At 59.9% G+C, this 230686-nt stretch carries 198 protein-coding genes, 1 tRNA gene and 6 pseudogenes (2 of these 205 running past the window's edge); 89 read left to right on the forward strand and 116 right to left on the reverse strand.

The genetic code is table 11. The features are described from left to right. Positions 1 to 320, forward strand: the 3' portion of a protein-coding gene (locus ASD02_RS23085; protein ID WP_057221088.1) for a cyanate transporter. 877 nt of this gene lie to the left of the window's left edge; the window shows 320 of its 1197 coding nt (coding positions 878-1197); its start codon lies beyond the left edge, outside the window; the stop codon is at positions 318 to 320. Positions 321 to 508: 188 nt separating this feature from the next. Then, positions 509 to 1213: a GntR family transcriptional regulator gene (locus ASD02_RS23090; RefSeq protein WP_025430353.1), complete on the forward strand. Its 705-nt coding sequence runs from the start codon at positions 509 to 511 to the stop codon at positions 1211 to 1213. Here ASD02_RS23090 and ASD02_RS39915 read toward each other — a convergent pair. The 4 genes and pseudogenes from ASD02_RS39915 to ASD02_RS23105 form a co-directional block, all read right to left on the reverse strand. Continuing rightward, positions 1210 to 1395: pseudogene (locus ASD02_RS39915) on the reverse strand (hypothetical protein). The gene ASD02_RS23090 and the pseudogene ASD02_RS39915 sit on opposite strands and share 4 nt — an antisense overlap. A 271-nt stretch (positions 1396 to 1666) precedes the next feature. Beyond that, positions 1667 to 2374 (reverse strand): sulfite exporter TauE/SafE family protein, encoded by a 708-nt coding sequence (locus tag ASD02_RS23095; protein WP_057216871.1) that lies wholly within the window; start codon positions 2372 to 2374, stop codon positions 1667 to 1669. Then, complete coding sequence (locus ASD02_RS23100) at positions 2371 to 3771, reverse strand: amidohydrolase (RefSeq protein ID WP_057221089.1); 1401 nt, start codon at positions 3769 to 3771, stop codon at positions 2371 to 2373. The genes ASD02_RS23095 and ASD02_RS23100 overlap by 4 nt, the downstream gene beginning before the upstream one ends. Next, positions 3768 to 5132, reverse strand: coding sequence for a uracil-xanthine permease family protein (locus tag ASD02_RS23105; RefSeq protein ID WP_057221090.1), 1365 nt, complete (start codon positions 5130 to 5132; stop codon positions 3768 to 3770). Before ASD02_RS23105 ends, ASD02_RS23100 begins: the two co-directional genes overlap by 4 nt. A gap of 133 nt (positions 5133 to 5265) precedes the next feature. Between ASD02_RS23105 and ASD02_RS23110 the strand changes: the two genes are divergently transcribed. Beyond that, on the forward strand, positions 5266 to 6270 hold the full coding sequence (locus ASD02_RS23110) for a LacI family DNA-binding transcriptional regulator (RefSeq protein WP_082555602.1): 1005 nt from the start codon (positions 5266 to 5268) through the stop codon (positions 6268 to 6270). A gap of 44 nt (positions 6271 to 6314) precedes the next feature. Here the strand turns inward: ASD02_RS23110 and ASD02_RS23115 are convergent, their stop codons facing one another. The 10 genes from ASD02_RS23115 to ASD02_RS23160 form a co-directional block, all read right to left on the reverse strand. Beyond that, on the reverse strand, positions 6315 to 7250 hold the full coding sequence (locus ASD02_RS23115) for an XdhC family protein (RefSeq protein ID WP_057221092.1): 936 nt from the start codon (positions 7248 to 7250) through the stop codon (positions 6315 to 6317). A gap of 1 nt (position 7251) precedes the next feature. Continuing rightward, positions 7252 to 7839 carry a UbiX family flavin prenyltransferase gene (locus ASD02_RS23120; RefSeq protein WP_057207107.1) on the reverse strand — a complete coding sequence of 196 codons (588 nt, stop codon included), beginning with the start codon at positions 7837 to 7839 and terminating at the stop codon, positions 7252 to 7254. Positions 7840 to 7842: 3 nt separating this feature from the next. Next, positions 7843 to 9216, reverse strand: coding sequence for a UbiD family decarboxylase (locus ASD02_RS23125; protein ID WP_057221260.1), 1374 nt, complete (start codon positions 9214 to 9216; stop codon positions 7843 to 7845). A gap of 61 nt (positions 9217 to 9277) precedes the next feature. After that, positions 9278 to 10222: an amidohydrolase family protein gene (locus ASD02_RS23130; RefSeq protein WP_025430361.1), complete on the reverse strand. Its 945-nt coding sequence runs from the start codon at positions 10220 to 10222 to the stop codon at positions 9278 to 9280. Positions 10223 to 10240: 18 nt separating this feature from the next. Next, positions 10241 to 11164 (reverse strand): amidohydrolase family protein, encoded by a 924-nt coding sequence (locus ASD02_RS23135; protein WP_025430362.1) that lies wholly within the window; start codon positions 11162 to 11164, stop codon positions 10241 to 10243. A gap of 400 nt (positions 11165 to 11564) precedes the next feature. Then, on the reverse strand, positions 11565 to 12707 hold the full coding sequence (locus ASD02_RS23140; RefSeq protein WP_057221093.1) for a GTP-binding protein: 1143 nt from the start codon (positions 12705 to 12707) through the stop codon (positions 11565 to 11567). After that, on the reverse strand, positions 12704 to 15010 hold the full coding sequence (locus ASD02_RS23145; RefSeq protein ID WP_057221094.1) for a xanthine dehydrogenase family protein molybdopterin-binding subunit: 2307 nt from the start codon (positions 15008 to 15010) through the stop codon (positions 12704 to 12706). Before ASD02_RS23145 ends, ASD02_RS23140 begins: the two co-directional genes overlap by 4 nt. After that, positions 15007 to 15489 carry a (2Fe-2S)-binding protein gene (locus tag ASD02_RS23150; protein WP_025430365.1) on the reverse strand — a complete coding sequence of 161 codons (483 nt, stop codon included), beginning with the start codon at positions 15487 to 15489 and terminating at the stop codon, positions 15007 to 15009. Before ASD02_RS23150 ends, ASD02_RS23145 begins: the two co-directional genes overlap by 4 nt. Then, positions 15486 to 16349, reverse strand: coding sequence for a xanthine dehydrogenase family protein subunit M (locus ASD02_RS23155; RefSeq protein ID WP_057221095.1), 864 nt, complete (start codon positions 16347 to 16349; stop codon positions 15486 to 15488). The genes ASD02_RS23150 and ASD02_RS23155 overlap by 4 nt, the downstream gene beginning before the upstream one ends. Before the next feature lie 73 nt (positions 16350 to 16422). After that, positions 16423 to 17814 carry a nucleobase:cation symporter-2 family protein gene (locus ASD02_RS23160; protein WP_057221096.1) on the reverse strand — a complete coding sequence of 464 codons (1392 nt, stop codon included), beginning with the start codon at positions 17812 to 17814 and terminating at the stop codon, positions 16423 to 16425. A 160-nt stretch (positions 17815 to 17974) separates the two neighbouring features. Here ASD02_RS23160 and ASD02_RS23165 point away from each other — a divergent pair, with 160 nt between their 5' ends. From ASD02_RS23165 to ASD02_RS23215, 11 genes are all read left to right on the forward strand, one after another. Next, positions 17975 to 18871, forward strand: a complete 897-nt coding sequence (locus tag ASD02_RS23165; protein ID WP_057207095.1) for a LysR substrate-binding domain-containing protein — start codon at positions 17975 to 17977, stop codon at positions 18869 to 18871. A 326-nt stretch (positions 18872 to 19197) separates the two neighbouring features. After that, a complete protein-coding gene (locus tag ASD02_RS23170) occupies positions 19198 to 19998 on the forward strand; it encodes an aldolase (protein ID WP_057216846.1) in 801 nt (266 codons plus the stop codon). Between the two features lie 374 nt (positions 19999 to 20372). Beyond that, positions 20373 to 21485 carry an amidohydrolase family protein gene (locus tag ASD02_RS23175; RefSeq protein WP_057221261.1) on the forward strand — a complete coding sequence of 371 codons (1113 nt, stop codon included), beginning with the start codon at positions 20373 to 20375 and terminating at the stop codon, positions 21483 to 21485. A gap of 118 nt (positions 21486 to 21603) precedes the next feature. Next, positions 21604 to 22530: a BMP family protein gene (locus ASD02_RS23180; RefSeq protein WP_041693040.1), complete on the forward strand. Its 927-nt coding sequence runs from the start codon at positions 21604 to 21606 to the stop codon at positions 22528 to 22530. Positions 22531 to 22605: 75 nt separating this feature from the next. Continuing rightward, the gene (locus ASD02_RS23185; protein ID WP_057221097.1) at positions 22606 to 23700 is read left to right on the forward strand and encodes an ABC transporter permease; all 1095 of its coding nucleotides are present in this window, start codon (positions 22606 to 22608) and stop codon (positions 23698 to 23700) included. 50 nt (positions 23701 to 23750) lie between these two features. Next, complete coding sequence (locus ASD02_RS23190; protein ID WP_057221098.1) at positions 23751 to 24683, forward strand: ABC transporter permease; 933 nt, start codon at positions 23751 to 23753, stop codon at positions 24681 to 24683. A 5-nt stretch (positions 24684 to 24688) separates the two neighbouring features. Continuing rightward, positions 24689 to 26233 (forward strand): ABC transporter ATP-binding protein, encoded by a 1545-nt coding sequence (locus ASD02_RS23195; RefSeq protein WP_057221099.1) that lies wholly within the window; start codon positions 24689 to 24691, stop codon positions 26231 to 26233. Between the two features lie 70 nt (positions 26234 to 26303). Continuing rightward, positions 26304 to 27218: a LysR family transcriptional regulator gene (locus ASD02_RS23200; protein ID WP_025430374.1), complete on the forward strand. Its 915-nt coding sequence runs from the start codon at positions 26304 to 26306 to the stop codon at positions 27216 to 27218. Between the two features lie 200 nt (positions 27219 to 27418). Beyond that, positions 27419 to 28765: an adenylate/guanylate cyclase domain-containing protein gene (locus ASD02_RS23205; protein ID WP_057221100.1), complete on the forward strand. Its 1347-nt coding sequence runs from the start codon at positions 27419 to 27421 to the stop codon at positions 28763 to 28765. Between the two features lie 293 nt (positions 28766 to 29058). Beyond that, positions 29059 to 30087, forward strand: a complete 1029-nt coding sequence (locus ASD02_RS23210) for a four-carbon acid sugar kinase family protein (RefSeq protein WP_057221101.1) — start codon at positions 29059 to 29061, stop codon at positions 30085 to 30087. A 2-nt stretch (positions 30088 to 30089) separates the two neighbouring features. Beyond that, a complete protein-coding gene (locus ASD02_RS23215) occupies positions 30090 to 30791 on the forward strand; it encodes a FadR/GntR family transcriptional regulator (RefSeq protein ID WP_057207083.1) in 702 nt (233 codons plus the stop codon). Positions 30792 to 30969: 178 nt separating this feature from the next. Here the strand turns inward: ASD02_RS23215 and ASD02_RS23220 are convergent, their stop codons facing one another. Genes ASD02_RS23220 through ASD02_RS23230 form a run of 3 tightly spaced genes read right to left on the reverse strand, consistent with a single transcriptional unit; the run spans position 30970 to position 34242 of the window. Further along, positions 30970 to 32085, reverse strand: a complete 1116-nt coding sequence (locus ASD02_RS23220) for an iron-containing alcohol dehydrogenase (RefSeq protein ID WP_057221102.1) — start codon at positions 32083 to 32085, stop codon at positions 30970 to 30972. Between the two features lie 7 nt (positions 32086 to 32092). Further along, a complete protein-coding gene (gene pdxA / locus ASD02_RS23225) occupies positions 32093 to 33049 on the reverse strand; it encodes a 4-hydroxythreonine-4-phosphate dehydrogenase PdxA (protein ID WP_057207080.1) in 957 nt (318 codons plus the stop codon). After that, on the reverse strand, positions 33046 to 34242 hold the full coding sequence (locus ASD02_RS23230) for an exo-alpha-sialidase (RefSeq protein ID WP_057207077.1): 1197 nt from the start codon (positions 34240 to 34242) through the stop codon (positions 33046 to 33048). The genes pdxA and ASD02_RS23230 overlap by 4 nt, the downstream gene beginning before the upstream one ends. A gap of 237 nt (positions 34243 to 34479) precedes the next feature. Here ASD02_RS23230 and ASD02_RS23235 point away from each other — a divergent pair, with 237 nt between their 5' ends. From ASD02_RS23235 to ASD02_RS23260, 6 genes are all read left to right on the forward strand, one after another. Then, positions 34480 to 35364 carry a DMT family transporter gene (locus tag ASD02_RS23235; protein WP_057221103.1) on the forward strand — a complete coding sequence of 295 codons (885 nt, stop codon included), beginning with the start codon at positions 34480 to 34482 and terminating at the stop codon, positions 35362 to 35364. 27 nt (positions 35365 to 35391) lie between these two features. Beyond that, positions 35392 to 36891, forward strand: coding sequence for an ABC transporter substrate-binding protein (locus tag ASD02_RS23240; protein ID WP_057221104.1), 1500 nt, complete (start codon positions 35392 to 35394; stop codon positions 36889 to 36891). A gap of 91 nt (positions 36892 to 36982) precedes the next feature. Then, positions 36983 to 37894: an ABC transporter permease gene (locus tag ASD02_RS23245; protein ID WP_057221105.1), complete on the forward strand. Its 912-nt coding sequence runs from the start codon at positions 36983 to 36985 to the stop codon at positions 37892 to 37894. Positions 37895 to 37905: 11 nt separating this feature from the next. Next, complete coding sequence (locus ASD02_RS23250) at positions 37906 to 38829, forward strand: ABC transporter permease (protein ID WP_057221106.1); 924 nt, start codon at positions 37906 to 37908, stop codon at positions 38827 to 38829. Then, positions 38822 to 40441, forward strand: a complete 1620-nt coding sequence (locus tag ASD02_RS23255) for an ABC transporter ATP-binding protein (protein WP_057221107.1) — start codon at positions 38822 to 38824, stop codon at positions 40439 to 40441. The genes ASD02_RS23250 and ASD02_RS23255 overlap by 8 nt, the downstream gene beginning before the upstream one ends. Positions 40442 to 40469: 28 nt before the next feature. Continuing rightward, positions 40470 to 41351: a dihydrodipicolinate synthase family protein gene (locus tag ASD02_RS23260; RefSeq protein WP_025430386.1), complete on the forward strand. Its 882-nt coding sequence runs from the start codon at positions 40470 to 40472 to the stop codon at positions 41349 to 41351. Between the two features lie 76 nt (positions 41352 to 41427). Here the strand turns inward: ASD02_RS23260 and ASD02_RS23265 are convergent, their stop codons facing one another. From ASD02_RS23265 to ASD02_RS23295, 6 genes are all read right to left on the reverse strand, one after another. Beyond that, positions 41428 to 42498, reverse strand: coding sequence for an ABC transporter ATP-binding protein (locus ASD02_RS23265; RefSeq protein WP_025430387.1), 1071 nt, complete (start codon positions 42496 to 42498; stop codon positions 41428 to 41430). Continuing rightward, positions 42495 to 43322 carry a carbohydrate ABC transporter permease gene (locus tag ASD02_RS23270; RefSeq protein ID WP_057221108.1) on the reverse strand — a complete coding sequence of 276 codons (828 nt, stop codon included), beginning with the start codon at positions 43320 to 43322 and terminating at the stop codon, positions 42495 to 42497. Before ASD02_RS23270 ends, ASD02_RS23265 begins: the two co-directional genes overlap by 4 nt. Next, positions 43319 to 44221: a sugar ABC transporter permease gene (locus tag ASD02_RS23275; RefSeq protein ID WP_057221109.1), complete on the reverse strand. Its 903-nt coding sequence runs from the start codon at positions 44219 to 44221 to the stop codon at positions 43319 to 43321. The genes ASD02_RS23270 and ASD02_RS23275 overlap by 4 nt, the downstream gene beginning before the upstream one ends. A 298-nt stretch (positions 44222 to 44519) precedes the next feature. Then, positions 44520 to 45752, reverse strand: coding sequence for a sugar ABC transporter substrate-binding protein (locus tag ASD02_RS23285; protein ID WP_057207060.1), 1233 nt, complete (start codon positions 45750 to 45752; stop codon positions 44520 to 44522). Positions 45753 to 45811: 59 nt separating this feature from the next. Then, on the reverse strand, positions 45812 to 46714 hold the full coding sequence (locus ASD02_RS23290; RefSeq protein WP_057221110.1) for a sugar phosphate isomerase/epimerase: 903 nt from the start codon (positions 46712 to 46714) through the stop codon (positions 45812 to 45814). Positions 46715 to 46723: 9 nt separating this feature from the next. Then, on the reverse strand, positions 46724 to 47758 hold the full coding sequence (locus ASD02_RS23295) for a Gfo/Idh/MocA family oxidoreductase (RefSeq protein WP_082555604.1): 1035 nt from the start codon (positions 47756 to 47758) through the stop codon (positions 46724 to 46726). A gap of 136 nt (positions 47759 to 47894) precedes the next feature. Between ASD02_RS23295 and ASD02_RS23300 the strand changes: the two genes are divergently transcribed. Continuing rightward, the gene (locus ASD02_RS23300) at positions 47895 to 48911 is read left to right on the forward strand and encodes a LacI family DNA-binding transcriptional regulator (RefSeq protein WP_057221112.1); all 1017 of its coding nucleotides are present in this window, start codon (positions 47895 to 47897) and stop codon (positions 48909 to 48911) included. A gap of 10 nt (positions 48912 to 48921) precedes the next feature. Here the strand turns inward: ASD02_RS23300 and ASD02_RS23305 are convergent, their stop codons facing one another. From ASD02_RS23305 to ASD02_RS23330, 6 genes are all read right to left on the reverse strand, one after another. Then, on the reverse strand, positions 48922 to 50022 hold the full coding sequence (locus ASD02_RS23305; protein WP_057221113.1) for a glycoside hydrolase family 88 protein: 1101 nt from the start codon (positions 50020 to 50022) through the stop codon (positions 48922 to 48924). Further along, entirely contained in the window at positions 50019 to 51584 is a 1566-nt protein-coding gene (locus ASD02_RS23310) for a glycoside hydrolase family 28 protein (RefSeq protein WP_057221114.1), read from the reverse strand. Before ASD02_RS23310 ends, ASD02_RS23305 begins: the two co-directional genes overlap by 4 nt. Positions 51585 to 51657: 73 nt before the next feature. Next, complete coding sequence (locus tag ASD02_RS23315; protein WP_057221115.1) at positions 51658 to 52923, reverse strand: ABC transporter substrate-binding protein; 1266 nt, start codon at positions 52921 to 52923, stop codon at positions 51658 to 51660. Positions 52924 to 52963: 40 nt separating this feature from the next. Next, on the reverse strand, positions 52964 to 54058 hold the full coding sequence (gene ugpC, locus ASD02_RS23320) for a sn-glycerol-3-phosphate ABC transporter ATP-binding protein UgpC (RefSeq protein WP_057221116.1): 1095 nt from the start codon (positions 54056 to 54058) through the stop codon (positions 52964 to 52966). Between the two features lie 2 nt (positions 54059 to 54060). After that, the gene (locus ASD02_RS23325; protein WP_057221117.1) at positions 54061 to 54945 is read right to left on the reverse strand and encodes a carbohydrate ABC transporter permease; all 885 of its coding nucleotides are present in this window, start codon (positions 54943 to 54945) and stop codon (positions 54061 to 54063) included. A gap of 6 nt (positions 54946 to 54951) precedes the next feature. Beyond that, positions 54952 to 55833, reverse strand: coding sequence for a sugar ABC transporter permease (locus tag ASD02_RS23330; protein WP_057221118.1), 882 nt, complete (start codon positions 55831 to 55833; stop codon positions 54952 to 54954). Positions 55834 to 56035: 202 nt separating this feature from the next. Here ASD02_RS23330 and ASD02_RS23335 point away from each other — a divergent pair, with 202 nt between their 5' ends. Then, positions 56036 to 56962 carry a helix-turn-helix domain-containing protein gene (locus ASD02_RS23335; RefSeq protein WP_057221119.1) on the forward strand — a complete coding sequence of 309 codons (927 nt, stop codon included), beginning with the start codon at positions 56036 to 56038 and terminating at the stop codon, positions 56960 to 56962. Between the two features lie 138 nt (positions 56963 to 57100). On the opposite strand, the gene ASD02_RS23340 is transcribed toward ASD02_RS23335, so the two are convergent. The 4 genes from ASD02_RS23340 to kduI all read right to left on the reverse strand — a co-directional run bounded on the left by ASD02_RS23340 (position 57101) and on the right by kduI (position 60844). Next, complete coding sequence (locus ASD02_RS23340; RefSeq protein ID WP_057221120.1) at positions 57101 to 58237, reverse strand: mandelate racemase/muconate lactonizing enzyme family protein; 1137 nt, start codon at positions 58235 to 58237, stop codon at positions 57101 to 57103. Positions 58238 to 58260: 23 nt separating this feature from the next. Then, entirely contained in the window at positions 58261 to 59172 is a 912-nt protein-coding gene (gene kdgD / locus ASD02_RS23345) for a 5-dehydro-4-deoxyglucarate dehydratase (protein WP_057207043.1), read from the reverse strand. 107 nt (positions 59173 to 59279) lie between these two features. Beyond that, positions 59280 to 60023 (reverse strand): 2-dehydro-3-deoxy-D-gluconate 5-dehydrogenase KduD, encoded by a 744-nt coding sequence (gene kduD / locus ASD02_RS23350; RefSeq protein ID WP_057207041.1) that lies wholly within the window; start codon positions 60021 to 60023, stop codon positions 59280 to 59282. Then, entirely contained in the window at positions 60020 to 60844 is an 825-nt protein-coding gene (kduI, locus tag ASD02_RS23355) for a 5-dehydro-4-deoxy-D-glucuronate isomerase (RefSeq protein ID WP_057216783.1), read from the reverse strand. Before kduI ends, kduD begins: the two co-directional genes overlap by 4 nt. 248 nt (positions 60845 to 61092) lie before the next feature. Here kduI and ASD02_RS23360 point away from each other — a divergent pair, with 248 nt between their 5' ends. The 9 genes from ASD02_RS23360 (at position 61093) to ASD02_RS23400 (ending at position 69059) form a co-directional block, all read left to right on the forward strand. Then, a complete protein-coding gene (locus ASD02_RS23360; RefSeq protein ID WP_057221121.1) occupies positions 61093 to 61887 on the forward strand; it encodes an NAD(P)-dependent oxidoreductase in 795 nt (264 codons plus the stop codon). A 3-nt stretch (positions 61888 to 61890) separates the two neighbouring features. Then, positions 61891 to 63408, forward strand: coding sequence for an aldehyde dehydrogenase (NADP(+)) (locus ASD02_RS23365; protein ID WP_057221122.1), 1518 nt, complete (start codon positions 61891 to 61893; stop codon positions 63406 to 63408). Positions 63409 to 63490: 82 nt separating this feature from the next. After that, complete coding sequence (locus ASD02_RS23370; protein WP_057221262.1) at positions 63491 to 64228, forward strand: FadR/GntR family transcriptional regulator; 738 nt, start codon at positions 63491 to 63493, stop codon at positions 64226 to 64228. Positions 64229 to 64311: 83 nt separating this feature from the next. After that, positions 64312 to 65061 (forward strand): FadR/GntR family transcriptional regulator, encoded by a 750-nt coding sequence (locus ASD02_RS23375; RefSeq protein ID WP_057207033.1) that lies wholly within the window; start codon positions 64312 to 64314, stop codon positions 65059 to 65061. A 62-nt stretch (positions 65062 to 65123) separates the two neighbouring features. Further along, positions 65124 to 65438, forward strand: a complete 315-nt coding sequence (locus ASD02_RS23380) for a cupin domain-containing protein (protein ID WP_057207316.1) — start codon at positions 65124 to 65126, stop codon at positions 65436 to 65438. Between the two features lie 109 nt (positions 65439 to 65547). Further along, positions 65548 to 66570 carry an ABC transporter permease gene (locus ASD02_RS23385; RefSeq protein ID WP_025430410.1) on the forward strand — a complete coding sequence of 341 codons (1023 nt, stop codon included), beginning with the start codon at positions 65548 to 65550 and terminating at the stop codon, positions 66568 to 66570. Then, the gene (locus ASD02_RS23390; protein WP_025430411.1) at positions 66570 to 67457 is read left to right on the forward strand and encodes an ABC transporter permease; all 888 of its coding nucleotides are present in this window, start codon (positions 66570 to 66572) and stop codon (positions 67455 to 67457) included. Before ASD02_RS23385 ends, ASD02_RS23390 begins: the two co-directional genes overlap by 1 nt. Before the next feature lie 4 nt (positions 67458 to 67461). After that, positions 67462 to 68298, forward strand: coding sequence for an ABC transporter ATP-binding protein (locus tag ASD02_RS23395; protein ID WP_025430412.1), 837 nt, complete (start codon positions 67462 to 67464; stop codon positions 68296 to 68298). Beyond that, entirely contained in the window at positions 68298 to 69059 is a 762-nt protein-coding gene (locus ASD02_RS23400; protein WP_057207032.1) for an ABC transporter ATP-binding protein, read from the forward strand. Before ASD02_RS23395 ends, ASD02_RS23400 begins: the two co-directional genes overlap by 1 nt. Positions 69060 to 69365: 306 nt before the next feature. On the opposite strand, the gene ASD02_RS23405 is transcribed toward ASD02_RS23400, so the two are convergent. From ASD02_RS23405 to ASD02_RS23430, 6 genes are all read right to left on the reverse strand, one after another. Further along, positions 69366 to 69725 (reverse strand): VOC family protein, encoded by a 360-nt coding sequence (locus ASD02_RS23405; RefSeq protein ID WP_057221123.1) that lies wholly within the window; start codon positions 69723 to 69725, stop codon positions 69366 to 69368. Between the two features lie 383 nt (positions 69726 to 70108). Continuing rightward, positions 70109 to 71707 (reverse strand): ABC transporter substrate-binding protein, encoded by a 1599-nt coding sequence (locus tag ASD02_RS23410; RefSeq protein WP_057221124.1) that lies wholly within the window; start codon positions 71705 to 71707, stop codon positions 70109 to 70111. Positions 71708 to 71795: 88 nt separating this feature from the next. After that, positions 71796 to 72425: an SGNH/GDSL hydrolase family protein gene (locus ASD02_RS23415; protein WP_057221125.1), complete on the reverse strand. Its 630-nt coding sequence runs from the start codon at positions 72423 to 72425 to the stop codon at positions 71796 to 71798. A gap of 18 nt (positions 72426 to 72443) precedes the next feature. Further along, the gene (locus tag ASD02_RS23420) at positions 72444 to 73592 is read right to left on the reverse strand and encodes a mandelate racemase family protein (protein ID WP_057221126.1); all 1149 of its coding nucleotides are present in this window, start codon (positions 73590 to 73592) and stop codon (positions 72444 to 72446) included. A 689-nt stretch (positions 73593 to 74281) separates the two neighbouring features. Further along, entirely contained in the window at positions 74282 to 74953 is a 672-nt protein-coding gene (locus ASD02_RS23425) for a DUF542 domain-containing protein (protein WP_347376837.1), read from the reverse strand. Positions 74954 to 75051: 98 nt separating this feature from the next. Next, positions 75052 to 75912 carry a ferritin family protein gene (locus ASD02_RS23430; RefSeq protein WP_244494268.1) on the reverse strand — a complete coding sequence of 287 codons (861 nt, stop codon included), beginning with the start codon at positions 75910 to 75912 and terminating at the stop codon, positions 75052 to 75054. 197 nt (positions 75913 to 76109) lie between these two features. Between ASD02_RS23430 and ASD02_RS23435 the strand changes: the two genes are divergently transcribed. Genes ASD02_RS23435 through ASD02_RS23465 form a run of 7 tightly spaced genes read left to right on the forward strand, consistent with a single transcriptional unit; the run spans position 76110 to position 84961 of the window. Next, positions 76110 to 78368, forward strand: a complete 2259-nt coding sequence (locus ASD02_RS23435; RefSeq protein WP_057221129.1) for a NosR/NirI family protein — start codon at positions 76110 to 76112, stop codon at positions 78366 to 78368. Between the two features lie 23 nt (positions 78369 to 78391). Then, on the forward strand, positions 78392 to 80311 hold the full coding sequence (nosZ, locus tag ASD02_RS23440) for a TAT-dependent nitrous-oxide reductase (RefSeq protein ID WP_057221130.1): 1920 nt from the start codon (positions 78392 to 78394) through the stop codon (positions 80309 to 80311). Then, a complete protein-coding gene (locus ASD02_RS23445; protein ID WP_057221131.1) occupies positions 80311 to 81681 on the forward strand; it encodes a nitrous oxide reductase family maturation protein NosD in 1371 nt (456 codons plus the stop codon). The genes nosZ and ASD02_RS23445 overlap by 1 nt, the downstream gene beginning before the upstream one ends. Continuing rightward, positions 81678 to 82589, forward strand: a complete 912-nt coding sequence (locus ASD02_RS23450; protein WP_025430422.1) for an ABC transporter ATP-binding protein — start codon at positions 81678 to 81680, stop codon at positions 82587 to 82589. Before ASD02_RS23445 ends, ASD02_RS23450 begins: the two co-directional genes overlap by 4 nt. Continuing rightward, positions 82586 to 83413: an ABC transporter permease gene (locus tag ASD02_RS23455; RefSeq protein ID WP_057207023.1), complete on the forward strand. Its 828-nt coding sequence runs from the start codon at positions 82586 to 82588 to the stop codon at positions 83411 to 83413. Before ASD02_RS23450 ends, ASD02_RS23455 begins: the two co-directional genes overlap by 4 nt. 26 nt (positions 83414 to 83439) lie before the next feature. Continuing rightward, positions 83440 to 83964 carry a nitrous oxide reductase accessory protein NosL gene (locus ASD02_RS23460; protein ID WP_113567887.1) on the forward strand — a complete coding sequence of 175 codons (525 nt, stop codon included), beginning with the start codon at positions 83440 to 83442 and terminating at the stop codon, positions 83962 to 83964. Continuing rightward, entirely contained in the window at positions 83957 to 84961 is a 1005-nt protein-coding gene (locus ASD02_RS23465) for an FAD:protein FMN transferase (RefSeq protein WP_057221133.1), read from the forward strand. The genes ASD02_RS23460 and ASD02_RS23465 overlap by 8 nt, the downstream gene beginning before the upstream one ends. A gap of 40 nt (positions 84962 to 85001) precedes the next feature. Here the strand turns inward: ASD02_RS23465 and ASD02_RS23470 are convergent, their stop codons facing one another. The 6 genes from ASD02_RS23470 to ASD02_RS23500 form a co-directional block, all read right to left on the reverse strand. Continuing rightward, positions 85002 to 85361 carry a DUF6522 family protein gene (locus ASD02_RS23470; protein WP_057221134.1) on the reverse strand — a complete coding sequence of 120 codons (360 nt, stop codon included), beginning with the start codon at positions 85359 to 85361 and terminating at the stop codon, positions 85002 to 85004. A 25-nt stretch (positions 85362 to 85386) separates the two neighbouring features. After that, positions 85387 to 85593 carry a hypothetical protein gene (locus ASD02_RS23475; protein WP_144239243.1) on the reverse strand — a complete coding sequence of 69 codons (207 nt, stop codon included), beginning with the start codon at positions 85591 to 85593 and terminating at the stop codon, positions 85387 to 85389. A 474-nt stretch (positions 85594 to 86067) separates the two neighbouring features. Beyond that, positions 86068 to 86286, reverse strand: a complete 219-nt coding sequence (locus ASD02_RS38475; RefSeq protein WP_057258482.1) for a hypothetical protein — start codon at positions 86284 to 86286, stop codon at positions 86068 to 86070. 179 nt (positions 86287 to 86465) lie between these two features. Next, positions 86466 to 88667, reverse strand: a complete 2202-nt coding sequence (locus ASD02_RS23490) for a tetratricopeptide repeat protein (RefSeq protein ID WP_244494277.1) — start codon at positions 88665 to 88667, stop codon at positions 86466 to 86468. 367 nt (positions 88668 to 89034) lie between these two features. After that, the gene (locus tag ASD02_RS23495) at positions 89035 to 90048 is read right to left on the reverse strand and encodes an HAD family hydrolase (RefSeq protein ID WP_057221138.1); all 1014 of its coding nucleotides are present in this window, start codon (positions 90046 to 90048) and stop codon (positions 89035 to 89037) included. Between the two features lie 85 nt (positions 90049 to 90133). Further along, on the reverse strand, positions 90134 to 91798 hold the full coding sequence (locus ASD02_RS23500; RefSeq protein ID WP_057207015.1) for an arylsulfatase: 1665 nt from the start codon (positions 91796 to 91798) through the stop codon (positions 90134 to 90136). Positions 91799 to 92134: 336 nt separating this feature from the next. Here ASD02_RS23500 and ASD02_RS23505 point away from each other — a divergent pair, with 336 nt between their 5' ends. From ASD02_RS23505 to ASD02_RS23515, 3 genes are all read left to right on the forward strand, one after another. Beyond that, on the forward strand, positions 92135 to 94018 hold the full coding sequence (locus tag ASD02_RS23505) for a HAMP domain-containing sensor histidine kinase (RefSeq protein ID WP_082555605.1): 1884 nt from the start codon (positions 92135 to 92137) through the stop codon (positions 94016 to 94018). A 3-nt stretch (positions 94019 to 94021) separates the two neighbouring features. Further along, the gene (locus ASD02_RS23510) at positions 94022 to 94654 is read left to right on the forward strand and encodes a response regulator transcription factor (RefSeq protein ID WP_057221139.1); all 633 of its coding nucleotides are present in this window, start codon (positions 94022 to 94024) and stop codon (positions 94652 to 94654) included. 73 nt (positions 94655 to 94727) lie between these two features. Beyond that, positions 94728 to 95132 (forward strand): response regulator, encoded by a 405-nt coding sequence (locus ASD02_RS23515; RefSeq protein WP_057221140.1) that lies wholly within the window; start codon positions 94728 to 94730, stop codon positions 95130 to 95132. A gap of 46 nt (positions 95133 to 95178) precedes the next feature. Here ASD02_RS23515 and fabI read toward each other — a convergent pair whose 3' ends face one another. The 7 genes from fabI to ASD02_RS23550 all read right to left on the reverse strand — a co-directional run bounded on the left by fabI (position 95179) and on the right by ASD02_RS23550 (position 105807). After that, complete coding sequence (gene fabI, locus ASD02_RS23520; protein ID WP_057221141.1) at positions 95179 to 95964, reverse strand: enoyl-ACP reductase FabI; 786 nt, start codon at positions 95962 to 95964, stop codon at positions 95179 to 95181. Positions 95965 to 96108: 144 nt separating this feature from the next. Further along, positions 96109 to 97287 carry an acetate/propionate family kinase gene (locus tag ASD02_RS23525; protein ID WP_057221142.1) on the reverse strand — a complete coding sequence of 393 codons (1179 nt, stop codon included), beginning with the start codon at positions 97285 to 97287 and terminating at the stop codon, positions 96109 to 96111. Positions 97288 to 97290: 3 nt separating this feature from the next. Beyond that, positions 97291 to 98247 carry a phosphate acetyltransferase gene (locus ASD02_RS23530; RefSeq protein WP_057221143.1) on the reverse strand — a complete coding sequence of 319 codons (957 nt, stop codon included), beginning with the start codon at positions 98245 to 98247 and terminating at the stop codon, positions 97291 to 97293. A gap of 10 nt (positions 98248 to 98257) precedes the next feature. After that, positions 98258 to 100501 (reverse strand): DUF3141 domain-containing protein, encoded by a 2244-nt coding sequence (locus ASD02_RS23535; RefSeq protein WP_057221144.1) that lies wholly within the window; start codon positions 100499 to 100501, stop codon positions 98258 to 98260. A 257-nt stretch (positions 100502 to 100758) separates the two neighbouring features. Further along, complete coding sequence (locus ASD02_RS23540) at positions 100759 to 101718, reverse strand: DUF2950 domain-containing protein (RefSeq protein ID WP_025430439.1); 960 nt, start codon at positions 101716 to 101718, stop codon at positions 100759 to 100761. Between the two features lie 21 nt (positions 101719 to 101739). After that, the gene (locus tag ASD02_RS23545) at positions 101740 to 103119 is read right to left on the reverse strand and encodes a DUF3300 domain-containing protein (RefSeq protein WP_082555606.1); all 1380 of its coding nucleotides are present in this window, start codon (positions 103117 to 103119) and stop codon (positions 101740 to 101742) included. 966 nt (positions 103120 to 104085) lie between these two features. Further along, complete coding sequence (locus tag ASD02_RS23550; RefSeq protein WP_244494269.1) at positions 104086 to 105807, reverse strand: SulP family inorganic anion transporter; 1722 nt, start codon at positions 105805 to 105807, stop codon at positions 104086 to 104088. Positions 105808 to 106020: 213 nt separating this feature from the next. Between ASD02_RS23550 and ASD02_RS23555 the strand changes: the two genes are divergently transcribed. From ASD02_RS23555 to ASD02_RS23565, 3 genes are read left to right on the forward strand one after another with little or no spacing between them, the layout of a single operon-like run. Beyond that, complete coding sequence (locus ASD02_RS23555; protein ID WP_025430442.1) at positions 106021 to 106479, forward strand: (2Fe-2S)-binding protein; 459 nt, start codon at positions 106021 to 106023, stop codon at positions 106477 to 106479. 3 nt (positions 106480 to 106482) lie between these two features. Beyond that, on the forward strand, positions 106483 to 108636 hold the full coding sequence (locus tag ASD02_RS23560; protein WP_057221145.1) for a xanthine dehydrogenase family protein molybdopterin-binding subunit: 2154 nt from the start codon (positions 106483 to 106485) through the stop codon (positions 108634 to 108636). Between the two features lie 13 nt (positions 108637 to 108649). After that, positions 108650 to 109291: an Isoquinoline 1-oxidoreductase subunit gene (locus tag ASD02_RS23565; protein WP_057221146.1), complete on the forward strand. Its 642-nt coding sequence runs from the start codon at positions 108650 to 108652 to the stop codon at positions 109289 to 109291. A gap of 45 nt (positions 109292 to 109336) precedes the next feature. Here ASD02_RS23565 and ASD02_RS23570 read toward each other — a convergent pair whose 3' ends face one another. The 3 genes from ASD02_RS23570 to ASD02_RS23580 form a co-directional block, all read right to left on the reverse strand. Then, positions 109337 to 111310 (reverse strand): TetM/TetW/TetO/TetS family tetracycline resistance ribosomal protection protein, encoded by a 1974-nt coding sequence (locus ASD02_RS23570; protein ID WP_057221147.1) that lies wholly within the window; start codon positions 111308 to 111310, stop codon positions 109337 to 109339. Positions 111311 to 111849: 539 nt separating this feature from the next. Beyond that, complete coding sequence (locus ASD02_RS23575) at positions 111850 to 112443, reverse strand: OmpA family protein (protein ID WP_057221148.1); 594 nt, start codon at positions 112441 to 112443, stop codon at positions 111850 to 111852. A 2-nt stretch (positions 112444 to 112445) separates the two neighbouring features. Next, positions 112446 to 112946 carry a hypothetical protein gene (locus ASD02_RS23580; RefSeq protein ID WP_200951707.1) on the reverse strand — a complete coding sequence of 167 codons (501 nt, stop codon included), beginning with the start codon at positions 112944 to 112946 and terminating at the stop codon, positions 112446 to 112448. A 420-nt stretch (positions 112947 to 113366) separates the two neighbouring features. On the opposite strand from ASD02_RS23580, the gene ASD02_RS23585 reads away from it, so the two are divergent. Further along, positions 113367 to 113594, forward strand: a complete 228-nt coding sequence (locus ASD02_RS23585; RefSeq protein ID WP_156408458.1) for a hypothetical protein — start codon at positions 113367 to 113369, stop codon at positions 113592 to 113594. Positions 113595 to 113695: 101 nt separating this feature from the next. Here ASD02_RS23585 and xth read toward each other — a convergent pair whose 3' ends face one another. Next, positions 113696 to 114466: an exodeoxyribonuclease III gene (gene xth / locus ASD02_RS23590; protein ID WP_057221266.1), complete on the reverse strand. Its 771-nt coding sequence runs from the start codon at positions 114464 to 114466 to the stop codon at positions 113696 to 113698. Between the two features lie 269 nt (positions 114467 to 114735). Here xth and ASD02_RS23595 point away from each other — a divergent pair, with 269 nt between their 5' ends. After that, on the forward strand, positions 114736 to 115635 hold the full coding sequence (locus ASD02_RS23595; protein WP_057221150.1) for a Ku protein: 900 nt from the start codon (positions 114736 to 114738) through the stop codon (positions 115633 to 115635). Between the two features lie 15 nt (positions 115636 to 115650). Next, entirely contained in the window at positions 115651 to 116457 is an 807-nt protein-coding gene (locus ASD02_RS23600) for a Ku protein (protein WP_057221151.1), read from the forward strand. 91 nt (positions 116458 to 116548) lie between these two features. Here the strand turns inward: ASD02_RS23600 and ligD are convergent, their stop codons facing one another. From ligD to ASD02_RS23630, 5 genes are all read right to left on the reverse strand, one after another. Further along, positions 116549 to 119203: a DNA ligase D gene (ligD, locus tag ASD02_RS23605; protein ID WP_057221152.1), complete on the reverse strand. Its 2655-nt coding sequence runs from the start codon at positions 119201 to 119203 to the stop codon at positions 116549 to 116551. A 564-nt stretch (positions 119204 to 119767) separates the two neighbouring features. Next, positions 119768 to 121009: an HlyD family type I secretion periplasmic adaptor subunit gene (locus ASD02_RS23615; RefSeq protein ID WP_244494270.1), complete on the reverse strand. Its 1242-nt coding sequence runs from the start codon at positions 121007 to 121009 to the stop codon at positions 119768 to 119770. 109 nt (positions 121010 to 121118) lie between these two features. Further along, positions 121119 to 123620: a cadherin-like domain-containing protein gene (locus tag ASD02_RS23620; RefSeq protein ID WP_057221154.1), complete on the reverse strand. Its 2502-nt coding sequence runs from the start codon at positions 123618 to 123620 to the stop codon at positions 121119 to 121121. After that, a complete protein-coding gene (locus ASD02_RS23625) occupies positions 123617 to 125368 on the reverse strand; it encodes a type I secretion system permease/ATPase (RefSeq protein WP_057221155.1) in 1752 nt (583 codons plus the stop codon). Before ASD02_RS23625 ends, ASD02_RS23620 begins: the two co-directional genes overlap by 4 nt. Positions 125369 to 125437: 69 nt before the next feature. After that, the gene (locus ASD02_RS23630) at positions 125438 to 132685 is read right to left on the reverse strand and encodes a peroxidase family protein (RefSeq protein WP_057221156.1); all 7248 of its coding nucleotides are present in this window, start codon (positions 132683 to 132685) and stop codon (positions 125438 to 125440) included. A 425-nt stretch (positions 132686 to 133110) separates the two neighbouring features. Between ASD02_RS23630 and ASD02_RS23635 the strand changes: the two genes are divergently transcribed. Together ASD02_RS23635 and ASD02_RS23640 are read left to right on the forward strand one after the other, a co-directional pair. After that, the gene (locus ASD02_RS23635; protein ID WP_057221157.1) at positions 133111 to 133773 is read left to right on the forward strand and encodes a response regulator transcription factor; all 663 of its coding nucleotides are present in this window, start codon (positions 133111 to 133113) and stop codon (positions 133771 to 133773) included. Positions 133774 to 134113: 340 nt separating this feature from the next. Continuing rightward, positions 134114 to 134455: a helix-turn-helix transcriptional regulator gene (locus ASD02_RS23640; protein WP_057247459.1), complete on the forward strand. Its 342-nt coding sequence runs from the start codon at positions 134114 to 134116 to the stop codon at positions 134453 to 134455. 215 nt (positions 134456 to 134670) lie between these two features. On the opposite strand, the gene ASD02_RS23645 is transcribed toward ASD02_RS23640, so the two are convergent. After that, a complete protein-coding gene (locus ASD02_RS23645) occupies positions 134671 to 135171 on the reverse strand; it encodes a dihydrofolate reductase family protein (protein WP_200951709.1) in 501 nt (166 codons plus the stop codon). A 270-nt stretch (positions 135172 to 135441) separates the two neighbouring features. Then, positions 135442 to 136128: a TetR/AcrR family transcriptional regulator gene (locus ASD02_RS23650; protein WP_057221159.1), complete on the reverse strand. Its 687-nt coding sequence runs from the start codon at positions 136126 to 136128 to the stop codon at positions 135442 to 135444. 142 nt (positions 136129 to 136270) lie between these two features. On the opposite strand from ASD02_RS23650, the gene ASD02_RS23655 reads away from it, so the two are divergent. From ASD02_RS23655 to ASD02_RS23665, 3 genes are read left to right on the forward strand one after another with little or no spacing between them, the layout of a single operon-like run. Further along, positions 136271 to 137281 carry an efflux RND transporter periplasmic adaptor subunit gene (locus ASD02_RS23655; RefSeq protein ID WP_057221267.1) on the forward strand — a complete coding sequence of 337 codons (1011 nt, stop codon included), beginning with the start codon at positions 136271 to 136273 and terminating at the stop codon, positions 137279 to 137281. Between the two features lie 7 nt (positions 137282 to 137288). Continuing rightward, positions 137289 to 138530 carry an ABC transporter permease gene (locus ASD02_RS23660; RefSeq protein ID WP_057221160.1) on the forward strand — a complete coding sequence of 414 codons (1242 nt, stop codon included), beginning with the start codon at positions 137289 to 137291 and terminating at the stop codon, positions 138528 to 138530. Continuing rightward, positions 138527 to 139198 (forward strand): ABC transporter ATP-binding protein, encoded by a 672-nt coding sequence (locus ASD02_RS23665; protein ID WP_057221161.1) that lies wholly within the window; start codon positions 138527 to 138529, stop codon positions 139196 to 139198. Before ASD02_RS23660 ends, ASD02_RS23665 begins: the two co-directional genes overlap by 4 nt. A 209-nt stretch (positions 139199 to 139407) precedes the next feature. Here the strand turns inward: ASD02_RS23665 and ASD02_RS23670 are convergent, their stop codons facing one another. The 4 genes from ASD02_RS23670 to ASD02_RS23685 form a co-directional block, all read right to left on the reverse strand. Beyond that, positions 139408 to 140169, reverse strand: a complete 762-nt coding sequence (locus ASD02_RS23670; RefSeq protein WP_128090368.1) for a transporter — start codon at positions 140167 to 140169, stop codon at positions 139408 to 139410. Positions 140170 to 140368: 199 nt separating this feature from the next. After that, the gene (locus ASD02_RS23675; protein ID WP_057221163.1) at positions 140369 to 141160 is read right to left on the reverse strand and encodes a hypothetical protein; all 792 of its coding nucleotides are present in this window, start codon (positions 141158 to 141160) and stop codon (positions 140369 to 140371) included. Positions 141161 to 141459: 299 nt separating this feature from the next. Further along, positions 141460 to 142893 (reverse strand): DUF1254 domain-containing protein, encoded by a 1434-nt coding sequence (locus ASD02_RS23680; protein WP_057221164.1) that lies wholly within the window; start codon positions 142891 to 142893, stop codon positions 141460 to 141462. A gap of 166 nt (positions 142894 to 143059) precedes the next feature. After that, positions 143060 to 143581, reverse strand: coding sequence for a hypothetical protein (locus ASD02_RS23685; protein ID WP_063978360.1), 522 nt, complete (start codon positions 143579 to 143581; stop codon positions 143060 to 143062). 140 nt (positions 143582 to 143721) lie between these two features. Here ASD02_RS23685 and ASD02_RS23690 point away from each other — a divergent pair, with 140 nt between their 5' ends. Beyond that, a complete protein-coding gene (locus ASD02_RS23690; protein WP_057221165.1) occupies positions 143722 to 144732 on the forward strand; it encodes an AraC family transcriptional regulator in 1011 nt (336 codons plus the stop codon). A gap of 58 nt (positions 144733 to 144790) precedes the next feature. Here ASD02_RS23690 and ASD02_RS23695 read toward each other — a convergent pair whose 3' ends face one another. The 4 genes from ASD02_RS23695 to ASD02_RS23710 all read right to left on the reverse strand — a co-directional run bounded on the left by ASD02_RS23695 (position 144791) and on the right by ASD02_RS23710 (position 148872). Continuing rightward, entirely contained in the window at positions 144791 to 145243 is a 453-nt protein-coding gene (locus ASD02_RS23695) for a DUF2721 domain-containing protein (protein WP_057221166.1), read from the reverse strand. A gap of 112 nt (positions 145244 to 145355) precedes the next feature. Then, positions 145356 to 147383, reverse strand: coding sequence for a mechanosensitive ion channel domain-containing protein (locus ASD02_RS40625; protein ID WP_057221167.1), 2028 nt, complete (start codon positions 147381 to 147383; stop codon positions 145356 to 145358). 365 nt (positions 147384 to 147748) lie between these two features. Continuing rightward, entirely contained in the window at positions 147749 to 148075 is a 327-nt protein-coding gene (locus ASD02_RS23705; RefSeq protein ID WP_057206957.1) for a hypothetical protein, read from the reverse strand. Then, positions 148072 to 148872, reverse strand: coding sequence for a DUF2092 domain-containing protein (locus tag ASD02_RS23710; protein WP_082555607.1), 801 nt, complete (start codon positions 148870 to 148872; stop codon positions 148072 to 148074). The genes ASD02_RS23705 and ASD02_RS23710 overlap by 4 nt, the downstream gene beginning before the upstream one ends. Before the next feature lie 203 nt (positions 148873 to 149075). Here ASD02_RS23710 and ASD02_RS23715 point away from each other — a divergent pair, with 203 nt between their 5' ends. Beyond that, positions 149076 to 150011, forward strand: a complete 936-nt coding sequence (locus ASD02_RS23715; protein WP_207207531.1) for an AraC family transcriptional regulator — start codon at positions 149076 to 149078, stop codon at positions 150009 to 150011. Positions 150012 to 150637: 626 nt separating this feature from the next. On the opposite strand, the gene ASD02_RS23720 is transcribed toward ASD02_RS23715, so the two are convergent. From ASD02_RS23720 to ASD02_RS23725, 3 genes are all read right to left on the reverse strand, one after another. Then, a tRNA-Met gene (locus tag ASD02_RS23720) sits at positions 150638 to 150711 on the reverse strand. Positions 150712 to 151227: 516 nt separating this feature from the next. Further along, positions 151228 to 151698, reverse strand: coding sequence for a BA14K family protein (locus ASD02_RS37330; RefSeq protein ID WP_082555608.1), 471 nt, complete (start codon positions 151696 to 151698; stop codon positions 151228 to 151230). 102 nt (positions 151699 to 151800) lie between these two features. Beyond that, positions 151801 to 152763, reverse strand: coding sequence for a LysR substrate-binding domain-containing protein (locus ASD02_RS23725; RefSeq protein ID WP_082555609.1), 963 nt, complete (start codon positions 152761 to 152763; stop codon positions 151801 to 151803). A 466-nt stretch (positions 152764 to 153229) separates the two neighbouring features. Between ASD02_RS23725 and ASD02_RS23735 the strand changes: the two genes are divergently transcribed. Then, positions 153230 to 154045, forward strand: coding sequence for a nickel-binding protein (locus tag ASD02_RS23735; RefSeq protein WP_057221171.1), 816 nt, complete (start codon positions 153230 to 153232; stop codon positions 154043 to 154045). Between the two features lie 81 nt (positions 154046 to 154126). Here the strand turns inward: ASD02_RS23735 and ASD02_RS23740 are convergent, their stop codons facing one another. Then, on the reverse strand, positions 154127 to 155029 hold the full coding sequence (locus ASD02_RS23740) for a LysR substrate-binding domain-containing protein (protein WP_057221270.1): 903 nt from the start codon (positions 155027 to 155029) through the stop codon (positions 154127 to 154129). A 259-nt stretch (positions 155030 to 155288) separates the two neighbouring features. Here ASD02_RS23740 and ASD02_RS23745 point away from each other — a divergent pair, with 259 nt between their 5' ends. The 8 genes from ASD02_RS23745 (at position 155289) to ASD02_RS23780 (ending at position 161753) form a co-directional block, all read left to right on the forward strand. Continuing rightward, complete coding sequence (locus ASD02_RS23745; RefSeq protein WP_057221172.1) at positions 155289 to 155984, forward strand: ABC transporter permease subunit; 696 nt, start codon at positions 155289 to 155291, stop codon at positions 155982 to 155984. After that, positions 155984 to 156721: an ABC transporter permease gene (locus ASD02_RS23750; RefSeq protein WP_057221173.1), complete on the forward strand. Its 738-nt coding sequence runs from the start codon at positions 155984 to 155986 to the stop codon at positions 156719 to 156721. Before ASD02_RS23745 ends, ASD02_RS23750 begins: the two co-directional genes overlap by 1 nt. Continuing rightward, positions 156714 to 157505, forward strand: coding sequence for an ATP-binding cassette domain-containing protein (locus ASD02_RS23755; RefSeq protein WP_057221174.1), 792 nt, complete (start codon positions 156714 to 156716; stop codon positions 157503 to 157505). Before ASD02_RS23750 ends, ASD02_RS23755 begins: the two co-directional genes overlap by 8 nt. 86 nt (positions 157506 to 157591) lie before the next feature. Then, positions 157592 to 158425 (forward strand): lysine/arginine/ornithine ABC transporter substrate-binding protein, encoded by an 834-nt coding sequence (locus ASD02_RS23760; protein ID WP_057221175.1) that lies wholly within the window; start codon positions 157592 to 157594, stop codon positions 158423 to 158425. Between the two features lie 65 nt (positions 158426 to 158490). Next, positions 158491 to 159615 carry an FAD-dependent oxidoreductase gene (locus ASD02_RS23765; RefSeq protein ID WP_057221176.1) on the forward strand — a complete coding sequence of 375 codons (1125 nt, stop codon included), beginning with the start codon at positions 158491 to 158493 and terminating at the stop codon, positions 159613 to 159615. Next, the gene (locus ASD02_RS37335) at positions 159596 to 159901 is read left to right on the forward strand and encodes a (2Fe-2S)-binding protein (protein ID WP_057206937.1); all 306 of its coding nucleotides are present in this window, start codon (positions 159596 to 159598) and stop codon (positions 159899 to 159901) included. Before ASD02_RS23765 ends, ASD02_RS37335 begins: the two co-directional genes overlap by 20 nt. After that, positions 159898 to 161412 carry an NAD(P)/FAD-dependent oxidoreductase gene (locus ASD02_RS23775; protein ID WP_057221178.1) on the forward strand — a complete coding sequence of 505 codons (1515 nt, stop codon included), beginning with the start codon at positions 159898 to 159900 and terminating at the stop codon, positions 161410 to 161412. The genes ASD02_RS37335 and ASD02_RS23775 overlap by 4 nt, the downstream gene beginning before the upstream one ends. Beyond that, entirely contained in the window at positions 161409 to 161753 is a 345-nt protein-coding gene (locus tag ASD02_RS23780) for a RidA family protein (protein WP_057221179.1), read from the forward strand. The genes ASD02_RS23775 and ASD02_RS23780 overlap by 4 nt, the downstream gene beginning before the upstream one ends. Positions 161754 to 161940: 187 nt before the next feature. Here ASD02_RS23780 and ASD02_RS23785 read toward each other — a convergent pair whose 3' ends face one another. The 10 genes from ASD02_RS23785 to ASD02_RS23830 form a co-directional block, all read right to left on the reverse strand. Further along, positions 161941 to 163467 (reverse strand): amidohydrolase, encoded by a 1527-nt coding sequence (locus ASD02_RS23785; protein ID WP_057221180.1) that lies wholly within the window; start codon positions 163465 to 163467, stop codon positions 161941 to 161943. Further along, positions 163464 to 164402, reverse strand: coding sequence for a nucleoside hydrolase (locus ASD02_RS23790; protein ID WP_057221181.1), 939 nt, complete (start codon positions 164400 to 164402; stop codon positions 163464 to 163466). Before ASD02_RS23790 ends, ASD02_RS23785 begins: the two co-directional genes overlap by 4 nt. Further along, the gene (locus ASD02_RS23795) at positions 164399 to 164824 is read right to left on the reverse strand and encodes a VOC family protein (RefSeq protein ID WP_057221182.1); all 426 of its coding nucleotides are present in this window, start codon (positions 164822 to 164824) and stop codon (positions 164399 to 164401) included. Before ASD02_RS23795 ends, ASD02_RS23790 begins: the two co-directional genes overlap by 4 nt. Before the next feature lie 8 nt (positions 164825 to 164832). Then, the gene (locus tag ASD02_RS23800) at positions 164833 to 165726 is read right to left on the reverse strand and encodes an ABC transporter permease (RefSeq protein WP_057221183.1); all 894 of its coding nucleotides are present in this window, start codon (positions 165724 to 165726) and stop codon (positions 164833 to 164835) included. Beyond that, positions 165723 to 166760, reverse strand: a complete 1038-nt coding sequence (locus ASD02_RS23805) for an ABC transporter permease (protein WP_057221184.1) — start codon at positions 166758 to 166760, stop codon at positions 165723 to 165725. The genes ASD02_RS23800 and ASD02_RS23805 overlap by 4 nt, the downstream gene beginning before the upstream one ends. Further along, entirely contained in the window at positions 166757 to 168337 is a 1581-nt protein-coding gene (locus ASD02_RS23810; RefSeq protein WP_057206922.1) for an ATP-binding cassette domain-containing protein, read from the reverse strand. The genes ASD02_RS23805 and ASD02_RS23810 overlap by 4 nt, the downstream gene beginning before the upstream one ends. A 150-nt stretch (positions 168338 to 168487) precedes the next feature. Then, positions 168488 to 169513 (reverse strand): BMP family ABC transporter substrate-binding protein, encoded by a 1026-nt coding sequence (locus ASD02_RS23815; RefSeq protein ID WP_057221185.1) that lies wholly within the window; start codon positions 169511 to 169513, stop codon positions 168488 to 168490. A gap of 108 nt (positions 169514 to 169621) precedes the next feature. Next, the gene (locus tag ASD02_RS23820; RefSeq protein ID WP_057216645.1) at positions 169622 to 169942 is read right to left on the reverse strand and encodes an NIPSNAP family protein; all 321 of its coding nucleotides are present in this window, start codon (positions 169940 to 169942) and stop codon (positions 169622 to 169624) included. 12 nt (positions 169943 to 169954) lie between these two features. Next, on the reverse strand, positions 169955 to 171580 hold the full coding sequence (locus ASD02_RS23825) for a choline dehydrogenase (RefSeq protein ID WP_057221186.1): 1626 nt from the start codon (positions 171578 to 171580) through the stop codon (positions 169955 to 169957). Between the two features lie 3 nt (positions 171581 to 171583). Further along, on the reverse strand, positions 171584 to 172411 hold the full coding sequence (locus tag ASD02_RS23830) for a uracil-DNA glycosylase (RefSeq protein ID WP_057221187.1): 828 nt from the start codon (positions 172409 to 172411) through the stop codon (positions 171584 to 171586). Positions 172412 to 172671: 260 nt separating this feature from the next. Here ASD02_RS23830 and ASD02_RS23835 point away from each other — a divergent pair, with 260 nt between their 5' ends. From ASD02_RS23835 to ASD02_RS23845, 3 genes are all read left to right on the forward strand, one after another. After that, positions 172672 to 173316, forward strand: coding sequence for a TetR family transcriptional regulator C-terminal domain-containing protein (locus ASD02_RS23835; protein ID WP_057221188.1), 645 nt, complete (start codon positions 172672 to 172674; stop codon positions 173314 to 173316). Between the two features lie 251 nt (positions 173317 to 173567). Then, the gene (locus ASD02_RS23840; protein ID WP_199197070.1) at positions 173568 to 175127 is read left to right on the forward strand and encodes a hypothetical protein; all 1560 of its coding nucleotides are present in this window, start codon (positions 173568 to 173570) and stop codon (positions 175125 to 175127) included. An 87-nt stretch (positions 175128 to 175214) separates the two neighbouring features. Next, positions 175215 to 175406 carry a DUF6494 family protein gene (locus tag ASD02_RS23845; protein WP_057206910.1) on the forward strand — a complete coding sequence of 64 codons (192 nt, stop codon included), beginning with the start codon at positions 175215 to 175217 and terminating at the stop codon, positions 175404 to 175406. 326 nt (positions 175407 to 175732) lie between these two features. On the opposite strand, the gene ASD02_RS23850 is transcribed toward ASD02_RS23845, so the two are convergent. Next, positions 175733 to 176158: a VOC family protein gene (locus tag ASD02_RS23850; protein WP_057221190.1), complete on the reverse strand. Its 426-nt coding sequence runs from the start codon at positions 176156 to 176158 to the stop codon at positions 175733 to 175735. A gap of 313 nt (positions 176159 to 176471) precedes the next feature. Between ASD02_RS23850 and ASD02_RS23855 the strand changes: the two genes are divergently transcribed. The 3 genes from ASD02_RS23855 to ASD02_RS23865 all read left to right on the forward strand — a co-directional run bounded on the left by ASD02_RS23855 (position 176472) and on the right by ASD02_RS23865 (position 178921). Then, positions 176472 to 176873 carry a cupin domain-containing protein gene (locus ASD02_RS23855; RefSeq protein WP_057221191.1) on the forward strand — a complete coding sequence of 134 codons (402 nt, stop codon included), beginning with the start codon at positions 176472 to 176474 and terminating at the stop codon, positions 176871 to 176873. A 46-nt stretch (positions 176874 to 176919) separates the two neighbouring features. Then, positions 176920 to 178239, forward strand: a complete 1320-nt coding sequence (locus tag ASD02_RS23860) for an epoxide hydrolase (protein ID WP_057221192.1) — start codon at positions 176920 to 176922, stop codon at positions 178237 to 178239. Positions 178240 to 178507: 268 nt separating this feature from the next. Further along, positions 178508 to 178921: a pyridoxamine 5'-phosphate oxidase family protein gene (locus tag ASD02_RS23865; protein WP_244494273.1), complete on the forward strand. Its 414-nt coding sequence runs from the start codon at positions 178508 to 178510 to the stop codon at positions 178919 to 178921. A 39-nt stretch (positions 178922 to 178960) separates the two neighbouring features. Here ASD02_RS23865 and ASD02_RS38490 read toward each other — a convergent pair. The 4 genes and pseudogenes from ASD02_RS38490 to ASD02_RS23880 form a co-directional block, all read right to left on the reverse strand. Continuing rightward, a pseudogene (locus ASD02_RS38490) lies at positions 178961 to 179205 on the reverse strand (transposase domain-containing protein); the annotation flags it as partial. A gap of 82 nt (positions 179206 to 179287) precedes the next feature. Next, the gene (locus ASD02_RS23870) at positions 179288 to 179749 is read right to left on the reverse strand and encodes a hypothetical protein (protein WP_063978361.1); all 462 of its coding nucleotides are present in this window, start codon (positions 179747 to 179749) and stop codon (positions 179288 to 179290) included. Positions 179750 to 179896: 147 nt separating this feature from the next. Next, positions 179897 to 181480: a DHA2 family efflux MFS transporter permease subunit gene (locus ASD02_RS23875; RefSeq protein ID WP_057206899.1), complete on the reverse strand. Its 1584-nt coding sequence runs from the start codon at positions 181478 to 181480 to the stop codon at positions 179897 to 179899. Positions 181481 to 181505: 25 nt separating this feature from the next. Next, positions 181506 to 182708, reverse strand: a complete 1203-nt coding sequence (locus tag ASD02_RS23880) for an HlyD family secretion protein (protein WP_057206897.1) — start codon at positions 182706 to 182708, stop codon at positions 181506 to 181508. Between the two features lie 113 nt (positions 182709 to 182821). On the opposite strand from ASD02_RS23880, the gene ASD02_RS23885 reads away from it, so the two are divergent. Beyond that, positions 182822 to 183478, forward strand: a complete 657-nt coding sequence (locus ASD02_RS23885; protein WP_057206895.1) for a TetR/AcrR family transcriptional regulator — start codon at positions 182822 to 182824, stop codon at positions 183476 to 183478. 288 nt (positions 183479 to 183766) lie between these two features. Here ASD02_RS23885 and ASD02_RS23890 read toward each other — a convergent pair whose 3' ends face one another. From ASD02_RS23890 to ASD02_RS23935, 10 genes and pseudogenes are all read right to left on the reverse strand, one after another. Further along, positions 183767 to 184441, reverse strand: coding sequence for a hypothetical protein (locus ASD02_RS23890; protein ID WP_057221193.1), 675 nt, complete (start codon positions 184439 to 184441; stop codon positions 183767 to 183769). Positions 184442 to 184457: 16 nt separating this feature from the next. Beyond that, positions 184458 to 185642, reverse strand: coding sequence for a hypothetical protein (locus tag ASD02_RS23895; RefSeq protein ID WP_057221194.1), 1185 nt, complete (start codon positions 185640 to 185642; stop codon positions 184458 to 184460). A 35-nt stretch (positions 185643 to 185677) separates the two neighbouring features. Further along, positions 185678 to 186445, reverse strand: coding sequence for a TfuA-like protein (locus tag ASD02_RS23900; protein WP_057221195.1), 768 nt, complete (start codon positions 186443 to 186445; stop codon positions 185678 to 185680). 8 nt (positions 186446 to 186453) lie between these two features. After that, a pseudogene (locus ASD02_RS23905) lies at positions 186454 to 187554 on the reverse strand (YcaO-like family protein); the annotation flags it as partial. A 118-nt stretch (positions 187555 to 187672) separates the two neighbouring features. Continuing rightward, positions 187673 to 190744, reverse strand: a complete 3072-nt coding sequence (locus ASD02_RS23910) for an AAA family ATPase (RefSeq protein ID WP_057221196.1) — start codon at positions 190742 to 190744, stop codon at positions 187673 to 187675. Between the two features lie 146 nt (positions 190745 to 190890). Next, positions 190891 to 191556 (reverse strand): UxaA family hydrolase, encoded by a 666-nt coding sequence (locus ASD02_RS23915; RefSeq protein WP_244494274.1) that lies wholly within the window; start codon positions 191554 to 191556, stop codon positions 190891 to 190893. Positions 191557 to 191632: 76 nt separating this feature from the next. Further along, a complete protein-coding gene (locus ASD02_RS23920; protein ID WP_057206885.1) occupies positions 191633 to 191959 on the reverse strand; it encodes a GYD domain-containing protein in 327 nt (108 codons plus the stop codon). 493 nt (positions 191960 to 192452) lie between these two features. Then, positions 192453 to 193994: a SpoVR family protein gene (locus ASD02_RS23925; RefSeq protein ID WP_057221197.1), complete on the reverse strand. Its 1542-nt coding sequence runs from the start codon at positions 193992 to 193994 to the stop codon at positions 192453 to 192455. Between the two features lie 12 nt (positions 193995 to 194006). Further along, positions 194007 to 195323: a YeaH/YhbH family protein gene (locus ASD02_RS23930; RefSeq protein ID WP_057216613.1), complete on the reverse strand. Its 1317-nt coding sequence runs from the start codon at positions 195321 to 195323 to the stop codon at positions 194007 to 194009. Between the two features lie 25 nt (positions 195324 to 195348). Then, a complete protein-coding gene (locus ASD02_RS23935) occupies positions 195349 to 197298 on the reverse strand; it encodes a PrkA family serine protein kinase (RefSeq protein ID WP_057206879.1) in 1950 nt (649 codons plus the stop codon). Between the two features lie 369 nt (positions 197299 to 197667). Here ASD02_RS23935 and ASD02_RS37340 point away from each other — a divergent pair. Both ASD02_RS37340 and ASD02_RS23945 read left to right on the forward strand, forming a co-directional pair. Beyond that, a pseudogene (locus ASD02_RS37340) lies at positions 197668 to 197778 on the forward strand (transposase domain-containing protein); the annotation flags it as partial. Positions 197779 to 197933: 155 nt separating this feature from the next. Continuing rightward, complete coding sequence (locus tag ASD02_RS23945) at positions 197934 to 198815, forward strand: AraC family transcriptional regulator (protein WP_057221198.1); 882 nt, start codon at positions 197934 to 197936, stop codon at positions 198813 to 198815. A gap of 338 nt (positions 198816 to 199153) precedes the next feature. Here ASD02_RS23945 and ASD02_RS23950 read toward each other — a convergent pair whose 3' ends face one another. The 3 genes from ASD02_RS23950 to ASD02_RS23960 form a co-directional block, all read right to left on the reverse strand. After that, positions 199154 to 199705: an isochorismatase family protein gene (locus ASD02_RS23950; protein WP_082555611.1), complete on the reverse strand. Its 552-nt coding sequence runs from the start codon at positions 199703 to 199705 to the stop codon at positions 199154 to 199156. A gap of 146 nt (positions 199706 to 199851) precedes the next feature. Next, entirely contained in the window at positions 199852 to 200745 is an 894-nt protein-coding gene (locus ASD02_RS23955; RefSeq protein ID WP_057221199.1) for a LysR family transcriptional regulator, read from the reverse strand. A 69-nt stretch (positions 200746 to 200814) separates the two neighbouring features. Then, positions 200815 to 201630 carry a glucose 1-dehydrogenase gene (locus tag ASD02_RS23960; protein ID WP_057221200.1) on the reverse strand — a complete coding sequence of 272 codons (816 nt, stop codon included), beginning with the start codon at positions 201628 to 201630 and terminating at the stop codon, positions 200815 to 200817. A 264-nt stretch (positions 201631 to 201894) separates the two neighbouring features. Between ASD02_RS23960 and ASD02_RS23965 the strand changes: the two are divergent. The 3 genes and pseudogenes from ASD02_RS23965 to ASD02_RS23970 form a co-directional block, all read left to right on the forward strand. Then, positions 201895 to 202686 (forward strand): annotated as a pseudogene (locus tag ASD02_RS23965) (serine hydrolase domain-containing protein); the annotation flags it as partial. 98 nt (positions 202687 to 202784) lie between these two features. Continuing rightward, the gene (locus tag ASD02_RS40630) at positions 202785 to 202979 is read left to right on the forward strand and encodes a hypothetical protein (RefSeq protein ID WP_347376838.1); all 195 of its coding nucleotides are present in this window, start codon (positions 202785 to 202787) and stop codon (positions 202977 to 202979) included. Between the two features lies 1 nt (position 202980). Further along, a complete protein-coding gene (locus ASD02_RS23970; protein ID WP_057221201.1) occupies positions 202981 to 203808 on the forward strand; it encodes an arylamine N-acetyltransferase in 828 nt (275 codons plus the stop codon). A gap of 159 nt (positions 203809 to 203967) precedes the next feature. On the opposite strand, the gene ASD02_RS23975 is transcribed toward ASD02_RS23970, so the two are convergent. Beyond that, positions 203968 to 204963 carry a dienelactone hydrolase family protein gene (locus ASD02_RS23975; RefSeq protein ID WP_057206866.1) on the reverse strand — a complete coding sequence of 332 codons (996 nt, stop codon included), beginning with the start codon at positions 204961 to 204963 and terminating at the stop codon, positions 203968 to 203970. 129 nt (positions 204964 to 205092) lie between these two features. On the opposite strand from ASD02_RS23975, the gene ASD02_RS23980 reads away from it, so the two are divergent. The 3 genes from ASD02_RS23980 to ASD02_RS23990 all read left to right on the forward strand — a co-directional run bounded on the left by ASD02_RS23980 (position 205093) and on the right by ASD02_RS23990 (position 207234). Further along, a complete protein-coding gene (locus tag ASD02_RS23980) occupies positions 205093 to 206076 on the forward strand; it encodes an AraC family transcriptional regulator (RefSeq protein WP_057221202.1) in 984 nt (327 codons plus the stop codon). A 398-nt stretch (positions 206077 to 206474) separates the two neighbouring features. Continuing rightward, positions 206475 to 207035 carry an NADPH-dependent FMN reductase gene (locus tag ASD02_RS23985; protein WP_057221203.1) on the forward strand — a complete coding sequence of 187 codons (561 nt, stop codon included), beginning with the start codon at positions 206475 to 206477 and terminating at the stop codon, positions 207033 to 207035. A gap of 19 nt (positions 207036 to 207054) precedes the next feature. Then, a complete protein-coding gene (locus tag ASD02_RS23990) occupies positions 207055 to 207234 on the forward strand; it encodes a hypothetical protein (protein WP_057221204.1) in 180 nt (59 codons plus the stop codon). Between the two features lie 111 nt (positions 207235 to 207345). Here ASD02_RS23990 and ASD02_RS23995 read toward each other — a convergent pair whose 3' ends face one another. Together ASD02_RS23995 and ASD02_RS38495 are read right to left on the reverse strand one after the other, a co-directional pair. After that, the gene (locus ASD02_RS23995) at positions 207346 to 207576 is read right to left on the reverse strand and encodes a hypothetical protein (RefSeq protein ID WP_057221205.1); all 231 of its coding nucleotides are present in this window, start codon (positions 207574 to 207576) and stop codon (positions 207346 to 207348) included. Next, a complete protein-coding gene (locus tag ASD02_RS38495) occupies positions 207573 to 207902 on the reverse strand; it encodes a hypothetical protein (RefSeq protein ID WP_146160925.1) in 330 nt (109 codons plus the stop codon). Before ASD02_RS38495 ends, ASD02_RS23995 begins: the two co-directional genes overlap by 4 nt. A gap of 169 nt (positions 207903 to 208071) precedes the next feature. On the opposite strand from ASD02_RS38495, the gene ASD02_RS24005 reads away from it, so the two are divergent. The 3 genes from ASD02_RS24005 (at position 208072) to ASD02_RS24015 (ending at position 210292) form a co-directional block, all read left to right on the forward strand. Next, positions 208072 to 208929 (forward strand): Ku protein, encoded by an 858-nt coding sequence (locus ASD02_RS24005; RefSeq protein WP_057221206.1) that lies wholly within the window; start codon positions 208072 to 208074, stop codon positions 208927 to 208929. Positions 208930 to 208933: 4 nt separating this feature from the next. Beyond that, complete coding sequence (locus ASD02_RS24010) at positions 208934 to 209728, forward strand: Ku protein (RefSeq protein ID WP_057221207.1); 795 nt, start codon at positions 208934 to 208936, stop codon at positions 209726 to 209728. Positions 209729 to 209911: 183 nt separating this feature from the next. After that, positions 209912 to 210292 carry a hypothetical protein gene (locus ASD02_RS24015; RefSeq protein ID WP_057221208.1) on the forward strand — a complete coding sequence of 127 codons (381 nt, stop codon included), beginning with the start codon at positions 209912 to 209914 and terminating at the stop codon, positions 210290 to 210292. 126 nt (positions 210293 to 210418) lie between these two features. On the opposite strand, the gene ASD02_RS24020 is transcribed toward ASD02_RS24015, so the two are convergent. Continuing rightward, positions 210419 to 211417, reverse strand: a complete 999-nt coding sequence (locus ASD02_RS24020; RefSeq protein WP_057221209.1) for an ABC transporter permease — start codon at positions 211415 to 211417, stop codon at positions 210419 to 210421. A 37-nt stretch (positions 211418 to 211454) separates the two neighbouring features. Then, positions 211455 to 212252, reverse strand: coding sequence for an ATP-binding cassette domain-containing protein (locus ASD02_RS24025; protein ID WP_057206850.1), 798 nt, complete (start codon positions 212250 to 212252; stop codon positions 211455 to 211457). A 132-nt stretch (positions 212253 to 212384) separates the two neighbouring features. Here ASD02_RS24025 and ASD02_RS24030 point away from each other — a divergent pair, with 132 nt between their 5' ends. The 4 genes from ASD02_RS24030 (at position 212385) to ASD02_RS24045 (ending at position 216477) form a co-directional block, all read left to right on the forward strand. Continuing rightward, positions 212385 to 213365, forward strand: coding sequence for an NAD(P)-dependent oxidoreductase (locus tag ASD02_RS24030; RefSeq protein ID WP_057221210.1), 981 nt, complete (start codon positions 212385 to 212387; stop codon positions 213363 to 213365). A gap of 47 nt (positions 213366 to 213412) precedes the next feature. Beyond that, positions 213413 to 214402, forward strand: coding sequence for a sugar-binding protein (locus tag ASD02_RS24035; RefSeq protein ID WP_057216559.1), 990 nt, complete (start codon positions 213413 to 213415; stop codon positions 214400 to 214402). Between the two features lie 180 nt (positions 214403 to 214582). Further along, the gene (locus tag ASD02_RS24040; RefSeq protein ID WP_025430537.1) at positions 214583 to 215479 is read left to right on the forward strand and encodes an NAD(P)-dependent oxidoreductase; all 897 of its coding nucleotides are present in this window, start codon (positions 214583 to 214585) and stop codon (positions 215477 to 215479) included. A gap of 212 nt (positions 215480 to 215691) precedes the next feature. Further along, the gene (locus tag ASD02_RS24045) at positions 215692 to 216477 is read left to right on the forward strand and encodes an alpha/beta hydrolase (RefSeq protein ID WP_244494275.1); all 786 of its coding nucleotides are present in this window, start codon (positions 215692 to 215694) and stop codon (positions 216475 to 216477) included. A 90-nt stretch (positions 216478 to 216567) separates the two neighbouring features. Here ASD02_RS24045 and ASD02_RS24050 read toward each other — a convergent pair whose 3' ends face one another. Both ASD02_RS24050 and ASD02_RS24055 read right to left on the reverse strand, forming a co-directional pair. After that, complete coding sequence (locus ASD02_RS24050; protein WP_057221212.1) at positions 216568 to 217434, reverse strand: SDR family oxidoreductase; 867 nt, start codon at positions 217432 to 217434, stop codon at positions 216568 to 216570. A 91-nt stretch (positions 217435 to 217525) separates the two neighbouring features. Beyond that, the gene (locus ASD02_RS24055; protein ID WP_057221213.1) at positions 217526 to 218182 is read right to left on the reverse strand and encodes an O-methyltransferase; all 657 of its coding nucleotides are present in this window, start codon (positions 218180 to 218182) and stop codon (positions 217526 to 217528) included. Between the two features lie 93 nt (positions 218183 to 218275). Between ASD02_RS24055 and ASD02_RS24060 the strand changes: the two genes are divergently transcribed. Continuing rightward, on the forward strand, positions 218276 to 218926 hold the full coding sequence (locus tag ASD02_RS24060) for a TetR family transcriptional regulator (protein WP_057221214.1): 651 nt from the start codon (positions 218276 to 218278) through the stop codon (positions 218924 to 218926). 270 nt (positions 218927 to 219196) lie between these two features. Here the strand turns inward: ASD02_RS24060 and ASD02_RS24065 are convergent, their stop codons facing one another. The 5 genes and pseudogenes from ASD02_RS24065 to ASD02_RS24075 all read right to left on the reverse strand — a co-directional run bounded on the left by ASD02_RS24065 (position 219197) and on the right by ASD02_RS24075 (position 224997). Beyond that, positions 219197 to 220789, reverse strand: coding sequence for a gamma-glutamyltransferase family protein (locus ASD02_RS24065; RefSeq protein ID WP_057221215.1), 1593 nt, complete (start codon positions 220787 to 220789; stop codon positions 219197 to 219199). A gap of 128 nt (positions 220790 to 220917) precedes the next feature. Beyond that, positions 220918 to 221112, reverse strand: a pseudogene (locus tag ASD02_RS39925) (hypothetical protein). Next, positions 221109 to 221348 (reverse strand): type II toxin-antitoxin system ParD family antitoxin, encoded by a 240-nt coding sequence (locus tag ASD02_RS24070; protein WP_057221273.1) that lies wholly within the window; start codon positions 221346 to 221348, stop codon positions 221109 to 221111. The pseudogene ASD02_RS39925 and the gene ASD02_RS24070 overlap by 4 nt, the downstream one beginning before the upstream one ends. Positions 221349 to 222129: 781 nt before the next feature. Further along, the gene (locus ASD02_RS37350) at positions 222130 to 222540 is read right to left on the reverse strand and encodes a GFA family protein (RefSeq protein ID WP_082555613.1); all 411 of its coding nucleotides are present in this window, start codon (positions 222538 to 222540) and stop codon (positions 222130 to 222132) included. 339 nt (positions 222541 to 222879) lie between these two features. After that, the gene (locus ASD02_RS24075) at positions 222880 to 224997 is read right to left on the reverse strand and encodes a carboxy terminal-processing peptidase (protein ID WP_057221216.1); all 2118 of its coding nucleotides are present in this window, start codon (positions 224995 to 224997) and stop codon (positions 222880 to 222882) included. Positions 224998 to 225960: 963 nt separating this feature from the next. Between ASD02_RS24075 and ASD02_RS24085 the strand changes: the two genes are divergently transcribed. The 3 genes from ASD02_RS24085 to ASD02_RS24095 all read left to right on the forward strand — a co-directional run bounded on the left by ASD02_RS24085 (position 225961) and on the right by ASD02_RS24095 (position 229650). Then, on the forward strand, positions 225961 to 227667 hold the full coding sequence (locus tag ASD02_RS24085; protein WP_057221218.1) for an arylsulfatase: 1707 nt from the start codon (positions 225961 to 225963) through the stop codon (positions 227665 to 227667). A gap of 80 nt (positions 227668 to 227747) precedes the next feature. Beyond that, complete coding sequence (locus ASD02_RS24090; protein WP_082555614.1) at positions 227748 to 228758, forward strand: HAD family hydrolase; 1011 nt, start codon at positions 227748 to 227750, stop codon at positions 228756 to 228758. Between the two features lie 58 nt (positions 228759 to 228816). Further along, positions 228817 to 229650, forward strand: coding sequence for a hypothetical protein (locus ASD02_RS24095; RefSeq protein ID WP_057221220.1), 834 nt, complete (start codon positions 228817 to 228819; stop codon positions 229648 to 229650). A 584-nt stretch (positions 229651 to 230234) separates the two neighbouring features. Here the strand turns inward: ASD02_RS24095 and katG are convergent. Continuing rightward, a protein-coding gene (gene katG, locus ASD02_RS24100) for a catalase/peroxidase HPI (RefSeq protein ID WP_057221221.1) crosses the window boundary here: on the reverse strand, positions 230235 to 230686 show its 3' portion. 1723 nt of this gene lie beyond the right edge of the window; the window shows 452 of its 2175 coding nt (coding positions 1724-2175); the start codon falls outside the window, past its right edge; its stop codon occupies positions 230235 to 230237.

The raw sequence follows: 230686 nt of genomic DNA on the forward strand, positions 1-230686 counted from the left end.
CTTTCATGCCGCAGGCAGCGCCCGCCGTCTGGGCAGCCTTGTGCGGCGCCGGCCTCGGCAGCAGCTTCTCGTTGGCGATCGTCACCGCCCTCGATCACCTGCCGCGGCCGGAGGAGGCGGGCGTGCTGGTGGCGTTGATGCAGGGTGGCGGTTTCCTGATCGCGTCCCTCGGCCCCTTCGCCACCGCATTCCTGCACGACGTCAGCGGCAGCTTCGCCCCTGGCTGGGTGATGCATCTTCTCTGCGTCGCCAGCGTGTTCTTCCTTTACATGCGCTTCAACCCATCACGCTATGCGCAAGCGATGCAATCACCGATCTGAGCGAAAATGATTTGCTCTGGATCGGCGGTGGCACTTTGGCCTCGTCACGTTCGGTCGACGTTGATGCCTCGGACCTCGCACAGGACGGGTGTCGAAACAGCTTGCCTCTCGAGATACCAAGGCACTGGACATGCCGCCATTTTGTATGCAATTCGAGGTGACAATCACCAGGATTTGGAGAAATCAGAATGGCAAAGAAAGAGAGCGATGTAGGCGGTGGCCGCGCTCAGGCCGTTCATCGTGTCCTGAAACGCGCAATCCTCGACCAGGCGCTTTCGCCAGGATCAAAACTGCCGGAAGATTCTATCGGCGAACGGCTTGGTGTCAGCCGAACCCTGGTCCGCGAGGCGCTGGTTCGCCTTAGCCAGGAGGGATTGGTCGAGTTACGCCCGAACAAGGGGGCGATGGTTTCACGGCCGACGCTCGAAGAAGGGCGCAATCTGTTCCTTACTCGGATGGCGCTGGAACGGCTCGTGGTGGAAACACTTTCGGGCAAATTGACCAGCGAGCAAATCGACGTGCTTTCCACGCATATTTCGCTCGAGGAAGCCGCTAAGAAGGAGCGGGCCCCGTCGATCCGGCTGGCGGGCGAGTTCCATACCCTCCTTGCGCAGATGACGAACAACACGAGCCTAATTCGTTACGTGAACGAACTGGTCGCCCGAAGTTCCCTGATCCTCGCGCTCTATGGCCGACCGCATTCTTCGGAATGCGCCGTATCGGAACACCGGGACCTTCTGGACAACTTGATTGCTGGCAAGACCGACGAGGCGACCACCCTTATGGGGCATCACCTCGAGTCGGTTACGACACGCGCACTCCTTCCCACGGATGGCGACCGAAACATCAAGGAGGTGCTGTCCGCCTACGCTGCGGCGGAGGGCCTTGCCTAGAGCATTTCCAGGAAAAGTGCGAAGCGGTTTTCCGTCAGGAAATGCGTAAAAACAAAGAGATAGAGCGTTTGTGCGGTTCCGTCTAAATCGGAAGCGCTCTAGACGAAACAGGGTGAGACGGGTGACGACCTCGTATCCCTGAGCGCTGCGCTCCGACACGTCAGGATCGCCGGATCACCCAGACTGAGCCGCAAGAGCAGGAAGACGACGAGGATGACCGGCGCCACGCCAAGCATCCTCCTCGCAACGTAGCCTGGCGTGCAACTCCAACCAGATTGAATGCATTTCTCCTATAATCTTGTATTCAATCCGCACAAAGCCACCGAAAAGTACGGAACTCTCCGCCGAAACAGCCAATACCCTAACCTTTCCCGGGCGGCCCGTAGCCAATGAAGAGCATGCTGCAAGACCCAGCGAGCGCCTTCCGGCCCCCATGCGCATGTGCTCCTTGCCTCAGCGCACAATGAGGAACACTCCGCTGACGATGGCAAAACTCAAAACGGCAACGCGAAGACCACGTCCGCCGATACGATGATGCGCCAATCTGGAGACAGCGCTTCCAAGCAGTACCGCGGGTGTCAGATAGAGTGCCGCAAGCAGCTGCTCAAAACCCAGTCGTCCGGAGATAGCCAGCACGACCAGCGACATCACCTCCCCGACGAGAAAGCAAAAGGCGACCGTTGCGCGCAAGACCGGTGCCTTGGCATGTTGGTAGAGCAAGGCGAGAGGTGGGCCACCGATGCCAGTGGCGGTTTCGGTGACGCCCGTGAACAGGCCGACACCGAGGGCGCTCGGTTTGTTCGGCGTAAACGGTGGGGCAACAAGTGCGGCGGCGGCGGCAATCACCGTGAAAATACCGACCGCAAGGTCCAACTGGTCGAGTGAAAGCGCGGCCAGCAACCAGAGACCGGCGAACGTTCCAGCAAACCGGCCAACGGTGATCCAGGTCGCGCCCGACCAGTCGACGTGCGCGCGCTCGCGTAGCGCGACATGCAGATTGAGCGGCAGCATCAACAGGAGCAGTGTCACTGGAAGCAGTTCAGGCTTCAACATCCCGACGACCGGCGCGACAATCAGGGCAAAGCCGATCCCGAGTGCGCCCTGGATGAACGCGGAGACGAACGTCACGATGGCCAGAATGGCGATAAGGCTCATGCTCATTGATAGTGCCCAAGACCGCGATGCGCTTCGGAAAGCGGGTGAATTCTCTGGATCGGCGCCGCCGCGATAACAGCAGCGGCCGCGCCCCTTATCTCCGCCAACAATGCCCGCGCATCCCAGTCGATGGGCCAGCCTTGCCAAAGCCTGAGGCGCCCGCCGGTGAAGACGGCATCGATCTGGTCGCGATTGCCGTAACGGACAAGCTCCCACATGAGATCGTGCGAGGGGGTAAACTCCGGGCGGTCGAGATCGACGAGCAGGAAGTCGGCGGCAAGGCCTTCGGCAATCGAACCGGTTACCGCCGATAGGCCCGCCACGTTCGCAGCGCCGGATGTCGCACGATCCAGCCAGAGTGAGCCGCCACCGCAGGACGAATCTCCCGTAGCAAGGCCAATGCCCGCGCGCTGCAAGCCTTCGGCCGCATCCATGAGCCGAAACCCGTCGGCGCGGGTACCGTCGGTGCCCAGCCCGAAGCGGATGCCGAGGGCTGCCATATGCAGCGCTGGCGCCACCGCGTTGCCCTTCCACAGACTTGCCACCGGATTGTAGGCGACGGCGGTATCGGTTTTCCGCAAAAGGTTGAGTTCATGGGGCGTGACGAGCGTTGAATGCGCCAGCAGAACCTGAGGGCCGAGGGCCCCCAGGTGGTCCAGGTGTTCGATTGGCCGACGGCCGCTCGCCACCAGCGAACGTTCCACGGCAACGAGATGTTCGTTGACATGGGTTTGGAACACGACCCCGGCCGCCGCCGCCATGTCGGAAACCGCCTTCAACATCGCATCGCTGGCGGCTTCCGGAATGGATATCGCCAGAGAGGGATGGATCAGCGGATCGCTGCCAAAGGTCGACAGGTGCTCTTCGGCCTGTTGCAGGATGACGTCTGGTTCAGGGATGTGCGCGGCGCCGCCAAGATCGTTGCAGATAAAGCCGACGACGCTGCGAAGCCCGACTTCGCGCGCGGCGCGCGCGAGCGCGCCGACATGGCCCTGCGAACGGGTGCCGGCATCGACGGCGGTGGTGAAGCCGCCGCGCAGACACTCCAGTGCGGCGAGCTTGGCGGAGAGATAGACCATCCGCTCGTCCAGACTGCCTTCCAGCGGCACCCAGATCCGCCGAAAGATCTCGGACGGCTCCCCGAATACCAGGGCTTTGCCAAGTGACTGGGTCAGGTGCGTATGGGTATCTACGAAGCCGGGCATCAGCAAATGATCCGGCAGGTCCGTCGGCGCGAGCTCCTGATAGTCCCTGGTTATCGCCTGCGCCGTGTCGACCCTGTGAAATTTGCCGGCGCGTATGACGACGGCCATACCGGCCCGTGGCCCTTCCGGCAGCAGGATGTAACCTGGACGCAGAAGCAGGTCATCGGTTGTCGACAGTTTTTGGCGGATTGCGGTCACTCGTTTGCTCCCTGGGCAGTGGATTGCAGTGATGGCGCCGATGCCGCAGTGCCGGCGCCATAGTGGGAAAAGAAGGCGTTGACGACTACGGCCGTGATGGTGCCGGCGGCAAGCCCGTTGCCGAGGACCATCTGCGTCCATTGCGGAAACTGGCTGTAGACGCCCGGCACCAGAATCGGCAGAAGGCCGATCGACAGGGCTGAGGCCAGGGTGAACATCGGACCGTGTTCGCGCAGATCGACACGACGCAAAAGGTCGATCCCGATGACGCCGATAATCGAGAAGACGATGACCGCCGTGCCGCCGACGACAGCACCAGGCAACGCCGTGGCCATGCGTCCGACCGGCGCGACGAGAGCGATCAGGACGAGAATTGCGCCCGCCATGGCGGTTACGTAGCGCGACTTGACATTGGTGGCGCGCACGATGCCGACATTCTCGCCGCTGGTGATGATCAAGGACGTGCCGAACAGGCCGCCGACGAGAGACATCAACGCATCGCCGCGAATGGTTGCCGGAACGATCGCATGCACATCTCCCCTCCGCCCGACGATCTCGGCGGTGGCGATGGTCTGACCGGTCGCCTCCGCCATCGAAATGATCGAGAAGACGATGAGAGGCACGGCGGCGATAAGATCGAACTTCGGCATGCCGAACGGAAACAGCTGCGGAACGGCGACGACCGGGCCGACGAGGACGCCGGACAAATCCATATGGCCGAGGGTGAGAGCGACGAGTGAACCGCCTACCAGACCGAGCATGACGGCAAGCCGCTGGAGCGTACCGCGAAAGACGCGCGCAGCGACGACCGTCAGAATGATGGTGATCAGGGCCAGACTAACCTCGATCGGCGCCGCGAAGCCTTCAGTTCCGGGCTTGCCGGTGATCGTCACGCCATAGATGCGCACGAGGTTGACGGAGACCAAGAGCAGCATCGTTCCAACGACGATTGGCGGAAAGTAGCGCAGAAGCCGGCGAAAGACGGGCAGCGCGAGAAAATAGAAGATGGCCGTCACAATGACAGCGCCCACCGCCGTCTGGACATCGGTCTGCTGTGCAATCACCAGGAAGATGGCGATCGGCGCGCCGCCCGGTACCATGACAAAGGGCAAGCGCGCGCCAAAACCCTTCGGGCCAAAGCTCTGGAGCATCGAACCGAGGCCGCAGACAAAAAAGGTTGCGCTGATGAGCGAGACCGTCACGGCCTCGGAAAAGCCAAGAGCCTTGCTCACCAGAAAAACGGCGGTGATAGGAGACGCCGCCATCACCAGGACGTGCTGAACGCCAAACAAGACCAGGCTGCGCAATGGCAGCCTTTCATCGGCCGGATCGACCACTCCATTCATTTCATTTTGCATCATTTCCTCCTCCCGGCCTCCTCAAACCGTCATGCAAATCGTTTTGCATGACGCGACTCGTACCATGGAATTCGTCGAATGCAAATCGTTTTGCAGAGTGCCGGCGACATGCTAAGACGGGCAAACTGGAGGCATCATGGGAAAACCTACTATCGCCGACCTAGCCAAGGCGGCGGGCGTGTCAGTCACCACCGTGTCGCACGCGTTTAGCGGGCGCCGCTATGTTGAGCCGGAAACACGCAAGCGCATCGAGGCACTCGCACACGAAATTGGCTACAGGCCCAATCACCGTGCGCAACGCTTGCGAACCGGAAGGGCCGGATCGATCGCGCTCGTCTCATCGATGCCATTCGCGGTTGCTGCTGGTCCCTCGCGCCTGGGTTTCCTGATGGAGATCGCCGCAGCCGCAGCCGTCGCAGCCTTTTCGCGCGGCATCGCGCTGTGCCTTGTCCCTCCGCTGGGTCCGAGCGACAGCCTGGACGCGCTTGAAGTGGATGGCGCCATCGTCGTCGAGCCGGAACTCAATGATCCGGTGCTGGATTTCTTCTTCGATCGCGGCGTCGATGTCGTGTCCATCGGACGCGCACCCGGCCGGGACGACCTTCCTTTCGTGGATCTGCAGAGTGGGGCAACGGCCCACCTAATGCTCGATCACCTGCTCGCAGGCGGCGGTCGCGTCGGGCTGATAACCGGCGTGCAAAGACGCAATTCCTATATCGAGATGGAAACCATCTATGCGGAGCGCATGGCGAAAGCCGGCCTCTCACCCCTTGCCGTTCGCGTTGACGAACGGGGGGGCGAACAGGCCGCGGCCGTGGCCGCCGAAGCTCTCCTGCGGGCGGACCCCACCATTTCTGCCCTATGCGTGCCGGTCGACGCCTTTGCGACCGGCGTTCTGGACGCGGCACGCTCCGTCGGACGCAAGGTTCCCCAGGACCTCCGCCTTGCGACCCGTTATGACGGCATGCGTGCCAAGTTGGCCACCCCGCCCCTCACGGCGGTTAATCTTCATCTCGATCAGGTGGCGGCGGCGGCGGTCGATCTGCTCCTGGCCCGTCTGGGCCACCACGACCACGAACCAGGCGTTGTGTCGCCACCAACGCTGGTGCCGCGAGCTTCGTCGGGGGCGTCACCGGTGTAGGTTTGTACATTGCAATCCTGGAGGGGCACCGGACATTTCCCTGACTACTCGGACGCAACGCGTGATTTCGCGACATCTGCAACGACCGAAAGGGCAAGCGAATTCGCGTCCCTTGCCTTGTCGAAGATTCCGATTGGAGCCTTGATGCGGGCAAGGTCGGCCTCACCGTAACCGCGCTGCTGTAGGACCGTGCAGCGCTTGGCATGGGTGCGCCGGCTTCCGAGTGCTCCGATGTAGAAGACCGGCGATGCCAAGGCACGCTCGAGCAATGCCAATTCCCGGTCGATATCGTGGAACAGGAGCGCGACCGCGGTATCCCCGTCCAAATTTTGATCCTGCGGAGGCATCCGGCCCCACTCGGCGGCAATGATCTCGTAGCCGGACGCGGCTGCGACGCGTGCCACGGCGCCGGCTTCCATCGGCGTACCGGCGACGAGAAGCCTCTGCCGTGGGCGGTAGGCGCGCACGAAGCAATCCCCTTCCCAACCGGTCGCCCCCTCGCCCGGCTCGAAGACGAGCGTCCGTTGGCGGGGATGGTAGCGCAGGCGAACGGGCGTGCGCTGCTGTAAGGCCGCAAGTGTCCGGCGCAGAACGGCTGCATCGCGGATGACGTGGATCGCGAGCGTGATGCCACCGCCGCAGGGCAGCACGATGTCGAGGAAGGGCGAACCTTCGCCGAACCGGAGATTTCGGTCCGTGCCATTTTGCAGGGCGATCACGGCCTCAGCCGCAACCGCCGCCTCGGTGCAGCCGCCGGAAACAAACCCGCAATAGAGGCCGTCTTGCCGCACCGCCATTTGCGCGCCGATAGCGCGGGCCGCACCGCCGTGGATTTGAACGAGCGTAACCAGGGCGGCAACGTAGCCGTCTTCAAGAGACTTTGCGGCAAAGCGCAGGATGTCGATCGCATCGTCCGACAGGAAGGCGGCGCGGGGGACGTGCGCGATCGGTTCCAGGTCGGGAGCAATGCGGGCGGTCATGCTATTCGGCCCCTGCCTGCGTTCCCTGCCAGCGCCGTACGATGCCAGGGTCGAGGTCGAAGAGGTCGAGCACGCGGCCAACCGTATGGTCGACCATCTCGCCGAGACTTTGGGGCTTGGCGTAGAAGGCCGGCACCGGCGGATAGATGATACCGCCCATCTCCGTGACCTGGGCCATGTTACGGATGTGGCCGAGATGGAGCGGCGTCTCGCGCAGCATCAGCACGAGGCGGCGGCGCTCCTTCAGCACCACGTCGGCGGCGCGCGAGAGCAGGTTGTCGGTCGTGCCGGTCGCGATCTCTGCCAGCGTCTTTACCGAACAGGGCGCGACGATCATGCCGAGCGTCTTGTAGGAGCCGGAGGAACAGACGGCTCCGATATCCTTGTTGGAATGGGTGGTCGTGGCGAGCGCCTCGAGATCCTGCTTCGAAAAATCCGCCTCGGCCGCAAGCGTGATGCAGGCCGCACGCGACATGATCAGGTGCGTTTCGATGTCGAGGTCGCGCAGCACTTCGAGGATGCGCTTGCCGTAGACCACGCCGGAAGCGCCCGAAATACCGACGATCATACGTCTGGGCCGCGTCGTCATCGCCTACCCCACACTTTCGAGGAGCGCTGCAGCACGGGCGGATGCCTCGTCGCTGATGCGGGCGCGCACGCCGTGGAAATTCGGCCCGCGGGTGGCATCGAGGCCCATGCGCGAGGTCGTGCCGATGCCGCTTGCCGAGGGATCGAGCGCATTGCCCGGCAGGCCCTCGATGATGACGACGTCATTGTGGGGCTGGAAATGGGTGGCGAGCGCCCAGAGCACTTCGCTGTCGCGGGTGATGTCTACATCCGCATCCACGACGACGACGGTCTTGAGATACTGGTCCCAGCCGAGGAGACCGAGCATCACCTGTCGGGCCTCGCCCTCGCGCATCTGGTTCATCGCGATATAGGCATGGAAATGGGTACCCGAGGACGGGTAGTGCACTGCCGTGATCGAAGGGAAGCGAGCCCTCAGCTTTTCCACCACCTCCGCCTCACGCGGCACACGGCCGAGATTGAGGTGTTCGGCGGAATTGCCGCCCGCAACGCTGACGAGGATGGCATCACGCCGACGCATAATGGTTTCGACGGTGAAGAGATTGTTCGTCGAGCGGTCGGAGGAATAGCCGGTGAATTCGCCGAACGGCCCCTCTTCCACATGGGCTTCCGGATCCAGCACACCTTCCAGCACGATTTCGGCATGGGCGGGAACGCGGATTCCATATTTCGGCGTGCGGACCACCTGCAGGGGTTCGCCCATCAGGCCGCCCGCCACATCGCGCTCATCCTCGCCAAAGGCAAGACGGGCAGAGGCGGCGAGCATGAAGAGCGGATGGCCGCCGATCACCATGGCGACCGGCATGGGCTCGCCCCTCTCCTTCGCCATGTTCATCAACCGCCAGAGATGGCCACGTGAATGCAGCGAGGTCGCGAGCGAATTCTTCGAATGGATCATCGCGCGGTGGTAGCTGAGATTGCCGGCACCGGTCTTGGGATGCTCGCCGATGATGATACCGCTGGTGATGTATTTCGCGCGGTCCGTGTCGAAGTGCTTGAGCATGGGCAGCGCGTGGAGATCGACGGCATCACCGGAAATGATCTCGTCAGTGACCGGGCCACTTTCCAGAAGCTCAGGTGTGAACGGCCGGTTGGCGCGCGCCTGATAGGCTTCATGCAGGGTGTCGGCGGTCGAGCCCAGAAGACGGGCGATGCGGTCACGCGAGGCGAAGATGTTCGAGAGCACTTCAGCTCCGATGCCGTTGACATTCGTGAGGTGCAGCATCGGATGCTGGCCCTTGTTGGCAAGGGTCCAGATCAGCGCTGTCACGTCCTGATCGTCCGAGACGGGCCGGTCGATGGTGATGACGTCCTGGCCATGGTCTTCCCGGTAGTCGACCAGGAAACGGCGAACGTCTTGCTTGTGATACTTGGTCATGTCTCGGCCTCGATGCTGCGGATGGGTGGCGGCGCCCCCAAAGGGCGCCGCTGTCGTCAAATCAGGCGAATTCCAGATGCCGGCCGGTGGCACGATCGACACCGGCATAACTATCCTTCAGGCGCGCCTGGGCGTCCCTCAGGTCGCGTGGCGGCGGCGATGGGTCGATGCCGACGAGCTTTGCAATATTGTTGCCGAGATAACCTTCCAGATCGTCCTCGGAGAGGTTGATGCCGTGCGGCGGGTCCTTGCAAAGCACCTCGAGTTCGCGCAGCCACATGCCCGGATCGTTCGGTGGGCTGTCCGTGCCGAAGACAATCTTGTTCTTCGGCAGTTGCTGGGCAAACTCGACGATGCGCGACTGGAAGCACCAGCCGGATTCGCAATAAACATTGGGCGTGTCCATGGCCATCCAGAACGACTCGAACGAATAGTTGCCGCCCGTCTGAATTCCGAAATGGCCGATGATGAAGTTGACCATCGGGAATTCGCGGATGATCGGGTAGAACATCGTGGGGATCGTATAGGGCCCGTCGCCGGTGTGGATCAGCACGACCACGCCGAGTTCGGCGCACTTCTTCATTGCTGGACGCAGCCAATCGAGCGCGCGGTCGGGACGATAGCCGTGCATGTTGGCGTGCAGCTTCAGCATCTTGAAGCCGTATTCCTTGACATGGAATTCCAGCTCCGCCGCGCCGTTTTCGGGTCCCCAGCGCGGGTTGTAGTTGAAGTTGCCGATGAAACGGTCCGGGTATTTCTGGCAAAGCTCGGCGCAATAGGCCATGTAGTCGCGAATGCCGTCGCGGCCCTTGCGGTTGCCGTCGCGGTAGCCGGTATTACCCGGCGGCGGCTGGATGAAGCCCATGTCGATCCGGCGCGGCTTGCCGTTGATCATATAGGGGCCGTCCATCAGCTTGAGCATGCGCTCGCCAGTGAAGGGCTCGCCCGTGTGACGCCACGCCTCGTCGACGAGGTTGGTCGGGTGAAGATGGGTATCGATGATCATTGTTCACTCCGTTCAAATTTACGCGGCAAGTGCTACGCCGTGCTGGCGCAGATACGCCTCGGCTTCCTCGACGGTGGCCGGTGGTTTCGTCGCTTCCAGCCCGATCATCCGGGCGACGTTGTTGCCGAGATAATCTTCGAGCGTATCCTCATCGAGGTTGAGGCCCTGCGGCGGCTCGTGGCACAGCACTTCCAGAAGGTTGATCCACATGCCCGGCTCGTTCGGCGGTGTGTCGGAGCCGAAGAGGATCTTGTGCTTGGGCAGGACCTTGGCGAATTCGACGATACGCGACTGAAGGCACCAGCCGGATTCCACGTAGACGCTCGGCGTGTCGAGCGCCATCTGCATCGGCTCGAACACATAGACGCCGCCCGTCTGCACGCCAAAATGCGCCAGGATGAAGTTCACTTCCGGGAACTCACGGATGATCGGGTAGAACTCCGTGGGGATCGAATAGGGACCGTCGCCGGTGTGCACCTTCACCATCAGGCCGAGATCGGCGCATTTCTTCATGGCCGGCCGTAACCAATCGAGCGCGCGGTCCGGGCGGTAGGCGTGCATGTTCGCCTGGAGCTGCACCATCTTGAAATCGAACTCCTTGGCGTAGCGTTCGATCTCTTCGGCACCATTTGCCGTGCCGTAGCGCGGGTTGTAGACGAAGCAGCCGAGGAAACGGTCGGGATGCTCCGTCACCATCTTTTCCGTATAGGCCATGTACTGGCGGATGGCGGCCTTGCCTTCCAGGTCCATGACCTCGTGGGTGTAAATGGTGTTGCCCTGCGGCGGTTGGATGAAGGCCTTGTCGATACGGCGCGGCTTGCCGTTGACGTAATAGGGGCCGTCCATCATCTGCAGCAGCCGCTCACCGGTGAACGGCGCCCCGTCGTGGCGCCAAGCCAGGTCCACCAGGTCGGTGGGGTAGCAGCTTAGGTCAATTATCATTGCGTTCTCCTGTCGTAGAGGGTCCGGTCGATGCGGGGCCGCGCAGTGAACCAGGCCGGCCGAAGCGGGCGTGGATCCGCGATCTCAGGAAATGCCGATGACGGGGAAGGAAAGCTGGTGCGGATGCCGCAGGGCGGCTGCAACCAACGGGTATTCCATTCTTCGTGAGCATCGACATCGCGGCCTCATCTTCCAACAGACGGTGAGCAATTGTCGGTGCTTCTACTCGCTGTCGAGGAAACCACGGGACGGGCTTTATGTCAATAAAAAAATTAATCTAACATATTGTTTTTAAATGATTTTTTCGACCACGGCAGCGACCGCCCGCGCGCTGGAGGGCGCGCGGGCGGTTCAGACAGAGGGACTTGCGCAAGCGGTGTTCGCGGCGGGAGAAGTGCCGCTAGGTCGCCAGGCATGCACGCAAGTTTCTGTCTATGCCGTCACGGTCGAGATTGCGGCCGATGAAGACGAATTTCGACTTCCGCTTGTCCTCGCCCCATGCGTGGTCCGGGCGGAAATCGACCAGCTTGTGCACCGCCTGGAGGACGAAGAAGCGATCATCATCGGCGACCGAAACGATGCCCTTGGTACGGAAGATGTCGTCGCCGTGCGCACCGAGATAGCCCTTCAGAAAGGTCGCAAGCTTTTCGCGGTCGAAGGGGTCCGGATAGACGAAGGAATGGGATTTCACCGTCGCGTCGTGCTGGTGCGGGCGGCGAACGGGCTCGTGCGCATGGCCATGATCATGGTGGTGGTGGTGGTGGTGGTGGTGGTCATGGTCGGGGTGGTCGCAGGCTAGATCGTGGCAGTCCGCGTGGATGTGGTGATGCGCGTCGTGGTCTTCGTCCAGGTCGATGTCGAGGATTTCCGCACGGTCGCGCACATAGGACGGCCGGAAGCCGTTGATGCCGAGGATGTTGGAGAGTTCGACGACGCCGTAGCTCGACCGCAGGATCGGCGCCGTCTGGTTGAGCTTGCGCAGCGAGCCCTCCAGCGAACCAAGCGCCTCTTCGCCGGCAAGGTCGATCTTGTTGACGATGATCCGATCGGCCGCGACAATCTGGTTGACCGCCTGGTTGTCGCTGCCGTCCAGCACCGGATCGTAGAGGTGCTGGTCGATATGTTTAGCATCCACCAGCGTCACCACCGCATCCAGCTCCACCTCGTCGGCGACGGTGCGGTCAACGAAGAAGGCGGTGGCCACAGGCGTCGGATCGGCAAGTCCGGAGGTTTCGACGATGATGTGGTCGAACTTGTCCTTGTGGCTGAGGAGCTTCTTCATCACGTCGATCAGGTCGTTGCGCACGTCGACGAAGCAGCAGATGCAGCCGTTCTGCATCTGGAAAATTTCCTCGTCCGAGGCAAGCACCAGGTCGCTGTCGACGTCCACCTCGCCGAATTCGTTCTCGATCACCGCGATGCGGTGGCCGTGCCGTTCGGTGAGGATATAGTTGAGCAGCGTCGTCTTTCCCGATCCCAGGAACCCTGTCAGGATCGTGATCGGGAGCTTCTGCTGGTTCGCAGCTTCGATATGGATGTTCATGCGCCCTTCTCCCTCAAGGCTTTCAGAATGTCTTCCGGAGTGATCGGATAGTGGCGGAAGCGAACGCCGATGGCGTCATGGATGGCGTTGGCGATGGCCGGACCGATCGCGATGATCGGGTCCTCGCCGACGCCCTTTGCCCCCCACGGGCCGCCCGGATCAGGGGCCGCCTCGAGGATGATCGTCTCGATCTCCGGCATGTCCATCGACAGCGGCATCTTGTAGTCGACGAGGCCGGCGTTAAGGGACCGGCCGGTCGTCTTGTCGATCACGTAGTCCTCAGTGAGCGTATGGCCGATACCCTGCTGGATGCCGCCCTCGATCTGACCTTGCGCGGCGATGGGGTGGATGACGCGACCGACGTCATGCACCGGCACGACACGTTTGACCTCGACGATGCCAGTATCGGTATCCACGTCCACTTCGGTGAAATGCGCGGCGAAGGAGTAGGATTTGGTCGGCTCATAGGTACCGTTTGCAACGATATTGGCTGCAGGAATGCCGCGCGAGGGACCCATCGCCTCGGCCACTGTCATAACGCTGGTGGGATCCGTGATCAGGAAGACCTTTCCTTCACTGAGATCGACGTCGGCGGGCAAAACCTGCAGCTTCATTGCCGCCCGCTCCAGAACAGCAGCGCGGACCTTGCTGGCGGCCATCTTCGCAGCTGTGCCGACGAGATAGGTCGTGTGACTGGCAAACGCGCCGATATCCCACGGCACCACGTCGGTATCGCCGTGGATGATGCCGACATCCTCGAAGCGCACGCCAAGTTCCTCCGCGACAATCTGTGCCAGCGCGGTATGGGCACCGGTGCCAAGGCCTGCAGCGCCGGTCAGGAGGGTCACGGTCCCGTCCTCGTTGACCTTCACGGTGGCATTGCCCTGTTCCTTGATGCCCGGGTATGCAGACGACCCGTGCATCTCGCAACCGATGCCCCAGCCCTTGCGGATGTGCGGGCGCTTCGGGTCCGGCGTGCGGTCGCGATTGCGCAATGCTTTCCAGTCGACCACGTCGACGCCGTGCTTGATGCACATTTCCAGCCCGTGGCCGATGATCGGGTGGCCGGAGGGCGCAATGTCGCCCGCACGCACCGCGTTTCTCAGCTTCAGCTCGGCCGGGTCCAGGCCCAGACGCTCGGCCGCCTCGTCCATCTGGATGTCGAGCGCATAGTAGCTCTGCACAACGCCATAGCCGCGAAAGGCGCCGTTGATCGGCGTGTTGGTGTAGACGCAACGTCCCTCCAGCCGCACATTCTCGCAGCGATAGAGCGAGGTGGCAGCAGTGGTGCCGACGATCGTCACTCCCGGCCCGTGCGAGCCGTAGGCGCCGGAGTCGTAGACGAGCTTCATGTCGCGCGCGACGATGGTGCCGTCGTTACGGAAACCCTGTTTCAGCCAGATCTTGCAGGGATGGCGGGCGCGGCCGGCAACGAAGGTCTCGTGCCGGGTAAATTCCATCTTCACCGGCCTGCGCGTTTCCTTGGCGAGCAGCGCGCAGAGGAATTCGTGCTGGAAGAGGTCCTGCTTGGCGCCGAAGCCGCCGCCCATATGGTCGACGATGACGCGCACCTTGGTGAGCGGCAGGCCGAGGACTTCGGCAAGAATGCCGCGCACCATGAACGAGGTCTGCGTCGAGGTCCAGAAGGTGAGCTTGTTCGAACCGTCCCAGTCGGCAATGCAGACATTGGGCTCCATGTAGGCCGGATGTGGTCGCCCGCCGGAAAAGACGCCTTCGAGCACGAAATCCGCCTCGGCAAAACCGGCTTCCACATCGCCGCGGCTGACGCGCACCGGATCGAGCACCAGGTTACCGCCAGGCCCGACCTCGTGGATCAGTGGCGCGCCAGGCTGTGCGGCCTCCTCTGGCTCGAACACCGCCGGCAACGGCTCGTATTCGACTTCGATCAGGTCCAGCGCCTCGTCAGCGATCTCCTCGCTGATCGCGGCGACGGCGGCGACGCCCTCGCCCCAGAACCGCACACGGTCGTCGAGGATATACTGGTCCTTGGTGCAGGAGGCTGAACGGGGATGTGGCGAGCCGTAATGCAGAACGCGCGGCACGGTCTCATGCGTCAACACCGCCTTGACACCGGGATAGGCGAGCGCCTTGCTGATATCGATGCTCTTGATGCGAGCATGGGCGATTGCCGCACGCTTGATCTTGCCGTGCAGCATGCCGGGCAGTTTGACGTCGCCGGTATACTGCGCCTCGCCCGTCACTTTTTCGAGCACGTCGTCGCGGCGAACACTCTTGCCGACGATCTTGAAGTCGCGCTTTTCGATTGGGGTCGTCATGTTCATGATCTTGCTGCCTCCATCTCGCGCGCGGCGGATTTGATCGCGTCGAAAATCTTGGTGTAGCCGGTGCAGCGGCAGATATTGCCGCTGAGCCCGAAGCGTATGTCTTCGTCGGTGGGCCGCGGATTGTCGTCGAGCAGCTTCTTGGCCATCATCAGGATGCCCGGTGTGCAGAAGCCGCATTGCGAGGCTCCGTGCCGCATGAAGGCATCCTGCAGGGGATGCAGCGTATCGACGCCCGGCTGAAGCCCCTCGACCGTCTCGATCGCGCGGCCCTCCGCTTCGACGGCAAGCATCAAGCAGGCGTTGACCGGCTCGCCGTCTACGAGCACGGTGCAGGCGCCACAGTCGCCGACGTCGCAGCCCTTCTTGGTGCCGGTGAGACCGACGTCGTCGCGAAGCGCGTCCAGGAGCGAGCGGCAGGGATCAACCGCCATGTCGCGCGGCTCGCCGTTGATGGTGAGTTCGACGATCCGTTTCATGCGAAAGCCTCCAATGCCTGTTTGATGGCGCGGCCGGTCAGCACGCCGACCATGTCGCGGCGGTAATCGGCGCTGGCGCGCACATTGCTGATCGGCGTGCACTCCTCCATCGCCTTCGCGGCGGCACTCTTGACTGTTGCAGCGTCGAGCGCCGTGCCGCGCAGCACGCTTTCGGCCTGTCGCGCACGCAGTACCGTTGCACCCACGGCACCAAGCGCGATGCGGATGTCGTTGCACACGCCATCCTCCATGGTCAGGCTGACGGCGACGCCGACCGTGGAGAGCTCCATCGCTTTTCGGCGGCCGTGTTTCAGATAGGCCTTGCCGCTGTTTTCGAGCGCCGGCGGCACGGTAATGCCGGTGACGATCTCGCCCTTGGCGAGCACGCTCTTGCCAGGGCCTGTAAAAAATTCCGAAAGCGGGATCACACGCATGTTCGTGCGGCTGTAGATGTGCACGAAGGCCCCGTCGGCGATTAGCGGCGGAATCGTATCTGCCGAGGGTGAGGCGCGACAGATATTGCCGACAACAGTGGCGCGGTTGCGCACCTGGATGGAGCCCAGCGAAGCGAACGCGGCCCTAAGGTTCGGATAGCGCGCGCCCACCAACGGCAGACGCTCGAGGCGACCGACCGTCACCAGCGCGCCGAAGGTCAGGCCCCGCGTTTCGTCATAGGTGATTTCGGAAAGGCCGGGGATATGCTTGATATCGACGACATTGCGCACGCGCCGCAGCCTCTCCCTGATCTCAACCAGAAGGTCCGTACCGCCGGCGAACAAAAAGCTGTCGTCGCCGAGCTCGGTGAGTAGACGAGCGGCATGCTCCAGCGTTTCCGCCCGATGGTATTCAAAGCGTCTCATGGGATTTCCCTTCGTTCGGGGTTCCGGCGGGGTTCCGGCGACGCGATGCCGCCGGACATGTGTCGGGTGCTCTTCAAATCGCGTCGGGCGCGGGCGCAGCGTTCTTAAGTTCAGGCTCCTCCGGCTCCTTGGCGGGAATGCCGTTGAAGAGGATGTTGAGAAGTGCCGCGGCAAAGGTGCCGACGAGAACACCGCTATGCAGGAACTTTTCGAGCGCCTGCGGCAGCTGGTCGAAGATCTTGTCGGCGACCACGGGCACCATGGCGAGACCGACGCTGACCGCCACGATATAGAGATTGCGCCGGTTGTTGGTGAAATCCACCTTGCTCAGGATCTTGACGCCGGTGGCCGAAACCATGCCGAACATCACGATAGCCGCACCGCCCACCACATAACTCGGGATGGATGCGCTGATGAAGGCGACCTTGGGCAGCGAGCCGAGCAGGATCAGGATGACGCCGCCCGTCGCCACCACCCAGCGGCTCATGACGCCGGTGATCTGCAACAAGCCGACATTCTGCGCGTAGGTCGTATAGGTGAAGGTGTTGAGGATGCCGCCGATGATGTTGCCGACACCATCTGTCCTCAGGCCGCGCGCCAGATCCGCCTGGGAAATCTTGCGGCCCGTCATGTCGCCGACCGCAAGGATCTGCCCGGTCGATTCGACCATCATCACCGTCATGACCGCACAGAGCGAGAAGATCGACCAGAACTCGAATATTGGCCAGCCGAATGCGAGCGGATGAATGATCCGGGCCCAATCGGCATCCCCCACACCGCTGAAGCTGACCTTGCCGGCGGCAATCGCGATGGCGAAACCGACGCCGATGCCGAGCAGCACGGCGAGATTGGACAGGAAGCCCTTGAGATACCGCGTCATGAGCAGGATCGCGACGAGCACGATCGTTGCGACGGCTAGCGCGAAAGGCGCACCGTAGGCCGGGTTGGGGATCATTCCGTCCGGCCCCTTGATCATCGGCTGCCCGCCGGCCGCCCAGTTCACGCCGACGCGCATCAGCGACAGCCCGATGATCAGCATGACCGTTCCGGTGACGATCGGCGGGAAGAACCGCACCCATCGACCGAAATAGGGTGCTGCCAGAAGCGTGAAGACGCCGGATCCAATCACGGCGCCGATGACGCCGGGCATTCCGAGCTCCGGGTTGGTACCCGTCGCGATGATCGAGGGAACCGCGGTAAAAGCGATGCCCATCATGATCGGCAGGCGAATGCCGACATTGCCGATGCCGACAGCCTGGATGATGGTCACCAGACCGCAACAGAACAGGTCTGCGCTGACCAGCATGGCGATCTGTTCCTTCGGCAGATGCAAGGCGCTGCCGATGATGAGCGGCACGGCAACTGCACCGGCATACATGACGAGAACGTGTTGCAGGCCCAGAGCAAAAAGGCTCGGGATCGGATACATCTTTTCGACGGGATCCGTCGTTGCAGGATTGGACATTCGCTTTCCTCCCAGCGAATAGCTTCCGGCGCGGTGGGGCTTCGTGGCCTCGTGGTTATGTCACCGCACGCCGTACGAGGAGGATCATGCGGCTGGCCAAATCAGCAAACAATCGGCATAATTATATTTATTCATCTAGTAACTGAATGAATGAGGCGGCATGGACATTACGCTGAAGCAGCTTCGGGCTTTCGTCACGGTGGCCAATCTCGGGCAGTTCACGCTGGCCGCCGACAAGCTTGGCTCATCACAGTCGGCCGTCAGCACGTTGGTGCGGCAACTGGAAACCAATCTCAATCTCCGCCTCTTCGACCGACATACCCGTCTCCTGCGCCTCACCCAGGCCGGCATCGACATCCTGCCGGTCGCGTCGCGCGCCGTGGCGGACATCGAGGGCATGGTGGAAAGCTCGCGGGAGCTGAACGCGCTTCGACGGGGCAAGGTCTCGATTGCGGCGGGTACCGTGCAGGCCGCGCTGCTGCTGCCCCCGCTGATCAATGCCTTCAGCAAGCTCTACCCCGAAATCACCGTCGCCCTGCATGACGTTGCCGAAAAGGCGGTACTGGACTATGTCGCCAACGGAACTGCCGACCTCGGCGTCGGCACGGTGCCGGAGGAAGACACCGACCTGGTCGGCACCCGGCTGACGACTGACGAATTCCTGGTGGTACTGCATTGCGACGATGCGCTGGTGAAACTCCCGGAGCTTCGCTGGACCGACCTTGCCGAGCGCAAGCTGATCGGCCCGCAACGCGGCAACCCCATTCGCGACCGTCTGGAAAGCGAGTTGGCGCGTAACGGCATCGTGCTGCCGCTCGACAAGACGATGCAGGAGGTGGCGCTGCCGTTGACCATTATCGGCATGGTCGAAGCCGGCCTCGGCGTCGCGATCATGACCTCGGCGGTCGTGCGGCTGGCGACATCGATGGGGCTGATCGTGCGCACGCCAACCGAACCACTCATCCGGCGCGAAGTCAGCCTCATCCAGAAACAGGCCCGCTCGCTCTCGCCTGCCGCCCGACGCTTCCGCGACTTCCTTCTGAAGGCCGTGCACTAAAGCGCGTCGCGATCTTTCAGATTCGCTTTCTGCGCTTTAGGCTCTTGTTTTTGCGCATGTCGTTATCGCAAAACCGCGCACACTTTTGCGCGACATGCTTGAAGCAAATCCATTGGAGTAAGCAGCAATTCATCATCTGGCGCGGCGCAAGTACCGTGGTTGACCGGACAAAATATTCAGCGCTATCTGGTATCGCTGCTGGACTGCGTATTGCGCGGGCAGGCAGGGCGCAGAGGGCCTTGTGGTCTTTTTCTGCGCGCGGTGTCCGGCGCACCATCGTGCCCCGGCCAGCCGCCGCTCCCAGCCACACCAGATCAGGAGCACCCATGGCCCACTCCCTGAAAGACCGTGCCGACCATTCTGAGGCCTCCGGCCGACCGAACCGCCCCGACCTTTCCACAGACACCATCCGAACCGCCAGGGAAGAGCTCGCCGCCTGTTTCCGCATGGCGGCGCGCAATGGGTTTGAGGAAGGCATCTGCAACCACTTTTCTGCAGTTGTCCCGGGGCACGACGATCTCTTCATCGTCAACCCCTATGGCTACGCCTTCCGCGAGCTGACCGCCTCGAAACTCTTGATCTGCGATCTAAATGGCACCGTCGTCGAGGGTGAAGGCGAGCCGGAGGCTACGGCCTTCTACATCCACGCCGAGATCCACCGGCGCCTGCCGCGCGCCAAGGTCGTCTTCCACACGCACATGCCCTATGCGACGGCTCTGTCGATGACGGACGGTCCGCCGCTGATCTGGGCGGGGCAGACGGCATTGAAGTTTTATGGCCGCACCGCCGTCGACGAAAATTACAACGGCCTTGCGCTCGATCACCGCGAAGGCGCTCGCATTGCCGGAACATTGGGCGATGCGGACATCCTGTTCATGAAACATCACGGCGTGCTGGTGCTCGCACCGACCATCGCCGAAGCCTGGGATGACCTTTACTACCTCGAACGGGCGGCGCAAGTGCAGGTCCTTGCGATGTCCACGGGCCGCACGGTCTGGCCCGTCGATCCGGCAATCGCTGAAGCCGCTTATCGGCAGATACGGGAGGGAGATGCCGCCTCCGCGCGTGCGCATCTCGCCGCCATCCGTCGACAGCTCAACGCGGAAGAACCGCAATATCGACATTGAACATCGGACGTCGCACGTCTTGGCCTGGATAGGTGGGCGTGCGACCCCGACCGCGAAGCGAACGGGCAAGGCGCCCCCGATTGTTACGAATTATTCATTAAAACATTGAAATAATGAATTTGTTTAAATTAACGGTGCGTGTTTAGTTTCGCCTCACAACAAAAAGGTGGGGACGAATGGCACGGGACAATTCAATTGCGTCGCTCGCAAACCTGGCCGCCGGTCAGTCCTTTGCGCTCACTGGCGGCACCATCATCCATGACGATGGCACGCAATCGATCAGCGACATCATCGTGGGCGCCGACGGGCGGTTCGTTGTCGTCGAACCCTTTCTCAACACGATCTCTTGCAGCGCCTGCGTCGACATCAGCGGCATGCTGGTTTCGCCGGGCTTCGTCGATGCGCACCAGCATCTCGACAAGACCGGCGTGCTGCGGTTCACGCCCAATCCATCAGGAACGCTCCAGGGCGCCCGCGAGGCTTTTGCCAAGTATGCTCGCACCGCTGGTCCCGACGACATTCACAAGCGGGCAACGCGCACGGTTGAGCGATGCCTGTCCCGCGGCACGACGGCCATTCGCAGCCATATCAACGTCGACAAGGATGCCGGTTTCCACGGCATCGAGACGCTGGCGGGCATCCGCGATGGCGCGAAAGACCGCATCACCCTCCAGCTCGTTGCGTTCATGACGCCGCACCCGGGCCAGGACTTCGACTGGCTGGGCCAAAACATCGACGGCGCGGTGGCGCTCGCCGATGCCGTCGGCGGAACGCCGGCCGTTTCCGAGGACCCGCCACGTTATCTCGACATCCTGTTTTCGGCCGCCGTCAAGGCGGGCAAGCCGGTCGATCTGCATCTCGACGAGCACCTCAACGCCAGTGTTCACCTCATTGAGGCCGCCCTCGACCGGGTCGAGCGCTTCGGCATGCAGGGACGCACCGTGTTCAGCCATGTCTCGGTCTTGAGCGCCCTGCCTCGCCGGAAATTCGAAAGCATCATCGAGCGCATCCTTGCCCTCGACGTCGGTGTCGTTACCCTTCCGGCCGCAAACCTCTACCTGCAGGGGCGTGATTACGAGATGCTGCCGCCGCGCGGGCTGACCCGGGTCGCCGAACTGCATCGCGCCGGTATCACAATCGCCACGGCCTCGGACAACATCCAGGACCCGTTCGTGCCGACCGGCTCGGGCGACATGCTCGAAATCGCCCGCTGGACGCTGCTTGCGGGGCACCTGCGCGGCGACGAGCTTGCCGCGGCCCACCGCATGATCACCACGGCGCCAGCCCGTCTGATGGGGCTAGGCAAGGACTATGGGCTGCGCGCAGGCGCCCGGGCCGACTTCGTGGTCACAGATTGCCTCGACACCGACACGCTGATTGCCGGCGGGCCGGATAAGGCCTTTGTCTTCTCAAGGGGACGCCTCGTCTCAGAAACGACGACCGCGCTCATGCGCGTCGAAAACAGCCGCTTGAAGGAGGACGCATAACCGATCGGCGACTCCGGGGGGATTGAAACGACAATCTAATGGGAGGAATGAAATGAAGAAAACTGCATTTTCACGTCGCTCGCTGCTTGCGTCCATTTTCGGATTGGCCCTCGCCGGAATGATCCGGCCGGACATTGCGCATGCCGAAGACTTCAAGATGGGCCTTCTCGTGCCCGGTAGCGTTTCGGAAGAGGGATGGAACCGGATCGGCTACAATGCGCTGAAGGGCGTTGAAGACCAGCTCGGCGCCAAGATCAGCTATGTCGAGTTGCAACAGAATCCGGCATCCTTCGAAAAGGCCTTTCGCGACTACGCGAGCCAGGGCTACAAGGTAATCCTGGGCCACGGATTTGAATTTCAGGACGCAGCACTCGAAGTCGCACTCGATTATCCGGACACCTATTTCCTGATCTCGTCGAGCAGTATCCATGAAGGCAATGTCATCGGCCTCAACACCGATACGAGCCAGCCCTTCTACCTGATGGGCGTCATCGCCGCGAAGATGGGCCAAAAAGCGGGCCTCGTCGGCGGCATGGAGATTCCACCGATCCAGCAGGCCTTCGCCGGCTTTAAAAACGGCGCCAAGAGTGTGAACCCGGACTTCCCGATCAGCGAGGCCTATATCGGCAACTTCACCGATACGACGGCCGCCAAGGAGGCCGCGCTTAGCATGATCTCGCAGGGTGCCGATTTCGTCGTGCCGAACGCCTCGGGGGCCACCGTCGGCGGCTACCAGGCGATTTCGGAATCCGGGCCGGACGTGCGCTCTTTCTCGATCTTCAGCGACTTTACCGAGGTTGCGCCCAACAACATTCTCGGCCTCTACGTCGCCGATTATGCGCAGGGCGTGGTGGAAGTTGTGCGCTCAATTCACGAAGGCAGCCCGCCCACGCAAAACGTCGTCTTCGGGCTGAAGGACCCGAAGGTCATCTCCTTCACCTTCCGCGATGACGGCCCGGTCTCGGTGCCGGAAGACATCCGCGCTGAAGTGAAAGCGATCAGCGACAAGATCGCCGCCGGAGAGATCAAGACAGACACTCAGTGACGGGCCTTTCGCTGCGACCGGCCATGCCTGGTCGCAGCGAACCATTCAATGCCACACAATTATCGGGACCGATCCATGGAACAGGTAAACCAGGGAGCGCGTGATCACGTGTATCCTCAAGCAGCCCACGCTCTCTACCGGACGCTCTCGCAGGCGGTTATCAGCGCTGCGACCCCGATCGCCGCGGTCCTTGTCGCCCTTTCGTTCGGCGCGGCGCTTTTGTGGCTGAACGGCTTCACTGGGACCGACGTGGTTACGGTGATGATCATGGGCTCCTTCCAGGATGCGCGCTCGATCGGCGAAATCCTGCTGAAGGCGACGCCGCTCATCCTGATCGGCGCAGGGCTTTGTGTCGCCTTCCGGTGCAGCATCTGGAACATCGGCGCTGAGGGGCAGCTTTATGTCGGTGCGATCGCCGCCACCTTCGTCGGCACCAGCATCGATGGCCTCTCTGTCTGGATCCATGCCCCGCTCGTCATGCTGGCGGGCGCGTTGGCCGGCGCCGCCTGGGCCGGCATCGCCGGCTATCTCAAGGTACGCTTCCAGGCGAGCGAGATCGTCACCACGATCATGCTCAACTACATCGCCCTCATCCTGACGAGCTATCTCGTCACCGGGCCGATGAGGGACGCAAGCGCCGCCTATCCGCAATCGGCCCGGCTGGTGCGCGAGGCCTGGACGCCGCGCATCGTCTCGGACATGCGCCTCCATATCGGTATCCTCGTCGCCATCGTGCTGGCGGTCGCACTCTATATTTTCCTGCAACGCAGCAGCCGCGGTTTTGCCTTGCGCGTCGTCGGCCTCAACCCGGATGCGGCGCGTTATGCAGGCATGGACGTGCGCCGCAACGTGATGATCGCCATCTGTATCAGCGGCGCGATGGCCGGGCTTGCCGGCGCCTTCGAGGTCGCGGGTGTCACCCACCGGCTCTATCAGAACATCTCACCGGGCTACGGCTTCGAAGGCATCGCCGTGGCGTTGCTCGCCAACAACAATCCCCTGGCCGCGATCCTGTCGGGCGGGCTCTTCGCGATGCTACGGTCCGGCTCTGAGGTCCTCCAGATTACATCGCAGGTCCCGCAGGTTCTCGTCCTCGTCATTCAGGGCATCGTCATCCTGTCAGTCGTGGCCTTCGCCAAGTTTCGCGGTGTGCTGACGAGCCTGCGTTAGCCAAACCGCTCCCCGCAAGGGATGAAGATGATCAAGAGAGGTCCGCAACCATGGACGACATGATGTTTTTCACCTTCCTCGCGGCGCTGATGGGCGCGGCCTGGAGGCTCGCGACGCCCCTCATCTTCGCCTCGATCGGTGAGGTCTTTTCCGAACGGGCGGGGGTGCTCAACATCGGGTTGGAAGGCACGATGCTGGTCGGCGCGTTCTGCGGTTTCGCGGCCGCCTTCGCCACCGGCAGCATCCCGCTCGGCCTTCTTGCCGGCGTCGGCGGCGGCATGCTGTTCGGGCTGGTTTTCGCCTTCTTCACAATTACCATCAAGGCAGACCAGATCGTGGTAGGCGCGGCACTCAACCTGCTTGGCATGGGCCTCACCGCCTTCCTGTTCCGCACCTATTATGTCTCGACCGGCAAGGGCATCGAGATCGCCCAGCCGGTCCATATCCCCTGGCTCAGCGATCTGCCCTTCCTGGGAGAAGCCTTCTTCCGGCAGAACTTCATCGTCTACAGCACGATCCTTGTCGCAATCCTCGCCACCCTCGTGCTCAATCGAACCTCCTTCGGACTGACACTGCGTGCTGTGGGTGAACACCCCAAGGCCGTCGACGTCGCCGGCCGCAACGTCGCGACCTACCGGTACGCCGCAGTGATGGTCGGCACAGGTCTTGCAGGTCTCGGCGGCGCATTCCTGACGCTCGGTCATTCCAACCAGTTCGTCGAGGGCATCACCTCCGGGCGCGGCTTCATCGCGCTTGCCGTCGTGGTCTTTGCGAGGTGGTCGCCAATGGGGGCCTTCTTCGTCTCGCTGCTGTTTGGCCTCTTCTATGCCCTGCAACTGATGCTCCAGGCACAGGCGTCAATCGTGGTGCCTTACCAGGTCCTGCAAGCCCTTCCCTACATCATGACGATCATCACGCTGGTCGTGGTTCGCGGCAAGGGCGCCGCGCCGAGCAAGCTCGGCCAGCCCTACGAGATGAGGTAACGGACATGTCCCCCAAACCATTCCTGCGCATCGATAATATCCACAAGCGATTCGGCCCCATCATCGCCAGCGACGGCGTGTCGCTGCAAATCGAGGAGGGTGAGATCCACGCGCTGCTCGGTGAAAACGGCGCCGGCAAGAGCGTGCTGATGAGTATGATCTGCGGCATGGTGCGACCCGACGCGGGCGAGATCGTCTACAAAGGCGCGCCCGTTCGCTTCAACAGCCCGCGCGAGGCGATCCGCCAGCGCATCGGCATGGTACACCAGCACTTCATGCTCGTGCCGAACCTCACCGTCGCGGAAAACTATATCCTCGGCCAGGGATCAGCGTTCCGGATCATCAACGACATGGACAAGATCCATGCGAAAATCCGCGAGCTCAGCGATCGCTATGCGCTCGACGTCCGCCCTGACGCCCTCATCGAAGATCTCTCCGTCGGCGAGCAGCAGCGCGTCGAAATCCTGAAGGCTCTGTTCAACGGCATCGATCTCCTCATCCTCGACGAGCCCACCGCTGTGCTGACGCCGCAGGAGACCGACCGCCTGCTTGGCCTGATGCGTGACCTGGCCGCCGACGGGAAGACTGTCGTCTTCATCTCGCACAAGCTCGACGAGGTGATGCGGGTCAGCGACCGTATCAGCGTCATGCGCGACGGGCGCGTGGTCAATACCGTCGGCGTCGACGACACGGATGCGCGAGGCCTTGCCCGCATGATGGTGGGGCGCGACGTTGGCATGGAGCTGGTCCGCGACGCTGCCGCCCCCGGTCGGCTCGTGCTGTCGGTCGAAAACCTCAGCTGTCGTAGCGAAACCGGGCTTCCGGCCGTGCGCGGCATCAGCCTTGATGTGCACGCCGGCGAGATCGTCGGCATCGCCGGCGTTTCCGGTAACGGCCAGAGCGAATTGTCACTGGCGCTTGCGGGCCTGTTGCCGGTGGATTCGGGCCGCGTCGTACTCAACGGCAAGGACATTACCGGCCTGGACCCCGCCCGCATCAATGCTTGTGGGTTTTCCTACATCCCGGAAGATCGGCACAAGCATGGCATCGTGCTTTCGCTCTCGCTCAGCGAGAACACCATCCTCCAGCGATACGACCAACCGCCCTTTGCCGCCCGCGGCATGCTCAATCGGCGCACGATCGGCACGCATACCCGCGATCTCATCAAGCGCTTCCGCATCAAGTCCCGCGATGAGAACCAGCGGATCGGCGACCTTTCCGGCGGCAACCAGCAGAAGCTGGTGGTCGCGCGTGAGCTGGCGCGCAATCCCGATTTTATTCTCGTCAACCAGCTCGCCCGTGGCATCGACATCGGCGCGATGGAATTCGTCATGGAGGAGATGCTGAAGCAGCGCGACAGCGGCAGAGCGATCCTGCTGATCTCGACGGAACTCGAAGAACTCTTCGCGATCTGCGATCGGATCCTCGTGATATGCCACGGCGAAATCCTTGGGGAACTGCCGCCGGACCGTTCTCGCCTCGAGGAGCTGGGACTGCTGATGGCAGGTAAAGCTGCGGATCGCCTTGAGCAACCGACACCTGCGGGCTAGACAGGAGAGGCCGCGCCATCGTTTGATGTAAACCGCACAACCGGCATGTTCGAAGGAGGGCGTCGCGTCCATGAATATAACCCTGCGGCAACTCAGGGCCTTCATCGCGGTGGCCGAACTCGGCCAGTTCAACATCGCCGCAAGGAACCTTCACCTCACCCAGTCGGCGGTCAGCATCCTCATCCGGGACCTGGAGTCGGAAATCGGTGTGCGCCTGTTCGACCGCCACACGCGCATGGTGTCGCTGACGCTCGTCGGGCAGGAATTCCTGCCGCAGGCCCGCAAAATATTGAAGGACCTGGAGCTCGCCGTCGGCGACGTGCGCGACAATGCCTCGCTGAAGCGCGGCCAGGTCACCGTCGCTGCGGCCATCGTGCTCGCCGCAACCATCGTGCCGCCGATCATCGCCCGGTTCCTGCGCATGTATCCGGAGATTTCCGTCAGCATCCGCGACATGCCCGAGGAGGCGATCAGCCCGGCGCTCAAGCGCAACGAGGTCGACATCGCCGTTGGCACACTGTCTGAAGAGGATCCGGAGATCACGGCCACCCCGCTTTTGCGCGACAAGCTGATGCTTGTGTGCCGGGAGGACCACCGTTTCGCCAAACGGAAGTCCGTGCGGTGGGAGGAGATGAAAGACGAATCGCTTATCACGCTGGCCGCCGCCAACCCATTGCGCAGCATCGTTGAGCATAACCTCATCCGCGTCGCTCCGAATTTCCGGCCGAAGTACGAAGTGCGCTTCTCAACGACCGCCATCAGCATGATCGCCGCCGGCATGGGCGTCGCCGTCCTGCCGGAGAATTCCAGCCAACTCGCATCCGCCGTACACGTCACGACCATCGACCTGATCGAACCGGACGTGATGCGAGATGTCTCGCTATTGCAGCGGCGCCAGCACAGCCTTTCGCCCGCGGCCGAGCATCTCAAAGCGGCCTTCGTCGCTTGGGCTGCTGACCGTACTGGATCCTCTGTCCGCGATTGAAACCACGGCAAGTCTCCCAACCCGCAATGCAATGCATGCGCACGACAGATGCAAAGCCCCTAGCGCGATCCCACAAGCTCTTGACCTTACCATCGTTGGAAGCCCCATAAGGGTCGCGTTACCCTTCATGGTACCGAGAGCATGCGAGCTCGGCTGACCGTGAGAGGTCCCGAAGCCTGCCCGCATGTCCAGAGGAAAACATGAGATCTTCACTCAGCGCTGACTGGGACTTCGAGCGGGAAACCCGTTCAATCCTTCTGCGGTTCGTCGCCTTCGCCATCCTTCTCGCTAATCTCTTGCTGGGCGGGGGTGCAGAGGCTGAAGGGACCCATTTCGCCGTCATTATTTGCTATCTGGTTATCAGCATCGCATCTGTGATGAGCGCCCGCTTCCTGCCCGGACGATCCTGGCTGAAAACGCTATTTGTCGTTCTTGACGCACTGCTGGTCGCGTTGATCCTCTATGCCCATATCCTTGGCGGCCCGGTCACAGAGAACCACAATGTTACGACGAGCAGCCTCGTCGTCGCTTTCATTCTCCTCAATCATGTTGGCCTCAAGCTTGACCGTCGGCTGGTTCTTGTCTTTTCAGGCATCGTCCTTGTTGCCTGGATCGGCATGCTCGCGGTTACCGCCGCCAGGCATCACACGGCTGACGCTGTCACGTTCGTTGCTTACTTTTTCAATCAGGATCTTGGTCTGACGGTGAGTTATGGCTTCACCGCCTTTGCAATTTATCTCCTCGCCAAGGATCACGATAAGACGCGGAAGGAGGCTCTGTTGGCAGACAGGCGACGCCTCAATCTGTCGCGGTTCTTCTCGCCACTCGTTGTCGCCGACCTTCAGGAAGGAAGTTCGGCTCTCGAACTCGAACGGCGCAATGCCGTGATCATGTTTGTCGACCTGCGTGACTTCACCAGTTTTGCCGAGACAGCACCCGCTCGCCAATTGGCAGCGGTGCTGGCTCAATACCGTCATCTCGTTTCGGGGATCATTTTCGACCACGGCGGAACCGTCGACAAGTTCATCGGAGACGGCGTGATGGCCGTGTTCGGCCAACCTACAGCAATGAAGGATGACGCAGACCGTGCGCTCGCTTGCGCTCTCGACCTGGTCGATGCGTTGAATGACTGGAAGCACCAGAATTTGGTTGGCGGGTATCCTGCCCTAAGCGCTGGCATAGGCTTGCACTATGGCTCCGTCGTCGGTGGCGTCCTGGACAGCGGGTGTCATAGCGAATTCACAGTCATAGGGGATGCGGTCAATGTCGCCCAGCGACTTGAAGCCCTTACGAAGGTTCTGGGCTCACCGCTTGTTGTCTCATCGGCGCTGGTCAAACAATTGCGCAAACCTGCGCCATCTGCACTGTGGACGGTACAGAATGAGGTTGCGCTCGCTGGCCGGCGGTTGCCGATTGACATCTGGTACTTGCAGACCGAGGTGGATAGCAGTGTCCCTTCCCCCGTAGCCGGCGGTGCAAAGACACCCCTCCAAAGGCCTTCCCTTCAGTCCTCGCCGTTTACAGCGCCAGACGTCGGGATTGGATAATCAATCCCTCTCGCGGTGGTCCTGACAAGCTCATCTATCGTCCGGGCAAAGACTCGCCAAAGATCGATTGGCACGCGCCACTGCCGGCCACTGCATTCTTGATCTGGGTTCCATCTGGACCGCGATCACCTGACGAACGCTGCTTTAGATTTCGTGTCACCGCGTCATTCCTCGACGGCCTTCAAACTGCCGGGTCCATCAGGAACTATTTGTAATTAGCAAGCCAAAACTCCTTGACATTTCAATCAAAAACGAAGGAATTAAGATAACAACAAATTCTTGGAGCTTGTTTCATGCTGGCCATTGTCGCCGATGATCTGACCGGCGCCCTGGATGCAGCCGCCCCATTCGCCAGCAGGGGCCTGCATACTGAGATTGCGCTTACCGTCGAAGCCATCCCCGGGGCGTTGAGCGAGCACCCGCAGGTCATGTCCGTCAATATTGGCTCGCGGGAAATGGATGTCGTATCAGCGCAGCAAGCAACTGCTGCGGCGCTTGCCGCGTTGCCGCCGGGCTCGCGCCTTTTCAAGAAGATCGACTCGCGCCTCAAGGGCCACATCGCTGCCGAGCTCGACATTATCCCTTTTCGCTCAGCGCTGGTTGCTCCCGCCATTCCGGATTTCGGACGGATGGTAAGGGCCGGCCATGTACAGGGCTTTGGGGTGGATACACCGATATCGATTGCCGAAAAACTTGGCCGGCACGCGGGGAACATGACGATCCCGGATATCGCGACCGCGGAAGAAATGAGCCGCTCGCTTCAATCGGCCCAGGAATCGGGAGTGGACCTGCTGATCGGTGCACGCGGATTGGCCGAGGCACTGGCACGCAAAATGACCGGCGACGCAAAGGCGCTAGCTGCCGAGATCCCAGAAGGGCCCGGACTTTTTGTCATCGGCTCGCGTGATCCGATCACGCTAGCGCAGATTGAAGAATTGCGTGCCACGCTCGAGTCGCGTTATCTGCCGGCACCAAATGGCCGCCTGAGCGACACGTCTTCGGATGGCAGCTTGATCACTCTTGTGCAGGCAGTTGACGGAGATGTCGCAATTACCTCCCAGGAAGTCTCCCGTCTTCTAGCGGAAAGCGTCTTTCCAGCTTTGACACAGGCCGCCTCGACGTTGCTTCTTTCCGGTGGTGCCACTGCACAAGCCGTGCTGGACAAGATGGGGATTAAACGTTTCCGGCTAATGGGTGAGTGCATGCCAGGTCTGGGCTTGGCCTTCGCCAACGGACATTGCATCATCGCGAAATCCGGAGGATTCGGTCACGCGGGGACGCTGAGGGAGATTGCGGGCAGAATGCTCCGCGACATGGGATGACAATGGGACTGGAGAACGGAACGACACGCAAGAGCCTGGCCGACCTCGTCTTCGAGCGGATGCATCGCGCCATTAAATCGGGGGCCTACAAGCCCGATGAACGCTTGCCGACGGAGCACGACCTCGCCGCCGAATTCGAGGTGTCCCGACCGGTCATCCGCGAGGCGCTTCGCCGCATCCGTGACCAGGGCCTGATCTATTCTCGCCGGGGCGCTGGCAGTTTTGTTCGTGCTGTCGGCATGAAGGAGCCACTTGGCTTCGGACAGCTAGAGAACGTCGCGGATCTGCTGAACTGCTACGAGTTCCGGCTGACGGTCGAGCCGGCAGCAGCAGCCGCAGCAGCGGCACGCCATGATGACGCCAGTCTTGGCGCCATTCGCCAGGCGCTGGAGTTGATGCGGGACGCGACCAACCGACAGTCGCATCGCGAGGACGCGGACTTCCAATTCCATCTGGCGATCGCGCGCGCTGCCCAGAACAGCTATTTCTCGACCGCGATGGAAGCCCTCAAGGACCATATTGCCGTCGGCATGAAATTCCATGGCGCGTCAGTCAAGCGCGAGACAACCGGCCTCACGCGTGTTTTCGCCGAGCACGAAGCAATCTGCGATGCGATCGCTGCCGGTGACGGCACGAAGGCAAAGCAGTTGATGCACGATCACTTGACCGGCTCGCGCGAGCGGTTGTTTCAGACGACCCGGTAAATCGGCGACACTCGCAACGCGAAGCGCCCCGACCTTTGGCCGAGGCGCTTGAAATTGGGCGATGGCCCAAGGCGCCTAAAGCGCAGTAGCCTCTCAGGTTCGCCTACTGCGCGTTAGGCACTTGTTTGTTGCGCATGTCGTTCTCGCAAAACCGCTGCGCACATTTCCGCGACATGCGTTAGAAAGCCGCCCTGTAGACCTCCAGCACCTCGTCGACACTCATATCAACAGGATTGTTGTCCATCAGGCGACGGTTGGCATGCGCCTCGCTGGCATAGAGCGGCAGATCGTTCGACGTCGCGCCGTGGGCTGAAAGCGACATCTCGATGCCGAGATCACTGCAAAATCCGCGAGCAGCGCTCAGAAGTTCCGGCGCCGAAAGAGCCTCGCCCAGTCCCAGCGCCTGTGCGACCTCATCCGTCTTTTCTGCTGCAACGGAACGATTGAAGGCAAGTACATGTGGGAAGATGATGGCGTTGGCCAGCCCGTGCGGCAGGCGGAGCCTGGTTCCCAGCGGATAGGCGATGGCGTGGCCGGCAGCCGTGTTTACCGGGCCAAGGCATATGCCGCCATAATAGGAGGCGAGCATCAACCCTTCGCGGGCCTCGGTATCTGTCCCGTCCTTGACCGCGCGTGCCAGATATTTGCCGACAAGATGGAAGCCCATTCGCGCAAACCCATCGATCATCGGATGCGCCCGACGATTGGTGAAGGCCTCGACACAATGGGCCATCGCATCGACACCCGTCGCCGCTGTGACGGCCGGCGGCACGGAATAGGTCAACTCCGGATCGAGAACGGCAAAGTCCGCGATCATGTGCGGGCTTTCCACTGCGATCTTGTTACCTTTGCCGGGATCGGTAATCAGCGAGCGAATGCCCGCTTCAGAGCCGGTTCCAGCCGTCGTCGCGACTTGAACCAGGCGAGTGTTGCGGCCGGCGACGCGATTGGGGCCCGCGACATCGACGAGCGTTTGATCCGAATCCCAAAGCGCGGCAACCAACTTTGCAACGTCGAGCACCGATCCGCCGCCAAGACCGACAATCAGGTCCGGCTTGCACCGCCTTGCGGCCTCGAGCGCTGCGTCCAGCGTTGCGATGTCTGGCTCTCCGGGTATCGCATCGAATACAGTGACGCGGCCGGAAAGCCGCAATCGATCTGCAAAGCCTGCCGTGATCGGCGTTGCGATCACGAGTGCAGAGCCGACTTCGGCCCAGGCACCGACCTCGCCGACCGTGCCTGCGCCGACTATTAGCCGGCGTGGTTGATGAAGGGTGATTTGAGCAATTGTCATGGCCTGGTCATCCTTGCTTGGCGCTGCCGGCCACGAGCTTGCGCGCGTAGGCGATGGCGGAGTTCATATTGCCGTGGTCGGCGATGCCCTTTCCGGCGATGTCGAAGGCCGTGCCATGGTCAACCGAGGTACGATCGATCGGCAGATCGACCGAGACGTTGACCGCGGTATCGAAGGCCACCAGCTTGATCGGGATGTGTCCCTGATCGTGATATTGCGCGACGATCAGATCAAAAGCGCCAGAATAGGCACGATAGAAAACCGTGTCCGCCGAAATCGGCCCATAGGCGTCGATGCCCTCGGCGCGCGCGGCCGCAACCGCAGGCGCAATCTGGTCGTCATCCTCGGTGCCGAACAGGCCATTTTCGCCGCAATGCGGATTGATGCCGGCAACAGCGATCCTGGGCGCGGCATAGCCGGTGCGCTTGAGATGCGCGTCCCCGGCCCTGATCGTTGCCAGAACTCGCTCCGTCGTCGCCCTTCTGATTGCCTCCTGCAGCGAGACATGCGTCGACACATGGATGACCTTCAGCCGCTCGGAAGCGAGCAGCATATAGGCGGCCTTCGATCCGGTGAGGCTGCGCAGCATGCCGGTATGGCCATCGTAGTGATGGCCTGCAAGGTTCAGCGCTTCCTTGTTGATCGGTGCGGTGACGATGCAGCCGATCGCACCGGATTCGGCGTCGCGCACCGCTTTCTCGATGAAACGAAAGGCAGCATCGCCGGCGACCGGGCTCAGTTGGCCCCAGGGCAGCGGCGCGCCCTCGATCGGCAGATCAACGACATGAGGGCTGAGGTCGATGTCCAGGCCGAGCGCAGACCGAGCGGCCTCAAGCGTCGCCAGATTGCCATAGATGCGCGTCTGTGCGCGATCTGCACTGGACATTTCAGCCAGGGCCCGCACCGAGATCTCGGGGCCGACCCCACAGGGATCGCCCATGGTTATGCCAATGATATTGCTCATGAAACACTCCGTCGAGCCGCACTGTCCCAACCGGGAGCCAGGCGGACATATTTGATCGCGCGCCGATGATAGGTGTAGGCGAGATGCATTGCGCCGTCGGGACCTTCAAGCAGCCAGGGATAGGACATTTCCTGGTTGCGGCCATCGGTCGAGTCATTGGACAGGCAGGTTCCCGGGCCATCTTCGATCGACTGGCGAAGCGCAAAGGAATGCCCACCGTCGTTGGAGAGGCAAAGTGCAACGGGTGCGCGCGGCACCCCCCAGACGGGAACGCAGCCTCCGCTTGGATCCGCATCGGGCCGGCCATCATCTTCGCCCAATTCGTCATAGAGCGAGGCGCGTCGGTCGGACGACAGAAGCGCGTTCACCGGATTGCAGATCATGGCGATGCGGCCGTCGCGCAGGCGGATTGCCGCTAGCGACGAATTGTTGTTCGGCACTTCCGTGGCATGAGGCACGGACCAGGACCGCCCCCCGTCGACGCTCTCGCTCCGGTAGACAAAGTCGGCCTGACGACGCCGGAAGAAGGCGGCGTAGCGCTCCCCTCCGAGCGAGACCGGCGACATGTGCACACAGCCGGTGGACTGTTCAATATCTTCGAGCCGCCACGTCCTGCCTGCATCATGGGAGACACCCACTGCGGCCGTGTCATGGCTGCCGTTCCATTTCTGGCCGGGGCGTTGCACGCATCGGAAAATCGGCAGCAGCCACGCACCATCGTCGCGCACGACGACAGGGGCGCGGACAAAACACCCGCGCGGCAGGTCGAGGTAGCGCCCCTTTGGCGCTGCGAGCTTCAGTGGGTCGGCGGGATCGCGCACCACCTCAGTCATGCGGATCCGGCATTCATCCTGATTTCCTGATGGTTGGGAGGTATGAAACAGCCAGAGAGTGCCGTCCGGCGCGGAAAACAACACCGGGTTCTGTTCCGAATGTGAAGGATCGTCACTCAGTCGCTGCGGCGGTCCCCAAGCGGTCGAGCCTTGCGTCAGTACAGACGCGAAGATCGAGATATCCGACTTGCCCTCCAGCGTGCCGCCGAACCAGGCGCACACGAGCGCACCGTCATCGAGCAAGTGCAGGAATGCCGCATGGTTCTGGATCATTGACGAAGGCAACAAGGCTTCGTCGCGCCCCGGGGACACGGATCGAAGCACGCCGTTCATGTTGCGAGCGATTTCATCGGGATGCATTTAGGCCCTCCTGTCAGGTTCGAAAATCATCCAAATTCCAAAGTTGTCAAGTTCTTTAATGTCATTTAATTTCTCACATCAGCCATGCTATCATACACAACTATCTGATATTGCTTATTATTTTCAAACAATAGCCGCGATCAATAATTTTACATAAGAAAACGATTTGACAAACTTTGCCGAAAGATAGATGGTCATGACAACGCGGCGCAAGGATGCCGGGGACGGAGGACCTTCATGTACAGCGCCAGCAGTCGCCACCAGGCTACGACGGCCGTCGTCTTTGCAGCAGGAGCAGCAACGCTCGCCGCGACAGATGCCGTGATCGTGCGTGCGCTGAGCGGCGCCGTGCACCCGTTCGTCATCGGATTTTTCCGGGCGTTCTTCGGCGCACTCATCCTTCTTCCCTGGATTGCGCTTCGCCCATCCGTTCTTCGCACCACGCATCCGGTGCGCCAGCACGCCCTGCGCGCCGGCTTCAAACTATTGGCGATGATCGCGCTGTTCGCCGCCTTCGGTTGGGGACCGCTCGCCGACGTCACCGCCATCGCCTTCACCTCTCCGATTTTTGTCGTGCTGGGTGCAGCGTTGACGTTGGGCGAACGACCGGGCCCGGCGATGATTGCAGCGGTCGCCCTTGGTTTTGCCGGCGCCATGCTGGTGATCGGCCCGTCCGCGACGGGCTTCACGCTGGCGATCTTGCTGGCGCTTGCGGGCGCCGTGCTTCAATCAGCGATCCAGCTGATTTTGAAATCCATGTCGAAAGGCGACGCCACGTCCACGCTCGTCGTGTGGAACCTTCTCTTGACCGTGCCTATCGCCCTGCTGCTCGCCATCCCGTTTTTCGCCATTCCTGGCCCAAGGGAAATGGGGTTGCTTGCGCTTCAGGGCGTGGTCGGCACCGCATGCATGGGGCTGATGACCCATGCCTTTTCGCTAGCGCCGGCGACTGTCGTGGCACCGGTTGACTTTCTACGCCTGCCGCTTGTGGCCTTCGTCGGATTTGCCCTGTTCGGCGAAACCGTCGCGCTGACCACCATCGGCGGCGGTGCACTCATATGCTGCGCCGCATTGATCGCCGCGCGTTCCGGAAAATTCAGGTCTGGCAAGACGCCGGACTGAACGAGACTTTCTAGGGAGGAAAATGCAATGAAGAAAACGCTTATCCTGGGGGCGCTCCTGTTGGGCTCCGCCATGTCGCCTGCTTTTGCCGCATCGGGACCGATCAAGATCGTGCTGGCCGAGGAGGCCGATCTGCTCGAGCCCTGCATGGCAACCCGCTCGAATATCGGCCGCGTCATCATGCAGAATGTCAGCGAGACCCTGACCGAGCTCGACGTTCGCGGCGACAAGGGCGTCGTGCCACGCCTTGCCGAAAAGTGGGAGCAGAATGAAGACGGAAGCTGGCGTTTCCATCTTCGCCAGGGGGTGAAATTCTCTGATGGCACGACCTTTGACGCCAAGGACGTCAAGCACAGCTTCGACCGCATCATGAGCGACAAGAATGCCTGTGAGTCTCGTCGATACTTCGGCGGGATGACGGTTACTGCCAATGTCGTCGACGATCACACGATCGATTTCAGCGCGGATCCGGTTCAGCCGATCCTGCCGCTGCTAATGTCGCTCGTCACGATCGTTCCGGAAGAAACGCCACTCGAGTTCATCCGCGAGCCGATCGGCACCGGCCCCTACAAACTGACCAACTGGACGCCGGGCCAGCAGATCGTCCTGACCGGGCGCGATGACTATTGGGGCCAGAAGCCGCAGGTCACGGAAGCAACCTACCTGTTCCGCGCAGATCCGTCAGTGCGAGCCGCAATGGTTCAGGCCGGCGAAGCCGATCTCTCGCCCTCGATCTCGCAGCTCGACGCAACCAACCCGAAGACCGACTTCTCCTATCTCGACAGCGAGACCGTCTATCTGCGCATTGATCACAATATCGAGCCTCTGAACGATGTGCGCGTCCGTCGTGCCCTTAACATGGCCATCGACCGTCAGGCGTTCCTGGGTACTCTGGTTCCCGATAGCGCGCTGCTCGCCACCGCGATCGTGCCGCCCCCGACGCTCGGCTGGAACCCCGACGTGAAGGTCTTCCCCTTCAATCCAGAAGCCGCGAAAAAACTTCTGGAGGAAGCCAAGGCCGCAGGCGTGAAGGTCGATACACCGATCACCATCATCGCACGCTCGGCAAACTTCCCGAACGTGACCGAGATCATGGAAGCCATCCAGGCGCAGTTGCAGGAAGTCGGCTTCAAGATCGATCTCAAGTTCGTCGAAGTGGCCGAACATGAAGGCTACTATTCCAAGCCGTTCAAGGAAGGTCGCGGGCCGCAGCTCGTTGCTGCCATGCACGACAACTCCAAGGGTGACCCGTCCTTCTCGATGTTCTTCAAATACGCGACCGAGGGCACGCAGTCGGGCTTTTCAGACCCCAAGGTCGACGATCTGATCAAGCGCGCCTCGGCGGCTGTCGGCGAAGAACGCGCCAAGCTCTGGTCTGAGACCATTGCCTATGTGCATGATGAAGTGGTGGCTGACGTGCTGCTCTTCCACATGGTTGGATTCTCGCGCGTTTCCGAACGCCTGGACTTCAAGCCCACCATGGCGACCAACTCGATGCTTCAGCTCTCGGAGATCGGCATCAAGTGATCCGTTCTGGCGATGATGAAATCCGCCAGTGACAGACGCAATCAAGGCGGCGGGAGGATCCCGCCGCCCTATGCAATCGAGAGGCACAAAGATGAGCTTCATTCGCAAACGGGCCCTGGCCAGCCTGATTTCCCTTATCGGGCTGATCGTGATGGTCTTTTTCCTCTCGCGCCTGACGGGAGATCCCGCCGCCCTGTTCCTTCCCGTCGAAGCCTCGGCGGAAATGAAGGACCAGTTTCGCGAGATCCACGGCCTTAACGATCCGATCATGGTTCAGTTTGCCCGCTACGTTGGCGACATCGTAACCGGCGATTTCGGCGAGTCGCTGCGCAAGGCACGGCCGGCACTCGATGTTGTTCTGGAAGCTTTCGTGTGGACCCTCTGGCTTGCCACTATCACCATGTCGCTGGTAACGGGCGCTGCCATCGTCGTCGGCTCGCTGGCCGCGTTCCGCGCCGGCGGTTTTTTCGATCGCCTCTCCTCGGTGATATCGCTGATCGGCGCGGCCGTCCCGGACTTCTGGCTCGCCATTGTCGCGATCGTCGTCTTCTCGGTGAACCTTGCCTGGCTTCCGACATCCGGCACCGGCTCGCTCCTGCACTGGGTTTTGCCCATCGGCGTGCTGTTCGTCCGCCCGTTCGGGATCATCGTCCAGGTCGTTCGCGGTTCAATGATCAGTGCGCTTTCGTCTGCCTACGTGAAGACGGCACGCGCCAAGGGCGTGAAGTCCGGACCGATCATCTTCATCCACGCGCTGCGAAACGCCATGCTTCCCGTCATCACCGTCATCGGCGACCAGGCCGCGAGCCTGCTGAACGGTGCGGTCATCGTCGAAACCATCTTTGGTTTTCCCGGCGTCGGCAAGCTGATGATCGACAGCATCCTGCAGCGTGACTTCAACGTCGTTTTGGCCGCCATTCTCGTGACCGCGCTGGCGATTTTCGTCATGAACCTGTTGATCGACCTTGCCTATACGCTTCTCGATCCACGCATCCGTCATTGAAGAGTTCAGCCATGACCTTACAGACGACAGATACGGCGATAACACAGGAACCGACCTTTGTTGTGCGCATGGCGCGCATGCTGTGGGCGGACAAGTTCGCTCTTTGCGCCGCCATCTTTCTGATCACCGTTCTCATTCTGGCGATCGTCGGGCCGAGCTGGCTTGGCGACCTTGCGACGAAGCAAAACCTGCGCGGCCGAAACGCAGCGCCGTTCGAATGGGAACGCGGCTGGGTCTGGTGGATGGGGGCGGATGCGCTCGGGCGCCCACTGTTTGCCCGCATCATCGTGGCAACGCAAAACACGCTGATGGTTGCCGCCGGCGCCGTCGCGATCTCCGCGATCGTCGGCACCACGCTTGGCCTGATCGCAGGTTTTTCCTCCGAGCGCGTCAACCAGGTCATCATGCGGCTGGCCGACGTCATCATGTCGTTCCCGTCGCTGCTGATCGCGGTTATCGTGCTCTATGTCCTCGGCTCGTCGATCCTGAACCTGATGTTGGTTCTGGCGATCACCCGCATTCCGGTCTATCTGCGCACCACCCGCGCGGAGGTGCTGGAGATCCGCGAGCGCATGTTCGTGCAAGCTGCGCGCGTCATGGGCGCCTCCAGCAAGCGCATCCTGTTCCGGCACATCCTGCCCGTGGTCCTGCCAACGCTGACGACGCTGGCGACCCTCGACTTTGCCTATGTGATGCTGGCGGAAAGCGCGCTTTCCTTCCTCGGCATCGGCATTCAGCCGCCTGAAATCACCTGGGGCCTGATGATTTCTCAAGGTAGGCAATATCTCACCAATGCTTGGTGGCTGTCCTTCTGGCCCGGCCTTGCAATCATCCTGACGACCATGTCGCTCAACTTGCTTTCGAACTGGATGCGCATCGCCCTTGATCCCGTCCAGCGCTGGCGCCTGGAAATGAAAGGTCGCAAGAATGGCTGACCATCTGCTGGAAGTCCGCAACCTCTCGGTCGAATTTCACACCGTGATGGGCGTCGTCAAAGCGGTCCGCAACATCTCGTATCACCTCGATCGCGGCGAGACGCTGGCGATCCTGGGGGAAAGCGGTTCAGGAAAGTCCGTATCGTCGTCGGCGATCATGAACCTGATCGACATGCCGCCCGGCCGTATCAGCTCGGGCGAGATCCTGCTTGACGGCGTCGACCTCTTGACGATGCCGACACACAAGCGTCGGGAAGTGAACGGTCGCCGCATCGCAATGATCTTTCAGGATCCGCTCAGCCACCTGAACCCGGTTTATTCGGTCGGCTGGCAGATCCGTGAGGCACTGACGACCCACGGCACGGGAAGCACCGAGGCACAGGCGGAAGCTCTGCGGCTGTTGACCCGCGTCGGCATTCCCGACCCGGAGAAATCGCTCGACAAATATCCGCACGAGTTCTCCGGCGGTCAGCGCCAGCGCGTCATGATCGCCATGGCGCTTGCGCTCCGCCCTGATCTGCTGATCGCCGACGAGCCGACGACGGCGCTCGACGTGACTGTTCAGGCCGAGGTGCTGGCGCTTCTGGAGGAGTTGCAGCAGGAAACCGGCATGGCAGTCCTGATCATCACGCATGACCTGGGCGTCGTCGCCGAGGTTGCCGACCGCGTCGTGGTGATGGAAAAGGGCGAACTGGTCGAGGCGGGAACGGTTCGCGATGTCTACAAGAACCCACAACATCCCTACACCCGCAAGCTGATCGCCGCCGCCCCCGGAAAGGGCAAGATGCATTCGCCGGGAGCGCGTGGTGAGCCGGTACTGTCGGTTCGCGACGTCCGCAAGCACTATGGCAGCTTCGAAGCTCTGAAAGGCATCTCCTTCGACCTCATGCCAGGCGAGACCATGGCCGTCGTCGGCGAAAGCGGCTCGGGAAAATCCACGCTCGCCCGCATCCTGCTGAGGCTGGACGAGCCCGACAGCGGCAGCGCGCTATGGAAGGGCCGTGACCTTTTCCAGCTGTCGCCGGCGGAACTCTACAAATTGCGGCGCGACCTGCAGATGGTGTTTCAGGACCCCACCCAGTCGCTCAATCCGCGCATGACCGTCTACCAGCTGATCTCCGAGGCATGGGTGATCCATCCGGACATCCTGCCCAAGGCGAAATGGCGAGAGCGCGTCGCCGAGCTTCTGGTTCAGGTCGGCCTTGGGCCGGAACATATGGGGCGATATCCACATCAGTTTTCCGGCGGTCAGCGCCAGCGCATCGCCATTGCCCGAGCGCTGGCGCTCGAGCCGCAATTGATCATCTGCGACGAGGCCGTCTCGGCGCTCGATGTCTCGGTTCAGGCCCAGGTCATTGCCCTCCTTGACAAGCTTCGCAAGGACATGGGCATTGCCTTCATCTTCATCGCCCACGATCTTCCGGTCGTTCGCGACTTCGCCGACCACGTCATGGTGATGCAGAAGGGCAATGTCGTCGAACTCGGCACCGTGCGTGAGGTCTTCGAGGCGCCACGCCAAGACTATACGCGCGCGCTTCTGGCTGCCGGACTTGATCCGGATCCCGACGTCCAGGCGGCCAATCGCGCTGCCCGCCTCGAATGCGCCTCTTGAGAGAGCGCTCCCATCACTGGAGATAACAATGTCCAAGCAAGCCTTTGTCGCGCTCGTTACCTGCTTCAACGACGATGAGACGATCAACTACGACGCGACGCGCGCTCAGGTCCGCCGACAGGTGGACGCCGGCAACAACATCATGTGCGCCGGTACGAACGGTGATTTCAGCGCCCTGACCTACGACGAGAAAGTGCGCCTGACCGAGGAGGTCGTCGATGAGGTCGCCGGCCGCGTCAAGGTCATCGTCAATGCCGGCATGCCCGCAACCTTCGAAACGCTGAAACTCGCGCGCGAATTCGATCGCATCGGCGTCGATGGTATTGCCGTGATAACCCCGTTCTTCATCGCCTGCACCCAGGATGGTCTGATCCGTCACTTCTCGACCGTTGCGGACGCGGTCGAAACCCCGATCTATCTCTACGATATTCCGGCCCGCACCCAGAACCACATCGAGCCGGAGACCGCGCGCAGGCTTTCACAGCACGGCAACATCGCCGGCATCAAGGATTCGGGCGGAGCGAAAGAGACGCTTGAAGCCTATCTCGAAGTGGCCAGGGACGTTGAGGGTTTCGAAGTCTACTCAGGCCCTGATCATCTGGTGCTGTGGGCGCTGCAAAACGGTGCGGCCGGCTGCATATCGGGCCTCGGCAATGCCATGCCGCACGTGCTGGCGGGAATTTTGAACGCCTTCAATTCAGGCGACATTGCCGAAGCCGAAAGACAGCAGGCGATTTATTCGGCCTTCCGCACGGATCTCTACGCGCTTGGCTTTGCGCCTGCGATGGTGAAGCGATCGCTCTTTCTACAGGACAGCTCCGTTGGTGCCAGCCGCGAGCCGGCCTTGCTGCCCAACAAGACCCAGGACGACCAGATCGAGGAGATCCTGCACCGGTATGGGCTCCTTTGAAGCGGGTGCCGAAACAGCACCACACGCATAAGCGTTTCCCCCGAGCGGCCGGAGCCATGCCCTCGCCGCATAGGCGCTAGGGCAACCGCCGTTCGGTTTGCGCGTCGAAGAGGTGAATGTTGGCGGGCGCGAAGGTCAGGCCGACCTTGTCGCCCGCAGTCACACTCGATCGACCATTGAAGACCACCGAAAGCTCCGGCGTCGTTGCCATCGTCAGGAAACACGTCGCGCCTGTCGATTCGAGCAGCGCGACCGGGACAGAGAGAGCGCCTTTATCGGGCTCGGCAATCTCGATGTGCTCTGGACGCAATCCAACGGTGAGGGCCTGCCCCGGTTGCACAGGCCGATCGAGGACGATCGCCTGTTTGACACCGACGTCGAGGATGACCGAGCGTCCATCCTGGCCCCCCACGGCGGGTATGAAATTCATTGCCGGGGATCCGATGAACCCGGCGACGAATTTGTTGACCGGCCGATCGTAGAGTTCAAGCGGGCTCCCCTGTTGTTCGATGACGCCATCGCGCATGATGACGACGTGGTCAGCCATCGTCATGGCCTCGATCTGGTCATGGGTGACGTAGACGGATGTGGCGCCCAACCGATCGTGCAGCGCACGGATTTCCTTGCGCATATGAACGCGCAGTGCTGCATCGAGGTTCGAAAGCGGCTCGTCGAACAAAAACGCCTTGGGATGGCGGATGATTGCCCGGCTCATCGCCACGCGCTGGCGCTGGCCGCCCGAAAGCTCTCGCGGATAGCGCCCGAGCAGATGGGTGAGCCCGGTGACGGCTGCGACTTCGTTTGCGGCCTTCTTGCGTTCGGCCTTCGCAACCCCCCTGATGCGCAGGCTGTAGGTCAGGTTCTCCTCGACCGTCATATGCGGATAGAGCGCGTAGGACTGAAACACCATCGCCACATCGCGCTTGCGCGGCGGCACGGCGTTCATCACCTCGCCGGCGATCCTCAAGGTGCCGGACGATATGCTCTCGAGCCCTGCGAGGGACCGCAGCAGCGTCGACTTTCCGCAGCCAGATGGACCGACCAGCGCTGTAAAGCTGCCCTTGCGGATCGAAAGTTCGATGTCCTTCAGCGCGTGGTAGGCACCATAGTATTTGTTGACGTTGGTCAGTTCGATCTGGGCGGTCATTTGAGCGCTCCCGAGGTAAGGCCAGAGACGATGCGGCGTTGCAGAAGGACGAAGATGGCGAGGATCGGGGTCACGTAGATCGCCGCATAGGCCATGATGTTGTTCCATTCGTTGGTGTTCGGCCCCATGAACGAATTCAGCCCGACGCTTGCCGGCTGCAGTTCGACAGCCTGGATCATGGATTTCGAATAGACGAACTCACCGAAGGCCTGCATGAAGATCAGGATGGCGCTGACGAGAATGCCATTGCGCGCGAGCGGCAGGACGATGTTGAAGAAGGCACCGACGCGCGAATTGCCGTCGACAAGCGCGGCCTCCTCCAGTTCCTGCGGCACGCTCATGAAGGTCGCGCGCACCAGCACCACGAAAAACGGCATGCTCTTGGCGGCAATCGCCAGGATGACCGCGAGCCTGGGGTAGTTGAGTAGTCCGATCTGGGAAAAGCCGACGAAGATCGGCGTCACCATCAGCGATGCCGGAAGCACCTGTAGCATGAGGACAAGGAAGAGGCCGATATCGACCCATATGTTGCGATAGCGCGCCAGGACATAGGCACAGCCGACACCGAGCACGGTGATGACCCCGACGGCGCCGCAGGCGATGACCAGCGAATTCCAGATATAGCGGCCCATGCTCCGGCTTTGCCAGACGTCGCCGAAAATGTGCCATTGAGGATCCGTCGGCCAAAAGGTCGGCGGGGTGGCGAACATCTCTGAACCGGATTTGATCGTGGTGATGTACATCCAGTAGAGCGGGAACAGGTAGACACCGGCGAGAACGATTGCGATTGCCAGCATCAGCCGGTCACGGGACACGGTATTCATCCGCGCACCTCATGCCGTGTCGAGCGCACGTAGACGACCGAGGCGATCATTACGAAGACGATCATGATCACCGAAATGGTCGCGCCCTTTGCGAAGTCGTACTGCCGGAAAGAGAGGTCCCAGGCCCAATATTGCGTGACGTTCGAGGCATTGTTCGGCCCTCCCGAGGTGATTGCCGCGAAAAGATCGAACTGCTGCAGCGTGAAAATCAGCCCCAGCGCGATGATCGCGCCGATGGACGAACGCATCATCGGCAGCGTGATCGTCCAGAAGCGTTGCCAGACATTGGCGCCATCGAGTTCGGACGCCTCGTAGAGATCGCGCGGAATTGCCGAAAGGCCAACGGACATCAGGATCATGTTGAACGAGGTGCCGAGCCAGATATTGGCGATGATCACTGCCCAGAGGGAAAAATCGGGGTCCGAGCGCCAGAAGATATTGCCACTGATGAGACCGGTTTCACGCAGGATGAAGTTGAGCACGCCGAAGTCGCCGGAGAGGATCCAGTTCCAGATCGCGCCAACGACAAGTCCCGGCATCACCCACGAGACCAGAAAGAGGCCGCGCAGCCACGAGGCGCCCGGAAAGTTCGTCCAGAAGAACAATGCCAGGCCAAAACCGACGAGGAACTGGCCGGCAATCGAGGCGATGACGAAGGTCGCCGTGTTGGCAAGGATCGGCCACGTTTCCGGCTGGGCGAACAAATCCCGGTAGTTCTTGAGGCCGACGAAAGGGCGCCAGAAACTGCCAAGGCTGAACATGTCGACTTCCTGGAAGCTCATGACGATATTGTAGAGCAGCGGCAGCCCGGACAGAGTGAGCAGGAACGCAAGCGGTAGGCTGACGAGGCCGATATCGAAACCGCGACCGTCGATCATGCTGGACAAAAATCGTTTCATGGGCTCCTCCGCCGCCGAGATGGCAGCCGACATCGGCGGCACGCGTCTCGACCTGCAAACTAGAACGACCGAACTGATGCCGACAGCCGGCACAAACTTCCTGGCTTTCCGCTCCAGCGCCTTAGTGCGGCGGAGCACCCTTGATGCGGGCCGGCGAACGCACTTCAGGGAACGCCAGAAGCGCTTCGCCCCATTCAAGAATTCTAGAGCGTTTCCGGCTTAGCCGCAGAACCGCTCTAGCTCTTTGTTTCACGCATTCCCTGACGGAAAACCGCTTCGCACTTTTCCTGGAAATGCTCTAGCCAAGGACCGCCTTTATCTTTTCGGCCGCCTGATCGAGTGCTTCCTTCGGCGCCATCTGCCCGGTCAGGGCGGCCTGGATCGCATCCTGGATCGCCTTGGAAATCTTCGGCCATTCCGGGTGCGGACCGCGCGGCTTTGCGAATTTGAGCTGCTCGTTGAACACCTTGAGGGCGGCGTCCTTGAGCGGCACGCCGGTTTCAGGAATGGCGATGTCGGAGCGGGCCGGCAGCTGCCCGAAGTCCTTGAACATGCGGTTGTCCTGGGAGACGAAATATTCGAGCACCTTGAAGGCTTCGGCCGGATGTTGCGTGTTGGAGAAAATCGCCCAGTTGAAGTCGCCCATCGCCGAAGAGCGCTCCGCACCGACTTCAGGGACCGGTAGCAGCGCCACGCCCCAATCGAACTTCGCTTCGCTCACCATGCGGTCGAGCTCCCATGGCCCGGAGATCGCCATGGCGGCGTTGCCTGAATTGAAGGTGCCGGTCGAATCCCATTGGCCGCGCGTCAACGTATCCGGCGAGGCCAGTTTCTCGGTGATGATCGTCTTCCAGACCTCGAGCGCCTTGACCGCGCCGTCCGAGTTGATGTGCTCGTAGCTGCCGCCAGCCATCTGCGCCCAGGGCAGGAACTGGAATGTCCCTTCCTCGTTTGCCTTGGCCGAGAAGGCGAGACCATAGACGTTGGCTGCAGGATCCGTCAGCTTGCGCGCCGCATCGACCAATTCGTCCCAGGTCTGGGGCGGCTTGTCCGGATCAAGGCCTTTCGCCTTGAACATGTCCTTGTTGTAGTAGAGCGCAATCGTGTTGGTTGCCTTCGGCAGGCCGTAGTTCTTGCCGTCCCACATGGTGGAAGCGAGCGGCCCGGGGAAATAGTTCGACGTCTTCACCACCGTCGACTTGGCGATCATGTCGGTGAGATCAAGGAAGGCGCCGCGCGACGAAAACAGCGCATGCTCGGGATTATCGATGGCGATGATGTCCGGCGCCTGGCCGGTCGAATAGGCTCGCATCGCCTCGCTGACGACATCATCGAACTGGATCTGGCGATATTCGACCTTGATGCCGGCGTTCAACTTGTTGAAGTCCGATATCAGGTTCGGTGCCGGCTGGATGTCGCGATCGAGCGACCAGACGTTGATCGTGACGTCTTCGGCTTTGGCCGAGAGCCCGAACAAAGAGACACCTGCAAGGGCGAGAACGCCCAGGATTGCGGATCCGCGGATAGCCATTTTCTCCTCCTTTGGTTATCCCGCAGCCGGCATCCTCCATGCCGGCCGATATGCACACCTCAGACCGGATCGGCGACGAAGTCGCCGCCCCGGCAAGCCTTGAGATAGTTCAGGCCATGGACCTGGCCGGTCATCTCCAATGCGTCGCGGTAGACCGGATCGTGCCAGCCCTCGATGTCGATCGAGCCGGACCAGCCGGCCAGCCGAAGCTCGGAAATCACGTCGGTCCAATTGGTGTCGCCGAAGCCCGGCGTGCGCATGAAGACGAATTTCTCCTTGCCGAAGATGCCGTGTTCGCGGATGACGTCCCAGCGGATGGTCGCGTCCTTGCCGTGCACGTGGAAGATCTTTGTCGCCCATTTGCGGATCTGCGGCAGTGGGTCGATCAGATAGACCATCTGATGGCAGGGCTCCCACTCGAGCCCGATGTGGTCGTCCGGCGTCTCGTTGAAGATCAGTTCCCAGGCATCCGGATTATGGGCGATGTTCCAGTCACCGGTCTGCCAGTTGCCGTCCATGGCGCAATTCTCGAAGGCAATCTTCACACCCTTGTCGGCCGCGCGTTTTGACAGCTCGGACCAGATTTCCCTGTAGCGCGGCAGACTGTCGGTCAACGGCTTGCCGCGGATGCGGCCAGTGAAACCGGCAACGCAAGTAGCACCGAAATGATGGGCATTGTCGATGCAGTCTCGCCAGCCTTGCAATGTCTGTTCGTCGATCGCGGTGGTCTCAAGCGGGTTTCCGAACATGCCGAGCGTCGAGATGGTGATGTCGCGGCCGCCGATCGCCTCCACGCAACGTTTGCCGAGTTCGGCAAGGTCCTGGCCATTGGTCGTCTGCCAGAAGAAGGGTTCGAAGCTTTCGAAGCCCATTTGAGCGATCTGGTCGATGCGTTTGTCGGCACCGCCCTTGGTGGCCGAGATCATTGTGCCGATGCGGATGGATTTTGCAGGGTTCGTCAAGATGGGCTCCTAGGCTGCAATGGTGACGCGTTTGCCATCCCGGGCGCTGTCGATCGCGCCGAAGACCATGGCAAGGCTCTTGATGTTGTCGCTACCGTCCGTTTCCGGCACGGTTCCCGTGTCGATTGCGCAGATGAAGCGCTCGATGACGCTTGCATGGCCGTGCGTGTCGGCACGGTCTTCAGCCTCGGGAACCGTGATCGGCTCGACCGCCCGCAGGAAACCTTCGCGACCGCTGACGACATTGGCTTCGAAGCGCTCGCCGCCATCCCAGAGCAGAGTGCCCTTTGAGCCGGTTATCCGCCACGCACTTTCCCAGCTGGTATTGGCGCCTTGCGCACACCAGGATCCGCGATAGGTGAAGGCGACATTGTCGGAGAATTCGAAGATCGCATTGGCTGCCGCGCCGTGGCGGTACCAGGAGCCTTGCGGATTGTATTCGTGGCAATAGACCGCAAGGGGATCCTTGCCTGACATGAAGCGCGCCGCGTCGAAGGTGTGGATGGCCATGTCGAGCAGCAGGACGTTGTCCATCTGCTCGCGGAAGCCGCCGAAGTGTGGACCGAGGAAGAAATCGCAATGCAACGCCGTCAGTTCACCGAGGCTGCCGGATTGGATGAGGCGGCGGATCCGGCGAACACCGTCGATGAAGCGGCGGTTCTGGACGATCGCGTGAATACGTGAAGCGTCAGCTGCGAGCCGGCGCAGTTCGCGCGCCTCTTGGAGCGTGGCGGCCATCGGTTTTTCGCTGAGCACGTGGCAACCATGGGCCAGACCGGCTGCCACGACCGCGCGCCGCGCGGCTGGAACGACAACGTCAAACAGCAGATCGGCCCTGCTCTGGCGAAGGACTGCCGGCAGGTCTGTACCGATGATGATGTCGTGAAGCTTGAACTCGGCAGCGAGCGCTTGCGCCGTCGTTTGATCGAGATCGACGAGGCCCACAACCCCCACCTTCCCTCTCAGAAAGTCGCTCTCCGTCAGAGCCTTCAGCCAGCCTTTGGCCATAGCTCCGCACCCGCACAAAACGGCCCTGTGTCTCACGTGATTTCCTCCAGGAACGAAAGCCAAAACTCCTCAGTTGGCTTCCGTAAACGTTTACGATACTATGCGGCAAAGGGTTTTTGTGTCAAGAGGTGTGAAAATGGCCAGTCGCGGGTCTGGGGAGGAACGCGGAAAAATGAAGGGGATTCGCCAACTTGCCGAACACCTCGATATCTCGATCGGCACGGTCTCCCGCGCGCTGAACGGCAAACCCGACGTCAACGAAGAGACGCGAAAAAGAGTCCTCGAAGCAGCGGAATCCCTCGGGTATGTCGCCAACCAATCGGGCCGTGCGCTGAGGAAGGGGACGACCGGCGTCATCGGCTTCATGATGCAGACGGGGTCCGAAATCACCGGCCAGGGCGACACCTTCTTCATGAGCGTCTTCGACGGCGTTCAGACCGTCTTTGCTCGTCACAAGCTCGATCTGGTCGCCTTGCTCTGCTCCTCGCAAGAGGATCCGAACGACTATCTGAAGCGCGTCGTCGCCCGCGGCTTTGCCGACGGCATCATCCTGTCGGCCACCCGGCGCCACGATGCCCGCTTCGAACTGCTGGCAAAGCGCAAGATCCCCTTCATCACGCTCGGACGAAGCCTGACCGATGTCGGCCAGCCCTGGCTGGATCTCGATTTCGAAGGCATGGCCGAGGCATCTATCGACCGGCTGGTTGCGCGCGGACACAAGCATATCGCCGTTACCCGTCCGCACGACGACATGAACCTTGGCTATGTGTTCGAGGACCAGTGCCGCGCCACCCTCGCCCGGCACGGCCTTAATCTCGACGCGCGTCACGTCTTCCGCTCGACGCCCAACGAGGCCGGGGGGTACCAGATCGCCCGGGAACTGAGCGCGCTTGAGACACGTCCGACGGCAATCGTCCTCATCAACGAGGCCATTACCGTCGGGCTTTATCGCGGACTGGTCGAAGCCGGATTAAAACCCGGGTGCGACCTGGCGATCATCGGGCGTCAAAGCCCGCATTCGCAGTTTCTGTCGCCACGACTGACATCGTTCAGCCTGTCGCTACGCGACCTTGGCATTGCACTTGCCGAATCCCTGCTTGCGACGATGCCGGCCTTTGCCGAGATCTACCGCGAGAGATCCGCGCGATGCCTGTGGCCCATGGATCTCGTTCCTGGTGAAAGCGACTGATCAAGCGGCTTCACGAAGCGGCCATCAGGCTTTCCGCATATGCCATCATCAAGGGCCCCACACCTTTGGCGTCATCCGAAACGATGGGTTCGGTGAGATAGTAGCTCGGTGAACCGTCGCGATAGCTGCCCTCGAAACCTCCAAGACCGGCGACATGGACAATGGTCGTGAAGCGGGTGGTCCCTTCGGCATCGGCAACGAGCCGGGTATTCAACAGCGCGTCAAGGGCGCGCTGCCCGGCCGCAGCCGCTCCCGCAGCAGTGTCCGCTTCGACTAGACCAAGACGAGCGGCGCGCAAGAGCGAATAGGCAAACATGACCGAGGCAGAGCTTTCGAGGTAGTTGCCCTTCAGATCCGGCGCGTCGAGCACTTGATACCAGAGGCCGGACGAGGCTGCCTGGCGGGCCATGATCTCCTTTAGCAGCAAGCGGGCGCGCTGGCGCAACGACGCGGTCGCCTGGTCAACAGGAAGTGTCGCCAGAGCATCGACCACTGCCATTGCCAGCCAGCCCACGGCCCGGGCCCAGACAGCGGGAGACTTGCCTGTCACAGGGTCAGCCCAGCGCTGCTGGCGGCTGTCATCATAGCCATGAACATAGAGGCCGCGTGTAGTCGCCGTGAGTGCCAAAGCCGTTGAAAACTGCTGCAACGCATCGGCGATCAGGTCCTTGCGGCCGGTCATCGTCGCATATTCGATCTGGAAGGGCAGTCCCATATACAGCCCGTCCAACCAGACCTGGTGCGGATAGCGCTTCTTGTGCCAGTAATTGCCGGCGGGAATGCGGGGGTGCGTCTCCAGCTGCCCGGCCAGCCGATCGGCGGCCAACCGGTAGCGCACATCATCGGCACCTTCAGCCAACGGGAACAAGGCGCGCCCGGCCAGGATATTATCGATATTGTATTCCTGGGGGTCGTAGCCCAAAAGCGCACCATCGGCCGCGATCTGCTGATCGGCGAGACGATGAAGATGCGCCTTCCAGCGCGTTTCGCCTGTCGCATCAAAAAGAAGACTGAGGCCGCGATAGACGCAACCATCCTCGTAGCACCAGCTACCGCCCTTATAGTGGTTATAACGCTTGGCGAATTCGTCGAAATATTCTGTCGGGTTCACGAGAGCATCTCATCGAAAGGAAGGGACACGGGGGCAGCGCTCAACAAGGAGGGATCGTCGCAATCGACCTCTGCCCGCTCGCTGACAATCGTCTCATGGCGCATGGCTCGCACGCGATCGGCCATGATGGGTGGCGTTGCGACTGCCGCGGGATTGCTCGAGGTGATTTTAAGGCGGCGGATACGAACGTTGCGGATCGGGGCTTCAGGCAGTCCGAGAAATGCGCCCGCCGCATGGGCGAGCCCGCGGATCTCGACATCTTCAATGATGACGCCGTCGATGAGCGGCGTTCCAGAATTGACGACCGCCGGCTCACGGCACTGCACCCAGTCATCGTGGCCATCCGCGTCGCAATGATAGTGAGCGTTGGCTGAGAGCGCCGTTTCGACGCCATCGAGCAATACGCGGCGCATTACGATATTGGTGATCGACCCGCCGCGACCGCGACGGGTCTTCAGCCGCAGGCCGCGATCGGTGCCGATCATCTCGCAATCCTCGACGGAGACGTCAACGACGCCGCCGGACATCTCCGAGCCAATTACCAGGCCGCCGTGGCCACGCTCCATCAGGCAGTGACTGACACGGACGCCGCGCGTTTCGGCAAGGTGATCAGCCTCGCCGTTCGGGCCGCGTTTTCCTGCCTTGACGGCAATGCAATCGTCGCCGACTGAAAAGCGCACGCCCGCAATCACGACCTCACGACAGCTCTCAGGGTTGAACCCATCGGTGTTCGGGCTGTCAGCTGGGGCAACGATGGTTAGTCCGGCAGCGGTCAGCCGAGCGCAGCCTTGCGGATGGATCGTCCAGGACGGTGCATTGCGGATCGTAAAACCGAGCAGTGTCACATCACGGCAGTTGATAAGATGCAGGCCACGCGGGCGACGCGCACCGTCACGCGTCTCTTTCGGCCAACTCCACCAATCGCCCCTGTCGCCAGATCCGTCGAAGACGCCCCTGCCCTCGATCACCAGGTTATCCGCCTGCACCGCGTTTACCGGGGCATTAAAGCAGGCCGCCGGCAGACCTTCCCAACTTCCAAGCATCCTACCGTTGTGATCGTGGGAAGGGAGAACAGGCCAGCCCGCGCGCACCGAAGGCGCTTGGAGGGTCGCCCCGTCGGCAAGGTGCAAAGTCATTTGACTTTTGAGCCTAAGTGGAAAGGACGTCCACAGGCCAGGACCGAGATGGAGCGTGCCTCCGGTTGGAACGGCTGCGACCGCTTCACAAAGGGCCGCAGCATTGCTGCGCGCGCCGTCGATATCGTCAGGCGCAATATCGGCGACGAGTCCGAAATCGGTTGCTTCGACGACACCTGCGCAGGGCGCAGTCTGAAACGACAGCGGCTGAAATCCTTCCGCCTCGAAAAGATAACGGGTAGCCGGGCGAAGCCCGTGCAGAAGGGTGACGACCGTTAGGGCTTCTCCGTGTTGCAGGACGCCGGTCTCATCCGGGGATGAAAGCCGCCAGACCGTCCTCGATTTCAAACGGTAGAGGGCTCCGGGCTGCGGCAGGCATAGCGCCGCCGTTCGCGCCGAGTGCGCGATGATGGAAGGTCGGGTCATGTCGTGCCTCGTGTTGCGTGCCGCCAAGGGACGGAGGACCCGCCGCGGCATCCGCGGCGGGCAGTATCAATGGTCAGTCGAACTCGGCCAGGACGTCGTTCACCGTGTCGATGATCTGTTTGGCGCCATCTTCTGCGCTGATCTGGCCATAGGCGTACTCCTCAAGCGTATCGATGAACGTGGCACGAATTTCTGGGTGTTCATTGAAGGGCGAAACCATCGGCCCCGTGGCGGCCATGACGATCGCATTGGCGGCGCGAACCTCGGGTTCGCCCTTGTCGCCCAATCTGGCGGCGGCCGCTTTCGACGCAGGAAGACCGCGCGAGGTGCCTAGAGCATCGATGCCTTCCGGCTCGTTCAGGAGGCAGTTGACGATCTGCGCCGCCGCATCCTGGTTCTTCGAGTTCTTGGAGATCGAAAACACCATGGAAGGCTTGCGATAGACGCCTTCGGTAACCGCATCCGAAAGCTTCAGCATTGGTACAGGCTTGAGAACCTGACCATCCTTCAACGGGTCGGCATACTTGGAGTAAGTTGAATCCCATTCGTACGAGCCGGCGACCTTGCCTTCGGCCCAGGAGGGCTTTTCAAACAGATTGACGTTGCCGTCGGCGGCCTCCTCCTTCTGCGAGCGGATCGCGCCGGTTTCCACCAGCTTGCCGAGGAAGGAGATGCCTTCGGCGAGTTCCTCTGGCGTCCATGCTACGCGGTTGCTTGTCTGATCGACGAGATCCTTGCCAGTCTTCTGCACGACAGCAAGGGTCACCAGCAATTGGGCAGTCTCCTTCACCGCGTTGAAGGTGTAGTGGTCCTTGCCGAGCTTGTCCTTGATGGTCGCGGTTGCGGCGAAGAACTCGTCCCAGGTCTTCGGAATTTCGACGCCTGCCTTTTCGAAGGTCGTCGCGTTGAAGAAGAAGACACGACCCGTCGTCGAGACAGATAGCCCCTGCAGGACCCCATTCATCGAACCGGCCGCGAGATCGCCTTCCGTCCAGTTGGACAGGTCGATTGCCTTTAGCGTGCGAAGGTCGGCGAACCCCTCGCCATTCTTGGAAAACAGCGGCAGCCACGGCCAGTTGACCTGAACGATATCAGCTTCGGTCCTGCCGGCCATTTGCGTCGTCAGTTTTTCGAGGTAGCCGTCAAAGCCGGTGAACTCACCCTTGACCGTGTGGCCGTATTTCTGGCCGCAGGCAGCTGTCGCCTTTTGAGTGGCTACGTGACGACTATCACCGCCCCACCACGCCATGCGCAGTTCGGCGGCGCCAGCGGTAGCACCGAACGTGAGCGCGCCATAGGCGACGCCGGTCAATGCAGCTAAGGTTTTCGCAGTCTTCATGGTTCTCCTCCTTCTTGGTGTATGGCCCAACGCCGCCTCCTCAAAGCGACACGTTGCGACCGTCAGTCTTGTCGAAAATGTGCAATCGTTCCGGATCGGGACGAAGGCGGATGATCTCCGCCCCTCCCAGTGCCTCGAACTCGGCTGCGCCGACGACGCTCACCACCTTGCGACCCTCGAGATCAGCGTGGAGATAGACCTCGTGCCCCATGAACTCAGCATTAGTGAGCTTCGCGGTGAGCGCCGGCCCGTCCGCCGCCAGCGATAGATGCTGTGGTCGGGTGCCTATCACGGCTTCTGTCGGGCGGGCCGAAAGCCGGCCTTCAAGGTGTGGTCCGAGCGGCAAGGTCTGGCTGCCGATCGAAAAGGACGATCCGTCGAGCCGGGCGTCGACAAGGTTCATTTCCGGACTGCCAATGAAGCCGGCAACGAACAGGTTCGCCGGGCGATCGTAGAGTTCCTTGGGCGTGGCCACCTGCATGATGTGACCGGCCTGCATGACGCATATGCGATCCCCCATCGTCATGGCCTCGGTCTGATCATGCGTCACGTAGATGACCGTCGACGACAAGCCCTCCGCTTTGAGCTGGCGATGCAGGTCGGTTATGCGGACGCGCATCGAGGCTCGCAACTTGGCGTCGAGATTGGATAGTGGCTCATCGAACAGGAAGACGCCCGGCTTCTTGATGAGCGCGCGACCGAGAGCCACGCGCTGGGCCTGACCGCCTGAAAGCTGCTTGGGAAGGCGGTCGAGAAGCGGCTCGATCTCAAGAATCTCGGCCACTTGCTTGATCGCGGCCTCGATCTCCGCCTTCGGCTTGCCGGCGATCTTGAGCCCGAAGGCCAGGTTGCCGCGAACCTTCATATGAGGGTAGAGGGCGTAGTTCTGGAAGACCATGGCAATTGAGCGCTTGCCCGGCGGCAGATCGTTGACGCGCCGATCCCCAATGAGGACTTCCCCGCCGGAAATCTCCTCAAGTCCAGCCACCATGCGCAGCGTCGTCGATTTGGCGCAGCCCGACGGACCGACGAAAACCATGAACTCGCCGTCGTGGATGTCGAGATTGATGCCATGGACCGCCTTGAAGGCGTTGCCATAGACCTTTTCGAGATTTTTCAGTTGAACCTTAGCCATGTTCAGCCCTTGATCCCCCCGGAGGAGATCCCTTCAATGAAGTAACGTTGCGCAGCAAAGAACACGATCAGAGCAGGGGCGATCGTGAGCACCGACATCGCGAGGATGCGGTTCCATTCGAAAGCTTCGGTCGTGTCGATCGAAAGCTTGAGGGCGAGGCTGACCGGATACTTGTCCACCGAGGACAGATAGATCAGCGGCCCGAGGAAATCGTTCATGGTCCACATGAACTGGAACAGGCACACCGAAATCAGTGCCGGGGCGAGCATCGGGACCACGATATAGATCAGCGTCTGGATGCTGTTGGCACCATCCACCCGTGCCGCCTCCTCCATGTCTGTTGGCAATGAGCGCAGGAATTGCACCAACATGAAAACGAAGAAGGCGTCGCCAGCGAGTGCCGACGGCACCCAGAGCGGCAGAAAACTGTCGAGCCAGCCAAGATCACGGAACAGGAGATATTGAGGAATGCGGGTAACGACATTGGGCAACAGCAGGATTGCGATGACCGAGCCGAAGAGGATCTTCTTGAACGGGAAATCGAAACGGGCGAACGCATAGGCCGCCAGCGTGCAGGAGATGGCCGTCCCGATCACCTTTGGCAGGATGATCAGGAAGGAATTCCAGAAGAACCGGCCGAACGTATAGGGTGTCGATGTCTGCCAGCCCTTGATGTAACCTTCGGCAGTCGGGTTCTCCGGCAGGAAGCCCGCACCTGCGAAGATTTCGGAATTTGTCTTGAAGCTCGCGCCAACCAGCCAGATGAGCGGATAGAGCATGACGAAGCCGACTGCAAAGAGCAGGACATAACGGACCGCCGTCGAGACGAGACGTAGCCTTGCCCTGCGGGCGGCCTGGAGATCGTTGAAGGTTGCAAGATCGGTCATTTGCGGTCAGCTCCTCTTGTCGCCTGCGTAAAAGACCCATTTCTTCGATGACCAGAAGGCAACGAGGGTCAGGGCGGTGACGATGGTGAAGAGCACCCATGCTATGGCCGAGGCATAGCCCATGTTGAACTTCTTGAAGGCCTCGTCGTAGATGTAGAGCGGCAGCAGATACGTCGCCTTCAGCGGACCACCCTGCGTGATGATGTAAGGTCCGTTGAACTCCTGGAAGGCTTGAACCATCTGCATGATGAGGTTGAAGAAAATGACGGGGGTCAGCAGTGGCAACGTGATGAAGAAGAAGGTGCGCACCTTGCCCGCGCCGTCGATGGCTGCTGCCTCGTAAAGCGACTTGTCTATCGACTGCAGGGCGGCGAGGAAGATCACCATGGCTGATCCGAACTGCCAGCATCGCAATAGCGTAATCGTGAACAGCGCGTTCGTCGGATCACCAAACCAGTCAATCGGAGAAAAACCGACCGTCGTCAGCGCCATGTTGGCAAGTCCCTCCGTGGCGAAGATGTAGCGCCACAGAACGGCAATGGCGATCGAGCCGCCGAGGATGGAGGGAACGTAGAAGGCGGTTCGGAAGAGACCGATGAACATCAGCTTGTAATTTAGGATCGCGGCGATGAAGAGCGCGAAGGCAAGCTTCAACGGTACCGTCAGGAACACATAAAGCAGTGTGACGTTCAGCGACTTCGTGAAGGTGCGATCGCGTGTGAAGAGCCGTTCATAATTGGCAATCCCCGTCCACCGAGGTTCGCTCATAAGGTCATAGCTGGTAAAGCTCAGGTACAGCGACCCGATGAAAGGGATCGCCGTGAAGACCAGAAGACCAATGATATACGGGGCGAGATAGCCCAGCCCCATAAGGCGCTGCATCTTCATGACATCCCTCCCGGGCAGCCCTTGAGCGCAGCCTGCATAGATGCAATTTTGTACAAATCTGGCTCCCAATTCGGTGCAGGAAGAATGGGCGGAACGCCACGTTTCTATACCACGAACCGATCTCCTCCCCAGAAGACACGGTTTATTCGGTGACATTGGGCTATTTTCAGATCAGAATGAATTCACAAAGGGAAGGAAAAAGATGGACGAAATCGAAGGTGGCATTCTATCGGCGATTCCCGCCGCGGCGTTGACGCTCAACCTGACGCGCGCGGCGATCCGCATGGAGCATTCGCAAACCTGGCGGATCGACAAATCCAATCCGGTCGACGATCTCGTCATTTGCCTTGAGGGCCGCGGTCATTATCTGATCGACGGCGAACCACGTGTGATGGAGCGGGGCGACGCCATGCTGATCAGCGGCGGCCAACACTTCATCGGCTGGAATGAAGGGCGCGAAACCTATATCGGCGTGGCGCAGCACTTTACGCTCGACATCTATGGTCGTCACAATCTCATCGAGCAGATGCAACTGAGGCCCAACCTGCATCTGAGCCGCTGGCCGTTTCTGGAACCGATTGCCCGTCACTATCGTCAGAGCGCGCCCCCTTCCTCGGTATCGCTCGGCCAGCACCATCTTTTCATGGTCCTTCTCATCGCCTTCATCGAGGATGCGTTTCTCGGGTGGCGCGACCACGCGACCTACCAGCCGGAGGGCGCGGATGCGATTGACCTTGCGGTGATGAAGGCAGCAACGATGATCTCGGCCAATCCGCTTGAAACCGACATCGCCATGAGGGCGGTCGATGCCGCACCCTACAACTACGATTATTTTCTGCGCGAATTCCAGAAGCGCGTCGGCCGCACGCCACGCAAATACCAGGAGCTCAAGCGAATGGAGCGCGCGATGCATTTTCTGGAAGGAGGGCTTTCGGTTGCGGCTGCGGCTGCGGAGGTCGGCTATGCAGACCCCTATTACTTCTCGCGCATGTTCAAGCGCACACTTGGGCTCAGCCCCCGCGACCACCTGAACAAGGTTCATCAGAGCCGGCATGGCGACTTGATGCAACTCGACGAACCGGAGCAGGAAATACGCCTTGCAACCGCCCGCACGATCGAGAAGCGATAAACGGACGATCGAAATTATGAAGCTAGCGGGCCAGGACCCCTTAGATCCATCGGAGTCAGCCTAGTTCACGGCCACGCTGCGTCTAAAGCGCCGCTTTGCAAACGCGGTACGCGTGCTGGAAGACTGCGCTCGTTCGTTTCACGATTGGAGCATCTTGAATTCGACGAGGGCATCACGATTGATCTCGATCCCGAGACCTGGACCATCTGGAATAGTGACGACGCCATTGACCGCCTCCAGTGGTGTCTTAAGCACCGCCTGCCGGAATGGATTCTCCGTTCGGTCGAATTCCAGGATCGGCTCGATCGGATTGGCGCGGACCGGATCGGGCACCATCGTTGCCATGAATTGCAGTGCCGCGGCGATCTGCACGCCTGTCCCCCAGACATGTGGCACGACGCGGATACCATGAAGTGTCGCCAGGCTTGCGATCTTTTGCGCTTCGGAAAAGCCGCCGCAGCCGCAGAGATCGGGCTGGAGAATGTCGACCGCACGGGCCTCCAGCGCCTGCCACATGCCGAACCTTGTATGCCAGGTCTCGCCACCCGCAACGGGGATCGGCTGACATGTGCGAACCTCCTGGTAGGCCGACAGCTGTTCGGGCACCACCGGCTCCTCGAACCAGTCGATATCATACTCCGCTGCTGCTTTGCCGAGCCGGATCGCTTCGGTGACGGTGTAACCGTGATTGGCGTCGATCATCAGGCGCATTTCGGAGCCTATCGCCTCGCGAACAGCGCGGATGACGCGCAGATCCTCGTCGACGCCGAAACCAATTTTAATCTTGCAGGCGTGGAACCCCTGTGTGCGGCGCTCCGCCATTTCGTTGGCGTTGTCGGCAACCCGATCGACGCCGTCACGCTTGAAGCTACCCGTGGCATAGGCGCGCACGCTTTGCCGCCAGCGTCCACCAAGCAGCATGGAGATCGAGGCGCCGTAGTGCTTGCCTTTGATGTCCCACAACGCGATGTCGATGCCCGACAGTGCGGTGACGGTGAGACCACGCTGTCCCTGATCGCGCAGTGCATTGTAGAGCACGGCCCAGATTTTCTCGGTTGAGCGCGGGTCCTGACCGATAAGCCAGGGCGAAAAGGCTGCGACCACCGCCGCGTTGGGTTTTGCCGGACCGAGACATTCGCCCCAGCCGATCGTTCCATCATCGCATTCTATCTCCACCAGGACATGAGCACGGCGGTCAAAGCGCATCGAGGCGCTTTCGAACGGCGTGTCGAGCCGGTGTTCCAAGAGATGCGTGCGAACGGCGGTGATCTTCATGCATTCCTCCGGAAGTCGCGGTATCAGACCTTGCGTTTCTGCCCGCCGATGAGCTTGTCGAGCATGCCCAGTTCCTCATCCGTCAGGTCCACCAGCGGCGCGCGCACCGGTCCCGCGTCGAAGCCCTGTAGCCGCACGCCGGCCTTGATCGCCGAGACGGCGTAGCCCTTCACCCGGTTGCGGATCGCCATGAACGGATAGAAGAAATCCACCAGGATGCGCTCGCAAGTAGAGCGGTCGCCGGCGCGCAGTGCCACGTAGAACTCGTTGGCAAGGCCCGGTACGAAGTTGAACACGGCGGATGAATAGGTGGTGACGCCGGCGCCGAGATAGGCTTCGGCAAAAAGCTCGGCCGTGGGCATGCCGCCGAGATACATCAGGCGATCGCCCATCTTTGCGGTAACCTGGCGCAGAAGCCCGATGTCACCCGTGCCGTCCTTGAAGCCGATCAGGTTCGGGCATTCGTCGCACAGCCGGGCAAGCGTATCGGCCTGCAGCACCGAATTGTCACGGTTATAGACCATGACGCCGATACCGACCGACTGGCAGACTTTCTTAATGTGGGCATAGAGCCCTTCCTGAGGCGCATCGATAAGATAGTGCGGCAGTAGCAGGATGCCGTCGGCCCCAACCTTCTCGACCGATCGGGCGATATCGACAGCGATTTCGGTGCCGTAGCCACAACCCGACACGATGGCGGTTTCGCCTGCAGCCTCCTTGGCGGATGCGACGATGCCTGGGATTTCATCTGGCCGCAACGAGAAGAACTCCCCCGTGCCACCGGCTGCGAAAAGCACCGGGGCCTTGTAACCCGCGAGCCACTCGACATGCGCCTTGTAGCTTTCTGGCGCAAAGCGGCCTTGCGCATCGAAATGCGTGACCGGGAAGGAAAGAAGGCCGGAGCCAAGAGCAACCTTGATTTGTTCGGGGGTCATTTCAGTATTCCTCTGTGCATTTAACTGACCGTAGCCATAGCTAGACATCATACATATGTCAATAAGTCATCATACAAGTTAAATGACAAATTGCCACGAGCCGTCGATTAACGCGCCAACCAGCCGCCGTCGACATTGAGGACCGCACCGTGGACGTAATTCGCCGCTGGCGAGGAGAGGAAGACCACCGCCCCTGCGATGTCCTCGGGGCGACCCCAACGATTGGCAGGGATGCGATCGAGGATTGCCTTGTTGCGCGCGGCATCGGCGCGTAGCGCCTCGGTATTGTTGGTCTCGATGTAGCCGGGGGCAACTGCGTTGACATTGATGCCCTTCGCCGCCCATTCGTTGGCAAGCAATTTGGTGAGACCGGCGACGCCGTGTTTTGCGGCCGTGTAGGAGGGAACGCGGATACCGCCCTGGAAGGAAAGAAGCGAAGCGATATTGACCACGTTTCCAGACCGCTCCTTGGCCAACAACTCCTTTGCGAACGCCTGGGTCGTGAAAAACAATGCCTTCAGGTTCACATCGACGACCGCGTCCCAGTCCTCCTCGGTGAAATCCACCGCATCCGCCCGTCGGATGATGCCGGCGTTGTTGACGAGGATATCGATGTCCCGGCCGACAAATATGTCTCGTGCCGCCATGGGATCCTTGAAGTCGAGCTGCATGCCACTCGCCTTGCCGCCGGCCCTGCCGATCAAATCCAGAGTTTCGTCGGGCGAGCGGCGGGCCGCGCAGATCACCTCGGCGCCTGCGGCAGCAAGTCCTGCCGCAATCGCTTGACCAAGTCCGGTATTCGATCCCGTGACAAGAGCTTTACGCCCTTGAAGTGAAAAGGAATTTATCATTTCAGATCCTCCGGTTGGATGAAGTCCATGTCGGTGTAGTCGACGTTGTCGCCAGCCATGGCCCAGATGAATGTGTAGGAGCCGATGCCCGCGCCGGAGTGGATGGACCAGGGTGGGGAAAGCGCGCCTTGCTCATTCGAGATGAACAGGTGGCGGGTCTCCTGGGGCTCGCCCATCAGGTGAAGCACCCGGGATTTTTCATCCATACCAAAATAGAGATAGGCCTCCATGCGACGGTCATGGATATGCGAAGGGATGGTGTTCCAGACGGAACCGTCCTCCAACGTGGTATAGCCGAGCACCAGTTGGCAGCTTTCCATCACGAGCGGATGGATGAACTGATTGATGGTGCGCTTGTTGGAGGTTTCCGATGCGCCCATCTTCACTTCCTTGCTTTCGGCGGCCGTGATGAGGCGCGCCGGCAGGCTGCGATGGGCCGGGCAGGACGTGATATAGAACCGGCCCTTGCCAGCAAAGGTGACCGCCCCCGATCCGGCACCGAGATAAAGCACATCGCCCCGGTTCAAGGTATAGGTCTGCCCGCCGGCGGCAACAGTACCGGTCTCGCCAATGTTGACGATGCCCATTTCACGGCGATCGAGAAACAGCGGGGTCTTCGTTTCCTCCACCTTGTCAAGCGTCAGGGGCGCATCACCCGGCACCGCTCCACCGATCACGAAACGATCGTAGTGGGTGTAGACCAGTCGGATCTCTCCGGCCCTGAACATATCCTGGGCCAAGAAATGCTTCCGAAGTCCGGATGTATCGAGTGTTTTGGCGTATTCCGGGTTGACCGCCTGCCTTGTTTCAACAGTCAGCATAAATTCCTCCTTCAAGTTGTCGACAACATATAATATGTGTTACCGTTATTGTATGATATGTCATCGGAGGTCAAGGTGCCCGCAGGAATGACGCGAGACCGAATGTGGTTTCGAGTGAAACGATGGCAGCTTTTTCGGGCACGAAGACCGCTAGAAGGTTGAGGCTCTGCCGGTTCACGCCATTGGCAGGTCGAAATGGCTGCGGTGCCGTGCCTGGCAATGCGGCAATGCGCAAAGGAATACCCCAAATGAGACGCCTTTTGATCACCGGCGCGGCGGGCCAGCTGGGCCGGGTCATGCGCAAACGGCTTGCGCCTCTCGCCGATACAATTCGCCTTGCGGATCTTGCTCGGCTTGACCCGCCCGAGCGCGATGAGGAGTGCATGTCCTGCGATCTTTCTGACGCAGCAGCAGTCCATGAGATGGTCGCCGGCTGCGACGGCATCGTCCACCTTGGCGGCGTTTCCGTCGAACGGCCCTTCGACCAGATCCTTGCCGGCAATATTGTCGGCCTTTACAATCTTTATGAAGCTGCACGCTCTCACGGTCAGCCCCGCATCGTCTTTGCGAGTTCCAACCACACGATCGGCTACTATCCGCAGACCGAGCGGCTCGGGCCAGACGCCCCATACCGCCCGGACGGACTCTATGGGGTCTCCAAATGCTTCGGCGAGGCCCTCGCTCGCCTGTACTTCGACAAATTTGGCCAAGAAACCGCCCTGGTACGCATCGGCTCCTGTACGCTCGAGCCAACGAACTATCGAATGCTGTCGACCTTTCTCTCTCACGACGATTTCGCTTCGATGATCGAGGCAATTTTCCGCGTGTCGACCCTTGGCTGCCCGGTCATCTGGGGCAGCTCGGCCAACGACGCCGGCTGGTGGGACAACTCGCATCTTGGCTGGCTGGGCTGGAAGCCCAAAGACAATGCCGAGGCCCATCGCACCCACATTGAGGCCCTCACCCCGAGACCCGACCCCAGCGACCCGACGTCCCGCTTCCAGGGCGGCGACTTCGTAAACAATCCGATATTCAAGGAGTAAGAAATGACCTATGAGCCACATGGCAAACACCTGATCGCCGGCGAATGGCGCGCAGCACAGATCAAATTCCGCAGCGAGCCCGCCCACGGCGATGCCTTTGACTTTTCCGTCGGCACCGTCGAACTGGTGAACACGGCGGCCGAATCCGCCGAGGAAGCCTTCTGGTCCTACGGTTATTCGTCCCGCGAGACGCGCGCTGCCTTCCTCGACACAATTGCCGACGAAATCGAGGTCCGTGGCGCCAAGATCACTGAGATCGGCGCCTCGGAAACCGGCTTGCCCGCAGCCCGCCTTGAAGGCGAGCGCGGCCGCACCACGGGTCAGCTGCGCCTCTTCGCTTCCCACATCCGCAAGGGCGAACATCTGGACAGGCGCCATGACGAGGCGCTGCCGAACCGCACCCCCCTGCCCCGACCGGATATTCGTTTGATGCAGCGCCCAATCGGCCCGGTCGCCGTGTTCGGCGCTTCCAACTTCCCGCTTGCCTTCTCGACGATGGGCGGCGACACCGCCTCAGCGCTTGCCGCCGGGTGTCCGGTCATCGTCAAGGGTCACTCCGCCCATCCCGGCACAAGTGAGATCGTGGCGGAAGCCGCCGATGCCGCCATCAGGAGACTTGGCCTCCACCCGGGCGTCTTCTCTTTGATCCAAGGCGGTCGTCGCGATGTCGGCACCGCACTCGTCACGCATCCGCTCGTCAAAGCGGTCGGCTTTACCGGTTCGCTCGCCGGCGGTCGCGCTCTCTTCGATCTCTGCGTCTCACGTCCCGAACCCATTCCCTTCTTCGGCGAACTGGGCTCGGTGAACCCGATGTTCATCCTGCCGGAAGCGCTGAAAGCCCGCGGCGCGGAAATCGCAAAAGGGTGGGCGAGTTCGCTGACGATCGGCGCCGGGCAATTCTGCACCAATCCGGGCATCGCCATTATCCTTTCCGATCAGGTCGACACGTTCGCCGAAGCGACCCGTTCCGCGCTCTCAGGGGTTGGTCCGCAGGTGATGCTGAATGACGGCATGGCCAAAGCCTATCGCGAGGGAAGCATGCGCATCGCTGCCGGTGCCGGTGTGCGCGCGGTCTTGACCACCACCTGCGACCAGCGCGACGCCACACCCTTCCTCTTCCGCGTTTCCGCCGAGGACTGGCTCTCCAACCATCTACTTTCCGAAGAAGTGTTTGGTCCGCTCGGCCTTATTGTGACGGTCGAGACTATCGAGGAGATGATTGCCGTAGCAAAGAGCTTCAATGGCCAGCTTACCGCCACGTTGCATCTTGATGCGGGCGACACGCAAGTTGCACGCAGCCTGTTGGCGATCCTGGAGCGCAAGGCGGGGCGTGTTCTGGCAAATGGTTACCCGACCGGGGTCGAAGTCTGCGATGCCATGGTCCACGGCGGCCCCTATCCGGCATCCACAAACTTCGGCGCAACGTCCGTTGGAACCCTTTCCATCCGAAGGTTCCTCAGGCCCGTCTGCTACCAGAACCTGCCTGAGGAGCTGCAGCCGGACGACCTCAAATCGATCTAGGCACGGATTGCGCCGTTGTGGGGCAATGGCGTATCCACAATCAACGGCGGATTCCCGCCTTATTCACCGAATGGCGGCACGCATGACGAAAGTGACCACCCACGAACCGGCTCCGCTGCCAACCACGACGCTGGTGGTCAAGGTTGCAGACGCGCTTCGCGCACGAATGTCCAAGGGTCATCACAAGCCGGGTGATCGGCTGCCCTCCGAGGCCCAACTGACGCAGGAATTCGGCGTCAGCCGCACGGTCGTGCGCGAAGCAATTGCAGCACTTCGTTCCGACGGACTGGTGGAGCCACGCCAAGGAGCGGGCGTCTTTGTTCTCGATCCAACGCTTGCCACCCGCCGTCCGTTTCAAAACGTCGATCTGGCGCGCGTATCTTCGCTGATCGAGATGCTCGAACTTCGCACCGCCGTAGAAGGAGATGCTGCAGCCCTTGCCGCGCTTCGCCGCTCGCCCGGACAGGAGGAAAAGATCATCGAGGCCCTCGATGCTTTCCGCACGAGTTCCGCGGAGGGCCGACCGAGCGCAGAGACCGATTTTGCCTTCCACCTCGCGATTGCTCAGGCCACCAACAACCCGCGCTTCGCAGAATTCCTGCAGATGCTCGGTCCAACGCTTATTCCGCGCCGGGCGGTGACCGAGAACGGCGTGGAGACGACGCTGCCCTTGGCCGATATCGAGCGGCTCGTGGACGAACATGAAGCGATCCTCGTCGCCATTCAAAATGGCGACGAAACACTGGCTCGCTCAGCCATGCGCGCTCACCTGAAGAACAGTCAGGCGCGGTACCGCGCCATGCTACGAGTGCTTCGCTGAGGTACAGGTTTAGACAGCCTGCCCTTGCATTCGGACAGATAACCGATAACATGCCAGACAGGTTCAATGCAGGTGAAGCAGCAATGGAAGCCCAAAACAATCACGCGAGAGGCACGTCGCTGGCGGCAAAGATCAGCGCCGATCTGCGTCGCGACCTGACCGAAGGCGTCTTCCAGCCCGGCGACCGGCTTCCGAGCGAAAGTGCGCTCACACGCGAATATTCCGTGAGCCGCACCGTAGTGCGCGAAGCAATTGCAATCCTTCGCGCCGACGGCCTGGTGGAAGCGCGCAAGGGCGCCGGCATCTTCGCGCTGCAGACGCTCGAAGACAAGAAACAACCATTCAAGGACCTGACCACCGAGCGAATTTCCTCGGTCATAGAGCTTTTGGAGCTTAGGACAGTCTTTGAGGTGGAGTCCGCCGGGCTTGCGGCCTCGCGCCGTTCTGCTGCACAGATCGAGGCGATCCTCGAGGCCCATCACCACGTTGGCGAATGCCTCGCCACCGGGAGCCCCACCCGTGACGCCGATTTCGAACTGCATCTCGCCATCGCGGAGGCTACGCAGAACCGTCGCTTTCCCGAATTCCTGCAGCTCATCCGGTCCGGCATCATTCCTCGAGGCGAACTGCAAGGCTCCGCTCCCGGCTCGCGCCCGAAGGACTATAACCTTCACCTTCAGGAAGAGCACGGCCTGATCGTGGATGCCATTATCGAAGGCAATAGCGACACTGCGCGCGAGCGCATGCGCGCCCATCTTCGCGGCAGCCTGGATCGCTACAAGGTATTGCTGCGCTCGCGCACACTGGCCCCCGAAGAGGTCAACCTGTCTTAGCTTGTCATACAGCCTGCAATGCATGTATGTTGGAGATGTCGTACATCATCAACGAGGCATCCATGACCCTTCCCACCTATCCCGCGATCTCGACCGATACTGGCGTTACCCGGCAAGTTCTTTCGCACTCACCGGAGATCATGGTCGTATCTTTCCGCTTCGAAAGCGGCGCTAGCGGCCGACTACATAGCCATCCGCACGTTCAATCCACCTACGTCTCGCGTGGCCGTTTCCGCTTTTTCCGTGACGGCGAAGCCCATGAATTGAAGGCCGGCGATAGTCTCGTCATCCCCTCAAACACTGAGCATGGGTGCCAATGCCTGGAGACCGGCGAACTTATTGACTGCTTCACACCCCGCCGAGACGACTTCCTGTGAGCAGATTAGCTTGACAGTACCCATAACCTGTGACAGATTTCCTTAAGTTGTCATACAGGACGGGAGCCTGTACCGCCTCACCTTCCGGCGGATGACAAACGGAGGATTCATGTCTTTACGTCGCATACGCTTCTACGGAGCGGCCGGGCAGATCGGGACCATTGCGGTCACGCTTCTCGGCCTGCTTCTCCTGACTTTTTTCATTGGCCGGCTCATGCCCGCTGATCCGGTGCGGGCCATAGTCGGAGAAGATGCGACCCGCGAGACCTATGAACAGGTCTACAACGCGCTCGGCCTGGACCGTCCTCTTTGGGAACAGTTCATATATTACCTAGGCGATGTCTTCACCGGCAATTTCGGTACCTCTATTCGCACCGGTCAGCCGGTCATACAGGACATCCTTCATGTCATGCCGGCGACGATCGAACTGGCCACTTTCGCAATCCTTATTGGAGCAGGCCTGGGTGTGCCGCTTGGCGTCTTTGCCGCCGTCAACAAGGATCGTTGGCCGGATCATGTGGTGCGTGTCTTCAGCCTTTTCGGCCATTCGATGCCGATCTTCTGGACAGGTATGATTGCGCTCATCGTCTTTTACGCCCATCTCGGGCTGGTCGGCGGCAGCGGGCGGATGGACCAGTTCTACATCGGTCTCGTCGAAGAGCGTACCGGCTTTCTCTTGATCGACAGCCTGATCGCCGGCGAGATGGACGTCTTCTGGTCCGCGGTGAACCACATCATCCTGCCAGCGGCGCTACTTGGCTATTCCTCCTCCGCCTACATCACCCGCATGACCCGCAGTTTCATGCTCGATCAACTCGGGCAGGAATATGTGACGACCGCGAGAGTGAAGGGGCTTTCGCGCAATCAGACGATCTGGCAGCACGCCTTCGTCAATATCCGGGTTCAGCTCGTCACCATCATCGCGCTCGCCTACGGTTCACTGCTCGAAGGAGCGGTCCTTATCGAGACCGTCTTTGCCTGGCCGGGCTTTGGTCAGTATCTCACCAACAATCTCATCACCGGCGACATGAATGCCGTCATGACCTGCGTATTGATCGTCGGCGTCATCTTCATCGGGCTCAATCTACTGTCCGACGTTCTCTACCGCATCTTCGATCCAAGGACACGCTGATGTCTACCCGCACCGAACCTACGTTCCGCCTGCCGGCTCCGTTGCACGCATTGAAGAACATCGTGCTGTTCCTTTTGAAAAGCCCGACCTCGACATTCGGCCTCGCCGTCCTGGTGCTGCTCATTCTGGTAGCTGCCTTTGCACCTTTGATCGCCACGCACGACCCCTATGTGCAGGATCTTGCCAAAACGCTGCAGCCGCCGGGCAACGGGCATGTCTTCGGTACCGACGAGCTTGGCCGCGACATTTTCAGCCGCCTTGTCTGGGGTGCCCGCATCACGCTGACAATCATCTTCCTCGTGTCGATCGTCGTCGGCCCCATCGGCCTCATCATCGGTACGACCGCCGGCTATCTCGGTGGCAAGATCGATACGGTGATGATGCGCATCACCGACATTTTCCTGTCGTTTCCGAGCCTCATTCTCTCGCTCGCCTTCGTCGCGGCGCTAGGCCCAAGCCTCAACAACGCCATTGTCGCCATCGCGCTGACCTCCTGGCCACCGATCGCTCGGCTTGCCCGCGCCGAGGCAATGACCTTCCGCAAGGCAGATTACATTTCTGCCGCAAGACTTCAGGGGGCATCGCCGGCGCGCATCATCTTCAAGTCGATCATGCCCATGTGCCTGCCTTCGGTCCTCATCCGCCTGACCCTCAACATGGCGACCGTCATCCTCACGGCTGCCGGCCTCGGTTTCCTCGGCCTCGGCGCCCAGCCGCCGCTGCCCGAATGGGGCGCGATGATCGCAACCGGCCGCCGGTACATGCTGGACAGTTGGTGGCTCGTCACCTTCCCGGGCATCTCGATCCTGTCTGTCAGCCTCGCATTCAACCTGCTCGGCGATGGATTGCGCGATGCGCTCGATCCCAAGCAGATAAATCGGAGGTAGCCCCGTGGAAAAATCCATACTCGAGGTCGAAAATCTCCGCATTCGCTATGGCGGCGCGCCGGCAGAGGCCGTGCGTGGGGTTTCCTTCACGCTTGGCCGGGAACGGTTGGGGATCGTCGGAGAATCCGGTTCAGGCAAGTCCACGGTTGGACGCGCTCTTTTGCGTCTTCTGCCCGGCGCGACAATCACGGCCGACACGTTGCGCTTTGGGAACCTCGACCTCCTGACGCTCTCCGAAAAAGAGATGCTGAAGGTTCGTGGCCGGCGGATGTCAATGATCCTCCAGGATCCCAAATTCTCGCTCAACCCGATCCGGCGTGTTGGCGACCAGGTGGCAGAGACCTATCTGCGCCACTTCAGATGCTCGAAGGCAGAGGCCCGTGACAAGGCGCTCACCATGCTGGAAGCCGTCAAGATTCGTGACCCGAAGCGGGTCTATGATCAATACCCGCATGAAATATCCGGCGGCATGGGTCAGCGTGTAATGATCGCGATGATGCTTTTGGCAGACCCAGATCTCGTCATCGCCGACGAACCCACCTCCGCGCTCGACGTTACCGTCCGGCTTCAAGTGTTGAATATCCTCGACGGCCTCGTGCGCGACCGCGGCATTGGCCTCATCATGATCAGTCACGACCTGAACCTTGTGCGCAATTTCTGCGACCGCGTTCTCATCATGTATGCCGGTCGCGTGGTTGAAACACTCGCCGCCCGCGACCTCGACAGGGCCGAACACCCCTATACTCGCGGCCTGTTGGCAGCCCAACCAAGGATCGGTGGCGGGCGTGCGCCTCTGGCCGTGCTCGACCGCCAACCCGAATGGCTGGAGGAGAAAGCCTGATGTCCGTTTCCGTCGAAACCCGCGATGTGTCCATCACCTTCGGCGCTGGACCAACCGCCACCAAAGTCTTGCCGAGTGTCAGTTTCTCGGTAAGCCCGGGCGAGTGCTTCGGCCTCGTCGGAGAAAGCGGCTCGGGCAAATCCACCGTGTTGCGCTGCATCTCCATGCTGACCGATATCTGGACGGGCGACATCCTCATCGGCGGCAAGCCTGTGCGCGAGATGCCGCTTATCGAGCGCTGCCGCACGCTGCAGATGGTGTTTCAGGATCCGTACGGCTCGCTGCATCCGCGCCAGTCGGTACGCACCGTGCTCAGCGAGCCACTCGTCATTCACAAGCTCGGCGATCGCGAGGATCGCATGCGCAAGGCCATTGCCGATGTCGGCCTGCCCGTTTCCTTCCTCGACCGCTTTCCACACCAGCTCTCCGGTGGCCAGCGGCAGCGGGTGGCGATTGCCCGCGCGCTCATCCTGGAGCCCTCTTTGTTGCTACTGGACGAACCCACGTCGGCGCTCGATGTCTCCGTCCAGGCGGAAATCCTGAACCTGCTGCAGCGCCTGCGCGAGGAGCGCGGTTTCACCTACATCATGGTCACGCACGATCTCGCGGTGGTCGACCACATGTGCGATCGTTTTGCTGTCATGCTCCACGGAGAGATCACCGAGGTGCTTCCACGCGATGCGATCCCCGGAAACGGAGCGACCCACCCCTATGCCCGAGAACTCATCGGCGCCTCACTCGAATACGAAAGCGCGCACTGAGCTCGACTAATTGAAGCTCGGGCACTCCGTCTGAAATTGCCCTCGACGTGCCAGCTCCCCGGTCACGCGAAAGTGGCATAAGCAAGCCCAGAGCGCTGCCGATCGGCAGCAGCCCAATTCTTCACATGACAACCCACAACGGCCCGTGGCTTAGCGCAAGCCGTGGGCAACACAGGCCGACGGGATGAGATGCCAGCGCGTGAAGCTCCGTGGCATCCACGCGCCACAAGCAGTCACGGCAGCAGGCCCTGGTCAAAATCAAACGTCAGGACACTCACCGAGCATGGAATGGCGGGTTGTTCGCCATCACTCCTTCGTTGGTTCCCAGAGCTCGATCGGATTGCCCTCGGGATCGTGGATCCGGGCAAAGCGACCGACTTCCGAGTTCCACTCGGCTCGCGTTTCCACCGCGATCCCGCTCGCCGTGAGGTTTGAAATGAGCCCTTCCAGATCATCTACCCTGAAATTGATCATCCATTGTTGTTCTCTTCGTCCCAAATAGTCGGTGTTCTCAGAGAAGGGCCCAAAAATTGTCATTCCTGCCTCTTGCTGCCACACGGACTTGTGCAGGTCATCAACACCAAGATGCCTCTCATACCATTCGGCCAGCCCAGCCGGGTCCGCTGCCCTGAAGAACACACCGCCTATTCCAACGACCTTTGGCATGAGCCCCCCTTGGCTTGAGGGAGGACAATGCCGGCGAAGGGGCTCACATGCAACCTAAAGGTCAAGCTCGACGTGACGTCCGCAAGGTTGCAGAACATCGGTTACCTTTTAGTACTGCTGAGTCTGGAACATCGCCTCGGATGGAAAAGCGTGTCCTGGCGTCATTGCTTGCCGATGGATGTCGGGCGGCTCCCGACAGGTAAAAAGGGCGCCCCATCGGGCCACTCCGGCCCGTGGGAAAACCACTTGCATGGGGGAGATGCTTGTCCGTCGAGCAACGCCACACCTCTGGAGCCATTATGGGGCCAAACCTCATTGAAACGCGAGAAAGGCGCGTGCCAGCACGCGCCTTTTGGTTTTGGAGAATGAGACGGGTGGTGTTATCAGCGCTCCTTGGTCACGCCCTCGAAACGTGAAAGCCATGGGCTTACGATCATACCCTTGACGTCGCTGCGATAGGCGGCCGTGTCGACAACTTCGGAGAAGGGCTGGATCGACATCACCGCCTCATCCATGTAGGCCTGCACGCCTTCATAGAGCTTGGCCTGCTTGGCGGGATCGCGCTCGACAAGTGCTTCCTCGATCAGCTTGTTCAGCTTCTCGTCGTAGAAGCTGGTGCGCCAGCTCTGGTAGTTGGTCAGCTTCGCCTCGTCGGAATTGTCGGGATTGTAGGCGATGGAGCGCAGGTTGTTGTCCGGATGCGGCTGCTGACCACCGCCGCCGCGGCCGACCAGCAATTCGAAGTTTCTCTCCCGCATTGCGCCGTAAATCTGGTCACCCGAACCGCTGATGAGCTCCGCCTGGATGCCGGCCTGGCCGAGCGTGTTCTGGATCGCCGTCGCCGCCTTCATGAACGGATCTTCGGACAGGACCCGCAGCGTGGTGCTGAAACCGTTCGGATAGCCGGCTTCGGCGAGCAACGCCTTTGCCTTTTCCACGTCCAACTTGTAGCCCTCGTCCGGAAGGGCGCCGAGCACGCCGGACGACAACGGACGCTGATGCAGCTTGCCGTAATAGGGCATGACCGCCTTGTCGAGGCCTTCATAGTCGATGAGGTAGCGCAGCGCCTCGCGGACCTTCTTGTTGGCAAAACGCTCATCCTTCATCGAAACGCTGAGGTAGTAGAAACCTGAACCCGGCGTCGATTCGATGACAATCGCCTTGTCGGCCTCCAGCGATTTGAGGTCCGGTGCCTGCAGAGAATAGGCGACGTCTATGTCGCCTTTTTCCAACAGCAGCCGCTGCGACTGGGATTCCGGCAAGTGGCGCATCAACACGCGCTTCATCGCGGCCTTTTCACCCCAATAGTCATCGTTGCGTGTGAGAATGATGTATTCGTTCGACTTCCACTGCGTCAGTGTAAAGGGACCGGAACCAGCGGAATTCAGCGTCAGCCAACCAGCACCGAGGTCGCCGTCCTTCTCGTTCTCGAGCGCGACCTTGCTGTCCAGAATGGAGCCAGGGCCATTCTGCGCAAGGATCATCAGCAACAGGTTCGGGTCGTCGGGCTTCTGAAGATGGATCACGAAGGTGTGGTCGTCTTCAGCGACAAGCGCCTTGTCGGCATTCTCAAGCGTGAAGCCACGCGACTTGAGGAAAGACGACTGCGCCAGGTTGCGGGCAAGCAGCCGCTTCAGGCTCCAGGCGACGTCGCCAGCCGTGACAGGATTGCCCGAAGCAAATTTTGCATCGCCGCGCAGGTGGAAGCGGATCGACTTGCGATCCTCGGCGATCTCCCAGCGTTCGGCGAGGCGAGGCTGAACGCTACGGTCTTGCGGCGAAAGGACGACCAAAGTGTCATAGATGTTGTTGAGCACCTGTACGGTCTCGCGGCCGGTAATGGCAGCGGGATCCAGCGTCAGGATGTTGCTCATGGTCGTGGCGACGACCAATTGGTCGGCCGGTGTTTCGGCCCACGCGCCAATCGGCGCGGTGGTGGCGAGCAGCACGCCGAAGGCGGCCTTTGCAAAAAAGTGTCTCATGCTTCCTCCTTTTGCGGCCGTCCATGCGGATTTCGGCCTACCAGTTTCACGATCCACCCGCCTGCTCCTCCGCAGGTGTTGGGACGGATCAGCCAAGAATTGCGCCGACGGGCGCGGCGAGCGCCCGGCCAATGGCTGCGGTCGCCGCGGCTTCCAGATGCACACCATCGACCTGTGATCCACGGGCAACCGCGCCGGCATCGAAGAACGCGTGCCCGAGTTCGCAGGCGAGTTTGTGGTAAAGCGGGGCAAGCCGCTCGGATTCTGCTACGCTTCTGCCAGCCGCCGGGTGTCCATCTGGACCGGGCGAACAGGGTGGTGGCGCAACGATCAGAAGCTTCGGTTTCGCGCCACTCGGCTTGTACGGAAATGTGTCCACGATCTGCGCCAGGCGGCGCATGCCGGAAACCGCACCCTCCGCACGACCTCCGTGCACCGGCTTGATATCATTGGTCCCAAGCATGATGATCACGAGGTCGAGCGGCATATGGCTGGCAAGCGCCACTTCCAACGCCTTGGCGCCATTGCGGCAAGCGGGCCCGGCATGATCGTCATAGCAGGTGGTGCGGCCACCGAGCCCTTCCGATATGATCGCCGCCGCGTCACCAAGTTCCCGGTCGAGAACCTCGGGCCAGCGGCCCTCGGGCGGATGACGCAGACCAGTTGCGGGGTCCGCCCCCCAGGTCAGGCTGTCGCCGAAGGCGAGAACTGTCTTCATTGCCCAATCACCTCACTGTCATCGCGCGCGGTTGTTGTCGATGAAGTCGAAATCGATATCCTCGCCGAGCCCGGGGCGATCAGGCACGTGGACGTAGCCGTCCCGGTCCATCGGGTCGGAAAGTGACTTCAAATAATCGTGGCCATCGTCATATTCGAGGAACGGGTGCAGCAGGCCGCGCTCGTACCAGCGGCAGTTCTTGCTGGCAGCGACCACATGCAGGTTCATGGCAGTGTTGCCGTGCACCTCGCATTCCATGCCGAAAGCTTCTGCGAGATGCATGGTCTTGAGCGCAGGGGTTATGCCGCCGACGTCGTTGACGCCGGTGCGAAGTATGTCGCAGGCACCGGCCTTGATCCACTCGGCGCGATGCCAATGCTTGCCCGCGGCACTTTCCGGCCCGACCACAGGAATGTCGAGATTGTCGGCAAGCCACTTGTAGGAAGACAGCGACTGCTCGTCCATCGGCTCCTCGATCCAGTCGAAGCCGAGCTTTTCCAAGCCCCGCCCAAGTTCGAGCGCGTCCGTACGGGAATACCAGTGGAAGGCGTCGATCATCAGACGGATATCCGGACCAACCGCTTCGCGCACCGCAGCACAGGCCTTGATATCCATCTTAACATCCGGCGCCCAACTGACCGGCGGCATCCAGGTGTGTAGCTTGATGCCCTTGTAGCCGCGCTTAACCAGCGTTTCGCCAAAACGGCCGTAATCGTCCGGCGTCGCCAGGCCGCCGTCCAGTTCATCGCCGCACATGATGGAGCCATAGGCCAGTACCTTGTCGCGATAAGCGCCAATCAACTTGTATACAGGTTGATTGAGCGTCCTGCCCGCAAGATCCCACAGCGCACAATCGACAGCCGCAAGCGTGCGATCGGTGAGTTGCGCGGCTGAGCCCCGCTGCCAGTGGGCGAGGTCCTGCCACAGCTTTTCTCGGTCACGATGGTCCTTGCCGATAAGAACCTTCTTCACGAACTTATCGATCAGGTGCGGACGAACAATTTCCGGCGCGGTGAAGGAGTGCCCTTCATGGCCGTCTTCAGTGCGAATGGTCAGAATTGCCTGCTCCACCTGATGCGGCGGGCCTGGATGCGCGTGGCCAGCACTGTCCGAATGGCGGCGCGTGGTCGTGCGGAAGACTCGCACATCGACGTCGGTGATGATCATTGTTCCTCCGGTATGCGAAAATGGCCGGCTCCCCGCACCATTCTGTATGACACATACTTAGACAGATCATCACATCTTTGTCAAATCTGTATGACAGCTTATTAAAACTGACGGACAGGTTCGCCCGATGCCGTACGGCCAGCGGCGAGAATACTGGCCCCCGGCGGCAAGTTCGCAACGAACGTTGGCCATTTGCGACGGGGCTCAAATGATCCGAGTTCAGATGCAGTTGCGAGCGTGTTCGACCGGTAGCCGTGGTAGAAGAGATATCTCAAAGAAAGCGGAAGAAGACCGAGACGTAATCGGTCGAGCGACCCAAAGGTTTTGCGATCACCAGCTGTTTTCGCAATTTACGCCGCTCATTGCCGGCAACCCCTGCTTCAAAGATCGCTCATGCTGCCGTTTCCAGCAGATCCATTTTGCGCGTTTGATACAGTCATCCCGACCGCGGAGAATTGCACTTGGCGAGCATGTGAAACAATACACCGAGCCCTGCCAGTTGCCTGGAATTTAATGCAACGGGAGCCAGAGGAAACCAAAGTCCCCGGTTCGTTAGGACCGGTCCACCCGACACCTCAACCAGAACTGCCGCCCCGCCCGGTAGAGCGAGGCAGAGCGACAACAAATTCGCAACGATAACAGCGCCACGCTGATATCGGTCGCGACCATCTGTCCACCGATGGAAGATGTCATGACGGAGACGCGACGTCCTCAACGCTGGAAAAACGCGGAAACAAAACCTTGTTTTCCAGATGCATATGCGTGACCAGATCCTCGGAAAACTTTTGAAGACCGACGTAAAGAGCCGTCCAGGATCGGCAGGCGCCGTCTGGAAGTGCAAACCCGTGGGTGATACGCTCGATGGTAGCTAGGCTTTGGCCTTCGCACGCATGATCGTCTCGCATTCTGCCTATCAAGTGCTCGATATCGGGATCCGGCTCGTGGCGCATCATCGGAAAGAGGGCGAGCTCCTCGCGGGCCATGTGAGGGATCAGTTGGTCTTGAAGGTCGACAAGCGCCTTCGCAAGGCCCAGCGGCGCGCTGCTATGAGTGGCGTGAACGTGCTCCACTTTCTGCGCAAGCGGGATCAGCCATTCGAGGTCGTTTCGGTGTGTCTGGTGATATCGCTCCAGAATATGAGCGATAAGCTCGTTGGTGCCGTCCGGCGCATCGCGCCTTGCAGCTTGCTCGAGTGCCCGAAGGCGGTCAAGCAGGTCGCTCGCCACAACTCCGGCATCGACCGCCGCATCCGCAAGCGAAACATCGCCATCGCAGCAAAAACCGATTCCATGCTGTCTGAAGAGTTCGGCTGCACCCGGAAGTTCGCATGCAATCGTCCCGACGGTGGCGTCCAAGTTCAAGTTCAATTCCGTCAATGTGCTCTCCTCAATGCCCGGAAGGTTATGTCAGGAGAGACGTTGCGGTAGTTCGGCCGATCGTTCTTTGTCGAAACGCAAGTTCAATGTGGCGAGGTCGCAAGCGTTGCCGTGTTCTTCTGCGCTTTGGCACGAAGGGTCTGCAAACAATCGATCGTGGCTGCTGCAAAGGTCTGCGCGCGTTGCCGCAGACCCTCGTCGCCCTCGCGCTCGGACAGGTCGAGATAACGCTCAAGCAGGAACTCGCAGAGCACCACCGCCGAAATCGTCCCACCCTCAGGCAGTGGCGCTAAACCTAACGGGGCGGCGAAGGGAACGTCGATCATCTGGCGCTCTCTTTGCCGGGCATCAGCTGAAAGGGACGACCATGACGCGGTGCCCTCTGCCCTTGCATCGCCTGCGTTCATTTCCAGCCAATCGGCAAGCTGCGCTTCAACCGCCGCCAGGTCGTCAGCAACGATTAATCGATGGCTTCGCAGATCGTGAAACGCTGTTCGCCTGGCTTTGCGCAGGATGCGGACATGGCCGAGTTCCTCCAGCGCCATGCGTTCTGCTGCCTGTCTGATTTCGGTGGAAGCCGCATCCGCCGCCACATAGCTCCAAAGCATGAACGCCTGCTCCTCGTTGCGCACGGCGACTGAAAAAGCCCTGTAGGCGTTGAGCAGTTCCGGGGCCACGATAAGCGCATCCCCATCGTCAAACATACCTGCATTGTCTGTCGCGGCGAAAATCCGTGCCGGACCTAAAGGTGGATTCGCCTCTTCAATCCAGGCGGAAACCATATAGAGATGTCCGCGCTCATCAACCGCAAGCCCTTCGAACAGATCCGCTAGATCGGCTCGATTTTCGCGGCGCATGCGTTTTGCGAGCATGACGTAGCCGTCGATGGCTTCGCGCTCAAGCCTGGCGGCAAGTTCAAGAAGTTCCCCAAGCGTTGCGACCAACGGCGGATCGATCCTGAGTGTCGGCATGACGGCTCCTTCGCTTGCGCTATGCGACTGTTTTACAGGAACAAACGCACCTCCGTTTGTTGCAGCGCAAAGAAGGTGATCGGACTTTCCGTAGGTTGCCGGTCAATTCGCCGGAAACAAAGATGCCCGCCAATCCGAGCAGCCAGTCTGTCGGGACGGAACGACAAGAAATGCGCAACAACAACAAAAACCGCCACGGTCTCCGCTTGCTCTGCATGATGCTCGCGACGCTCCTTGTTTTGCTTGGAGCACACGGCGCCTATGCCGCCGGCGGGCTCGATGCCTATCTTTCAAAGATAGTGCCCGACGAGCTCTTTGCGGGTGCAGATCGCTTCGGCGCCACTGTCGGCGAACCACCGATCGCGCCAGTGTTTCGGGGTACCGAACTGCTCGGCTATGCCTATCTCAACTCGGATTTCACCAGCGCTATAGGCTACTCCGGCAAGCCCATTCACATCGCCGTCGGCATCGATCCAAACGGCGTCGTCAAGGGGATCAAGCTTGTCGATCACAAGGAACCGATCGTCCTGATCGGCATTCCGGAACGCAAGGTCGTTGCCGCCTTGAACGCCATCATCGGCCGTGACCTGGGTCGCGTTGCGAGGGGACAGGAGCGACCGCCACAGGTCGATATCGTCAGCGGCGCGACTGTCACTGTTCTGGTCATGGGCGACAGTGTTGTTCGTTCGGCCGTTCGCCTGATCCGCAGCAATCGCCTTGGTACCAAGGCGAGCGTCGCCCAAGAGCCTGCGCCTCCCGTCCGCAAGCTCGATCCGGCAATGAACGAGACCGCCGACTGGCAGAGCCTGCTCGGCGACGGCTCGATCCGCAGCCTTAGAATGACGGTCGGCGAAGTGTCGGATGCATTTCGCCAGGCCAATCAAACGACAGCGGCGGAACGGCCGGAAACAGTAACGCCCAACGACCGCTTCATCGACCTTTACACAGCGCCCGTGAGCGTTCCGGCCATCGGCAAAAGCCTGCTCGGTGAGGAAGGCTACGGTCGCCTTGTCAAACGCCTTAAACCCGGTCAGAGCGCATTGCTCGTCGCGGGCGATGGAGCCTATTCCTTCAAGGGTTCGGGCTATGTGCGCGGCGGCATCTTCGATCGGATTGAATTGCTCCAGGACGGCCAGGGCATGCGGTTTCGCGACCGCGACCACACGCGCCTGACATCGCTTGCAGCGCAAGGTGCGCCTCATCTTCGCGAGATCGCCCTTTTTGTCGTGTCGCCCGACTTCGCCTTCGATGTCACGGCACCATGGGAGGTACAGCTTCTGGTGCAGCGAAGCGCCGGTGGGCGAGACAAGGCGACATTGCCTTTCAACCTCGGCTACGCCCTGCCACAGAAGTATCTGGTTGCCGACACGCACCCGCTCGAGGTCAGCCCTTCTGACGGCATAGCGCCAATTGTTGACGAGGAAGCAGACGGCCAACCACTGTGGGTCAGCATCTGGCAGATGAACCGTGTCTCGGTCGCCCTCACCGCAACGGCACTTGTGTTTCTGACTGCGATCTTCTTCTTCCAGGACTGGCTCGTCCGACGCCCCATTCTGTTTGCCTGGATCCGCCGCGGTTTCCTTGTCTATGCACTTGTCTGGCTCGGCTGGTACGCCAATGCGCAGCTTTCAGTGGTCAATGTGCTGACGTTCACAAACGCCTTGATCACCGGCTTCCGCTGGGAGTTCTTCCTGTCGGCACCCCTCATCTTTTTGCTGTGGGCCGCCGTGGCGGCAGGACTTCTATTTTGGGGGCGTGGTCCGTTTTGCGGCTGGCTGTGCCCCTTCGGCGCCCTTCAGGAACTGACCAACGACATCGCGAAGTGGCTCAAGGTACCGCAGATCAAGGTTCCTTGGGGCCTTCACGAGCGTCTCTGGCCGATCAAGTACATCGTCTTTCTCGGCCTTTTCGGTCTGTCCTTCTATTCACTGGCGCTCGCCGAAGTCTTTGCCGAAATCGAGCCATTCAAGACCGCGATCGTCCTTAAATTCGCCCGTGAATGGCCCTTCGTCGTCTTTGCACTGACGCTATTGGCGGCCGGTCTTTTTATTGAGCGCTTCTACTGCCGTTACCTTTGCCCGCTTGGGGCAGCCCTCGCCATTCCAGGACGCATCCGCATGTTCGAATGGCTGAAGCGTTGGCCCGAATGCGGCTCGCCCTGCCAGCGCTGTGCCAAGGAATGTCCGGTTCAGTCGATCCACCCTGAAGGGCAGATCAATGTCAACGAGTGCATCTACTGCATGCACTGCCAGGAACTCTACCAGGACGATACGCGCTGTCCGCACATGATCCAGGTCCGGCTCAAGAGAGAAAAGTTTCAGGCCCTTTCGACCCCCACATCGCGAGGCGAAGCGCCAAGCAGGACGGCTGTTACGCACAAGGGAAAACCGATCGTGCGCGACGAGTCGCCGCCAGCCACACCCATCTGAAATCCACACAAGGAGAAATCGAAATGGCAACAGAAGACAAAGCAGTGCGCCTCAATCGACGTCAGCTTCTCGGCACGACGGCCGCGGCGGCTGTCGCCGGGGCGGCAGGTGTTGGTGGGGCGCTTGCCCTGTCCGGCACAACCGCATCACCGGCATTCGCACAAGGCACAGGCGGCTTGCCCTTCGAGGTAAAGCCAGGCGAGCTCGATGAATACTATGTCTTCTTCTCCGGCGGACACAGCGGCGAACTGCGCATTCTCGGATTGCCATCCATGCGCGAACTGATGCGTATCCCGGTCTTCAATCGCGACAGCGCCACCGGCTGGGGCCAGACCAATGAAAGCCGCAAGGTGCTCACCGAAGGACTTTTGCCCGAAACGAAAGCATACCTGGACGACAAGGGCGGCATCTATCTCAATGGTGACCTGCATCATCCGCACCCCTCATTCACGGAGGGAACCTATGACGGGCGCTACCTGTTTGCCAACGACAAGGCAAATACCCGCGTCTGCCGCATTCGCCTCGACGTGATGCGCTGCGACAAGATCATCCAATTGCCGAACCAGCATACGGTTCACGGTCTGCGCGTACAGAAATATCCCAAGACGGGCTATGTCTTCTGCAACGGTGAGGACCGTGTACCAGTGCCGAACGACGGCTCTGTCCTCGACGATCACAAGCAGTATCACGCCATATTCACTGCCGTGGACGGCGAGACCATGAAGGTCGCCTGGCAGGTCATGATCGACGGCAATCTCGACAATGTCGATGCCGACTACCAGGGCAAATATGCCTTCGCCACCTGCTACAATTCCGAAGAGGGCGTCAATCTTGCGGAGATGATGGCCAAGGACCAGGATTGGGTGGTTGTCTTTGACCTCAAGCGGATCGAGGAGGCCGTCGCAAAGGGCGAATTCAAGGAGATGGGTGGCGTCCCCGTCCTCGATGGTCGCCACGGCTCACCCTATACGCGCTACATCCCCGTATCGAACGGACCGCATGGAATGAACACTGCGCCTGACGGTATTCATATCGTCGCCAACGGCAAGCTCTCGCCCACTGTTACGGTCATGGATGTGCGCAAGTTCGACGACCTTTTCGCCGACAAGATCAAGCCGAGGGACACCGTTGTTGCCGAGCCGGAGCTTGGTCTCGGGCCGCTGCACACGGCCTATGACGGCAAGGGCAATGCCTATACCACGCTGTTCATCGACAGCCAGATCTGCAAATGGAACATCGACGACGCCAAACGAGCCTTTGCCGGCGAAAAAGTAGACCCGATCCGCCAGAAGCTTGATGTCCAATACCAGCCCGGACACAACCACACGTCCATGGGACAGACAAAAGACGCCGATGGCAAATGGCTGATCTCGCTGAACAAGTTCTCCAAGGACCGCTATTTGAACGTCGGTCCGTTGAAGCCGGAAAACGATCAGCTGATCGACATTTCGGGCGACCAGATGGTTCTGGTGCACGATAATCCTACCTTCGCCGAGCCGCATGACGCGACGATCGTCCACAATTCCAAGATCAATCCGGTGAGCGTCTGGAGCCGGGACGATGTCTTCTTTGCCGATGCCGTGGCTCAGGCAAAGAAGGACGGTATCGATCTTTTGATTGATTCCGAAGTCATTCGGGATGGCGACAAGGTGCGTGTCTATATGACTTCGGCGGCACCGGCCTTTGGCCTCGAAAGCTTCACGGTCAAGCAGGGCGACGAAGTAACCGTCTACGTCACCAACATCGATGAGGTGGAGGACCTGACGCACGGCTTCTCGATCATCAACTATGGCATCAACATGGAAGTGGCGCCCCAGGCGACAGCCTCCGTTACTTTCCGCGCCGATAAGCCCGGCGTGTGGTGGTACTACTGCTCCTGGTTCTGCCATGCGATGCACATGGAAATGAAGGGCCGCATGCTCGTCGAGCCGAAGAAGGCCTGATGCACGCGCGCACTCTCATGCTCGGTGTTTCGATGGCGGCGCTCTGCGCCGCCATCGGCACCGCTTGCGCTGCGACGATCCGTGTCGACGCTGATGCCAGGCTGCAAGATGTCATCGAAGCCGCAACGCCCGGCGACACGCTCATATTGCCACCGGCGCGCTTTCTGGGGCCAGTTACGATCGACAGCGCGATCTCGCTGATCGGCGAGCCTGGCGCGACCATTCTCGGTAGTGGCAAGGGCAGCGTCGTCACCATCAACGCCGCTGACACGATCCTGCGCGGGCTTCGGATCGAGGGTTCGGGCAGCAACCTTGAAACCATGGACTCCGGTGTTTTCGTTGCCGCGACGGCAAAAGGTGCATCCGTTGAAGACAACGAGATCATCGGCAATCTCTATGGCATCTACCTGCATGGCGCCGCCGGATCCCTGGCGCGCGGCAATCGCATTGTCGGGACGAAGGACAGGCGCTTCAGCGAAACCGGCAACGGCGTCACGGTCTGGAACGCTCCCGGGGCACGTGTCATCGACAACACTATCAGCTTCGGACGCGATGGGATCGCGACCAACGCCAGCAAACGCAACGTGTTCAACGGGAACAGGTTTGAGAACCTGCGCTTTGCCATCCACTACATGTACACCAACGACAGCGAGATCAGCGGCAACATCTCCACCGGCAATTCTGTCGGCTACGCCATCATGTTTTCAAGCCGCCTGAAGATCATCGGAAATGTCTCGGACGGCGATCGCGATCACGGCCTGCTCCTCAACTACGCCAACAGCTCCAAGATCACCGGGAACGTCGTGCGCGGGCGGCTTCAGAATTCCGACCGGTGGCTGGCGAGCGGTGGCGCCAAGGAAAAACCCGAACACGGGCTGCCGGCCGCGCAAGACACGTTTGCCGAGGGGACGACCGTCCGATTGGGGCCGGAAAAATGCGTCTTCATCTACAACGCCAACAAGAACCGCTTCCGCGGCAATGTCTTTGAGGGTTGCTCGATCGGCATTCACTTCACGGCGGGTTCGGAGGGCAATGCCCTGTCCGACAATGCCTTCATCAACAATCGAAACCAGGTCAAATATGTCGGCGCCCGGTATCTCGACTGGTCCGAAAATGGCCGCGGCAATTACTGGAGCGACAATCCGGCCTTCGATCTCAACAGTGACGGGGTCGGCGACAATCCCTACCGGCCGAACGACTTGATCGACCGGGTACTTTGGACCGCACCGCAGGCCAAGGTTCTGATCACAAGCCCGGCCGTTCAAGTCATTCGCTTTGCCCAGTCGCGCTTTCCGGCGCTGTTGCCGGGCGGCGTAATCGACAGCCATCCCCTGATGATGCGCCCGGACGACGAGGACCAGCAACCATGACACCTACGGTGAGCGTCACCAATGCAGGCAAGAACTATGGCAAGACGGAGGCTCTTCGAGACGTCTCTTTTGAGCTGGGTGCCGGTGAAACTATCGCCCTTGTCGGCCATAACGGCGCCGGCAAGACGACCTTGATCAAACTGATGCTCGGCCTTATCCGACCGACGACGGGCCGGGTCAGCGTCCTTGGCGAAGACCCGGCCTCAGGCGATTTCGGCGTTCGCGCAAGACTTGGCTATCTGCCTGAGAGCGTGTCCTTTCACCTCGCCCTGACCGGTCGGGAAACGCTTGCCTTTTATGCCCGCCTGAAGCGCGCTGACACGACCACTGCGACCGAACTTTTCGATCGCGTCGGCCTTTCCAGGGCGGCAGTCGACCGGCCGGTGCGAACCTATTCGAAGGGGATGCGCCAGCGTCTCGGCTTGGCCCAGGCTCTGCTCGGCGACCCACATGTCCTGCTTCTCGACGAACCCACGAGCGGGCTTGACCCGGCGCTGAGGCACAATTTTTACGAACTCATCGAGGCCTTGCGCGCCAAGGGAACGACGATCCTGCTTTCGTCGCACGCGCTGACGGAACTCGAGGGACGTGCCGATCGCGTCATCATCGTCAACGGTGGCAACAAGATCGCAGACGGCACCCTCGATGATCTTCGCAAGCTTGCAAGGCTGCCAACCCGCATTCGCGTGACCACCAAGGCTGGAAAGTCGCTTGAGGAGGAAATCGCGGGCCAGGTCGTCAAACACCACGACGGCGATCTCGAAATAGAGGTCAGGCAGGAGGACAAGCTCGCCGTCCTGCACCGTTTGAGCGCCGCCGCATTGGGGATTGCAAACCTCGTCGTCCTGGAGCCGACCCTCGACGAACTCTACGCACACTTCCTTCAGGGTCAAAAGGATAGCCGATGAACAACATCATGATCATTGCGCGCAAGGAGATCCAGGAGGGCATGCGCAACCGCTGGGTCGTGGCGACGACCCTTCTGCTGGCGGCTCTGGCGCTTACCTTGTCGTTCCTCGGTAGTGTGCCGACGGGCAATGTCGGTGCCAGCCGGCTTGATATCGTCGTCGTCAGCCTCTCGAGCCTGACCATTTTTCTTGTTCCGCTCATCGCGCTCCTGCTCTCGCACGATGCGATCGTCGGCGAAACCGAGCGTGGCACGATGTTGTTGTTGCTCAGTTATCCCATCGGCCGCAGGCAGATTCTCATTGGGAAGTTTACAGGTCACCTGACGATCCTGCTGTTTGCAACGCTTTGCGGCTATGGCGCTGCCGCCGTTGCACTTGCAGTCGTCGATGGCAACATAGCGCGCTCAAGCTGGCTTGCTTTCGCCTCCATGATCGGCTCGTCCGTCCTGTTGGGCGCGGTCTTCATCGCGATCGGCTACCTCGCAAGCACCGTTGCCAGCGAACGCAGCACTGCTGGCGGCATCGCAATCGCGGTGTGGCTGTTTTTCGTTTTAATCTATGACATGGCCCTGCTCGGGGCGCTTGTGGCAGGGCAAGGCCAGGCACTGCCGGCGGGCCTGCTCGATACCTTGCTGCTGCTCAATCCGACCGACGCCTATCGACTGCTCAATCTGGGCTCGGGCGACGCAGCATCGCTGTCGGGGATGGGTGGCGTGGCCGAGCAATCGGCACTCGGCAAGACCGGGCTCATCCTGGCGCTGGTGTCATGGACATTTGCGCCGCTTGCGGTAGCCACTGCGATATTCTCAAGGAGAGAGCTATGAAAACGCGCAACCTCGTCGCCGTGGCGATGAGTGCCTTCGTGCTGGTTGGATGTGCCGCCGAAGAAGCAGACAGCCCGCCTCTTCCATATTCACTGACCGACGACGCCATGGGGCGCTATTGCGGCATGAACGTGCTCGAACATCCCGGCCCGAAGGGTCAGGTCATCCTCAAGCAGATACCCGAACCGATCTGGTTTTCGTCGGCCCGCGACACAGTCGCCTTCACCTTGCTGCCAGAAGAACCAAAGGAGATCGCGGCTATCTACGTCTCTGACATGGGCAAGGCGCCGACATGGGAGAAGCCCGGAGCGGACAACTGGATCGACGCCAAAAGCGCCTTTTATGTCGTCGGCAGCAGATTGCGTGGCGGCATGGGGGCAGCCGAGGCCGTTCCCTTCTCCTCAAGGCAAGCTGCGCTCAGCTTCACCGAAAGGCATGGCGGTCAAATCGTCGGCTTTGCCAACATTCCGCAAGACTATGTGCTGGGAGCAGATGGGGCATCGCCTGCGTTGACCTCATTTTCCGAACCGACGGAGGCTAGTCATGACTAGGATTATTGGGCGGCGGCGTGCAATCGCTATCATCGGGGCGACCATAGGCCTGCCTCTGCTGCCATTACCCGGCGCAGCCAGAGCGGCCCTGCGTCCGGTCACGTGGAGTGGCCAGGCGCTTGGGGCATCGGCAACACTGATCCTTAACCATGAAGACGAAGCAGTGGCACGCCGACTGCTGGACAGAGTGGTTGTCGAAATCGACCGTCTGGAGGCGATATTCAGCCTCTACCGCAGTGATTCAGCCCTTTCGGTCTTGAACAGGATGGGCGCGCTCGTCGCCCCGCCGGCGGAACTGGTACATCTTCTTGAAATCTGCGGGTCCTTTCACAAAATGACCGGCGGCGCATTCGATCCGACGGTTCAACCGCTCTGGACGCTCTATGCCGATCATTTCGCCAAACCGTCCTCCGATCAGCGCGGTCCGTCGGCACGCGCAATCCGACAGGCATTGGCTTACGTCGACCTCACCCGTGTCCGGTTCAATGGTGACCGGATCGCGTTTGCAATGCCTGACATGGCTCTGACCCTGAACGGCATAGCACAGGGCTACATTACCGATCGCATCGTCGATCTGCTTCGTCAAAACGGCGTGGCGAGCAGCCTGGTCCATATGGGGGAAAGCCGGACGATCGGGGCCCGCGCAGATGGCAGCCCATGGCAGGTTGGGCTGGCGGCAAGCGACGTGGACGCTGCCGCAGACATCGTTTTACCGCTCGTCGACAGGGCGGTCGCGACGTCGGGCATTGCAGGCTTCAGCTTTGATGAGGCGGGACGCCTGTCGCATATTCTCGATCCCCGCACCGGCCTGACGATGCAGTCTTATCGGCGCGTGAGCGTTGTCGCCGATGACGCGGTCACAGCGGATGCGTTGTCGACAGCCTTCAGCCTCATGGAGCCGCAAGAGATAAAGGCCCTGATCGATACCCGGACCGATCTTGGCGCGGATCTTTTGAGCCAGGCAGGCGCTCGGAGATGCTTTGGTCTCGGCGCTTAACGAGGCCGACGCACCGGATGCCAAGACAACCTGACGCCTGTCAGCGACGCTGGCTTGCGTCCAGGTGACGCCGGCGCCAGTTCGCCAAGCGCTCGCGATCAAACGAAAAGACTTCGTCGATGACCGTTCCGTCGGCAGACACCGTCGCAGTCCAGCAGCGACCGCCACATCGCAGCGTTAGCCTGAACGTTCCAACGTGCTCGCCCTGACCGACCTCGACCTGGCTCTTGACCTCGCCTCGGCTCAGGCGGTTTTTCAACTCCGCCGGGGGCAGGCGGAGTGCCGATGACATCGTTGGCGCCGGCACGGAAAAATCGCCCTCTAGAGCGCCATTCGCAAATATCTCAAGCCGGGCCCGACATTGACGGCGTGTCGAGACGTTCTGGCATGCAAACAGCATCCAGCGATGATCTCAATGGCCACCCTCAAACGAGTGTCGTCGAGGTCGACAGGCGCGCGTCCGGCATGGTTCTCGCCCGTTCTGAGCGGTCGCGTAATCTCTCGAGGCGGTGCGCCAGAAGATCGAGTAACTGCCCGGCCTCAGCATTATACCCCGGCATGCAGGCGAACCACTCGGCGACCTCGATCGTGCAATCGCACAATGTCTCATCCCTCATCCCAAACTCGATCATGTCCTGCATCTCCGCCTAGTCCGTGAAGACGGTTTCTCCACGCGAGCTCGTCCATGTCCTTGGTAGGCGCAAAGCGGTGGGGCCTCTTTGCGCTGACGCAAGCGATCATCGTTCGACCACCCGAACGGCCTATGTCAGGACGACACCATGCCGCATGGCCGCGGATTTACAGCGCCGACCTCGTCGGCCTACTGCACGTTTCCTTAAATCCTATTCGATTTAAGGATAAAAACAGGCAGCCATTCAAAGTGCTACAGCGACCTTTGCGCGTCTAATAAGACGCGCGGCGCTGTAGGGAATGGCGAACCACAAAGCATCGGTGGGAAGACCATGTTTGCGACACTGCTTCCAGCCAGCATGTCCGAAGAGCTGATAAGGGCGGTCGTTCACGACTTCTACGGCCGCATCCGCCACGATCCCATGCTCGGGCCGATCTTCAACGCTCGCATTGGCGAGCATTGGAATCTGCACCTTTCAACGCTGGTCGACTTCTGGTCGTCGATAGCCCTGAAAACGGGTCGCTATGGCGGGAAGCCCCATGTCGCCCACCAGGGTCTCGATTTTGTTCCCGAGCATTTCAATCACTGGCTGGAAATCTTCGAAGGGAGTGTCGGCAAACATTGCAAGGGCGAGGCCGCAGCCTTCTTTCTCGACCGCGCGGGGCGCATCGCCGATGCAGACCGGCCTGAACATCGGACCGCATGCCATCAAGCTGCCGCTAGCCCACACCGCCGGGCAGGTTTAGAGAGCAAGTTGGCAATCCGCGACCAATGCTCGGTGACAACCGTCGTCAACCAAGCCTGGCCGGCATCCCGTCACGTCGCAAGAAGGCTAGCGCACGATCCGACCGCCACGAATGCAAAACTCAGAGCTTATCTACCATGCTCAACTGCATCCTTTAATTGCCTGATAAGTTCTGCAACTTGTAAATTGTCCGGCTGCAGACGGGCCAGGGCCTCTGCAAATTGGAGCGTCTCGGCATAACGGCGGAGTTTGAGACCGATCTGAATTGCCGTGCCGAGCAGACTGGCGTCCGTTGCTCCGCTTAGGGCAGCAGCATCGAAGAGCGCAAACGCCTGCTCCGTTCGCCCGACTGAATCCAGGGCAATCGCCGCTGTCGTCCTGTATCTGGAATTGACGGGATCCAGGCGCACGGCCGCGTTCAGTTCTTCTATCGCCTCCTCCATTGCCTTCTGACGCACAAGCGACAAGCCATGTCCGTAGCGAAGGTCGGCTCGATCCGGATCGGTTGCCACGGCTTCAGCGTAGGTCTGTTCGGATTTCTCGCCCTCCCCTGTTGCGCGGTAGAGTTCGGCGAGGTTGATGCGCGCGCCCGCAAGGGTTGGATCGAGATGGATCGCCTGACGGAGCGTCTTCTCCGCTTCCTCTGGACGTCCTTGTTCCAGTAGAAACGTTCCATAGGTGCTTTGTGTCTCGGCAACGTCAACGTTCGCTTGAACATACGCTTTCAAATCGGCCACCCCACGGTCGAAATCACGACGTCGATCACCGAGGAAGTCCAACGACTGCGTGCTTCCCAGTGCCCTGGCTGCAGCCACCCGCACTGCGCGTACGTCGTCGCTGACAAGTCCGCCGATGACATCGAGCCGATACTCCCGCGGCAGGCTGGCAGCAGCCTCGGCTGCCCCCAGACGCACCAGCGGATCCGGGCTCTCCGCCGCCGCCTTCACGTCTGCGGCGACGTCAGCTCCAGCGAGCCTGCTCATCTCAGCAATGGCGCTTCCTTTGACTATTCCAGCTTGTTTTTCGTCCCCGACAAATGCCCGCAAGGCTTCGATCGACGCAGCGTCGTTTTTCGCCGCGGCGGCGAACGCATGTGCGATCGTCGGCCGCTTGCGCCAGCCTGCACCAAACCAAGTATCCATGGTCTGCGATGCCCACTTGTTCGACCTACCGTCGTGGCACGACGTACAGGCGTTCGGCGTTCCGTACATGTCGGAAAGGTCTGGGCGCGGAATCACGAAAGAATGGTCACGCCGACGATCGACCTTCATGTATGTCCGCTCGGGCATATGGCAGTTGGCGCAGAGAGCGCCAGCGGAGCCTTCCGGATGATGCGTATGGGCTGGAGTGTCGAAAGCGCCGCCCGGATCAGTGCTGGCAAAGCGCTTTGGCGCATCCTGGGTGTGGCATTGGGTGCATAGCGCGTTTCCAACGGTCTTGACGCTGCCCTCATGCGGACGGTGGCAGTCGAAACACGTCACACCTGCTCTTGCCATCTTGCTCTGCTGGAACGATCCGTATTCGAAGACCTCATCCAGAATCTGTCCGTCCGGAAAGTAGAGATCGCTACGCAGCAACGCCGGGGAAAAATTGTCGAGAAAGGAGCTTCCCGGCTGATAGCCATCGACAAGCCGGGCGCGCCGCGCGTGGCAGGCAAAGCAAGTGTTCGCATCGACCTTCGACAGGCCGAGGCCCGCAGTTGCTGCCGTTTGAGCATTCCCGACCTTGGCTCTCGCCCATTCGACATGTTTTGCACCGCCGCCGTGGCAGGACTGGCAGCCGATGCTGGTCGCGACATAGGATGATTGATACTCGTCCGTCTGCGGCTGGAAGTTGGTCTGGGGATCGGTGGAATGACAGTCGATGCAGGTGCGGTTCCATCGATAGAACGGGCCTGTCCAGTGAAACGTCGAGCCAGGTTTCGCCGAGGAGCCTTCGCCGAGCCAGAACCATTTTTGCTTTTGCGTGTCCCAGGCGATGTCGAGAGCCTGCAGCTTGCCACCCCCAAGATCGACCAGGTACTGCTGCAGAGGCTCGTAGGCAAACGTGTACTTCACCTCGAAGTCCGCCGGTTTGCCGTCAGGCCCTTCGGTGCTAACGAAGAAGCGGCCATCCCGGCGGGAAAAAACTGCCTTGACGCTGTTCCATTCGAACTGGGTATTGTTGAAATCGGCGAGCACCGACTTCTCGTTGGCAAGAGCCATCGCCTTCGCATGGTGGGATTTCGCGAATGCGGCGGCTTGACCAGCGTGGCAGGAAGCACACGCCTTCTCATCTACAAAGCCATCGTGAATTTCGATCTGCGGGTCCGCGGCAGGCGGCACAGCCATTTCCGCCGTAGCGGCGGTGGCGAACACCGATAATCCGCAAGTCAGCAGTGCCGTCCGAAAAACAGCAGCTAGACAGAATGCAATCTTCAATCTCACGCCTCCCACTACTCCAAAAATGATCAGGACGCACGGAGCGGCGCAGCCGAAGCATCGGCGAAGGAACGAACTGAGGTAACCTTGGTCTGTAATGCCTGGCATTTTTCTCGGGACCAATTGCTCTTCTGTTTACTGGAATAGGCTTCCGGCTAGTAGCAGGGAGGAAGGGGGAGACGACACAGCCTATCAAACCCGCGATGCGATTGATCCTCATTGTGATTTCTCCTCCCCATTGGAAATATCGGCGATGCCGCGTGCGAAACGTTCGGCTTCATTTCGCGGGAAAGATCTGCTTCCAGTCTGCCTTCATGTCGACCACCGTCCAATTGTTGTCGGCAGCGGCATCCAGTGCCTTGTCGAGGCGGCCGAACGGGCTATCGCGGTCATATGCGTATTCGCGCTCTGCATCGGTATGATGGACGATCAGGCCGAAGCGAGTGGTCGTGCCGCCCAACGTGGTCCACTGGAGCATTTCGAGGTCGCCGTCAGAATTTCCGAAGGCGGCGATAGGCCGGCGGCCAATAAACTGGTTGATCGCGACAGGCTTGCCGGCCTTGTCATCGATAAAGTCGACCTTTGGCAGACGGAACAAGGTCGACACGCCCTCCCGCATCTCGAACTGCGTTTTGATGGTCGACCCGATGACCTGCTCGGGCGGGACCCCGTAGACCTGCTCGGCCCAGGGGCGAATGAACTCCACGCCTCCACCGGAGACGATGAACGTCTTGAAGCCGTTTTCACGCAGATAGGCGAGCAGTTCGAGCATCGGTTGATAGACCAGCTCGGTATAGGGTTTATTGAACCTCGGATGGCGCGCCGTGGCGATCCAGTCGGAGGCGATCTTTTGAAACTCCTCCGTTGTCATCCCGCTATGGGTCGCCAGGACCAACTCCAAAAGTCCCTTTTCTCCGGTTGCCGCAAGAGCTTTCATGTCGTTTTCGAGCACGGCCTTGAACGGCTGCGTATCCTTCCATTCCGGGTGAGTGGCGGCCTCCGTCTTGACACGATCAAGGGCGAAGGCGAGTTGCACATACATCGGCTGCTCGGTCCACAGTGTGCCGTCATTGTCAAAGACCGCGATGCGTTCGACCTCGGGCACATAACCAGGCGTATTTTCCGCGGTTACTCTGTCCACAAAGGCAACGATGGCCGCCTTTGCCCCGGTGTTGTTCCACGAGGGCAATGGATCTGTCTGCGCGAGCACGGATGTCGTGACAAACAGGCAGGCTGCCATGCCGAGCAGCACGGTGCGGGTGAATTTAAAGAAAATACATGTTGCAATCATCAGAGCCTCCGTCGACTAACTGTGTGCAATCTCAGACCGTTAAAGAAACGGCGGCCCCCGAACGAACGGAGCCGCCGCGCCAGGGTCAGTTGCCGGTTGGCATCGGAATACTAACACCTTCCTTCGCCAAGGAGTCCCGCACCCATTGGAAACGCTCATAGTTTGAAAGCGTAATCGGGCCCGTATATCCCATGCTCTGCAGCTTGCGTGGAGGATATTTCACGTATGTCGCCATGATCTTCTTCAGTTCTTCCCCCATGACAACGCCCATCCAAGTCCGCTCAGTGAAGTTGTTCATGAAGATATCGTAGCGTTCCTGAGGGTCCTGCCAAAGGTCGAACACCTGAGGTACGGTGGCCACGTACTTCTCCGCGCCCTTCCATCCAAGGTTTGAGTCAACGGCCAGTCCGCCGGTCTGGGCTCCATCGTCGCCGCGAAGATTGAACGCGAACTTGTAGTTGTTTACGCGGATTGCGCCGGGTGAAAGTTCGTTCTCCGTGAAGTAGAACCAGGATTTGCGTGGCGATGGGCCGCTACCCGTCAGGACCGGTGTCATGTCGTAGCTGTCGAAAATGATTGGCTTGTCTTCACGATCATTTTCGGGCAGTGGGACACCGCCGACCGAAGCGAACGTCGCCATGAGATCGAGACCGCCAATGAGTTCGTGGTTCCTGGTATCGGGCTTGATCTTGCCCGGCCAAACGGCGATTGCGGGAACACGATTTCCACCCTCGCGCAATGTGCCCTTGGTGCCGCGAAACGGAGTGTATCCCGCGTCCGGATAGACGTCTTGCCAAGCGCCGTTGTCGGTTGTGTAGAACACCAGCGTGTTCCGGTCCATTCCGGTTTCGCGCAGCTTGTCCATGATCCGGCCGATACGGGTGTCGAGCTCCACGACCGAGTCGGCATATTTCGACTTGGACATCGATTTGTGCTCGAACTCCGGTGCCGGCATGTTCGGCTGATGCACCTTCATGAAGTTCACATTGATGAAGAACGGCTCATCCGGCTTCTTTGCAGCCTCATCGAGGAATTCGATGGCCGCTTTCTCGACATAGCCGTCGAAGAACGGAATGCCGACAACGCCTTCCTTGCCGTCGATCACCGGAGTATCGACATACTGGCCGTTGATCTTGAAGTCTTCCTTCGCCTCGCCGCCGGCCTTGCCCGAAAGCGCGCCTTTCGTCACCTTCTGGAACATAGCCCGCAGTGCCGGGTCCATGTCCGGGAACCAGGTCGGATCCGCATAGGTATAGGCGTTGAGATGGTAAAGCCCGACATATTTCATCTCGTCATAGCCCTGGGCTATCGGAAGCGCATAGTCCGCCTCGCCGAGATGCCACTTTCCGGTGAAGTACGTATGATAGCCGCCGCGCTTCAGCACTGACGCCAGCGTCCACTCCGCTGCCGGCAGACCACCACCCTGCCCCTGGAAAGCCACGGTCGTCATGCCGCTCCGGTTCGGAATGCGCCCGGTCTGCATTGCAGCCCGGCCTGGCGTGCAGCTCGGCTGGGCATAGAAGGAGAAGAAGGTCATGCCTTCATCGGCCAGCTTGTCGATGTTCGGCGTCGGCATGCCGCGTCCTTGGCCGCCGCCATAGGGGCCCAGATCGCCATAGCCCGTGTCGTCGGAAACGATAAAGAGAATGTTGGGTTTTGACGGCGACTGGGCTTGCACTTGGGATGCGGCCCCAACGAGAAATGTCGAAGCCGCCAAGGCTCCGACAGAGCACATGAAGCGAAAATTCATATTGACTACTCCTCCGAAGGCTTGGGCGGATCGGGTTCACCAAACGCACGAGTTCTGATGCGTTTAAGGGGATCCGCCGCCTGTCCTTGCTGAATCGAAACGAAGCAAATTGAAGCAATGCTGTAGCCTGAACGCCCTCGATCGAGGGCCTCTCGTCTGGATGCCTGTGGCCAGCGCGAGGCCACCCACGACGGTGAAACTATCGGACGTCCGGCGGCTGGGATATTGTACCATCGGGCAAAACCGCACTTCGTTAGATCGCGCTTGAATTCTAAAGCACTGGTTGTATTGGCAAGTTCTCCTTGGTAGATTGCGCCCATCTTTCGGGGGAAATTAATGGGCGTTCTGGGCAACTGGACCAGGCGATCGCACTGGCCGATCAGGGGTGTGGTTCCGTGCCTGTTTGCATTCTTGGCGACTGCGTCCGCGGCGACAGCCGCTCAGGCAATTGTTGACCGTGTGCCCCGTGTGCTGGTGCTCTATCCCTATGACGAGCGGATCGCGGCGACCACCGCAGCCGGCGAGGCCGTCAGGTCGCGGCTTCTCGACGCGACCAAAGGCAGGATCGATCTGTTCTCCGAATTTCTCGACCTTTCGCGATTTCCTGATCCGAAGCACATGCGCCGTATGGCTGATTATCTTACGGCCAAGTATGGCGATCGCCGCCCTGACGTGGTGATTGCTCTCGGCGAGGAGTCGGCTCGGTTCATCTCTGAGAACCGTAACGAAATCTCGGGCGATGCAAGGATAATCGTCGCGGGCTTTAGCAGTTCCGCTGCCGAAGAAATGAACTTGCCCAGTGACGTGCTCGGAGCTTTCAGCGAATTTGACATCGTAAAGACCGCGGAGATGGCTCGCGGTCTCCAGCCTGATGCGCGGCATCTCTTCATAGTTGGAGGATCATCCGAATTCGACCGTTCATGGCTTGCTACCGCGCGAGCCGATCTTGCGGTTTTCTCAAGAACGTTTGAAACGACATATCTGGAAGACCTGACGATCGAAGAGTTCACCAGACGAGCCGCCGAGCTACCTCCAGACAGCATTGTACTGGCGCTGACGATTTTCAAGGACGCTACCGGGCGCAATTTCGTTCCGCGCGAAGCCATCAAACAAATATCGAAGACTGCCAGTGCGCCGATCTACGGTCCGTACCCGACCTACATCGACTATGGCATTGTTGGAGGCAACGTGGTCACGTTTGGGTCACTGGGCGTGACGGCGGCCAACCTCGCGCTCGATGCCATCGCTGGCAAGCCAATTTCCAGCCTCCGGTCGCCCCAAACATATGTCGCAGACGTGAGGCAGCTCCGACACTGGGGGTTGTCGGAGAAGGATCTTCCTGCAGGCACGGTCCAGATGTTCAAAGAGCCTACTTTCTGGGAACAATACTGGTTCGCGACCGTCGTCGCTCTTGCCATTGTTGCTCTACAGGGCACAGTCATTGCCGGGCTTCTTGTCGAACGCCGCCGCCGCCAGGCGGCGGAGGTCGAATCGCGCCTCCGTCTGCTCGAAGTGGTTCACCTCAATCAATCCGCAACAGCCGGCGCACTTTCAGCCTCAATCGCGCACGAGCTTAACCAGCCGCTGGGTGCAATCCGCAGCAACGCCGAGGCGGCGGAGGCAATTCTGATGTCCGAGAAGCCCGATCTCGAGCTGATCAGGCAGATCCTCATAGACATTCAAGACGACGATCAGCGTGCCCATGACGTCATCTCGCGGATGCGAGGCCTACTTAAGAAGCGAGGAGAGATCGACTGGCAGGAGTTCGACCTCAATGAGGTCATCACAAGTGCGATCAGGATTCTGCGCGGCGAAGCCGAGCAGAGGGGCGTCGTCGTGAGTTCCAATTGGGCCCGGCGGGAACTGCCGGTCCGAGCCGACCGGGTCCACGTCCAGCAGATCATTCTCAATCTGGCAACCAATGCAATGGATGCAATGCTCGACGTGGTCGCGACCGAGCGGAGGCTTATGCTTGAGACAACACTGACGAAGGATTCCAAGGTCGAGCTGTCGATTTCGGACACCGGTCGTGGAATACCAAACGAACAGCTCGCCAGCATTTTCGAGCCGTTCTATACTACAAAGCCCTCCGGAACGGGGCTTGGCCTTTCCATCGTGCGCGCAATAGTCGAAACCTACGGCGGCACGATCTGGGCCGACAACCGCCCAGAAGGCGGAGCAGTATTCCGAGTTTTATTGCCTCTCGCGCAAACCGGATGAACCATGGAACCAATCGTTCACATCGTCGATGATGATCGATCCTTCCGCACCGCAGTCGGGCGGCTGCTTTCGGCATCCGGGTACCGCGTGTCTCTCTATGAATCAGGCGATCAGTTTCTGGCGCAGTTTCCGCATGACGAACCTGGCTGTGTCCTCCTTGACCTTGATTTACCTGGGCTGAGCGGGCTGGAGTTACAGGACAGGGTCACTGAGCGAGCGCCGCTTCTGCCTGTCGTGTTTCTCACGGGACGTGGCAACGTCAAAGCCAGCGTTCAGGCGATGAAAGCGGGTGCCGAGGATTTCTTGGAAAAGCCGGCCCCCAGGGGAGCACTGCTGGAGGCCGTCCAGCGCGCGTTGCGCCGGTGCGAGACGCAGCGCGTCGAGCAGGATCGTATCCACGCCCTTAGGGCGCGCATTGCGCACCTGACACCACGTGAGTTCGAGGTTTTCGGCTTCATCGTCCGCGGCAAGCTCAACAAGCAGATCGCTCATGCTCTCGGCACATCCGAACGGACGGTCAAGGCGCACCGCCACAACGTCATGGAAAAGCTTGAAGCCCGATCCCTGGCCGAGACCGTGTCGATCGCCGAGAGATTGGGTCTTTTCGAACCAGCGTCGGATGTGCTCCCACGATAGCTTGGAGCGCGGCGCTTCACCAAAGGTCAATAGCCAGCCTCCAATGTTGCTCCTACGATCGTCATGATCGGGGCTGCTCTTGTTCTTGGCTCCAGAAAGGCCTCAAGTGGAAAGCCCACAACGCACAGTGGCCGTTGTCGAGAACGACGCAAGCGTGCGCCGGAGCGTCGTGCGACTGTTGAACGCAAATGGTTTTGCAACCGAAGCATTTGCATCTGCCGAGGCCTTTTTAAGCCATGCCGACGCAAGCCAGTTTGGCTGTATCGTCCTCGATATTCACTTGGGTGGCATTTCAGGCATCGAACTATGGCACCGCCTAAAGGCTTGCGGCAGCGACCTCTCGGTTATCTTCATCACCGCCGTTGAGGATGAGGCGCTTCACCTGGAGGCGGTCAAGGCGGGCTGCATCGCGTATCTACGCAAACCGTTCCCGGCCGCCTTGTTGATCAATGCTGTCGACAGAGCATTGAGGGCTTGAAAACGTTGCGATCTCGGCTGCGCAGCGGCGCCGTTTCTCGGCTCTGTCAATCAATGATGTGATAGCCGCCATCGACATAGAGCACCTGCCCCGTCATCAGGCGTGCGGCATCGTGGGCAAGAAACGCCGTAGCGACGCCAACATCGTCAATACTGACAAGTTCTCTTGCTGGAGACTTCCGGATGGTCTTTTCCAGGAGTTCGTCGAATTCTGGAATGCCCGACGCAGCACGCGTCGCTACCGCTCCCGGCGAAATCGCGTGGACGCGAATTCCCTTCGGCCCGAGTTCTGCGGCAAGGTAGCGCACGGCGCTTTCGAGGGCTGCCTTGGCCACACCCATGATGTTGTAGTTCTCAACGACCATCTGCGAGCCGTAATAGGTCATTGTGAACAGTGTGCCCCCGTTCTTCATCAACGGTTCGGCGAGGCGGGCCATATGGATGAAGGACCAGCAAGAGATATCCATGGTCGTCAGAAAGCCATCGCGCGGCACGTCGACGACCCGACCACCGAGCGTGTCCTTTGGCGAAAAGGCAATTGAGTGGACGACGAAATCGAGCTCACCCCAGGTCCTTTCAATCCGATCGAACACAGCCTCGATTTGCCCGGGAATGGCCAGATCCACCGGCATCAAGATCGACGCCCCCACCTCACGCGCGAGAGGCTCCACATAGGGCTTTGCCTTATCGTTCAGATAGGTGACGGCCAGCTCGGCACCAAAGGCGCGAAAGGCCCGCGCGCAACCCCATGCAATGGAACGATCATTCGCGATACCGACAATCAGCCCCTTTTTCCCTTTGAGAAGCTCCGCTTTGACGACCGGGCTGGACATTGATTGCTGCTCCTGTGAGATCTGGTTTCAAGGCGTACTGCATTTTTCCTTAAATCGTATTCGATCTAAGGATAAAAACATGCAGCCACTCAAAGTGCTACAGCGACCTTGGCGCGTCTAATAAGACGCGCGGCGCTGTAGTGGTCAGGGCCTGGTGATAAGCGCATGAACGTGGCGCGCGATCATCAACTCCTCATCCGTCGGCAAGACATAGAGCGCTACGCGGCTCGTCTGCGTCGATATACGGGTTTTACCCGCGTTGTTTGCTGCGTCATCAAGCTCAACCCCGAGCCAAGAAAGGCGCTCACTGATACGCGCGCGAATTGGCGCCGAATTCTCACCAACCCCGCCCGTGAAGACGAACGCGTCGAGACCTTCGAGGGCGGCGGCAAGCATGCCCACGCTGAGCGCGCAACGATGGACGAAATGATCGATCGCGAACGCGGCGCGCGGATCGTCGCTCGCCAGAAGATCACGCATATCGCCGGAGATGCCTGAAAGACCTTTGAGACCAGACGCACGGTAGAGAAGATCTGTAACCTCTCCCGTTGTCATTCCTTTCTGATCGATCAAGTAGAGCACGACGCCCGGATCCATCTGCCCTGGCCTGGTGCCCATCGGCACACCATCAAGTGCTGTAAAGCCCATCGTCGTCTCGACGCTGCGCCCTGCCTTCATTGCGCACATGGAAGCGCCGCTGCCGAGATGAGCAACCACGACCCTTCCTTGGCCGATATCGGGTGCTTCGTTGCCGATCCGGTCTGCGATGTACTCGTAAGACAACCCGTGGAAGCCATATCTTCGTACACCTTCCTCGTAGAAAGCCATCGGCAAGGCGTAGCAGTCCGTATGAGGAGCATGGCCGCGGTGGAAAGCCGTGTCGAAACAGGCGACCTGCGGAACCAGCGGATTAATCTCCATGGCAAGCCGGATCGGCGCGAGGTTGTTCGGCTGATGCAAAGGTGCAAGTTCTTGGAACGTGGCGAGCTTATCGAGGATGTCGTGATCGAGCAGGATCGGTTGCGCATAGTTGGGTCCGCCATGGACGACGCGGTGGCCAATGGCCCGCAGAACGAAGCCATCGAGCGATCGCAACCAGTCACCAGCTTCAGCGATGGCAGCGGGCAGATCGCCCATCGCGGCCTGCTCGTAACTGCGATCGACGAGGACCTCGCCCGAAGCGGTCGCCGCACGCAAGCGGGGCCGCGCCCCGATCCCGTCGATCTGACCACGGATGCGCCGCTCCAACTCTTTGCCCACGATCTCGAAAATCTGGAACTTGAGGCTGGATGAGCCGGCGTTGACGACAAGGATCGCGTCCACGCTTCAAGCCGCCACTTGTGTAGAGCGACGGCGGGCCGTCGCATAAAGGGTCGCAACTGCGCATGATGCCAGGCGACTGCGCACTGTGTCTGCCCGCGAGGTAAGAATGATGGGAACGCGCGCACCAAGCACGATCCCCGCGGCGTCCGCATGGGCCAGGAACGTTAGGTTCTTGGCAAGCATGTTGCCGGCTTCAAGATCTGGCACGACGATGATCTGCGCCCTGCCGGCTACGGGCGAGTTGAGCCCTTTGATACGGGCGGCCTCCGGGCTTATCGCGTTGTCGAACGCAAGCGGGCCGTCGAGCAGGCCGCCGGTGATCTGACCGCGATCTGCCATCTTGCACAACGCCGCTGCATCAAGGGTCGAAGGGATCTTGGTCGTCACTGTCTCGACTGCTGACACGATCGCGACGCGGGGTTCGCCGAGGCCAATGGTGACCCAGAGGTCGATCGCGTTCTGCACGATGTCGCGCTTGACATCGAGGTCGGGAAAAATGTTGATCGCCGCATCGGTGATGAACAGCGTGTCCGCGTGACCAGGAACGTCCATCACGAACACATGGCTGATGCGGCGTTCCGTTCTAAGACCGGTGGCAGAAGCGGTTACTTCCCGCATCAATTCGTCAGTGTGCAGGCTACCCTTCATCAAGAGCTCGCCTTTCCCCTCGCGAATGAGTGCCACGGCTTTCGCCGCTGCGGCGTGGCTGTGTGGCGCATCGATAATCTCGCATGCCCTGAGATCAAGTTCGGCCTCGGCTGCGACTTTGCGGAGCTTCGCCTCGGGCCCAATCAGAACCGGAACAATCAGCCGGTGCTGGGCTGCTTCCAAGGCACCACGCAGTGAGGTCTCGTCGCAGGGATGCGCTACGATGGTGATTGCGGGAGGAACCCCTTGTGCAGCCGCAATCAGGCGGTCGTATTTTGATGGCTCCAGAGTTGTCGCGCTAGAGAAAGCCACTGATAATCTCCTACAATCTTGATCGCACGGCGCCGCGGTTGCGCGCGGCAGGTCTAACAGCCATCGGCGTCGGCTTGACGCCCACGCGCCCCTTATCCAGGCTGAAAAGCTCGGTGACGTGGGCAAAGCGCTCCGCCGCCGCTTCCGTTAACGCGCCGGAGGCCTCGAGCACGCCACGCAGGCTCTGCAATGCGGCCTGACGCTGTTCAAGCTCGTTCGGCAGCATCGCTGGAATGGCTGCGAGCGCCGCCGCCTCATCGACAAGCAGGATGTAGTATTGATCCCGGACCAGCGCCTTGAACTGTGAAAGGTTCAGCTGGCGAGCATCTCGATGGCCACGCCGAAGCACGCGAATGGCCTGAAAACCGCGTTCGTCGGCACCGCCACGGGCCACCCCCACGAACAGCAGCGATCGAACGAGAGCCTCCAGCGGACCACCAACGGATATTCTCTCCTTCAGCGCCGCAGTGCGAGCTTCGACAAGCGCGTTGATCAGCTTGCTCTTCGGCGCCTTGCGTGGTGGCAAATTTGACTTTGGATCGACGCCAAGGGCGGCCTGAAGCGCAGACGAGCCATAGATCGCACCGAAGGTTTGCTCGGCCAGCCGTTCCGTCATTTTACGCCAGGTCTCCAGCCCTTCGACGATTTGGCCGGAAACCTGCTCTTGGAGGGCGCTGAAAGGATTGTCCGTCCATGCGGGGCGACGGTCGGCGCGAACGCGCTCTGCTGCCTGGGGAACCCAATCGAGAAAAGGATTGGAGGGGCCGAAAATCTCGTAACCCAGGCGGAGGGGGTGAAGTCGTCGCATTGTCTCTGCCGATGAAGGGGTCACGGCAGCGCGCACCCAAGGTTGGGCAAACGCACGGTAAAGTGCAAGAGTGATCTCCGAAAGCTGAGCCGCCGCCGCAAATCGCTTCTCATCGTCAAGATCGTTACCGCCGAGAGCACGAATATCGTCGAGGGTCCGTGCCTCGCAACGCATGATCCACTCCCCGGTGACCAGTTCCGGATGATCGAGCGCATCTGCTTTCGGCTCGAGAACCGCTTCATAAAGGCCAGGTGGCAGCACATCGATCAGATCGATGTTTGACGCGAATTCATCATGCTCCTTACGAGCAACCCCGGCGGAGACAAAAATCCCCAGATGGCCGACGCTTTCGTGGACGACATAGACAATCGTCTGGCCGAGCGCGCGAATTTCATCGACGCTGTCGTAAATGTCGAGAATCCAGTCGAGGGCCTGCTGAGGCGGTGTTATGTTGTCCCCCTTGGAGCAGAAGACCACAATCGGCGAACGGATCGTGCGAAGGTCGATGGCCATGCCATCAGATGTGCGGATCTCCCCTGCTGCGAGCTTGTTGCCGACGAACAGGTCATCGACGATGAACTGCATTTCATCCGCCGTCAAAGTGACGTGTCCACCCCACCAACGCTCAAAACCGAGATAGCGTTCGGATTCCGTATCCACCTTTGCGTAGAGATTATACTGCTTGGTCCACAGAGTGTTGGCTGGGTTCTGGTTCTCGAAATTCTGGACAAGCCAGGCGCCGTCGAATTTTCCCGCGCCAAGATCGCTGACCAATGCTGTCAGCCAACTTCCACCGAGAAGTCCTCCCGAATAACGCATCGGATTTTGCCCGTGGACACCCGCCCAGTAGGCAAGCGGTGAACCGGCGATGATAATAGGCCCGAAAAGCTCTGGCCTGAGCGCGGCCAGCATCATCACTGCCCATCCCGCCTGACAGTTGCCGATGACGCAGGGCTTGCCATCCGCTTCCGGGTGGCGGGAAATGACCGTCTCCAGGAACTGCGCTTCCGCGTACAGGACCTTCTCGATCGTCTGTCCGGGCACTGGTTCCGGCAGGAAACCGACAAAATAGCAGGTATGACCGGCCTTCATGGCCACGCCGATTTCGCTGTCGGCCTTGAAGCCACCGATGCCTGGCCCATGCCCTGCCCGTGGATCCACAACGATGAATGGACGCTTGAGAGGATCTATCGTGCAGTCGGCGGGAGGTATGATGCGCACGAGAGCGTAGTTGACCGGCTCTTTCAGGGTCCTGCCGTCCAGGATGAGCTCGGCTTCATAGTCCAGCACATGAGGCGCGCTGCGTGCAGCGTGTTCCTCATATTGCTCGCCGCGCCTGCGCATTACATCAAGGAACAAGACCCACCGTTGCCATGCATCCACGGAGTACTCCGTCAATGCATTGCCAGACATGGGTGAGGCCGGAATGCTGGAAAGCTTGGACATCGCGCCCACTCCGTTAGACGGTTCAAGGGACTAGTTCTTGATGCTGCCAATAACGACTGCCTGCCGTCGTGCCCGATGCCCTGCGATGATGCTCACGCGCTAAGGCGAGGTTTTCGTGCAGTCAGAAGAATTGCAGCATACCGCTCGATCGTGTCACTGGTGTAACCTTATAGGACCACCATCCGTTAGCAACGTTGATTTCGATCAAACGGCCGCCTATGCGACAGACCGGGAGAATTTCCTCGCGTTTCTGGTAACTAATCCAGGACGACACTCCACTTGTCATCCGGATTGAAGCGGTCGATAAACGGCACGATCGCTTCGGTGCTCGTACCCAAATCCGCTTCATAGACAATGCCCTGTTGGTTGACGACGAAAGTCTTCACACCGGTTTCAGCATATTTCACCGGCCAGGCGATCAACCCGAAGCCTCCGATCATATTGTCATTGATGATGAAGTCGTATTTCCCGCCGGCAATATTATCGCCTTGTGACGTCAGAATGCGGAAGCGATAGCCGAAATAACCCTCTCCAGCCTTCGCCTTCTCCAGAGCTGCTTCGCTGATCTCGTCGCCGACCGGGCTCTCACCATCGCCCTGCTCGGCCGGCCAGTACAATCCATCGGTCTGGCCCGGGCTACTGATCAGCTTCTGGGCATATTCGAGCACGCCGTCGGCGTCGCGGTCCTGCGAGGCATAATCCTTCTGTGCCTCGACATAGGCGCGCACCGTCTCTATCGCCTCAAGTTCGTTCTCCCCGACGCGGCGGTTCACGATCTCCTCAAGCCCGACATAGGTGTCGAAAGCCCACTTGCCGTCCCGACCCTTTGTGATCGGAAACGGCAGCGGCCAGAGCCGATCACCGATTTCGAGAATCTTGCTTTCGCCGAGGTCGCGCACCACGACATTGCGTGCCACACCTTCGCGAATAAGCGCGAAGGTTTCCATCGTCCCTTCACCGGTTTTCAGCTTTGCGGCGTCAAGGCCCAGAAGCTTTGCAAGACCATCGAGGTCGTTGGCGGCGAGCGCCGACTTGAACATTTCCACCGCCTTGGCCGGGTCGTCGAAGAGCGGCGGATCCTCCGCCGCGGCATAGTTCTCGATGTCGCCGGCGTCTGGTACCGCCTGGGCACGGGCCCCGTCGACAGCGAGCGGAAATGCAGCAACGGAGAAGGAAATGGCCGATGCCAGAAGAAGAGTCTGAGAAAGCTTGCTCATGATCGTGCTCCTGTCGCTCCGTTAACGCCTGCCACCGCCACGGCCGCCACCGCCACGGCCCCCGCCACCCGATGGCCTTCCACCGCCACTTCTCATCTGAGGCCGCCCGCCGCCGCGATGACCGCCGCCCATACTCTGTCCGCCACGCTTCGAAGAGGCGACCTCGCGACGACCCGAGTTGACGTTGCCGAGGCCGGACGGCTTCTTGGGCCGGTTCTGTGCCTTTGCGGCCATCTTCTTCTTGCCGGCGGGTCGGTTTACCTGCGAGGGCTTGTTGCCTTTGGGCCTGTTCACGCTGGGCTTCGAGCCGCCTGGCCTGGCCTTCGCTACCGCCTGACCGCCGCCTGGGCGTGCTGCTGGTCGCTGCTGCGCCTTCAGCCCATCGAGCGTGCTCTTGCGCACGTCGTTGAGCTGACCGCCACCTGCACCGCCCGGTCGCGCCTGCGGCCGGTCGCGATTGATCTCGGCGGCGCGGTTACGAATGTTGTTGTTGCCGTTGGCCTTGATGTTGTTCTTGATGTTGGTGCGATCGAACTTCTGCAACTGATTGCGGTCGAAGTTGATCTTGCTGCGATCGACATTCTTCCAGTCGACGTCGTTCCATTTCATCTTGCCGTCGAAGTCGATGTTGTTGAAACAGTTATTGCAATCGACATCGATGTCGCCGCCCCAATTGCCACCCCAGACGCCCCAGTCATCCCAGTCGACGATGGCCGCGAAGGCCGCGCCGGTGACTGCTCCGGCGAAAAAGGCGGCGCCCGGGTACCAATATGCGGGATAGGGGTCGTCATAATAGCCGATCGGTACCGGCGCATAATCGGGCTGGTAGAGCATTTCCGGCGCATACTGCGGCACATAGATCGTTTCGGGATTTGCCGACTGGATGATGACGTTGTCACCCTCCTCGACGACTTTAATCTTGTCGTCGGTCTTGATTATATCCTTAGCAACGGCTTCGTCACGCAGCTGCTGTATCGCTATGAGAACATCTTTCTGTTGGTTGGCGATCGCCTCGCCGAAGCTTTGCGTCCACTCGAGGTCGGTGCTCATCATCTTGACGATCTCGGGATAGTTGAGCAGCGAAACGATGCTGCCGTCCCAGCTTTCCTTCGGCTTCAGATCGCGATTTTTTGAACTCTCCTGAAGAAAACGTTCGGCCTCGACCACCTGCAAAGGATAGAGCGATGCAGCGGAGATGAGCGCGACCAACTCGTCGGGATAAAGCGCGATCCGGGCAACGAGGATCTCGAGCTCATCGTCGCTCAGCGGTTCTGGAGCCGCCTCCGCCGGCGTGGAAGGCGCTGTGGCGGTCTGCTGGGCCAGCACAACTCCAGAGGGCACAAGCATCGACAAAACGATCACCGTCGCGCGGAAAAACGTAAACACCCGCTCAATCGCCATTTCTTCCTCCAAAAGAGGCTGGAAGGCCTCTTGCTCAAAACACTTGCGGGCGCAGGATCAACGCCCCCGTTTCTGAACCGGGTCCCGATCGAGCACTTGAAGCTGTCGTCCCCATAACGGATGCTGTGGCGAGGCAATGTTGCGCGCACCCCAGAATCCGAACTTGATAGAGCGTTTCAACACTAGAGTAGACACACGCCAATGAGCTCGTGTGCCCATTTATATAGCTGCGATTTCTGTCGGCGTCCTTCGCCGTCATTACCAGAACAGTTGTCTGCCAAAGATAAAGGACAGGTATGTGAGCCTTGCGGTAGAATAAACTAGCACAGAGATCAGAATAGTCCATTTTCAATTCATTGCGTTCAGTTTTTTCCACTCACTGGCTTTTGATTGCCGCCTAGCGTTCGCTGGTCCGTCCGAAGTAAGGACCGCAAAGACACCGCCACGCCATCTGTCAGGGCGGCGGGTCGCCCCGATTGTTTTTGCTCCGGCGTCGTTTTGTGATGGCGAGCCTTGCCGGGCGAGCGACACAACAATCGACCTCACCCGATTGATCGACTTCTTCTTGGCGTTCGAGCAACGCCGCAATACATTTCGCGGCTTCTCCGATGAAATTCGGCCTATTATTTGCGTAGCGCAGTTAACTTCCCTGAAAACTGTTGTGTAGATTTGCAAATACGGTACGAATGCACCCTGAAAATGTTGATTTGCGCATCATACAAATAAGTCTTAACGTATTGTTTCGAAACCTCAGTGTGGAGGAGGACGACTTTGCCTAATATCTCCCTGGTTATCGCAATGCTGGCGCTTTTGGCGATCTCGGGCTGCGCAACGAGTGGAGGAGGCAATACCACCTACGCTCAATGGCAGGGTTCTTACCCCGAGCCAAACTTCGCCGTAATCCGATCAGGCGGCGTCAGTCCGGGCTATTAACGATGTCGTTGAAAGGCGAGGAGCCGTAGCCTGCTAGGCTGCGGTCTTGGCGTTGCCGGCTTCGAACGCGGCGATCGCGTCCTCCAGGTCATCGAAGATCATGCCAGTGCCGATCTTGTCGATGACGCCCGAGCGCAGCAAGGTTTCTCGAGGTTCGCTGTGGAGCTCGACAATGCCGAACGTCAACCCGCGCCCCTCGACGAAATCCCGTAGATCATCGAGCATCGTCGCTGCGGTGCTGTCGATCTGCGCTGCCGCGCCAGCATCAAAAATGAACCATCGCGTATCGGCAGGCAGGTTCTTGACGATCTCTTCCACGCGGCCGCGCACATGGTCGGCATTGAAAAACAACAGACTGCCTTGCAGAAGATAGATGGCAACGCCAGGGATCGGTCTTACGTCCTTGTAGCGATGCAGCTTGTAGAAGCCTTCGCGTCCGGGAATGCGGCCGAGAAGCGCATCGCGCGGCGTCAGCCCCTTCATCAGGATGTAGAGCAACGTCGCTCCGATAGCGAAAATCACGCCATGCAGCACCCCAAGGGTCAACACGCCGGTGATGCTGATGAGTGCGAAGACGAATTCGATCGGGCTGATGCGCCACAATTCTCGCAGAGCGCGCAGATCGATAAGGCCGATGGCTGCAGACGCCAGGATGGCGCCGAGCGCGGGGGTCGGCAGCAAGGACAGAGCGCCGGTGAGAAACAGCACCGTCAACGCCAGGGCGATAGCCGAGAAAATACCGGCCAGTTGAGTCTTGCCGCCCATGGAATCATTTATAGCCGTGCGCGAATCCGATGCTGTGACGGCAAAGCCCCCGAACAACCCGGAGGCGATGTTTGCTGCGCCGAAGCCCAGCAGTTCTCGGTTGGCGTCGACCGGATATTTGTTCTTCGCACCGAAGCTGCGAGCTGTCACGATGCCCGCGCCGAAACTGACGATCAACACGGCGACAGCGCCCAAGAAGAGATCACTGATCGAGACCCCGGTGGTGATAGGTAGCATCGGCGTCGGCAGGCGCGACGGGATCTCACCGACCACACGAATGCCTGCGGCGGAAAAATTGAAGGCGGCCGACATGGCCGTTGCAATCGCCACGGCCACCAGAGGTCCAGGAATGCCGGGTCGCCAGGTGTTGAGCAAACGCAGGAGGATGAAAAGGCCAACGCCGAGGGTGAGCGACGGCCAGTGGATCTGGTCGGCCTTGTCCAACAGTTCCATGATCGGTCGAAGCACGCCTTCGCTTTCGATCTTCACGCCCGTCAGGCGCCCGATCTGACCTATCAGGATCGATAGGGAAATACCGGTCATGAAGCCGGTCAGGATCGGCCGCGATAAAAAGTTTGCTATGAAGCCCAGCCGTAGCGCGTAAGCGGCAAAGCACAACCCGCCGACGATGACAGCGATTGCTGCGGTCGCGACGAGCCGATCTTCTGCGGTCGGAAGATTGAGCGACAATAGCACGGCGGCCAGCACCGTAACCGTTCCGGCGTCTGGGCCGACGATGAGTTGTCGCGAAGATCCGAGGAGAGCGTAGCCCAGAAGCGGCAATATGCTGGAATAAAGGCCCACCTCCGGCGGCAACCCGGCAATGGCCGGATAGGCGATGGCGCTCGGCAACCCGACCGCTGCAATCGCTAGACCCGACGTCAGATCATAGCGAAGCCACTCGGCGCGGTACTCTTTCAAACTCGCGATTAACGGCAAGGTCGGCATGGCCCAATTATACCTCATGATCGGATCTTCGCCATCGCTCATGGCAGGATCCCCTACAGCAACCATCGGAAGGGACCCGGTGGATCGCGCAACCCGCTGGTCGTCACGTCACAGGCAATTGATTTGATCAACCGATACCTGTCCGGTTGACTGGCTTAATCGCCTATTTTGCCCAGTCTCTTTCCATCCTCGACTGGTGCCATAAGTCTTGGTTATGAGCCTGCCCCAGCGGCTCCATGAGAAGGATGCATGGACATGGTGACTTTCACGCTCAATGGTAAAAATCGGACGTTCGACGGCGACCCCGATACGCCTCTCCTTTGGGTGATCCGAGATTTCGAAAAGCTGACCGGCACAAAATACGGATGCGGCATCGCGCAATGCGGCGCCTGTACGGTGCATCTGGACGGCATGCCGCGACGGTCCTGCATCACACCGATTGCCATGATCGATGGTTCCGACGTGGTAACGATCGAGGGCATTGCCGGCAAGGAAGCCGAGGCTGTCCAGACGGCATGGGCGGGGCTGGATGTGCCGCAATGCGGCTACTGCCAGTCCGGCCAGATCATGTCGGCGGTGGCGCTGCTGCAGATGGTGCCCAAGCCGACGGACGACGAGATCGATGGCGCCATGACCGGCAATCTCTGTCGGTGCGCCACCTATCATCGCATTCGAGCAGCGATCCACAACGCTGCCAATTCGATGGAGGGCTGAGCAATGACGATCCATGACATCAAAACCAGCCGTCGTGGCTTCCTCGCCGGCACCGGCCTGATCATTGGCGTGGCGATCGCGCCGAAATTCCTCTCGGCGGCACAGACCGGGGTGCCGGCCGGCGGGAGCGGCGAACTCCGGCCGCTGAACGCCTTCGTCAAGATCGGTACGGATGACACCGTCACCGTGCTTTCCAAGCACATCGAGTTCGGCCAGGGGCCTTTCACCGGCCTTGCCACTCTGGTTGCCGAAGAACTCGATGCGGACTGGAGCCAGATGCGCGCCGTCCACTCGCCGACTGACAACAAGATCTACGCCAATCTCGCTTTCGGCCTGCAGGGCACCGGCGGGTCGAGTTCGATTGCCAACGCCTACGAGCAGATGCGCAAGGCCGGCGCCACCGCAAGGGCCATGCTGGTTGCTGTGGCTGCCGAAGAATGGAAGGTACCGGTCGCCGAAATCACCGTCGAAAAGGGCCGCGTAAAGCATGCGTCTTCCGGCAAGGAGAGCGGCTTCGGCGCGCTGGCGGACAGTGCCGCACGGCAAACTCCGCCTGCAGATGTCAAACTCAAGGATCCGAAGGACTTCGTGCTGATCGGAACCGAGCTTCCAAAGCTCGACACCCAGGGCAAGATCAACGGAACGGCGATTTTCACGCTCGATATCACGCCGGACAATCTGCTGGTTGCCGTGGTCGCCCATCCGAAGCATTTCGGCGCCACCGTGAAAACCTTCGATGACAGCGAGGCGCGCAAGGTCATGGGTGTGGTCGATGTCAAACAGATCCCTCAAGGCGTCGCGGTCTACGCGGACAACACGTTCGCGGCACTGAAGGGCCGCGAAGCCCTCAAGGTCGAATGGGATCTTGCAAAGGCGGAAACCCGCTCATCGCAGGAGCTCGCTGCCGAATACATCAGACATTTTGACGAGCCGGGCCTCGAGGCGGCGAATACCGGGAATGTCGACGAGGCTTTCCGGAAAGAAGGCCTCCAGACGGTCGAGGCGGAGATCGTTTTCCCGTTTCTCGCACACGCCCCGATGGAGCCGCTCGACGCGGTTTTCATCAAGGCCGCCGACGGATCCGTCGACATTTGCAACGGCGCGCAGTTTCCGGGCTTCGATCAGCAGGTGGCGGCCAAGATTCTTGGCCTCGACGAAAAGAAAGTCCGCGTAAATACCCAGCTTGCCGGCGGCAGCTTCGGCCGAAAGGCGCAATTCGGCTCGCCCTATATGCAGGAGGCGGCAACGACCTATGCCGCAATCGGCGGCGATCGACCACTCAAGCACATGTGGACGCGCGAGGACGACATCCAGGGCGGCTTCTATCGGCCGATGTATGCCCACAAGATGCGTGGGGCGATCGATGCCGAGGGCCGTATCACAGCCTGGGAACAGATCATCGTCGGACAGTCGATCATGGCCAAGGCGGACCTGGATCAGACATCGGTAGAGGGCGCATCCAACCTTCCCTATCAGATCCCCAATCTCAAGGTCACGTCGCACAACATCGTGCTTCCGATCCCACCTTTGTGGTGGCGCTCGGTCGGCCACACCCATACCGGTTTTGCGGTCGAAACCTTTGTCGACGAATTGCTGGCCCGCGTCGGTCGTGACCCGGTCGAAGGACGGCTTGCGCTGCTTAACAAGGGGTCGCGTCACGCCGGCGTTCTGCGCAAGGCAGCGGAAATGGCGGACTGGGGATCCACACCTCCCGACGGGCGCGCCCGTGGTGTCGCCGTCGTCGAAAGCTTCGGCTCGTTCGTCGGTCAGGTCGCGGAAGTTTCGATCGGCCCCGACGTGGCGCCCCGTGTCCATAAGGTCTGGTGTGCGGTCGATTGCGGCGTCGCGGTCAATCCCAACATCATCAAGGCACAGATGGAGGGCGGCATCGGCTATGGGCTCGGTGCCGTGCTGTTCGACGCCGTTACCCTCGGCCAAGGCGGACGGATCGTGCAGTCGAATTTCCACGACTACCGCTCGATCCGCATCAATGAAATGCCCGATGTGGCGGTGGAGATCATCAAATCTGCGGACAAACCGACTGGCGTCGGCGAGCCCGGTGTGCCGCCCATAGGGCCGGCGGTCGCCAATGCGTGGCGAAAGCTGACCGGCACCCCCGTGCGGCAGCTTCCCATCGTCAGTCTCATCTCATCGTGAGGGATATCGTCAGATGACAATTAAGCTCCTGTTTGCAGGCATAGCAGTGCAGTGTCTTATCGTCGGGGCGGGCGTGATGCTCGCCCCGACGTCCGTGGCCCAGAACGCCAACGCACTACGCTCTGCAGAGTCGTTCCAGTCGATTTCCGACAAGCAGGCGCGCTCGGTCGCCCTCTTCGAAGAAGCCGGAAAGGTCATCCAGCATCCGCGATGCGTCAACTGTCACCCGGCGACGGAACGCCCATTGCAAGGAATGTCGATGCATCCGCATCAACCGCCGGTGTTCCGCGGCGATGGCGGCATGGGTCTCGTGGGCATGCAGTGCAACACCTGCCACAGCGAAAAAAATACGCCGGTCATCGGCCAGGCGGACACACTGAAGAGCATTCCAGGCAATCCCGCCTGGCATCTCGCGCCGATCGAAATGGCCTGGGAGGGCAAGACCCTTGGCCAGATCTGTGAGCAACTGAAGGACCCAGCTCGCAACGGCGACAAGACCATGGCTGAAATGGTGGAACACATGGCGCATGACGAGCTGGTTGGATGGGGGTGGCACCCCGGCGATGGCCGCGAACCGGTGCCCGGCACACAGGAAGAATTCGGCAAGATCATTCGAGCCTGGGTGGATGCCGGGGCTGCTTGTCCGTCGGGCTGAAGGTCGACCTTCGAATCTGAGGCAAGGGAAATGACATTCTGCGGCTCAAAATTCATCCCGAGTTTTCGCACGATCTGCAGGTCGCGACAATCGGAGTAGATATTCGCGGCCGTTGAATGGATCGACACCGGAACGCTTGCGCGAACGTTGCGGGTCGGCTGCCGGGGCATAGTGGTGGAAGGAGGTTTCCAAGGTCCCCATGCCGCTTGTCAGTCCCGGCAATTGCTGCTGAATGCCTTGAACCTTCTCGGAGGCGACATGCCCTTCCAGCCGCGCTACGCCATCGGCGACAATCGATTCCTTGGTGACAGCGCCCGACTTGGCAAGCAGGGTCAGCAAGCCACCCAAAGTCTGCGAAGGTGCTTCGAGATAAAATTGGTCGATCGGCTCACAGACAACGGTTTTTGCCGTTGATAACGCCGTTGCGAGGACCCACGGCGTCAACTGCCGAAAGTCTGCAGCGGTGCTCGACGGGGAACTGTGCCGCGCAGCGGTCATGGCAACGTGGCAATCGATGACTTGCCAGCCGAAGATGCCCTGCCTAAGCGTCTCGAATACGGTTTCCTCGACTGCCCGGTAGAAGCTTGCCGGCATCTGGCCAACGTCCACTTCCAGCGCGAAGCTGTTGCCCGCCCCTTGCGGTCGGGGTTCGACGCGTAAGCCAACGGTCGCCAGGAATGGATTCGGCTCCTTGAAGAGGATCTGAAGGCCAGTGCCGATTCCGGCGAGCCTCTCGGCGCAGATGACTGTACTATCCTCAAACGCAACTTCGAGACCGAAATCCGTCAACAGTGTCGACTGGATCACCTCCTTCTGCACCTCGCCATAGAGAGACACGAAGATGTCCTTCGTGTCCTCGTTCTTGCGCAGGTCAATCAGCGGGTCCTGTTCGGCCAACTGGTTTAGCGCCAGCCAGAGCGCCGCACTCTCTGAGGGACGCTGCGCTTGAGCGCGGGATTCCAACGTTGGAGGCGCAAAATGGTGAGGGACGTCTGCGAGGCGGGTGGTGCCGACCACGTCGCCGATGCGGGAGCTGCCAAGGCCGCTGACCCGAGCAATCTGACCTGCCCTGAAGCTGGTTGCGCTGTGAATTTTGCCGGCGTCGAAAAGTTGGATTCCGGTCACCCTTGCCGACCCCTGAGGCAGGTCGAGATATTCCCGCACGCGGACCGTGCCAGATGAGAGATAGAGATAGGAGAGCTTCTCACCGCCCCATCCACGCTCGATCTTGAAGATCCTGCCAGTGACAGCAGCATCAGGATCGAGGTCGCGGCTGGGCAGTAGGGTCGCAATTGCCGATGTCAGAGCTGGCAGGCCCGCGCCGGTTACCGCCGCGCCAGCAAATGCCGGCTGCAACAGACCGCGAGAAACCTGATCCCGCAGCGAGCGGTCAAGTCTTTCGTCGGTAAGTCGATCCGGCGCTTGCAGATAATCGCGCAGCAGCTCGTCATCGTTTTCCGCCAGGGTCTCGCACAGCCTGGTGAAAAGCGGCTCGCTTCCCGGATCGAACGCCTTTACCTGAGCGAGTTTACTACCGGCATCAATGACGGCCGACATGGCGATGGGTCGAACCGGTAGTTGGCCGGCAATGGCTTGCAGCACTTCATCGTAGCGCGCACCGAGACGATCGACCTTGTTGATGAAGAATAGGAAGGGAACCCCAACACGCTGCAACGCCCGCACCAGCACTCGCGTCTGCGCTTGCACGCCTTCGACTGCAGAAACAACGACCACTGCAGCGTCCAGCAGCCCAAGCACGCGTTCGACCTCGGCGATGAAGTCGGGGTGACCGGGCGTATCAATGAGGTTCACCACCGTGTCGCCGATCGTGAATGAAACGACGGCAGCTCGGATGGTGATGCCACGCTGCCGCTCCAGAGCGAGGCTATCTGTCTGTGTATTGCCTGCGTCGACGCTGCCTAGCTTGTCGATGACACTGGCGTCAAAAAGCAGTCGTTCGGTAAGGCTAGTTTTGCCTGCATCCACATGGGCCAGGACGCCCAGATTTAAGGTGCGCATGAATCCTCAACTTCTCAGAAATTCCAACGTGATTTTCGTGAGAAGGGACTCGGCGCATTGGGACCTCTAAGAGCTGATGCCGCATGTTTTGATCCTTGAATCGGATAGGATTTAAGGAACCATGCAGTAGGGTTTCCGCACAACTCTGCTGCTTTGCAGAGCCGCCAGCAAACTTAAAAGCCGTATCTGAATACATGTCAAGAACCGCCATACCTCCCGTTGTGTCGGAAATTCACAGGCAACGGTTGATTACCCGAATGCCGGATGGATGCGCGCTTGCTGTGTTTGCCGCCGGCGGCTTTGCGTAGTAATGCCTCGGCGGTCCGTCGATCTGTTCGTCGTTGAAGACACCGCCTGATGGTGCACTGGTTACTTGTGGGCGAAACACTCCACAAGGGCGACCTCGGGCTCGGTCAGGCGCATACGTCACCGTACGGATAGCGTCGGCCGGTCGGGCCAACAGCAAACGCCATAGCGGTCGCACGTCGGCCCTAAGTAGCCGGCGTGCGTCAATTCATGGGCCCGCAGGACCCATTTTTCTACCGCTTTGGAAAAACGAACTCGACGCGCCGGTTGAGAGCGCGCCCTTGGGGATTGTCCGCTCCGTTTTTCGTATTGGGTTCGATCGGACGGCTATCACCTAGCCCTTCGACCGATAGCCGCGCTTTATCTGCTCCATGTTTCACAAGCCATTGCATGACGGCACTAGCTCGCTGAAGGGACAGTTCCTTATTGTACTGAACCGACCCTTTGGAATCGGTATGACCCTCGATGATGATCGTGCCGGCGGGGACGGATGTAATGAGACGCGCGATGTCCATGAGTGTCGGTTCGGCGGCCGATTGGATGTCGGCCCTGTCGAAATCGAACAGCACATCGCCCGTCATGGACACCCTGACGGTCGTCGCGTCTTGTCGTACGGAAAGACCACCGTGCTGAGCGGTAAGCCCATCGGCTTTCGCAGACAGATCAAACACGGCGCTGTTCAGATCGGAGGGTAGCCCCTTCAAATCAAGAACCGTGGCCTTAAGATCACGTATTTCGCGATGGTAAGGTGACACCTGCGCATAAGAACCGCTGGCCGCTATCATGATCACGACCATCGCGAGGGAACATTTCGCTGCACCAGCCATGGCTATCGGTCGGTAAGTTTGATCGCGTCGAGTGTCTCGACGCCCGGGATCGTCAGTGACACCTCGGTGACGTCCTTTGGCGGAGCAGGGAACCTACCATGCCAGGAGCCCGCGATCGGAGAATCCTTGTTAGCTTTGATAACGAGGTTTGGATTTGTCAGCGGCTTATCACTGCTGTCCGTAAGCAGCAGGTATTTCTTATTGCCAGCAAGAACGTAGAAGCTGTTTTCATATGCGTCCTGGCTAATCGAATCATATATTCGTTCCAGCTGGTTCGTCGCGAGCGGCTTGAAGCGGAGTTTGATTGTTAAAACATCGCCGGCGCGGACAGCTTCGACGACCTGCGCTTCCGCGGCCCCGCCATCGGTCAAGCCTGTGGCTAAGGGTGCGACAGAAGTGGTTTCAGCCTGAGTTTGTGCGAAGGCCGTTTGAGGCAATCCAGTTGTTGCTAGGAGGGCACCAAGAGCACAGACAGTCGTGGCAATTCTGGTCACTTTTACCATATCAATCCTCGATTTTTCAAAATTGCAGGCAGTGCATACGAATCACAAAACAACCTCCAGTAACTTTCTCGCATGGGAGAAATGTGGCGAAGTCCTGAAATTCCCACATTTTCGCCCGCTTTCATTCGCTGCAGGACCGAGGGCCTGTTCTCTTTCACTGATGAACTGTTGCGATCCCACGCCCAGTTTCCCTGCAATTCGGTGATGTCATCGCTGGTCTGTCAAACCGCTTACGCAATTTTGATTGGAACCATTACTTTTCCCAGCGGTTGGTCAATCAACCAAGGGAGTTGCGCAGAGTTCGTTCGTTGAATTGCAGCGCCACTCTTTCCCGGCGTCAGGCTCACAGGCACCAGGTGATCGTATTGGCTGTTCTCACAGCTGCGCACGCGACCCTGGCCAATGGAGACAAGCATGGCCATAACCGTGATCCTGATCGGTGCTGCCCTCGTGATCGCCGGTGTACTCGATTTGTTTTGGGGTGCGCTCAGGCGTCGACCTCTCAGCGATCCTCACCGATCCATTTCGGATGCCAAGCCGACCCTGGAGCCCAGAGGACAAGGGCTTAGATTTCTTGGTTTGGTGAGGAACTGGCTCGGTATAGGCATGATCGCGATCGGCATGGCAATATTGATCGCCTACGCATAGGATTTGACCTGCAACGGAGAGTTTCCTCCGAAATGAGACGGCCCATAGAAGGACGGATCGATAAAAGAATAGAGGTTTACGGCAGAGCAGATCGTTGCGGGTTAAAGTAGCTCGATCCAAACCGGCGCGTGGTCACTCGTGTGATCCCAAGCTCGCACTGACTTGTCCACCTTGGCCCGCTTGAGATCGCCAGCAAGCGCCGGGCTTAACAGGAAATGATCGATGCGAAGCCCGGCGTCTCGGGCAAATGCGTTTCGGAAATACTTCCAGAATGTATAGATCCGCTCATTCGGATGGAGATGCCTCACCGCATCCGTCCAGCCCTGATCAAGAAGTGCGGCGTAGGCCGCCTTCACCTCCGGTCTGAAGAGCGCATCGTCTCGCCACCGCTCCGGCTTGTAAACATCCAGATCGGTTGGCATGACATTGAAGTCGCCAGCCAAGACAACCGGGATCTCCAGGTCTATCAGTTGCGCCGCATAGTGCTGCAGCCGGTCAAACCAACGCAGCTTGTAGTCAAACCTGGGTCCAGGGGCGGGATTGCCATTCGGCAGATAAAGGCATCCGACGATTATTCCCTCGATTGCCGCCTCGATGTAGCGGCTGTGACTGTCATCAGGATCGCCCGGCAAACCGCGACGCGTCTCCATTGGGGTCCGTCCTCGAGCCAGGATGGCCACCCCATTCCATGATTTCTGTCCGTGCCAGATCGCGCCATAGCCGGCTTTCTCGATTTCCCGATGAGGAAACCTGCTGTCGGGCGCTTTCAGTTCCTGCAGGCACACGACGTGGGGCTGCCTCTCCTCGAGCCACCGCAGCAGCACGTCGAGGCGACCGTTGATGCCGTTGACATTGTAGGTGGCGAGTTTCACCAGAATGATCTGCGCTGCCGGCATGCGATGGGCAGCGACGACGAAGCTTCGTTGCCCTTCTTGGACTCGCGATCCTCCTCGCGCCGCCGACGGCGTTCACCGCTGCCGGTATCGATTGGCTCGCGCATTCTCATGGCAGACCTCCCTTGTGATTTTCCCCTCCACAAACGCGGCTGCGGCGCAAAAGATGCATTCGATTGAGAACGGTCGGGAACGAAACGCCGGCTGAGCGGTTGAGTTCCGTTGGCCGCGTCAGGAGAACTTGTATCATGGTTGCCCCAAGAGCGAATTGGAAAGGCTACATCAAGTTCGGCGAGGTGACCTGTCCCGTGGCGCTCTATACGGCGGCATCAACTTCTGACCGCATCGCCTTCAACACTCTCAATCGCAAGACGGGAAACCGAGTCAAACGCGAATTCGTCGATGGCGAGACGGGAGATACGGTTGAGCGTGACGACCAGGTCAAAGGCTATGAGATGGAGAATGGCCAGTACGTCGTCCTGGAACCCGAGGAAATGGCCGAAGCCGTTCCCGAGAGCGACAAGACCCTGAAGATAGAGGCCTTCATCCCCTGCTCCCAGATCGACACAATCTACTTCGACAAGCCCTATTATCTCGCTCCCGACAAGCTGGGCACCGATGCCTTCGTGCTGCTGCGCGACGGGATGAAACAGGAAAAGGTCGCCGCGATTGCGCGAACGGTACTGTTCCGACGGGTGCGCACCGTCCTTATCCGAGTGCATGGCAAGGGGCTGATCGCCTCCACGCTCAACTTTGATTACGAGGTCCGTTCGGCCGACAAGGCTTTCGAGGATCTCCCCGACCTCAAGATCGAAGGCGAGATGCTGGATCTTGCCGAACATATCATCGAAACCAAGATGGGTAGCTTCGACGCCAGCAGCTTCGACGATCGATATGAGGCTGCGGTGGCCGAACTGGTCAAAGCCAAAATCGAAGGACGCTCGCTTCCCAAAAGGAAGGCGCCCGCTGAGTCGAAGCCTGGAGATCTGCTGCTGGCACTGCGCGAAAGTGCGGGCATGGCTGCGAAGAAAACAAAAGCAAAGCGCACCGCAGCGAATGTCAACAAGGGCGCCGCTCGCAAGCCAGCTGCAAAATCTGCAACTGCCAAATCCAAGCCCGCTACCGCGCAAAAACGGCGCGCCAGCTAGTCGGAGGACGCTTTCATGGCCGTTCGGCCCTACTGGAAAGGTTATCTCAAGCTGTCGCTGGTCACCTGCCCCGTGCAGATGATGCCGGCAACGTCCGACGAAGAAAAGGTCCGTTTTCATACGCTCAACCGCGCGACACAGAACCGTGTTATCAGCCACTACGTCGATGCGGTCACCGGGCACGAAGTCAAGGAGGACGACCAGGTCAAGGGCTATCAACGCGCCGAAGACGAGTACGTCATGCTGGAGGACGACGAGCTCGAAAATGTCGCGCTGGACAGCACCAAAACCATCGACATATCCACCTTCGCACCCCGCGACAGCGTCGAATGGATCTGGTTCGATACCCCGTACTTTCTCTCCCCGAACGACCCTGTCGGTCAGGAAGCCTTTTCCGTCATTCGTGAAGCGATGGAGGCCAAGCGGGTGGTTGGCATTTCGCGACTGGTCATCTCGCGTCGCGAACGCGCCGTCTTGCTGGAGCCGCGTGGTAAAGGCATCATCCTGTGGACTTTGCGCTACGGGGATGAGGTCAGGGACGAGAAAGCCTATTTTGAGGATATCGGCAACGAGAAAGCGGATTCCGACATGATGCCGCTCGTCCAGCAATTGATCGAAAAGAAGACCCAGGACTGGAACCCGAAGATAGTCGTCGACCCGGTCCAGGATCGGCTGCTCGACATCATCAACGCGAGAAAGAAACAGCTGAAAAAACCCCAGAAGGGCAAAGCGAAATCGCCAGCGTCGGAACCGAGCAATGTCATCAACATCATGGATGCGCTGCGCAAATCTGTGGCCGCCGAAACCCGACCCCGTAAATGAGCCGCGCACCATTGCCGAGGCTTCCGGTCCGCTACAGCCATCGCCCACGATCCATGTCGGGGTGAAAAGCATCCGCAATTTCGGCGGATGACTACGCCGCAGCCCTGTTCGTTTTGCTCAGGCGCTTGATCGCCTGCTCCAGCGAGCGCTGGCTTTCACAATAATCCTGCCAAGCGGTCCCCGCTCTCAGAAACTGCGGCACGGTCCGGATGGTGAAGCGTGTGGGATCGAGACCCTTTTTGACCTGCGTCCAGTTGAGCGGCATCGACACCGTTGCCCCGGGCCGCGCCCGCGGCGACAGAGGCGCAACGGCGGTCGACATCCTGTCGTTGCGCAAGTAGTCGAGGAAGATGCGGCCCTCGCGCTGGTTCTTCGCCATCCTGATCAGGTAAAGATCCGGATTGTCGCGGGCCATCCGCTGACAGACATCATGGGCAAAACCCTTCGCCTCTTCCCAACTCAATTTCTTCCTTCGCGCCACGGCAAGCGGCGTTACGACGTGCAGTCCCTTGCCACCCGTCGTCTTGCAGAAGCTTACCAGCCCGAGTTCTGCCAACCGGTCGCGAATTTCCCGCGCCGCGTCAATGACGGTGGAAAACTCGACTTCGGGGCCCGGGTCCAGATCGAACACCAGGCGGCCGGGCACCTCCGGTTTCCCGGGCTCGCAATTCCAGGGATGCAGTTCGACACCACCGATCTGGGCGATCGCCGCAAGCCCCTCGACGCGGTCGATCTGCAGGTAGGGCTTCTTGTCCCCGAATACGGTGACCAGCTCGAGCAGGTTCGATGTTCCCGGCATGGCATGTCGCTGGAAGAATTGCTCGCCGCCAATCCCGTCGGGAGTGCGAATGATCGAACAGGGCCGCCCTTTGATATGATCGATCAGCCAGGACCCGACCGCCTCATAATATTGGGCAAGCTCAACCTTGGTCACCGGCTTCCCATCGCCACCATCCGGCCATAGAGGTTTTTCCGGGCTGGAAATCAGCACGTCCATGACCTCGGCCTTCCCGCCCTTGCGAATACGATTTGGTACTGGCTTTACCGTCGAAGGATCGGACACGGCAGCCTTTGACGGTGACGCCGGTTTTTCCGCTTTCACCTCGCCCGCGGGTTTGTCTTCCCTCAAGCCCTTGAATGCGGCCTGCCGCACCTGGCCATCGGCCGTCCAGCCGGCGAACTCGATCTCGGCAACGAGATCCGGCTTGAGCCAAACGATATTCCGATCCTTCTTTGGCGCCCCGTTACCAGTGAAGGGTGACTTGGAGGCCTCTAGCTTTTGCAGCTTCGGCAACAGCGTTTGGACGGTCTTTGCGCCATAGCCTGTCCCGACCCGGCCGACATAGACGAAATGCTCGCCACGATTGACGCCAACAAGGAGAGAACGGAACTTGCCGTTGGTCGTTGCATAGGCGCCGATGACGACTTCATGACCTGCGCGGCATTTGGATTTCGCCCATGTGTCGGAGCGGCCGGACTGGTACGGCGCATCCGCTTTCTTGGAAACGATGCCCTCAAGGGAAAGACGGCGGGCCGATCGCAGCACGGCGTCACCGTCGGTTTCAAAATGCTCGGCGAAGCGCAGATGCGGATCGTCGCCCGCATCCTCCAGCATCGCTGCGAGCCGTTCTTTCCGCTCTGTCAGCGCAAGCTCTCGCAGGTCCTCATCGCCGGTAAATAGGAGATCGAATGAAAAGTAGACCAAGGCATCGGTCTCGCCTTCGGAAAGTGCTGCCTGAAGGGCGGCAAAATCGGGTGCTCCTTTTTCGTCAAGAGCACAGATCTCACCATCGATGATGGCATCAGGCAGAGCTGCTGCCGACTTGGCGATGGCGGCAAATTTGGCTGCCCAGTCGAGACCTTTGCGGGTTTTCAAAGTCGCCTTGCCATTCTCGACCCGCATCTGAATGCGATAGCCATCAAATTTGATCTCATGGATCCAGCCACCGCCGTTCGGAGGGCGGTCCAGTGTTTCGCATAACTGCGGTGGGATGAAATCAGGCATTCTGGATTTCGGGCGTCTGGCGGACACAGACTTTTTTCGGCTCCCCGCTCCCGCCTGGCGTTCCTCGGCGGCAAGACCGTGGTTGCTGTCCCACACCGCGTCGGCCCCAATAGCGCCGCCCTCCACCATGAAGGGCTTTGGCTTTCTGCCTTTGCCCGACGCGATCGCGTCCATCGAGCGTCCGGAGGCGACTGAGGTGTCGTTTTCCTCAAGGACAGCCGCTCCGTTCTCATCGACCGAAAAATCGTCACGATGTTTGATCAGGAGCCAATTCGTTCGTTTTCCACCATCGCGATCATGACGCATGCGCACGAGCACAAAGCTGCCGTGGAGCCGTTTGCCCTCAAGGGTGAACTTGAAATCACCTTTGGCCAGCGCCTCTTCCGGCGTCCGATTTCCTTCCGGCTCCCAATAACCGCGATCCCACAGCATGACAGTGCCCCCGCCATACTGGCCTTTCGGAATGGTGCCTTCGAAATCGCCATAGTCGAGCGGGTGATCCTCGACCTCCACCGCAAGGCGCTTGTCTTGCGGATCGAGCGATGGCCCCTTGGTCACAGCCCAGGATTTGAAGACACCGTCGAGCTCCAAACGAAGATCGTAGTGCAGCTGGGTGGCGTCATGTTTCTGAATGACGAAGCGACGTCGATTGGAAGGGCTGAGCTTGCCCGCTCCGCTTGGTTCCTTGGTGACCTTGAAATCGCGCTTCTGTTTGTAGGTCGAAAGCTTGTCGCTGGCCATCGCTGTCCCCGGTCTCGTCCGCCATCCCCACCGACTTCCTTGAATGCAGATCAGATGCGTGCAGGCTCGCCTGCCAATCGTTGCTCATGGCAACACAAGGATTACGCGCCCGTGTTCACCGTGCTGTCACGTCTTGGAACGGCTCGCATCCTCGCGAGACAAAAACATTTTCGGGCGCGTTTGGTTCCTCTCGCGGTTAATGTCGGCGGGTGGAGGGAAGCTGCGGAGTATCGATCTTCAGCAAGCCGCTACCCAGCCGGACTTTGCACACTGCCCGAACGTCCGACAGCAGGTCTGGATGACGATCAAGATGCAGAGCAGCTTTACCAGTGGCACTTACGGCTTCGCCCTGCGTGTTTGAGGAGGAACTTCGATGTTGCGGTGGCCACTTTGGAGTTTCTTAAGCGTCGAGAATGATCCGTGCGCGTCCGAAACGAATGCGTTCGCTCGGTCATGACCGTCCGGCGACAGACGGCCATCCCAAGGATGTCGCGGAAACAGCCCTGGGATGGCCAGTTCCCGCACGAGGCACATCATGTCTCTGTGCGGAAGATGCGAATTTGTTCACTGTTCTCGAAAGGCCCGGCTGAATTGGTCGGTAAGCGGCTTCGATAGGAACGACAGTGCTGTTCTTTGCTCCGTTGAAACGAAGACCTCCACCGGCATGCCGGGCAAGAGTTTATTGTCACCAAGCTTGGCCAACTCCACTTGGGCAACCCCGATATCCGCCAAGTAGTATGTCTCACCGGAACTTGGGTCGTTGCTCGTAGCGGCCGACACATAGGTGACGTGTCCGGAGAGCTCGGGAGTAGTGCGTTGATTGAAAGCCGAAAAGCGAAGCTTCGCCACCTGACCGGAGAACACCTGATCGATATCGGTGGGAGAAAGCCGGGCCTGGATCTTAAGTGCAGCGTCGGTAGGGACAAGCGTGACCAGCTTTTCCGCCGGCGTGATCACCCCACCAATCGTGTGGACGAAAAGCTCGTTCACGGTTCCCGACAAAGGGGCGCGTATATCGGTGCGTTGCAATCGATCTTCGACAGCCACCTTTCGTTCACTCAACTCCGAGATCTTCTGTTCGACGGTCGTTAGATCACGCTGTGCTTCGGTCCGAGCGGCCTCGTCGATGGCGATGATCTGAAGCTCGATTTCGCTGGTTCTGGCCTTGGAGCGCGCGATGTTGGCTTGTATCTCGCCGTACTCGCCGGTGATCTTCGCCATTTCGCGATCAATGATGTACTTGCGGGAGGTCTCGAGCAGGTTCTTGTCGGTGAGGCGCTTGATCTTCTTGTGCTCGGTTTTGATCAGCGCCAGTTCGTCCTGCTTTGCGGTGAGCTGAACCCTCAAGCCATTGACCTCCTCTTCCAATTGGGAAATTCCCAATTGGAGCTGTTGCTTCTGGCTTTCCCGGTTCTGGCGGTTCCCGTAGAAAAGCCGCGCCTCGCCCATGAAGACCGTCGGAACCACACTCATTGCCTCACTGAGTTCTGCTCCAAACTGCAATTCCGCCGCGTTGTCCCGTTCGGCGACAAGCCTCGTTTTTCGCGCCGCCAGTTCAACAAGCTGGTTCTTGACGATGGACAGTTCCGCTCGGGTTTGCACGTCGTCAAGCCGCAGCATGATGTCGCCTTTTCTGACGGCGTCGCCTTCCTTGACCAGGATCTCGCTGACGATGCCGCCGTCACGATGCTGGATTGCCTTCAGGTTCTGATCGACCTTGACCATTCCCGCCGCAACGATCGCGCCCGTAAGCTGGGCCGTGGCAGCCCATCCGCCGGCGCCGGCAAAAAGCAGAACGCCAAGCATGGCGCCGACGATAACCCGGAAGGTTACCGGGAACGCGGCGTCTGCCTCATCGTCGCCGATGGCTGGAGGATTTCGTTGTGATTTGAGCATTTTGTTTTTCCCCCCGGGATTATATTTGAGCGGTCTCGACGACCACCAACATGTGATGACCGCTCAAAGTGACAGCCACCTCGTATTCCTGGTCGTTGTTGGTATCGAATTCGATCCGCGTTACGCCATGTTCCTCTGTCCCCTCATGCCGCATTCTGATGGGAAGCGCGTCTTCATCGACATCTTCGCCATAGACAGCCTCGAAATGGTCCTCGAGGTTATCGACGATCTCCTCGAAGATCTGATACCTCGACATCTCGATGCGGTCCCCGACCATGAAATCGAGGATGTGATGGATGGCGTCGCTGGTCGATGAACCCGCCGGCATATTGAAACGGAAGACGTCATCGCCGCTGCCTCCCTCGAGGATCAACGCGGTTTGACCGACGTGGAAGACGTCCGCCTGGGCGCTGCCCACGATCTGTTCAAAGCTCGTGACAATGTCGGTTCCGATATCGACACCGGTCGCGATGCCGGTCTCAAGGTCGATGACAACCCCCTGCGTTGCCGCAGAATAATCCAGGGTGTCCAGACCCGATTGGCCATCATAATGGTCATCGGCGCTGTCCGCCGCGGCCATGACGGTATCGTTTCCCGCTCCGGCCGAAACGACATCCGCGCCTGCTCCGTCGTGAATGGTATCGTTGCCGGCCCCCGTGACGATCGTCTCGGCGTTGTCGCTGCCGATCACGCTGTCATCGCCTTGACCGGTCAGGACCACCTCGAAATTCGCGACGGTGTCCTCGCCGATTTCTGCGCCCGAGGCTTGGCCTTCGCTGAGGTCGATCTCGATCGACCGTGACAAGCTGGAATAATCGAGCGTGTCGGTGCCATCTCCGCCATCGTAAAGATCGGGGAGAAGATCCCCTCCTGCATCTTTAACCGTATCGTCGCCGGCTCCGGTGGCGATTGTCTCGGCCCCAAGGCTGGCGGTCACGCTGTCATCCCCCTGACCGGTCAGGACCACCTCAAAATTCGAGATGGTATCTTCGCCGATCTCTTCGCCGGCGGCGTTGCCTTCGCCTAAATCGATGATGATTGATTGTGACACGCTGGAATAATCGAGCGTGTCCAAACCGTCGCCGCCGTCATATTGGTCCGAGACGAGATCCCCTTCGCCCGCAATCGTGTCGTTACCAGCACCTCCCATGACGATATCCTCGTCGCCGCCCCCCACCAGAACATCCGCGCCTTCGTCCCCGACAAGATGATCCTTGCCCGCTTGCCCGAGCAGAGTATCGTTGCCGCTACCGCCGGACAGGCGATCGTCGCCGCTGCCGCCGTCGATGGCGTCGTTGCCTTCATCGCCGGCAACCAAATCGTTGCCGTCGCCGCCGAAGGCCAGATCGTCGTCAGCGCCTCCATGCAGGGCGTCGTCTCCCTCGTCCCCAGACAGAATATCGCGCCCCTCCTCGCCAAACAGACGGTCGTTGCCGCTGCCGCCGTGAATCTGATCGTCGCCTGTGCCGCCGAAGACGACATCGTTTCCGATCCCTGCGAAAATGATGTCGTTGCCCCCGCCCGCGACGATGTTGTCGTTGCCGTCGCCACCATCCACCGTATCGGCACCACCGCGGGCATCGATGCTGTCATCGCCTGCCCTGCCGTCGATGGCATCGCTGCAATTGGTGCCGAGCAGCAGATCGTCACCCAGGGTCCCGACAATCGGCGGGGCGCTGACCACGGAAAAATACGCAGTCTGGGTAATCGAAAGCTGGCCATCTGTGATCTGGTAGGTAATCGTGACCGGACCAAGCTCGGTCCAATCGTAGAGCCAACCTTCTGCGGTCCTCGTGATTGTGCCGGATGTCACCGTGATATCCCTGACGGAAAGCAAGTTGCCGTCCGGGTCGGACGCACCGCGCAATAGATCGGAAAGGCCGATGACGACCGCAGCACAACCGGAAACATCCTTCAGCGTGACTGAGCCGTTCACGCGCGGTGCGCGGTTAACGGGGTCGTTATCTTCGTTGTCGTCATCATCGTCATCGTCATCACCACCACCCGGCTTGTCGTCTTCCCCATCCTTTACCGGGAAAGATTTGACGGGAGAGCCGGCAACAGACGGCGCCGACGCGACATTGTCGTTCGACGCCCTCAAGACGGGCGACGGGCTTTCCAGCTCCCACCGTTCAGACATCGAGGTCGAGAAATCATCCGGCCGGAATGAGGGCGATCGAATATCAACGGCATCCATTTCTTCGTTCTGGCTACTGTAGTTTCGCATGGCGCCGCCAGCCTTCTTTTTGGCAGGCGCTTCCTCTTCCTTGACTTCTTCCGGCTTGTTCTCCGCCACCAACTGCAAGGGGGCCATATCTTCCTGCGGCTCCCTTGCTTGCGGAGGCTGCTCCTCCGCCGGCTCCGACGCCGTGCTGAAGGCGCTCTTCAGATAAAGCGCAAAGCCCGTCAAAAACATCGCGATAACAGCCGGTGCTCTTGACGGCGCTTCCTCGTTTTTCAGGCTGTAGCGCTGGTGCGGGTCTTCCTCTTTGACCGTTTTTGTTCCCTTCGCCTCGATCATTCCGACACCTTTGACGTCATGCGCGCGGGCAGTGCGGGTCGGCCACCGGCGTCCCCTATCGCGGCTGGTTTCAGGATTTCGTTCTTGGGCCCAAACGCGACCAGCTTGCCGCCTTGAACCACGGCAATCAGGTCGCAGGCGGTAAGCGCGCTCGGGCGATGGGCAATGACAATGGCGATGCCATTGCGGGCGCGAACGGCTTGTATGGCCTGCGTCAGTGCGGACTCGCCCTCGCCGTCGAGATTGGAGTTGGGCTCGTCCATGACGACGATGAACGGATTGCGGTACAACGCCCGTGCAAGCGCGATCCGCTGCCTCTGACCGGCAGACAGGGATGCCCCCTGAGGCCCGAGCGCCGTACGGTAACCGTCCGGCAGACGCACGATCATTTCGTGAATGCCGGTGGTTTGTGCCGCTTCCACGATTGCCCGTGCGTCGACATCAGGATCAAGGCGGGAAATGTTTTCCTCGACCGTGGCATCCAGGAGTGCCACGTCCTGCGGGAGATATCCGATGTGCTGTCCGAGACAGCTGTCTGACCATTGCGTCAGCTCAGCATCATCCAATCGAACACCACCGCGAAGCGGCGGCCAGATCCCGGTCAGCGCGCGCGCAAGTGTTGTCTTGCCGCCGCCGCTTGGACCGATAATGCCCAGAACCTGTCCGGCTTCGATGTCGAAACTGACATCGCTCAGAAGAACCCGGCCGGAACCGGGGGCTGCAACCGTGAGCTTTTCGACCTTCAAGCTCTTAGCGGGCGCAGGAAGGTCCATCGGCGCAACGGTACTCGTCAATGCGACCACCGTTTCCTTGAGGCGAGCGAAGGCGGTTCGTGCCGTGACGAAACTCTTCCAGTTGCCGACAGCAAGATCGACCGGGGCAAGAGCACGCGCCGAAGCAACGGATGCAGCGATGATGGCGCCGGCAGACATTTCCCCCTGGATCGTCAGCCACGCTCCCAGACCCAGAACCGCAGACTGCAACACCATCCGAAGCACCCGGGAGATCGCCCCAAAGGTGCCGCTGATGTCGTTGGTCCGGGTTTGAAGCGCCAGGTGCTCCTTGTTGGCAACATTGAACCGGCTGACCGCACGCGGCGCAAAGCCCATGGCCTTCAACACCTCGGCATTGCGGGTGTTTGAATCGGCAATGGCATTTCGCTCAATACCGGCCTTGTGGGTGGCGGCGGCCCATCTGCGCGTCATCACCTCGGTCAGGATCGCGAGAATCGTGAGGACAAAGGCGCCGCCAAATGTCAGGGCGCCGAGATAGGGATGCAGCATGTAGACGAAGATCAGGTAGAGCGGCATCCAGGGAAGGTCGAAAAAGGCGATCGGCCCCTGGCTGCCGAGAAATCCCCTGACCGTATCGACGTCGCGGCCGCGCTCGAGGGCCTCTGCCGTGGAGAAGCCGAAACGGGGCATGTCGATCGCAACTTCATGCGCCAGAGGGGCGATCTTTGCATCCAGCCTTGCGCCGACGCGCACCAGTATCTGTGAGCGGATGATGTCGAAGAGCCCCTGGAACAGATAGAGCCCGATCGCCAGGATCGAGAGCCCGAGCAGGGTCGGGATGCTGCCGCTGGTCAAAGCCCGGTCGTAGATCTGCAGCATGTAGAAGGAGCCGGTCAGCGCCAGAATGTTGATTATTCCGGAGGTGATGAAAAGAAAGAGGAATATTCCTTTAAATCTCTGCGTAAGCTTCTCAGCGTTCTTACGTTTCGTGCCAGTCAGTGGGGTCTTGCGCATGATACTCACCAATCCGCGTTTGATGGAGTAAGGCCGGCGCGCCTTGGTCGGCGCGCCGGAAAACGCTGGTTACAAGTTGAAGTCAGAACCGGTGAGGTTGTGGTTCCCCTTGAGGTTCAGGCGGAACTCTGCGGCTCCGTCACTGTCGACGCTACCCGAGACGACGGTGTAATCGCCATCGGCCCTGGTTTCATGGGTCACGGCGAGTTGTGCCGGGCCACTCAGGCTCGATCCCGAGACCAGGGTGAAGGATTGATTTCCCGCCACCCCATTATTGGCATCGGTACCGCTGAGGTCGATCTTGTCACCGGCCTGGAAGCTGGTGATCGTATCGCCATCAGCATTGGCTTCGGACTGGAACCGGAACGTATCGTTGCCGGCTCCGCCTTCGATGACGTTGACGAAGGCATTGGCGACAATCGTGTCATTGCCCGAGCCGGTCACGACATTTTCGATCCCCCACAGGGTATCCTGCCCGGTCTGACTGCTGGACACGCTCCCCTGGTTCATGAACCCGGAGCCGATATCAACGGTCAGATTGGCGGTTATGGCCGACATGTCCAAAGTGTCGTTGCCGGCATCGCCGTAGTAGATGTCGTCACCATCATCCTTGGCGGCGACAATGATATCGTCGCCGGATCCCCCGGATACGAAGTCGCTGCCGGCACCGGTCTGGATCATGTCATTGCCGGCATCGGCAAAGATACGGTCCGATCCGGCATCGCCGTAGAGCATGTCGTTGCCCTCACCGCCGAGAATGTCGTCGTTGCCATCGCCGCCGAAGACCAGGTCGTTGCCGCCACCGGACGTGATGAAGTCGTTGCCGTCATCACCTCTGATGACGTCTGCACCCTCGCCACCGATGACGGTGTCATTGCCCCCAAGGGCAACGATCGTTTCGGCATTTGCCGTACCAAGCAGGACGTCTGCACTGGCTGTGCCGGCGATCGGCGATCCAGCGGACGGAGCAGGAGTGTTCGGCGTTTCACCGGTATCGTCGTCCGTCCCGGTAATCTGCGGTCCGCCGCCTTCGTATTTCTTGAACGTGACGGAGTTCGTGCCGTTGCTGACCGTGACGTTGCCGTTAGCCTCGGTGGTCACGAAGTCCGTCAGCGTGCCCCCGAGCTCGATCACGTCCTGGGGACGCAGTTGGCCGACAAGCGTGTCGTTACCGCCATTGGACCTGAAGACGATCCGATGCTCGGAGCTGAGCCCAGTTATGTCGACCGTGTCGTCGCCGGTGTTGCCGTCGATGGTGATCGTGCTGAAGTTGAGGCTTGTGAACGGCGCATTGAAATCGCCGAACACCTGGATCGTGTCACCAACGATGGGGCCGCCGCCGTCAGGCTGGTTCGGGTTGTTGCCGTTGTTCGCGGTCGTATTGAAGGCGTTGACCGTGATTTCTTCGATGTTGTCCAGTTCGGCGATAACAGTGGTGTTCAGCCCGACTGTACGGGTGATGACGATCTCGGTATCCGTTCCGGTGACAGGAACCCCTGCGGCAATGGCAGCTGCCTTAGCATAGATACGGAACGTTTCTGCTTCACCATTGCCAGTGAGCTGGAAGGTGTCGGTGCCGGCGTCGCCATCAACACGGTCAAACCCTTCGGTGGAACTCATGTTGATGGTGTCGTTGCCGGTACCTGCGTCGATAATGTCATTGCCGGTGCCGCCGTTGATCGTGTCTCCACCGTCGCCGGCATCGATATTGTCATTGCCGCCACCGCCGGTGATCGTCGTTCCCGCGGTATTGCCGATGATGATTTCAGCAGCCGCGCCGCCGGTGATGTTGCCGATCACGCGGTTGATGTTGACCTGGGCCGTATCCGTCAGGCCGCCATCGGTAGCGGTGTAGACGAACGAGCCGCCTGCTCCGCCTGTGTCATTCAAGGTGAGGATGCCCGCCCCGATCACCGGAGTAGTGACGCCATCCGGGCTGCTGACGGCTGTGAGCGTAAGGGCACCGCCTTCCGGGTCGGTATCGTTGGCGAGCAGGGCAGCGTGCGAGATGGTGAAGTTCACCCCTTGCGCAACGTTGGTGATGACGGTGTCGGTGTTGACGGACGGAGCATCGTTTATGGCGTTCACTGTCACGGTCGTGGTCGCGACTGCGCTGGTCAAAAGCCCGTCATTGACGGTGACCTGAATGCTGCGGGCGGCCGTGCTCGGGTTCTCCGAGGTGTTGGCGTAGCGCACCTGCTGGATCGCCGTGCGATAGTTTGCAATCGAGGTTGTGCCGGAGAGCGTCAGGGTAATCTGACCCGCAACGGAATTGTCTACCGCTGCGGTAATGCCTCCCGGCAAGCCGCCCTGCACCGTCAGGGCATCGCCGGCGCTGGCATTGGTTAGAACCACCCGGGCAGAAGCCAGGGACGTACCATCGTCGGTAATGACAGGGCCAAGCGCAATGGCAACGGCAGGGGCATTTTCGGTATAGCTGGTCTGGTAGTTATTGCCGGGCGCGCCAGGCACAGGCGTGATGGTATCGACCTCGGTCTGGATATTGACGTTGTCGATGTAGAGGTTTTCACCACCCTCGAAAGTCCCCGCCGCTCTGAAGCGGATTTGAGTATTCGCGCCGATCAAGCCTTGGGGGATTGGTGCCGTGAAGACGTTCGTTTGATTGCCGCCGACGGTTCCAAGCGAAGTCCAGCCGCCGTTGGTTGTGTTACGAACTTCGACCACGACATTCTCGCCGAAATCCAGTTCGTCTGCGACGTAGTTGAAGCTTAGCGTCGCCCTGGTAATGCCTGTCAAATTGACAGCACGCGCAAGGGTCTCATTGCCATCGGTGCCTTCGATGAATTGCAGTCTGCCAGCGGCGAGACTGACACTGACATCACCCCCTGTGGCGCCGCCGGTATCGTTATCTTCGACCCATGGGCCTCCCCAGTTCGAAGCGCCGTTGTTATTGGTATAGGTGGCTGCGGTGAACGTATCGCGATAGGCCTGCGCGACTGTCGCTGTCGCCGTGGAGGTCGAGGGGCCATGCAGATCCAGCGTCGGCGCCTGCAGTGAGATATCCTGGTCGGTGAAATCCAGGATTTCGACGTTGCGGATGGTGTCCGTGCCGTCGGTCGCCAAGCCACCGACATGGGCCACCGTGACCGTACCGTCGACATTAAAGTCAATGTCGTATTCCGCACGGGCACCCGAGAACACCGCCCTGTCGATATCTGCAATCCCATCGCTATCAGCTTGGTCGTTGCTATCGCGGATGGTTCGCACGATTGCCAGCTGGCCCGGATTGATGGTGCCGTTGAACATGGCGGCGGCAAGCGTCGTCATGCTGTTGTGCAGAACAGGCGTGCCCGTATGTTCAGGATCGTTGGCGGCATAGACGCCGATCTGTACGTCGAGCCATTTGTCGCCGTCGATGATGTCGTCACCGGCGTTGCCGATAATACGGTCGCTGCCGTCGCCGCCGAGGATAATGTCTCCGCCGTCGAAGGAGGTGACGCCAGCGCCAAGCAACGCCTGCAGGCCATTGACAAGCGCGATACCTTCAGCGTCGAGCGCGCTCCCGAGATACCCTGTGGTCCCGCCTTGGGTCAGAGGCGCCCTATCGGCCGCCACGTCTTCGGTGCCGGCCAACACGTCGTTGAACCTCGTCCCGGAGAGACCTTCCATGGATTCGTACTCGTCGAGTGCAGCGTTCTCTGGAAGCACCGGAGCTTCGTCGAACACGATCGGGATCGACAGGTCGGCATTTACCCCAAGGGCGTTGTCCTTGTAGGTCGCCCAGTCGAAGCCGGACATGCCCACCATTTTTCCGCGGCCGGCGCTGCCGACCATGATGTCGTCGCCACCCTCGCCGATGAACTCGTCAAAGCCGCCATCGCCGAGGAACACGTCATGTCCGTCAACGCCGTCATGGGCAAAGACTTCATCGAAGTTATCGCCAGGCGCACCGTCAAATGTACCGGTTTCGATCCAGTCGTTGCCTTCGTTGCCGAGGATGCGTTCGGCGTTCTTGTTGCCGTAGATGAAGTCGTTGCCGGTTCCGGCGAAGACCTCCGATCCCATGTCGGTGCCGAGGAAGATGAAGTCCTGGCCGTCATTGCCCATGACCAGGTCGAGGCCGGGTCCTGCATGGACGACGTCATTGCCCGCACCAGCCTTGATGTTGTCGTCGCCGCCGGAGTCGACGATGATATCGTCGCCTGCGCCGGCATTGATGATATCGTTGCCGAACCCACCTTCCAGCCGGTCATTGCCGCCGTCGCCATAAAGGGTGTCGTCACCGATCCCGGCGATCAGGATATCGTTCTGCTCGGTGCCGCCAAGGACCACGTGGTCGCCGCCGGTATATTTGAGATAATTGGTATCCGCGCCCGGTGTCGCCGGGTTGTTGCGTTGGACGAGTGGTGTGAGAATACCACCGCCGAGGGGGTCATTGCCCAGATTGTCGGCACTTTCGTCGACGCCGGTCCCGGGATTGTCATCCATGATGCCGTCTGCGCCGGCCGTCTCGCCGAGACCGGGATTATACTGCTTTGTCCGGTCGACCTCGAGAATGAGGCCGGGTGTCGAGAAGACGTCGGACGGCAGGTGCGTCGCGTCGGTATTGCGCATGATCATGGCTGCGAAGGAGTTGTTCTCCATCTCGCCAAAGAGGTGCAGGCCGTCGAGACGCTGCAGGTAATAGAAGCGGTCGCCGCTCTGCAGTTTTTCCATCTGGGTTTCGAAGACGAAGTTGAAGGTCGAGCCGAGCATGCCGCCGAAGGGCATGATCTGTTCGGCAAGGCCGCCGATCCATAGATCGACATCGTTGAGACCACCAAGCGATCCTCCGGCAAAGCCGCCGGTGGCATTGAGAAAGTCCTCGGCGTTCGCCTGTACCGCCAGTCCGCCGAAGGACTGGTTGAAGATCAGGGTCATCGCGGCGTCGCGCTTGCCTTCGATCGTCGTCTGGCCGGTGATCAGCGGATGCGTGCCGTAGGCGGCGATGAAGTTGATGATCGAGGCTTCGTGTTTGAGATGGCTAGCGAAGTCGACCCAGCTCTCATAGGGCTTGAGCAGGGCATCCTGGTTGGTCGCCGCATAGAACTGAGCGCGCGCTTCATTCAAGGTCGGCACACCCGTGTCACGACCGCGAGCCAGGTTGATGGTCGCCAGATCGAGCGGCAGCCCCAAGAGATTGTTGCGAAGCGCGCTCGTCACGAACTCGTCGATCTCGTTGCCCACCTGCCGGGTCATGCCACGGATAATGGCGCCGGCGGCGACATCGGCATCAACCACACCGGCCGTACCATTGTTCTTGAACTGGATCGGATTGAGGAAGCCCTCGATCAAGCCGATATGGTCGGCATTGAAGCTTTCGTCGAAGCGGTCGATGGACTCAGTCAACATCGAGTGACCGAAGCGATAGACCACGTGGGCGAATTCCGCCACGATCGACGGGTCGATGGTGACGTCGAAACCGTCCGGCACCAGGAACACGTTGATGTTGGGCTGGATCTTGCGTGCAAATTCTTCAAAAACAAGATGCTGATACTGCATTTCGGTGCCGAACTTGGCCGCCTGGAACAGGCGTTCGCCGTCCCAGATGAGCCCAGTTGCGCTTGCCGGAACTTCCGTGACGTCAACAGCCAGCCATTCGTTCAGAAATGCGACCGCCTCCGCCTGCGAAGCACCATTGGTGAGCATGGCAGCGGCGTCGGCCAACACCACGTCCTTGGTGTGCTGCACCAGGCGATTGTGTTCGGAGTGGAAGACGTGGTGGACGGCTGTCAGGCCGATATTCTCGTTTGCACGGCCGTCACCGGCGATAAAGTGGGCGTCAAGCAACTCGTTGTCATACTGACCATCGGTCGGCGTTTGGTCCGGATTGCCGAGCCCGATTTCTAGATCGCCGTCGGCAAGACCCGTAGGGACCGCATTGTGGGCGATGTCGGCCAGGAAAGCGTGACCGGTCCGCACGGCCAGATGCTGTACATCGGGAAGCGTATCGGCGTCGGGACCGTCTGCGACAAGATTAAACAGGCTGAGTGGATCGGTTGGCGTGCCCGATTGCAGTGACTGCGGTGGCCCAGCCATGACAACCTGCGGGAAGCCCGTTGTCGGGTTGGGGATGAAGTTGCCATAGGCGTCGGTCGCCAGTAGCGGCAGGTTGCCGACATGAAAGTCGGTCAATTCGATGCCGAGGATCGTTCTTGCCTGGGCCTTGACGTCGGCCCAGGTGGCCATCCCGCCATTGACGCCTTCAATCAGCCGTCCGGTTGCAACCGGAACGCCATCCGCATTGAGCACATATTGGCGCAGGAATACCTGATGGGAGGGATGCGAGGTATAGGTCTGGTTCTGGTCGACGAATGAGGTCGTGTTGTTGACCGGACGATCCGTATCGTCTGCGGTCCCCATCACACCATCGGCGCCCGGCCCGGCCAAAGTCGCGCGGGTCAGCACCATGAAGTTGGTCGTACCCCCTGGCACATAAAGCGGGTCGTCGGGCATCAGCGGTATGAACACGGTGCCGTTGCCGCCCTTGGCGACAAGATCAAGACCGTGGTCGAAGAACTGGCCAAAGAGCGTGAACCAGGAGTTGAATGAGGCCGACAAGCCTTCGTCCGGCGCCAGGTTGGTGATTTTGACGTTCGCGCCTTCAAGTTCGATGCCGTTGTCTGTGAGAAGAGTCATCAGACCATCGTCGACAGCATCAAGTGCTGCGCGTGCCGCGTCCAGTTCCGCAAGCGCATCGGCTGCCGCCTGTTGCAAGGCTGCGTTGCCGGGACTGGCCGATGCCGCCGCCGCCGCTTCCGCATATTCGCGCTCTTCGGTCGCGACAGCTCTGAACTGCGGGATCAGCGGTGCATAGGCCGCCGAAATCGCTGCTGTGACGGCCATCTGCTGTTCCGGAGGAACGATGCCTGCCCTCTGCAGGCCGGTCAAAATTGCCGACGGATTGCCAAGTGTCTGGTCGACGAGCAGGTTGGAAATGGTACGCACATAGGGGTCGAACACGTCACCGGGGCCGGCTGTTCCGGGGCCGTCATTGTCGATGCCTGGCTGGTAGGTGACGGGGACCATCGGGGCCGGACCGGGACCGTCGGGGTCGACCATGATTGTGCGGAAATCGGTACCCAAAGGCTCTGGGAATTCATTGTCGGCCGCACCCCATTCCGGGTGAAGCGGGTTGTTATAGGTGCCGTCAACCGTTCGCAGGCCCCAAGAAACATTGTAGCTTGGAATCGAACCGTTCGGGCCGAACAGCGACTTGCCCTGAGTGCCACCCGACTGCTCGAAGAGCGCGTGATCCTCTGCGATTTTGATCTGCTTCAAGATGAAATCGAGGTCAGAACGAATATAGGCAACCATTTCTACTCTCCCCTTAAAGCCGGCAAATGCGGCTTGGCCTGACCGGTGAAATATTATTGATGACGTCGATCGTCCCGCTGCGCGGGGTGTTGCCCGCACATCGTCGACAGAAACATTCGTTTTATCTAATTTGCTAATAATCAACTGGTCCGATGCCTCTTGGCCAGTTGCCTAAGTCCAGTCATTTTTCAGACTTTGGTGCCTAAAGCGCGCATGACATTGGTCGCCTAACCCCCGGGACCAAGGTCTTAATCACAGCGCGCAGCAGCATTGCTGTTCTGGAGGTCAAACGGTTCAGGCGATGGTTTGCCCAACAGACGGCTCCAGACCGTTGGGGCACTACAGATTTAGGCTTACCTACATAAGCGCATGGACAGGAAATGGGCGCAGGCGTATATCTCCCGTCAGAGGGTGGGAGATCAAATATGAGATCAATTGCGCTGGCTCTGGCCGATGATCATCCATTGATGCTCGCGGGTCTTGTAGATCTGTTTAGATCCAAGGAAGAATTTGTAGTCGTCGCGACTGGGTCTTCCGCCGAAGAAGTACTTGAGATCGGACTACAAGCAGCGCCGGATGTTTTCATCGTCGACATTATGATGCCTGGCAACATCTTCAATACTATCCTGGACCTGATGAAACGGGGTTGCAGGACGAGGTTCCTGGCGTTCAGCGCCATGTCGAAATCTGACATCGCAGTCAATGCGCTCAAGGCCGGCGCCAGTGGCTACGTCGTCAAGGGGACCAGTCCACAGGAGCTCATTGATGCGGTTAAGGCCGTTCAACGAGGTGAAATCTTCATAAGCCGGGATCTCGCCTGCAAGTTGATTGAACACCACAGAATGGCGTCGCTCCGTGCCGCAGCCGGGCCACCCGTCAAGTTCAGCCTCAGGGAAGGCCAAATCATCGCAATGCTGACGCGGGGATGCACCAACCGCCAGATCGCCGTGGAATTGAAGATTGGCGAAAAAACCGTTAAGAATCATATGACTGCGCTCATGCAAAAGTTAAATGTCCGCAATCGCCTCGAAGTGCTGATTGCGACACAGAAACTTGATCGGGACGAGCTGTCCGCTCCACGCCACTGATGGTGATATCACAAAGCCTTGCCTGATCTGATACGCGCCTGCCATTAACGGCCTCAATTAGTAGCTGTATTTCGAAACGTTTCTGAGGCGCTAACTCGCTCTATCTCTCCAACGGATTCACCTGATCCGGAAAGACACCACGCTCACCGATTGCGCGCGCTGGAAGCGTCGGGTCTCACTCCGCCCTACCACTATTGACGAATGCCCAGTCAGAGCAGCTCACCGCAAGTCGCACACAGCAGCCGATCGTTTGAGGATTGTACCGCAAATGGACGGATTGCAGAGAATTGTGCGCAACAGCACGCTCAATTCAGACATTCGTCGCTGGAGGTGCAGTGCCATGCCAACACGCGTCAACACAACAGCTGCGCTTGCGGAAGAACTTGGCGAACGCCTACGGGCCGTGCGGCTTGATCACCGGTTCTCGCGGGATAGGCTTGCCGCCGCGCTTGGCGTCACGCTCCACCAAGTCCAGAAATATGAGAATGGCAAGAGCAATATCTCCGTGCCGATGCTTATTCTCATGTGCGAGGCGCTCGGCGCTCATCCAATGGAGTTGATCGGCACGATGGTTGAGGCTCGAGTGACCGTTTGCAAGACACAGGATATCGCGCACGAGCGTCTCGTCATGGCCCAGCTGAAACTCGAGGAGATCTGCAGGGAGATCGCCGCAGGGACGTGATCGGTCATGTCGCCGGCCTGCTCACCGCCGCGACGGCTCAAAATGATAGTTGAACATGGTTCGTTCAGCGTTCGCATCTCGGCCAGAAACTTGGCCGGCGATCTCTCGGACCTTGGCGAAGAGTTCTACATGATCGAGGCGCTGAGCGTCGATCTCATCTAACTGCCGACCCTCGACTACGACTTCGTGACAGCACCCCAGCAAGGTGAAGATGTCTACTTCTTTGCTTCCGTCGATTCCATCGTGGCCGTTCGATACTGCGGACGCCCGGTGGGACGGTAGGCTTGGATGATCACCCCGCCGGCGGTGGACCGTGATGCGACCAGTTCGAGTGCCTTATCCGGGCCCGTCTCGCGAAAGAGCCGCATACCCTGGCGGAGGATCAGCGGGTAGGTAAAAAGGTTGATCTCATCGACCAGGTCGTTGTCGAGCAACCAGCGGATGAGCGTGGTGCCGCCATGTACTTGCAACTCGCCGCCCGGCTTGGCTTTCAGGTCTCGGATCGCGGTCACGAGGTCGCCCGGAAGGACAGTGGTATTCGCCCATTTCGGGTTCCTGAGCGTATTCGATGCCACGTATTTGGGCCGCGTGTTCAAGGCGAGTGCGACGGGGTTGTCACGCGGGATCTCCTTGGCCGCTCCCCAGGAGCCGGCAAAGACCTCGTACGTCCACCGGCCGAACAGAAACGCGTCGGCGCGCGCGTAGATCTGGCCCAATGCGGCCCCCGCCTCTTCGTCGAAGAGCGGCGCAATCCATCCGCCGCGCTCGAAGCCACCGCGACAGACCTCGTCGAGCCGAGCCCTTGGATGACTCCATCAAGGGAGACATTCGTCATGGTAATCAATTTCATGATCGTCGTTCCTTCCGGTTGGTCACCGCACGCGCCTTCACTGCATAGACGAACGGCTGATCCGGAATTCGACAAACCATTCAAGAAATCTTTTCGGCCGCCGTCAATCTTGCCCGCATACCGCCAGGCCGACGGGTCAGGCTTGCAGGAAGGTGCGCGCAAAGCCGGGTTCCGTTACCTCGATCGACCCCTCCGGAAGCTTCAAAAAACGCTCGATCGCGGTGCCATAGGTTCGCATCCAGCTGTCCAGCATCGCCGCTGCCCCGTCGAGGTCACCGGCCTCCGAAAGTTGCAACGCCTTGTGCATCATCTTGGCGACGCTCAATCGCAATTGCAGAAGCATCATCGCGGCAGTTTCCGGATCAGGTGCGTCCAGCGCTCCCTGCGCATGACCGCGCCGCAGTATCTCCGTGATAATTGGCAGACTGGCTGCCTGGAGAGCCTCGTCGATGCGGTGATACAGCACGACGTTTTCCGGCTTGAACAGGGCGTTGAAGGTATTCTTCAGCTGCGGCGCCATTTCAAGTTTTAGTCGCCGCGAGCCGGCGAAAAGCGCATTCAACTGTCCAACGGCATCAAGCGAAGGGTCTTCGGCGAGGAGCTGCAGTTCCTCGAGATTCCTCTTCGCCAGTCGGGTCGCGACCGCCTCGAGGAGCGCCTCCTTCGAAACGAAGTAGTGATAGAAAGCACCCTTCGAGACATCGGCCTCACGGATGACGTCGTTGACCGTCGTATCCTCGTATCCATGCTGAAAGAACAGCCGTTCGGCGCAATCGATCAGCTCCTTCGATCGGACCTCGGGCGATTTCTTTATTCTAGCCATAAGTGCTCCGAGAACTCCGCCTTAGCACGGTTTGAAATGTGTTCGACGAGGCCCACGATAGGCAAGGTGTGTTCACCCTTGAAACAAACCGACCGTCGGTCTATTTTTACTGCATGGATTGGAAGGTTTCAAGGAGCGTTTCGTGCAGCTAGCTCGTTATGCAATCGCTGCTGCCACCATAGCCGGCATCGGCGCGGTGGCCACCTGGTATTTGTTTCGTGCAGTTCCCGTATCCGTTGTTGCCCCCAAGCGTGGCGATGCGGCAGAAATCGTTTACGCGGACGGTGTCGTGGAGCCGCGCACCTGGGCGAAGGTCACGCCGACCGTGGCCGAGCGGATCGTCGAACAATGCGACTGTGAAGGCGAACGCGTCGCCAAGGGACAGGTGCTCGCCCGCCTCGACGACACGGAGGCGCGCGCAGCGCTCAGCGAACTCCAGGCGCGCCTGACGCTGGCGCAGGAAGAATATCGGCGTAAGCTGACGCTGGCCGAAAAGCGCACGATCAGCGAACAGGAGGTCGACCAAGCGCGCAGCGAACTGGGCCAGCTCGAAGCTTTGGTGGCGGGTCGTCAGGCGCGGCTTGCGACCTACGTATTGCGAGCACCGAGCAACGGCCAGGTGCTGCGGCAGGATGGCGAGATCGGCGAAGTCGCCGGACTCGGCACGGTGCTCTTTTGGGTCGGGGAACCGAAACCGCTGATCATCACGGCCGACGTCAACGAAGAGGACATTTCGCGCGTCGACGTCGGGCAGCGGGCGCTATTGAGATCGGATGCTTTTCCCGATCGCAAGCTCGAGGCGACCGTCGACAGCATCACGCCAAAAGGCGACCCGGTGACAAAGACCTATCGTGTCCGCTTCCGCCTGCCCGACGACACGCCGCTGCGCATCGGCATGTCGACGGACGTCAACGTCATCGTGCGGGTATCGCATGGCGCCTTGATCATTCCAACCGTAGCTCTGGAAGGGACAAAGGTCGCCGTTCTCGACGGCGGGCGTATCAAGATACAAGCCCTGAAGACGGGCATACGTGGCGCCGAAGGCGTCGAGATCCTATCGGGTCTCGAAGACGACGCCCGTATCGTCTCGCCGTTCCCGACCGACCTTGCCGACGGTGCTCGCGTCAAGGCCGCGGCCGAGCCGGAGAAATGAGTTCGCCATGCGCCTCATCCTCGACATCGCGCTGACCCACATTTCCGGCCGGGGACGGCAGACGGTCGTCGCGATGCTGGGAGTTGCCGTTGGCGTCGGCTTTTCCATTGCCATGGCGGCCCTGATGCAGGGCGGCCAGGATGATTTCGTCCGTCAGCTCGTCGACACCATGCCGCATGTGCAGGTGACCGACGAGCAGCGCACGGCCCGGCGGCAACCGGCAGAGGACCAGTTCGATGCCGCCGCCATTTTCGGGCTCAGGCCGCGAGAGGACCGCCGCGGCATCATCAACCCAACCGCAGCCCTCGCCTGGCTCAACGCCTGGATCCCGGGGCGCATTGCAGCGACGCTGAATGCACAAGGGGTCATTCGCTATTCCGGCCAGGAGGTCGGCGCTGCAGTCCTCGGTATCGACCCGCAAGCTGAGCCCCGCGTCTCTCCGATCATCGAGGATTTCAAGGCGGGAAGCTTCGCGACCCTCGCCGCCGGCGGCAACAACGTGGTCATCGGCGACACCATGGCCTCACGGCTCGGCGCTGGCCTCGGCGATACGATTACCGCGGTCTCGTCGGAAGGGCTTAGCCGCCGCTTCAAAATCGTCGGGCTGTTCCATACGGGAACCACCGCGCGTGACGAAGGAGAAGCCTACGTGCTGCAGAAGAACGCACAAATCCTCTCCGCGCGGCCGAATGCGATCAACCAGATCAATATCAAACTCGACGACCCGAACGCCGCGCCTGCGGTGGCGCGCCGCGTCGAAGCGGAGCTTGGCTACAAGGCGATTGCCTGGCAGGAGGCAAACGAGTCGATCCTGGAAGCGCTCGTCGTTCGCAATGTCATCATGTACACCGTCGTCGCCGCGATCATGTTGGTTGCAGGTTTCGGCATCTTCAACATCATCTCTACGATCACACACGAGAAGGCGCGAGACATCGCCATCATGAAGTCGTTGGGTTTCACCGAGTCCGACATGCGCATTCTCTTCGTGCTCGAAGGTGTGGCCATCGCCACGGCCGGCACGCTGCTCGGCTGGGCGCTCGGCTTTGCGATGGTTTATGCGCTTTCCCTGGTGCGCTTCGAGATATCCGCAACCGGGCAAGAAATGACCCGGCTGCCGATCGCCTGGAGCATGCTTCACTATCTCATCGCCGCGGCCTTCGCACTCGGCTCGGCCGCCGTTGCCGGCTACCTGCCCGCAAGGCGCGCGTCCCGCGCAAATCCGGTCGACATCATCAGGGGCGCGACATGAGTTCACTCATCGAAGCCAAGGATCTCACGCGCATCCTCCAGGAAACGGTGCCGGTCACACTGGTCAAGGAGGTGACAGCGACGATCGCCGAACGGGAATTCGTCGCAGTCACCGGCCCGTCCGGCTCTGGCAAGTCGTCGCTTCTCTATCTGCTTGGCTTGCTCGATCGGCCGACCACCGGCACGCTGATGATCCGCGGCCGGGACACCGATCTCATGGATGAACAGGAGCGGGCCGCCACGCGCCTGGAGAATATCGGCTTCGTCTTCCAGTTTCACTTCCTGTTGCCGGAGTTCACTGCGCGCGAGAACGTCGAGATCCCGATGCGCAAGCTTGGCCGTCTCGCCCGAGCTGAGATGCGCCAAAGAGCAAGCGATTTGCTCGACGCACTGGGCCTTTCCGATCATCTCGACAAGCGTCCCGATCAGCTTTCGGGCGGCCAGCGTCAGCGCGTGGCGGTGGCAAGGGCACTCGCCAACGATCCACCACTGATCCTCGCCGACGAGCCGACCGGCAGCCTCGATAGCAAGAGCTCTGAACAAGTCTTCACCATCCTGGAAACGCTGGTTCGCAAGCAGGGCAAGACGGTGGTCGCCGTGACGCACGATCTAGACATGGCCGCGCGCATGGACCGGCGCCTCAATCTTGTCGATGGGCGATTGCATTGAGCGATCGCTTCGCCTGACTCGCCGCAACAACCTTTGCCCACCGGATCGAAAGCCGGAGCGCATTTTCAAACCGAGATTGCGAAAGTTGGTTGTCCGAGTTCCAGCGACAAGTTCCACTCAGCGCCTGCAACCAAACAGTATATGCCAGAACATGCCGAGACCACCGGCTTCCCGGCGGATAGATTCATCGCCAAAACGGGCCCTAATCGTCACTTCGGGAACAGGAACGTTACTGCCGCTCTGAAACCCCATCCTTGCGGCCCGTTTTCAGGTGCCTGTGCCCAGTACCGCGCACCCGCTGTGAAGCTCACGGGCTGCTCACCGAATTTCACCAACTTTGACACCTGAAAATTGACCGGAACCGACCACTCGTCCTGGATCCAATCGTACGTGCTTTCAGTATTCAGCGAATAAGTCCATGCATCGGGCGTAGTATAGGAAACAAAAGGCTGCAGATACGTCGAACTGACATCCTCCCGGTCACTCTGGCCGGCGAAAGACCAGATGTGGTTGGCCAGTATCCCGTATGTCCAAGGTCCTTCCTGTTTCAAGGCGACAGCCGTAGGACCAGCTCCCCATTTTCCACTCCCAAGTAGCTCATCGGTCGCCGTTGGGATCAGGAAGACCGGCCCAGCGCCCCAGATGATCCCGCCCGGGCCGGGTTGCTTGGGGGAAACGAAAAGGCTCTGAGTGATATCGCCGAGACCGAACTGGTGGCCGGATTGCCCGGCTATGTCATTTTGCGAGATCACCGGCAAGATTGTGCGCGAGATGATGTTCCAGTCTTCGTTCAGCGAGATTGGGATGACTGGTTGGATATTGAGGACTTCGCGATTGCCATTCTCAGGGCCGTAACCGCGATCATAGTTGAACTGAAAGGGCACGCTGATGAGCGAAGCAATCGGATTGCTGAGCTTCTTGGCGAGCTCAGCGCCGGACTCTTGAGCAACAGCTGACCCGACGGTAGCCATGAAAGAGACAGTCAAACAAATAATTCTGTAGTGCGGCTTCATATTGTGACCTCGGCCCCTGGATTCGAAGGTTTTCTGTGCTGCTTTACCTCAAGACGGCAGTGGTGCAGCTCGCATTACGGCACAGTGAGCGGACCACGATCGGTCCGCTCGTTGTCTATAAACGTCCGCTGAACGTGGCGAACGGCACATCAGCATCCTAAAACCGTACGACCAGGCCGAGGATGGGGCCCTGCTGAACGGTGTCGAACACGAACCCATCATCGCTGTAGTCGACGCCCAAAGCGCGGTAACCGGCCACTGCCGAAATCGTGTCGCTAAACCGGTAGCCAATCGTCGCAGCGACGTCCCAGTCGAGATCGGCACCACCTGCCCCAATGAACCCCCACCCTGTCAGATAGATTTCGGGAGTGAGCGAATAGGTGCCGCGAAGGCCGGCTAAACCGTCCACCCACGTTGCACCATCGCTTCTGGAACGCCCATCGAGAATGCCACCGCTGAACGAAAGCTCGCTTTCGACGGACCAGACGCGCAGACCGCCGACGATTTCGAGCCGCGCGCTGTTGTCCTCAAAAACCGAATACCCCGCACCAAGCATTCCGGCGAAGGTCTCGGATTTGAGCTCGGCGTCTGTGGCAAGGATGCCTCTTGGCGTACCGGCCTGCCCCGAAATCTTGGTATACATGACATCGCCGAAGATGCTGTAAGGTCCATTACGGGCCTCGCCCATCGCCATGGCGCCGAAATCGAGGTGATCGAAGATGTCGCTGAAACTGGCGTCGACGTCCACGGCAGGCAAGCCGAATTGCCCGAGTTCCCCCGACAAACCAGCTGCCCAGAAATAAGGCGCAAAAGTAAAGGTCCAGCCACTCTCCGTGGTCGTCTGCCGAGCCTCTGGCGTCATCGGCGAATAGATGTCCGCAGCCATTGCTCCATTACTAACGAGACATGTTCCGATCGCCGCCAGAGCGCGAAGTAGGTATAATTTCATGCTAGCCCCTAATAGCGGCCGCCGATGCGGCCAACTCGATTTGCGTCCGCGATTCAGACCCAGACGGAGATCGCTGTTTAACCCGTTGCTGTTTTCGTGAAGGTCGGTCTCGTTCGACCCGACGCGCGGGCGTCTAATAAGACACGCGGCGCTGTAGAAGAGATACTTGGCGCAGCCCAATGGCAAACGCCCAGCGAGAACGCACCGCCTATGCAAATGCCGGCTGCCGCCTACTGTCCTCGGTCAGAGGACCACAAGAAGCAGAGGCGCCAGCCGAGCATCAGCACAATGGGGGAGAACTATTCGGCCACAGTGATGCCGGGCGGCTGCCACGTCCCTTCGCCCGCCGGCAAGATCGAAGGCGCTTCTGTCTTCGGCCAGTACAGGCGCATCACGAGGTAGATTTTGTCATCCGGCGCCGGAAGCCAATTGGATTCCTTGTCCGCACCGGGGCTGTCCTTTTGGAGGTACAGCGTCAGCGAGCCGTCCGCGTCCTTTTTCATCTCCGGCAACATCGGAGAGTTGATCAGGTAGCGATTGATCGGATTCTTGACCAGGAGCTGGCTCTTGCCGTCGTACATGGTAACGGACCAGAACGCATTTACTGGTGGCAACTGGCCGGCCGGGAAGGTCAGCGTGTAGTTGTGCTTGCTGCCGTCGAGCGGCGCACCGGCCGCGTCCGTTCGGGTATAGGGGTACATGGCTTCGACGGCATCATTGCCCAAGAGACCGCCCTTGGCGGCGCCTGCCCGCATCACCCAATCGCCATTGTAAAAGGCCTCGTCGCCAAAGAACGAGCCAACGTTCCAGCCGTTGATGTCCTTATTTCCGCTGGCCAGCCATTTGTCGACTTTGTCATTTCCCTGCTTCATGGCCACCAGGATTTCGGCTTTATGTTCGAGCGATAATTCCTTGAAGTCGAAGGTCTTGCCGGGACCGATGCCAATCCTCGCAAGTTTCGCGCGAATCTCCTTGTCCCTTGCCGTCTCAGGGACGAACTGCAGGGCTGCGTCGAGATATTGGAAGAAGTTGTCCTTGATCCCGGCGGTGGTGGCAGGAAGGAACTCGATCGTGGCCGCGGCTGGCGGGGCCGGAGTTTTAAGAAAACCAGATAGCGGCTGGGCCTTGTAGCCGGCCTGAATCTTCTCGACGTTCGGCATGTCGTCGGGGTTGAAGAGCTGCGTGCGGATAAGCGCGAGCGTGAACGGCGTCGTCGATTGGAAAACCTTCTTGATCCCGGAGGGCGTTTCACCCTTCCAGTCTGGGCCAACGACCAGATAATCGCCCGGCTCGGTCCCCGTGGCGCGCGTGCCGATGTAGCCGTAGTTGTAGGTGTTGCAATCGATCAATTGGACCGAGTAGTAGCGGTCCTTTTCGATCACCGGCACCGAGATGACCATCGGCTCAGCGCGCAAATCCAGCCAGATGAACGAGTAAGGCGTGTCGCTGTTCGGCGTAATGACTGCCGTGTCAGCCGGGCTGGCGACATGGTGCATGTTGTTGATTTCGTTGAACGGCGCCTTGAATTGCCCCGAGTTTTTGTCAACGGCGAACTCTTGCATAACCGCATAAATCATCACCAGCGGCAGGCCGTAGATGAAGCCTTCCTCGGCGATGTCTTTTGCCTCGATAATGCCCGGGTGGCTTTGCGCCATCAGCAGGCTTGGCCTCGCGATCACGGCGCTAGCGGCGATCGCCGCGGTGGATCGAAGTAGATCTCTCTTCGTCAGCATTTGCCGTACTCCTTGTATTATTCGATGAGTTATCGAAACGGCGCGAGCTGTGGGGCAGCTCCGGAACCCTGGACGGAATCGTCCGGTTGCATTGGCTGTTGGTGAGGTATTCGCAAGACCTGATGCGGCTGCAGTCAGGATAATACCGAGCCGCAACCGGCAGGTGCTAATATAGAAAGGCCCGCCGGTAGCCGCGCCTGGCCACGCCCGCATAGGAGAGCGGCGTCAACGGCATGCCGATGATGTCGATGAACACAGAGACCTCGGAGCCCTTCTCCGGCATTTCGCCGCCAACAACCTTGACTGTGTAGGTCAAGTTATCGTCGTTCAGCTCCGGATTCTCTAGGACGACGACGACCTGCTTGAGCTTGTCCCCTTCGAGGATCGACAGGTCGGCATTCGGCGGATCGGAAAGGAAGCTGTCCTTGCCCTTGCTCCAGAACGGCACGAAAGCGGCCGTCTCCATGTTCCCGGCAATGCGCTCGGGGCGGTCAGAGAAAAACAACGTGGCGCCGCCAACACCTTCGAGCGTCAGCTTGCTCGACGCCTTGTCGAATTTCATAGCACTTGCGGTTTGAACGAACAGGAAGTCGGCGACTTCGTCGGTTGCCTGCGCCAGTCGCGGCATGAACGGCACTGTCGTCGCCGCGACAGAGGCTGCCAGCAGTAGGTTCCGTCTGGTTGTCATAGTCGCACCCCTCCTAAAGGTCGCAAGACATGTGGGTCACTACTTGTGCGACCCACATGTTTTACGGCACTAAACAGTATTCGCAATACGAAACCACTCATTTTGCGCCACGGTTGTCTTATTTCTGGAGTGTTGCATACATGGCTGAAATCCCGGTCATTTCCAATCGCATCCTGTCTGGCATGCCGGCCTTCATACGGCGTGAAATGGGGCAAAAGGCGCTGCTGCAGGCCAATCGCGCCATCGGCTTCGATTTCGAACTGACCGAGGGAGAGAACTGCTTCATCCCGCACGCGGCGGTAATCGGCTTCGTCGAAGCGGCCGCACGCGTTGCCGGTGAGGCCAACTTCGGAATCCTGATCACGCCGATGATGAACGTCGCCAACTATGGCAGCTTCGGACACTATGTGTTTGGCGCCGACACCCTGGGGCAGGCCATCGAGCGCAGCATTGCTGGCCTTCGTTATCATAGTACGGTTGATAGGATGTCAGTCGCAGTGGTTGGCGATGAGGTTCGGTACAGCTATGTGTTCGCTTTGGCCGGCCACTCAGGATATGCCAGCATTGTCTGTGCCGCCGCGGGTGTCCTGCTCAGCCTCTTCAAGGCTTATCTGCCCCCTGACTGGCGACCGCTGCGCGTCGAGCTTGATACCGACAGACCGCGCCAGGCAGGCCTTATTGAAGACGTCTTCCAGTGTCCGGTTCTTTTCAACGCACCCGCGACAAGCATCGTCACGGATCGCCATCATCTTTCCGCTGCTCCGAGGCCCGCTTCCTGGCCAATGGTCACCATCGAGGATGTAGCGCGTGACCGGCGAGGCGGCGCTCCACGGGATCTGCTCGAAGTCATCATGGAGCAGGTCCGGGTCCAAGTTCTCACCGGCAGCGTGTCGATCGATGGTGCCGCGCAATCGTTGGACACCAGCGTCCGGACCCTGCAACGGGAGCTGAACAGGGCCGGCACCGATTTTCGCGGGCTGGCGGGCGCGGCAAGGGTTCAGCGAGCCATTGAACTGCTGTGGCACACGAACGGCTCGATCACGCGCGTTTCGGCGGAGTTAGGGTATTCATCCCCAGCCAATTTCGCCCGGGCCTTCCGAAAGGCAACCGGCAACGGACCGCGGGAGTTTCGCTCGAATATCTCGCGTTGAAGTTACGGCGGTTTGCCGTTCAGCAGCGCGAACGGCGACCAAGATCAGAAGTACCTGGTCAGTCTTGCTCCATGGGAAATTGGTCCATTCGTATTTGCCGCAACAAGTTCCGTCCGGCGATCAGCAATTCAAACAAGAATGCGACAAGCGATCCGATGAGCGAGACTATGGCACCACCAAAAAACCAGAAGAGATTTTCTTGGCGCAGTCCGATGGCAAGTGCACCAGCAAGTAGATTTACGATTGCGCCGCCCGTGCAAATGCCGGCCATTACCCCAAGCACGACCGCAACTTCCAGAGCAAGTGCCCTTCGCCGCAGATACGCGAGCTGCATGCGTAACAATTTGCCCTGCTTCCCCCTTTCCGCGACCTCGTTCAGCCGGTCCGATACTCTCCCGAGGCGAGTGGTGTAGATACTGACAAAGCCTGCGGTACCGGCCAACAAAAACACCGGCGCAAGGGATGTTTGTATGACAGAGGCAAGGTCGTTGACGATCGGCGGTGTGTCCATAATTCCTCTTAGAGCATTTCCAGAAAAAGTGCGAAATGGTTTTCCGTCGGTAAATGCGCAAAAACAAAGAGATAGAGCGTTTCCCGGCGCTCCGTTTAAACCGGAAACGCTCTTAAGAAGCTGGCCCATTCGGTCCCGGTGGAGCAGTGGTGCCTTGAAGTTGCCGCGTGGCGTGAGCCGCAGCAGCTGAACCTTTGTCATCTCCGCTCACCTGGACGACAGGCTGAGCGAAATCGATCCCGTTGTCGCCAAACACCTGCATGAGCATCGTATATGCCTTGCGGCGGATCGCGGTTTGATCGCCAGGCTTACAGGTGAAGCCAACGCCGAGTTCGATGCCGTACTCGCCAATTTGCTCGACGCCCTTGAGCTTGAGTGGCTCGATGAATGACGAGCCGAGCTCCGGATCTGCCTGCAATTCCCCGCCGATTGCCTTGATGAGCTTGCGGACCTTGTCAAGATCGGTTTTGAAGGGGACACGAATGCGGAACTTATCAACCGACCAGTCACGGCTCAAGTTCTTGATGGCGCCAAGCGAACCGAAGGGCACCGTGAATATCGGTCCGCGATGGTGCCGCAACCGGACCGATCGCAAACTGAAGGACTCGACTGTGCCTGTGTAACTTCCCGCCTCAATATACTCCCCGACGCGGAATGCATCGTCCAAAAGATAAAAAATACCGCTGACGACGTCCTTGACGAGCGTCTGTGAACCGAACCCGATGGCCACGCCGACCACGCCCGCACCGGCGATGAGCGGGCCTATCTGAACCCCCATCTGCGAGAGAACCGTAAGCGCGGCCACACTAAGAAGCCCCGCGGCCAACGCGTTGCGGAATACAGGCAACAAGGTGCGAAGCCGGCCTTGGCGGGCGATCTCATTCGGTGTGAGTGCTCCTCGATCGCCAACGCGGCCGAGCTGACGGGCAATGTAAGCATTACCCAACTGCCAAACGAGGTCGATGACCAGCAAGATGACGACGCTGTTGAAGGCGCCGGTTATGATTGTCTTGGCGAGCGCCAGCTGACCGGTAATGGGCTGGAAATTGTGACGCCAAACGAATGCGATCCAATCCACTGCGATGATGATGATGATCGCTCGCGCGCCTCGTACAAGCAGCACTGTCTTCGGATCTGCCGCATCACCGTCATTCCAGCGTGAAGCCGCAAACGCGTGGGTCAACTTGTCAGCGATTGACAGGACACGGGGCACAACGACAAACATAATGCCGAGCCAAAATAGCGCCAGGAAACCACCGCACCAGAGCAGCCAGAGCGTTACGGCGCCGGCAATGCCGGTTGTCCGAGGCACGCGTTGGCCCAAAAGCTGTGCATCATCGCTGGAGCGGTTGCGGCCGATAGCTTCGATCGCGATCAGAAGAAGCAGGCCCGAAAATCCAATGGCGATCAAGGAACAGACGTCCTCGGCAACGGCGAGCCGCTCGCATATGGCCGAGAATGCCATCGCCGCTGCTAGCACCGCGACGAACAGCCGGACACGGGGATATGCCTTGGCCATCGGCACGGAAACGGTCATCGCCAGCCGGCAGAGCGCCAACACGCTTCGGTAGGCGACTGTCGCGACGAGCGAATAAAGCACGACCACACGCATGAGCGGCGGCCAAGGAAAGATGAGAAAGACGAAGGCAACCGTCGCCGTGAAAATCAAGAGTGGCGCAAACTCCGTCTGCATCTGCGACAAGAGTTGATTGGGCAAGGTCACGGCTGGCACTGAACGACGAAGGAACCATTCCGTGCAAAAGCCAATGCCCGCGATGATGCCAATCATCAGGATCCCGGGGGCAAATCCACTATCGTGCGCCTCTTGCCGGACCGACGAGGCTGCGCGGTAGAGTTCGCTGCCTACACGTGGCACGGCAGACAAAAGGACGTTGAGGCGGGTACGCGAGCGGGCCTCTAAGTCGTCGATGACCCGCGCTACCTCGGCGGCCCCTTTTTCGGGAACTGCTGCTTGCCTTTGCGCCAGCCATGTCTTCACGTCCGCGTCTTCGAGAAGACGCAGCAGCTCGGCCACCTTTGGCGGTTCTGCTGTGCTCGTTGCCGGCGCCTGCGCGTACGACAGGGAAACAACCGACAGGCAGATGAGCAGGCTCAGTAACAGGAAGCGAATGATGAACATGTAACCCCGTCGCAGCCACCGCGCTGACCGTTCTCAAATACGGCGGTAAATAACCCCGAACTGATGCTGATCCGACAGAATCAGTCGGATCAGCTTGGCAGGCGGAACCAACCGGAAAACACCTTTGTTGCGATCAGTCCATCGAAAATATTCTGTATTCACTCGGCCAGCCCGACTTCACCTGGCTTCCAGGACTTATCGAACCACGGCTCGAGCGGCCTGCAGGCGCAGAAGGATATTCCACCCTTTGCAGGCAACTGGCCGTGCCCAGTCGGCGCTACTGTTGCTCGGAACATCGGGGGCGACGCACGAAGTGGGAAAAAGGGTGAAGATTTAAATCGAACTGGTGCAAACAAGCTCTGGCATCAGTCGATGTAGACCACGACGTAGCGCCCACCATAGGGCTGGTAATAGACCCCGCCGCAGCGCCAAATCACAACGCCGTTGACACTGGTCCTGACACAGCCGGTGGGCAGCGCGGCGACGTAGACAGTGGAGCGGCGGATTACGCGGCGGGTGGTGCGACGCGCAACACCGGCAACGCTGCCCGGGGTCGCGGGGTGCCCAACGACCGCCTGGGCCTCCGATACGAACGAGCCGAACGGCATCGGTACAAGATGGTCGCCGACGAGCAGGGCGAGGCCGACGACTGTGGCGCAAAGGATCTTTCCGTACATCTTGCGCATCTTCATTCTCCGACCTCCAGCGATATGTCGCCGGTGACGTCTGCATGTATCTGTTCGAGTTTCCTAGCGTTCGCTGGCGGCGTGAATTTAAACTGAGCGCCGCCGATGGCGCCTGCCTTCCAGTCGCTGAGCCGGAGCGAGTATTCCGGCGCTCCGGTTACCCATTTGGTCGTGATGACATATTTGAGCGGCAACGGTTTGTTGCCCTTGCTGACCCAGATCTGCCAGTCGACAATATCTGTTCTGAAGGCGAGGTGATCGCACTCGACCCCGCCAAGGAATGCCGACCCCACGTGAGTACCCTTGGTAACCCCGTCGGTAAGGACGGTATAGGGGTCGCTTGCGAGCAGGTCGGCTCCCGGTGCATCGAGTCCAGTAGCGGCGCGAAGTTCATCTGCTGCCTCTTCAACACTTGGTCCCGAACTTTGCAGCTGCGCGTAGACGTTCATGCCTTTGCTGTGGAGCGAGATCGTGCTGCCGTCGAACACCACCTCCGCATCGGCGAATGGCCCTTGGCGCGTCAACAGAAAACCCTTGGTGCGATCGAGCGCAATAGTACCCGATGCGCTGTACTGGATCTTCTGTCCCTCAAGGTCGACGATTTCCTGGTCTGCGTCATAGGTGACGCTAAGAGACGGCATCGATTTGAGATTGTCGCTCATCGCAGCGAGAATCTTGGCAGCTTCGGGTTCTATCGCGTCCTGGGCCGAAGCGGACCACGCCGCCGCACAGGCGGCCGCCGCTATGATCAACGTATACGGGCGCCAGGTTGCATCAGGCCATTTCAGTTTCAATTTTCTCATCCGCTATCCTCAGACATCGCTCCTCCGACTTGGCACGTCCACCAACGGCCGTTTCGGGTCTCGCTTCCAAAACGCCTTCCGACCGAAAGCATTCCAAATCAATAATATACTGCTATAGCAACGCTTCTTACGTCTTGCCTTTTCACGCCAATTTAGCGTTGTGAGTGTTGAATACTGCACCTTCGATCAGGATCAGGACGTTCTTGGCCATCGCGCCGTATCTGGCGAAGCACGATGTCTCGGCGATTGAGTTCTGCAAACGCCTCGGCATTTCGCCAAACGTGTTCCAGAATGCCGATGGCTGGCTTGCGCGCGCGCAGTGCTTTCGCTTGGGCAATGAGCTGGCGGCTGTCGCGGGGGACCCGTTCGCTGGCGCGCATATCGGCTCGTCGACCGACCTGCGTGAGTTCGGCGGGTGGGGACAATCCGTTCTGGCAGCGAGGGATGTGGCCCACGCTTGCGCGCTCGCGTCCGACAATGTGTCCTCGATCCACCGCGGTTCGGATGTACGCTTCCTGGTGGAGGGCAAAACCGCGCGAATCGTCTTTCGCTTCACGGACCGTTGCGAATTCGATCCCAGGCAGTTCATCTTCGGCAGTCTCGCGGTTCTGCGAAAAGTGCCGCTTTTGGCGGGCGAAGCGTCCGGAATAAGGGTTCGACTGACCGCGACAAAAACACGAGGGGCCGAGGCACTCGAAGAGTGCTGGGGTCCCAATATCGAATTGGGGTGCGAGCACGACATGATCGAAATTGATCGGGAGTTGCTCGATCTGCCTCTCAAAACGCGGGAAACCGGCCCCTCAAAGGCGACGGCGGCCCTGATCTCGACGGTAGAGGTGGCGCGGCTGCTCAGCGACAGACTCTCCCTCGAGCGTGAACTTAGCTTGAAGGCCGTGGCAGCAAGAGTTCGGATGTCCGCCCGCACCCTGCAGAGGCGCCTGAAATACTGCGGCGTCGAGTTCGAGGAGCTGCTTGACGAGACGCGGCGAAGCGAGGCTATCCGGCTCATCCGCGAAGGAGGTCACAGCATGACCGAGATCGCCTATAGGGTAGGTTACAGCGATCCCGCTCATTTCACGCGCGCGTTTAGACGTTGGACTGGGATGGCGCCATCTCGATTTCCTCCAGACCATCAATGAGATAGATAAATGGAAGTCGTGCAAACATTGGCTTCCCTCCTTGCATGATTGTTTGGCGTTTTATGGTCTTAGGGGTGCCCCCTCGGGATGCGAGCCACGACACTCCTCCCAGAGGACGAGCAAGGCGACACCTGGCTTCTTGAGCTCGACAGCAAGATCGGCCCAGTTCGGCTCGACGCGTCTTCAGGTGAGATCTAGCGCCGTGCCGTCGCACTGGCTGGCCTCGATGCGCTGCAGGAGCTTGCACGAGCTACTGAATGTTTCCTTAAACCGTATTCGATTTAAGGATAAAACATGGAGTAATTCAAAGTGCTACAGCGGTCTGTGCGCGTCTAATAAGACGCGCCGCGTTGTAGGACCTTAGTCCGAGACGGACCGGCAAAGGTCGTAGGTGCGTTGCCGAATCTCACTCCCCATGCATACTCGGGCAGGCAAAGCGCCCACGGAACAACGGCCCGCCCCGCCGCCGTGAGCGCGAGTGGTCCCAGAGCGAAGGCCCCCAAGCCCAATACCGCAGCGCTCTGGGACCCGCCTTCTGGCGCAACTGCCCGCCCTCTAGAATCTCTCGCATCACTTTCAGGTCTCCCGACTGCTGACTACGGTCGGGGCTTTCTGGCGCTGAAGATTGGTTGCGGCGACAGGATTCGAACCTGCGACCTCCAATTTATGAGGCTGGCGAGCTACCGGGCTCCACGCCGTAGACCGGTCAGATGGCCGTTCCGCGCCTCGCTATCAGGCATGTGCCCCCTATTGGAGCGCCTTGCCTGTCGGCTTTTCTGTTTGCAAACAGCCCCGATTAGCCGGAAACGCGCTGTCGCTAGCCGGGGAGTATGCCGAGCTGGTGCACTACTCGGGAAGCCAGTCTTTCGCCGTAACGCGCTTGTGCTGGGCGACGGCTCAGCGATCAATCCGCATCGGCTTTCGCCTTCCTGATATGAGTGAGGCATTGCCTCGAATTGTTGTCGGATCCATCCACCTCTCCGGCGGAAGGCAAAGGTCGCCATTACCAATGCGGGATCAGAAATAGGTGGGCCACTTTCAAGCGACTACTAAAGCGCGCGAACGAGCCGCGAACAACCACAGGACGAAGAGTGTCCACCTACCCCGAGATTAACCTGCTTGCAGTAGGAACAAATAGTGAAAGGCGATCACCCTACCGCATAGCCGGCGGTCATTGAGGTCTGGAACCGATGACCGCCGCCCAATGGCAGCCTGATCAATAGTATGGCGACACGCACTCCTGGCGCGGCCCATAATACGGCTGGAAGGTATTGTCGTAGGCGCTGTATGAACGATAGCGGTCATAGCACCATTCGACATGGGCTGAGGGCGCGTTCGAATAGGCTCGGCGGGGCGGCGACGCGATCGCACCACCGATAACGACGCCTGCTCCAAATGCAGCAAGAGGATACCACCAGCCGTCACTGTGCCGACGATACCCGTCCCGCCGGTAACGGTAGCCGTTATAGCCGTTATAGTAGCCGTATCGAGGCCCCGAATTGTAACGGTACCCGTTGTACCCGCGCGAATGCGGCGGGCCACCATAGTGACCTGGCTTGTGGTGGATCAGTTCCACACCTTGGGAGTTCGGCTGCGCTACTGACACAGGAGATACAGGCAGAGCCTGTGCCGGTACCGTCGTTAGGGCCGTGGCAACTGCGACGAACACCGCACCTATTCTTTTCATGACATCATCCGATCGTTCTTTACCGGATCATTTTCCGGCACCTGCCATGAACGCAGGATGAACGCGAGTGGTTTGGCACAGCATCGAGCGTTAAAGCTCCAGTCACCGGGCTCGCTGGATTTCATCCAGGAGCCATTCCCTGACCGCGCGAATCTTGCGGGAATTCTCCCGTTCCTCCGGATAGACAAGCCAAAGGCTGGTTCCGTTGCGAGCGATGACATTGAAAAGCTGCACCAAACGTCCGGCCTTGATGTCCGGCGCGAAGGCTGGCGTAAGCAGTGCAACACCTTGTCCGGCGAGCGCGGCCTGGCTGACCACTATCTGCGTGTTGAAAAAGACCGCCGAGGAGATTTTTGGCTCGGAATCCCCAAATCCTGCCGCCTTGAACCAAGCTCGCCACCAGTCATCATCTCTTAGCAACGGCAGCGCAAGGAGATCAGAAGGTGCCGATATGTTGCCAGCCCCTGCCAAGAAATCTGGGCTGCAGAATGGAGCGAACTCCTCGGCCATTAGCTCATGGGATACCAGACCTGGCCAGCGACCGTTACCCGCGCGAATACCGACATCGAACGGCTCGCGTGCAAAATCGACCACGCGGCTCATAACTTCCAGTCTCAATTCAAGATCGCGATGGGCGGTCTGGAACGCCCCGAGGCGCAGTGCCAGCCAATTGGTCGCGAAGGTGTGGATCGCGGTAATCGAGAGTAAGTTCTCGGATGTCCGTGGTATGGACACGCGAAAAGCATGTATGGGCCTGGCTATGTTCTTTAGCCTTTGCGGTCCAATATCCACGTATGGCAGAGGCAGCTTTCGTTCGACATGTTCATAGACACTGCTGGACAGGCAGACTCCGCCTGGTTCTGCCACTCCCTCCAGACGCACGGCGATGTTGACACCGTCTCCGAAGAGATTGTCGCCATCAACCAGGACGTCACCGAGATTGATGCCGATGCGAAACTTCATTTGGTTGTTCTCGGGAAGATCGAGAGAGCGCTCAGCCAGATCGTTCTGAATATCGACCGCAGCCCGCACTGCCTCGACCGCACTGGCGAATTCCGCCAGCACGCTGTCGCCTGCCCCTGCGAATATCCGACCGCGATGTTTGGAGACTAGCTCAGCGATTACGTCTGGCAGATGCAGAACGCGGCGTGAGTACGCTCCTCATCAACCTCCATAAGGCGGCTGTAGCCGACAACATCGGCAGCGAGGATGACGGTTAGGTGGCGCTCCATAGCGGGAATGAGGATAGCGAACTACGAGGCGTAATGCCATTGCGCAGGCAATCCGCCAACGGCATAGATTTCACCTCCAACGCGATTGACGTGCTATTGTGCTGCGAGCGTCTACCGTCGACGTAGCGTTGAACCGTGGCGGCGTCGGCGGAGATGGTCTTGATGTTTTGCGCCACGACTGGCTCCCTTTTCTGCGCCACGGCTGGCGGCAGGACAGCCCGCGTTGGCCGAGATAGACGATTGTCCGTGGCTGTCGTAAACTGATTGATGACGGCAACGGTCCCTTCGGGAGCGAGCGAATGCCTATCTTCATGGACCGGCACGATCTTGCGGGCGCCTCCGCTGCGGATGTCGCCGAAGCGCACCTTAAAGATCTCAGCATACAGGATCAGTATGGCGTCAAGTTCCTGACCTACTGGTTCGACCACCGGCGAGGAACGACCTTCTGTCTTATCGATGCACCGGACGCCGAAACCGCGCAGTGCGTCCACCGCGAGGCTCACGGGTTCGTGGCCGGCGAAGTCGTGGAGGTAGCGCTATCGGCTGTCGAGGCTTTTCTGGGCCGAATACAGGACCCGGAGGCTGCGGGGCTGTCCGCGAAGGAAATGGATGCCGGTCACCGGGCGATCCTTTTCACCGACATCGTTGGATCAACCGAAATGACATCACGGCTTGGCGATCGCATGGCAACTGAACTCGTGCGAGCTCATGACGCCCTCGTTCGTGGTTGCCTGAGCCAAACGGACGGCCGCGAGGTCAAGCACACCGGGGACGGAATCATGGCTGCGTTCCCCTCGACGGCATTTGCAGTCGATTGTGCGAGGGAGATCCAACGCGAGTTTCAGCGCTACAACGCGGGCAATGGCGAGCCCATTCACATTCGCATCGGGCTGGACTGCGGCGAACCTGTCGAAGACAGCAATGACCTTTTCGGCACCACGGTCCAGCTGGCAGCGCGGCTTTGTGCGGCCGCGCGAAGCGACCAGATCCTGATATCTGAAAACATATTCCGAGAATATAACAACGCGGCCGTCTTCACCCATGGCATGCGCCATCACCTGAAGGGGTTTGCAAAGCCTGTCCTGGCCTATCAGTGCGAATGGCTAAATGCGTGAAAGCAGATAGCTTGGAGCCCTGAAACGTCGTCTTCTGGTCCGCGAAGCATAAACAGCTCGGGCGCCAACTTACACAGGGCCTCATCCCTGACTGATAAGCAGCGGGCTTACTTGCTGATCGTGATAATCCCAAAACTCCTTTTCGAATCGATCGACGATGCCCGATCTGCTCTGCCCTGAAGCACGAATGGCCAGAAAGCCGGCATCGATAAAGATCGAAAAGGGGCGAACGGTCACGCCTCTTCCGACGAATTCGCTGGCCGACGTCGGATCGATGATCGCGATGCCGGCACCCTCGGCCACCAGCGCAAGGGCGGTGTGGGACAGCTTCGTTTCCAGCGTCGACAGCTTGGGAATTCCCGCAAGCGCCACTTCCACACGCATGGCGAAAATCGTACCGGGCTCAAGGCTGATCATTCGCTGTCCCTTGAGATCGTCCGGACAGATCACTTGCCTTGCGCACAGTGCATGACCATCGGGAATGGCGACGACCCCGGGCAAGGGGCGGGTCTCGATGGTAAAGCCGGGTCGATCGAGCGGGCCATCGGCATAGCCTATGTCGGCCTGGCCGGCAGCAACTGCTTCGATGACCATCGACGATGGAAGGCCGCTTAGCGAGGCGTGAAGGCTCGGCTTGTCGCGCAGGAAGCGCGCGAGGAACCGCGGCAGGAAACCATTGCCAAGCGCCGGCATCGCCGCAATTCGCAGGGTCCCAGCCGACTGCCTTGCTATTTCTTCGGCGACGGCCGCGATCCGGTTCAGCCCGACGAAGGCCCGTTCGACTTCCTTCCACAGCGTGACGGCTTCCTGAGTGGGATTGATCTGATTGCCGCGGCGATCAAAGAGCCGAAGCTTCGTTGTGTATTCCAGATCGCGGATCAGCCGGCTGACCGCCGGTTGAGTGATCGACATGAGTTCTGCCGCCGTCGTCATCTGGCCAGTCAGCATGACAGCCCTGAAAGCCTCGACCTGTCTGAGATTCACATCGGTCTCCATAACATTTGCTTATTCTCATGCCGAATTTTCGAATTTGACGTCATGGATCCCCCATGCAAATTTCGTTGTCAAGCGAGGGCACTCCATCGGCTGGCTGAGGACTTAAGACAGGGTCCGGCTGGCGGCGGCACCTTCTCATCACAATCGAAAACCTTAAGAACCGGCGCTCCATCGGGCGCCGAAACGATGACGCATGCAAACATGCGCAGGGAACCGAAAGGCTGAATTGGTGGGTTACTTGCAGCTCATGGGCTTTAGCTCCGAAGGGTGGGGATACGATATGCTGGCGGCGACCGGCATGACGGTCTCGGTCGCAATCAGCGGCTTCCTCACCGGTGGCATCCTCGGGTGCCTCGGCGCGGCGGCGACGTTCTCGCGGTTCGCCGCGCTGCGTTTCGTCGGCGCATCCTATACGACCGTGCTTCGCGGCATTCCCGACCTGCTCGTCATCTACCTCTTCTATTTCGGTCCGAGCTCGGTCATCTCAACGGTAGCGGCGATGTTCGGCACCCAGGGTTTCGTGGGCGCACCGGCCTTTCTGACCGGAACACTTGCGATCGGTGTCGTTTCCGGCGCCTACCAGACGCAAGTGCTGCGAGGAGCGGTTCTGGCCCTTTCCAAGGGCGAGATCGAGGCAGGCCGGGCCTATGGCATGCCGCCATTCCTGCTTTTTCGTCGCATCGTCCTGCCACAGGCCGCCCGTTTCGCGATACCCGGTATCGGCAATGTCTGGCAGCTGGTGCTGAAAGAATCCGCACTGATTTCGGTGATCGGGCTGGTGGAACTGATGCGCCAGGCCCAGATCGGCGCCGGATCCACCCGCCAGCCGTTCAGCTTCTACCTGACGGCGGCAGCGCTCTATCTGACGATCACCTTTGTCTCCGGCCGCGGGTTCCGTATCGCGGAACAGCGTGCAATGCGCGGTGTGAGGAGAGCTGTGTGATGGCGCTCGACCTTTCTTTCCTCGCGGACACTTTCCTGGCGCTTCTGACAGGCATCCCATTGGCGCTTCAGCTCGCAGCAACGTCCATCATCGCCGGCGGCATCCTTGCCTTCGGCCTCGCACTGATGCGGGTATCCGGGAGATGGTGGCTCGATGGACCGGCGCAGATCTACATCTTCATCTTCCGCGGAACCCCACTCCTCGTGCAGATCTACATCATCTATTACGGCCTCAGCCAGTTCGAGGCCCTACGCCACAGCTTAGCGTGGCCGTTCTTGCGGGAGGCCTATTGGTGCGCCGTCATCGCGCTTGCGCTCAACACCGCAGCCTATAGCGCGGAAATCATCCGCGGTGGCCTGATCTCGGTTCCTGCCGGCCAGGTGGAGGCGGCGCGCGCCTGCGGGATGTCGAACACGACGCTGTTCCGGCGCATCGTGCTTCCGCTCGCCCTGCGGCAGATGCTGCCCGCCTATAGCAACGAAATCATCCTGATGACGAAGTCGACGGCACTCGCCTCGACGATCACGCTGATGGAGATCACCGGCATCGCCGCCAAGCTCATCTCGGCAAGCTATCGCCCCGTCGAAATCTTCATCTGCGCCGGCGCCATCTATCTCGCCATCAACTTCATCGTCGCACGGCTGTTCGCTGGCCTGGAATACGTCTCGACGCCCGAGCGGCGAACCCCGCTTGCGACACCTGGCGTCCCGGAAACACGGAAGGAATGTCATGTCTGATCATGGAAGTGTACCGGCCGTTGAACTGTCGGGAATCCGCAAAAGCTACGGCCCGCTGGAAGTTCTGCACGGCATCTCGCTCACTGCCAACGAGGGTGACGTGATCTCCATTCTGGGCTCATCGGGATCCGGGAAGTCGACCCTGCTTCGTTGCATAAACATGCTCGAAGTTCCCAACGCCGGCTCGGTCGCGATCCATGGTGAAACCATCCGGATCCATCAGCGCCAAGGTGTGACGCCGCGCCCGGAAGACAGCCAGCAGGTCAACCGTTTGCGGGCCAAGGCCGCGATGGTGTTCCAGTCCTTCAATCTCTGGTCCCATCTGACCATTCTCGAAAACTTGATCGAGGCCCCGGTGCACGTGCAAAAGCGGGACCACAAGCAATGTCTGGCAGAGGCGGAAGCCCTACTCGAGCGTGTCGGCATTGCAGACAAGCGCCACCATTATCCCGCCCACCTCTCCGGCGGCCAGCAGCAGCGCGCGGCCATTGCCCGTGCATTGGCGATGCGACCGAGCGTCATGCTGTTCGACGAGCCGACATCGGCGCTCGACCCCGAACTGGTCGGCGAAGTGCTGAAGGTCATGCGCGACCTGGCGGCGGAGGGGCGCACCATGCTGATCGTCACCCATGAGATGGCGTTTGCCCGCGACGTGTCGACCCGAACGGTCTTCATCCATCAGGGCGTCATCGAAGAAGACGGCACGCCAACCGAAGTCTTTTCCAACCCGCGTTCCGAACGGTTCCGGCAGTTCATTTCACGGGAGGAAAGTGCCGCCCCCTAGAGCATTTCAGGAAAGGCGGCGGCAATGCCCGAGCAGATCTGCCGTCGACAGAAATACCAACCAGAAAACACATAAGAGGTGAACTGATGAAAGTGCAAACGATCCTGACAACTCTCCTTGTTGCGCTTGGCGGAACCGCCGAGGCCCAGGACAAGGTGCTGACGATCGCAACCGAGGGCGCCTATGCACCGTGGAACTTTTCCGGGCCCAACGGCACGCTCGACGGCTTCGAGGTTGATCTCGCCAAGGTGCTTTGCGAGCGCATGAAGGTGAAGTGCGAGATCGTCGCCCAGAACTGGGACGGCATCATCCCGTCGCTGACGGCGAGGAAATACGACGCGATCATGGCCGGCATGAGCATCACGCCCAAGCGTGAGGACGTGATCGCCTTTTCAACCCCCTATGCCGCGGGCATCAACGCGTTCGCCGTCGCCGCCGACAGCCCGCTTGCCGGCATGCCGGGCACAGGGGAGAGCTACTCGCTGGATAGCCAGGCGGACGAGGCCAAGGCTCATATCGACGAAATCGCCAAACTGCTCGATGGCAAGGCCGTGGGCGTTCAGGGGTCGACGACGGCATCGGCATTCATGGAGAGCTATTTCAAGGATGCGGCCGACATCAAGGAATACAAGTCGACGGAAGAGCATAATTTCGACCTGGTGAACGGCCGGGTCGAAGCCGTGCTCGCCAACGCGACGGTTCTTACGGAGTCGCTGGCAAAGCCGGACATGCAAGGCGCGAAGATATCCGGCCCGCTCTTTTCCGGTGGCATCTTCGGCTTCATCGCCGTTGGGTTGCGCAAGGAAGACACTGCACTGAAGATGCAATTCGACGAAGCGATCGAGGGCGCACTTGCCGACGGGACCGTGAAGGAGCTGTCGATGAAGTGGTTCAAGATCGACATCACCCCCCGGCTCTGACGGACCCGAACCGGGTGCGGCGGCCTTAGCCGCACCCAACTCGCTGACAATATCGAGAATACTTCATGGCACTTCTGGACGAATGCGAGATGGCCGTCGTGGGCGGCGGCCTCGTCGGCGCAGCATTGGCCTGGGGCCTTGCGCGGTCCGGCACCCAAACCATGGTACTGGACGGTGAGGACCTGGATCTTAGAGCATCGCGCGCCAACTTTGCGCTGATCTGGGTGCAGGGCAAAGGTCTGGGCGCGCCGGATTATGCGCATTGGTCGAAGACTTCGGCCGAGCTCTGGCCCGAATTCGCGCAGACGCTTGCCGCCGATACCGGCATCGACGTGGCCTTGAGCCAGCGCGGCGGCTTTTCCTTCGCGCTGTCCGCAGAGGAGCTTCGAGACTGGCGGATTGAGCTCGAGACCATTGCCGCTCAATCCGCCGGAGAAACCGCCCGCTATGAGATACTCGATCCACAGGCCCTTCGTGAACGTCTTCCCTTGATCGGTCGCGGCGTCGTCGGTGCGATCTATTCGCCGACCGATGGCCATGTGAACTCGCTACGGCTCTTTCGCGCCCTTCATGCGGCCATGAAACATCGTGGCGTCGACTATCGCGCCCATCATCGTGTGGACCACATCGAACCGGTAGCGGGAGGTTTTCGCCTGACGGGCGAATGGGGTGCCGTGCGCGCGCGCCGCATCATCCTTGCCGCTGGTGTGGACAATGAGCGCCTCGCACCGATGGTCGGCCTTCGCGCGCCGCTCAAGCGCAGCAAAGGCCAGATTCTGGTGACCGAGAAATGCGCGCCGTTTTTCAGCTTTGCATCGACGACCATCCGCCAGGCCGACGAAGGTGGCGTGATGATCGGTGACAGCGAAGAGTGCACGAGCTCTGCCTTAACCACCAATCAGGACATCACCGCCGTGCTGGCAAGCCGCGCGATCCGTGTTTTCCCGACGCTGGCCGACGCCAATGTCGTCAGAAGCTGGACCGGATTTCGCGTCAAGACCCAAGACGGCTTGCCGATCTACGAACAGTCTTTGACCCATCCGGGTGCCTTCATCGCCATCTGCCATTCCGGCGTGACGCTTGCCGCCAATCATGCACTCGCCGTGGCCCCGCAAATCGCGGCGGGGACGCTCTCAAGCGCCCTGTCTCCTTTTCATTCGCGGAGGTTCGATGCTCCTAAGAACGCGTGAAATCACCGACAAACTATCCTTCACCTTCGACGGCGAGACGCACTGGGCCGAGCGCGGCGATACGCTGGCACTCGCGCTTCTGGCAGCCGGCGTCGACGTCTTCCGCAAGAGCGCCGTCGGCGGCGTCCCGCGCGCGCCCTATTGCCTGATGGGCGTCTGCTTTGAGTGCCTGGTGACGGTCGACGGTGTGCAGAACCGGCAAAGCTGCCTGATTGAAGTGCGTGAAGGCATGGTCGTTGCGAGCCAACAGGGTGCACGCACTTTGACGGAAAGAGAGTGCAAATGAGCGCACATACCGTCACCCATGCCGAGCAGTTGGCGGCACGTTACGATCTCGTGGTCGTCGGTGCCGGCCCCGGGGGTCTCTCGGCCGCGATAGAAGCCTCGACCGCCGGGGCTCGCGTGCTCGTCGTTGACGAAAATCCCGCCCTCGGCGGGCAGATCTATCGCGCAATCACCCGCAACACGCCAGAGCGGCAGCCGTTCCTCGGCGAGGACTACTGGAAGGGCCGTTCGATCACTGCGGCCTTCCTTGATGCGGCGGTGGATTACGCACCATCGACCACGGTCTGGGATCTTGTGCCTGCCGTTGGAGCCAGGCCCTGCGATAACGCAGTGGTGGGTCTGACGATCGGCGGGACGACCCGCAGGATTGAGGCGCGCGCCGTCATCCTTGCAACCGGCGCCATGGAGCGGCCGATGCCGGTGTCGGGCTGGACGCTGCCCGGCGTGATGACCGCGGGTGCGGCGCAGATTGCACTCAAATCCATCACGGGCATCCCGAAGGGCAGGACCGTTCTGGCCGGTTGCGGCCCCCTTCTCTATCTGCTCGCAGCGCAACTGCTTGATGCCGGCGCAGATATAACCGCTCTCGTCGACACCACCGACAAACGACAGCGGCTACCGGCGCTGCGCCATCTGCCGGACTTCCTGCGCTCACCCTATGTCGCAAAGGGACTGGCTCTTCTCATCAAGGTCCGCAGGCGCATACGGATTATCTCGAACGTCTCGCAGCTGTCGATCAACGGCACAGACAAAGCGCAAGGCGTGGCCTTTCGCGCCGGCGGTCGCCAACAAACGATTGCCGCCGACTGCGTGCTCCTGCACCAGGGGGTCATTCCGAACATTAACCTTGCAAGCGCTGCCGGTTGCGCAATCGAATGGAACGATCGGCAGCGCGCCTTCCAGCCGCAGACGGATCGCCAGGGACGCACGACCGCCACGGGGATTTTCGTTGCCGGCGATGGCGCCTTCATCGGTGGGGCCCAGCATGCCGCGGTCAGCGGACGGATCGCAGCGCATGCCGCCCTGTCCGACCTTGGCCTGCGCATACAAAGCGGGGCAGACGATAGGGCCATTCAGCTGGAAGCGGAGCGTCAGACATATCTTCGCGGCAGAGACTTTCTCGATGTGTTTTATCGACCGGCGCAGCAATTTCGAGCACCGCAGGATGAAGCCACCATCGTCTGCCGCTGTGAAGAGGTGAGCGCCGCAGTGCTGCGCCAGGCGATCGCCCTTGGCCCACCGGGCCCAAACCAACTCAAGACGTTCACGCGTTGCGGCATGGGGCCCTGTCAGGGGCGCCTCTGCGCCTCCACCGTCACGGAGATGATGGCGGCGGAACGAGGCATCAGCCCAAGCGAGATCGGCACTTATCGCCTGCGCGCACCGGTCAAGCCGATTCGCCTTAGCGAACTCGCGGCCCTTCCCCAAACCCGAGATGCGGTGATCGCCGTGACCGGCCGCGTCCCCGAGGAACCGACAACGTTACAAACAAAGAAAGGCAATGCCCCATGACCAAACGCCACCTCCCCACCCCGATCATGCATCGTGTCGTCGAGCACAATGGCCTTGTGTTCGTCGGTGGCACGACCTGCGACGACGAAAGCCTCGACATGGCGGGACAGACCGAGGAGATCCTCGCGAAGATCGAGAGCTATCTAGCACAAGCCGGGTCGGACAAGACAAAGCTGCTGTCAGCAACGATCTTCATCACCGACATGAACCTCAAGCCGGAGATGGATGCGGTCTGGAAGAAATGGCTGGCACCGGAGACGTTCCCGGTACGGGCAACCGTCGGCGTCGCTGATCTCGGCGGCGACACCAAGATCGAGATCGTGGTGACGGCACATCGGTAATCCATCCGGCCTTCTTCACACTCCGGGGTCCGTCAAACCGATAAGGCGGACCCGACGCCATGATGGCAATCATCGCCACGTGCCGGGCGGAAAGAACCGTTTTTCATCAAGAACAAAATCCGCCGGGACACGCGACTTCTCGTCAACGGCGATGCCACCTCGAGATCATCCGGCACAAGCAAACGGTTCAAGACTTGAGGCGCAAGTCAGCAGTGTCTCCCTGATAACGATTGAGCCCGATGTCCACCTGGGTCGCCCTGCGATGGATTTCGGCCATGACCGGCTCGAATATCTTGTTGCGGCGCTCGAGGTCGGCATGTTCGGCAAGGTAAGCCGGTACCAGTTCGGCAATCTCATCGAAGACGGATTGTTCGTCGATCGTGGTCAGACGCCCATCCTGCACCACGATCCGGCCAGCGACCATCACGGTCTCGATCGAGGAGCCGTTTTCCGAGTAAACCAGATGCTTTGCGACATCGTTGAGGGGCGTGAAGGGATAGCTGCTGAGATCAAGGATCAGGAGATCGGCGGCCTTGCCGACCTCGATCGAACCGGTCACCTGTTCCAGCAACGCCGTCTTCGCGCCGCCGATGGTCGCCATGGCGAGAATCTCGTCCGCCGCCACCCACCTTTCGTAATCAGGCCCGGCGGCGCTGTGGACGAGGCCGGTGACGCGCATGACATCGAAAATGCGCGCTGTGTCGTTCGAAGAGACGCCGTCCGTACCAAGGCCGATCGTCACCCCGGCATCGAGCAGCCGGCGGATCGGAGCGATACCGGCCCCGAGCTTCAGGTTCGAGACGGCGTTGTGGGCGACCGAGACACCTGCCTCGCCCATCAGTCGCATGTCCTCGTCGCTCACCCAGACCGAATGCGCGATTGTTGTATTGCGCTTCAACAGACCGAGATCGTGCATGTAGGCAATCAGGGATTTGCCATGCAGCATGTGGCCGGTCACGGCCTGGGTCTTGGTCTCCAGAATATGCGTATGGAACGGAACGTGCTTTTCGACCGCAAGGTCCATGCAGGCCGCCATGAGGTCCGGCGAGCAGCGCTGCGGTGCGGAGGGGGCAATCATGAAATGCAGCCGGCCCGATTTGCCGTGCAGGCTGGTGAAGGCCGACCTACAATAGTCGATATAGGCATCCGCCGTCAGCGGCGGGCCAAAATCGAGAAGGGCCTGCAACTCGGGCGGCATCACCTCGCGCGCAAAGGGCAGCGCATCGAGTGTGTGGACGTTCATCACGGCGCTCGAGACATTGGCGCGAATGCCGGCATCGTTATAAGCGCGAAAGACGGTTGAAAGGCGATCGAGATCGTGCCGGGGCGGATCAAAGAAATCGTCGCAGAAGGTGGTGACGCCATTGCGCAGCGATTCCATGGCCAAGAGCAGGCTGCGCAGATAAAGCAGCCGTTCGCCGATCGGGTCGTTCATGAGCAGCGGATAGGCATAGAGCAGCCAGATTTCGAGCGGCATGCGCTCGTAGCGGCCCCGAAGGAAGGTCTCGCTGGAATGGGTGTGGGCGTTCACAAGCCCGGGCATCACCAGCTTGCCCCGTCCCTCGATGATATGTGCGCCAGGGCCGGCCGAGAGGCCGTCACCGATGGCCTTGATGGTCTCGCCCTCAATCAGGACGTCGCCGGCAAATGGCGCTGCGCCCTGGCTGCCATCCATCGCCGCGATCGTCGCGTTGCGGATCAGGATTTCACTCATGGCAGGTTTTCCAGTGAATTCAGGAGAAGATCATAATAGGCGACTGGGTCGCCGTCCGTGACATAGAAGACATTCTTCGGCCGGTCGGTGATCTGCCACCAGTCGGCAACCGTCATGCCAGATGTCAGCGTGCCGTTGAGTTCGACGGAGACGTTGATCTGCCGTCCTGAAAACATCTGCGGCGCCAGCATGAAGGCCGGCACGCACGGCCCATGCAGCGGCGCACCTTCCCAGCCGTATTTCCTGAGGTCGAAGGCTTCGGAGAATTCCAGCATTTCGGCCGTCGCCACACCGCAGCGGTTTCCAAGTGCCCGCATGGCGCCGAGACGCTCCGGCGTCGAGCGCATCCTGTGCGTCACGTCAAGCGGCAGGAGCGTGGTCCTGATGCCGGCCCTCAGCACGATGTCAGCGGCCTCGGGATCGACATAGCAGTTGAATTCCGCCGTCGGCGTGATGTTGCCAACTTCGAAATAGGCGCCGAGCATGGCGACGACCTCGTGGATCTTGCTGGCAATGTCGGGTGCCTTGCGCAAGGCCATGGCGAGATTGGTCACCGGCGACAGCGAGCATATGGTGATCTCGCGGGGATGGGCGCGCACGGTATCAATAATGAAATCGACGCCGTGCTTTTCCTGCGGCCCGATCTTCGGCTGCGGCAGGTCCGGGCCGTCAAGACCGGTCGGGCCATGGACGTGCTCGGCCATAACAAGCGGACGGATGATCGGGTGCGGGCAACCGGAAAAGACGGGAATATCCGGCCGACCGGCCAGTTCCATCAGCTTCAGGCAGTTGGCGATCGTGTAATCGAGGTTGATGTTACCGGCCGTGGCGACCAGCCCGAGAACGTCGAAGGCCCGTCGCTGGCCGAGGATCATCAGGATGGCAGCCGCCTGGTCCTGACCAGGATCGGTGAGGATGATAAGCTTGCGTGTCATGCCGTCACCTTGCCGGGAGCGCCACCATCGAGCCACGCGTAAAGCTCCCAGGTCTCGCCATCGGGTCCGTGGAAATAGAGGCACCGGGCGTTCCACGGGTAGTCGGCCGGAGGATTTATCAAGGTCACGCCGTCTTTTGCGAGATCCGCATAAAGGACATCGATATCCGCGGGACTGTCGAGCCGTACCGCCACGAGCACCGCCGATGCCGATCCCTTGGGCACGTGTACATCGGTATGCCTCTCGATATGCGACCGCTCCCACAGCGCCAGCGTCAGCCCCGCACCGGTGAAATCGGCAAAGCCGGGTGCGCGGTGCTTCAGTTCGAAGCCGAGCTTCTGCGTATAGAAGCGGATCGACGCATCGAGGTCGGTGACCAGGATGCAGACATCCTGGATCGGATGGCGTTGCGCGAACGTCATGGTGCCCCCTATTGATCCTTGAGTTCGGCGAAGGAGCTGGCGGCCTTCGCACCGCCGCGCAGCTTGCCGGAAAGCCAGACGCCGAAGACGGTCGCGAGATAGGGCAACGCCTGCAAGAGGTCGTGCGGGATCTTGTCGCCGAACATGAGCTGCGCCCGGATTCCGAGCGCGCCGACGACGGCGAAGAAGAGCGCGGCGAAGGTGGCCCCCACCGGATGGGAAGCGCCGAAGATGACCGCGGCGAAAGCCATGAAGCCGCGGCCGGCCGTCATGCCCTGGGCGAAGAATTGCAGGCTGCCGGCGGCAAGTTCGGCCCCACCGATCGCGCATAGCGCCCCGCCAATCGCCAACGCCACGAGGCGCATGCGCGAGGGGTTGGCCCCGACGCTGCGGGCAGCGAAGGGATGCTCGCCACAGGCGGCGAGCCGGAGACCGAAGCGCGTGCGACGCAGCAGCACCCACATGCCGAAGACCACGAACGGCATGGCGGCGACCGCGATCGACAGCACGCCATAGGCTCCGAAGGTGGGCCCGAGCTTCGGAATGCCGAACGGTGCGGTCACGCTCGCCTGGCTTCCGAAGATCGACTGAACGGCGAGCGCCGTGCCACCGACGCCAAGGCCCGTCAGGCCGAGGCCGGCGATGATCGGATTGGCCTTGAGCCTGTCGATGACGAACCAGAGGAGGACGGAGGCGAGCACGCAGATGAGGATGGCGATGAGCATGGCAGCGAGGATGGAATTGGTCAGGATGATGCCGACGATCGTGGCGCAGGCACCGATGATCATCAGGCCTTCGAGACCGAGGTTCCACACCCCTGCCCGCTGCGCAATGACGCCGGCGAGGGTGACATAGATCAGCGGCGTACCGGAACGCAGGATGGCGATGATGATCTCGTTCATGATGGGCGCCCTCCGAGACGCAGCACCTTGTCGACGAACTTCGACCTTGCCGTGATGAACAGCGCGATCGCCGCATTGATGATGTCGATCGCGGCGGCCGGCAGCCCGGCCATGATCGGCAGATAAAGCGCCGCCGAGGCAAGGCCGCCGAAGAACACCGCCGCCGCCGCAGTGCCGACCACGGAGAGATTGGCGACAAGCGCGATCAGGATCGCCGTGAAGCCGTGGGCAGGCAGGAACCCGGATGCGATGCGGCCGTTCGGCCCCATGAACTCGATGGTTCCGGCGAGACCCGCCAGTGCGCCCGAGATGATGAAGCTCGAAAGACCCAGTTTCCACAGCCGCGCGCCCTGCCACTCCACCATCGTGCCGTTGCGGCCGGCAAGGCTCGCAAGAACCCCGAAGGCCGTGCGGTTGACCAGGAGCCACAACAAAATGCCGACGCCTGCCGCGATGGCGATGATGGTTGGGGACAGGCCGAGCGAGTCCGAGATGCGGTAGGCCGCGTCGAGCGGGCGACTTGATGCCTGCTGACCGGACCCCGAAGGATCCTTGAGTGGTCCCGAAGTGACATAGACCAGAAGCAGGCCGGCCATGAAGTTGCCCATCAGCGTGGTGATCACCTCGTCAGTACCAGACCGTAATCTCAGGAGCCCCGGCCAGAGCGCCCAGAGGGCGCCGCCCAGCATGCCGGCGATGATGAGCGCCGGGATAACGAGGAAAGCCGGCCCGCCCTTGAACGCCTCGGCGGCGAAGGCGGCGCAGATCGCCCCGACATAGAACTGGCCCTGGGCGCCGATGTTGAAGAAACCCGCCCGGAAGGAAATCCCGACGCCTACGGCCGTGACGAACAGTGGCAGCGCCCATCTGAGGCTCTGTTCGATCGCACCGCTGCGCAGGAAGGCGCCATCGACTACCGCCCAGAGCATGGCCCCCGCGTTGTAGCCGGCAAACTGGAACACCAGAGAGCACAGGATGAGCGCGAAGGCCACGAAGATCAGGCTGCGGGCAACCGTGATGAAACTGTCTTTCATGCGCTTACCCTCGCAGCCGCATCGGTCATGGCTGCGCCCACCGACGCGATGTCGAAGGGCGCGCGGAATTCGCCGTTCACACGCCCCGACAGCATCACCACCACACGGTCGGAGATGTCGAACAGCTCGTCGAGATCAGATGAAATCAAAAGGATGGCGGCACCGCGATCGCGCGCCTGCCGGAGCGCCTGCCACACGAAGGCGGTGGCACCGATGTCGAGACCACGCGTCGGCTGAGCCGCGATGATCAGCCTGGCATCGCGATCGACCTCGCGCGCAAGGATCACCTTCTGGGCATTGCCACCCGACAAGGACCCCGCCTTCTGCGCTGAATTGTGGTAGTGGACACTCCATTCCCTAAGCGACCGGTCGCAGGCTTCGCGCACCGCAGAGGGGCGGATCACCTTGAGCAGGCTTCCCTGCAGCAACTCCCTTGCGCTCCAGTTCTGCCAGAGCGAACTCGTGAGGCTGAGGCCTTCGACGTTGCGCTCGAAGGGAATGATCCGAAGACCAATCGCGCGACGGGCGGCGAGCGGTTTGCCGGTCACGTCATGGCCTGCAAGCACGATCGATCCGCCGGCAAGATCGGCAAGGGCGGAAATCGCTCGCACCAGTGTCTTCTGTCCGTTACCCTCCACGCCGGCTATGCCGACGATTTCGCCTGGGCGAATGTCCAGATCGATGCCATCGAGCGCGATGCCCTCACTGTCCGGCCGTGTCGAGACGGTCTTCATGGACAGCACGCTCGGACCTCTAGCGTTCTCCGGATGACCTGCGCCCTCGCCTGCGGGCGATTTCGACCCGACCAGCGCGTCACGCTCATGCCGGTCGAGCGTCTTGGCAATCGCATCACCGACGATCAGGTTGGCGAGCCTCTCGGCCGAAACCTCGGCGATCGGAAGCGGTCCCTCGACCTTTCGGCCGCCGCGCAACACCGTTACCGTGTCGGCGATACCGAGCACCTCACGGATCTTGTGCAGGATCAGGATGACGGTAACGCCGCGCTCCTTGAGACGACGGACGCGAGCAAACAGCATGTCTATGCCGGAAGGTGAGAGCACGGCGGTCGGCTCATCGAGAATGAGCACGCGCGCATCCATGACAAGCGCCCTTGCGATCTCGATGCCCTGCTGGGTCTCGATCGGCAGATCGCGGATCCGCCTGTTCAGATCAACTTGGACATCGAGACCGGCAAGATGCGTCCGCCATTTTTCCGCGAGCGCCTTGCGGCTGTAGATTCCGCCTTTGCCAGTGGCGCCGAACTCCATGGTCTCGGCAACGGTAAAGGACGGCGGCAGGGCAAAGCTCTGATGAACCAGCTCAACGCCCGCAGCCCGGCTCTGGCTGACCTGGCCGGTGCGGATTTCCTGGCCCATCACGTCGACCGCGCCGGCGGTCGGCTGAACAAGTCCCGCAGCGACGCGGGCGAAAGTTGTCTTGCCGGCGCCGTTCTGGCCCACGACCGCGTGGATCTGGCCGGGAACAAACGAAACGGCAACGTCCGACAGTGCAGTCACGTCTCCGAATTTCACGGTGACATCCCGGCACTCCAGCGCAGGCTTCGGAAGGTTGGACATCAAAAGGTTCCCATCGAGAGCGAAGGCTCACGGACCGTCAACAGGAAGGAAGACGATCCGCGAGCGTCCAGCGGCCCTCCCCGAAGGCAAAGGCCGATGCCGGTTTTTCGTCAAGGCTCCGGTGCCGACCCTGCGGCCGGCGCCGGAGGCTCAGAGTGTGGTGTTGAATGGAACCTTGATGGAGCCATCAAGAATACCGGCACGCGCCTTTTCGACCTCGACAAGCGCTTCCTTCGCCCTGGCATTCAGCTCAGCCGGCCCCTGTTCCGCGAAGACCGGCGAGGGAATGAAGTCGATGACGCCGGTGCCAAGGCCCGTATGCTCGTGCGTGCCGCCCTTCCATTCAGGACCGACGGCCTTCGTTGCCTCGTTGTAGAGCGAGACGCCGAAATCGAGGCCGACGATGGAGATAAGCGACTTCGGACCGAGTGCGTACTGTCCCGGAGCAAGGCAGCTCACCATGCGGCCTTCCTTTTCGTTGGCTGCGGCGATAATGCCGCCGTCGGTGGCCGCCGCGTCCGTCTGAATGTAGTCGATGCCGTCATTGTACATCTGGGTAGCGATTTCCTGGCCCTTTGCAGGATCCTGGAACGAGCCGGCAAAAGCGGCGATGACGCTGGCGTCCGGCTTGATCGAGTGGACGCCGGCTTTGAACGCGTTGAAATCGGCGTTGAGCGGCGGGATCGAAACACCTCCGATGAAGCCTGTCTTGCCCGTCGTTGTCATCTGGGCCGCAAAGACGCCAGAGAGATAGCAGCCGAGATAGTAGTCGTAGGACACCGTCACCACGTTCGGGATCGCCGGCTCGAAGGGGTCGGCGAACAGCTGGATCCATTTGGTACCGGGATAGGACGGCGCCAGCGCCTTGAAGGGCTCGGCCACTTCGTTGAAGGTGGAGATGATGATCGCAGCACCTGCGTCGCCGAGCGTGCGGTAGATGGTCTCGTAGGTCGCGGGGTCCTGCGCGTAGACGGCGCGGTATTCAAAACCCTTCTCTTCCGACAGCTGCTTGAGCTTGGCGATCATCTGATCGACCGGGCCGTTGTCGCCGGCGGCCTGCGTGTGGACCAGTGCGACCAGCCCGCCGGACGCCATGGCAAATTCGGGCACGATGCTGGCGGCAAGACCGAGCGCTGCGACGCCCGCGCTCGCCTGCAGGAATGTGCGACGGTGCATTATGTGTTGCGAAGCCTTGTCAGTCATGATTGTTCCCTCTTTTGTTGATTGTCTTGTGTCATGCGCATTCCGACACGCGCGGGCAATGCCGACGCGTGCCTGGTCGTCTCAAAGCGGCGGCGAATAGGATGCAGGGTTCATGATCATCACCTCCTGCTTCTGGATCGCATCGAGCGCCCAGACCTCGGAGATGAATTTTTGCCAATCCGGATCGGCGTACATGGCCGACCGGCGCGCCTCGCGATCCGCAAGGCTGTCGTAGGCCCACATCAGAACGGTGGTGTGAAGCGTACCGAGTTCCGAAACGTAGAGGCCGACGAACGTGTTGAGATGGCGTTTCTGCACCGGGAGGCCGTCGGCCTCGTATTTCTTCATCCACTTGTCGACCGTGCCTGGTTTGAACGTATAGGTGCGGTGTTCGAGGATCATCGGATCACTCCCTTAGCTGTTCAGGATCAATTCGGCGCATTTCTCGCCGATCATGATGGCGGGCGCGTTGGTGTTGCCGCTCGAGATGATTGGCATGATCGAGGCGTCGGCGACACGCAGACCCCCAATGCCGTGCACCTTGAGCTGCGCATCCACCACCGCCATGGGATCGTTGCCCATCTTGGCGGTGCCAACAGGATGGAACGTCGTCATGGCCGTTGCGCGCAGCCAGCGGGTCAGCCCGGCATCGTCGAGCGCTTCCGGCCCGGGCGCCAGTTCCTTGCCGCGAAAGCGGTCGAATGCCTTCTGGCCGACGATGTCGCGCGTCAGCCGGATGCCGTCAATCATCGTGCGGATGTCAAAATCGGACTGGAGGTAGTTCGCCTGGATCTTCGGCTTGTCGGTCGGGTTCGCCGACCGCAGCGTAATTTCGCCGCGGCTCGCCGGATTGACGGGTCCGACGCGGATTGTGAAGCCGTGATCGGCCTCCACCGCCCGCTTCTTGGCGAAGGGATTGGGGAAATGCAGGTTGGCGGTCTTTTCCAGCGCTGGCATGAAATGCAGCTGGATATCGGGCGAGACGAGGCCGTCGTTCGAGCGAATGAAGGCACCCGCCTCGTAGGGAAACGTCGTCGTGACGCCCTCGCCAAACAGCATTCCTTGTGCGACGGCGGGAATGAGCTTGTCGGCGCGCAGGTCGCCGAACAGCGTCACCGGCTCGCGGCATTCCCAGCTCATGACGCAGTCGACGTGGTCCTGGAGGTTCTTGCCGACACCGGGAAGATCGAGCGTCGGCTTGATGCCGAGCGCACTCAGTTCGTCTGCCGGCCCGATGCCGGACAGCAGCAGCGCCTTGGGCGAATTGACCACGCCTGCCGACAGGATGACTTCGCGCCCGGCACGCGCGATGCCCGGCCTGCCATCCTTCAAATATCCGACGCCGCATGCTCGGCCACCCTCGATGAGGACACGCGTCGTTTCGGCGCCCGTCAGCACGGTAAGGTTCTTTCGTCCGAGCGCCGGGCGCAGAAATGCCCAGGATGTGGACCAGCGCTTGCCCTTGCGAATGGTGAAATCGTAGCGGCCGAACCCTTCCTGGGTGGCGCCGTTGAAGTCGTCATTCTCTGGATAGCCGGCCTGCAGGCCCGCCTCGCAGAACACGTCCATCAGCGGATTGTGGCCACGGGCACGGCAGACGGTGAGTTCGCCGTCCGTGCTGTGAAACGCGTCATCGCGCTCGATGTGCGTCTCAGAGCGCCGGAAAGCCGGCAGCACGTCTTCATAGGACCAGCCGGGTGAACCGAGCTGCGCCCAGCGATCATAGTCGTGGCGATTGCCGCGCACGTAGATCATGCCGTTGATGGTCGAGGTCCCGCCGAGAACCTTGCCGCGCGGCCAATAGAGAGAGCGGCCGTTGAGATAGGGCTCCGGTTCCGTGTGATAGTGCCAGTTGTAGATGCCCGAATGGAAGAGCTTGCCCATCAGCATCGGTAACCGAAAAAGCGGATTGCGGTCCTTGCCACCAGCCTCGATCAAAAGCACGCGGTTGGCCGGGTTCTTCGACAGGCGGTTCGCAAGAACGCAACCGGCCGAACCCGCGCCAACGATGATAAAGTCATATTCCGGGGTAGACGCCATGGTTCACCATGCGATGGGACGGCCGCCCATCGCCTCCAGATAGAGATTGCAGAGAAGGAAGGGATTCTCCCGGCCAAGCACCTTGTCGGCGAAAGCGGGATGCTCTCGCTCGATGCAGGCGACATTGCCGGTGCGGCCCTCGCGAATGCCGGTTTGGGCGAAGATATCGGCCGCAGCCGCACCGAAACCGAGAAAGACGATCGGTTCGCCCCGCGCCAGAAGCATTTCGACCACACGCAGCATCAAGGGCCGCCAGAACGGAAGATGTCCGCGCGACTGATGCGGATCGATATCGACGCGAAAGCGGGAAAGCGTCAGGGATGCGTTGAGCAGCAGCACGCCCTCGCCCACCCAGCGGTCGGCGATTGCGTCTGGCGCCTCGAACGCGCCGGCAGGGTCGCACAACAGGCGCCGCACATCGGGCCAGCGACCGAAGTCTTCGCTAAGGCTCTCGTCACCGAGCCGCGCGGCCGCGATGAGCTGCATATAGGCGCGGATGCTCTTCGAGAACATCTTGTCCAGCTCGACCCACGCGGCAAGATTGCCGGCCTCGAAGGCTCGGCCCGTTGCGAAACCTGGCTCCGGATAGGGATCCTGACCGAGGATCATGCAGCGCACGCCGTCGGGAGCGATCCCATCGAAGGCCGCAAGAGCATGCGCACCCTTCGGCTGCCCGGGAAAGGTCTTGCCGCGACGCGCGGGAAAAATCGGCTCCCAGGATTCGAACTCGAGACCGGCATCGACCCGATCGAAATCATCGCCGATGGGTCCGAGCGCATCCTGCCAGACATCAGGCAGATCGGCCTCCCAGCCGGCCAGCGTTTCCGCCATCGCCTCTCTCAGTCGTCCCGACATCACGCCGCCCCTCCAACCTGCTGAACGAGAGACTAGACAAAAGCTGACCAAAGTGTCAACTTTCATGAACGCAAAAAATGACTAGGTCGTCAGGTTTTTTTGACCAGATCGTCAACTTTTTTTGCAAAGGGCGATGCGCTTGCATTTTGCCGGAAAACTCGGAAATTGCGGAAACGGTCTCGCCGCCACGCATGATTGTCTGGTAGGGAGCGGCGGCGAGATGGAGGCGAGATCGCATGGCAAGGGCAGCACGAGATCCGGAGGAGCGTATCCGCGCACGCAATATGCGCCTCATCATCAAGGCCGGGATCGAGATATTCGCGCGTAAGGGCTTCGACGGCACACGCATCGCCGAGATCGCCGAGGCCTCGGGCCTGCCCAAGGCCAACGTCTATTACTACTTCTCCTCCAAGGAGGAGATCTACAAGGCCATCGTTACACACCTAATCGCCAGCTGGGACGACGCGCTGAAATACATCTCGCCCGAGCGCGAGCCAGCTGACGCCTTCCGCCTCTACATCAAGGCCAAGCTCGATTACACGCGTAAGAACACTGCGGAATCCCGGCTCTTTGCCAGCGAGATCATCCAGGGCGCTCGGTTTCTGAAGAAGAAGGATCGCGACCACATGCGCCAGGTCACGGATGCGCACGTGGCAGTCGTCGAGGGATGGATTGCGGCAGGAAAGATGCTTCCGGTCGATCCGCGCCACCTGTTCATCATGCTTTGGGCATCAACCCAATTCTACGCGGATTTCGAGCCCATCGCAGCCGACGGACTGAAGAAGGCGCGTTTGAAGGCAGAGGATTATGACACGGCGGCGACGACGATTACCGAGACGATCCTCAAGGGCATTCTTCCGGCCCCGGCGCAACGTTCATGAATAGATCTAACATGAGCGGGCCTCAAACTTGATTGCTCTCGAAAGAATTCAAAACCGTCGGCACCCGCCATGTCACGCTACGGACATTAGTAGTTTGCGAGCTTCTTGCCGGTTGATCATGCGGCGTAGATATCAAATTATCCGGCAAGGCTTTGAAAGCGACGAGGGCCGATTGCTTGATTGTTTTTTCTCCAACGCTTCCCGGAAACGGCAAAATAACGGGTGTGTTCGTTAGCCCGGATAGCCATATCTTGGCCATCGCGAGCTTGTTTCCGCTGCTTACAATTCAGCCAGGGCGTGCCGCCTATACCGGGCAAAGGTTGCGCCATCGGCTGGCCCTCTACCATCGCGGCGAGCGGCGGCCCTTTGCGGCCTTCGATATGCTGCGGCTCCCCATCAACGACATCAGCTTTCATCCGCACGAACCGGTCATCGCGATTGCGGCAGGCAGCTACGATGGCGGCTGGTTTTTTGAAGGCGAGCTGGTCGCTTGGAACTGGTCATCTGATCGGTCTTGGCCGCTGGCCGGGGGTCTCCCCGAGATTGAGCGCTGCAGCTTCAATGTCGCTGGCGATCGGCTCGATCTGCTGGTCAGGCCTTGGGACGAGGAGTGGGGCAGCGAAGAAAGTGAGGAAGATCCGTTTGACCGGCTCTACCCGGTGAACGTTGCTTACGAGGGGGCAGTCGGCAGTATCGCTGTCGAGATCGATCCGGCGACATGGATCGCGCGTCAGATGATCGATAGGCAGATGTCCGATCAAGATCGGCAATCGGCGATGGAACGGCAGCTGGCCATTTGGTTCGGCACCGATCGACTGGTGCAGCGAGGCGCAATCTGGGACGTCGCTTGGCTGGACAGCGGCCGGCTCGCCGCCGTCCATGACCTCTGCCTGCTCGAAATTTATGACCTGGAGAACGGCAGCGTCGTCTGCTTCTCCGGTGAGGGGTATGGCGCGCGCATCCTGCGATCGTCGCCGCCGATTGTCCAGATCGGACCGCCTGCCTCAGCGCTTGGCGAAGCACCGCGCTCGCGACTGCAGGTGCTCCGTGACGGGCACCTCGCGGAATTTGGTGCGTTCGAGGGCGTCTATACCTTTGTCTCCTCCCGCGACGGCCGGGTTCTGGGACGGCGCGACAGACATCCGGCGGGCTTTGGCCAAGCCGATGTTCTGATCGATATCGGCACCGGACAGGCCCGGTTTGCCGACCTCGGCCATTATGACTGTTTCAATCATCATATCGGCATCGATGGCGCGCCAGATCTCTACCTGCTCCAAGGCACGCCACCGACCTCACACAAGAAGAAGCGTCTCTGCCGCGTGCGACCGGACGGCACCGTCGAGGACTTGTGGCCGCTCCTGCCTGCCGACGGCAGCCATGCCAGCCATGCCATGGAATGCATCGGCTGCTACGTCGAGGACGACGCCGGTCGTAGCATCGTCGTGGCCGGCCGGCACTATCACCCGGATCCGCGTCAGGGCCATCATGGCTTCATCTACCGAAAGGCGATCGAGCGACCGGGCCGTGAGATTTGGCGTCACACCACCACGGCGGCCGCCAGCGCCGTGGTTCATGTTGCGCCAATCGGACTGGTTGTTGCGGCGCTGCTCGACGGCACGATCCTCGTGCTCGACGCGGCAGCCGGCACTGTCGTGGCGAAGGCGCGTGCCGCCGTCGACGGAGTTGCCACGGTCATCTATGCGATGGATGCTTCAGACGCCTCGCTGGCTGTCGGAACGTTCGACGGATGCATCGCCGTCATGGCGCTCGACGAGCTGTCGGCCGATGGCGACATCCTGGAACTGGCCTGAGTCGTCCACCCTGCGCACCTCACGATCCTGCTTCCTTGACAACTCGCCTTCCCTTACAATCCCTTCCGTACACAGAGGAGTTCCGCCATGAGCGAAGACGCCTTCAACATATCGATCCGCAAGTTCTTGAAGGAAGTCGGCATCACCTCGCAGCGCAAGATCGAGGACACGGTGCGCGAAGGGCAGACCGGCGAAAAGACGCTGAAGGTCCGCATGACGCTGACGGCGGAAGGCACCGACCTCAACCACGTGGTAGATGGCGAGATCGAGCTTCCGTAAAACGCATCAAGCTTTCTACCGTGCGACGTCGCACCCCACTAATGTAATTTCGGATCATGGTCTCCACTCATTGCACATCCGCATGGCAGTGGCCTTGCATGTGCCGGGCGGGCGCGAGTGTTCGCGACCTTTTCTGGTCAGGCCGGCCGTCTTGTTGATATGTCCGACCTTACAACAAAAAGATGCCTCCCAATTGAGCGGCGCCTGAACGGATGCCGGGCGTCGGATACGCCGGGCGTGACACCGTTTGGGTTCAAGAGTGGGCCGCGGCCACTGGATCATCGCTCTGAAAATCCGGTGGCCCGGTCAACGGTGATGCCCGACGATCAAGCCTCGTCAGGTCCATTTCTGTACACGAGGAACTTGTTGCCTTCAGGGTCGCGAAAATATGCGCAGTACGGGCCGTCGGCGTGTTCCCCTCTCGGACCGGGAGCGCCCTCGTCAGAGCCGCCAGCCGCCAACGCAACCGCATGGACCTCGTGAACCTGAGCACGGGACCGAGCTTCGAAGGCGACCATCCCGCCATTGCCGACGTTTGCGGGCGCGCCGTTGAAGGGGCTGATCACGCCGAATTCGAGCGCCTGGTGCCCGTAATAGACAGCCCTTCCGGGCTGCACCAGAACGCGGCCGATACCGAATACGCCGAGCAGCTTGTCATAGAAAGCCGCTGCAGCATCCAGGTCATTGGTGCCTACGGTCGAGTGACCCGGCAGCCCGCGGGGCTTGTCGGGCTGAGCTGTGATATCGTTCATTACGATCTTCCTCTTATGTTGCGCGCGGCCAGGGTGGTGACACCATCCTCAGCTACCAGAGGAGATCTGCGCGTTTCTTGTGTATCGCATTTTTCACAAATGCAGCCGGTGTGTTTCGAACTGTGTCAAACTGCCGGGCGGATACATCCTCATACAACTGCCCTTAGGAGCGATACGGACCCGGGACGTGAGCGGCGATACATGCCGTTACAAACGGCCCGTCGGGCGGACACATCGTCAATACACGAACGCACTCAAATGGTGCCGCTGGCCTCAATGACGAAGGCTCGAACAATGCGGAAAGGAAGACCAGATGAAAATGTCTCATGTCATGGCGGGTGCGCTGCTGATCGTTGGAAGTGGATTGGCGCCACTTGCGGCCAACGCACAGCAACCGGGAATTCAGCGCACCGACCTTGTGCAGCACGATCTCAGCATACCCGCGCACGAAACCGTTCAGGCACGCGTCGAGTTCGGGCCCGGCGCAATCTCCATCAAGCACTCTCATCCGGGCGAAGAGGTGGCCTATGTCCTCGAAGGCTCGCTGGAATACCAGCTCGAGGATAGAGCGCCGGTTACCCTTCATGCCGGAGAGGCCCTGTTCATTCCGGCCGGGGTGGCTCATCTCGCGAAGAATGTCGGCAGCGGCAAGGCATCGGAGCTCGCGACCTACATCGTCGAGAAAGGAACCCCGCTTGTCGTCGCGGTCAAGTGAGCGTTTCGACATGGATCCTCGAAAGCAGAGAGAAGGAAGTGTGAAAATGACCGCTGAGAAAACCGCCAACGCTTTTGCGCTGTCGCGCCGGGCTCTGCTCTTAAATGGAGCGGTGGCGGCAGCCCTTGCGGTGTCTCGCCCTGCCAGCGCTGTCGCCCAAGCGAACACCACGACGCCTTTGGAGGCCGGCGAAGTTCGCCCCTTCCGCGTTGATGTCCCGGCGGCAGAGCTCGTCGATCTCAGACAGCGCCTTGCCGCGACACGCTGGCCAGACCCTGAAACGGTCGATGACCGCTCCCAGGGCGTACAACTGGCGAAGCTTCAGGCGCTGGTGCGCTACTGGGAGACTGACTACGATTGGCGCAAGGCAGAGGCGAAGCTTAATGCCTTGCCGCAGTTTCTGACTGATATCGACGGCCTCGACATTCACTTCATCCATGTGCGCTCGCGTCATGCGAACGCATTGCCGCTTATCATGACCCACGGCTGGCCCGGTTCCGTTTTCGAACTGTTGCAAGTCATTGGCCCGCTGACCGATCCCACGGCGCATGGAGGGACGGCGGAAGATGCTTTCCATGTCGTGCTTCCGTCCATTCCAGGGTTCGGCTTTTCGGAAAAGCCCAAAGGTACCGGCTGGAACCCGGATCGCGTCGCTCGCGCCTGGGACGCCCTGATGAAGCGCCTCGGATATGGAAACTACGTGTCACAGGGCGGCGATTGGGGCGCCATCATTTCCGATGCGATGGGCCGTCAGGCTCCTGCGGGTCTGCTCGGCATTCATGTGAACAGGATTGAGCGCTCGACCACCATCCCGCCGGAAGTTGCACGGGCGTTGAGAAGTGGTGATCCTGCACCGGCGAATTTGACCGCCGAGGAACGGGCAGTTTTTGACCAGGCCAGGGAGTTCCTCAGCAAGGGCTTTGGCTATGCGGCAATCATGGGAACGCGTCCACAAACCGTCGGGTATGGCCTTGCCGACTCGCCGGTTGGACTGGCAGCATGGTTCTATGACAAGCTCGCCGACTGGGTGTTCACACGCGATGAACCGGAACGCGCGTTGGGCCGCGACGAGATCCTTGACAACATCACGCTTTATTGGCTGACGAACACCGCGACCTCGAGCGGCCGGATCTATTGGGAAAGCAGCGCCGGCAACAGCAAGTTGGCTCCTATTGCGATCCCGGCGGCCGTGACGATATTCCCGGGAGAGGTTTACAAGCCGCCGAAGGACTGGGTGGCACGAGCATACCACAACCTGATCTACTACAACCGAGTGAACAAGGGTGGACACTTCGCAGCCTGGGAAGAACCGGAGCTTTTCAGCGCCGAGTTGCGCGCCGCTTTCCGGCCATTGCGCCGGCTCTAGCGCGTCGATTTGGAAAAAAGCGCACGAGCCGGTGAATACGGCGACCTCCGCTGTCATCTTCACGCAGGCGGCCTTCGAGCGCAAATCCGAGAAGACCTATCCGATCTCGCGAAGGATTTGGAAACGGCCATCGAGATTGTCCAGGTTGAGGAGGGAGCCGATGTCGCACCTTGCCCCCCTCCGGCGCTATGTCAGGCTTCAGGCGTGAGGATGCCGCGAATTCGCATCCTCTCGATACCCTCTACGTTACCTCGGGGGGACTTCAGCCATGGACAACGCGCAAGGCAAGAAAGTCATCTTGGAATTCTTGCGCCAGCACACCCTTGCGGTGATCGCAACATCTCATGCAGACGGCAAGCCTGAAGCTGCGGCCATTGACTTTTCGGTGCGTGACAACCTCGAAATCGTGTTCGATACCTCCGAGCAGACCCGCAAGTTCGAGAACCTGTCAGATAGAACAAGCGTCGCACTTGTCGTCGGCTGGGACAAGAATATCACGGTTCAATATGAGGGCGACGCCATGAAGGTTTCCGCCTCCGAAATGCAGGAATACCAGAAAGCGCATCTTGAAAGCGTTCCAGTTGAGAGAGAGAGTTTGTCGAGAATGGTGCCGTCTTGTTTAAGGTCGTCCCTCGGTGGATGCGATATTCCGATTTCACCAAGGACCCTGTCGAACGTCTAGAGGTCCGCTTTTAGTGCCACGCGAGCGTGCGCTGACCAACTATCTGCGGAAGAAATCCAGTACGCGGTGCCAGACGTAGCATACGCGGTATCCCGATCGCACCTTGATCGGATAATTCCACCACAGGATGTCGCCGATGTTGCTGCTTGTGGCCCGTTGACGATAACGGTGAGCGTGCTGGTCAAGTAGGTCAAGGGATCGATGGCGTTGAGCTTGCAGGCCTCAATGAGGGAGGCGATAGTGGCTCAGCTTTCGGCCCCGGCGTCGTGCCCCGCGAAGAGTGCGGTCTAGCGCCATCGTCCGTTCATTCTGCCCATGTCGGCGATCACCGGTTTTGGCTGTCAGACAGCCAGGCGGATTTCCAGATTACTGCACCCGGTTCGGGCATAACGCCTTGTACTGGTCCAAGGCTACATCGTAGCCGGAGGCGCTCGAGCCGTCCAACGGCTCCCCGCCGCCTGCCTCGACCAGTAGGTATTCGGTGCTCATCCCGGTCGGATCATAGTCCGGGTTCGACCCTTTGAACTGGTAGCCTTGTCCATTGAGCGTGATGAACGTGCCGGTTTTGCAGTTGGCCGAGATTTCCGTCAGCAGCTCCACCTTCAGTTCGTCCGCGATGCACTTCGGCGTTACCTTCTGCACGTACTCCCGGCAAAAGGCGGTGGCATTCTCCCGCGTGTGTTTCGTGAATATTTTGGCGTGAGTCGTCCCGATGTTCGACTTCTTCACCACCGTCACCTCCATGCCGGCACGCGAGCCGTAATAGAGCGTCTCCGCCTTTGCCGCGCTCATGGCGAGCAACAGCCCGATCGTCGTGGCAATACGCATCATTTCCCCTGTGTAATTCCGCGTTGGAGCAACATACCACGATCAACCCTCCGTTGCGTACCTTCCACTTGTGCAGCGCGAAGCCCCTTGGGGCTCGGCGCTGGCAACATGACCGCTATCTTCAGAAAGATGGTTTTTGCGAGGGGCTCAATGAGCACCGGCGCCGCCTCCTGCGCCCGGCTTTTGGGTCAGCAACAAAGCAACCGCAGCGATTGCCAGCACGACCCCGATGACAGCGAAGGTGTCGCTGAAACCCAGAATGAGCGCCTGGCGTCGAACGACTTGGCCCAGAGCCGCGATCGCCTTGTGACTGGCAAGAACCGGGTCGGAAACGCCGTGCGCCATAAAGTAACTGGCAGTCTGGGAGAGACGGTCGCGGACCTCCTCCCGGGCAAGGGTCACCGACTGGCCGATGATGTTCGAATGGAACTGCTCGCGCTTCGTAAGGATCGTGCCGAGCGATGCCGTGCCGATGGCGCCGCCGAGGTTGCGCAGCATGTTGGACAGCCCAGAGGCCGCAGCGGCGTCGGACGGAGCAATACCAGCCGTGGTGATGGCGGTGATCGGCGTCAGCACCAGCGCCTGTCCGATCGCACGCACGATGTTGGGGATCCAGAACTGATCGCCGGCACTGTCCGCCGAAAGGGTAATGTTCATGAAGCAGCTGATTGCAAAGATCGAGATGCCGAGGAAACCGATGTAACGGACGTCGAACCGTTTCATCAGGACAGGGACGAGCGGAATGAGCAACAACTGCGGCAAACCCGTCCAAGCCAGGACGTTGCCGATCTGCTCGGCGTTGTATCGCTGCACCTGGCCCAAATATTGCGGCAGAATATAAACGCTTCCGAAAAGCGCGACACCGACGAGCATATTGACGGCAACGCCGATCCCGAAATTGCGCTGTGTCAGCAGACGCAGGTTCACCAGCGGCTTCTTCACGGTGAGTTCAATCCAGATGAAAGCGGCCAGGAAAACGAAGGCGATGATGCTGAGCTTGACGATGAATGGAGAGGAGAACCAATCCTCCTTGTTGCCTTCCTCAAGCACGGTCTGAAAAGCGGCGAGCCCGACGGTCATCGCAATGATTCCTGCCCAGTCACCTTCCTTCAAGAGGTGGAGCTGCATCGGCTGCTTGTCGAGCGTCAGGGCAAGGGCAACGACCATGAGGGCGCTCGGTACGGCGTTGATGAAAAAGATAGACTGCCAACCGTAGTTTTCGGTCAGATAGCCGCCGATCGTCGGGCCGATCGCCGGGGCAAACGTGACCGACAGAGCAAAGAATGCCAGGCCGAGCGGCTGCTGCGTCTTCGGAAGCTTGGTCAGCACCATGGTAAACGCCATGGGGATCAGAACGCCACCGGCAAAGCCCTGCAACCCGCGCAGAAGGATCATCGTTCCGAGGTCGTGAGCAAAGGCACAGGCAATCGAAAACAACGGGAAGAGAACGGAGTTTACCAGAATGTATCGGCGGAACGAGAAGACGCTGCTAAAATAGGCCGTCAAGGGAATGACGACGATTTCGCCGATCAGGTAGGAGGTGGAGATCCAGGCGCCATTGTCGATGCCGGTACCAATGCCGCCCTCGATATCGAGCAATGAGGCATTGGTAATCTGGATGTTGAGAATGGCCATGAACGCGCCAATCATGCCGGCGAGTACGGCGATCCAATCTCTGGTGCTGGCCCGCGGCGGCGAGGCGACTGTGGTGGTTGAAATTTCGGAGGACATGGCTGCAATCTCCTCACCTTTGCCATCAGACCCGGTTGCCCTGAGCGGCAGCTTTGGTGTCGATACTCGGCTGCACCGACATGCCGGGGCGAAGATCGCCGGTAGCGGCGCTTTTACCGTCAAGAATGATTTTGACCGGGATCCGTTGGACGACCTTTGTGAAGTTGCCCGTGGCGTTATCAGGCGGAAGCAGGGCGAACTCCTGGCCACTTGCCGGCGCGATGCTGTCGACACGGCCATGATAGGTGCGGCCGGGGAACATATCGACTTCGAGATCGACAGTTTGACCGGCATGCACGTCGGTCAACTGTGTTTCCTTGTAATTGGCGATCACATAGACCGCCGTGATTGGCACGATCGACATCAGCTGCGTGCCGGCCTGAACATATTGGCCGACCCTTAGCGTGCGGTTGCCCACCGAGCCGTCAACAGGCGCGAGGATGGTCGCATAGGAAAGATCGAGTTCGGCCTGGCGTTGAAGGGCCAGGCCACGGGCAAGAGCGGCCTTTGCCTGGGCAACCTCGGCGTTCAAAAGATCAACCTGTTTGATCGCGGCGTCGAGAACGGCGCTGTCGCGCGCGACGGCGGCCCTGGCTACCCCGATCTGCGAGGCTGCCTGCTCAGCGGTCCGCACGGGGCCATATCCTGTGGTCGCAAGATTCGAATAGCGCTTGTCATTCTGTTGCGCGAAGGTCTCGTTGGCCTTGTCGACGTCGACGGTCGCGCGTGCTGCGGCGATCGTCGATTGCTGGATGTCGAGGGCGGCTTCCTTGGCAGAAAGCGTAGCCTCGGCGGCAGCGACATCAGCCTTCGCCTGGTCGAGCGCGGATCTGAAATCGCGATCGTCGATTCTTGCAAGCGGTTGACCAGCGATGACCGTTTGGTTGTCGCTGACAAGCACTTCGATAATATGGCCGGACACCTTCGGAGCGATCGTGCTGGAGTCGGCCTTCACATAGGCGTCATCCGTTGACACGTGGAAGCGGCCAACCGTCCAATAGTCATGGCCGAAATAGGCTGCGGCGGCAATCAACGCGAGCGCAGTTGCCCCGATGAGCACAGAGCGGCCCGAGCGTTTGCCGGCCGTCCTTGCTTCAGCGCCCAACCCGGCCAGCTCTGCGACGCGTTGCGGCTTGCCGGCATCGAGCGTTGCAGGCACCGTTTCCGCAACCGCATGAGCGGCGGCGGGGACGTTGTTATTCAGGGCATGCAGCTTATTGCTAGGCATTGTTATTCTCCGGAACAGGTCGCGAAGGCTACGGCCTCTGGTTAATTGGAAATTTGATATTTTCCAAAATACGCGCTATAAAATCGAAGTCAACGGAAATTTGGAAACTCACGATGGTCCAAAATCACAAAATTGAGAAGAGATCGCGAGGCCGGCCCCAGGTGCGGTGCGACGAGGACACCAGGAATGTCATCATCGAGGCCGCAAACAAGCAGTTCCACGAGAACGGATACGCAGCAGCCAGCATTGCGGCGATCGCGCAAGAGGCGGGCGTCTCGACCAAAACGCTCTACAGGCTTTTCCCGACGAAGGCCGACGTCTTTTCGGACCTGATTTCCGATCGTATCGCCCGCTTCCTGCTGGCGCTGGATGTGAGCACGCTTGCAACGACGGACCTGCGACAGGGTCTCGAGCGAATGCTGACGGCCTATGGCATGCTGACGCTCTCCGACGATACCATCACCATCACGCGCCTTGTCATCGGCGAGTCCGACCGCTTCCCGGAGATCGCAACCTCATTTTATGAGCAGGCGATCGTCAAGACCAACAACTTGATGGAGGATTGGTTGCGCAAGCAGGCCGATCGCGGCGCCCTTACGCTTGCAGATCCGCACGCAGCTTGCGGGATGCTTCGCGGGATGATGGTCATGGAACCCCAGCGGGCCGCCATGCTGCGTCAGAAACCGGCGCCCCGTATCGAAGAGATTGCCGCGCGCGCGCGGATGTGCGCGGATTTGTTTCTAAGGGGCACTGCGACCGCTCGATCTTGACGGCATCTTACCGGCGTTGCACTCCCACGATCCGGTCGAGCCGAAATCGTTGTCCCAGGACTCCAGCATGGCGGGCCAGGTGCAAGAGCCGGCATCGAACTGATCCATCGTGAGAGCAGCCAATGCCAGCCGCACCCATGCCAACCAACGGCTTGCAATTGGGCGCAACGAATTTTGCGCGAGGCATTCCATCACGCTGAATTTATCCCGCCCAATCGGCCTTGCAGCGGCGTCGAGCCGCACACATACAAAGTGGTGTCTCCATCCTTGTAGGGGCTCCGCCGCCAATTAATAGTCCCGTTGCCGTTGTGGAGCCAACGCCATCGTCTGCGCATAGGCGAGCGGCGAGCGGTTGCCCGGCAGGTTTTCGTCCAGCACCAGCGTTTTGAGATCGTCGGCGCGGATGTCGAGAGATATGGCACGTTCGAGCTTGTCGATCGACCAAACGGCGTAACCGAATTTCGGGTCAAATCCACAATCGCAGCCGCAATCGCCTTTGGCGATTTTCGTCGGTCTTTCAGATAGGCACATGATCTGCGGTTTTGGCAGCTTGTAGCAATGCCCCTCATACGCATAACCATAAATCACGCCAATGCTATTTATATAATCTACATCACCACTCAAACTAACAGGAAGGAAACTATAAGATTTTCCGTCAAATACGGCTATTGTTACTCCATCACCGACCACCCCGGAGCTTTTCATTATATACTCAATAATCTGCTCAATTAGTCTTGCTATATCATCACTTATTGACGTATCGCCAATACTTCTTATCTTGCCATCTATTTCAGATAGCATTCCTCTTATATTTTCATCTTTACTTTGTTTATCATAAAATTTCGCCGGTCGTCCATATAATCTAATATCTCCTGGGCGGTAGGCCTTATATTCAATTATATCTTTTAGATCTTCCAGGTCTTTTGCATCTCCAACAACAGGATTAACATAGCAATCACTCATCTTTCCCTCCTATGGCTCACCTTGAACCGATGATTTCACGCCACGCAAAATTCTCTTCCAGCAGTTCGGCAACCGCCCCGTCCGCTGCGGCAATGACGGCGTTTGCCGCTTGGTCAAGGCGCAGCGTGTTCGGATCAAGCGTTCTCAATGCGGTAGCAAGCGCCGCGCCCACAGCGTCGCGTGCAGCGGTCAGTGCCAGCTTGAAATACAGCGGCTTGATGCTGAATGCGTCCGCCGTCGCCTGACGAAACGTATCGAATTCGTCCCGCGCCAGTTCCCGGATATCAACAACCAGAAGCCGGCTGTCGGCGCAGCCATTTGCAACCAGGTCCCGATGGTAAATCGCAACGATACTATCGAAGATGGCGCCGACGAACGGCAGCGCGCGGTCGTGCACTTCGTGGGTCACTGCGGACATTTGCCGGAAATTGGTCGCCAGGCGGATCTGCCTCTCGGGGCTGGTTTCCGCAAAGCGGTTCAGTTCGTTGTAGAGCAGCAGATTGCCTCTCGTTCGCCGCAGAAGCCGGTCAATCGCAGAATCGAAATGCAGGAACGAGATCAGCGAAACACAGTCGGAAAAAGCTTCGGAGAACGAAAAGAAGTCGCCGTCGGGCGATATCGCGGTTGGCACGTCTGTCTCCGACAGCATTATGAGGTGCCCGACTTCGTGCGCGATCGTGTCAAAATTCAACGCATAGGGTCGCAGTACGCCGTCGACGTCGGACCAGCCGAGTTCCAGAAAGCCATAGCCCGCCTGCGCATTGTCCCAATCGACAAATGGAACGATTTCAAGCCTCGGAAAAGTTTGATCGAAGAACCAATCGATCGGCCGCCCGAGATAACTCTGCCAGATGTCGAGAACGAAACGTACGCAGGCGTAGGCGTGGACGGCGAGAAATGGCCGGGAGGTCGGATCGATGTTGTCGAAGTGACGGTCCGGCCCCGGCCTCACCGGCGCACGCCTTGCCCCGTCGAATGGCGGCAAACCCGCTAGACCGTAGGGCTGCTTCTCATAGAGCGGATCAGCGACATACATGGAAAGGTCGCTGGGGCCCTCGCCGATTTCGTCACGCGGTATCGACAGCCACACACGATCGGGCTGTTCGTATCCGGGAATGAAAGGCGGCTGGGGATAAATCCAGAAACGCGTGCCGAGGCGCGCATTTGCAGCGTCGAGGGCATCGTCCCGAAGCAGACGCATCGCACAATTGCCCCCCTCGATTGAAAATCCGGCAATTAAGGATTCAATTTATAAGTGTTTACTAATTTTGAGTCAATGCCGCCCGCCTCAAGGTCTCGAACAAAGGTGTTCGTGGCAACCCACGAGGTGCTTACACGCGCCGCATCTCGTTTCACCGCGATGGCTCGCGCGCTTCGCAGCGCCAGTAGCGCGTCCAGTCTTTTTTGTCTCACCATCTCATTCCGCAGCTCTTTGAGCCTCTCCGCCTGACACCCCGCAGCACGCAAGATCGCTTCCAACTTACGCTCTCGAAAGTTCATGTTTCGCGCGATTGTTGTCAGCAAATCGCGCTCGGCAGCCGTTATGAAATTCCCGCGCATCAAGCTGGCGAACGTCCGCTGCAGATCTACCAATGAGTCCGTCAATGGAAGGAAGCCAAGCTCCGGCGGCCCCGAATGAACGGCGACCGCATCATCGGGAGCGAGCCGCCAACGCCGATACCACCTGTAGATCAGGCCCACGCCGATCATTCCGAATTCGTCGAGTTCCGCCGCTCTGAGTGCGCCCATGCTCGCAGCGCCGATCACGACGATCCCCTGCGCCATCGCCCAGAGGATTTCCTTGTGTCGGACAGCCGGCCTGTCTTCGAATTGGCCGTCGATCAAGACCATTGCACGCGGGCGGAATGCGTGGGCGGCGAGCAGAATGTCGCCTTGCGCGACGGGCTGCAGGTAGATGGCGTCGAGAACTGGTTCCGCCTCGGCCAACCGAAGAGTCGGACCAAGAAACACCAGGATCGGACTTTCCTCGCTCGCATCGACCATCTGAACACTCAACGCAAAATCGAAAAAGGAAGAGCTCCGGGAAGGATGGCCCTTATGCACTGAACTCCCGTTTCAGCGTCCGCTCCGACGGGCACTACCAATATAGGCCCCAGCCCGGCGGATGTGACCACGTCGACAAGCGATCCGAGATCGGAGATTTCGGGCGCTTCGATTGCCGAGGGTGGCGTCACGAATGCGCCACCAAGAATGAGCTGACGTGCCTTCTCAACGACAGCATCGGTGCTTCGTCTATAATGCGCCCGGGTTTGATCATCGCGTGCACCCGATATTGCCCCTGCGCGTGCTGACAAGGCTTCGAGCATTGCGCTTGACGCCGCCGCCTCGACGCTCGGCCCCGCCGCGTAGCCCTCAGTTGGAAGAGCAAGGATGGGCTCGCCCCGGCCCGTCTCGATCGTCTGGCACCAGACGACTGGAACTTTTGCCGGCGAATGGGCAAGCCAAAGGCCAATGGATATGCCGTGCTTGCCGGCGACGGACAGTATGTGATCAACGCTGTCACCCAGCCCGAATGGCGAAATTCGCATTCGATCGAAGAAGCCGTGGGTGGCGAAAGCGCGCGCGACGGCGTCGCGTTCGATGCATTCGAACAGTCCATGCAGAAACGCGCCGACGACGGTCATGTGACAGGCAAGACCCGTGGTCGTACGCGTGAACAAGCCATCGTGGGCGGGCGGCGGATCCGTGTAGCAGGTGTGAACAAGTTCCAGGGGAACCGGCTGCGTCCGACCTGTCGCCACATCGATGCCGGTGATCCACGGTATCGTCGTTTCCCGCCAGGTCCCCCGGCGGCCAGGCACCAGAAGATTTTCAAACAGGCCCCCGACGATCTTGAGCTCATCGGCCGTGGCGAGAAACACCCGCTCCGGCGGGATGGCTTCAGCGTAGAAGCGCTCCAGCGATTCCATGATCGCCCCCACTGCCGCGCTTGCCGTGGCAAGACCTCGCCCGAGCGAAGTGACTTCAGACAGGGCGGCGGGTCGAACGGTCTGCACCACCGGCAGCCCGATCCGGTCAAGCCCGGTCAGATCACCGAGGCGGGTTATGCGCGCGCGCCGACAGAGCGGCAGAATTGCACGCAGGCATCGATCGTCCACTTCGGGACCTGCGAGCTGCGACAGGGGTTTGCCGAGGTCGGCAATGATATGGCCGCGAAAGATTGCGAGCATCCCGCTAGGGTTTGACGAATCCGTGTTCCGGCCTGTCGGTTCAAAGCTCAACGACAACGCCAAGCTCCTGAATTGAATGCCTCGCCCGCCTCAGAAGCGCCGTTGCTCCCTGGCTCTCGGCAATTTCCACCGCCGAGCGCAGGTCGGCGACAATTGGTTCCGTGGTGGTGTTGCCCCGCGCATGAAGGACAGCGCGTCGTCGGTAAAGCTCGGCAAGCCAATAGGCATGACCGGTTTCCCTGGCCTTTTCGATCGCGTCATTCGTGACCTCGATCGCCGACACATATTTGTCCGCAAGCCCGAGCAGAGTGGCGTGCATGTAGAGATAAATCGGCAGATCTGCGACGGCGCCAAGGTTTTGCAAGAGCGACAGCCCCTCGCGAAACATCGTGTGCCCGCTCGTGAGGCTCTCGCCATGAGCGCGAGCCCACCCACCGAAGAGCAGCGACAGACCAGACAGCGACTGCATCTCATGGGTCTTCGCGAAGTTCGCCATTCTTTCGGAAATTTCGATGAGACGCCCATAGTCGTCCCGGTAAAAGGCGGACACCGCTTCCGTATCAAGTGAATGCGCCTTGCTCGGCACGTGGGATATCCGATCAACGAAAGCGACCATCTTCGTCAGAGCCGCGTTTGATGCTTTCGATTGTCCCGTCAGCCACAGCGAAAGTGCGAGTTGCCCGAGACCGCAAACCTTGGCGTCATGGCCGCCAAACAACATTCGGCTGGTTTTCGCCGACTGCTCATCGTAAAGGGCAAGGCCCGCCTTGACCGCATCCTGGGTTTCCCGATGATGGCCGAGGTTAAAATCGATCGCCCAGATGCAGTGGTTGACCTGGAGCTGTATTTCCTGGTCTTCGGCTTCCGCCAGCATGGCCTGCACCTGCCGTGCGCGATCTCGCATGACGCGAAAATCCGATCCAGTGAGCCACCAGCCCCAATAGATCGGAAACCACTTGGATTGATCTTCCATGGGCTGTCGGCGAGCGATGGCCACGCCATCTTCATAGAGCTTGCGTGCCGACGGCGCGTTCAGTCCCAGAAGGCCGGTCAGAATTGGACCGAGCGAAGTCAGCGCCGATAGCTGCAGGGGTTCGACCGCATGCCCTTGGCTCATTTGGTCGCAAACCGCCAAAGCGTGCTCCAGATAGTTGCGCGCCTCGACCATCGCCGACCGGCTCGAACTTTCCTTGCCCGCCGAAATGTACAGATCGATTGCGCTTTCCATGAACCCGGCCCGTTCCGCATGCTCGGCCAATGTTCCGGTGTCGATCCAGGGCGCCATTTGGCGATTTTGGCTGACAGCGCCGAACAGCCGGCGATGCAATGCCTGCCGCTGCCGTCGCAGCAGCCCGTTGTAGATCGTTTCCTGAATCAAAACGTGCCGGAAACCATAGGTCGTATGTCCCGGCGCCCTGATCCTCATCAAGAACCCCGTGTCGCACAGAGTATCAGCGGCCTTGGCCAAAGACTTCTTGCCAAAACCCGGCAGCAGCGCTCGAAGCAGCGATAGGGTAAACCAAGTGCCGGCAATTGCGCCCGCTCGCGCCACATCTCTGGCCGGGCCCAGGTGCTTGACGCGTGCATCGAGTATACCCTCGAATGCGGATACATGGGTGGGTCCAACGTTTTCCGATAGGCTCATCGTATCCGTCGCAACGTTCTGCGAAACCCATTGGCAGATTTCCTCGATGAAGAGCGGTACGCCGCCGGATATCCTCTCGGTGATGTCATAGAGTTCAGGAAGCATAGCCTGCCTGTGCTCCGGCCACCTTGCTTCTATGGCCAGTCGTGTTTCGTCACGATCAAGGGGGAGCAGCGTCAGACGCGTGGGGTTGGCTGCATCCAGCCAATCCGCCGCAAAACCGAGACGCGAGGTCACGACCAGGAGAATCGGAAGTTGGCGCGCAACTCGCGCGGCCTCCGCCAGCAGATCCTGGGAGGTCGGATCGATCCAATGAATGTCTTCGATGGCCAGGACGACCGGCCCATTTGCGCACAACGCCTCGAGTGCGCGAAACACTGCGCGCAGAGCTTTTTCCCGGATGGCTTTGGGACCGTTGTCGGCAAGCCGTTGATTTCGTCCCAGCGCACCCAGCAAGTATGCGAACGTTTCGATCGTTTCTGCGTCGCGTATGCCGTTACGTTCAAAAAGCGCTGCCACAGCGGAAGCCGTCAGCCCCCCCTGACCGTCCTGTCCTGACATGACGCCCATAAAGCTGTTCAACAGGGGATGCAGCGTCGAGCGATGCCCTCCGGGCAGGCACTGGAAGAAGAACAGCCCTGATCGCCGGTCGCGAGTCTTCTTGCGGATTTCGCGCAGAAGGCGCGACTTTCCGATGCCCGCGTCTCCCTCGATCAGGAGTACTTCGCCCCCCTCGGCGGGAATCCTTTCCCAACAGGCGGCGATCATGCTCAGCTCGCTTTCGCGACCAATGAACGGGCCGCCAAGGCTTCCGAACGCGTAGAACCTATCGACCTCGATCTTGTGCCCAAGTGCACGCCAAACCTTCTCCGGCACGGTAAAGCCCTTGAGCGTCTTGACGCCTTCGAACACGAAGGCATGCGACCTGCCGGCCAGGTTGCGCGTGTCCTCAGAAACAAGAACGCTGTCTGGTGCGGCGATCTCTTCCAGACGGGTGGCTATGGCCAGTGCCGCACTCGTAACCGGTTGCCCCTTCCCCTCGTCCGTCTCCTGGATCAGGGCGATGGATGTGGCAATCCCGACGCGAACGTGCAAGTCTTCGCGCCCAGCTTCCCGGCCGACGCGCGCGCAACCTTCGACGATCCCGAGGCCTGCGCGAATGGCGAGCGATGCCGCATCCTTCTCACCGACCTCGATAGGGAAGAGCGCCACGCCTCCATCTCCGGCCTCAAGTTGCATGACGCCGGAATGGGAGATTATCGCCTGTTTCGCCGCATTCTGAAACGCTGCGATCAGTTCCTGGTAATCCTCTATATCCAGCAGGGAAAGAAGCCTGGTCGACCCGACAAGATCATAACAGAGGGCGGTGATGATCCGCCGCTCGCCACCATACAGGGAGGCGCGCGCCTTGTGACGCGAAGCTTTCGTCGGTTGTCGTAGTCCGTTGACCCGACTTTCGCGCAGCATTCGCCACTCCTGCCGCTTCGCGTGTATGGACGCAAAATTCCCCTAAATAATTATAGCATAGGCGGGCGGTGTTAATAGGCGCAGAGAATTAGGGCAGGCTAATTTAGGTCAGACAACCGCTTTTAATTGCCAGTCCATGGGTGGGACTAGACCGGTAGACAAGCCGGGCCGATCGGCCCGAAGGACTTGTAGGTCAGGATAAACTCCTGATGCCCGAGCCCCTCGGACTTCGTCGGTTTGCCACTTGCTACATCCTTAAGGAGTGCGAGAATTTCTTGCCCGACATCGTCAAGGTTCGCCCTCCCCTCCAGAATCCGGCCCGCATCGACGTCCATGTCATCTTCGAGCCGACGATAGGTGTCCGGATTGGCGCAGATTTTGATCACGGGCGAGATCGCAGATCCCGAGACAGAGCCGCGCCCGGTGATGAAGAAGACGGCATGACACCCTGAGGCAATCATTTCGACGATCTCAGCATTGTCCGAAATGTTGGGAAAGCCGAAGCGCACCTCTCCGTCGGGCACCACGTCCATTAGATACAAGCCCCCATGCGGAGGGATATCGCCTGGTTTGATCAGGCCAACGATCGGTGACGCGCCGGACTTTGCATAAGCGCCCATCGACTTTTCCTCGATCGTCGTCAGGCCTCCGTCGGCATTGCCCGGCGCAAAGCTGCCATAGCCCAGCGTTGCATAGTAGCGTGCGGCCTTCGCGACAGCTGCGCGGAGTTCGTCGGCAAGCATGGGGGTAACCGCCCGATCTGCCATAATTTCCTCACAGCCGATCAACTCACCAGTCTCTTCGAAATGCATGTCGCGCCTGCGGCGGCGAAAGCACAGCCAGCCGAACCACGTTCTTCAACATGGATCGGAAGCCGTGGACCGGCACCTACGCTGCCGGTGGACGATACCGAATCGACTTTGCCTTTTCCAAAGCGTCCAGCGTATCCTCGACGCTGAGGAGGACAGTGGTCTCCATAGAGCTGAGCGCGCCGCCTGCACCGATCGCAAGCGCGACAGCCGCCATCGATACGTTATCAGGGGCCTCCCACAGATTCCAACCATCTCGCTCGCCGAAGGCGTACCAGAACCCATGGAGCTTTCCGCCGACGGACTCAATGTAGGTGCGTGCCGCCTCGCGACGATCCTCAGGGTTTTCGATCATGCGCGCCCAAGTCTCGGGCGTGTAGCTGAAGCGCGTGAGATACATGGCCATGGATTGCCTCCTCCCCCAGAACAACACAGTTAACGCTCAAGCTGGGGAGAACGCGAGTCATTTCCAACGTGCGGACTTCTCCTGGCGGTTGGTGTTAACTTCGCCGTTTTTGGCGCGCGGCGGAAAGTCCCCAATAACCCGTGCAACAATCCGCAAGAGTAAATCGTTCCCTGTGGCATAGGGCCGCGGCCGCTACAGCCCCGCGCGTCCTATTAGACGCGCAAAGGTCGCTGTGGCACTTTGAATTGCTGCATGTGGACAGCTCGCCGTTTGGGTCCGGCGTCGGCGCCTCACTTGTATCTCGAGGCGGATTTTTGTGACCGTCAAGCTCCGGCGCCCCTTCCTGGTGGGTGGGATGGCGGACAGCCTGTTCTTCAGGATCGCCCTTCTTGGGAGCTATAATTTTTCTTGGGCGTAATCAGTCACTTCAGCTTCAACAACAAGTACCGGCCGGTAGAGTGAAAGGTCCCACGCTGGCGCCGCTCGCTTGCGGTCACGTTCCTGTGGAAGAGCACTCAAACAGGACCTTACTGGTCGACGCATCGATGCCTGCCAGGCTCACTTCATATCCCCAAAGCCGGCTTATATGCGCGAGTGTCGCGTCCCGATTGCTTTCCTCCAGCAGAATGCCGTTCTTGATGACGTGCTTCAGTCGAAGCTGCCGATCTCCCAACAGATCGACATCGACCACTTGTATGTCCGGTCTATTGGCCACCGGGTCATAGTTCCGAGCGAGCCCGGCACGCACGGCAGCGTACCCCTGCTCGTTATGGATGGAAGTGACTTCACAAAATTTGTTGGTCGCGCGGTCAGAGAGACGAAACAGGCGGAATTTGCGGATCAGCGCCGGGCTCAGATATTGCAGAATGAAGGACTCGTCGCGGTGGTTCTCCCACGCGCCGATCAGCGTGCCCAATGGGTCACCGTTGCCGGATATGGTGGGAAACCAGTCCCGATCCTCTTGCGTCGGCATGGTGCAGATGCGTTCGATATCCTGCATCATAGCAAAGCCCAGCGCGTAAGGGTTGATACCCGAGAAGCGGGAATCGTCGAAGCCCGGCTGAAACACCACATTGGCGTGGCTTGCCAGCAACTCCAACATTGCGCCTTCACTGACCCTGCCCTGGTCGAACAGTCTATTGATAATGGAATAGTGGACGAAGGTCGCGCATCCTTCGTTCATCACCTTGGTCTGACTTTGCGGATAGAAGTATTGCGCGATAACGCGAACAATCCGCAAGATTTCCCGCTGCCAGGGCTCAAGGATCAGGCTGTGCTTCTCGAGGAAGTAGAGCAGATTCTCCTCGGGAAGGTTAAGCGCCTTCTTCCGTTCCGAAGCCTCGCGCTCCGCCTCCTCGATGCCGGATGTTCCGCTTGCCGTCGGCAGCGTCCGCCATAAATCGCTATAGGTCTGCTCTTCATATTCCAGGCGCTCCCGGGCCCGCGCCGTCTCCTTTTCCGATGAGAGCCGGGGGGGGCGGCGATAGTGGAATACGCCGTGATCCATCAGGGCATGCGCCGAATCGAGTATCTCCTCCACCGCACTGAGACCGTGCCGCTCCTCGCATTTGGCGATGTACTTCTTGGCGAAGTCCATGTAGCCGAGGATCGCGCCGGCATCCGTCCACTGGCGGAACAGATAGTTGTTCTTGAAGAAGTGATTGTGGCCGAAGGCCGCATGCGCGGTGACCAGCGCCTGCATCGGCATCGTGTTTTCTTCCATGAGATAGGTGATGCAGGGATTGGAGTTGATCACGAGTTCATAGGCCAACCCGCGATAGCCTTTTTGATAGAGTTGACTTTCAAAAACGAAGCGCTTGCCAAACGACCAGTGCTGATACATCAGCGGCATGCCGACGGACGAATAGGCGTCGAGCATCTGTTCAGAGGAGATGATCTCGATCTGGTTCGGATAGACGTCCAGTCCCATCTCGCCGATCGCAATCGCCTCGATCGCCTCATAGGCCCGCGAAAGCGTCGCGAAGTTCCATTCCGAACCGTCGAACAGCAGAGTGGAGGCTGGCCGTCTTGCCATTCGATCGTCCCCTCACCTGCGCAGTTGAACAGGTTGATGCCGGGCAAAGAGTTTGCGGAAGACGGGGTAGATGTCGGCGGGCATTGCAACGCGCGTCATCTGGAAATTGGGTACCGCGCTGTCGACCGTGCGGTAGGCGCGCCAGAGTGAGGTGCCGTTGTCCGTCGACCCGAATATTCCGCTTTCGCGCTCGTCTATGATCTCGACATAGGCGTAATACTGGCACAGACGCATGAGCGATTCCCGCAGAAGTTCGGCGCACCGCTCCGAGTCGCCGTTGGCATTGTCGCCGTCGGAGGCTTGGGCCGCATATATATTCCAGAGATTCGAGGGATAGCGCTCCTCGATGACCCGGAGCATTTCCTCAAGCGCCGTCGAAACGACCGTGCCGCCGCTCTGCTTGCTGAAAAAGAACGTCTCCTCGTCAACTTCCCGCGCCTCATCCGTGTGGCGGATGAATACGATGTCGATCCGCTCGTAACGACGCTTGAGAAACAGATGCAAGAGAACGAAGAAGCGCTTGGCAAGATCCTTCTCGCGCTCCCCCATCGAGGCGGAGACGTCCATCAGACAGAACATCACCGCACTGGCATTCGGCAAAGGCTGACGTTCGAAACGGTTGAACCGCACGTCGACGGGATCGACATAGGCGATACGCCGCCGCCGCCGTTCGAGCACTTCCAGTTCTTCGCGCAGATGCCAGAGCCTGTGGCGCTGCTGCGGGGGCGGTTGCTCCTCCCGTTCCAGTGCCGCGATCTCGTCGGCAAGCGCCTGCAACTCCCTCTCGCTCGGGCGACGCAGGGCCATGCGCCGCCCGAAGCTGTTGCGCATCGTTCGCCCGACATTGATATTGCTGGGCGTGCCCACCGTCGAGAAACCGACGCGATGGGACTTGTAGCTGACGGTTTCCCGCAGGTTCAGCTTCACCATGTCCGGAAGCTCCAGATCTTCGAAGAAAAGATCGAGCACTTCCTCGCGCGACAGCACGAAAAGAAAGTCGTCCGTGTTTTCGCCCCGTCCGGGGCCGCCGACCCCTCCACCGCCGCCTGATTCCGGCTTCCTAAGTCGGTCTCCGGGCGAGAAGGTCTCGTTTCCGGGCAGGACATAGTGCCGCTCGCCGCTGCCGCGCGAATGCTGGAAGCTGGGCTCGTCCGCACCACGCTTCGGGATCGGAACGCCGTGGGCGGCGTCCACATCGATGATCCTGTCCGACTTTACCTGATCCCTTATCGTGCGCTTCAATTCCTCATGGACCCGCTTTAAAAAGCGCTGCCTGTTGCCGAGACTCCTGTCCTTGGGGTTCAGCCGGCGATCGATGAAATTCGGCATGTGCCCATCCCCCGCTTACGCATCGTCAACCGGCCTTGTTGACGCGCATATACCAGTCGACGAGCCGCCGCACCTGACGCTCGGTGTAGCCGCGTTCGGTCATGCGTTCCACGAATTCAGCGTGCTGCTTCTCGGTCACGCTGTCCTTCTTCGAGCCGAAGCTGATGACCGGCAAAAGGTCCTCGACCTGGCCGAACATGCGCTTCTCGATCACTTCCCGGAGCTTTTCGTAGCTTGTCCAAGCGGGGTTGCGCCCGTTGTTTCTGGCGCGGGCGCGCAGGGTAAACTTTACGACTTCGTTGCGGAAATCCTTGGGGTTTGCGATCCCTGCAGGCTTTTCGATCTGCGACAGCTCGCCGTCGAGAACGTTGCGATTTAGGATCTGACCCGTATCAGGATCCTTGAAGTCCTGATCTTCGAGCCAGGCATCCGCGTAAGAGATATAGCGGTCGAACAGGTTCTGACCATATTCGCTATAGGATTCGAGATAAGCCTTCTGGATTTCGTGACCGATGAACTCGGCATAACGAGCGGCGAGCTCCGAGCGGATGAAATCGAGATAGTTCGCTTCAGTCTCCTTGGGAAACTGCTCCCGCCGGATGGCCTGTTCCAGGATATACATCAGATGAACCGGATCGGCCGCGACTTCCTTGGTGTCGTAGTTGAAGGTCTCCGACAGCACCTTGAAGGCAAAGCGGGTACTGACGCCGGTCATGCCCTCATCGACGCCCGCGGCATCGCGATATTCCTGCAGGGACTTCGCCTTGGGATCGGTATCCTTAAGGTTTTCGCCGTCATAGACCCGCATCTTCGTGTAGGACGGCGAGTTCTCGTGTAGAGCGAGGCGCGTCGCCACCGTGAAGCGGCTAAGGTTCTCCAGCACCTCGGGCGCACATGGGCTCTCGGACAACTCGCTCTCGCGAAGCAGCTTTTCATAGATCAGCCGTTCCTCCGTGACGCGCAGGCAATAGGGAACCTTGACGACCAGAATCCGGTCGAGAAAGGCCTCGTTGTTCTTGTTGTGCTTGAATTGCAGCCATTCGGACTCGTTGGAATGGGCAAGCACGACGCCCTGGTAGGGGAAGGCGCCGAAGTTCTCCGTGCCGTTGTAGCTTCCTTCCTGCGTGGCGGTCAGCAGCGGATGCAGAACCTTGATCGGCGCCTTGAACATTTCGACGAATTCGAGCAGCCCTTGCGTAGTCCTGTTGAGCCCGCCGCTATAGGAATAGGCGTCGGGATCGGCCTGGCTGAAATTCTCGAGCTGGCGGATATCGACCTTGCCGACGAGCGCGGAAATATCCTGGTTGTTCTCGTCGCCCGGTTCCGTCTTGGCGATGGCGATCTGGCGCAGCCGCGAGGGCGTGAGTTTGACGACGCTGAACTTCGAAATGTCGCCGCCGATTTCGTCCAGCCGCTTGGTTGCCCAAGGCGATACCAAGTCGGTGAGCCGCCTCTTGGCAATTCCGTATTTGTCTTCGAGCAGATCCCCCATGCGATCACGGTCGAACAGGCCGAGGGGCGACTCAAAGACGGGACTTATCTTACCGTCGATGGCCAGCGTGTAGATCGGCTGCTGCTCCATCAGCTTCTTGAGACGTTCGGCAAGCGACGACTTGCCGCCACCCACCGGCCCCAAGAGGTAAAGGATCTGCTTGCGTTCCTCGAGCCCCTGCGCGGCATATCGGAAATATCCGACGATCCGCTCGATCGTATCCTCCATTCCATAGAAGTCCGCAAAGGAGGGGTAGATCTTGATGGTGCGGTTGGCGAAGATACGGCCGAGGCGCTCGTCCGCGCTCGTGTCTATCAACTGCGGCTCGCCGATGGCAGCCACCATGCGCTCCGGCGCCGTGGCATACATGCTCCTGTCGTCGCGACAGGCGAGGAGATATTCCTGCAGACTTAACTTCTCTTGCACTCCGCTTGCGTAAGTCTGCGAAAAGAGGTCGAAAACATCGCCGTCATTGGCTCTCATGGAAGCCTCCTGCGGTCGCCCGAAGTCCTACGCTTCTGCTACGACCACTTCAATTTCAACGAAATTAGGCCCGGGTTTGTTCCCGAAATTGGCTGCCTTCACTACTTATCCATCTCACAGGCGCTGACGCCGAGCGAATCAAGGCGCTGCTTACTAACAATAGCATCGGCCAGCCATCTTCGCACCCTATCTGAACAGCGAGTCCACTGTCCAAAAGCATGAAACAACCGAACGGCCCATCAGGTTGATCGGAGTACGGGAAAAAGGGCCGCATTGATGATCAAAATCATAGGGGTCGCGCCGCCGAGCGGGCATTGCGCGGCTTGGCCGAAAGTCGCGGCTCTTTGCCGTCCCGATTGCGGGCCCTTCATGGCCACCTTGATCATGACTGCCAAGTTCAACGACATCGATCCGCAGGCTTGGCTGGCCGATGTGCTTGCTCACATCGCTGACATGCCAATCAGCAGGTTGGAGCATTAACCTCCGGGACGCCGACGGCGCTGACCGCTCAGGCGGATGGCTACCTCATAGGCCAACGTTGTTACCGAGCAGCCGAGCCTGATAATCCGCAAGATCGGTCGAGCGCACAGCACTTGTGTGGGGTTATTTGGTCGTGCCACGGTAAGGACAGGAAGATGACGACTACGCTTCGAAACTACCATGCACGGATGCAACGGGTCCTAGATCACATCGATCAGCATCTTGACTGCAATCTGGACCTGGATGAGTTGAGCCGCGTGGCCGCCTTCTCCAAGTATCATTTCCATCGGCAGTTCGCGGCGGCCTTTGGGCTGTCCGTGCATCGCTATATCCAACTCGTCCGCATGAAGCGAGCATCCTACAGGCTGGCCTACAGGGACGCAGACAGCGTGACCGAGATAGCGATGGATGCCGGCTACGAAGCTCCTGACGCCTTTGCTCGCGCATTTCGGCAACGGTTCACCCAGTCGCCTTCGCAGTTCAGGAAATCTCCCGATTGGGAACCATGGCTTGCCGCCCTCGGGCCTCTCAACCAAGCAAGGAGCAAGCTCATGCAAAGGACATTTGCAGCCAATGACGTCGAAATACGCGAGGTGTCTCCGACCTCTGTCGCGATCATGAAACATCAAGGTGATCCGGTAAGGATCGGCGACACGATCAAACGCTTTATAGCATGGCGCAAAGCCACTGGCCTGAATCCGAAGACCAGTCTGACTTTCAACATCTTCCATTCCGATCCGCGCGTGACGTCGGCGGACGAGTATCGGCTGGACCTTTGTGTCAGCACTGATCAGCCGATCAAGACGAACGGAGAGCAGATTGAAGCGGGCATAATCCCCGGCGGCCGTTGCGCCGTGTTGAAAGTCGTCGGCAATACTGATGATCTGGAGCCTGCCGCGCTTTACCTCTACCGCGATTGGCTGCCGGCCAGTGGCGAGGAAGCGAGGGATTTCCCCCTGTATTGCCAGCGCCTCACCTTCTTTCCGGAAGCACCTGAACATGCGGCGATGGCAGAGCTCTTCCTGCCCCTTAAATAGCGACCCTTAATGGCGGCTTGTCCGTTCCCGTCCAGAGCGGCGGACAAGCTGCTTCCCACCCAAATCCGCCGATCCGGCTCAACAGCGCGTTCGCTAAACGTGGGCATTCCATCAGGCGAGATCATAGCGGCCTTCGCCGGATGGCTACTGCTTGAGCTTTGCGGGACGGGTGCAGTCATGTCTCCGGCCTGTTTATGCGGCACGTTGTTACCGCCCGCCCTGATGTTGTCCGATTGATCCGATCCCTATCACGTTGACGCGCTGTTGGTGCGATAACGCCGCGGGCGCTTCTGTTCGTGCGCCCATTCCGCTAGACTGTCACTGACCCGCATCCCGCGTCACACGACTTGTACGCGCCCGCCGAACCCGGAACGGAACAAAGCTTCGTGCGCATCCTGATCCGGGTCATAGCAGCAGTCCCGGACTAGGTGCACGGCGTAGTCCGCATCACTGGCCCAGGAGACGCTTGAAAGAACAACACCGGTGGTGCTTATCCCAGCCATTACCAGCGTGCTTACGCCGCGCGTCCGAAGGTCGGCGTCAAGCGATGTGCCATAGAAGACGCTGGCTCGCGGACATGCATAGAAAAGGTCACCCCGTTCGACCGCAAGACCTTCGACGGGGTGACCAGTACGAAATCGTCCGGTCGGTAGATACGGTGAGATTTGGCGGTTTTCCGCCGGCGGTGCATGTTCATACCCTTCGCCTAGCGAAAAGTTGGGAAATAGCAACGGTCGACCAGTGGCGCGCCAGCGCCGGATCAGTGCGTTACACTGCCCCAACAACGGCGATGGTTGCTCCCCGAAAAGGATTGCGAACACGTCGACTTGATAGTGCATAATGACGAGGGCCGCTCTATCAATGTAGCTGCCCTGGAAATCGACCGCCATCACAACCCTCCAAAATCAAATTTGAGTTCGACCCCGGTATTCGTCAGCGCCAAGTGTAGCTTGAGCCGATGAACCTCTCGCAAACGAGAAGCGAGGCCATGTATTCATTTGCTCCACTGTCGCTGTCGCCCCGCCGCTGTCCATAGCTATGGCCTTGCAGGACTGAGCCGTGATCGAAGGCCGACGAACTCGGAGACAGCAAAGTCAATGAGTTTTCGGATACGAGGTATGCGGCGCATGTCGCTATGAACGCCGATCACGAGTGGCAATGTCGGTGGAGAGTTCCCTGTATCCACGGCAAGCAATCCCAGTCGATCGGCGGCCAGAAAGAACGGAAGCGTGGCAACCGCTACACCCGCTTCCACCGCACTCAGTTGTGAGCGTATCGAATTTGTCCGCAGGATCACCCTTGCGTCCGGAAGGATCTCCTTCAGCCACGTGGAGAGCGATACGCGTACGGGCGCCTCGGCGAGTTCGACGATGGAATGCGCCGTGCTATCCCCGGCTGCCGGCTTTCCGAAACGCTCGATGTAGTCGCGCGATGCGAACAACCCATAGCGAATCTCCGCCACCTTCCAGTCAACGATGTCCTTCTGGTCGAAGCCGCCAAACCGGAAGGCGATATCAGCGTCTCGCCGGGACAGGTTGAAGCGCCTGCTATCGTTGATGAGATTGATGGTGATGCCCGGATGGTCGGCGGCGAACTTCGCCAGAATGGGCGCGATGACATAGTCGCCCAGCCAGTCGAGGGTAGTCACGGTAACTGTTCCCTGCAGCCCTTCCTCCTGCGCCGCAAAGCGGCGCTCTACTGCCAGGGCACTCGCCTCCATCTGCTCGAGAATCGACAGGATGGACTGGCATGCGACAGTCGGCATCAGCCCGTTCGAATGCCTTTCGAAGAGCTTATGGCCGCATTTTGTCTCGAAGGCGTCAAGGCGACGACTGAGCGTCGGCTGCGTGGTGCCAAGGCTGCGGGCCGCCGCACTTAGGGAGCCGTGGCGGGCGAGCACCTGAACAAGACGCAGTTCTTCCCAGTCCATACGGCCATCTCCATCCCAAATTTGCGCCTGGACGCTACGACGGACCCGAAGCCGACGCCGCAAGATCCGTCAATCCACCGCCAGGCGAGGTGGCTGATCCCGGCGATAATTCATAGACAGCTTGGTGCCTGCCGTCATTCCCCCGTCGATGGGAAGCACCGCGCCGGTGATGTAACTTGCCTGCTCGGAACAAAGCCAGAGCACTGCCGCCGCAACCTCCTCGACCGTGCCAAGACGGCCCATCGGCGTCGAAAGGGCGGCTTGCTGCTGTACCTGTGCGCCTGCGGCTTCGAGATGATGGGTCAGGATCGGCCCTGGGGCGACGACGTTTATGCGGATCCCCTGATCGGCGTAGTCGAGCGCCGCAGCCTTCGTAAGGCCGATAATGCCGGCCTTTCCCGCGACATAGGCCGAAAGACCTGATGTCCCGTTCACCCCGGCAACCGAGGCCATGTTGGCGATCGCGCCACCGCCATTGTGTAACATGGCTGCGATCTGGTGGCGCATACCAATGAAGGTGCCACGAATATTGGTTCGCATGCTGCGATCGAATGCCTCGATATCGAGATCGGCAAGGGGCGCCGGCATCCCGCCGTCGGTCGCATTGTTAAAGGCAGCGTCCAGTCGTCCATACCGCTCAAGGGCGCTGTCCAGGGCGCGTTTCATCGCGCTCTCGTCACCGACATCCGCCTGGATCGCCAACGCCTCCCCGCCCCGCTCGCGGATCGAACCTGCGACTTCATCGATCGCCTGTTTCGAGCGGGCAAGCAGCACGACGGCCGCGCCTTCCTTCGCAAATGCCCTGACGGTGGCCGCGCCTATGCCCTTACTTGCGCCGGCGACCAGCGCGACCTTTCCGGAATATCTCTGTTCAAGTGCATTCATCGACCGACCTCCACGCTGAAACTGTGGTGGTTGTGTAGCCTACGCTTGCGACCGCGTCCTCCTGTAGCGGCGTATGCTTCCCATACGCAGGCAGGCAATCGACTCGTCCACGCCGAGCCGTTTCCATCGATGCGAGGCCCTGTCGGCAAAGACCGGCGCGCTGACGGGAGAAAATTAATGGGCGGACTGACGTCAACCGAACTGAAACGAACGCCGCTGCCGCAATTGCGGTCCGCGATTGATAAGGCGATCGACGACGCTTTGATGCAAGAGCGGATCGTCGGCACCGTCGTCCTGGTTTCCATCGACGGCAGCCTCACCTACCAGCGCGCCGCCGGCTTTGCCGATCGTGAGGCGGGGCGCCGGATGCAACTCGAGAGCATCTTCCTGCTCTCATCCGTCACAAAGCCGATCGTAACGGCCGCCGCCCTGGCATTGATCGACAAAGGCGTGATGCATCTCGACGATGCGGTATCGACATGGTTGCCCGACTTCTCGCCGCGCCTGCCGGACGGAAGTCTGCCGCGCGTTACCCTGCGCCATCTGCTGACGCACAGCGCCGGGCTCAGCTACGCCTTCATGGAACGAGGTGACGGCCCCTATCGGAGGCTCGCCATCAGCACCGGGCTCGACAACACCAATGACGATCTTTCCGACCTCATTCGGAAATTGAACGCCGCCCCGCTCGCCTATCGGCCCGGAGAGGGCTGGGGCTACTCGATGAGCCTCGACGTTCTCGGTGCCGTCATCGAGCGTGCGACGGAACGTACCCTTTCAGACGCGGTGGCGACGCTGGTGACCAGTCCGCTGCAGATGGAGGATACGGCATTCTCGGTTGTCGATCGCAGCCGGCTTGTTACACACTACGGCGACGGGACACCGCGACCACGGCGATTGGCGGATGACGATACCATTCCGTTCTTCGGCAATCCGGTCAGGTTCTCCCCCGTGCGAATTTTCAACACCCAAGCTTTTCCGTCAAGCGGCGCCGGCATGGCCGGCACGGCCGGCGACATCCTGCGCCTTCTCGAATGTCTCAGAACGGGTGGTACGCCCATCTTGAAACGCGAGACCGCCCGTTCAATGTTTGAAATGCAGGCGAAGACCGCAGGCGCAGCCGCCGACGGAGCTGGGAGTTCGGCTTTGGAGGCGCGATCCTTGCCTCTCCTGAAGACGCCGGAAGTCCCCAAAATCCGGGCACGCTGCAATGGGACGGAGCCTATGGGCACAAATGGTTCATCGATCCGGATCGACGCCTTTCCATCGTTGCGCTCACCAACACCGCGTTCGAAGGCATGATCGGCCGCTTTACGACCGACCTACGCGATGCACTATACCGGAGCCTTTGACATGCCGAGATCTGCTGTTCCCGTCGACCTCGACCAATACTTCGCGCGCATTGGCTACGGCGGGCCGCGCTCACCGGATCTTGCGAACCTTCGGGCGATTATTGCGCACCATGTCGCAACGATCCCCTTCGAAGCCATAGACGTCCTTCTGGGACACAGGATCGATCTGTCGCCCGCAGCCGTCGATGTCAAACTGATCGCGCGCCGGCGCGGCGGATACTGTTTCGAGCACAACGGACTGTTTCAAAGGGTCCTGTTATCGCTCGGCTACGTGGCAGAGCCGCTGATTGCCCGCGTCCTTTGGATGCGGGAAAGAACCGCTCCGCCGCCGGCCTGGTCGCATATGGCGCTCCGCGTCGTTATTGACGGAGTAGCCTATCTCGTCGACGTCGGCTTCGGCAGCTGCGTTCCAACGCTTCCCTTGCGCTTTGACGTCGCGGCGCCACAACCGACGACGCATGAGATGTTTCGTTTGACCGCCACACCGGAGGGCTTTTTGCTCAAGGTACTACTCGCCGCAAAGTGGTCACCGGTCTACGAGGTTTCGACGAGGATCTGCGCTGACGAAGAATACGATACCGCAAACGTCGGAGCGTCGACCCATCCGCACTCCCATTTCCGCCAGCAACTGCTTATGGCCTTGACGACGACAGAAGCACGAAACGTACTGCTCGGGAACAGGTTGACGATCCGCCATCGCAATGGACAGGTCGAACGTCGTTGGCTGGATGCAGTGGCAACCGAGGAGGCGCTGATTAATCTGTTCGGGCTGCCGTTTCAAAACGAATGGCGACGAATCTTGCCTCGGGCAACGAGCACACCCGCATGAGCCATTGTCACCAATTATCGCGAGGCTGGATGATGCCGCCGTTGGCGCCTGTCCGCAAAAATCACCTGGAGGGACTACAGCGCCGCGCGTCTTATTAGACGCGCAAAGGTCGCTGTAGCACTTTGAATGACTGCATCCGGCGCGTAGACGCGGCCCGAGCTAGAGATTTCGGCGGAAGAAGGCGACGACGGCTGCATTCAGGCGCACATGAAATTCTGCCCGATCGAAGCCGGGTGTATCGGTGCAGATTTCGTGCAACGCCGCCAGCTGGCTCTTTGTGCAAGGCGCGAGGAATGAGTAATGTCCGGCGCCAGGCTCGATATGAGATATTGGCGTGACCGGCAACCCGCCCTTCACGATTGCGAAGTCCGGCTCCGCTGGCACGATGTGATCCAGCTCCGCCGCCCAGAGTGCCACCGGCTTTTGCACTTCGCGCAGACCGTCAGGCAGGAACAGCGCCGGCATCGCCGGGGCGGCGACGAAGGCCGCCTTCAGCCGTTCATCGCGAACGACGTCCAGCGGCGCAGCGCCGAAGCTCCGGGCGATACTGTCTGCCCCGCCGAACTCGCGGCAGACCCATCTTTGCGGAAACGCCACACATTGGTCGATCAGACCGGAAAGCTCAGGTTTGCCACCCAGGGCGACGAGCGACGTGAAGCCGCCAATGGAGAACCCAAAAATGCCGACACGATCCGGATCGATTGCAGCACGCTGCGACCAGGTCTGCAGCATGCAGTCGATGATCAGCGATATATGCCGCGGCCGCTCGGTCAGCTGTCTGCGGGTGGCGTAGTGGCGCATGTCCGCATAGTTGTCGCCGGAATGCGAAAGGGCGACAACGACAAACCCGGCTTCGGCCAGCGCGAAGGCCGTATCGTGATGGCCGTAGGCGCTGCCACCCGTGCCGTGCGAGAGGACCACCAGGGGTAGTCGCTTGCCACTGACGGGACCGTCGGCGGCAACGGTCTGGGAATAATCGCCGAGTGCCTGCAACCGAGGCGCTTCGTTCGATGGATACCAGATCGCTGCATGGATAGGACGATCGAGAGGATCAGAAACTTCAACCTCCTGGAAGCCGACGCTCGCACAGGCGGCCGAAGATATGAGAAGTGTAACCTGAAGAAGAAGCAGGAAAAACGGTCTGAACGAGATCATGGACTTGGCCCGATTGAAATGACGCCGAGGACATTGACATGACGGTTGCGCAATAGAGACCAAGATCATGTTCGAGGTCGTCTCCGATCACGATCTGGTCAATAGTGGCCGCAAAACAGGACCGACTCGATGCTCTTCGTTCCGTTGCCGTTCGTCGCGGCGCTGCTGCTGCTCATTCTTTTGGTACAGATGAGCCTTCGTGAGCAGGCTGCCAGCCGGCATTTCCGGATATTGGTCCTGTTGCTTTGCGTTCTTGCGACGGTCATCGGCGTGCGCTGGGGCTATGGGATCGAACCTGTCTTGCCGGCCCAGGCCATTCTTGCCTCTGCCGTCGGCCCCATGGCCTGGGTCTGTTTCGCGACCTTCGTCGCCGAGCCGGGCAACACATCCTCCTATCGTTTCTGGCCGCACATTTTGCCGTCGCTGCTGGTGACACTCCTTGCCGTCGCCTCACCACAATGCCTCGATCTGACCCTCATCGCCATCTTCGCTTGTTATGCGGTCGCCCTTGGACGTCTCGCATCGGGGGGCTCGGACGCGCTCGACCTTGCGCGTTTCGACGATGCCCCTCTCGTTCATCGGTCGCTGCAGATCATGGCTGCGACGCTGTTGCTTGCGGTCATCGCGGACAGCTTGATCGCATTGGACCTGCGCGTGTTCGACGGTTCGTATGCCTCCACGATCGTCACCGTTGCGACGATCCCCCTCGTGCTTTTGCTCGGGGCCGGGGCTGCGATCGCATCCCGAGCTCCGATCCCGCGCGAGCCCGAAGCCGTGCAGCCGGCGCCGGCATCCGACGACGACACCCATATTGTTGCGCGCCTGGCGCAACTGATGCAGACGCAAGGGCTCTATCGCGACCATGAGCTCAACCTTAGCCGGCTGGCGCGCAGGGCAGGCATTCCCGCCCGTCACCTGTCGAAGGCCGTCAACATCGTTTGCGGCAAGAACCTCTCGCAGTATGTCAACGATTTCCGGATCGCGGAGGCCTGCCGGCTCCTCGAAAAAGCCGATATCGCCGTCACCACGATCGTCTACGACGTAGGCTTTCTGACGAAATCCAATTTCAATCGTGAATTCCGGCGCGTGACCGGCATGAACCCGACAGAGTGACGTTCATGCCGGATGGGTGGTCCTGTTCAAGTAGACAGCGCTAGCCGGGGCTTCCCCTGACCCCGCAAACAAGCTCGTCCGGTTGGGCATGTAACATCAAATTTTGCGATGGCCGGCCTTGCGCTTATGCGGGGCAGACCCGCCTGCATCCGAGCCGGAAAAAGGACCGTCAGCCTTGCTGCCGGAGGGATAGGATCGATGCGTCAACCGCATGAACTCGTGGCACGCGCGCCGCCACGACCAAAGACTGATCAAAGCGAAGTCGTCGGCCTGGACTCAGTAGACGATTGAATCTCAGTTCTTGAGTCGAATTGAACTACTTCCTCACCTATCGACTCGGGCGCAACTCGCTGGTGTGGACCGCTTGCCGGATAAGGATATTCCATTATCTTTTGAGCATGAAGATATTGGCGATTTCGGGCAGCACACGTCAGCTATCCACCAACACGGCCTTGTTAAGGGCTTTCCAAGCCTTGGCACCGGCCGATGTCGCAATCGATGTCTTTGACCGGATCGGTGAGTTGCCGGTCTTTTCTCCTGACCTTGAGGGCTCGAATACCCCAGAAAGCGTCATCCGGTTCATCGAAAAAATTTCCGCGAGTGATGGGCTGATCATTTCGAGCCCCGAATATGTTCGCAGCATTCCCGGTGGCCTCAAAAACGCGATCGACTGGCTTGTCTCCGGTGAGGCGGTGATCGGAAAACCAATAGCCCTCGCCCATGCTTCGCACCGAGGCGAGGACATGCTGGCGGTGCTGCGAACGGTACTTTCGACTGTAAGCTCGAATTTCTCCGAGAGGATTTTCTTTCGGTTTCCGGTGATGAAACAGGCGCCTGACGCAATCAGGGGAAGCCTCATGACTTCGACTAATCGTCCCGGGGCGGAGAAATTCCTCAAGGACTTTGCAGCGTTCTGCCGGAGCCAGAAACGCGAGATTCCAGACGCCATTGATATTTGAACGGTGGCAGCGCCCGTAAATGATCTGGATACAGGCCAAAGACACCGAACGAGCCGTAAAACTCCACGAAACGGCGCCGGAATTCGATGCGGGATCGGCGCCAATTGGCGAGTTCCATCAAGCGCTGGTCGAGCGGCAATCGATGAAAAAAGTTCCCGCCGCTACAGCGGTGATGCTAAAAAAGAGAACAAGCAGATAAAGCAGCGGTCTGAGAAAGTCTGGCATGCGTGCGTGAACGGGGAGCAGGTACTCGGAGGCATTTCTCGCAGCTATACGTCACATTGGGCCCGAAAACATAGATTTGAGCGCGTTAATGGGACACCTCACTGGTGCTGCCCGCTCTCGCTCTGATCACAGCGGCGAGCGCTGCACGGCGCCATTCCGGCAGCTTCAATATGAAGGTGTCCATGTCCCGTCCGAAGTTTGACCAGGCCTTGTCGCCCGCTTGTCCGGGATCGATCACGCCGGCCGCCTCGAGGTCGGACCGCTCCATGTTCACACGCGCAAGTGAAATCTGCAGCAGATCTGTGCCGGTGATCATCGCCCTACTCCCTGTTGACGAACGTTGAGCGTTCCATGGCTGGCTTGCTGCGGCGCCTGGTGCGGCTCGGCCGCTTCCTCTTCCTCGACCAGCTTGTGATAACAAGCCTCGATATCATGGGCGATTCCGTCGGCGTCGTAGAGGTAGCCGTCCGTTCCGCCGTCGGTCTCGATGATCTCGGCAAGGGAGTTCATCACCGCGCGGCCGAGGCGCTGCAGAGCGTCGCGATGTCGATCGGCGCCGCCACTTTCAAAGGCGCGATTGGCTTCGTCGAGGGCCCGGTGCATAGCCTCAAATGACCCGTCGATATGGAGCTTCGTGTTCATAGCACCGCCTCCCTCACTCCTGGACTGTGCAACAGACTCCCAAACGCAATACTCGTGGATAGGTTCATCCTACTATCGACAGCCCACTAAACGCCACAATTGATTCGCGTCTTAGCCGGAACAAACGTAATCTGCCTCCGTTGAATCCGGGCTACCGGGAGAAATCGATATGGCCGGACGTGCTCTTTGGAAGGGCTTTTTGAAGTTTGCCGAGATCAGTTGCCCCGTGGCGCTTCACAGCGCTGCGTCGACTTCCGAGCGCGTGAGCTTCAACACCTTGAACCGAAAAACCGGAAATCGCGTGAAGCGGGAGTATGTCGATATCGACACATGGAAGGTGGTCGAGCGCGAAGATCAGATCAAAGGCTATGAGGTCGATGACGGCCGCTACGTGCTGTTTGAACCCGAGGAACTGGCCGCGGCGGTTCCTCCAAGCGACAAGACCTTGCGCATACAATCCTATGTGCCGTTCGGCGAAATCGATGATCTCTATTTCGACAAACCCTATTACCTGCTCCCCGATCGGCTGGGCGAAGAGACCTTCGTCCTGATCCGGGATGCAATGCGTGAGTCCAAGGTCGGCGCCCTCGCCCAAGCTGTGCTTTTCCGCCGGCTGCGGACAGTTCTCATTCGCGCCCACGGTGACGGGCTCATCGCCACCACCCTCAATTTCGACTATCAGGTTCGCTCCGCCAAGGAAGCGTTCGCCGACATTCCGAACCTCAAGATCGAAGGTGAAATGCTTGACCTTGCAAAGCACATCATCAAGACCAAGGCCGGCCTGTTCGATCCGCGGACCTTCGACGATAGATACGACGCGGCGCTTGCTGAACTCGTGAAGGCGAAGATGGAAGGCCGGACGGTCAAGGCGAAGAAACAGCCGAAGGTCGGGCCGTCGACGAACCTGATGGAGGCGCTGCGCATGAGCGCCGGTTTCGGATCGGCGCGCGCATCGAAGCCCCGCACTGCAGCAGCTGCGCGAGCCGTCCCGACGCCACGGCCGGCAGCGCGCAAGAAGGCAGGCTAAAGTCATGGCCGCCGTCAAACCTTACTGGAAAGGTTACCTCAAGCTTTCACTGGTCACCTGCCCCGTCGCCCTGTCGCCGGCCACCAGCGACACCGAGAAGATCCGGTTTCACACCATGAACCGCGCCACCGGCAACCGCGTGGCTTCACGATACGTCGACGGCGTGACCGGCAAGGAAGTCAATACAGAAGACCAGGTGAAGGGCTACGAGCGCGGCGAAGGCGATTACATCATTCTCGAGGAAGAAGAACTCGATGCGGTGGCGCTCGAAAGCGTCCGGACGATTGAGATCGACATGTTCACGCCGCGCGATTCCATCGAATGGATCTGGCTCGAGAAGCCGCACTACCTGGTGCCGAACGACAAGGTTGGTGAAGATGCGTTCGCCGTGATCCGCGACGCCATGCGCGCAGAGAACGTCGTTGGGATTTCCCGTCTCGTCTTCGGCCAGAGAGAGCGCGCGGTGATGCTTGAGCCGCGCGGCGAAGGCATCGTTCTATGGACGTTGCGCTATGGTGACGAGGTGAGACCTGAAGAAGAGTATTTCTCGAACATCAAGGCAAAGCCCGAGGGCGGCCTTGCTCCGCTCATGAAGCAATTGATCAAGCAGCAAACGAAAAAGTGGGCGCCGATCACCGACCCCATTCAGGATCGCATGCTCGAACTGATCGCCGAGAAGAAGAAGACGTTGAAGCCGAAGGCCAAGCGCAGGGCTACACCGGCGAAAGACAACGTCGTCGATATCATGTCAGCGCTTCGCGACAGCTTAGAACGAGAGAAGAGCGGCAAAGCCCGGTAGCCCCTCCCCCAAGGCTTTCTTCCCCTGAGGGATCCCGAACTCTGAGAGTTGCGCCATGAGAAATCCGACGCACAATCGTGCCGCTTTGAGATAGACCGGCATGACCACGCATGCCGCTTTACGGCATTGAGATCATGACTACTGCATGTTTCCTTAAATCCCATTCGATCTAAGGATAGAAACATGCAGCAATTCAAAACGCTACAGCGATCTTTGCGCGCCGTTGATGCGTCGGCTAAAAGTCATGTTGCTACTTTCATTTTCGTGGTGGACAATCTTCTCGGCCGACAGACCGAGGAGCGGATAATGAATTTCGAGAAGGTCGGGCGAACCCGAATGATGATGCGGCTGCCACGACACCGGAAACAGATTTCCGATGCCAACTTCCTTGCGATCAACGATCTGCTCGAAGCTTACGGCGTCGCCGCCATGAAGCGTGATGAGTTACGGGAGCAACTGATGCCAGATCCCACGGTGAGGGAGGAGTATGAGGATCTCTGTCAGAAGCTAGAGGACGACATCATCAAGATGTTGGCAGGTGTAAGCCCGCGCATGGTGCGTTAGCCCATTGGGCGAGCTACCTGTGCACTCGCCGCCATCCTTCTCATCTCGTTCCATCTCGGCCGCGCCGGCGTAGATTCCAACTTGCAGAACAATTCATCGAGCGGTTTGGGCGACGAAATCTCGCAGCTACTCGGTCTGCCGGAAATTGCGGATGCGGTCGAAGAGTACTGCAAGGATGGTCGCGCCGCCAATGAACGTTCCCTGCCAGAACGCGTTGATGCCGAGCAGCCCGAGGCTATTGCGGATTACCTCGATGAGCGCCGCACCGACCAGTGCGCCTAAGGCCGTGCCAACGCCGCCGGCCAGGTTGGCGCCGCCAATCACCGCCGCTGCGATGACCTGAAGTTCCATGCCAGCGCCGATATTCGTTGTTACCGCTCCGAGCCAGCCAGTCTGGATGATGCCGGCGACACCGGCGGAGAGGGCAGAAATCATATACACACCGACCTTGATCGGACGCACAGGTATACCGGTAGCAGTCGCGGCGTGCTCGTTGCCGCCGATGGCGTAGATATAGCGGCCCAGCCTCGTCCATCGCAGAACGAAACCCGTCAGCAGCGTCAGCACAATCATGTAGATCACCGGGTTGGCGATGCCGAACAGCCAGGCCCCCCCGCCAAGAGCGAGCAGTTTGTCGTGGTCCGGTCCGAACTGGAAAACAACCGTGTTGTTGGACGCTACCATCGCCAGGCTTCGTGCGATCGAAAGCATGCCGAGTGTCACCACAAAAGGAGGAAATCCGACATAGGCGATGAGCACACCGTTGAACGCGCCGATGAAAAGCGCCGTTGCCACCGAGGCGACAATCCCGACTTCGATGCTATAGCCGGAATGCATGACGACCGCCAAGACCATGCTGCATAGGCAAAGCACCGACCCAACCGACAAGTCGATCCCGCCGGTGATGATAACCAGCGTCATGCCGAGGGCAATGATAGCGACGAAGGTGGCGTTGCGGGTGATGTTGTAGAGGTTCTTCGCTGTGGCAAACGAATCCGTTGCGAAGGAAAGGAAGATGCATGCCAGAACGACAGCGACGAACACCCAGAACGTCTGGTTGGCGAGGATCGCAGCGCCCAACGTGCGTTGTTTGTGAGCGATCGTCTGGTCGAGCATTGTTGCCATTTTCTTACGCATTCCTCCGATGCGGCACCTGCAGCGCTCATCCTCTTTCGATGGCGCCCGTAATCAATCCTGTCACTTCTTCAGGCGACGTCTGCGCAATAGGCTTGTCGGCGACCTTTCGGCCGCGCCGCATGACGATGACGCGATCTGCGACATCAAAAACATCCGGCATACGATGGCTGATGAGCACGACCGCGATGCCGCGATCGCGCAACCCACGAATCAGATGCAGCACCTCGGCGACCTGGCGCACCGAAATGGCCGCCGTCGGCTCGTCCATAAGGACGATCTTTGCCTCGGAGATCATCGTTCGCGCGATCGCGACCGCTTGCCGCTGCCCTCCGGACATTTGCCTGACGAGATCGCGGGGGCGAGTTTCGGATCGAAGCTCGCTAAAGATCTCTCCCGCGCGACGGTACATTGCCTTGTAGTCAAGGACCCGCAGCGGGCCAAAGCCGCGCCTGAGTTCGCGTCCAAGGAACACATTTGCCGCCGCCGAGAGATTATTGCACAGCGCCAGGTCCTGATGAACGATCTCGATGCCGTGCTGTCTTGCCTCTATCGGTCGATGCAGAACGATCTCGTTGCCGTCGAGCCGTATCGTTCCCTGGCTCGGGCGATGATTGCCGGCAATCATTTTGACCAGCGTCGACTTGCCGGCGCCGTTATCTCCCATGAGACCGACAACCTGGCCTGCTTCCAGCGAGAGCGAAACGTCGTTGACCGCCTGAATGGCGCCGAAATGCTTGGAAATGTTGGTGATCTCGAGTGTCGCCACCAGTCGTCTCGCCTCCCGAAGCGCGCCGGCACGCCAACGGGCGCGATCGTTCCTCAGTCTTCACCCAGCGGTCTACATCTTTATTTACGCAAATCCTTATGAAGGCGTCAATGACGTCCTATGCCTAGAAACTGTTTTGTATGACAAATACACGTTGCCCTGTATATTAGCCATCAGTGGGAGACAAAAATGCTTATCCTTGTCACCGGTGCAACGGGCAAGGTCGGGCGGAACCTCATCGCGGGGCTGCTTGACCAACCGCGTTTTTCGCAGGCGGAGATCCGTGCGCTCTGCCACAATCGCCTGCTCGAGCCGTGCGATCGAATCGACATGGTGCGTGGGACGATCGCCGACCGCGACGTCGCAGATGCGGCAATGAAAAGCGTCACCCATGTGGTGCACCTCGCCACCTGCAAGGAAACGCCAGACGCGGTCATGGACATCACGGTTAAAGGATTGTTCTGGCTACTCGAGGCCTTCCGGGTCAGCCCTTCCGCACGCCAGTTTATCCTCGTCGGTGGGGACGCGTCGGTCGGCCATTTCTTTTATCGCCACGATGGTCCCGTGACTGAGAAGACGCCGCACCGCGCTTATCCCGGTTGCTACGCGCTATCGAAGGTCATCGAGGAAGTGATGCTCGATCAGTACGCAATTCAATACGGCACGAACGGTTGCTGCCTTCGCGCGCCGTGGATCATGGAGAAGGACGACTTCAAACAGACGTTGTCGTTCGGCGACGATGTGTTTGGCGGGCCAGACTGGAAGACCTTCTTTGCGCCTGCAGAAGCAAGGCGATACGCCGAGGCCGGAACCGTGCCGCTCCTTCGCGACGCAGATGGCCGGCCGCTCAAACGCAATTTCGTACACGTCAGCGACCTGGTCTCGGCGATCCTGGCAGCGATCGACAATCCCCGCGCCGCACGGCAGTTGTTCAACGTCTCCATGGACCGTCCAGTCGACTATGGCGAAGTCGCAGGCTACCTCGCACGTACGCGCGGCCTCGGCTCGGTTGACGTCCCCAGCGGCTTCCACTCGAACTGGATGGATAACAGCAAGGCCAAATACCTTCTGGATTGGCGCCCTGACTACGATCTCGAAAAGCTTATCGACTCGGCCTGGCAATACGAGCGTCAGTCGAACGATCCTCGTGTCGTCTTTTATCCGGGTTGATTTGTGCCGCGGACAGACAACGTCCGCTTGTTCAATGGGAGGATAGAATGAGAAAGACAGTATTGCTGGCCGCCGTCGCTGTCCTGGCGCTCTGTGCCGGCCAGGCTCTAGCCAAGAAGCAGCTCGTCATCGTCGTGAAGGGACTCGACAACCCCTTCTTCGAAGCGATCAATCAGGGCTGCCAGAAATGGAACAAGGAAAACCCGGATTCCGAGTATGAGTGCTTCTACACTGGACCAGCCTCGACATCCGACGAGGCCGGCGAAGCACAGATCGTTCAGGACATGCTCGGCAAAGCCGACACGGCAGCAATCGCCATTTCGCCGTCTAATGCCAAACTGATCGCTCAAACGCTGAAGACCGCGAACCCGACGATCCCCGTCATGACGCTCGACGCCGATCTAGCCAAAGAGGACTCGGCCCTGCGCAAGACTTATCTCGGTACCGACAACTACCTGATGGGTGCCCGGATTGGCGAGTACATCAAGAAGGCCAAGCCGGATGGCGGCAAGATCTGCACGATCGAGGGCAATCCGGGGGCGGACAACATTTTGCGCCGAGCCCAAGGCATGCGCGACACCCTGACCGGTAAGGAGGGACTGACGGAACTGAAGGGTGAGGGAGGCTGGACGGAAGTCGCAGGCTGCCCAGTCTTTACCAATGACGACGGGGCAAAAGGCGTGCAGGCCATGACGGATATTCTCGCCGCCAATCCGGACCTTGATGCCTTTGGTATCATGGGTGGCTGGCCACTATTCGGCGCACCGCAGCCCTATCGCGACCTGTTCAAGCCGATCGCAGACAAGATTGCCAGCAACGAATTCGTCATCGGCGCCGCCGATACCATCGGCGACGAAGTTGCCATTGCGCGTGAAGGGCTGGTGACGGCACTCGTCGGGCAACGTCCGTTCGAGATGGGCTACAAGGCACCGTCTGTCATGATGGATCTGATCGCTGGCAAGCCAGTAGAAGATCCGGTGTTCACCGGTCTTGATGAATGCACCAAGGACACAGTCGACACGTGCATCCAGAAGTGACGGTCTCGTCCGGGCCCCGTTCGCGGGCGCCCGGACAAATCGCCGACCGAAGCCTTGCCAGCGCAGGCGGTGGCAAGGCATCCCCATTGACGCGAGTGACATGCATCGCCAGCATCGGAACCAATTGATCCGTGGCGTCGCATTGGCGAGCGAGATCCGCGTCAGATTGTGGAGAGCAGAATGGCAAAGAGGATCATCTTCACCGGCGGCAGCGGCAAAGCCGGCCGCCATGTCGTGCAGTATCTCATCGAGCAGGGTCACCAGGTCCTCAATCTCGATACCCGGCCTCTCGACAATCCGAAGGTCAGGACGCTCATCACGGACATCACCGATAGCGGGCAAGTCTTCAACGCCTTGTCGAGTTACACCGGACTGCACGAGTTCGACCCATCCTTGAGGCCACAGCCGATCGACGCCGTCGTGCATTTTGCCGCCATCCCGCGCATCATGATCGCTCCTGACAACGAACTTTTCCGCGTGAACGCACTCGGCACCTACAACGTCATCGAAGCTGCTGTGAAACTCGGTATTCGCAAGGTCATCATAGCATCCAGCGAGACGACCTACGGCCTCGTCTTTGCCAACGAGCCCCGCAGTCCGCGCTACTTTCCGCTCGACGAGGAGTACGACGTCGACCCCATGGACAGCTATGCCTTGTCGAAAGTTGTCAATGAGCAGACGGCACGCGCCTTTGCCCTGCGCAGCGGCTTCGACATCTATGCCCTGCGCATCGGCAACGTCATTGAGCCGAGCGAGTACAAACTGTTTCCTGGATGGTTCGCAAATCCGGGCTTTCGAAAACGCATCGCGTGGAGCTACATCGATGCGCGCGACCTCGGCCAGATCACGCTTCGCGCAATAGAGAAGGACGGGCTTGGTTTCCAGATCTTCAATGCCGCAAACGACGACACCTCTTCCGATCTGCCTACCCGCGAACTCATAGACCGGTTCTATCCAGGTGTACCGCTCAAGCGGGAACTCGGCGAGTTCGAGACGTTGCTGTCGAACTGGAAGGCGCGTGACATTTTGGGTTTTCGCAGCGAGCATGGCTGGAGAAAATACGTCACCTCAGGCTGAAAACCGCCCAACGTTTTCCTCGTCACCTTCACACGTAGACTTGTCGTACACGCAAACAGCCGCATGGCTCAGAACCGTCTGTGGCAACCAACGCCCCAGTCACCCAACCGGGTGACTGGCAACCGCGAGAAGATCACGTATATTGCAACTTACACGGACAACGATTGCCGCGATCTTCGAAGGCCGCAAACTAAGGGTTGATGGAGGCTACTATGGCAGAACCAAGGTGGCGAACTCTTCCCGTAACTCCCGAGTTGCCCGCGACGACCCGCAAAGGGTATGTCGCGGTCGACGGCATCAAGATTTGGTATGCTGTCTACGGTTCCGGTGAGCCCGTGATTATGCTCCATGGCGGTCTCGCCAATTCCAATTACTGGGGCCATCAGGTTCCGGAACTCGCTAAGTCCTATCAGGTCATCGTTATGGACAGCCGCGGCCACGGCCGCAGCACTCGGAATGCGGACCCCTTCAGCTACGACCGCATGGCCTCCGACGTCATCGCATTGATGGATGATTTAAGGGTGTCCAAGGCTGCGGTCATAGGCTGGAGCGACGGCGCAATCATCGGCCTCAAGCTAGTGATCGCCAATCCTGGCCGAGTTAGCTGCCTGTTCGCATTTGCGGCTAATAGTGACCCATCCGGGATCTACGATCTATCCGATAGCAGGATGTTTGAGAACTATTCTCAGCGGACGCGCGAAGAGTACGAAAAGCTGTCTCCCACACCCGTCGAATACGACGACTTCCTTGAGCAAATGGAAAAAATGTGGGGCTCGCAACCAAACATAACGAAAAGTGAGCTTCGCAACCTTGAACACCCTATCTGGGTTGCAGCCGGCGACCACGACGAAATTGTCAGGCGTACCGATACGCTGTTCATCGCCGAAAACATTCCCAGTGCCGGTCTGCTAATACAGCCAGAAGTCAGCCACTTTTCCCATTTGCAGAACCCGCAAGAGTTCACAGAGGATCTATTTCGCTTCCTGCGCGCGCATTGAGATCGCAAAACGTGAGGCGAGTGTTTGGCGTGCAGTTTCAGTAACGCCTAGGGCTCGGCATCAGCGCGGCAGTTAGAGCTCGTCTCACGATCAGCGCGGGAAGTAGGCGGGCTGATCGAGATCGGCGATCAGGCCCGGACCAGTCGGCTGCCAGCCTAGAAGCGAGCGGGTCCTGGCGCTGGACGCCGCCATGTTCGCCGCTGCAAAGTTGGCAAACCAGCCGAAGTGCTCTCGCGACCGCGGTTCGACCGGCAGGCCGAGTTGGCGCCCGATCACTTCGGCGATTTCCCTGAACGGAACCGTTTCGACGGCAACCGCATGGTAGACGCTCTCCGCCACGCCGGCTTCAAGGGCCATGCGGTAGACCTGCGCCGCATCCAGACGGTGAACCCCGGACCAGCAGTTCAAGCCGTCATCGACATAGGCGGACACGCCGGTTTCGCGCGCGAGGCCCGCGACGATCGGGATGAAACCATGGTCGCCCACCCCATGAACGGATGGCGCAAGACGCACCGTCGCTGCGCGCACGCCCTGTTCCGCCACCGCCCTTGCGGCAGCTTCCGACTTGCGCGGCGACGCCGGATTGGGAAGGTCTGCTTCGGTTGCGCCGCGTGGCAGACCCAAGAGGCCGGAGGTGACGAGCAATGGGCGGTCCGACCATTTGAGTGCGCCTCCCAGTGCCTCGATCGCCCGTTCGTCCTGTGCCGCGTTCTTGGCGAACGTCGAGAAGTCGTGGTTGAAGGCGGTGTGAATCACGGCGTCGGCGGCTGAAGCGGCAGCCCGCAGGATGTCGAGGTCGTCCAGCGAACCTTCGACAACCTTCGCACCGATGGCTGCAAGGGCTGATGCCTTCCCCGCCGAACGGACAAGGCCACTGACCTTATGTCCTGAGCGGATCAGGTCCTCGACGACGGCGAAGCCGACCCAGCCGGTTGCGCCTGTTACGAATACATGCATGACAATTCTCCATTGAGGGGCCCGTGCCATTGGGACGGGCCTTTCGTTGTATGTTCGGTTTGGGTTGGTGGCAGTTGAACGTTGGCAGGCTTCAGGCCAGGCGCATCGACAGCTCGATGTCGTCGGCGAACGGTGTCGACAGATAGCCGCCCGAAGTCGAGCGGACGCGATCGAGATAGTCCGGGCAATGATCCGCATCGTCGGCAACGACAAGTGCTCCGGTCCGCAGACGGCTCTCGACCAGTGAAAGGACTTCCGGGTAGAGCGGCTTCGCGCCATCGAGCAGGAGCAGATCTATGCTTTCGGGAAGATCCATACTCAGCGTCGTCAGCGCATCGCCCTCGCGAATTTCGACGAGATCGATGAGGCCCGCGTCAGCCAGGTTCTGTCGCGCCCTTGCAATCTTCGACGGCTCGAACTCGCTGGTGATCAGCTGCCCCCCGCCATTGTCCCGGAGCGCTGCTGCGAGGTAGAGAGTCGAGAGGCCGAACGACGTGCCGAACTCGACGATCGTCCTTGCGCCGCTGCTTCGGGCCAGCATATAGAGCAGTTCGCCGGTCTGGCGGGACACGGGAAGCCAAAGATCCTTCATGCGGCTGTAGAAGTCGAGATACTCCGTCTTGCTGTGCATGAGGCGGTCGCGCTCCGCGTGGGAGAGTTCTGCCAAGGCCGGGCTGGTGGCGGCATCCGCTTCGTCGAAGAGGCGGTCGAGAAGAGATGCAAGGCGTATGTCCTTGAGGGTGTTCATCGGAAAATCCTTGGTTCGTTGCGATGACTTGCTTTCGAAATAAAAAATACGAATAATTCGTCGCGTTTGCTAATCGCATTGCAAAAGGTCCCGATGACTGATCGCGCAAGTCCCCGTATTTCCACACGAAAGCAGCCCAAGCAGTCGCGTTCGAACGAGCTTGTCGCCGCCATTCTTCAGGCGGCTATTCAGGTTTTGGCGCAGGAGGGTGCGCAGCGTTTTACGACGGCGCGGGTGGCGGAACGGGCAGGTGTCAGCGTCGGATCTCTCTACCAGTATTTCCCCAACAAGGCGGCTATCCTGTTCCGACTGCAGAGCGACGAGTGGCGGGCGACATCGGAACTCTTGGGCGACATCCTGACGGACCGGTCCCGACCGCCGCTCGAGCGGCTCCGTAGCCTCGTGCAGGCTTTCATCCGTTCGGAATGCGAGGAAGCTGCCGTTCGGGTGGCACTTAACGATGCCGCCCCTCTTTACCGGGATGCGCCGGAAGCGCAGGAGGCGCGGGCGGCGGATGACATGGTCATCGAAGCGTTCATGTCCGAGCTTCTTCCGGATGCCTCCGCGGCGGTCCGGGCCACGGCCGGCGACCTCGTCATGACGACCATGACCACGGTCGGGAAGGAGTTCTCCGCCGAGCCGAAGACCGACGCGGAAATCGCAGCATACGCGAATGCCATGTCCGACATGTTCTGCGCCTATATCCGCTGCCTGCGTTCCGATATTTCTGCAGCGGCCGGGTGATGCGCGATTGAACGCTCTGATCGTATGGTCGCCAGGAACTCTGGGAAGGCTCGTCGGCGGGATGGCCGCAAACCGAACCCTACACATGGAACCGACGACACGATGAGTCCGGGACACTTAACCCGCGGCGCCGCTCCCCTCACCGCCTACGAAGGTTTCGTTGCCAATACGGACTTCCATGTTCCTCCCCCCAGCCAATCATTGCCTAGGTCGCCGTAGAGAGACATTTGGGAGAACCGTCCATCTCATCACTCCACCTGTGAGGCAAAGTTAGTAGCCCAGCGCCATCCCGTCCTTACGGGCGTCCGACCCTCCGATCAGAATGCCACGCTCCCAGTCAATCCGGATGGCTTGCGCTCCGCCGATCGCGCGGAGGGACGGCTGAACCTTGAAGCCACGCCGTTCCAGTTCGGAGCCGATGCTGGTGCGGATGGCTTCCTCTGCTTCGACCGTCGCTGTAGCGGGCAGAGGAAAGAGGCGCGGCAGGTCAATGGCGGTTTGAAGATCGACACCGCAATCGTAGAGCCGGGACAACAGATGAGCATGGCCCATGGCCTGGTAGTGGCCGCCCATCACACCGAACGGCATCACGATACGCCCGCCCTCGGCGACCATTCCCGGGATTATCGTATGCATCGGACGCTTGCGGGCCGCGATTTCGTTGGGGTGACCTGCCGCAAGCGAAAAGCTCTGACCGCGGTTGTGGAACAATACGCCTGAGCGTGGCGCCATCAGCCCACTGCCATAGGAACTGAATATCGAATTGATGAAGCTGACCGCGTTGCGGTCGCGATCCACCACGCAAACATAGACGGTATCCTTGTGCTCGACGGTGTCGAACGAGGGCAGCGGTTCGGTGACCCGATCGAGGGAGATGCTTTGGGCAAGGCGATCAGCAAGTGTGCTCGACAGCATGCGCTCGACGGCCCCATCCGACAAAGACGGATCGGCGACCATCGCGTCGCGCGCGGCGTAGGCGAGCCGTGTTGCCTCGAGGAGGAGATGCAGATCATCGGGGTCGAACGGGTCGTTGGACAGCGAGAAACGCGAGAGGATGTTCAGGATCAGGAGGGCGACGACGCCTTGGCCATTCGGCGGGCATTCGTAGATGGTGCGGCCGCGATAGGTCGTGGAGATGGGTGTAACGTAGTCTCCTACAGCGCTGGCGAAATCGTCCAGGGAGTGATAGCCGCCGAGGCCGCGCAGATAGTCCACCATGTCCTCGGCGATGGCGCCGCGATAGAAGGCGTCCCGGCCGCCGCGTGCGATCGCGTCGAGTGTATCCGCAAGCAAGGGCTGGCGCTGGACGCTGCCGACCGCCGGGGCCTCTCCCGCGACCAGGAAAGTGGCACGGGTGGTTGGGTCGGCAGCCAGGAGATCGCGCTGCATGCCCAGGTCGGCGGCGACACGGGGCGTCAGCGCATAGCCGTCGCGGGACATCGCAATTGCAGGCTGAAGCACTTCGGCCATCGACATCCGGCCGAAGTCGCTTAAGAGGCGGCACCAGGCATCGACCGCTCCAGGAACCGTGACCGCGTGAGGAGAAGAGCGCTCGATTGCTGTCACACCGTCGGCACGCAGCGCATCGTGGCTCAGTGCTACTGGCGTCAGGCCCGAGCCGTTGTAGGCGCGAATGTCGGTGGATCCTTCCACCGCGATCATTGCGAAACAATCCCCGCCAACACCAGTCGAACCTGCCTCGACTACTGATTGAACCGCGACGGCCGCCACCGCCGCATCGATGGCGTTCCCTCCTGCCTTCAGGATCTCGATGGCCGTCAGGGTTGAGGCCGGATGTGAGGTTGCCGCCATCCCGTGACGGGCGACGGCCAGCGACCGACCAGGATCTTCGAAGTTGCGCATGACGTCCCTAAAGTCTTCCCAGCTATCTGCTTCGTCAGTCCCCCGACGCCGGCGCAAGTGACCTTGGCCAGAGGTCGTGCATAGGGTGGTGGGGCACAGCGGATACAGCCGTGCAAATCTCCGCGCAGTCAGCGACTATCCGACCCCTGCATCCACTGCGGGATATCGCGCTTGGCATGAAGCACACTCCACACGTCGATGCAGCCGGCCTGTCGATGAAGCCCAGCGCGACATCAATTTGCGGCCTCGCGTGCGTAATAATCTACGGTCACTTCGACATCACTGCGCGCCAATTCACGTGGAATAATCGGTTTGTTCGTCACTTGCTCTTCCGACCACGAACTCGATCGCGCAACCCGCTGAAATAAGCGGCGTCGGGCGGTTCAGTCTGCGCAGAGGAGGCTCCGTCAAGCAACAGCCTGCGTAACGTGAGCCGGTCGTCATCTCGACGGATCAATTCTCGGATATACTCACTGCTCGACCCATAGTCCCGCCCAGCGACTTGCTCATCTACGAAGCTCTTCAGATAGTCCGGCAGGGAAATGTTCATTGTGCGCATAGGAACGAGCATAGCCGCATGGCAAAAATTGGCAACGACGTCCGCTTCCGACGGCTGAAATGGCAGCATTCGCAACTGCGACCTTCTGGTTAGAGGCGGACGAGCTACCGGGCTGCTATCCGCCGACTTCAGAATTGAAAACGAACCCAGCTGCTCCAGTTTATAAAGTACGGGTAAACACGCTCAGGAGGAGCAGTTATGAGCAGAAACACCGTTATTGGCGTCATTGTCGCCGTCGTCGTAATCATCCTTGCCGTTGTCTTCCTACTCCCTGGCAAGACGACCACAACGGAAACAGCGACACCCCCGGCGACTACGACTGAGCCGACGACTCAGCCCTCGACGACTCAGCCCTCGACGACCCAGCCTTCAACGACCCAGCCTTCAACGACTGCGCCAGCTCAATAGGGTATACCGACGAGACTACTGTGAGCACGCGACCGACGCCGAGTATCGCGCGAGACGGCGGTCATTGGGTGGACGCGCCTTCGTAACTGGTGAGGTATGCCTCGAAAATTTGATGGTTCGCCCAGACACTTCGAGAGATTTCATCCTCGGTCACTCTTGCCCTCGACTTCTTCTGGCGATCGATAACCCTGCTCGCACTCCTCGCAGTGTGCGTAGACATCTCCGGTTTCGCTCTCACGAAAGAGAAAAAGCCGGCCGTTCTGACAGCTCGGGCAGTTGCCTGCGTGAAATTGCATCATGGCGGTCAGCATCCTCACTATGTTTCCAAGCATATGGCCAGTGATTCGGCCACGCAGTCACCTGCCGATTCATCCTAATGTTGGCCGATTGGGAGGCCTTGGAAAGGCTCTACCGTGTCGGCGACCTTCACCCACTTATGTTTCGATTGCTCGAATACTGATATGGCAGGTGGCGCGAACGCCGGGTCGGCAAATGAACCTACAGCCACCCCGATCCAGGACGGCGAGACATCGGCCTTCCAATAGACGGTCGAGCCGCAACTTGGGCAAAAATGCATTCGGACCTTGCGACCGCTCTCGGCAGTACGAATGAATTCTGCAGACGTTCCAGATATTTCGACACAGTCAATCGAGTAGAAAGCATTAGCGCTGAACGGTGCACCAGTTCTTCGCTGGCATGCGAAACAGTGACACAGCGCAGTCAATTGTGGCGGTTCGCGAAGCATCAGTTTAAGAGCGCCACAGGCGCATTGGGCATTGGCCATGGAAACTCCTCCCGCTTGCGCGGTGAGATTACGTTGGATTAAGGGCTGAAGCGCAGGCCCGAACCGCAATTCCATTGCGGTAGGCGATGCAAAGAGGCTGAAACCTGATACAATTTCAGGATCACCAAGCACCCAAGGTAGATCGCGGAAATGCCGGAGTCTAGAAGAAACTCTTCGGACCGCCAAACGCAGTCATGCCTGATGTGAAGGGATCTAACTCAGTTCAGCATCCGCGCTTACGACTGGACCATGGCGTGGTACGCCGTACTTCCCCTGTAATCATGCCGCTGCGAAGAATAGATCGCAAGCGGCCCATACTGTTGCGCCGGCCGGGTACGATTATTTTCCCTCCGTATTTTCCGATTGTCCTGTGGCCGCTTTCACCACCCCTTCCTGCAAATCCGCCTCATCGGCAAGAATGGCCGCGGCCTCGTCCAGCAAAACATCTTTTGCGTTCTTGCGGGCATTCTCAATGGCAATATCAGCACTCAGGCTACGCTCGTTTGCACGCAGGCCATCATCTTCGCCAGCATTTGCGCCATCGCCTGCTTGCGCCCGAGACTTCATTCGAATTTCTCGAGCCGTCAATTCCCTACGACGTTCGGCTTCATTGAGGGAGACAACCCCTTTGTTGCGCTGCGCTTCCACGTCCGCAATGTCTTCTAACAGGCGTTGGAAATCCGGATTGCTCTCAACCCGAGCTTCATGGCGGCGTTGAAGTGTCGGCAACAACGCCGTTATGGTGCCGATGGGCTTATAGGTCGCAGGTTTGATCTGAGCCCACGGCAGGGCATTGTCATAACTGGTCTCGCCAAAGCGAGCCGGATCCGAAAAACTCGGCAAGCTGATATCAGGCGTCACACCGTGCAACTGCGTCGTGCCGCCGTTGATCCGGAAAAACTGCGCAATCGTGACTTTCAGGTCACCGAATTCGGGTGTGCTGTTGCGAACCACCTCGTCAAGATTCACGACAGTTTGAACGGTGCCCTTACCGAAACTCGGTTCGCCAACGATAACGCCCCGACCGTAATCTTGGATTGCCGCGGCGAAAATCTCCGAAGCCGATGCCGACCCGCGATTGATGAGGACACCCACAGGGCCGGTCCAGACAGGCGCTGGAAAATCAGCGCTTGATACCGCGACCTTACCGTCGCTATCGCGTTGCTGAACGACCGGGCCACTGCCGATGAACAGGCCGGTCAAATCAATCGCCTCCTTCAGTGAACCGCCGCCATTGTTGCGCATGTCAATGAGAACGCTGTCGACTTTTTCCTGCTTCAGTTCATCGAGAAGCTTTCGGACATCGCGGCTCGCGCTTCTATAGTCCTTGTCTCCTTTGCGCCGGGCTTCAAAATCCTCGTAGAATGCCGGCAGAGTAATCACCCCGATTTTACGCGTGGCTTCGCCCACTTTCACAGACAGCACGGTCTTCTGGGCAGCCTGCTTTTCGAGGCTGATTTTATCGCGCACCAGGCTGATGATCCGGTGGGTGGCATCGGCTCCGGCATCCGCCGGCAGGATATCCAGGCGCACGACGGTGCCCTTTTTCCCTCGTATCAGTTGCACGACCTCATCAAGGCGCGTGCCAACCACTTCCTTTATCGCCCCATCCTTGCCTTGACCCACGCCAGTAATGCGGTCTCCGACCGAGAGCTTGCCCGACAACTGAGCCGGTCCGCCAGGCACGAGTTCACGGATCGTCGTGTAGTCGTCGCGTTCCTGCAGTGACGCACCGATACCAACGAGTGAAAGTTTCATTGCGATATTGAAATCGGCCGAAGCGGTCGCGCCGAAGTAGTCCGTGTGCGGGTCGGTCGACGTTGTGTAGGCGTTCATGAACGACTGGAAAACGTCATCGCTTTTATACTTGTAAGCTCGCTGCAAAGCGTTTGCATATCGCTTGTCGAGTGTTTCGCGAATGGCCGCGTCGGTCTTGCCGCCCAGTTTCAACCGCAACCAGTCGCTTTTTACGCGTTTGCGCCAAAGTTCATTGCTCTCGGCCTCCGACTGCGGCCAGGGCGCTTTATCGCGCAGAACGGAAAAGCTCTCCTGCGCACCGAAATCGAGGTCCTGCTTAAGCAAGTTGCGCGCGTAGTTCATTCGGTCGACAACGCGTTTCCCATAAACGTTGAAGATCGCAAATGGGATGTTCAAGTTTTTCCGTTCGATGGCGTCGTCGATCTCGTTGCGGTCCGACATGAACCTGTCGATGTCCGCTTGCAGAAAGAGCGCATGGTCTGGATCAAGTGATTGGATGAACCGATCCATGATCCTGGCCGACAAGGCGTCGTCGAGTGGAACGGGCTTATAGCTGAAGCGCGTGAGAAATTCTGCACTCAACTGAGCGGCTTGTGCCTGTTGCTTAAGCGGCTCCAAAACAGGCGGTGAGGCGACTTCAGCAAATGCGGACTGTACGATTGCCAGAAATGCACCAAGGAAAACGTATGATATGCGCATTCTGATCGATCCAATTCTTGATGCCGAGTGTCACTGCACGATCTAGGTGAAGCAATTGTGGCTTTTTGGCAACCGGATGGGTCATGCGCTCATCCAGCGACCCTCGGCTCAAGGAGGTTTAAGCGCCAGGCCGCATGTCGGCGAAGGCTTCGTTTGGAAAATTCGTCTGCGTGAGTTGGACCGACTTTACTGCTGCTTCGCATTCCCATGACTGGCATGTCTCCACCGAACGTGCGGTGCCTCTGGGCCGTCCGGCCCATTGTCTGAGCGAAGACCACAATTGTGTTTTCCACCAATTCCCAGCTCATTCAACGTATCAAACATTTTTCCGACGATCGCGTCTCCCTCCAGGTGGCCTGCCCTGGCAATCATCCCAAACGCGTCCCAGGTGTCGGTGGGAGGAATTCCGTAAAACTCGTAAAAACCCTGTTTCTGCGGAGGTGCCATTTTCCATCCATTGCGGTGGCATAACCGGCACCATGCGGCCCTGGACTTCAGCTTCTAGAGGAACAGGTGCGCGTTAAAAACGCAGCCGAGGCCACGTTGAGTAAGCCATTGGCATTATTCTTTGAACGTCCAAGTATCGAAAGTGCATATTTTCGACTGCAACGTGTTCTTATTGAGAGTGCAAGTCTTGAAATGACCCACGCCCTGCACCATGATCATGTGCGTGCACGAGCGATTTCTCGGCGCATTCATGGGCATATCTTATGCGTTACGACCAGATCCACCGAAACTGTTTAGGTGGAAGCTGTTCGACCTGATGCTATGCAGATCCGGCCAAACTGGCCATTTGTTCTGAGCCGTGTTCGTTTTTAAGAATTGGGTAGCAGCTGTGCATCGTGGCGCTGCACCCTCTCAACTGCGTCGCAATCGCAGCACCCACGCCTTCGCATTCAACTCTTCTCGCGCATGAAATCTAGTGAATGAACCTTGCAAGGTTCTCTGAGGGAGGGACGTGAAATGCCTCGTATAAGAACGACGTGCATCGCAGCAGCATTAACTGCAGTGAGTAGCCTTTGGGCCGGCACCGCTATCGTGCAGGCGCAGGAAACCAAGCCCAACATCCTGTTTATCATGGGCGATGATATCGGCTGGATGCAGCCAAGCATCTATCACCAGGGCCTGATGGTAGGTGAAACGCCCAACATCGATCGCATCGGCAATGAGGGTGCGAAATTCATGACCTACTACGCTGAACAAAGCTGTACGGCTGGTCGTACCGCGTTCATAACCGGCATGCAGCCGGTGCGTGTCGGCATGGTCCTGCCGGAAATTCCCGGAAGCCCGTCCTACCTGCGGGCAGGCACGCCTCACCTTGCCCGGTTCCTGAACGATCTCGGCTATTCGACAGGCGAGTTCGGCAAGAACCATCTCGGGGATACCACCGAGTCCCTGCCGACTGCCCATGGTTTTCAGGAGTTCTGGGGCTATCTCTATCACCTCGACGCAATGCAGGGCGTGAGCTTCCCCGACATCAACAAGACGCCGACAGAGCAGGGGATCGCACCTCCTTGCAGGAATACGCCAATCCCCGGGCTGACCGAGAATCCTGCGGCGGTCGATCCGAAGACAACAACGTGCCTGACACCACCGCGTCCCATGCTAGCGTGCGCATCCTCCGACGGAACCCCTGAAAATCAATCTTGCAAGGACGAAGGGCCGCTGACACTCGAGCGCTCCAAGACGATTGACGAAGAAATCTCCGGCAAGGTCATCGACTTCCTCGACAGGAACGACCCCGAGAAAACCAAGAAGCCCTTCTTCGTCTGGTACAATCCGGCACGCATGCACATCACCACCGTGCTGCCGGACAAGTACCTGAACATGGTTGGCGAGCCGGGCGGCAAGGACTGGGGCGTTAACGAAGCCGGTATGAAGCAAATGGACGACAACATCGGCTACGTGCTGAAGAAGCTCGAGGAGATGGGAGAACTCGACAACACCATCGTCGTCTTTACCACCGACAACGGTGCCGAGACGATTACCTTTCCCGACGGCGGCACCACTCCGTTCAAGGGCGGAAAGCTCAGCACCTGGGAAGGTGGCATGCGCGCTCCGCTAGTCGTGCGCTGGCCGGGCCATATCGAACCGGGAACGGTCAAGAACGAGATCTTCGCATCACTCGATTGGCTGCCGACATTGGTGAACATTGCTGGCGGCCCGAAGGGTGATGGGCTCAAGAAGGAGATCGAAGCGGGCAAGTATCCGAAAGTTGTCAAAACCACTCTCGACGGGATCGATCAGCGCGACTTCCTGGAAGGTAAGGCACCATCCGCACGCGACTCTTTCTTGTACTATTCCGGCAAAGAGCCGTCGGCGGTCCGCTTCAAAAACTGGAAGATGTATTTCGCGATGGTGTCCGATGACCCTGCGGGCTTCATTTCCGGCGTGCAGCCCTATTCCTGGACACAGGTCGTCAACATCAAGCGTGATCCGTTCGAAACTTCGGTCGGTCAGCAGATCAAGACACTCTTCGGCATGGGGGGCGCGATCGCCTCGCCTTCGACGGCCTATGTCTATGACTGGAACATCCTGCCCATCGGGCAGCAGCTGTGGCTGAAGCATCTCGAGAGTTACATCAACTTTCCGCCGCTGCAGGACCCTGCAAGTTATAATCTTGAGCAGGTCATGCAGCAAGTTAAGGAAATGAAGACAGGTCACGACTGAAACGCTGTCGAATAGCGACATCACAACGGACGCTCTTCGGGGCGTCCGCATTCTTGTTTATCCCGGAGGGAGGGTTCGACATGCGTTCGGGTCACCTGACTGTAATTTATCTCTGGCTGTATGCGCTCCTCGCGGCCACTGCGGCTCAAGCTCAATCCGATCCCCTGCCCTCGTGGAACGACAACGTGGCCAAGCAGGCAATCGTCGAGTTCGTGCAGGCGACCACCGACAATACAAAGCCCACTTTCGTGCCGCCCGAAGAAAGGATCGCAACCTTCGATCAGGATGGTACGCTTTGGGTCGAACACCCGATGTACAGCCAGGTGATATACTGCCTGGAGCGGGTTCCGGCTCTGGTGAAGGAAAAACCGGAGCTGAAGGACATCGAGCCTTTCAAGACCGTGCTGACCGGCGACAGGGAAGCGGTCGCCAAGCTCCCCATGGCGGATCTCGAAAAGATCCTTGCTGCCACGCTTACCGGCATGACGGTGGACCAATTCGAGGCCGAGGTCAGCAAGTGGATCGCATCGGCAAAGGATCCGCGATGGAAGCGCCCCTTTACCGAACTCACCTACCAGCCCATGAAGGAGGTTCTTGGCTATCTGCGCGACAATGGCTTTAAGACCTACATCGTCACAGGCGGCGGCCAGGACTTCGTGCGTGTCTACTCCGAGAGCACATACGGGATCCCTCCTGAACAGGTGGTGGGGACAGCCGGAGGAACGACCTATGGATATGGAAAGGACGGAAAGCCCTTCCTGACCAAGGATCCCAAGCTTCTCCTCAATGACAACAATGCCGGAAAACCGGAGGGAATCCATCTGATGATTGGGAAACAACCGATCATCGCTTTCGGCAATTCAACGGGCGACAAGGAGATGCTCGAATATACCGAAGCGGGGGACGGCCCCCGGCTTTCCGTTCTCGTGCTGCATGACGACGCAGAACGAGAATATGCCTATGGCCCGGCAAATGGTTTGCCTGAGACCAAGGTCGGCACTTTCACGCAGGAACTTTACGACGAAGCCATCAAGGACGGCTGGATCGTCATCAGCATGAAAAACGACTGGAGACGAGTGTTCGCGGACTGACCGAGCAGCTTCGCCTGCTCATTCGCATTTCAAATGCCCTGAAACGCAGGAGGTAGTTATGAAACCCAGAACTGCTGTCTTTCTTTCCGTATTCCTTGCCACAAGCCAATTTCTCGTCCCCGGCTCGGTTTTGGCGCAGGACGCCGATGTCAAGCCGCACGTCCCGCTTGCCAAAACGATCGGCCAGGTATCACCGACAGGGCCGGTTCCATCGCTTTTCGTCCTCAACTCTACGGGCGCAAAATTGGAGGGAACCACGCTCACAATGACGGGCGTTTCGATGAATTCAATCGTCTTCGCCGATCGGCCAATTCGTGCGGCCGGTCATCTCACGACCGAGCAGTTCGTCATGCAATGGGACGAAGGCAAAGGCAGTTTTTCCACAGATCCGCCCAATGCCACGATTTCGGTCCTTGGCGGGAACGGGTCGAAGGTCGAAGATGCTGTAGTGACGATTATGAAGCCAAAGCTCTCGGGTGGGAACCTGACGTTCGAAGTGGCGGTTCTTGAAGGAAGTCTTTCGGGCGGAAGCGGCCCTGCAGCACTGTTCATCGACCGTGGCGGCTTTGGCGGCGGTGGCTTTGGCGGTGGTGGTGGCTTTGGCGGTGGTGGCCGTGACTTTGGTGGCGGCGGCTTTGGCGGCGGGGGCTTCCACGGAGGTTTCGCCGGTGGCGATCGAATGGGGGCCGACGTTCATGTGAACGATGTCCACGCCAACTATTGGCACGCTCCAGATTATCATGGCGCTTGGTATGCCGGCGCCGGGCTTGCGACGGGGGCCGCCATTGGCGCAGCCGCCACCGCGCCCTACCGCTACGGCTACGGTTATGCCAACCCCTACTACAACAACAACTACAACCAGTGTGGATATTACCCCTATCCGCCCTGCTAAAAGGTCGCTGATAGTGGTTCGAAACCTGTCGGGAAAAGGCGGAGTGACGTGCAAGAGCCCGTCGCTCCGATCAAGCGACCCGATCTGCTTCAATGTGCGCGAAGCCTGCCAACAGAGCTGCTCACGCTCCGCTAGCAATTAGAAGGGCGCAGCGCGGTCGGCCTTTTCTTCCCCAAAAAGGACGTCTCGGCACCAACCGCCATGTGGCTGACAGCTCCTGCTCGAACGGGAATATCCGCGTTTTCTGCGATGGCACGGAACCAGACTTCCGCGGCGCCGTTAAGGTTGCGTCTTGCAACGGAGGAACGGCAACCATGGAAAAAGAAGCTGAAGCGCACAAATCGAAAGAAAACGATCGCCGCGATAGTTCCAAACCTGGCACGATCGTCGCCGGCCCGGAAGCCCACGCGCGGGAGGCGGCTGGAAAGATGCCGTCAGGCCGGAGTGCCAAATCCGAGAAGCCTGCGAAGAAACCGGCAAGCCGTTCCTAGCGTTCGAGCATGAATGCGGATGTCCAGAGACGGCGGATCCGAAAGCCTCCCCCCGTTTGACGGGGGAAGGAGTTAACTGGGTGATCCCAGGGGTCATGCAGCCAGATCGAAACGATCCGCATTCATGACCTTAGTCCAGGCCGCAACGAAGTCCTTGACGAACTTCTCCCTGTTGTCATCCTGGGCATAGACCTCCGCATAGGCGCGAAGTACGGAGTTCGAGCCGAAGACGAGGTCGACGCGGGTCGCCGTGTACTTGGTCGCGCCGGTCTTTCGGTCGCGGATTTCATACAGGTTGCTGCCGGTCGGAACCCAGGAATAGCCCATGTCAGTCAGCGTGGCGAAGAAGTCCGTCGTCAATGCACCGACGTGGCTCGTGAAGACGCCGTGTGCGGTGCCGGCATGGTTCGTGCCGATGACGCGGAGACCACCGACGAGCGCTGTCATCTCGGGCGCGGTCAGGCCCATGAGCTGGGCGCGATCGAGCAGCAGCTCTTCCGGGCTCACCACATAGTCCTTCTTCTGCCAGTTGCGGAAGCCGTCGG

Origin of the sequence: Ensifer sp. Root1252, from assembly GCF_001425885.1 — a bacterium.
Lineage (GTDB): Bacteria > Pseudomonadota > Alphaproteobacteria > Rhizobiales > Rhizobiaceae > Ensifer > Ensifer canadensis.

What these genes read in the sequence shown, in the direction of transcription:
- ASD02_RS23620 (WP_057221154.1), bottom strand. Translation starts at nt 123,620, where the DNA reads ATGATCGAGGCGAAGGGAACAAAAACGGTCAAAGAGGAAGACCCGCAC.
- ASD02_RS23405 (WP_057221123.1), bottom strand. Translation starts at nt 69,725, where the DNA reads ATGCCAAAGGTCGTTGGAATAGGCGGTGTGTTCTTCAGGGCAGCGGAC.
- ASD02_RS23115 (WP_057221092.1), bottom strand. Translation starts at nt 7,250, where the DNA reads ATGACCGCCCGCATTGCTCCCGACCTGGAACCGATCGCGCACGTCCCC.
- ASD02_RS24050 (WP_057221212.1), bottom strand. Translation starts at nt 217,434, where the DNA reads ATGCATGTATTCGTAACAGGCGCAACCGGCTGGGTCGGCTTCGCCGTC.
- ASD02_RS23855 (WP_057221191.1), top strand. Translation starts at nt 176,472, where the DNA reads ATGAAAATGTCTCATGTCATGGCGGGTGCGCTGCTGATCGTTGGAAGT.
- ASD02_RS23790 (WP_057221181.1), bottom strand. Translation starts at nt 164,402, where the DNA reads ATGACACGCAAGCTTATCATCCTCACCGATCCTGGTCAGGACCAGGCG.
- ASD02_RS23365 (WP_057221122.1), top strand. Translation starts at nt 61,891, where the DNA reads ATGACCTATGAGCCACATGGCAAACACCTGATCGCCGGCGAATGGCGC.
- ASD02_RS23475 (WP_144239243.1), bottom strand. Translation starts at nt 85,593, where the DNA reads ATGATCGAGTTTGGGATGAGGGATGAGACATTGTGCGATTGCACGATC.
- ASD02_RS23860 (WP_057221192.1), top strand. Translation starts at nt 176,920, where the DNA reads ATGACCGCTGAGAAAACCGCCAACGCTTTTGCGCTGTCGCGCCGGGCT.
- ASD02_RS24005 (WP_057221206.1), top strand. Translation starts at nt 208,072, where the DNA reads ATGGCCGGACGTGCTCTTTGGAAGGGCTTTTTGAAGTTTGCCGAGATC.
- ASD02_RS23825 (WP_057221186.1), bottom strand. Translation starts at nt 171,580, where the DNA reads ATGGCGTCTACCCCGGAATATGACTTTATCATCGTTGGCGCGGGTTCG.
- fabI (WP_057221141.1), bottom strand. Translation starts at nt 95,964, where the DNA reads ATGTCCAGCCCGGTCGTCAAAGCGGAGCTTCTCAAAGGGAAAAAGGGG.
- ASD02_RS23670 (WP_128090368.1), bottom strand. Translation starts at nt 140,169, where the DNA reads ATGGCTACCGTCGGGTCAGCTGTTGCTCAAGAGTCCGGCGCTGAGCTC.
- ugpC (WP_057221116.1), bottom strand. Translation starts at nt 54,058, where the DNA reads ATGGCTAAGGTTCAACTGAAAAATCTCGAAAAGGTCTATGGCAACGCC.
- ASD02_RS23275 (WP_057221109.1), bottom strand. Translation starts at nt 44,221, where the DNA reads ATGAAACGATTTTTGTCCAGCATGATCGACGGTCGCGGTTTCGATATC.
- ASD02_RS23420 (WP_057221126.1), bottom strand. Translation starts at nt 73,592, where the DNA reads ATGATCATCACCGACGTCGATGTGCGAGTCTTCCGCACGACCACGCGC.
- ASD02_RS24065 (WP_057221215.1), bottom strand. Translation starts at nt 220,789, where the DNA reads ATGCGCAACTTCGAAGATCCTGGTCGGTCGCTGGCCGTCGCCCGTCAC.
- ASD02_RS40625 (WP_057221167.1), bottom strand. Translation starts at nt 147,383, where the DNA reads ATGTTCATCATTCGCTTCCTGTTACTGAGCCTGCTCATCTGCCTGTCG.
- ASD02_RS37330 (WP_082555608.1), bottom strand. Translation starts at nt 151,698, where the DNA reads ATGAAAAGAATAGGTGCGGTGTTCGTCGCAGTTGCCACGGCCCTAACG.
- ASD02_RS23945 (WP_057221198.1), top strand. Translation starts at nt 197,934, where the DNA reads ATGACGACTACGCTTCGAAACTACCATGCACGGATGCAACGGGTCCTA.
- ASD02_RS23780 (WP_057221179.1), top strand. Translation starts at nt 161,409, where the DNA reads ATGACCAAACGCCACCTCCCCACCCCGATCATGCATCGTGTCGTCGAG.
- ASD02_RS23495 (WP_057221138.1), bottom strand. Translation starts at nt 90,048, where the DNA reads ATGATTGCAACATGTATTTTCTTTAAATTCACCCGCACCGTGCTGCTC.
- ASD02_RS23540 (WP_025430439.1), bottom strand. Translation starts at nt 101,718, where the DNA reads ATGAGCAAGCTTTCTCAGACTCTTCTTCTGGCATCGGCCATTTCCTTC.
- ASD02_RS23340 (WP_057221120.1), bottom strand. Translation starts at nt 58,237, where the DNA reads ATGAAGATCACCGCCGTTCGCACGCATCTCTTGGAACACCGGCTCGAC.
- ASD02_RS23695 (WP_057221166.1), bottom strand. Translation starts at nt 145,243, where the DNA reads ATGGACACACCGCCGATCGTCAACGACCTTGCCTCTGTCATACAAACA.
- ASD02_RS23120 (WP_057207107.1), bottom strand. Translation starts at nt 7,839, where the DNA reads ATGACGACGCGGCCCAGACGTATGATCGTCGGTATTTCGGGCGCTTCC.
- ASD02_RS23930 (WP_057216613.1), bottom strand. Translation starts at nt 195,323, where the DNA reads ATGCCGAATTTCATCGATCGCCGGCTGAACCCCAAGGACAGGAGTCTC.
- ASD02_RS23705 (WP_057206957.1), bottom strand. Translation starts at nt 148,075, where the DNA reads ATGAAGATGCGCAAGATGTACGGAAAGATCCTTTGCGCCACAGTCGTC.
- ASD02_RS23880 (WP_057206897.1), bottom strand. Translation starts at nt 182,708, where the DNA reads ATGCCTAGCAATAAGCTGCATGCCCTGAATAACAACGTCCCCGCCGCC.
- ASD02_RS23370 (WP_057221262.1), top strand. Translation starts at nt 63,491, where the DNA reads ATGACGAAAGTGACCACCCACGAACCGGCTCCGCTGCCAACCACGACG.
- ASD02_RS23105 (WP_057221090.1), bottom strand. Translation starts at nt 5,132, where the DNA reads ATGATGCAAAATGAAATGAATGGAGTGGTCGATCCGGCCGATGAAAGG.
- ASD02_RS23885 (WP_057206895.1), top strand. Translation starts at nt 182,822, where the DNA reads ATGGTCCAAAATCACAAAATTGAGAAGAGATCGCGAGGCCGGCCCCAG.
- ASD02_RS23690 (WP_057221165.1), top strand. Translation starts at nt 143,722, where the DNA reads ATGGCTGAAATCCCGGTCATTTCCAATCGCATCCTGTCTGGCATGCCG.
- ASD02_RS23155 (WP_057221095.1), bottom strand. Translation starts at nt 16,349, where the DNA reads ATGAGACGCTTTGAATACCATCGGGCGGAAACGCTGGAGCATGCCGCT.
- ASD02_RS23775 (WP_057221178.1), top strand. Translation starts at nt 159,898, where the DNA reads ATGAGCGCACATACCGTCACCCATGCCGAGCAGTTGGCGGCACGTTAC.
- ASD02_RS23675 (WP_057221163.1), bottom strand. Translation starts at nt 141,160, where the DNA reads ATGAAATTATACCTACTTCGCGCTCTGGCGGCGATCGGAACATGTCTC.
- ASD02_RS23635 (WP_057221157.1), top strand. Translation starts at nt 133,111, where the DNA reads ATGAGATCAATTGCGCTGGCTCTGGCCGATGATCATCCATTGATGCTC.
- ASD02_RS23450 (WP_025430422.1), top strand. Translation starts at nt 81,678, where the DNA reads ATGACACCTACGGTGAGCGTCACCAATGCAGGCAAGAACTATGGCAAG.
- ASD02_RS23400 (WP_057207032.1), top strand. Translation starts at nt 68,298, where the DNA reads ATGTCCGTTTCCGTCGAAACCCGCGATGTGTCCATCACCTTCGGCGCT.
- ASD02_RS23805 (WP_057221184.1), bottom strand. Translation starts at nt 166,760, where the DNA reads ATGAAAGACAGTTTCATCACGGTTGCCCGCAGCCTGATCTTCGTGGCC.
- ASD02_RS23545 (WP_082555606.1), bottom strand. Translation starts at nt 103,119, where the DNA reads ATGGCGATTGAGCGGGTGTTTACGTTTTTCCGCGCGACGGTGATCGTT.
- ASD02_RS23500 (WP_057207015.1), bottom strand. Translation starts at nt 91,798, where the DNA reads ATGAATTTTCGCTTCATGTGCTCTGTCGGAGCCTTGGCGGCTTCGACA.
- ASD02_RS38475 (WP_057258482.1), bottom strand. Translation starts at nt 86,286, where the DNA reads ATGTTCAGGCCGGTCTGCATCGGCGATGCGCCCCGCGCGGTCGAGAAA.
- ASD02_RS23505 (WP_082555605.1), top strand. Translation starts at nt 92,135, where the DNA reads ATGGGCGTTCTGGGCAACTGGACCAGGCGATCGCACTGGCCGATCAGG.
- nosZ (WP_057221130.1), top strand. Translation starts at nt 78,392, where the DNA reads ATGGCAACAGAAGACAAAGCAGTGCGCCTCAATCGACGTCAGCTTCTC.
- ASD02_RS23260 (WP_025430386.1), top strand. Translation starts at nt 40,470, where the DNA reads ATGTCCAAGCAAGCCTTTGTCGCGCTCGTTACCTGCTTCAACGACGAT.
- ASD02_RS23165 (WP_057207095.1), top strand. Translation starts at nt 17,975, where the DNA reads ATGGACATTACGCTGAAGCAGCTTCGGGCTTTCGTCACGGTGGCCAAT.
- ASD02_RS23145 (WP_057221094.1), bottom strand. Translation starts at nt 15,010, where the DNA reads ATGAACATGACGACCCCAATCGAAAAGCGCGACTTCAAGATCGTCGGC.
- ASD02_RS37350 (WP_082555613.1), bottom strand. Translation starts at nt 222,540, where the DNA reads ATGGCCAATGCCCAATGCGCCTGTGGCGCTCTTAAACTGATGCTTCGC.
- ligD (WP_057221152.1), bottom strand. Translation starts at nt 119,203, where the DNA reads ATGGCCAGCGACAAGCTTTCGACCTACAAACAGAAGCGCGATTTCAAG.
- ASD02_RS23490 (WP_244494277.1), bottom strand. Translation starts at nt 88,667, where the DNA reads ATGGCTGTGCCGCCTGCCGCGGACCCGCAGATCGAAATTCACGATGGC.
- ASD02_RS23750 (WP_057221173.1), top strand. Translation starts at nt 155,984, where the DNA reads ATGGCGCTCGACCTTTCTTTCCTCGCGGACACTTTCCTGGCGCTTCTG.
- ASD02_RS23140 (WP_057221093.1), bottom strand. Translation starts at nt 12,707, where the DNA reads ATGAACATCCATATCGAAGCTGCGAACCAGCAGAAGCTCCCGATCACG.
- ASD02_RS23375 (WP_057207033.1), top strand. Translation starts at nt 64,312, where the DNA reads ATGGAAGCCCAAAACAATCACGCGAGAGGCACGTCGCTGGCGGCAAAG.
- ASD02_RS23660 (WP_057221160.1), top strand. Translation starts at nt 137,289, where the DNA reads ATGCGCCTCATCCTCGACATCGCGCTGACCCACATTTCCGGCCGGGGA.
- ASD02_RS23895 (WP_057221194.1), bottom strand. Translation starts at nt 185,642, where the DNA reads ATGCGTCTGCTTCGGGACGATGCCCTCGACGCTGCAAATGCGCGCCTC.
- ASD02_RS24070 (WP_057221273.1), bottom strand. Translation starts at nt 221,348, where the DNA reads ATGCGCACAATGAACATTTCCCTGCCGGACTATCTGAAGAGCTTCGTA.
- ASD02_RS23415 (WP_057221125.1), bottom strand. Translation starts at nt 72,425, where the DNA reads ATGAAGACAGTTCTCGCCTTCGGCGACAGCCTGACCTGGGGGGCGGAC.
- ASD02_RS23815 (WP_057221185.1), bottom strand. Translation starts at nt 169,513, where the DNA reads ATGCACCGTCGCACATTCCTGCAGGCGAGCGCGGGCGTCGCAGCGCTC.
- ASD02_RS23595 (WP_057221150.1), top strand. Translation starts at nt 114,736, where the DNA reads ATGGTTGCCCCAAGAGCGAATTGGAAAGGCTACATCAAGTTCGGCGAG.
- ASD02_RS24060 (WP_057221214.1), top strand. Translation starts at nt 218,276, where the DNA reads ATGACTGATCGCGCAAGTCCCCGTATTTCCACACGAAAGCAGCCCAAG.
- ASD02_RS23830 (WP_057221187.1), bottom strand. Translation starts at nt 172,411, where the DNA reads ATGGCGGAAACGCTGGCCGGCTGGGAGGCCGATCTGCCTGATGTCTGG.
- ASD02_RS23560 (WP_057221145.1), top strand. Translation starts at nt 106,483, where the DNA reads ATGACGATCCATGACATCAAAACCAGCCGTCGTGGCTTCCTCGCCGGC.
- ASD02_RS23990 (WP_057221204.1), top strand. Translation starts at nt 207,055, where the DNA reads ATGATCTGGATACAGGCCAAAGACACCGAACGAGCCGTAAAACTCCAC.
- ASD02_RS23135 (WP_025430362.1), bottom strand. Translation starts at nt 11,164, where the DNA reads ATGATAATTGACCTAAGCTGCTACCCCACCGACCTGGTGGACCTGGCT.
- ASD02_RS23760 (WP_057221175.1), top strand. Translation starts at nt 157,592, where the DNA reads ATGAAAGTGCAAACGATCCTGACAACTCTCCTTGTTGCGCTTGGCGGA.
- ASD02_RS23410 (WP_057221124.1), bottom strand. Translation starts at nt 71,707, where the DNA reads ATGAGACACTTTTTTGCAAAGGCCGCCTTCGGCGTGCTGCTCGCCACC.
- ASD02_RS24035 (WP_057216559.1), top strand. Translation starts at nt 213,413, where the DNA reads ATGAGAAAGACAGTATTGCTGGCCGCCGTCGCTGTCCTGGCGCTCTGT.
- ASD02_RS23795 (WP_057221182.1), bottom strand. Translation starts at nt 164,824, where the DNA reads ATGACGTTCGCGCAACGCCATCCGATCCAGGATGTCTGCATCCTGGTC.
- ASD02_RS24015 (WP_057221208.1), top strand. Translation starts at nt 209,912, where the DNA reads ATGCAGCAATTCAAAACGCTACAGCGATCTTTGCGCGCCGTTGATGCG.
- ASD02_RS23995 (WP_057221205.1), bottom strand. Translation starts at nt 207,576, where the DNA reads ATGATCACCGGCACAGATCTGCTGCAGATTTCACTTGCGCGTGTGAAC.
- ASD02_RS23385 (WP_025430410.1), top strand. Translation starts at nt 65,548, where the DNA reads ATGTCTTTACGTCGCATACGCTTCTACGGAGCGGCCGGGCAGATCGGG.
- ASD02_RS24045 (WP_244494275.1), top strand. Translation starts at nt 215,692, where the DNA reads ATGGCAGAACCAAGGTGGCGAACTCTTCCCGTAACTCCCGAGTTGCCC.
- ASD02_RS23175 (WP_057221261.1), top strand. Translation starts at nt 20,373, where the DNA reads ATGCTGGTTTCGCCGGGCTTCGTCGATGCGCACCAGCATCTCGACAAG.
- ASD02_RS23200 (WP_025430374.1), top strand. Translation starts at nt 26,304, where the DNA reads ATGAATATAACCCTGCGGCAACTCAGGGCCTTCATCGCGGTGGCCGAA.
- ASD02_RS23765 (WP_057221176.1), top strand. Translation starts at nt 158,491, where the DNA reads ATGGCACTTCTGGACGAATGCGAGATGGCCGTCGTGGGCGGCGGCCTC.
- ASD02_RS23625 (WP_057221155.1), bottom strand. Translation starts at nt 125,368, where the DNA reads ATGCGCAAGACCCCACTGACTGGCACGAAACGTAAGAACGCTGAGAAG.
- kduD (WP_057207041.1), bottom strand. Translation starts at nt 60,023, where the DNA reads ATGATAAATTCCTTTTCACTTCAAGGGCGTAAAGCTCTTGTCACGGGA.
- ASD02_RS23970 (WP_057221201.1), top strand. Translation starts at nt 202,981, where the DNA reads ATGCCGAGATCTGCTGTTCCCGTCGACCTCGACCAATACTTCGCGCGC.
- ASD02_RS23980 (WP_057221202.1), top strand. Translation starts at nt 205,093, where the DNA reads ATGCTCTTCGTTCCGTTGCCGTTCGTCGCGGCGCTGCTGCTGCTCATT.
- ASD02_RS23255 (WP_057221107.1), top strand. Translation starts at nt 38,822, where the DNA reads ATGGCTGACCATCTGCTGGAAGTCCGCAACCTCTCGGTCGAATTTCAC.
- ASD02_RS23900 (WP_057221195.1), bottom strand. Translation starts at nt 186,445, where the DNA reads ATGGTCGATGCGAGCGAGGAAAGTCCGATCCTGGTGTTTCTTGGTCCG.
- ASD02_RS23890 (WP_057221193.1), bottom strand. Translation starts at nt 184,441, where the DNA reads ATGAGTGATTGCTATGTTAATCCTGTTGTTGGAGATGCAAAAGACCTG.
- ASD02_RS23170 (WP_057216846.1), top strand. Translation starts at nt 19,198, where the DNA reads ATGGCCCACTCCCTGAAAGACCGTGCCGACCATTCTGAGGCCTCCGGC.
- ASD02_RS23330 (WP_057221118.1), bottom strand. Translation starts at nt 55,833, where the DNA reads ATGAAGATGCAGCGCCTTATGGGGCTGGGCTATCTCGCCCCGTATATC.
- ASD02_RS23455 (WP_057207023.1), top strand. Translation starts at nt 82,586, where the DNA reads ATGAACAACATCATGATCATTGCGCGCAAGGAGATCCAGGAGGGCATG.
- ASD02_RS23640 (WP_057247459.1), top strand. Translation starts at nt 134,114, where the DNA reads ATGCCAACACGCGTCAACACAACAGCTGCGCTTGCGGAAGAACTTGGC.
- ASD02_RS23535 (WP_057221144.1), bottom strand. Translation starts at nt 100,501, where the DNA reads ATGTCCAAGCTTTCCAGCATTCCGGCCTCACCCATGTCTGGCAATGCA.
- ASD02_RS23800 (WP_057221183.1), bottom strand. Translation starts at nt 165,726, where the DNA reads ATGAACGAGATCATCATCGCCATCCTGCGTTCCGGTACGCCGCTGATC.
- ASD02_RS23380 (WP_057207316.1), top strand. Translation starts at nt 65,124, where the DNA reads ATGACCCTTCCCACCTATCCCGCGATCTCGACCGATACTGGCGTTACC.
- ASD02_RS23550 (WP_244494269.1), bottom strand. Translation starts at nt 105,807, where the DNA reads ATGAGCGATGGCGAAGATCCGATCATGAGGTATAATTGGGCCATGCCG.
- ASD02_RS23710 (WP_082555607.1), bottom strand. Translation starts at nt 148,872, where the DNA reads ATGAGAAAATTGAAACTGAAATGGCCTGATGCAACCTGGCGCCCGTAT.
- ASD02_RS24040 (WP_025430537.1), top strand. Translation starts at nt 214,583, where the DNA reads ATGGCAAAGAGGATCATCTTCACCGGCGGCAGCGGCAAAGCCGGCCGC.
- ASD02_RS23820 (WP_057216645.1), bottom strand. Translation starts at nt 169,942, where the DNA reads ATGATCCTCGAACACCGCACCTATACGTTCAAACCAGGCACGGTCGAC.
- ASD02_RS23570 (WP_057221147.1), bottom strand. Translation starts at nt 111,310, where the DNA reads ATGCGCACCTTAAATCTGGGCGTCCTGGCCCATGTGGATGCAGGCAAA.
- ASD02_RS23390 (WP_025430411.1), top strand. Translation starts at nt 66,570, where the DNA reads ATGTCTACCCGCACCGAACCTACGTTCCGCCTGCCGGCTCCGTTGCAC.
- ASD02_RS23265 (WP_025430387.1), bottom strand. Translation starts at nt 42,498, where the DNA reads ATGACCGCCCAGATCGAACTGACCAACGTCAACAAATACTATGGTGCC.
- ASD02_RS24030 (WP_057221210.1), top strand. Translation starts at nt 212,385, where the DNA reads ATGCTTATCCTTGTCACCGGTGCAACGGGCAAGGTCGGGCGGAACCTC.
- ASD02_RS23150 (WP_025430365.1), bottom strand. Translation starts at nt 15,489, where the DNA reads ATGAAACGGATCGTCGAACTCACCATCAACGGCGAGCCGCGCGACATG.
- ASD02_RS23185 (WP_057221097.1), top strand. Translation starts at nt 22,606, where the DNA reads ATGGAACAGGTAAACCAGGGAGCGCGTGATCACGTGTATCCTCAAGCA.
- ASD02_RS23110 (WP_082555602.1), top strand. Translation starts at nt 5,266, where the DNA reads ATGGGAAAACCTACTATCGCCGACCTAGCCAAGGCGGCGGGCGTGTCA.
- ASD02_RS23865 (WP_244494273.1), top strand. Translation starts at nt 178,508, where the DNA reads ATGGACAACGCGCAAGGCAAGAAAGTCATCTTGGAATTCTTGCGCCAG.
- ASD02_RS23130 (WP_025430361.1), bottom strand. Translation starts at nt 10,222, where the DNA reads ATGATCATCGATACCCATCTTCACCCGACCAACCTCGTCGACGAGGCG.
- ASD02_RS23950 (WP_082555611.1), bottom strand. Translation starts at nt 199,705, where the DNA reads ATGGCGGTCGATTTCCAGGGCAGCTACATTGATAGAGCGGCCCTCGTC.
- ASD02_RS23125 (WP_057221260.1), bottom strand. Translation starts at nt 9,216, where the DNA reads ATGACCAAGTATCACAAGCAAGACGTTCGCCGTTTCCTGGTCGACTAC.
- ASD02_RS37335 (WP_057206937.1), top strand. Translation starts at nt 159,596, where the DNA reads ATGCTCCTAAGAACGCGTGAAATCACCGACAAACTATCCTTCACCTTC.
- ASD02_RS23845 (WP_057206910.1), top strand. Translation starts at nt 175,215, where the DNA reads ATGAGCGAAGACGCCTTCAACATATCGATCCGCAAGTTCTTGAAGGAA.
- ASD02_RS23920 (WP_057206885.1), bottom strand. Translation starts at nt 191,959, where the DNA reads ATGGCCATGTATCTCACGCGCTTCAGCTACACGCCCGAGACTTGGGCG.
- ASD02_RS23160 (WP_057221096.1), bottom strand. Translation starts at nt 17,814, where the DNA reads ATGTCCAATCCTGCAACGACGGATCCCGTCGAAAAGATGTATCCGATC.
- ASD02_RS23875 (WP_057206899.1), bottom strand. Translation starts at nt 181,480, where the DNA reads ATGTCCTCCGAAATTTCAACCACCACAGTCGCCTCGCCGCCGCGGGCC.
- ASD02_RS23615 (WP_244494270.1), bottom strand. Translation starts at nt 121,009, where the DNA reads ATGCTTGGCGTTCTGCTTTTTGCCGGCGCCGGCGGATGGGCTGCCACG.
- ASD02_RS23230 (WP_057207077.1), bottom strand. Translation starts at nt 34,242, where the DNA reads ATGCATCCCGATGAAATCGCTCGCAACATGAACGGCGTGCTTCGATCC.
- ASD02_RS23630 (WP_057221156.1), bottom strand. Translation starts at nt 132,685, where the DNA reads ATGGTTGCCTATATTCGTTCTGACCTCGATTTCATCTTGAAGCAGATC.
- ASD02_RS23985 (WP_057221203.1), top strand. Translation starts at nt 206,475, where the DNA reads ATGAAGATATTGGCGATTTCGGGCAGCACACGTCAGCTATCCACCAAC.
- ASD02_RS23785 (WP_057221180.1), bottom strand. Translation starts at nt 163,467, where the DNA reads ATGAGTGAAATCCTGATCCGCAACGCGACGATCGCGGCGATGGATGGC.
- ASD02_RS23870 (WP_063978361.1), bottom strand. Translation starts at nt 179,749, where the DNA reads ATGCGTATTGCCACGACGATCGGGCTGTTGCTCGCCATGAGCGCGGCA.
- ASD02_RS24095 (WP_057221220.1), top strand. Translation starts at nt 228,817, where the DNA reads ATGAAACCCAGAACTGCTGTCTTTCTTTCCGTATTCCTTGCCACAAGC.
- ASD02_RS23190 (WP_057221098.1), top strand. Translation starts at nt 23,751, where the DNA reads ATGGACGACATGATGTTTTTCACCTTCCTCGCGGCGCTGATGGGCGCG.
- ASD02_RS23650 (WP_057221159.1), bottom strand. Translation starts at nt 136,128, where the DNA reads ATGGCTAGAATAAAGAAATCGCCCGAGGTCCGATCGAAGGAGCTGATC.
- ASD02_RS23565 (WP_057221146.1), top strand. Translation starts at nt 108,650, where the DNA reads ATGACAATTAAGCTCCTGTTTGCAGGCATAGCAGTGCAGTGTCTTATC.
- ASD02_RS23925 (WP_057221197.1), bottom strand. Translation starts at nt 193,994, where the DNA reads ATGGCAAGACGGCCAGCCTCCACTCTGCTGTTCGACGGTTCGGAATGG.
- ASD02_RS24090 (WP_082555614.1), top strand. Translation starts at nt 227,748, where the DNA reads ATGCGTTCGGGTCACCTGACTGTAATTTATCTCTGGCTGTATGCGCTC.
- ASD02_RS23250 (WP_057221106.1), top strand. Translation starts at nt 37,906, where the DNA reads ATGACCTTACAGACGACAGATACGGCGATAACACAGGAACCGACCTTT.
- ASD02_RS23285 (WP_057207060.1), bottom strand. Translation starts at nt 45,752, where the DNA reads ATGGCTATCCGCGGATCCGCAATCCTGGGCGTTCTCGCCCTTGCAGGT.
- ASD02_RS23465 (WP_057221133.1), top strand. Translation starts at nt 83,957, where the DNA reads ATGACTAGGATTATTGGGCGGCGGCGTGCAATCGCTATCATCGGGGCG.
- ASD02_RS24075 (WP_057221216.1), bottom strand. Translation starts at nt 224,997, where the DNA reads ATGCGCATATCATACGTTTTCCTTGGTGCATTTCTGGCAATCGTACAG.
- pdxA (WP_057207080.1), bottom strand. Translation starts at nt 33,049, where the DNA reads ATGAGCAATATCATTGGCATAACCATGGGCGATCCCTGTGGGGTCGGC.
- ASD02_RS23335 (WP_057221119.1), top strand. Translation starts at nt 56,036, where the DNA reads ATGGACGAAATCGAAGGTGGCATTCTATCGGCGATTCCCGCCGCGGCG.
- ASD02_RS23215 (WP_057207083.1), top strand. Translation starts at nt 30,090, where the DNA reads ATGGGACTGGAGAACGGAACGACACGCAAGAGCCTGGCCGACCTCGTC.
- ASD02_RS23325 (WP_057221117.1), bottom strand. Translation starts at nt 54,945, where the DNA reads ATGACCGATCTTGCAACCTTCAACGATCTCCAGGCCGCCCGCAGGGCA.
- ASD02_RS23460 (WP_113567887.1), top strand. Translation starts at nt 83,440, where the DNA reads ATGAGTGCCTTCGTGCTGGTTGGATGTGCCGCCGAAGAAGCAGACAGC.
- ASD02_RS23835 (WP_057221188.1), top strand. Translation starts at nt 172,672, where the DNA reads ATGGCAAGGGCAGCACGAGATCCGGAGGAGCGTATCCGCGCACGCAAT.
- ASD02_RS38495 (WP_146160925.1), bottom strand. Translation starts at nt 207,902, where the DNA reads ATGAACACGAAGCTCCATATCGACGGGTCATTTGAGGCTATGCACCGG.
- ASD02_RS23245 (WP_057221105.1), top strand. Translation starts at nt 36,983, where the DNA reads ATGAGCTTCATTCGCAAACGGGCCCTGGCCAGCCTGATTTCCCTTATC.
- ASD02_RS23270 (WP_057221108.1), bottom strand. Translation starts at nt 43,322, where the DNA reads ATGAATACCGTGTCCCGTGACCGGCTGATGCTGGCAATCGCAATCGTT.
- ASD02_RS23360 (WP_057221121.1), top strand. Translation starts at nt 61,093, where the DNA reads ATGAGACGCCTTTTGATCACCGGCGCGGCGGGCCAGCTGGGCCGGGTC.
- ASD02_RS23470 (WP_057221134.1), bottom strand. Translation starts at nt 85,361, where the DNA reads ATGCTGTTTGCATGCCAGAACGTCTCGACACGCCGTCAATGTCGGGCC.
- ASD02_RS23315 (WP_057221115.1), bottom strand. Translation starts at nt 52,923, where the DNA reads ATGAAGACTGCGAAAACCTTAGCTGCATTGACCGGCGTCGCCTATGGC.
- ASD02_RS23735 (WP_057221171.1), top strand. Translation starts at nt 153,230, where the DNA reads ATGCCTATCTTCATGGACCGGCACGATCTTGCGGGCGCCTCCGCTGCG.
- ASD02_RS24020 (WP_057221209.1), bottom strand. Translation starts at nt 211,417, where the DNA reads ATGGCAACAATGCTCGACCAGACGATCGCTCACAAACAACGCACGTTG.
- ASD02_RS24085 (WP_057221218.1), top strand. Translation starts at nt 225,961, where the DNA reads ATGCCTCGTATAAGAACGACGTGCATCGCAGCAGCATTAACTGCAGTG.
- ASD02_RS24010 (WP_057221207.1), top strand. Translation starts at nt 208,934, where the DNA reads ATGGCCGCCGTCAAACCTTACTGGAAAGGTTACCTCAAGCTTTCACTG.
- ASD02_RS23205 (WP_057221100.1), top strand. Translation starts at nt 27,419, where the DNA reads ATGAGATCTTCACTCAGCGCTGACTGGGACTTCGAGCGGGAAACCCGT.
- ASD02_RS23575 (WP_057221148.1), bottom strand. Translation starts at nt 112,443, where the DNA reads ATGGCTGGTGCAGCGAAATGTTCCCTCGCGATGGTCGTGATCATGATA.
- ASD02_RS23445 (WP_057221131.1), top strand. Translation starts at nt 80,311, where the DNA reads ATGCACGCGCGCACTCTCATGCTCGGTGTTTCGATGGCGGCGCTCTGC.
- ASD02_RS23685 (WP_063978360.1), bottom strand. Translation starts at nt 143,581, where the DNA reads ATGACAACCAGACGGAACCTACTGCTGGCAGCCTCTGTCGCGGCGACG.
- ASD02_RS23210 (WP_057221101.1), top strand. Translation starts at nt 29,059, where the DNA reads ATGCTGGCCATTGTCGCCGATGATCTGACCGGCGCCCTGGATGCAGCC.
- ASD02_RS24055 (WP_057221213.1), bottom strand. Translation starts at nt 218,182, where the DNA reads ATGAACACCCTCAAGGACATACGCCTTGCATCTCTTCTCGACCGCCTC.
- ASD02_RS23510 (WP_057221139.1), top strand. Translation starts at nt 94,022, where the DNA reads ATGGAACCAATCGTTCACATCGTCGATGATGATCGATCCTTCCGCACC.
- ASD02_RS23095 (WP_057216871.1), bottom strand. Translation starts at nt 2,374, where the DNA reads ATGAGCATGAGCCTTATCGCCATTCTGGCCATCGTGACGTTCGTCTCC.
- ASD02_RS23745 (WP_057221172.1), top strand. Translation starts at nt 155,289, where the DNA reads ATGGGCTTTAGCTCCGAAGGGTGGGGATACGATATGCTGGCGGCGACC.
- ASD02_RS23180 (WP_041693040.1), top strand. Translation starts at nt 21,604, where the DNA reads ATGATCCGGCCGGACATTGCGCATGCCGAAGACTTCAAGATGGGCCTT.
- ASD02_RS23300 (WP_057221112.1), top strand. Translation starts at nt 47,895, where the DNA reads ATGAAGGGGATTCGCCAACTTGCCGAACACCTCGATATCTCGATCGGC.
- ASD02_RS23310 (WP_057221114.1), bottom strand. Translation starts at nt 51,584, where the DNA reads ATGACCCGACCTTCCATCATCGCGCACTCGGCGCGAACGGCGGCGCTA.
- ASD02_RS23220 (WP_057221102.1), bottom strand. Translation starts at nt 32,085, where the DNA reads ATGACAATTGCTCAAATCACCCTTCATCAACCACGCCGGCTAATAGTC.
- ASD02_RS23195 (WP_057221099.1), top strand. Translation starts at nt 24,689, where the DNA reads ATGTCCCCCAAACCATTCCTGCGCATCGATAATATCCACAAGCGATTC.
- ASD02_RS23975 (WP_057206866.1), bottom strand. Translation starts at nt 204,963, where the DNA reads ATGATCTCGTTCAGACCGTTTTTCCTGCTTCTTCTTCAGGTTACACTT.
- ASD02_RS23910 (WP_057221196.1), bottom strand. Translation starts at nt 190,744, where the DNA reads ATGCTGCGCGAAAGTCGGGTCAACGGACTACGACAACCGACGAAAGCT.
- ASD02_RS23555 (WP_025430442.1), top strand. Translation starts at nt 106,021, where the DNA reads ATGGTGACTTTCACGCTCAATGGTAAAAATCGGACGTTCGACGGCGAC.
- ASD02_RS23240 (WP_057221104.1), top strand. Translation starts at nt 35,392, where the DNA reads ATGAAGAAAACGCTTATCCTGGGGGCGCTCCTGTTGGGCTCCGCCATG.
- ASD02_RS23235 (WP_057221103.1), top strand. Translation starts at nt 34,480, where the DNA reads ATGTACAGCGCCAGCAGTCGCCACCAGGCTACGACGGCCGTCGTCTTT.
- ASD02_RS23955 (WP_057221199.1), bottom strand. Translation starts at nt 200,745, where the DNA reads ATGGACTGGGAAGAACTGCGTCTTGTTCAGGTGCTCGCCCGCCACGGC.
- ASD02_RS23580 (WP_200951707.1), bottom strand. Translation starts at nt 112,946, where the DNA reads ATGGTAAAAGTGACCAGAATTGCCACGACTGTCTGTGCTCTTGGTGCC.
- ASD02_RS23960 (WP_057221200.1), bottom strand. Translation starts at nt 201,630, where the DNA reads ATGAATGCACTTGAACAGAGATATTCCGGAAAGGTCGCGCTGGTCGCC.
- kdgD (WP_057207043.1), bottom strand. Translation starts at nt 59,172, where the DNA reads ATGACCCCCGAACAAATCAAGGTTGCTCTTGGCTCCGGCCTTCTTTCC.
- ASD02_RS23755 (WP_057221174.1), top strand. Translation starts at nt 156,714, where the DNA reads ATGTCTGATCATGGAAGTGTACCGGCCGTTGAACTGTCGGGAATCCGC.
- ASD02_RS23600 (WP_057221151.1), top strand. Translation starts at nt 115,651, where the DNA reads ATGGCCGTTCGGCCCTACTGGAAAGGTTATCTCAAGCTGTCGCTGGTC.
- ASD02_RS23665 (WP_057221161.1), top strand. Translation starts at nt 138,527, where the DNA reads ATGAGTTCACTCATCGAAGCCAAGGATCTCACGCGCATCCTCCAGGAA.
- ASD02_RS23435 (WP_057221129.1), top strand. Translation starts at nt 76,110, where the DNA reads ATGCGCAACAACAACAAAAACCGCCACGGTCTCCGCTTGCTCTGCATG.
- ASD02_RS23810 (WP_057206922.1), bottom strand. Translation starts at nt 168,337, where the DNA reads ATGTCCAACCTTCCGAAGCCTGCGCTGGAGTGCCGGGATGTCACCGTG.
- ASD02_RS23935 (WP_057206879.1), bottom strand. Translation starts at nt 197,298, where the DNA reads ATGAGAGCCAATGACGGCGATGTTTTCGACCTCTTTTCGCAGACTTAC.
- ASD02_RS23915 (WP_244494274.1), bottom strand. Translation starts at nt 191,556, where the DNA reads ATGCATTTCGAAGAGACTGGTGAGTTGATCGGCTGTGAGGAAATTATG.
- ASD02_RS23850 (WP_057221190.1), bottom strand. Translation starts at nt 176,158, where the DNA reads ATGAACGATATCACAGCTCAGCCCGACAAGCCCCGCGGGCTGCCGGGT.
- ASD02_RS23680 (WP_057221164.1), bottom strand. Translation starts at nt 142,893, where the DNA reads ATGCTGACGAAGAGAGATCTACTTCGATCCACCGCGGCGATCGCCGCT.
- ASD02_RS23090 (WP_025430353.1), top strand. Translation starts at nt 509, where the DNA reads ATGGCAAAGAAAGAGAGCGATGTAGGCGGTGGCCGCGCTCAGGCCGTT.
- kduI (WP_057216783.1), bottom strand. Translation starts at nt 60,844, where the DNA reads ATGCTGACTGTTGAAACAAGGCAGGCGGTCAACCCGGAATACGCCAAA.